General features: G+C 70.2%; 210 protein-coding genes and 2 tRNA genes (2 of these 212 running past the window's edge). 120 read left to right on the top strand and 92 right to left on the bottom strand.

Annotated elements, in window-relative coordinates; genetic code table 11:
• Positions 1-1396, top strand: partial view of a methionine--tRNA ligase gene (metG, locus tag FHS44_RS24100; protein ID WP_184718394.1) — the 3' portion only. The gene continues 380 nt to the left of window position 1, outside the view; the window shows 1396 of its 1776 coding nt (coding positions 381-1776); the start codon falls outside the window, past its left edge; its stop codon occupies positions 1394-1396.
• Positions 1397-1423: 27 nt separating this feature from the next.
• Positions 1424-2284, top strand: a complete 861-nt coding sequence (locus FHS44_RS24105; protein WP_184718396.1) for a TatD family hydrolase — start codon at positions 1424-1426, stop codon at positions 2282-2284.
• Positions 2285-2286: 2 nt separating this feature from the next.
• Here the strand turns inward: FHS44_RS24105 and FHS44_RS41880 are convergent, their stop codons facing one another.
• Positions 2287-3621, bottom strand: coding sequence for an FG-GAP repeat protein (locus FHS44_RS41880; RefSeq protein ID WP_184718398.1), 1335 nt, complete (start codon positions 3619-3621; stop codon positions 2287-2289).
• Entirely contained in the window at positions 3618-5111 is a 1494-nt protein-coding gene (locus FHS44_RS24115; protein ID WP_312863791.1) for a serine/threonine-protein kinase, read from the bottom strand. Before FHS44_RS24115 ends, FHS44_RS41880 begins: the two co-directional genes overlap by 4 nt.
• Before the next feature lie 134 nt (positions 5112-5245).
• Here FHS44_RS24115 and rsmA point away from each other — a divergent pair, with 134 nt between their 5' ends.
• Positions 5246-6097 (top strand): 16S rRNA (adenine(1518)-N(6)/adenine(1519)-N(6))-dimethyltransferase RsmA, encoded by an 852-nt coding sequence (gene rsmA, locus FHS44_RS24120; RefSeq protein ID WP_312863792.1) that lies wholly within the window; start codon positions 5246-5248, stop codon positions 6095-6097.
• An 83-nt stretch (positions 6098-6180) separates the two neighbouring features.
• Entirely contained in the window at positions 6181-7083 is a 903-nt protein-coding gene (locus FHS44_RS24125) for a 4-(cytidine 5'-diphospho)-2-C-methyl-D-erythritol kinase (protein WP_184718402.1), read from the top strand.
• Here the strand turns inward: FHS44_RS24125 and FHS44_RS24130 are convergent.
• Positions 7080-7514 (bottom strand): DUF732 domain-containing protein, encoded by a 435-nt coding sequence (locus tag FHS44_RS24130; protein WP_184718404.1) that lies wholly within the window; start codon positions 7512-7514, stop codon positions 7080-7082. The genes FHS44_RS24125 and FHS44_RS24130 overlap by 4 nt on opposite strands.
• 349 nt (positions 7515-7863) lie before the next feature.
• Between FHS44_RS24130 and FHS44_RS24135 the strand changes: the two genes are divergently transcribed.
• Positions 7864-9657: an ABC-F family ATP-binding cassette domain-containing protein gene (locus FHS44_RS24135; RefSeq protein ID WP_184718406.1), complete on the top strand. Its 1794-nt coding sequence runs from the start codon at positions 7864-7866 to the stop codon at positions 9655-9657.
• A 37-nt stretch (positions 9658-9694) separates the two neighbouring features.
• Here the strand turns inward: FHS44_RS24135 and FHS44_RS24140 are convergent, their stop codons facing one another.
• Positions 9695-10237 (bottom strand): MarR family winged helix-turn-helix transcriptional regulator, encoded by a 543-nt coding sequence (locus FHS44_RS24140; RefSeq protein WP_184718408.1) that lies wholly within the window; start codon positions 10235-10237, stop codon positions 9695-9697.
• A gap of 68 nt (positions 10238-10305) precedes the next feature.
• Between FHS44_RS24140 and FHS44_RS24145 the strand changes: the two genes are divergently transcribed.
• Together FHS44_RS24145 and FHS44_RS24150 are read left to right on the top strand one after the other, a co-directional pair.
• Positions 10306-11070, top strand: coding sequence for a trans-aconitate 2-methyltransferase (locus tag FHS44_RS24145; RefSeq protein ID WP_184718410.1), 765 nt, complete (start codon positions 10306-10308; stop codon positions 11068-11070).
• A 155-nt stretch (positions 11071-11225) separates the two neighbouring features.
• On the top strand, positions 11226-12701 hold the full coding sequence (locus FHS44_RS24150) for a CYTH and CHAD domain-containing protein (RefSeq protein ID WP_184718412.1): 1476 nt from the start codon (positions 11226-11228) through the stop codon (positions 12699-12701).
• Between the two features lie 4 nt (positions 12702-12705).
• Here FHS44_RS24150 and FHS44_RS24155 read toward each other — a convergent pair whose 3' ends face one another.
• From FHS44_RS24155 to FHS44_RS24170, 4 genes are all read right to left on the bottom strand, one after another.
• Complete coding sequence (locus FHS44_RS24155; protein WP_184718414.1) at positions 12706-13584, bottom strand: NUDIX hydrolase; 879 nt, start codon at positions 13582-13584, stop codon at positions 12706-12708.
• Positions 13577-15640, bottom strand: coding sequence for an RNA degradosome polyphosphate kinase (locus tag FHS44_RS24160; protein ID WP_184718416.1), 2064 nt, complete (start codon positions 15638-15640; stop codon positions 13577-13579). The genes FHS44_RS24155 and FHS44_RS24160 overlap by 8 nt, the downstream gene beginning before the upstream one ends.
• A 62-nt stretch (positions 15641-15702) precedes the next feature.
• Positions 15703-16683: a TetR family transcriptional regulator gene (locus FHS44_RS24165; protein ID WP_312863793.1), complete on the bottom strand. Its 981-nt coding sequence runs from the start codon at positions 16681-16683 to the stop codon at positions 15703-15705.
• 126 nt (positions 16684-16809) lie between these two features.
• On the bottom strand, positions 16810-17751 hold the full coding sequence (locus FHS44_RS24170; protein ID WP_184718418.1) for an acyl-CoA desaturase: 942 nt from the start codon (positions 17749-17751) through the stop codon (positions 16810-16812).
• Between the two features lie 319 nt (positions 17752-18070).
• Here FHS44_RS24170 and FHS44_RS24175 point away from each other — a divergent pair.
• The 13 genes from FHS44_RS24175 (at position 18071) to FHS44_RS24235 (ending at position 30008) form a co-directional block, all read left to right on the top strand.
• Positions 18071-18142, top strand: a tRNA-Gln gene (locus tag FHS44_RS24175).
• Positions 18143-18309: 167 nt separating this feature from the next.
• Positions 18310-19761: a bifunctional UDP-N-acetylglucosamine diphosphorylase/glucosamine-1-phosphate N-acetyltransferase GlmU gene (gene glmU / locus FHS44_RS24180; RefSeq protein WP_184718420.1), complete on the top strand. Its 1452-nt coding sequence runs from the start codon at positions 18310-18312 to the stop codon at positions 19759-19761.
• Between the two features lie 76 nt (positions 19762-19837).
• On the top strand, positions 19838-20818 hold the full coding sequence (locus FHS44_RS24185; protein WP_184718422.1) for a ribose-phosphate diphosphokinase: 981 nt from the start codon (positions 19838-19840) through the stop codon (positions 20816-20818).
• Positions 20819-21045: 227 nt separating this feature from the next.
• Positions 21046-21669, top strand: coding sequence for a 50S ribosomal protein L25/general stress protein Ctc (locus FHS44_RS24190; RefSeq protein WP_184718424.1), 624 nt, complete (start codon positions 21046-21048; stop codon positions 21667-21669).
• Positions 21670-21835: 166 nt separating this feature from the next.
• Entirely contained in the window at positions 21836-22441 is a 606-nt protein-coding gene (gene pth / locus FHS44_RS24195) for an aminoacyl-tRNA hydrolase (protein WP_184718942.1), read from the top strand.
• Between the two features lie 68 nt (positions 22442-22509).
• The gene (locus tag FHS44_RS24200) at positions 22510-23976 is read left to right on the top strand and encodes a sugar transferase (RefSeq protein WP_184718426.1); all 1467 of its coding nucleotides are present in this window, start codon (positions 22510-22512) and stop codon (positions 23974-23976) included.
• A complete protein-coding gene (locus FHS44_RS24205; protein WP_184718428.1) occupies positions 23976-24743 on the top strand; it encodes a 3'(2'),5'-bisphosphate nucleotidase CysQ in 768 nt (255 codons plus the stop codon). The genes FHS44_RS24200 and FHS44_RS24205 overlap by 1 nt, the downstream gene beginning before the upstream one ends.
• 19 nt (positions 24744-24762) lie before the next feature.
• On the top strand, positions 24763-25677 hold the full coding sequence (gene cysD / locus FHS44_RS24210) for a sulfate adenylyltransferase subunit CysD (RefSeq protein ID WP_184718430.1): 915 nt from the start codon (positions 24763-24765) through the stop codon (positions 25675-25677).
• Between the two features lie 50 nt (positions 25678-25727).
• Positions 25728-25874: a hypothetical protein gene (locus FHS44_RS24215; protein ID WP_184718432.1), complete on the top strand. Its 147-nt coding sequence runs from the start codon at positions 25728-25730 to the stop codon at positions 25872-25874.
• Positions 25874-27136 carry a sulfate adenylyltransferase subunit CysN gene (gene cysN / locus FHS44_RS24220; RefSeq protein ID WP_184718434.1) on the top strand — a complete coding sequence of 421 codons (1263 nt, stop codon included), beginning with the start codon at positions 25874-25876 and terminating at the stop codon, positions 27134-27136. The genes FHS44_RS24215 and cysN overlap by 1 nt, the downstream gene beginning before the upstream one ends.
• A 162-nt stretch (positions 27137-27298) precedes the next feature.
• Complete coding sequence (locus tag FHS44_RS24225) at positions 27299-28258, top strand: sulfotransferase family protein (RefSeq protein ID WP_184718436.1); 960 nt, start codon at positions 27299-27301, stop codon at positions 28256-28258.
• Positions 28255-29166 carry a glycosyltransferase family 2 protein gene (locus tag FHS44_RS24230; RefSeq protein ID WP_184718438.1) on the top strand — a complete coding sequence of 304 codons (912 nt, stop codon included), beginning with the start codon at positions 28255-28257 and terminating at the stop codon, positions 29164-29166. Before FHS44_RS24225 ends, FHS44_RS24230 begins: the two co-directional genes overlap by 4 nt.
• Positions 29166-30008, top strand: coding sequence for a WecB/TagA/CpsF family glycosyltransferase (locus tag FHS44_RS24235; RefSeq protein ID WP_184718440.1), 843 nt, complete (start codon positions 29166-29168; stop codon positions 30006-30008). The genes FHS44_RS24230 and FHS44_RS24235 overlap by 1 nt, the downstream gene beginning before the upstream one ends.
• Here FHS44_RS24235 and FHS44_RS24240 read toward each other — a convergent pair.
• From FHS44_RS24240 to FHS44_RS24265, 6 genes are read right to left on the bottom strand one after another with little or no spacing between them, the layout of a single operon-like run.
• Positions 30005-30931 (bottom strand): sulfotransferase, encoded by a 927-nt coding sequence (locus FHS44_RS24240; protein ID WP_184718442.1) that lies wholly within the window; start codon positions 30929-30931, stop codon positions 30005-30007. The two genes, FHS44_RS24235 and FHS44_RS24240, sit on opposite strands and share 4 nt — an antisense overlap.
• Positions 30928-32223, bottom strand: coding sequence for a lipopolysaccharide biosynthesis protein (locus tag FHS44_RS24245; protein WP_184718444.1), 1296 nt, complete (start codon positions 32221-32223; stop codon positions 30928-30930). The genes FHS44_RS24240 and FHS44_RS24245 overlap by 4 nt, the downstream gene beginning before the upstream one ends.
• 15 nt (positions 32224-32238) lie before the next feature.
• The gene (locus FHS44_RS24250; RefSeq protein WP_184718446.1) at positions 32239-33096 is read right to left on the bottom strand and encodes a sulfotransferase family protein; all 858 of its coding nucleotides are present in this window, start codon (positions 33094-33096) and stop codon (positions 32239-32241) included.
• A complete protein-coding gene (locus tag FHS44_RS24255) occupies positions 33093-34016 on the bottom strand; it encodes a hypothetical protein (protein WP_184718448.1) in 924 nt (307 codons plus the stop codon). Before FHS44_RS24255 ends, FHS44_RS24250 begins: the two co-directional genes overlap by 4 nt.
• A complete protein-coding gene (locus FHS44_RS24260) occupies positions 34013-35308 on the bottom strand; it encodes an O-antigen ligase family protein (RefSeq protein WP_184718450.1) in 1296 nt (431 codons plus the stop codon). The genes FHS44_RS24255 and FHS44_RS24260 overlap by 4 nt, the downstream gene beginning before the upstream one ends.
• Positions 35305-36564 carry a Wzz/FepE/Etk N-terminal domain-containing protein gene (locus tag FHS44_RS24265; protein WP_184718451.1) on the bottom strand — a complete coding sequence of 420 codons (1260 nt, stop codon included), beginning with the start codon at positions 36562-36564 and terminating at the stop codon, positions 35305-35307. The genes FHS44_RS24260 and FHS44_RS24265 overlap by 4 nt, the downstream gene beginning before the upstream one ends.
• 372 nt (positions 36565-36936) lie before the next feature.
• On the opposite strand from FHS44_RS24265, the gene FHS44_RS24270 reads away from it, so the two are divergent.
• Positions 36937-37968, top strand: a complete 1032-nt coding sequence (locus tag FHS44_RS24270; protein ID WP_184718453.1) for a glycoside hydrolase family 26 protein — start codon at positions 36937-36939, stop codon at positions 37966-37968.
• Here FHS44_RS24270 and FHS44_RS24275 read toward each other — a convergent pair.
• The 3 genes from FHS44_RS24275 to FHS44_RS24285 all read right to left on the bottom strand — a co-directional run bounded on the left by FHS44_RS24275 (position 37852) and on the right by FHS44_RS24285 (position 40932).
• Positions 37852-38811, bottom strand: coding sequence for a sulfite exporter TauE/SafE family protein (locus FHS44_RS24275; RefSeq protein ID WP_184718455.1), 960 nt, complete (start codon positions 38809-38811; stop codon positions 37852-37854). The two genes, FHS44_RS24270 and FHS44_RS24275, sit on opposite strands and share 117 nt — an antisense overlap.
• A gap of 84 nt (positions 38812-38895) precedes the next feature.
• Positions 38896-40125, bottom strand: a complete 1230-nt coding sequence (gene cysC, locus FHS44_RS24280) for an adenylyl-sulfate kinase (RefSeq protein WP_184718457.1) — start codon at positions 40123-40125, stop codon at positions 38896-38898.
• A gap of 78 nt (positions 40126-40203) precedes the next feature.
• Positions 40204-40932: a methyltransferase domain-containing protein gene (locus tag FHS44_RS24285; RefSeq protein ID WP_184718459.1), complete on the bottom strand. Its 729-nt coding sequence runs from the start codon at positions 40930-40932 to the stop codon at positions 40204-40206.
• Positions 40933-41082: 150 nt separating this feature from the next.
• On the opposite strand from FHS44_RS24285, the gene mfd reads away from it, so the two are divergent.
• The 3 genes from mfd to FHS44_RS24300 are packed head-to-tail and all read left to right on the top strand — an operon-like array spanning position 41083 to position 46237.
• Positions 41083-44613 carry a transcription-repair coupling factor gene (mfd, locus tag FHS44_RS24290; protein ID WP_184718461.1) on the top strand — a complete coding sequence of 1177 codons (3531 nt, stop codon included), beginning with the start codon at positions 41083-41085 and terminating at the stop codon, positions 44611-44613.
• Positions 44614-44640: 27 nt separating this feature from the next.
• Positions 44641-45261 carry a SurA N-terminal domain-containing protein gene (locus FHS44_RS24295; RefSeq protein ID WP_184718463.1) on the top strand — a complete coding sequence of 207 codons (621 nt, stop codon included), beginning with the start codon at positions 44641-44643 and terminating at the stop codon, positions 45259-45261.
• Positions 45262-45271: 10 nt separating this feature from the next.
• On the top strand, positions 45272-46237 hold the full coding sequence (locus FHS44_RS24300) for a nucleoside triphosphate pyrophosphohydrolase (protein ID WP_184718465.1): 966 nt from the start codon (positions 45272-45274) through the stop codon (positions 46235-46237).
• On the opposite strand, the gene FHS44_RS24305 is transcribed toward FHS44_RS24300, so the two are convergent.
• Entirely contained in the window at positions 46218-46982 is a 765-nt protein-coding gene (locus FHS44_RS24305; protein WP_184718467.1) for a methyltransferase domain-containing protein, read from the bottom strand. The genes FHS44_RS24300 and FHS44_RS24305 overlap by 20 nt on opposite strands.
• Positions 46983-47094: 112 nt before the next feature.
• On the opposite strand from FHS44_RS24305, the gene eno reads away from it, so the two are divergent.
• From eno to FHS44_RS24370, 13 genes are all read left to right on the top strand, one after another.
• Entirely contained in the window at positions 47095-48372 is a 1278-nt protein-coding gene (gene eno, locus FHS44_RS24310; protein ID WP_184718469.1) for a phosphopyruvate hydratase, read from the top strand.
• A 113-nt stretch (positions 48373-48485) separates the two neighbouring features.
• Entirely contained in the window at positions 48486-48896 is a 411-nt protein-coding gene (locus tag FHS44_RS24315; protein ID WP_184718471.1) for a septum formation initiator family protein, read from the top strand.
• Between the two features lie 40 nt (positions 48897-48936).
• Positions 48937-49470 (top strand): DUF501 domain-containing protein, encoded by a 534-nt coding sequence (locus FHS44_RS24320; RefSeq protein WP_184718473.1) that lies wholly within the window; start codon positions 48937-48939, stop codon positions 49468-49470.
• Positions 49467-50426 carry a Ppx/GppA phosphatase family protein gene (locus FHS44_RS24325; protein WP_184718475.1) on the top strand — a complete coding sequence of 320 codons (960 nt, stop codon included), beginning with the start codon at positions 49467-49469 and terminating at the stop codon, positions 50424-50426. Before FHS44_RS24320 ends, FHS44_RS24325 begins: the two co-directional genes overlap by 4 nt.
• Positions 50427-50627: 201 nt before the next feature.
• Positions 50628-51974: a hypothetical protein gene (locus FHS44_RS24330; protein WP_184718477.1), complete on the top strand. Its 1347-nt coding sequence runs from the start codon at positions 50628-50630 to the stop codon at positions 51972-51974.
• 164 nt (positions 51975-52138) lie between these two features.
• Complete coding sequence (locus tag FHS44_RS24335; protein WP_184718479.1) at positions 52139-52936, top strand: uracil-DNA glycosylase; 798 nt, start codon at positions 52139-52141, stop codon at positions 52934-52936.
• Positions 52937-53106: 170 nt separating this feature from the next.
• Positions 53107-54423 carry an NAD(P)/FAD-dependent oxidoreductase gene (locus tag FHS44_RS24340; protein WP_184718481.1) on the top strand — a complete coding sequence of 439 codons (1317 nt, stop codon included), beginning with the start codon at positions 53107-53109 and terminating at the stop codon, positions 54421-54423.
• Positions 54424-54594: 171 nt separating this feature from the next.
• Positions 54595-54667, top strand: a tRNA-Leu gene (locus FHS44_RS24345).
• A gap of 268 nt (positions 54668-54935) precedes the next feature.
• Positions 54936-55523: a PadR family transcriptional regulator gene (locus FHS44_RS24350; RefSeq protein WP_184718483.1), complete on the top strand. Its 588-nt coding sequence runs from the start codon at positions 54936-54938 to the stop codon at positions 55521-55523.
• Positions 55520-56488: a glycoside hydrolase family protein gene (locus FHS44_RS24355; protein WP_184718485.1), complete on the top strand. Its 969-nt coding sequence runs from the start codon at positions 55520-55522 to the stop codon at positions 56486-56488. The genes FHS44_RS24350 and FHS44_RS24355 overlap by 4 nt, the downstream gene beginning before the upstream one ends.
• A gap of 338 nt (positions 56489-56826) precedes the next feature.
• A complete protein-coding gene (locus FHS44_RS24360; RefSeq protein WP_184718487.1) occupies positions 56827-57606 on the top strand; it encodes a Bax inhibitor-1/YccA family protein in 780 nt (259 codons plus the stop codon).
• A 360-nt stretch (positions 57607-57966) separates the two neighbouring features.
• Positions 57967-58206 (top strand): DUF4287 domain-containing protein, encoded by a 240-nt coding sequence (locus tag FHS44_RS24365; RefSeq protein WP_376771607.1) that lies wholly within the window; start codon positions 57967-57969, stop codon positions 58204-58206.
• Positions 58207-58280: 74 nt separating this feature from the next.
• Positions 58281-58691, top strand: a complete 411-nt coding sequence (locus FHS44_RS24370; RefSeq protein WP_184718489.1) for a PPOX class F420-dependent oxidoreductase — start codon at positions 58281-58283, stop codon at positions 58689-58691.
• Positions 58692-58737: 46 nt separating this feature from the next.
• Here FHS44_RS24370 and FHS44_RS24375 read toward each other — a convergent pair whose 3' ends face one another.
• The 3 genes from FHS44_RS24375 to FHS44_RS24385 form a co-directional block, all read right to left on the bottom strand.
• Complete coding sequence (locus tag FHS44_RS24375; protein WP_184718491.1) at positions 58738-59958, bottom strand: acetyl-CoA C-acetyltransferase; 1221 nt, start codon at positions 59956-59958, stop codon at positions 58738-58740.
• Between the two features lie 102 nt (positions 59959-60060).
• Positions 60061-61389, bottom strand: a complete 1329-nt coding sequence (locus FHS44_RS24380) for an outer membrane protein assembly factor BamB family protein (protein WP_312863794.1) — start codon at positions 61387-61389, stop codon at positions 60061-60063.
• A gap of 74 nt (positions 61390-61463) precedes the next feature.
• Positions 61464-62438, bottom strand: a complete 975-nt coding sequence (locus tag FHS44_RS24385) for an SGNH/GDSL hydrolase family protein (protein WP_184718493.1) — start codon at positions 62436-62438, stop codon at positions 61464-61466.
• 134 nt (positions 62439-62572) lie between these two features.
• Between FHS44_RS24385 and FHS44_RS24390 the strand changes: the two genes are divergently transcribed.
• The gene (locus FHS44_RS24390) at positions 62573-63949 is read left to right on the top strand and encodes a cystathionine beta-synthase (protein ID WP_184718494.1); all 1377 of its coding nucleotides are present in this window, start codon (positions 62573-62575) and stop codon (positions 63947-63949) included.
• 518 nt (positions 63950-64467) lie between these two features.
• On the opposite strand, the gene FHS44_RS24395 is transcribed toward FHS44_RS24390, so the two are convergent.
• Complete coding sequence (locus FHS44_RS24395) at positions 64468-65694, bottom strand: sensor histidine kinase (RefSeq protein ID WP_184718495.1); 1227 nt, start codon at positions 65692-65694, stop codon at positions 64468-64470.
• 136 nt (positions 65695-65830) lie between these two features.
• On the opposite strand from FHS44_RS24395, the gene FHS44_RS24400 reads away from it, so the two are divergent.
• On the top strand, positions 65831-66043 hold the full coding sequence (locus FHS44_RS24400; RefSeq protein WP_184718496.1) for a hypothetical protein: 213 nt from the start codon (positions 65831-65833) through the stop codon (positions 66041-66043).
• 147 nt (positions 66044-66190) lie between these two features.
• The gene (locus FHS44_RS24405; RefSeq protein WP_184718498.1) at positions 66191-67330 is read left to right on the top strand and encodes a cystathionine gamma-synthase; all 1140 of its coding nucleotides are present in this window, start codon (positions 66191-66193) and stop codon (positions 67328-67330) included.
• 292 nt (positions 67331-67622) lie between these two features.
• On the opposite strand, the gene FHS44_RS24410 is transcribed toward FHS44_RS24405, so the two are convergent.
• Positions 67623-68048 (bottom strand): DUF2269 family protein, encoded by a 426-nt coding sequence (locus FHS44_RS24410; RefSeq protein WP_184718500.1) that lies wholly within the window; start codon positions 68046-68048, stop codon positions 67623-67625.
• Between the two features lie 295 nt (positions 68049-68343).
• Here FHS44_RS24410 and FHS44_RS24415 point away from each other — a divergent pair, with 295 nt between their 5' ends.
• Positions 68344-68766 carry a DUF6292 family protein gene (locus FHS44_RS24415; RefSeq protein WP_184718502.1) on the top strand — a complete coding sequence of 141 codons (423 nt, stop codon included), beginning with the start codon at positions 68344-68346 and terminating at the stop codon, positions 68764-68766.
• Between the two features lie 36 nt (positions 68767-68802).
• Here FHS44_RS24415 and FHS44_RS24420 read toward each other — a convergent pair whose 3' ends face one another.
• A complete protein-coding gene (locus tag FHS44_RS24420; RefSeq protein WP_184718504.1) occupies positions 68803-70749 on the bottom strand; it encodes a vWA domain-containing protein in 1947 nt (648 codons plus the stop codon).
• 31 nt (positions 70750-70780) lie between these two features.
• The gene (locus FHS44_RS24425) at positions 70781-72178 is read right to left on the bottom strand and encodes a sigma 54-interacting transcriptional regulator (protein WP_184718506.1); all 1398 of its coding nucleotides are present in this window, start codon (positions 72176-72178) and stop codon (positions 70781-70783) included.
• 153 nt (positions 72179-72331) lie between these two features.
• Here FHS44_RS24425 and FHS44_RS24430 point away from each other — a divergent pair, with 153 nt between their 5' ends.
• Positions 72332-73531, top strand: a complete 1200-nt coding sequence (locus FHS44_RS24430) for an FIST signal transduction protein (RefSeq protein ID WP_312863795.1) — start codon at positions 72332-72334, stop codon at positions 73529-73531.
• On the top strand, positions 73532-74512 hold the full coding sequence (locus FHS44_RS24435; RefSeq protein ID WP_184718508.1) for an ROK family protein: 981 nt from the start codon (positions 73532-73534) through the stop codon (positions 74510-74512).
• 92 nt (positions 74513-74604) lie between these two features.
• Here the strand turns inward: FHS44_RS24435 and FHS44_RS24440 are convergent, their stop codons facing one another.
• Entirely contained in the window at positions 74605-75705 is a 1101-nt protein-coding gene (locus FHS44_RS24440; protein WP_221461220.1) for an alpha/beta hydrolase family protein, read from the bottom strand.
• A 257-nt stretch (positions 75706-75962) separates the two neighbouring features.
• Between FHS44_RS24440 and FHS44_RS24445 the strand changes: the two genes are divergently transcribed.
• The 9 genes from FHS44_RS24445 (at position 75963) to menC (ending at position 88230) form a co-directional block, all read left to right on the top strand.
• Entirely contained in the window at positions 75963-77489 is a 1527-nt protein-coding gene (locus FHS44_RS24445) for a serine hydrolase domain-containing protein (protein WP_184718512.1), read from the top strand.
• Between the two features lie 230 nt (positions 77490-77719).
• The gene (locus tag FHS44_RS24450; protein WP_184718515.1) at positions 77720-79285 is read left to right on the top strand and encodes an ABC transporter substrate-binding protein; all 1566 of its coding nucleotides are present in this window, start codon (positions 77720-77722) and stop codon (positions 79283-79285) included.
• A gap of 1 nt (position 79286) precedes the next feature.
• The gene (locus FHS44_RS24455; protein ID WP_184718517.1) at positions 79287-80243 is read left to right on the top strand and encodes an ABC transporter permease; all 957 of its coding nucleotides are present in this window, start codon (positions 79287-79289) and stop codon (positions 80241-80243) included.
• Complete coding sequence (locus FHS44_RS24460) at positions 80240-81034, top strand: ABC transporter permease (RefSeq protein ID WP_184718519.1); 795 nt, start codon at positions 80240-80242, stop codon at positions 81032-81034. Before FHS44_RS24455 ends, FHS44_RS24460 begins: the two co-directional genes overlap by 4 nt.
• Positions 81031-82767: an ABC transporter ATP-binding protein gene (locus FHS44_RS24465; protein WP_184718521.1), complete on the top strand. Its 1737-nt coding sequence runs from the start codon at positions 81031-81033 to the stop codon at positions 82765-82767. The genes FHS44_RS24460 and FHS44_RS24465 overlap by 4 nt, the downstream gene beginning before the upstream one ends.
• 262 nt (positions 82768-83029) lie before the next feature.
• A complete protein-coding gene (locus FHS44_RS24470; protein ID WP_184718523.1) occupies positions 83030-84565 on the top strand; it encodes an N-acyl-D-amino-acid deacylase family protein in 1536 nt (511 codons plus the stop codon).
• A complete protein-coding gene (locus FHS44_RS24475) occupies positions 84562-86133 on the top strand; it encodes a PucR family transcriptional regulator (RefSeq protein WP_184718525.1) in 1572 nt (523 codons plus the stop codon). The genes FHS44_RS24470 and FHS44_RS24475 overlap by 4 nt, the downstream gene beginning before the upstream one ends.
• Positions 86134-86335: 202 nt before the next feature.
• Positions 86336-87127 (top strand): GNAT family N-acetyltransferase, encoded by a 792-nt coding sequence (locus tag FHS44_RS24480; RefSeq protein ID WP_246435934.1) that lies wholly within the window; start codon positions 86336-86338, stop codon positions 87125-87127.
• Complete coding sequence (gene menC, locus FHS44_RS24485; RefSeq protein WP_184718530.1) at positions 87124-88230, top strand: o-succinylbenzoate synthase; 1107 nt, start codon at positions 87124-87126, stop codon at positions 88228-88230. Before FHS44_RS24480 ends, menC begins: the two co-directional genes overlap by 4 nt.
• Before the next feature lie 13 nt (positions 88231-88243).
• Here the strand turns inward: menC and FHS44_RS24490 are convergent, their stop codons facing one another.
• Together FHS44_RS24490 and FHS44_RS24495 are read right to left on the bottom strand one after the other, a co-directional pair.
• Positions 88244-88582 carry a YidH family protein gene (locus FHS44_RS24490; RefSeq protein WP_184718532.1) on the bottom strand — a complete coding sequence of 113 codons (339 nt, stop codon included), beginning with the start codon at positions 88580-88582 and terminating at the stop codon, positions 88244-88246.
• 21 nt (positions 88583-88603) lie between these two features.
• Positions 88604-89137, bottom strand: a complete 534-nt coding sequence (locus FHS44_RS24495; RefSeq protein ID WP_184718534.1) for a GNAT family N-acetyltransferase — start codon at positions 89135-89137, stop codon at positions 88604-88606.
• A gap of 53 nt (positions 89138-89190) precedes the next feature.
• Between FHS44_RS24495 and FHS44_RS24500 the strand changes: the two genes are divergently transcribed.
• The 6 genes from FHS44_RS24500 (at position 89191) to FHS44_RS24525 (ending at position 93603) form a co-directional block, all read left to right on the top strand.
• Entirely contained in the window at positions 89191-90015 is an 825-nt protein-coding gene (locus tag FHS44_RS24500; protein WP_184718536.1) for an ABC transporter ATP-binding protein, read from the top strand.
• Positions 90012-90836 carry an ABC transporter permease gene (locus FHS44_RS24505; protein WP_184718538.1) on the top strand — a complete coding sequence of 275 codons (825 nt, stop codon included), beginning with the start codon at positions 90012-90014 and terminating at the stop codon, positions 90834-90836. Before FHS44_RS24500 ends, FHS44_RS24505 begins: the two co-directional genes overlap by 4 nt.
• Before the next feature lie 9 nt (positions 90837-90845).
• Complete coding sequence (locus FHS44_RS24510) at positions 90846-91079, top strand: helix-turn-helix transcriptional regulator (protein ID WP_184718540.1); 234 nt, start codon at positions 90846-90848, stop codon at positions 91077-91079.
• Between the two features lie 15 nt (positions 91080-91094).
• A complete protein-coding gene (locus tag FHS44_RS24515) occupies positions 91095-91628 on the top strand; it encodes a hypothetical protein (protein ID WP_184718542.1) in 534 nt (177 codons plus the stop codon).
• Positions 91629-91695: 67 nt separating this feature from the next.
• The gene (locus FHS44_RS24520; RefSeq protein WP_184718544.1) at positions 91696-92715 is read left to right on the top strand and encodes a hypothetical protein; all 1020 of its coding nucleotides are present in this window, start codon (positions 91696-91698) and stop codon (positions 92713-92715) included.
• Positions 92716-93003: 288 nt separating this feature from the next.
• On the top strand, positions 93004-93603 hold the full coding sequence (locus tag FHS44_RS24525; protein ID WP_184718546.1) for a DUF1707 SHOCT-like domain-containing protein: 600 nt from the start codon (positions 93004-93006) through the stop codon (positions 93601-93603).
• Between the two features lie 149 nt (positions 93604-93752).
• On the opposite strand, the gene FHS44_RS24530 is transcribed toward FHS44_RS24525, so the two are convergent.
• The 3 genes from FHS44_RS24530 to FHS44_RS24540 form a co-directional block, all read right to left on the bottom strand.
• Complete coding sequence (locus FHS44_RS24530; RefSeq protein ID WP_184718548.1) at positions 93753-94475, bottom strand: GntR family transcriptional regulator; 723 nt, start codon at positions 94473-94475, stop codon at positions 93753-93755.
• 370 nt (positions 94476-94845) lie between these two features.
• Entirely contained in the window at positions 94846-95061 is a 216-nt protein-coding gene (locus tag FHS44_RS24535; RefSeq protein ID WP_184718550.1) for a DUF397 domain-containing protein, read from the bottom strand.
• A complete protein-coding gene (locus FHS44_RS24540; protein ID WP_312863796.1) occupies positions 95048-95923 on the bottom strand; it encodes a helix-turn-helix domain-containing protein in 876 nt (291 codons plus the stop codon). Before FHS44_RS24540 ends, FHS44_RS24535 begins: the two co-directional genes overlap by 14 nt.
• A 388-nt stretch (positions 95924-96311) precedes the next feature.
• On the opposite strand from FHS44_RS24540, the gene FHS44_RS24545 reads away from it, so the two are divergent.
• The 4 genes from FHS44_RS24545 (at position 96312) to FHS44_RS24560 (ending at position 98399) form a co-directional block, all read left to right on the top strand.
• Positions 96312-96461, top strand: coding sequence for a hypothetical protein (locus FHS44_RS24545; RefSeq protein ID WP_184718553.1), 150 nt, complete (start codon positions 96312-96314; stop codon positions 96459-96461).
• Positions 96462-96588: 127 nt separating this feature from the next.
• Complete coding sequence (locus tag FHS44_RS24550) at positions 96589-97032, top strand: ATP-binding protein (protein ID WP_184718555.1); 444 nt, start codon at positions 96589-96591, stop codon at positions 97030-97032.
• Positions 97033-97143: 111 nt separating this feature from the next.
• Positions 97144-97407: a BldC family transcriptional regulator gene (locus FHS44_RS24555; RefSeq protein WP_184718950.1), complete on the top strand. Its 264-nt coding sequence runs from the start codon at positions 97144-97146 to the stop codon at positions 97405-97407.
• A gap of 152 nt (positions 97408-97559) precedes the next feature.
• Positions 97560-98399: a hypothetical protein gene (locus tag FHS44_RS24560; protein WP_246435936.1), complete on the top strand. Its 840-nt coding sequence runs from the start codon at positions 97560-97562 to the stop codon at positions 98397-98399.
• 8 nt (positions 98400-98407) lie between these two features.
• On the opposite strand, the gene FHS44_RS24565 is transcribed toward FHS44_RS24560, so the two are convergent.
• Together FHS44_RS24565 and FHS44_RS24570 are read right to left on the bottom strand one after the other, a co-directional pair.
• Complete coding sequence (locus tag FHS44_RS24565) at positions 98408-98722, bottom strand: DUF6204 family protein (protein WP_184718557.1); 315 nt, start codon at positions 98720-98722, stop codon at positions 98408-98410.
• Positions 98723-98740: 18 nt separating this feature from the next.
• Entirely contained in the window at positions 98741-99361 is a 621-nt protein-coding gene (locus tag FHS44_RS24570; protein WP_184718559.1) for a TetR/AcrR family transcriptional regulator, read from the bottom strand.
• 203 nt (positions 99362-99564) lie between these two features.
• On the opposite strand from FHS44_RS24570, the gene FHS44_RS24575 reads away from it, so the two are divergent.
• Both FHS44_RS24575 and FHS44_RS24580 read left to right on the top strand, forming a co-directional pair.
• Positions 99565-100344, top strand: a complete 780-nt coding sequence (locus FHS44_RS24575) for a sulfite exporter TauE/SafE family protein (protein ID WP_184718561.1) — start codon at positions 99565-99567, stop codon at positions 100342-100344.
• Between the two features lie 106 nt (positions 100345-100450).
• Positions 100451-100855, top strand: coding sequence for a DUF7144 family membrane protein (locus tag FHS44_RS24580; RefSeq protein WP_184718563.1), 405 nt, complete (start codon positions 100451-100453; stop codon positions 100853-100855).
• Here FHS44_RS24580 and FHS44_RS24585 read toward each other — a convergent pair.
• The 8 genes from FHS44_RS24585 to FHS44_RS24620 form a co-directional block, all read right to left on the bottom strand.
• A complete protein-coding gene (locus tag FHS44_RS24585) occupies positions 100800-101450 on the bottom strand; it encodes a TetR/AcrR family transcriptional regulator (protein WP_184718565.1) in 651 nt (216 codons plus the stop codon). The two genes, FHS44_RS24580 and FHS44_RS24585, sit on opposite strands and share 56 nt — an antisense overlap.
• 32 nt (positions 101451-101482) lie before the next feature.
• Positions 101483-102679 (bottom strand): cytochrome P450, encoded by a 1197-nt coding sequence (locus FHS44_RS24590; protein WP_184718567.1) that lies wholly within the window; start codon positions 102677-102679, stop codon positions 101483-101485.
• A 419-nt stretch (positions 102680-103098) separates the two neighbouring features.
• Entirely contained in the window at positions 103099-103704 is a 606-nt protein-coding gene (locus FHS44_RS24595; RefSeq protein ID WP_184718569.1) for a hypothetical protein, read from the bottom strand.
• A 198-nt stretch (positions 103705-103902) separates the two neighbouring features.
• Positions 103903-104109: a DUF397 domain-containing protein gene (locus FHS44_RS24600; protein ID WP_184718571.1), complete on the bottom strand. Its 207-nt coding sequence runs from the start codon at positions 104107-104109 to the stop codon at positions 103903-103905.
• The gene (locus FHS44_RS24605; RefSeq protein WP_312863797.1) at positions 104100-104927 is read right to left on the bottom strand and encodes a helix-turn-helix domain-containing protein; all 828 of its coding nucleotides are present in this window, start codon (positions 104925-104927) and stop codon (positions 104100-104102) included. The genes FHS44_RS24600 and FHS44_RS24605 overlap by 10 nt, the downstream gene beginning before the upstream one ends.
• Positions 104928-105482: 555 nt before the next feature.
• On the bottom strand, positions 105483-105956 hold the full coding sequence (locus FHS44_RS24610; protein WP_184718575.1) for a GNAT family N-acetyltransferase: 474 nt from the start codon (positions 105954-105956) through the stop codon (positions 105483-105485).
• A 144-nt stretch (positions 105957-106100) separates the two neighbouring features.
• Positions 106101-106721, bottom strand: coding sequence for a hypothetical protein (locus tag FHS44_RS24615; RefSeq protein ID WP_184718577.1), 621 nt, complete (start codon positions 106719-106721; stop codon positions 106101-106103).
• A 120-nt stretch (positions 106722-106841) separates the two neighbouring features.
• On the bottom strand, positions 106842-107270 hold the full coding sequence (locus FHS44_RS24620; protein ID WP_184718579.1) for a MarR family winged helix-turn-helix transcriptional regulator: 429 nt from the start codon (positions 107268-107270) through the stop codon (positions 106842-106844).
• A gap of 178 nt (positions 107271-107448) precedes the next feature.
• Between FHS44_RS24620 and ilvA the strand changes: the two genes are divergently transcribed.
• Positions 107449-108657 (top strand): threonine ammonia-lyase, encoded by a 1209-nt coding sequence (gene ilvA / locus FHS44_RS24625; RefSeq protein ID WP_184718581.1) that lies wholly within the window; start codon positions 107449-107451, stop codon positions 108655-108657.
• 12 nt (positions 108658-108669) lie between these two features.
• Here the strand turns inward: ilvA and FHS44_RS24630 are convergent, their stop codons facing one another.
• From FHS44_RS24630 to hppD, 3 genes are all read right to left on the bottom strand, one after another.
• Positions 108670-110133 carry a M1 family metallopeptidase gene (locus tag FHS44_RS24630; protein WP_184718954.1) on the bottom strand — a complete coding sequence of 488 codons (1464 nt, stop codon included), beginning with the start codon at positions 110131-110133 and terminating at the stop codon, positions 108670-108672.
• 83 nt (positions 110134-110216) lie between these two features.
• A complete protein-coding gene (locus FHS44_RS24635) occupies positions 110217-110789 on the bottom strand; it encodes an RDD family protein (RefSeq protein WP_184718584.1) in 573 nt (190 codons plus the stop codon).
• Between the two features lie 152 nt (positions 110790-110941).
• On the bottom strand, positions 110942-112051 hold the full coding sequence (gene hppD, locus FHS44_RS24640) for a 4-hydroxyphenylpyruvate dioxygenase (protein WP_184718586.1): 1110 nt from the start codon (positions 112049-112051) through the stop codon (positions 110942-110944).
• 102 nt (positions 112052-112153) lie between these two features.
• On the opposite strand from hppD, the gene FHS44_RS24645 reads away from it, so the two are divergent.
• Positions 112154-112633: an Lrp/AsnC family transcriptional regulator gene (locus tag FHS44_RS24645; protein ID WP_184718588.1), complete on the top strand. Its 480-nt coding sequence runs from the start codon at positions 112154-112156 to the stop codon at positions 112631-112633.
• Between the two features lie 102 nt (positions 112634-112735).
• Positions 112736-114985 (top strand): transglycosylase domain-containing protein, encoded by a 2250-nt coding sequence (locus FHS44_RS24650; protein WP_312863798.1) that lies wholly within the window; start codon positions 112736-112738, stop codon positions 114983-114985.
• Between the two features lie 9 nt (positions 114986-114994).
• Here the strand turns inward: FHS44_RS24650 and FHS44_RS24655 are convergent, their stop codons facing one another.
• The 3 genes from FHS44_RS24655 to FHS44_RS24665 form a co-directional block, all read right to left on the bottom strand.
• On the bottom strand, positions 114995-116980 hold the full coding sequence (locus FHS44_RS24655; protein WP_184718590.1) for a thioredoxin domain-containing protein: 1986 nt from the start codon (positions 116978-116980) through the stop codon (positions 114995-114997).
• 55 nt (positions 116981-117035) lie between these two features.
• Positions 117036-118250 carry a pyridoxal phosphate-dependent aminotransferase gene (locus FHS44_RS24660; protein WP_184718592.1) on the bottom strand — a complete coding sequence of 405 codons (1215 nt, stop codon included), beginning with the start codon at positions 118248-118250 and terminating at the stop codon, positions 117036-117038.
• Between the two features lie 85 nt (positions 118251-118335).
• On the bottom strand, positions 118336-121026 hold the full coding sequence (locus FHS44_RS24665; protein ID WP_184718594.1) for a M4 family metallopeptidase: 2691 nt from the start codon (positions 121024-121026) through the stop codon (positions 118336-118338).
• A gap of 285 nt (positions 121027-121311) precedes the next feature.
• On the opposite strand from FHS44_RS24665, the gene FHS44_RS24670 reads away from it, so the two are divergent.
• Complete coding sequence (locus FHS44_RS24670; RefSeq protein ID WP_184718596.1) at positions 121312-122451, top strand: hypothetical protein; 1140 nt, start codon at positions 121312-121314, stop codon at positions 122449-122451.
• Here FHS44_RS24670 and FHS44_RS24675 read toward each other — a convergent pair.
• Both FHS44_RS24675 and mca read right to left on the bottom strand, forming a co-directional pair.
• Positions 122446-122637, bottom strand: a complete 192-nt coding sequence (locus FHS44_RS24675) for a hypothetical protein (protein ID WP_184718598.1) — start codon at positions 122635-122637, stop codon at positions 122446-122448. The genes FHS44_RS24670 and FHS44_RS24675 overlap by 6 nt on opposite strands.
• 67 nt (positions 122638-122704) lie before the next feature.
• The gene (gene mca / locus FHS44_RS24680) at positions 122705-123589 is read right to left on the bottom strand and encodes a mycothiol conjugate amidase Mca (RefSeq protein WP_184718600.1); all 885 of its coding nucleotides are present in this window, start codon (positions 123587-123589) and stop codon (positions 122705-122707) included.
• Between the two features lie 220 nt (positions 123590-123809).
• Here mca and FHS44_RS24685 point away from each other — a divergent pair, with 220 nt between their 5' ends.
• The 3 genes from FHS44_RS24685 (at position 123810) to FHS44_RS24695 (ending at position 126345) form a co-directional block, all read left to right on the top strand.
• Positions 123810-124238, top strand: coding sequence for a DUF4307 domain-containing protein (locus tag FHS44_RS24685; protein WP_184718602.1), 429 nt, complete (start codon positions 123810-123812; stop codon positions 124236-124238).
• 105 nt (positions 124239-124343) lie between these two features.
• Positions 124344-124844, top strand: coding sequence for a transcription elongation factor GreA (gene greA, locus FHS44_RS24690; protein WP_184718604.1), 501 nt, complete (start codon positions 124344-124346; stop codon positions 124842-124844).
• Between the two features lie 217 nt (positions 124845-125061).
• Complete coding sequence (locus tag FHS44_RS24695; protein ID WP_312863800.1) at positions 125062-126345, top strand: C40 family peptidase; 1284 nt, start codon at positions 125062-125064, stop codon at positions 126343-126345.
• A 171-nt stretch (positions 126346-126516) separates the two neighbouring features.
• On the opposite strand, the gene FHS44_RS24700 is transcribed toward FHS44_RS24695, so the two are convergent.
• On the bottom strand, positions 126517-127116 hold the full coding sequence (locus tag FHS44_RS24700; protein ID WP_184718608.1) for an acyl-CoA-like ligand-binding transcription factor: 600 nt from the start codon (positions 127114-127116) through the stop codon (positions 126517-126519).
• Between the two features lie 122 nt (positions 127117-127238).
• Here FHS44_RS24700 and abmR point away from each other — a divergent pair, with 122 nt between their 5' ends.
• The 8 genes from abmR (at position 127239) to phoH2 (ending at position 135250) form a co-directional block, all read left to right on the top strand.
• The gene (gene abmR, locus FHS44_RS24705; protein WP_184718610.1) at positions 127239-127766 is read left to right on the top strand and encodes an ATP-binding transcription factor AbmR; all 528 of its coding nucleotides are present in this window, start codon (positions 127239-127241) and stop codon (positions 127764-127766) included.
• Positions 127767-128056: 290 nt separating this feature from the next.
• Positions 128057-129856: a phosphoenolpyruvate carboxykinase (GTP) gene (locus FHS44_RS24710; protein WP_184718612.1), complete on the top strand. Its 1800-nt coding sequence runs from the start codon at positions 128057-128059 to the stop codon at positions 129854-129856.
• A gap of 211 nt (positions 129857-130067) precedes the next feature.
• Positions 130068-131066 (top strand): TIGR04222 domain-containing membrane protein, encoded by a 999-nt coding sequence (locus FHS44_RS24715; protein WP_184718614.1) that lies wholly within the window; start codon positions 130068-130070, stop codon positions 131064-131066.
• The gene (locus FHS44_RS24720; protein WP_184718616.1) at positions 131059-131865 is read left to right on the top strand and encodes an MbnB/TglH/ChrH family RiPP precursor modification enzyme; all 807 of its coding nucleotides are present in this window, start codon (positions 131059-131061) and stop codon (positions 131863-131865) included. Before FHS44_RS24715 ends, FHS44_RS24720 begins: the two co-directional genes overlap by 8 nt.
• A complete protein-coding gene (locus tag FHS44_RS24725; RefSeq protein WP_184718618.1) occupies positions 131858-132232 on the top strand; it encodes an SCO6045 C-terminal-like domain-containing protein in 375 nt (124 codons plus the stop codon). The genes FHS44_RS24720 and FHS44_RS24725 overlap by 8 nt, the downstream gene beginning before the upstream one ends.
• Positions 132233-132365: 133 nt before the next feature.
• The gene (locus FHS44_RS24730) at positions 132366-132875 is read left to right on the top strand and encodes a hypothetical protein (protein WP_184718620.1); all 510 of its coding nucleotides are present in this window, start codon (positions 132366-132368) and stop codon (positions 132873-132875) included.
• Between the two features lie 47 nt (positions 132876-132922).
• On the top strand, positions 132923-133690 hold the full coding sequence (locus FHS44_RS24735; protein ID WP_184718622.1) for an isoprenyl transferase: 768 nt from the start codon (positions 132923-132925) through the stop codon (positions 133688-133690).
• Between the two features lie 210 nt (positions 133691-133900).
• Positions 133901-135250: an RNA 5'-3' helicase PhoH2 gene (gene phoH2, locus FHS44_RS24740; protein WP_184718624.1), complete on the top strand. Its 1350-nt coding sequence runs from the start codon at positions 133901-133903 to the stop codon at positions 135248-135250.
• A gap of 3 nt (positions 135251-135253) precedes the next feature.
• Here phoH2 and FHS44_RS24745 read toward each other — a convergent pair whose 3' ends face one another.
• Genes FHS44_RS24745 through FHS44_RS24755 form a run of 3 tightly spaced genes read right to left on the bottom strand, consistent with a single transcriptional unit; the run spans position 135254 to position 137939 of the window.
• Positions 135254-135808, bottom strand: a complete 555-nt coding sequence (locus FHS44_RS24745) for a hypothetical protein (RefSeq protein WP_184718626.1) — start codon at positions 135806-135808, stop codon at positions 135254-135256.
• A gap of 32 nt (positions 135809-135840) precedes the next feature.
• Positions 135841-137268 (bottom strand): ATP-binding protein, encoded by a 1428-nt coding sequence (locus FHS44_RS24750; RefSeq protein ID WP_184718628.1) that lies wholly within the window; start codon positions 137266-137268, stop codon positions 135841-135843.
• The gene (locus FHS44_RS24755) at positions 137265-137939 is read right to left on the bottom strand and encodes a response regulator (protein WP_184718630.1); all 675 of its coding nucleotides are present in this window, start codon (positions 137937-137939) and stop codon (positions 137265-137267) included. Before FHS44_RS24755 ends, FHS44_RS24750 begins: the two co-directional genes overlap by 4 nt.
• Positions 137940-138333: 394 nt before the next feature.
• Between FHS44_RS24755 and FHS44_RS24760 the strand changes: the two genes are divergently transcribed.
• Positions 138334-138969, top strand: coding sequence for an aggregation-promoting factor C-terminal-like domain-containing protein (locus FHS44_RS24760; RefSeq protein ID WP_221461221.1), 636 nt, complete (start codon positions 138334-138336; stop codon positions 138967-138969).
• A 60-nt stretch (positions 138970-139029) separates the two neighbouring features.
• Positions 139030-141009 carry a glycosyltransferase family 2 protein gene (locus FHS44_RS24765; RefSeq protein WP_184718632.1) on the top strand — a complete coding sequence of 660 codons (1980 nt, stop codon included), beginning with the start codon at positions 139030-139032 and terminating at the stop codon, positions 141007-141009.
• On the opposite strand, the gene FHS44_RS24770 is transcribed toward FHS44_RS24765, so the two are convergent.
• From FHS44_RS24770 to FHS44_RS24790, 5 genes are read right to left on the bottom strand one after another with little or no spacing between them, the layout of a single operon-like run.
• Positions 140994-142880 carry a helix-turn-helix domain-containing protein gene (locus FHS44_RS24770; protein WP_184718634.1) on the bottom strand — a complete coding sequence of 629 codons (1887 nt, stop codon included), beginning with the start codon at positions 142878-142880 and terminating at the stop codon, positions 140994-140996. The genes FHS44_RS24765 and FHS44_RS24770 overlap by 16 nt on opposite strands.
• Positions 142881-142938: 58 nt before the next feature.
• Positions 142939-143685, bottom strand: a complete 747-nt coding sequence (locus FHS44_RS24775) for a 3-hydroxybutyrate dehydrogenase (protein WP_184718636.1) — start codon at positions 143683-143685, stop codon at positions 142939-142941.
• 50 nt (positions 143686-143735) lie between these two features.
• Entirely contained in the window at positions 143736-144299 is a 564-nt protein-coding gene (locus FHS44_RS24780; RefSeq protein ID WP_184718638.1) for a GyrI-like domain-containing protein, read from the bottom strand.
• 41 nt (positions 144300-144340) lie between these two features.
• Positions 144341-144727 carry a tautomerase family protein gene (locus FHS44_RS24785; protein WP_184718640.1) on the bottom strand — a complete coding sequence of 129 codons (387 nt, stop codon included), beginning with the start codon at positions 144725-144727 and terminating at the stop codon, positions 144341-144343.
• Positions 144724-146145, bottom strand: coding sequence for a class II fumarate hydratase (locus FHS44_RS24790; RefSeq protein WP_184718642.1), 1422 nt, complete (start codon positions 146143-146145; stop codon positions 144724-144726). Before FHS44_RS24790 ends, FHS44_RS24785 begins: the two co-directional genes overlap by 4 nt.
• Positions 146146-146520: 375 nt before the next feature.
• Here FHS44_RS24790 and FHS44_RS24795 point away from each other — a divergent pair, with 375 nt between their 5' ends.
• Positions 146521-147777, top strand: coding sequence for an SLC13 family permease (locus tag FHS44_RS24795; RefSeq protein ID WP_221461222.1), 1257 nt, complete (start codon positions 146521-146523; stop codon positions 147775-147777).
• A gap of 33 nt (positions 147778-147810) precedes the next feature.
• On the opposite strand, the gene FHS44_RS41150 is transcribed toward FHS44_RS24795, so the two are convergent.
• The 5 genes from FHS44_RS41150 to FHS44_RS24820 all read right to left on the bottom strand — a co-directional run bounded on the left by FHS44_RS41150 (position 147811) and on the right by FHS44_RS24820 (position 153615).
• Positions 147811-149334: a serine/threonine-protein kinase gene (locus FHS44_RS41150; RefSeq protein ID WP_246435938.1), complete on the bottom strand. Its 1524-nt coding sequence runs from the start codon at positions 149332-149334 to the stop codon at positions 147811-147813.
• Positions 149335-149369: 35 nt separating this feature from the next.
• Entirely contained in the window at positions 149370-150539 is a 1170-nt protein-coding gene (locus FHS44_RS24805) for a serine/threonine-protein kinase (RefSeq protein ID WP_184718646.1), read from the bottom strand.
• Between the two features lie 69 nt (positions 150540-150608).
• Complete coding sequence (locus tag FHS44_RS24810) at positions 150609-151217, bottom strand: superoxide dismutase (RefSeq protein ID WP_184718648.1); 609 nt, start codon at positions 151215-151217, stop codon at positions 150609-150611.
• 260 nt (positions 151218-151477) lie between these two features.
• Positions 151478-151906: a TIGR03668 family PPOX class F420-dependent oxidoreductase gene (locus FHS44_RS24815; RefSeq protein ID WP_184718651.1), complete on the bottom strand. Its 429-nt coding sequence runs from the start codon at positions 151904-151906 to the stop codon at positions 151478-151480.
• A gap of 56 nt (positions 151907-151962) precedes the next feature.
• Positions 151963-153615: a fumarate hydratase gene (locus tag FHS44_RS24820; RefSeq protein ID WP_184718653.1), complete on the bottom strand. Its 1653-nt coding sequence runs from the start codon at positions 153613-153615 to the stop codon at positions 151963-151965.
• 200 nt (positions 153616-153815) lie between these two features.
• On the opposite strand from FHS44_RS24820, the gene FHS44_RS24825 reads away from it, so the two are divergent.
• Positions 153816-154067: a hypothetical protein gene (locus FHS44_RS24825; RefSeq protein ID WP_184718655.1), complete on the top strand. Its 252-nt coding sequence runs from the start codon at positions 153816-153818 to the stop codon at positions 154065-154067.
• Between the two features lie 35 nt (positions 154068-154102).
• Here FHS44_RS24825 and FHS44_RS24830 read toward each other — a convergent pair whose 3' ends face one another.
• Positions 154103-154909, bottom strand: coding sequence for an SDR family NAD(P)-dependent oxidoreductase (locus FHS44_RS24830; RefSeq protein ID WP_184718657.1), 807 nt, complete (start codon positions 154907-154909; stop codon positions 154103-154105).
• A 257-nt stretch (positions 154910-155166) separates the two neighbouring features.
• Between FHS44_RS24830 and FHS44_RS24835 the strand changes: the two genes are divergently transcribed.
• Positions 155167-155865, top strand: a complete 699-nt coding sequence (locus FHS44_RS24835) for a 5-deoxy-glucuronate isomerase (RefSeq protein WP_184718659.1) — start codon at positions 155167-155169, stop codon at positions 155863-155865.
• On the opposite strand, the gene FHS44_RS24840 is transcribed toward FHS44_RS24835, so the two are convergent.
• Positions 155862-157022, bottom strand: a complete 1161-nt coding sequence (locus tag FHS44_RS24840; RefSeq protein WP_184718959.1) for an MFS transporter — start codon at positions 157020-157022, stop codon at positions 155862-155864. The two genes, FHS44_RS24835 and FHS44_RS24840, sit on opposite strands and share 4 nt — an antisense overlap.
• A gap of 179 nt (positions 157023-157201) precedes the next feature.
• Between FHS44_RS24840 and FHS44_RS24845 the strand changes: the two genes are divergently transcribed.
• The gene (locus tag FHS44_RS24845) at positions 157202-157783 is read left to right on the top strand and encodes a DUF1707 SHOCT-like domain-containing protein (RefSeq protein WP_312863801.1); all 582 of its coding nucleotides are present in this window, start codon (positions 157202-157204) and stop codon (positions 157781-157783) included.
• 1 nt (position 157784) lies between these two features.
• Here FHS44_RS24845 and glpX read toward each other — a convergent pair whose 3' ends face one another.
• Positions 157785-158819, bottom strand: a complete 1035-nt coding sequence (gene glpX, locus FHS44_RS24850; protein WP_184718663.1) for a class II fructose-bisphosphatase — start codon at positions 158817-158819, stop codon at positions 157785-157787.
• An 85-nt stretch (positions 158820-158904) separates the two neighbouring features.
• Here glpX and FHS44_RS24855 point away from each other — a divergent pair, with 85 nt between their 5' ends.
• Both FHS44_RS24855 and FHS44_RS24860 read left to right on the top strand, forming a co-directional pair.
• On the top strand, positions 158905-159507 hold the full coding sequence (locus FHS44_RS24855; RefSeq protein WP_184718665.1) for a TetR/AcrR family transcriptional regulator: 603 nt from the start codon (positions 158905-158907) through the stop codon (positions 159505-159507).
• A gap of 38 nt (positions 159508-159545) precedes the next feature.
• On the top strand, positions 159546-160091 hold the full coding sequence (locus FHS44_RS24860) for a DUF4245 domain-containing protein (protein WP_184718667.1): 546 nt from the start codon (positions 159546-159548) through the stop codon (positions 160089-160091).
• On the opposite strand, the gene FHS44_RS24865 is transcribed toward FHS44_RS24860, so the two are convergent.
• Positions 160088-160327: an exodeoxyribonuclease VII small subunit gene (locus FHS44_RS24865; protein ID WP_184718669.1), complete on the bottom strand. Its 240-nt coding sequence runs from the start codon at positions 160325-160327 to the stop codon at positions 160088-160090. The two genes, FHS44_RS24860 and FHS44_RS24865, sit on opposite strands and share 4 nt — an antisense overlap.
• Here FHS44_RS24865 and FHS44_RS24870 point away from each other — a divergent pair.
• A complete protein-coding gene (locus FHS44_RS24870) occupies positions 160309-160860 on the top strand; it encodes a GNAT family N-acetyltransferase (protein WP_312863802.1) in 552 nt (183 codons plus the stop codon). The two genes, FHS44_RS24865 and FHS44_RS24870, sit on opposite strands and share 19 nt — an antisense overlap.
• On the opposite strand, the gene xseA is transcribed toward FHS44_RS24870, so the two are convergent.
• Positions 160838-162046, bottom strand: a complete 1209-nt coding sequence (gene xseA / locus FHS44_RS24875; protein ID WP_184718674.1) for an exodeoxyribonuclease VII large subunit — start codon at positions 162044-162046, stop codon at positions 160838-160840. The two genes, FHS44_RS24870 and xseA, sit on opposite strands and share 23 nt — an antisense overlap.
• Positions 162047-162074: 28 nt before the next feature.
• Entirely contained in the window at positions 162075-162854 is a 780-nt protein-coding gene (locus tag FHS44_RS24880) for a DUF8129 domain-containing protein (protein ID WP_184718676.1), read from the bottom strand.
• 108 nt (positions 162855-162962) lie between these two features.
• Here FHS44_RS24880 and FHS44_RS24885 point away from each other — a divergent pair, with 108 nt between their 5' ends.
• Positions 162963-163931, top strand: coding sequence for a 4-hydroxy-3-methylbut-2-enyl diphosphate reductase (locus FHS44_RS24885; RefSeq protein ID WP_184718678.1), 969 nt, complete (start codon positions 162963-162965; stop codon positions 163929-163931).
• 54 nt (positions 163932-163985) lie between these two features.
• Here the strand turns inward: FHS44_RS24885 and FHS44_RS24890 are convergent, their stop codons facing one another.
• Entirely contained in the window at positions 163986-164612 is a 627-nt protein-coding gene (locus FHS44_RS24890; RefSeq protein ID WP_312863803.1) for a DUF6542 domain-containing protein, read from the bottom strand.
• A 74-nt stretch (positions 164613-164686) separates the two neighbouring features.
• Positions 164687-166000, bottom strand: a complete 1314-nt coding sequence (locus FHS44_RS24895; protein WP_376771608.1) for a DNA recombination protein RmuC — start codon at positions 165998-166000, stop codon at positions 164687-164689.
• Between the two features lie 88 nt (positions 166001-166088).
• Between FHS44_RS24895 and ychF the strand changes: the two genes are divergently transcribed.
• From ychF to FHS44_RS24955, 12 genes are all read left to right on the top strand, one after another.
• Positions 166089-167183 (top strand): redox-regulated ATPase YchF, encoded by a 1095-nt coding sequence (ychF, locus tag FHS44_RS24900; RefSeq protein ID WP_184718679.1) that lies wholly within the window; start codon positions 166089-166091, stop codon positions 167181-167183.
• 3 nt (positions 167184-167186) lie between these two features.
• Positions 167187-167756: a DUF6434 domain-containing protein gene (locus FHS44_RS42425; protein WP_184718681.1), complete on the top strand. Its 570-nt coding sequence runs from the start codon at positions 167187-167189 to the stop codon at positions 167754-167756.
• A gap of 149 nt (positions 167757-167905) precedes the next feature.
• Positions 167906-168247: an ArsR/SmtB family transcription factor gene (locus FHS44_RS24910; protein ID WP_312863804.1), complete on the top strand. Its 342-nt coding sequence runs from the start codon at positions 167906-167908 to the stop codon at positions 168245-168247.
• A 931-nt stretch (positions 168248-169178) separates the two neighbouring features.
• Positions 169179-170006: a conjugal transfer protein gene (locus FHS44_RS24915; RefSeq protein ID WP_312863805.1), complete on the top strand. Its 828-nt coding sequence runs from the start codon at positions 169179-169181 to the stop codon at positions 170004-170006.
• 134 nt (positions 170007-170140) lie between these two features.
• Complete coding sequence (locus FHS44_RS24920) at positions 170141-170431, top strand: hypothetical protein (RefSeq protein ID WP_184718685.1); 291 nt, start codon at positions 170141-170143, stop codon at positions 170429-170431.
• A 47-nt stretch (positions 170432-170478) separates the two neighbouring features.
• Positions 170479-173085 carry a TcpE family conjugal transfer membrane protein gene (locus tag FHS44_RS42430; protein WP_184718687.1) on the top strand — a complete coding sequence of 869 codons (2607 nt, stop codon included), beginning with the start codon at positions 170479-170481 and terminating at the stop codon, positions 173083-173085.
• Positions 173086-173169: 84 nt separating this feature from the next.
• Entirely contained in the window at positions 173170-175662 is a 2493-nt protein-coding gene (locus FHS44_RS24930; protein WP_184718689.1) for an ATP-binding protein, read from the top strand.
• The gene (locus FHS44_RS24935; protein WP_184718691.1) at positions 175659-178031 is read left to right on the top strand and encodes a type IV secretion system protein; all 2373 of its coding nucleotides are present in this window, start codon (positions 175659-175661) and stop codon (positions 178029-178031) included. The genes FHS44_RS24930 and FHS44_RS24935 overlap by 4 nt, the downstream gene beginning before the upstream one ends.
• Before the next feature lie 2 nt (positions 178032-178033).
• Positions 178034-178681 (top strand): conjugal transfer protein, encoded by a 648-nt coding sequence (locus FHS44_RS24940; RefSeq protein ID WP_184718693.1) that lies wholly within the window; start codon positions 178034-178036, stop codon positions 178679-178681.
• Positions 178678-179766 (top strand): C40 family peptidase, encoded by a 1089-nt coding sequence (locus FHS44_RS24945; protein ID WP_184718695.1) that lies wholly within the window; start codon positions 178678-178680, stop codon positions 179764-179766. The genes FHS44_RS24940 and FHS44_RS24945 overlap by 4 nt, the downstream gene beginning before the upstream one ends.
• A gap of 13 nt (positions 179767-179779) precedes the next feature.
• On the top strand, positions 179780-180172 hold the full coding sequence (locus FHS44_RS24950) for a (deoxy)nucleoside triphosphate pyrophosphohydrolase (protein ID WP_184718697.1): 393 nt from the start codon (positions 179780-179782) through the stop codon (positions 180170-180172).
• 1773 nt (positions 180173-181945) lie between these two features.
• Positions 181946-183580, top strand: coding sequence for a hypothetical protein (locus FHS44_RS24955; RefSeq protein WP_184718699.1), 1635 nt, complete (start codon positions 181946-181948; stop codon positions 183578-183580).
• Positions 183581-184123: 543 nt separating this feature from the next.
• On the opposite strand, the gene FHS44_RS24960 is transcribed toward FHS44_RS24955, so the two are convergent.
• The 7 genes from FHS44_RS24960 to FHS44_RS24990 all read right to left on the bottom strand — a co-directional run bounded on the left by FHS44_RS24960 (position 184124) and on the right by FHS44_RS24990 (position 192103).
• Positions 184124-184885, bottom strand: coding sequence for a succinate dehydrogenase/fumarate reductase iron-sulfur subunit (locus tag FHS44_RS24960; RefSeq protein WP_184718701.1), 762 nt, complete (start codon positions 184883-184885; stop codon positions 184124-184126).
• Positions 184886-184887: 2 nt separating this feature from the next.
• The gene (locus tag FHS44_RS24965) at positions 184888-186780 is read right to left on the bottom strand and encodes a fumarate reductase/succinate dehydrogenase flavoprotein subunit (RefSeq protein ID WP_184718703.1); all 1893 of its coding nucleotides are present in this window, start codon (positions 186778-186780) and stop codon (positions 184888-184890) included.
• A 9-nt stretch (positions 186781-186789) separates the two neighbouring features.
• Positions 186790-187575, bottom strand: a complete 786-nt coding sequence (gene sdhC, locus FHS44_RS24970) for a succinate dehydrogenase subunit SdhC (protein WP_184718705.1) — start codon at positions 187573-187575, stop codon at positions 186790-186792.
• Between the two features lie 294 nt (positions 187576-187869).
• Complete coding sequence (locus tag FHS44_RS24975; protein ID WP_184718707.1) at positions 187870-188319, bottom strand: response regulator; 450 nt, start codon at positions 188317-188319, stop codon at positions 187870-187872.
• A complete protein-coding gene (locus FHS44_RS24980) occupies positions 188312-189895 on the bottom strand; it encodes a sensor histidine kinase (RefSeq protein ID WP_184718709.1) in 1584 nt (527 codons plus the stop codon). Before FHS44_RS24980 ends, FHS44_RS24975 begins: the two co-directional genes overlap by 8 nt.
• Positions 189892-191061 (bottom strand): PP2C family protein-serine/threonine phosphatase, encoded by a 1170-nt coding sequence (locus FHS44_RS24985; RefSeq protein ID WP_184718711.1) that lies wholly within the window; start codon positions 191059-191061, stop codon positions 189892-189894. Before FHS44_RS24985 ends, FHS44_RS24980 begins: the two co-directional genes overlap by 4 nt.
• A 109-nt stretch (positions 191062-191170) precedes the next feature.
• On the bottom strand, positions 191171-192103 hold the full coding sequence (locus tag FHS44_RS24990; protein WP_184718713.1) for a LysR family transcriptional regulator: 933 nt from the start codon (positions 192101-192103) through the stop codon (positions 191171-191173).
• 210 nt (positions 192104-192313) lie between these two features.
• Between FHS44_RS24990 and FHS44_RS24995 the strand changes: the two genes are divergently transcribed.
• The 4 genes from FHS44_RS24995 to FHS44_RS25010 all read left to right on the top strand — a co-directional run bounded on the left by FHS44_RS24995 (position 192314) and on the right by FHS44_RS25010 (position 196607).
• Positions 192314-193072 (top strand): succinate dehydrogenase cytochrome b subunit, encoded by a 759-nt coding sequence (locus FHS44_RS24995; RefSeq protein ID WP_184718715.1) that lies wholly within the window; start codon positions 192314-192316, stop codon positions 193070-193072.
• Positions 193069-194994 carry a fumarate reductase/succinate dehydrogenase flavoprotein subunit gene (locus tag FHS44_RS25000; RefSeq protein ID WP_184718717.1) on the top strand — a complete coding sequence of 642 codons (1926 nt, stop codon included), beginning with the start codon at positions 193069-193071 and terminating at the stop codon, positions 194992-194994. The genes FHS44_RS24995 and FHS44_RS25000 overlap by 4 nt, the downstream gene beginning before the upstream one ends.
• Positions 194995-195066: 72 nt before the next feature.
• Complete coding sequence (locus FHS44_RS25005) at positions 195067-195804, top strand: succinate dehydrogenase/fumarate reductase iron-sulfur subunit (protein WP_184718967.1); 738 nt, start codon at positions 195067-195069, stop codon at positions 195802-195804.
• Between the two features lie 113 nt (positions 195805-195917).
• Positions 195918-196607, top strand: a complete 690-nt coding sequence (locus tag FHS44_RS25010; protein WP_184718719.1) for a DUF4097 family beta strand repeat-containing protein — start codon at positions 195918-195920, stop codon at positions 196605-196607.
• Here FHS44_RS25010 and FHS44_RS25015 read toward each other — a convergent pair.
• Positions 196588-197157, bottom strand: coding sequence for a Clp protease N-terminal domain-containing protein (locus tag FHS44_RS25015; protein WP_184718721.1), 570 nt, complete (start codon positions 197155-197157; stop codon positions 196588-196590). The two genes, FHS44_RS25010 and FHS44_RS25015, sit on opposite strands and share 20 nt — an antisense overlap.
• A 2-nt stretch (positions 197158-197159) precedes the next feature.
• Complete coding sequence (locus FHS44_RS25020) at positions 197160-197393, bottom strand: RNA polymerase subunit sigma-70 (RefSeq protein WP_184718723.1); 234 nt, start codon at positions 197391-197393, stop codon at positions 197160-197162.
• 114 nt (positions 197394-197507) lie between these two features.
• On the opposite strand from FHS44_RS25020, the gene FHS44_RS25025 reads away from it, so the two are divergent.
• The 3 genes from FHS44_RS25025 (at position 197508) to FHS44_RS25035 (ending at position 201607) form a co-directional block, all read left to right on the top strand.
• Entirely contained in the window at positions 197508-199259 is a 1752-nt protein-coding gene (locus tag FHS44_RS25025) for an ABC transporter transmembrane domain-containing protein (RefSeq protein ID WP_184718725.1), read from the top strand.
• Positions 199256-201025 (top strand): ABC transporter ATP-binding protein, encoded by a 1770-nt coding sequence (locus FHS44_RS25030; RefSeq protein ID WP_184718727.1) that lies wholly within the window; start codon positions 199256-199258, stop codon positions 201023-201025. Before FHS44_RS25025 ends, FHS44_RS25030 begins: the two co-directional genes overlap by 4 nt.
• Positions 201026-201154: 129 nt before the next feature.
• Positions 201155-201607, top strand: a complete 453-nt coding sequence (locus FHS44_RS25035; protein ID WP_184718729.1) for a hypothetical protein — start codon at positions 201155-201157, stop codon at positions 201605-201607.
• 68 nt (positions 201608-201675) lie between these two features.
• Here the strand turns inward: FHS44_RS25035 and FHS44_RS25040 are convergent, their stop codons facing one another.
• A complete protein-coding gene (locus tag FHS44_RS25040) occupies positions 201676-203736 on the bottom strand; it encodes a S9 family peptidase (RefSeq protein ID WP_184718730.1) in 2061 nt (686 codons plus the stop codon).
• A gap of 84 nt (positions 203737-203820) precedes the next feature.
• On the opposite strand from FHS44_RS25040, the gene FHS44_RS25045 reads away from it, so the two are divergent.
• The 5 genes from FHS44_RS25045 (at position 203821) to FHS44_RS25065 (ending at position 208038) form a co-directional block, all read left to right on the top strand.
• Positions 203821-205254, top strand: coding sequence for a glycosyltransferase family protein (locus tag FHS44_RS25045; protein ID WP_184718732.1), 1434 nt, complete (start codon positions 203821-203823; stop codon positions 205252-205254).
• A complete protein-coding gene (gene mshB, locus FHS44_RS25050) occupies positions 205214-206119 on the top strand; it encodes an N-acetyl-1-D-myo-inositol-2-amino-2-deoxy-alpha-D-glucopyranoside deacetylase (protein WP_184718734.1) in 906 nt (301 codons plus the stop codon). Before FHS44_RS25045 ends, mshB begins: the two co-directional genes overlap by 41 nt.
• A gap of 5 nt (positions 206120-206124) precedes the next feature.
• Positions 206125-206547 carry a DUF6113 family protein gene (locus FHS44_RS25055; RefSeq protein ID WP_184718736.1) on the top strand — a complete coding sequence of 141 codons (423 nt, stop codon included), beginning with the start codon at positions 206125-206127 and terminating at the stop codon, positions 206545-206547.
• A gap of 33 nt (positions 206548-206580) precedes the next feature.
• Positions 206581-207006, top strand: a complete 426-nt coding sequence (locus tag FHS44_RS25060; protein ID WP_184718738.1) for a hypothetical protein — start codon at positions 206581-206583, stop codon at positions 207004-207006.
• Positions 207007-207069: 63 nt separating this feature from the next.
• Positions 207070-208038 carry an MBL fold metallo-hydrolase gene (locus FHS44_RS25065; protein ID WP_184718740.1) on the top strand — a complete coding sequence of 323 codons (969 nt, stop codon included), beginning with the start codon at positions 207070-207072 and terminating at the stop codon, positions 208036-208038.
• 7 nt (positions 208039-208045) lie between these two features.
• On the opposite strand, the gene FHS44_RS25070 is transcribed toward FHS44_RS25065, so the two are convergent.
• From FHS44_RS25070 to FHS44_RS25110, 9 genes are all read right to left on the bottom strand, one after another.
• On the bottom strand, positions 208046-210565 hold the full coding sequence (locus FHS44_RS25070) for a penicillin acylase family protein (protein WP_184718742.1): 2520 nt from the start codon (positions 210563-210565) through the stop codon (positions 208046-208048).
• Positions 210566-210711: 146 nt separating this feature from the next.
• Positions 210712-211188 (bottom strand): GNAT family N-acetyltransferase, encoded by a 477-nt coding sequence (locus tag FHS44_RS25075; RefSeq protein WP_184718744.1) that lies wholly within the window; start codon positions 211186-211188, stop codon positions 210712-210714.
• 136 nt (positions 211189-211324) lie between these two features.
• Entirely contained in the window at positions 211325-212515 is a 1191-nt protein-coding gene (locus tag FHS44_RS25080) for a cysteine--tRNA ligase (RefSeq protein ID WP_184718746.1), read from the bottom strand.
• A gap of 48 nt (positions 212516-212563) precedes the next feature.
• Positions 212564-214411 carry a sigma factor-like helix-turn-helix DNA-binding protein gene (locus FHS44_RS25085; RefSeq protein ID WP_184718748.1) on the bottom strand — a complete coding sequence of 616 codons (1848 nt, stop codon included), beginning with the start codon at positions 214409-214411 and terminating at the stop codon, positions 212564-212566.
• A 49-nt stretch (positions 214412-214460) separates the two neighbouring features.
• Positions 214461-216518, bottom strand: coding sequence for a UvrD-helicase domain-containing protein (locus tag FHS44_RS25090; protein WP_184718750.1), 2058 nt, complete (start codon positions 216516-216518; stop codon positions 214461-214463).
• A 3-nt stretch (positions 216519-216521) separates the two neighbouring features.
• Positions 216522-218579, bottom strand: a complete 2058-nt coding sequence (locus FHS44_RS25095; protein ID WP_184718752.1) for a hypothetical protein — start codon at positions 218577-218579, stop codon at positions 216522-216524.
• Positions 218580-218690: 111 nt separating this feature from the next.
• On the bottom strand, positions 218691-219443 hold the full coding sequence (locus FHS44_RS25100) for a class I SAM-dependent methyltransferase (RefSeq protein WP_184718754.1): 753 nt from the start codon (positions 219441-219443) through the stop codon (positions 218691-218693).
• Between the two features lie 129 nt (positions 219444-219572).
• Positions 219573-220640, bottom strand: a complete 1068-nt coding sequence (locus FHS44_RS25105) for an ABC transporter substrate-binding protein (protein ID WP_312863806.1) — start codon at positions 220638-220640, stop codon at positions 219573-219575.
• Between the two features lie 75 nt (positions 220641-220715).
• A complete protein-coding gene (locus FHS44_RS25110; RefSeq protein ID WP_184718756.1) occupies positions 220716-220952 on the bottom strand; it encodes a putative acetyltransferase in 237 nt (78 codons plus the stop codon).
• A gap of 109 nt (positions 220953-221061) precedes the next feature.
• Here FHS44_RS25110 and fdxA point away from each other — a divergent pair, with 109 nt between their 5' ends.
• The 3 genes from fdxA to FHS44_RS25125 all read left to right on the top strand — a co-directional run bounded on the left by fdxA (position 221062) and on the right by FHS44_RS25125 (position 223272).
• The gene (gene fdxA / locus FHS44_RS25115; RefSeq protein ID WP_184718758.1) at positions 221062-221388 is read left to right on the top strand and encodes a ferredoxin; all 327 of its coding nucleotides are present in this window, start codon (positions 221062-221064) and stop codon (positions 221386-221388) included.
• 127 nt (positions 221389-221515) lie between these two features.
• Complete coding sequence (dapC, locus tag FHS44_RS25120; protein WP_184718761.1) at positions 221516-222595, top strand: succinyldiaminopimelate transaminase; 1080 nt, start codon at positions 221516-221518, stop codon at positions 222593-222595.
• Between the two features lie 11 nt (positions 222596-222606).
• Positions 222607-223272, top strand: coding sequence for a DUF4178 domain-containing protein (locus tag FHS44_RS25125; protein WP_184718763.1), 666 nt, complete (start codon positions 222607-222609; stop codon positions 223270-223272).
• On the opposite strand, the gene FHS44_RS25130 is transcribed toward FHS44_RS25125, so the two are convergent.
• Positions 223269-224114, bottom strand: a complete 846-nt coding sequence (locus tag FHS44_RS25130) for a hypothetical protein (protein ID WP_184718765.1) — start codon at positions 224112-224114, stop codon at positions 223269-223271. The two genes, FHS44_RS25125 and FHS44_RS25130, sit on opposite strands and share 4 nt — an antisense overlap.
• Before the next feature lie 155 nt (positions 224115-224269).
• Between FHS44_RS25130 and dapE the strand changes: the two genes are divergently transcribed.
• The 3 genes from dapE to FHS44_RS25145 all read left to right on the top strand — a co-directional run bounded on the left by dapE (position 224270) and on the right by FHS44_RS25145 (position 226915).
• Positions 224270-225343 (top strand): succinyl-diaminopimelate desuccinylase, encoded by a 1074-nt coding sequence (gene dapE, locus FHS44_RS25135; protein WP_184718767.1) that lies wholly within the window; start codon positions 224270-224272, stop codon positions 225341-225343.
• 154 nt (positions 225344-225497) lie between these two features.
• Positions 225498-226304, top strand: coding sequence for an LOG family protein (locus tag FHS44_RS25140; protein WP_184718769.1), 807 nt, complete (start codon positions 225498-225500; stop codon positions 226302-226304).
• 35 nt (positions 226305-226339) lie between these two features.
• Positions 226340-226915, top strand: coding sequence for an LOG family protein (locus FHS44_RS25145; protein WP_376771609.1), 576 nt, complete (start codon positions 226340-226342; stop codon positions 226913-226915).
• On the opposite strand, the gene FHS44_RS25150 is transcribed toward FHS44_RS25145, so the two are convergent.
• Positions 226892-227191, bottom strand: a complete 300-nt coding sequence (locus tag FHS44_RS25150) for a hypothetical protein (protein ID WP_184718773.1) — start codon at positions 227189-227191, stop codon at positions 226892-226894. The two genes, FHS44_RS25145 and FHS44_RS25150, sit on opposite strands and share 24 nt — an antisense overlap.
• Before the next feature lie 42 nt (positions 227192-227233).
• Here FHS44_RS25150 and FHS44_RS25155 point away from each other — a divergent pair, with 42 nt between their 5' ends.
• A protein-coding gene (locus tag FHS44_RS25155) for a hypothetical protein (RefSeq protein WP_184718775.1) crosses the window boundary here: on the top strand, positions 227234-227537 show its 5' portion. Its footprint extends 377 nt past the window's final position; the window shows 304 of its 681 coding nt (coding positions 1-304); it begins with the start codon at positions 227234-227236; the stop codon falls past the right edge of the window.

A 227537-nucleotide genomic window follows, 5' to 3' on the forward strand; every position in this document is an offset into this window, starting at 1 on the left:
CTCCCCGTCCACCGGACGCACCCTGCCCGACCGCTACATCGAGGGCACCTGTCCCATCTGCGGCTACGACGGCGCGCGTGGCGACCAGTGCGACAACTGCGGCAACCAGCTCGACCCGATCCAGCTCCTCAACCCGGTCAGCAAGATCAACGGTGAGAAGCCGATCTTCGTCGAGACCGAGCACTTCATGCTCGACCTGCCCGCCTTCGCCGAGGTGCTCGGCACCTGGCTGCAGTCCAAGCAGGGCGACTGGCGGCCCAACGTGCTGAAGTTCGCCCTCAACCTGCTGGGCGACCTGCAGCCCCGGGCGATCACCCGCGACCTCGACTGGGGTGTGCCGATCCCGCTCGACGGCTGGAGTGAGCAGGCAAACAAGCGGCTCTACGTCTGGTTCGACGCCGTCATCGGCTACCTCAGCGCCTCCATCGAGTGGGCCCGCCGCTCCGGCGAACCTGACGCCTGGCGGCAGTGGTGGCAGAACCCCGACGCCCGTGGTTACTACTTCATGGGCAAGGACAACATCGTCTTCCACGCCGAGATCTGGCCCGCGCTGCTGCTCGGCTACAACGGCCAGGGCGCCAGGAACGGCACCCCGGGGGCGCTCGGCGAGCTGAGCCTCCCCTCCGAGGTCGTCTCCAGCGAGTTCCTGACCATGGAGGGGCGCAAGTTCTCCTCCTCCCGTCAGGTCGTCATCTACGTCCGCGACTTCCTGGCCCGCTACGACGCCGACGCACTGCGCTACTACATCGCGGTCGCCGGGCCGGAGAACCAGGACACCGACTTCACCTGGTCGGAGTTCCTCAACCGCAACAACGGCGAGCTGGTCGCGGCCTGGGGCAACCTGGTCAACCGATCGATCTCGATGGCCGCCAAGAACTTCGGCGCCATCCCCGAGGCGGGCGACCTCACCGACGCCGACCGCGCCATGCTGGAGCGCAGCAGGGCCGCCTTCCCCAGGGTCGGCGCCGAGCTCGGGCGCTCCCGCTTCAAGAACGCCACGAACGAGGCGTTCGAGGTCATCCGCGAGGCCAACAAGTACCTCGCGGAGCAGGAGCCGTGGAAGATCAAGGACGACCCCGAGCGGGTCAAGTCGATCCTGCACGTGGCCCTGCAGGTCGTCGACGACGCCAAGACCCTGCTGACCCCGATCCTGCCCTCCTCCTCCAACAAGATCCACGAGATGCTCGGCGGGACCGGCGTCTGGTCGGGGATGCCGGAGATCAGGGAAGTCGAGGAGAACGGCAGGCCGTACCCCATCATCACCGGCGTCTACGACGGCGAGGCGCGCTGGGAGCACGTCCCGATCAGGCCGGGGGTTCCGCTCGCGCCGCCGACCAGGCTGTTCACCAAGCTCGACCCGAAGATCGTCGATGAGGAGCTCGCCCGGTTGGGATGACCGTGGCGGCTCGATAGGTTGGGGCGGGTGAGCACGACGAAGCTTCCCGCCCCTCCCGAGCCCCTGGCCTCCGAGGTGTTCGACAGCCACTGCCACCTCGACATCATGGTGGGCGACCGCCAGGCGTCCTCGGGCGATCCCGTCGCCCAGGCCGCGCAGGCGGCGCAGGCGAGCGTCGAGAGCATCCTCGACCAGGCCAGGTCCGTCGGGGTGACCCGGCTGGTCACGATCGGCTACGACCTGCCCTCCTCCCGGTGGAACGCTCAGGTCGCCGAGCTGCACGCCGACGTCTACGCCGGGGTCGCGATCCACCCCAACGAGGCGCACGCCTCGACGCCGGAGGTGCTCGCCGAGATCGAGGAGCTCGCCAGGCTGCCGCACGTCAGGGCGGTCGGGGAGACCGGCCTCGACTACTACCGCGACTGGGCGTCCAAGGACGACCAGCACGCGAGCTTCAGGGCGCACATCGAGATCGCCAAGCGGACCGGCAAGGCCCTGGTGATCCACGACAGGGACGCCCACGACGACGTGCTGGACGTCCTGGCCGACCAGGGGGCGCCGGAGGTCGTGGTCTTCCACAGCTTCTCCGGCGACGCCGAGATGGCCGCCAGGTGCGTCAAGGCGGGCTACTACATGTCCTTCTCCGGCCCTGTCACCTACAAGAACGCGGGTTACCTGCGGGAGGCCGCCGCGCTCGCGCCCACGGAGCTGATGCTGGTCGAGACCGACGCGCCCTACCTTCCGCCGACGCCGCACCGGGGCAAGCCGAACGCCCCCTACCTCATCCCCCTCACGCTGCGCTGCCTGGCCGAGGTCAAGGGGATCGACCCGGACGAGCTGGCCAGGGCCGTCAGCGCCAACGGGGAGACGGTCTTCGGCGCCTGGTGACCTCAGCTCACGGCGTTGCCGAACTCCGCGGACTCTCCGTCGTCCAGGGCTGGGGTCAGCGGGGTCCCGGTGGCGTCGTTGCGGCCCAGGACCGTCACCGCCCCCGAGCCGTCGCGGTCGGGGGCGCCGACCACCAGGCGGTTGCCGCCGAAGCCGACCGCCCAGCCGAACCGGTCGCCCGCCTCGCCCTGCTCGACCCCCTGGGCCGCCGAGGGGTCCCGCACCGGGATCACCTCGACCCGGCCCTTGCCTCCTGAGCCGCCGAACGGGATCCCGATCGCCAGCCGGGCGCCGCCCTCCCCGGTCAGGGCCAGCGAGAAGCCGTACCCGTCGCCGGAGGCTCCCCGCGTCCCCTGGTCGAGGGTGGCCAGCGGGGTGAGCTCCTCGGTGGCCGTGGTCCGGAAGAGCCGTACCAGCCCCGAGTCACGCACTCCGCCGCCGTCGCCGAGCGGCGCGCTCACCGCGAGATAGCCGACGCCGTCCTCCTCCGCGTAGGCCATGGCGTAGCCGAACCGGTCGCCCGCGTGGGTCTCCACGATCTGGTGCAGGTCCCACTTCCTGCCGGTGTAGGTGTCCTTGGCGCCGGACACGTCGTAGATGACGGACATCGAGCCCGCGTCCGCCGCGCCGCCGCTCTCCTGCGGGCCCGTCCCGTCGTCGTTGTCGTACGGCGCGCCGACCGCGAGGTCGATCGTGTCCCGCTGCCCGCCCATCCTGCCGACGGCGACCGACCAGCCGAACATGTCGCCGGACTCGCTGTTGCCAGAGACCCCCTCCGTGTTCTGGGTGATCCGCCACCCCGCACCGGAGCCCGCGTTCAGGTCGAACAGGTGGACCGCGCCCGCGTCCTCGACCCCGTCGGCGTCCTCGTGCGGGGCACCGGCCACGAGCGTGCCCTGCCCCACGGCCAGCGACCAGCCGAGGTGGGCACCCGCCTCGGGGGCGGAGGAGACGAGGCGAACCGGGGAGCGGTCGGCCGTGCCGTACACGACGTAGACGGCGCCCGCGTCCCGCTGACCCGCCACGTCGGTGTACGGCGCGCCGACCACGACGTCCGCGCAACTGTCGCCGTCGAGGTCGGCCAGCCGTACCGACCAGCCGAACCCGTCACCGGCGGCGGGCTCGGGCGCGCGCACGATCTTGCTGTCCCCGCCCTTACCGGACAGCAGATGTACGGCTCCCGCCCCGGTCACGCCGGAGGGGGAGGCGAACGGGTCGCCGACGGCGGTGTCCCAGCCGCAGGTCGCGGGGGACGAGGGGGACGAGGGCGACGAGGGTGCGGTCATGAGCGTGAGCAGCAGTGCGAACGGCACGGCGGCCGGGAGGGAGAGTCTCACAGCCGTACCTCGATCCTTCGTCCGCCCTCGGTCACCTGGCCGGTCAGCCGGGCCGGTCGCCGCTCAGGAGGCAGGTCGTAGACCAGAACCTCGTCCAGCCTGTCCCCGGGAGCCAGCGTGTCCGTCAGGCCCGCAGGAGGGGCCTCGGGGGCGTGGGAGGCCCCCGCGTCGTCGAGCAGGGCGAAGGGGACGCGGTTGAGGGAGACGCGCTCGCCGCCCGGGTTGAGCAGGGTGAGCGTGACCACGCACAACCTGCCGCGTGCCGTGGTGCCCCCGTAGGAGGTCAGGCCGCAGCGCGGGGCACGCGGCACGATCAACTGCGGACCCCCGACCGGGGAACCGGCCGAGATCCGCCTGCCCACGTCGGTGGGACCGCCGCCGGAGGCGACCCCACCGGCCGCGTTCCCGCTACCGGGTCTCCCGCCGCCCGTGTTCCCGATGACCTGGGTCAGGACCGCGGCGGTCACCGCGAGGGCGGCCACCACGACGAGTCCCGCGATGACCAACTTGTTCCGCCGGGGCCGCGGCGCGGGGGGCGGAGCGGGTGTTCCGAGGACGTTCAGGGCCTGGGTGGCGTCCGGTTCCACGTTGGCCGGGGGCCGCCACGTCCCGCCGAGCACGTCGTCGGCGACCAGCGTCGGCGGGTTGTCCGAGGCCGGGGCGCCGCCAACCAGCGCGATCAGCAGGTCCTGCGCGCTCGGACGCGCCCTGGGGTCCATCGCGGTCGCCCTGCGGACCAGGTCGTCGAGCGGGGCGGGGAGCGTGCCCAGGTCGGGCGGGGTGTTCAGCAGCCGCGTCGCCATGGTGATCATGTCACCCCTGCCGTACGGGTGGCGGCCGCTGCCCGCGTAGGCGACCAGGCAGCCCCAGGCGAAGACGTCGGCGGCCGGGGTTATTTCGAGGCCCCGCACCTGCTCGGGCGCCCACCAGCCCGGGCTGCCGAGCACCTCGCCCGAGCGGGTGAAGCCGTGGGTGGAGTCCAGTGCCCTGGCGATGCCGAAGTCGATCACGCGCGGCCCCGACAGGGACAGGATCACGTTGGCGGGCTTGAGGTCGCGGTGGACCAGCCCGGCGACGTGGATCGCCGCAAGCGCCGCGGCCACCCCCAGGGCCACACCGTGCAGCGGGGCGGGGTCGAGCGCGCCGTACTCGCCGATCTGGCGTGACAGGGGAGTGCCCGCGATGTACTCGGTGACCATGTACGGCCTGCCGTCTGCGGCGTTGCCGTTGTCGAGCACCTGGGCGGTGCAGAACGACGCGACCCGCCGGGCGTTGCGCACCTCGGCGTGGAAGCGCTCGGCGAAGCCGTCCTCGACGGCGACCTCGGGCTTGACCACCTTCACCGCCACCGGACGCCCCCGCGGGTCGCGCGCCAGGTAGACGGTGCCCATGCCGCCCTCGCCGAGGCGACCGAGAAGCTCGTAGTCCCCGATCCGCCCGGGATCGCCGGGGCGCAACCCCTCGACGCCGGGTTGGTTGACGTCCGTCACGGGGTGCAATCCTTCCATCGCTGACAAGCCCCCCGTATTGAGCACATTATCGGGAAGGCCCGGTGTGCGGCTCGGGCGTCCTCGTCAAGGGTCTCCATGCGCGACACTTGTCGGATGACGTGGGGAGCGCAGCGGTGAGTGTGAGCCTTCTCGGCCCGGTCGAGATACGTGAGCTGGCGGAGCGGCTCGGCGTCCGCCCGACCAAGAAGCTCGGCCAGAACTTCGTGATCGACGCCGGTACGGTGCGCAGGATCGTCCGGGTGGCCGACCTGCGTCCCGACGACGTGGTCATCGAGGTCGGGCCCGGTCTCGGGTCGCTCACCCTCGCGCTGCTTCCCGAGGTGCGCGGCGTCGTCGCGGTCGAGATCGACCCGGTCCTGGCCGCGCAGCTCCCGCTGACCGTCGCCAAACACGCCCCCGAGTTCGCCGACCGCCTCACCGTGGTGCCCGCGGACGCCATGCGGGTCCTGCCCGGGGAACTGCCCGAGGAGAAGCCGACCGCCCTGGTCGCGAACCTCCCCTACAACGTGTCGGTCCCGGTGGTGTTGCACCTGCTGGAGACGCTGCCGTCGCTGCGCGCCGTACTGATCATGGTTCAGTCCGAGGTGGCCGACCGGCTGGCCGCGGGACCGGGCTCGAAGGTCTACGGCATCCCCTCGCTCAAGGCGGCGTGGTACGCCGACGTCCGCAGGGCCGGTCCCGTCGGCAGGACGGTCTTCTGGCCGATCCCCAACGTGGACTCCGGGCTCGTCGCGATGACCCGCAGGCAGCCGCCCGAGACCACCGCCTCGCGGGAGGCGGTCTTCGCGGTGGTGGACGCCGCCTTCGCCCAGCGCCGCAAGACCCTGCGCGCCGCACTGGCCTCCTGGGCCGGTACGGCCGCCGCCGCGGAGCAGGCGTTGCGTGCCGCCGGGGTCGATCCCACGCTCCGTGGCGAGCAGTTGTCCATCGAGGACTTCGCACGAATCGCCGAAAAGCACCCATGAGCTGATATGTCGGGGAGCTTGGCGAGGAGGTGGGCGGGGACCCCGTTACGATCGGGGACCGTGACGAGCGATGAGAGGGACGTATGAACTCGGTGACCGTCCGGGTGCCCGCCAAGGTCAACCTGAGGCTCGCGGTCGGGCCGCTCCGCGACGACGGCTTCCACGACCTGGTCAACGTCTTCCACGCCGTGTCGATCTTCGACGAGGTGCGGGCCGTCGCGGAGACCGGGATGCGGGTCCGCGTCGAGGGTGAGTCCGCGAGCGAGGTGCCGCAGGACGCCGACAACCTCGCCATCCGGGCCGCCCTCGCCCTCGCCGGGCACGCGGGCAGGTCCTACGGCGTCAGCATCGTCATCCGCAAGGCGATCCCGGTCGCGGGCGGCATGGCGGGCGGCAGCGCCGACGCGGCCGCCGCCCTGGTCGCCTGCAACGAGCTGTGGGGCCTCGGCCTGCCGGTCGAGGACCTGATGGAGATCGCCGCCGACCTCGGCAGCGACGTCCCCTTCGCGCTGCTCGGCGGTACGGCCGTCGGCACCGGCAGGGGGGAGCGGCTGTCCCCCCTCGACGTGGATGGCACGTTCCACTGGGTGTTCGCCCTGGCCGACGGCGGCCTGTCGACGGCGAGGGTCTACGGCGAGTGCGACCGTCTGCGCGCCGTGAGCGGTGAGCCGGTCGGCCCGCCCCGGGCGTCGGAGCCCCTGCTGACCGCGCTGCGCACCGGTGACGCCAAGGCCCTGGGCGCCGAACTGGCCAACGACCTCCAGGCCGCCGCGATCTCCCTGCGCCCTAGCCTGGCCACGACGCTGGAGGCGGGCCGCGCCCACGGCGCCCTGGGTGCCATCGTCTCGGGTTCCGGCCCGACCTGCGCCTTCCTCGCCGAGTCCGCGGAACACGCCACGGCCCTGGCCGCCTCCCTCAAGACCGCCGGGGTGGCCAGGGAGGTCCTGACGGCCCACGGACCCGTCCCGGGCCCCACGGTCGTCTAGTCGGGGACCTTCTCCCCCTGGCCCGGACAGAGGTTGGCGACGGCGAGCCTCGCGATGTACGCGGACGTCTCCTGGTCGAACCCGCCGGCTCCGAGGACCACGGCCTCGGAGAAGCTCTTACCTTCCTCCAGCGCCTCGCACATGCTCCGGCCGAGCCACCCCAGCTTGTAGGGGTCGGCGTCCTTCAGCGCCTTGCGCTGCTTCACCGCCGCCGTGAACGTCGCTTCGAGCGCCGACGCCGACGGATCGGGCGTCGGCTCCACACTCGGCCCGGTGGCCGTGGGGATCACCTCAACCGCCCCCGGCGTCGAGACCGCAACCGCAGGCCCCGTCTTCGCCACAGGCGTCTCGCCTCCGTCATCCGGCAGAACGATCAACAGGCCGAGCAGGCCCACCACCGCGACCCCCAGAACGACCGCCACGATCGCCATGGCCTTGTCACTCCTCCTGGGCGACGGCCCCACAGGAGGCTGCTGCGAAGACTGCATCCGCGCACCATATGCCACATATTCCCCAATTGATCAGCAAACCCCCAGACGGCCACCCAAAAATGATCATTAATCCCGCCCAAACCCCACACCAGACCCCCGCCGCCGAGCGTGAAGGGTTTGGGGTACCGGTGCCGTGCGTGAGGAGTTTCGGCTTGGGCGCGCCTGTGCTTGGACTGAGGAGCGAAGGAGCGCCAGCGGATGAGCGACGAGGGAAAGCACAGGCCCGCAGCGCCCAAGCCCCCGCGACGCCGCAGGCGGAGCAAAAAAAGCACAGTACCCTTGGGACGCCATGAATCTCGTCAATCTTGAGTCGGTTTCCCACTCCTACGGTCCCAAGCCCTTGCTCAGGGAGGTCTCCCTGGGCATCGAGGCCGGTGACCGTATCGGGGTGGTCGGCCGCAACGGCGGCGGTAAGACCACGCTCATCTCGGTGATCGCGGGCACCCTCACCCCGAACACGGGGCGGGTCACCCACAACCGGGGCCTGCACGTGGGGAGTCTGTCCCAGGGGGACGATCTCGATCCGGCGCTGTCGGTGCAGGAGATCGTCGTGGGCGGCAAACCCGAGCACGAGTGGGCGGGTGACGCGGCCATCCGCGAGATCATGGCCAGTCTGCTCGGTGACATCGACCTGTCCGCCCTGGCCGGGACCCTGTCGGGTGGGGAGCGGCGCCGTACGGCGTTGGCCAGGTTGCTGGTCGGCGAGCACGACCTGATCATCCTGGACGAGCCGACCAACCACCTGGACATCGAGGCCATCGACTGGCTGGCCAGGCATCTCTCCGCGCGCCGTACGGCGTTGCTGGTGGTCACCCACGACCGGTGGTTCCTGGACGCGGTGTCCACCAGGACGTGGGAGGTCGTTGACGGTTCGGTCGAGCGGTACGAGGGTGGTTACGCGGCCTATGTGCTGGCGAAGGCCGAGCGGGCCAGGGTGGCCGCGGCCTCTGAGGCCCGCCGTCAGAACCTGATGCGCAAGGAGATCGCCTGGCTGCGCCGGGGTCCGCCCGCCCGCACCTCGAAGCCGAAGTTCCGCATCGAGGCGGCCCAGGCGTTGATCGCGGACGAGCCGCCGGCCAGGGAGAGCGTCGAGCTGGTCAAGTTCGCCGCGGCCAGGCTGGGCCGTACGGTCTATGACCTTGAGGACGTCACGCTGCACGCGGGAGGTCCCGGGCAGGGCCCGCTGGTCCTGGAGCGCGCGACGTGGCAGTTCGGCCCTGGTGACCGGGTCGGCCTGATCGGGGTCAACGGCTCGGGCAAGTCGTCGTTGCTGCGGCTGCTCGCCGACACGGTCCAGCCGGACTCGGGCCAGGTCGTGCGGGGCAGGACGGTCCGTCTGGCCCACCTGTCGCAGGAGCTGGCCGAGCTGGACCCCACGCGGCGGGTGCTGGAGACCGTCGAGGAGATCCGCAAGTTCATCCAGGTGGGCAAGAAGGAGTGGACGGCCTCCCAACTGCTGGAACGGCTCGGCTTCCGGGGCGAGGCGCAGTGGAAGGTCGTCGGCGACCTGTCGGGTGGCGAGCGGCGCCGTCTGCAGCTCCTGCGGCTGCTGATGGACGACCCCAACGTGCTGCTGCTCGACGAGCCGACCAACGATCTCGACATCGAGACGCTGAACGAGCTTGAGGACCTGCTCGACGGCTGGCCCGGCACGTTGATCGTGGTCAGCCACGACCGCTACTTCCTTGAGCGGGTCTCGGACAGGACGGTCGCGCTGCTTGGCGACGGCAGGCTGTCGATGCTTCCCGGTGGCGTGGACGAGTATCTCGAACGGCGTGCCTCGGGCGGCGCCCTCTCCGCCAGGGCCGCGGCCGCCACGGACGTCCAGACGGCGCCGCAGACGACGGCCGCCCCTGGGCTGTCGGCGAAGGAGGAGCGGGAGCTGCGCAAGGAGCTGTCCCGCCTTGAGCGTCAGCTCGACAAGCTGGGCACCCGCGAGGAGAAGTTGCACGCCTCCATGGCGGACGCCGCGGCCGACTACGGCAGGCTGGCCTCCCTGGACGCCGAGCTCAAGGAGATCCTCGCGGAGAAGGAGACCGTGGAGACCGAGTGGCTTGAGCTGGCCGATCGCCTCGGTGAGTGAACGCGGTGGTTTATCCCCCGTCACGAGGGCATTGAGGTCAGTGCGCTCCGGTGTCGGTCGCGTCAAAAGGGACGAGTAGTGTGCGCAGCAGGTCCGCGAGGGCCTGCTGCTCATGCTTTTCCAGACCGGCCAGCAGCTCGCGTTCGCGGCGGAGCAGGTCGGCGAAGGCACTGTCCACCCGGACCCGCCCGGCGTCGGTCAGGGAGACCAGCACCCCCCGCCTGTCCTCGGGGTCGGGGCGACGCCGTACCAGACCGGCGGCGGCGAGTCTGTCGATCCGGTTGGTCATGGTTCCGGAGGTGACCAGGGTGGCCCTGAGCAGGGCCCCCGGGCTCAGCTCGTACGGCTCGCCCGCCCGGCGCAGCGCGGTGAGGACGTCGAACTCCCAGATCTCCAGGTCGTGTTCGGCGAAGGCCGCCCTGCGGGCACGGTCCAGATGGCGGGCCAGCCGGGAGACCCGGCTCAGCACCTGGAGCGGTTCGACGTCGAGGTCGGGTCGTTCCTGGCGCCAGGCGGTGACCAGCCGATCCACCTCGTCGGTGGGCCGGTCGAGGTCGCGGCCGGAACGGTGCACGGTCATGCGGCGAGTCTATCTGTCTTGACATCGAGATAAATAACCGGTTATGAGTTGCCTTGATGTCGAGAGATATGTGGGATCCGCAAGTCTACGGCCGCTACGCCGACGAGCGGTCGCGGCCCTTCTTCGAGCTGGTCGCAAGGATAGCCGCGCGGAGTCCGCGCCGGGTGGTCGACGCGGGGTGCGGCACCGGGGAGTTGACCGCGACCCTGGCCGAGCGCTGGCCGGAGGCCGAGGTCCACGGCTTCGACTCCTCGCCCGCGATGCTGTCGGGGGCTCCGGCGGGAGACAGGCTGAGCTTCTCCGTCGGGGACGTCACCCGGTGGCGTCCCCGCGAGCCGGTCGACGTGATCGTGTCGAACGCCGTCCTGCAGTGGGTGCCGACCCATCGTGACGTGCTGCTCGGCTGGGCCGGGGCGCTCGCTCCCGGGGGCTGGCTCGCCTTCCAGGTCCCCGGCAACTTCGGCGCCCCCAGTCACGCGCTTGTGCACGAGCTGTGCCGTACGAGATGGCGTGACCGGCTCGCCGACCTGGTCAGACCGGCTCCGGTGGGTGAGCCCGCCGAGTATCACGGGCTGCTGGCCGGGGCGGGCTGCCGGGTGGACGCCTGGGAGACCACCTACCTGCACGTGCTCACCGGCGAGGAGACCGTGCTCGGGTGGATCACCGGCAGCTTCCTGCGCCCCATGCTCGACCGGTTGAGGCCCGAGGAGGGGGAGGAGTTCCTGCGGGACTGCTCCGCGGCGCTCGCCGAGGCCTATCCCCGTGGCCCGCACGGCACGCTGTTTCCCTTCCGGCGGATTTTCGCGGTGGCCCAGAAGGTGAGCGCGGAATGAACGGAACATTAACCGGAGATGTCTCCTCCACGGGATGAAGCCGCTGGTGGATGGGGGATTGTGGGTCGATCGTCCGGAGTTGTGGACGAATGGTGGGGCATCAATAAATACTGCTGAGACCGCGACAGACATCTGGGCACATCAGGGGACAGCCTGTGGCTATAGAAATAGAAGACAAGTTCGACGTACCGGTGGACTACGAGCTGCCCGAGCTGACCGGCCTGCCGGGCTGCACGGGGGTCGTCGGCCCCAAGACCCACCAGCTCGTCGCGCTCTACTTCGACACCCCTGATCTGCGGCTCGCCGCCAGAGGCATCACCCTGCGGCGGCGCAGGGGCGGCACCGACCCCGGCTGGCACCTCAAGCTCCCCAAGGCCAAGGGCGTCCGCCAGGAGATCGTCCACCCGCTGACCCGCAGCGCCAAGATCGTCCCCAGGGAGCTGGCCGACCTCGTGCTGGCCTACACCAGGGGCGCGCCGCTGACCCCCATCGCCGAGCTGGACACCCGCCGCGCGGTGACCCACCTGGTCAACGACGCCGGGATCCGGCTTGTCGAGATCGCCGACGACCGGGTCAAGGGCACCGTGCTCGGCGAGCAGCCGCACATCGAACGCTGGCGCGAGGTCGAGGCCGAGCTGATCGAGGGCGATGACAAGCTGCTCGCCAAGGTCGGCAAGCGGCTGACGAAGTCGGGCGCCTCCCCTGCCGACTCGGCGAGCAAGCTCTCCCGCCTGCTCAACTCCGCCGCCCCCGTTCCCGAAGTACGGCTCGCGGAGACCAAGCCGGGTTCGGCGGGCGAGGTCGTCGTCGGCTACGTCGCCTCCCAGGTGGCCGCCCTCCTGGCCCAGGATCCCCGGGTACGGCGCGCGGAGGAGGACGCCGTCCACCAGATGCGCGTCGCCTCGCGGCGGCTGCGCAGCGCGCTGAAGTCCTTCAAGTCGGTCGTAGAGGGGACCGAGGTCCTCCAGGAGGAGCTGAAGTGGCTGGCCGGGGTCCTCGGCGAGGCCCGTGACCTGGAGGTCATCAGGGAGCGGTTCGCCCACAGCCTCGCGGCCCTCGACCCCGAGCTGGTCGTCGGCCCGGTCGGGACCCGTCTCAGCTCCGACCTGCTCGACGCCGAGCACGAGGCCTACGACCGGATCAGGGAGGTGCTCGGCGGGGAGCGCTACTTCGCGCTGCTCGACGCGCTGGACGACCTGGTCGCGACGCCCGTGCTCACCAAGGCGGCCAAGCGGCCCGCCGACTCCCTCGAAGCCGTCGCGGCCAAGGGCTGGCGCCGGGTCACCAGGGCGTACGCGGCGGCCCACGCCGTCGAGGGCCAGGACCGCGAGGTGGCCATGCACGAGGTGCGCAAGGCTGCCAAGCGGGCCCGCTACACCGCCGAGGTGCTCGGCATGGGCAAACTTGCCAAGCACGCCGAGGCCGTACAGGAGGTGCTCGGAACGCACCAGGACGGCGTCGTGGCCCAGGAACGGCTCGCGGCCGAGGCGGCCAACGCCAGGCTCGCGGGGGAGGACACCTTCACCTACGGCGTGCTGACCGGCCTTGAGAGGGCCGGTGCGGCACGGGCGTGGGAGGAGTTCCCCACGGTCTGGGCCGAGACCTCCAAGGCGGTCCAGGCACTGCTGTGAGCCCTCAGGTGATGTAGCGGTCCACGCCGACGATCCTGCCGTCGGCGTGGTGCAGCACCATGAAGGCGCCCTTGCGCAGCTGCACGTCCCCCGGGCGGTCAATGATCCCGGAGATCAGCTCGGGGAGCACCTTGCCGTGGCTGCACAGCACCGTCGCCCGGTCGGAGTCCAGCACCTTCGACACCAGCCGCAGCGCGGCCCTCGGGTCGTGGTAGGTCTCGGACAGCAGCCGCTCCTGGCGGATCCCAAGCCCGGCGCTCTCGGCGTACGGCTCAAGCGTCTGCACGCACCTCGTGCTCGTCGAGCTGATCAGGTCGACGGGCCGGTAGGCCGCGAGCGCGTCGGTGAGGACCTCCGCCTGGAGCTTGCCGACCTCGTCGAGGGGACGTTCGTCGTCGTCGCCCGCCCATTCCTGCCGCGAACCGGCCATGCCATGCCGTACCAGGATGAGAGGGGTGGTCGCCAGCGGGACCGCGGTGAGGGCGCGCAGCAGGCCCGCGTCCCACTCGTAGGTGAGCCGCCGCCTTGCCTCCTTCAGCGGCAGCCACACGACCTCGTCCACCTCGTCCACGTCGGTGTACGGCTCGCTGGTGGCGGCCCTGGCCACCCAGTAGTCGACGCGCTTGAGCCGTTTGCCCTTCAGGTAGTGGATCGGCGGCAACGCCCGGCCGAGCAGCGCGGTGATGCCGGTCTCCTCGGCGACCTCGCGCAGGGCTCCGGCGATGACGTGCTCACCCGGCTTCAGCTTGCCCTTGGGGAAGGTCCAGTCGTCGTACTTCGGCCGGTGGACGAGGGCGACCTCGGGAGCCGCCTCGGGGCCCCGCCACACCACCGCGCCCGCCGCGCGGATCATGTCGGTCGGGTGGACGTCCAGTTCAGTCATCGATCGTCCTCCACCGCCGGGTGCTGATCAGATGGTTCTGCAGGTCGTCGCCGGGATGCCTGGCCCAGCTGCCGTCCGCGTTGAGCCACCAGGTCGAGGTCTCCTCCGACATGCCCCGGTCCAGCAGGGAGCTCAGGTACATCCGCTGCTGCTGGCTGGTGACCTTGACCAGCGCCTCGACGCGGCGGTCCAGGTTGCGCCGCATCAGGTCGGCGCTGCCGATCCAGATCTCCGGCCTGCGCCCGTGGCCGAACTCGTAGATCCTGGAGTGTTCGAGGAAGCGGCCGAGCACACTCCTGACCCGGATGTTCTCGGAGAGGCCGGGGATGCCGGGACGCAGCGTGCACACCCCGCGCACCCACAGGTCGACCGGGACGCCCGCCTGCGAGGCGCGGTAGAGGGCGTCGATGACCAGCTCGTCCACCAGGGAGTTGGTCTTCATCCTGATGCTGGCGGGACGGCCCGCCTCCTGGTGGGAGATCTCCCGCTCGATCCTGGCCACCAGGCCGCCGCGCAGCGAGTGCGGGGCGACCAGCAGCCGCCGGTAGGCCGAGTGGTTGGAGTAGCCGGTCAGGTGGATGAACAGGTCGGTGACGTCCTCGCCGACCAGCGGGTCCGCGGTCAGCAGACCCAGGTCCTCGTACTGCCTGGCGGTCTTGGGGTTGTAGTTCCCGGTGCCGATGTGGCAGTAGCTGCGCAGCTCACCGGAAGGCTCCTGCCGTACGACAAGGGCGAGTTTGCAGTGGGTCTTCAGGCCGACGACGCCGTAGACCACGTGGCATCCGGCCCGCTCCAGCTTGCGCGCCCAACTGATGTTGGCGTGCTCGTCGAACCTCGCCTTGATCTCCACGACCACGACGACCTGCTTGCCCGCCTCGGCCGCGTCGATCAGCGCGTCCACGATCGGTGAGTCGCCGCTGGTCCGGTAGAGCGTCTGCTTGATGGCCAGCACGTTGGGGTCGGCGGCGGCCTGCTCGATGAAGCGCTGCACGCTGGTCGAGAAGGAGTCGTAGGGGTGGTGCAGCAGCACGTCCCGCTCGCGCAGGACGGCGAAGATGTCGTCCTCGACGTGGACCACCTCGGCGGGCACGAAGGGACGGAAGCTCAGCTCGCCCCGTTCGAGGTCGGCGATCGCGTGCAGCCCGGTCAGGTCGAGCGGGCCGGGCACCCGGTAGATCTCGTGCTGGGCCACGCCCAACTCGTCGACCAGCAGGTCGAGCACCTCGGGGGTGATGGTGTCCTCGACCTCAAGACGCACCGGCGGGCCGAAGCGGCGCTTGAGCAGCTCCCGTTCCAGCGCCTGCATGAGGTTCTCGGTGACGTCCTCGTCCACGTCCAGGTCCTCGTTGCGGGTCACCCTGAAGACGTGGTGCTCGACGACCTCCATGCCCTTGAAGAGCTGCCCGAGATGGGCGGCGATGACGTCTTCGAGGGGGACGAAACGGTCCTTCGAGGCCGCGACGAAGCGGGGGAGACGGCTGGGGACCTTCACCCTGGCGAACACGGTGTTGCCGGTCGCGGGGTTGCGGACGGTCACGGCAAGGTTGAGCGAGAGTCCGGAAATATAGGGAAAAGGGTGGGCGGGGTCGACGGCCAGGGGCGTCAGAACGGGCCGGATCCGCTCCCGGAACAGCTTGCGCATCTCGGTGCGCTCGTCCCGGCCGAGGTCGTCCCAGCGCACGATCTCGATGCCCTCCGTGGCGAGCTGGGGACGCAGCTGATCGTGGAAGCAGGTCGAGTGCCGCTGCGCGAGCTGGTCGGCGATCGCGGCGATCCTGGCCAGCTCCTCGCGGGGCTTGAGGCCGCTCTTGGTGCGAAGCAGCAGGCCGGTGGCCATCCGCCGCTTGAGACCCGCGACCCGCACCCGGAAGAACTCGTCCAGGTTGCTGGCGAAGATCGCCAGGAACCGCACCCTCTCCAGCAGGGGCAGGGACGTGTCCTCAGCCAGCTCAAGAACCCGCTGGTTGAACTGCAACCAGCTCTCCTCGCGGTTGAGGAAGCGCTCTTGGGGGAGGGGGAATCCTTCGGGGGTGGGGTGCGCGGGATCGGCGGACATATGACCAGAATGCCCGCTTTGATTGAACGGAACGTTAATTTGGGATCAACGGCTGCTGTTGGTTACTCGCCCGGTTCCAGGTTTTCCCCATCACCGGCGGCCGTCCCCGGCTGCCCCACGGGCGTCCTCGCCCCTCTGGCACGGAGTTTCTCCTGCTCCCTGAGCTCGCGCTCGCGGAGCCTCTCCTGCTCCCTGAGCAGACGCTCGCGTTCCTTCAGCTCGCGCTCGCGGGCCTTCTCCTGCTCCTTCAGCTCCCGCTGCCTGACCTTCTCCAGGTCACGGGCGAGCCTCTCGGCCTCGCGCCGCTCCCGCTCGCGGGCCTTCTCCTGCTCCTTGAGCTCGCGCTCACGTGCCTTCTCGCGCTCGCGAAGCTCCTTCTCGGTCAGCTTCTCCGCCGGTGCGGGGACGGCCTGGGCCTCCTGGCCGTGGGAGGCGGCGGTCAGGCGGGGGGTCGGGGACAGGCCGGTGAGGCCGTTCCAGGCGAGGTTGACCAGGTGCGCGGCCACCTCCTCGCGGGGGGGCCTGCGCACGTCGAGCCACCACTGGCCGGTCAGCGCCACCATGCCGACCAGCATCTGGGCGTACATGGGCGCCAGCTTCGGGTCGTAGTCGCGCTCGGCGAACTGGTTGACCATGACGTCCTCGACCTGGCTGGCGATGTCGTTGATCAGGCTGGCGAACGTGCCCGTCCCGGAGGCCGCGTGCGAGTCGCGGACCAGGATGCGGAAGCCCTCGCTGTTCTCCTCGACGTAGGCCAGCAGCGCCAGCGCCGCCCGCTCCAGTTTGATCAGCGCGTGCGAGGCCGAGAGAGCCTCGGTCACCATGCCGAGCAGCTTCTGCATCTCACGGTCGACGACGACCGCGTAGACGCCTTCCTTGCCGCCGAAGTGCTCGTAGACCACGGGCTTCGAGACGTTGGCTGTCGCCGCGATCTCTTCGACCGAGGTGCCGTCGAACCCCTTCTCCGCGAACAGGGTCCGGCTGATCTGGATCAGCTGCTCCCGGCGTTCCTTGCCTGACATGCGTCGTCGGGGTTCGCTCACGTTTCCAATGATGGCGCTCCCAGGTCGCGAAACGGGAACCATATTCCGCCGGGGCGGTAACCCGCGGCCCCCTTCCCGAGGGGGCGCGGGCGTGTTCTCCGAGGTGATGGGGGGATGGGAACCGACTCAGGAGGAGATGCGTTTGGCCGCCAGCCGTTCCGGAGTCGGCCAGCGAACGTCGTAGACCCAGCCCGCCTTCTCGAACCAGCGGATGACGCCCGCGCTGAGGTCGATCTGGCCCTTGAGCGCTCCGTGCCTGGCGCACGTCGGGTCGGAGTGGTGCAGGTTGTGCCAGGACTCACCGAAGGACGGGATGGCCAGCCACCACACGTTGCGCGACTTGTCGCGTGACTCGAAGACCTCCTCGCCGAAGACGTGGCAGATGGAGTTGATCGACCAGGTCACGTGGTGCAGCAGCCCGATCCTGACCAGGGTGCCCCAGAAGAAGGCGGTGAACATGCCCCACCACGACCAGGTCAGCAGGCCGCCGAGCAGCGCGGGAAGCACCATCGAGGAGATCGCCATCACCGGGAAGTACCGGTGCAGCTTGACGATGTCGGGGTCCTTGAGCAGGTCCGGGGCGTACTTCTCCCGGTTGACCCGGTCGGCCTCGAACAGCCAGCCGGCGTGCGCCCAAAGCAGCCCCTTGGTCAGCGGCAGGAAGCCGCTGCCGAAGCGCCACGGCGAGTGCGGGTCGCCCTCCTTGTCGGAGAACTTGTGGTGCTTGCGGTGGGTGGCCACCCAGTCGAGCACCGACATCTCCAGCGAGAGACTGCCCGCGATGCCCAGCGCGATCTTCATGGGCCGCTTGGCCTTGAAGGAGCCGTGGGTGAAGTGGCGGTGCAGGCCGACGGTCACGCCCAGCCCCGACACCACGTAGAACACGAAGGCGATCGCGACGTCGGTCCAGCCGAGCCCCCATCCCCACGCGAAGGGGACGGCCACGATCAGGGCGATCAGTGGCAGGGCCACGACCACGGCGAAGGTGATGATCTCGATCCTGGTCTTCGGCTCGGGATCCGCCTCCGGCTTCGGGCCGGGAGCGGGGCGTTCTTCGATAACGGTCATGCACTACCTCACGGAAGCTGGGAGGAGGTGGGCGTTTGTCGGGCTACGCAACCGTAACCTACGCCATCGTAAGTTAGGAATCCCTAAGTGCTTAATGTGGGGAAGGTGACTCTTGAGGGAAGGTCGTCTAGGGGTTTAACGACTTGCGTGCCGCCTGCCCATCTGCTAGGTGACACTTGGCTTGCGCGTGCCCGGCCTCCTGCCGACGACCGGCACGCCCTGTATCAGACGAGGTCTCCAAACGAGGCGCGTTTGATAGCAAGGGGTCGGTATCGTAGGGGAGTCGGGCGTTCGGATCGGATCCGAGTCGCCGGGCTGATCCGGCATTGGGTAATTGGCAGCCCGCAAGGTTTTGGTCCTTGTTGTCCAGGTTCGAGTCCTGGTGCCGGAGCCGTTCCGTTCTGTCTAGTTTGGCAACCCGGCTGGTCGGCTGGGTGGATTGGTAGACGGGAAGGTATCCTCGCGTTGTCGAGTGGGTGACGGGACGGTTCCCAGGCGGTAATCGCACCTCATCCTGCTTTGTCATGTCTCAGCTGCGACGCCGAGGGAGCCTCGTCCGTGAGTGTGCCGCGCCCGGCCGCCGTCATCGTCCTCGCCGCAGGCGAGGGCACCCGGATGAAATCGAAAACACCCAAGATCCTGCACGAGCTGTGCGGCCGCACCCTGGTCGACCATATGCTCACAGCCGCCCGAGGTCTCGAACCCGGGCGGCTCATTGTTGTCATCGGCCATGAGCGAGATCGGGTCCAGGAGCACCTGTCGCTGACCAGTCCCGACGCCCTGCCCGTCATCCAGGAGGAGCAGCGGGGGACCGGCCACGCGGTCAGGGTCGTGCTCGAAACGGTCGGCGCGATCGAGGGAACCGTCCTGGTGACCTACGGCGACACCCCGCTGCTGCGCACCGAGACCCTCGCCGCCCTGCTGGAGCGGCACGAGTCCGACGGCAACGCCGTCACCGTCCTGTCCGCCGAGGTCCCCGACCCGTACGGCTACGGCCGCATCGTGCGCGACACCACCGGGGCCGTCCTGCAGATCGTCGAGGAGAAGGACGCGACCCCGGGGCAGCGGGCGATCAAGGAGATGAACTCCGGCGTCTACGCCTTCGACGGCGCGTTGCTGGCCGACGCGGTCAAGCGCGTCTCGACCTCCAACGCCCAGGGCGAGGAGTACCTCACCGACGTGCTGTCCATCCTGCGCGAGGACGGCCACCGGGTCGGCGCCCACGTGGCCGCCGACCACGTCGAGGTCGAGGGCGTCAACGACAGGGTGCAGCTCGCCTTCGCCCGCAAGGTCCTCAACACCCGGCTGCTCGAAACCCACATGCGCGCCGGGGTCACGGTAATCGACCCCGCGAGCACCTGGGTGGACGTGGACGTGACCATGGAACCCGACGTGGTCCTCCACCCGGGAACCCAGCTGCACGGCCGTACGGCTCTCGCGGAGGGCGCGGAGGTCGGCCCGGCCACGACGCTGACCGACACGGCCGTCGGCGAGCGGGCGGTCGTGCGCAACGCGGTCTGCGTCGAGGCGGAGATCGGCCCCGAGGCCCTCGTCGGCCCCTACGCCTACCTGCGCCCCGGCACCGTGCTGGCCAGGAAGGCCAAGGCCGGGACCTACGTCGAGATGAAGAACGCCAAGGTCGGCGAGGGCGCGAAGGTGCCGCACCTGACCTACGCGGGGGACGCCGTCATCGGGGCGGGGGCGAACATCGGCGCCTCGACGATCTTCGTCAACTACGACGGGGTCAACAAGCACCAGACGACGGTCGGCGAGCACGCCTTCGTCGGGTGCGACACCATGCTCGTCGCGCCGGTGAACATCGGCGACGGCGCCTACACTGCCGCGGGCTCGGTCATCGCCAACGACGTCCCCCCCGGGGCGATAGGCGTGGCCCGCGAGCGGCAGCGCAACATTGAAGGGTGGGTCGTGCGCAGGCGCGCGGGCACCAGGTCGGCGGAGGCGGCACTGCGGGCCGCCGAGGCCGAAAACCAGCAGGGGAGCAAGACGTGAGCGAGCGAAGCAAGCGGGCCATCAGGCGCGGCGGCGTCGCTAATGCAACGGTGGGCCGTCGCAGCGGGAGGACGGCATGAGCAGCGGTATGAAGCAGACCGGCCAGAAGAACCTGATGTTCTTCTCCGGGCGCGCCTATCCGGAGCTGGCCGAGGAGGTGGCCAGCCACCTCGGTGTCAAGACGACGCCGACGACCCTGCGGGACTTCGCCAACGGGGAGATCTACGCCCGCTACCTGGAGTCGGTCCGGGGCTGCGACGCCTTCGTGATGCAGAGCCACACCGGGCCCATCAACAAGTGGATCATGGAGCAGTTGATCATGGTGGACGCGCTCAAGCGCGCCTCCGCCAAGCGGATCACCGTGATCATGCCGTTCTTCGGCTACGCCCGTCAGGACAAGAAGGGCAGGGGGCGCGAGCCCATCACCGCCCGCCTGATGGCCGACCTGTTCAAGACGGCGGGGGCCGACCGGCTGATGTCGATCGACCTGCACACCTCCCAGATCCAGGGCTTCTTCGACGGCCCGGTGGACCACCTGTTCGCCATGCCGGTGCTGGTCAACTACCTCAGGGACAAGCTCGACCTGGAGGCGACCACCATCGTCTCGCCCGACACGGGCCGGGTGCGCCTGTCCGAGCGGTGGGCCGACACGCTGGGCACCCCGATGGCCTTCATCCACAAGCGCCGTGACCTCGACGTGGCCAACCAGGTGACGGTCAACGAGGTCGTCGGCAAGGTGCGGGGCCGTACCTGTGTGCTGATCGACGACATGATCGACACCGCGGGGACGATCTGCAAGGCGGCCGACGCTCTCTACGAGCAGGGCGCGACCAACGTGCTCGTCGCCGCGACCCACGCCGTCTTCTCCGACCCGGCCGTCGATCGCCTGAAGAACTCCAGGATCTCCGAGGTGATCGTCACCAACACGCTGCCGCTCGCCGAGGACAAGCGCTTCGACAAGCTCACCGTGCTCTCGATCGCCCCGCTGATCGCCCGCGCGATCACCGAGGTGTTCAGCGACGGCTCGGTGACCAGCCTCTTCGAGGGCGACAGCTGACCTTCCACGCGGTACGGCCCGGCCTCCCGGGCCGTACTCCCCCCTGCGACCCGCTAGGCTGTTGGGGTTGCGTGAGGACGTCGTCGATGCCTGGACATCGGCTCGAAGGCGTCCGAGCGGCCGGGTGTGAGCCCGGCGAAGAAACACAGCGCTCGTAACGCCTTCCGCTAGGGCGGGTGAGGGAGAGCGCGTCCTTTCCACCGACGAAGATCCCTAGGAGATCCGCCGTGTCCGAGGTAGTCATCACCGCCGAGTCCCGCAACGACTTCGGCAAGGGCGCCGCCCGCAAGATCCGCCGCGAGCACAAGGTGCCCGCCGTCCTCTACGGTCACGGTACCGAGCCCCAGCACCTGTCCCTGCCGGGCCACGAGCTGCTGCTGGCGCTGCGCACCCCGAACGTCCTGATCCGCCTCCAGGGCGCGGTCACCGAGCTGGCGCTGCCCAAGGGCGTCCAGCGTGACCCGCTCAGGGGCTTCCTTGAGCACGTCGACCTCCTGCTGGTCAAGCGTGGCGAGAAGGTCACCGTCGACATCCCCGTCACCGTGACCGGCGAGGTCGCCGACGGCATCCTCGACCAGCAGCTCGTCTCCATCTCGGTCGAGGCCGAGGCCACGCACATCCCGACGGGTGTCGAGGTCGACATCGAGGGCCTGGAGATCGGCGCCCAGGTCACCGCGGGCGACCTGAAGCTGCCCAAGGGCACGACCCTGGTCGCCGACCCCGAGACGCTGGTCCTGCACGTCACCGCCGCCCCGACCGCCGAGCCCGAGCCCGAGGCCGCCGAGGGTGAGCAGGCCGCCGCAGCCGAGGGTGAGGCCGCGGAGGGCGAGTCCGCCGAGGCCGCCGAGTAGGACGGAACCCCACGCCGTTCGGGCGTACGGCTGCTCGCCGTACCCCCGAAGGCGGGTGATCCGAGCACGCCGGGGGCGCGCGGTCATCGCGTCATCCCTCGTCAGGGCAGTCCGGGACCGGGCTGCCCTGACGCGCGTGCGAGACCTGACGCGCATGCGAGAAGGGATGCCGACCGTGGACCGCTGGCTGGTCGTTGGTCTGGGGAACCCCGGCCCCGAGTACGTGGGGAACCGGCACAACGCGGGCTTCATGGTGCTCGACGAGCTGGCCGCGCGGGCCGGGGGACGGTTCAAGGTCCACAGGTCGCGGGCCGAGGTGCTCGAAGGTCGCGTGGCGGGTTTCCCCGCGGTGCTGGCCAAGCCGCTGTCGTTCATGAACCTCTCCGGCGGCCCGGTCAAGGCCCTGGCCGACTTCTACAAGGTCGAACCGGCCCGGGTGATCGTGGTCCACGACGAGCTGGACGTCCCCTACGGCGCGCTCAGGGCCAAGCTCGGTGGCGGCGACAACGGCCACAACGGGCTGAAGTCGATCACCAAGTCCCTCGCGACCCGTGACTACCTGCGGGTCCGCTTCGGGATCGGCCGTCCGCCTGGCCGGATGGACGCCGCCTCCTTCGTCCTGCGCGACTTCGCGACCGCCGAGCGCAAGGACCTGGCGTTCCTGGTGGACAAGGCGGCCGACGTGGTCGAGTCGCTGATGAAGGCCGGTCTCGAACCCACCCAGAACGCCTTCCACGCCACGGATCTCAACATCTCCGGTCCGCCTCGCTGATACTTTCCGCCTTCGAACCGCGCGACTCCCTTTCCTGGCGCTAGCATTCGGTCACTGTCCGTTGGTGCATGGTTACGCAGGGGGAATGTGTGCGTGACGTAACCGTCGCCCAGGCGAGGCCGAGGGCCGCGCAGGCGGCCCGACCGAGCCTGCCGGGCTGGGTCCGTCGCTACCGGGTGCGGGCCGCCGTCGCCGATCTCGGCTCCGCCTCCCTCGCCGGGGCGCTCGCCCTGTTCGTTCGGTTCGGCGAGGTGACTCCCTATGTGACCCCCTACGTGCTGCTGAGCCTCGCGCTCCCGGTCGTCTGGGTCTGCGCGATCAGGGCCAACCGCGCCTACGAGCCCCGGCTGATCGGGCTCGGGGCCGAGGAGTTCCAGCGGATCTTCCAGTGCGGCTTCACCATCACCGCGGCCCTCGCCATCGGCGCCTACGTGACCAAGACCGACGTGGCCAGGGGATACGTGGTGCTCGCCCTGCCGCTGGCGACGCTGCTGACCATCCTCGCGAGGTACGGCCTGCGCCGCCGACTGCACCGCAGACGCGCCCAGGGGGCCTGCATGCGCCGGGTCGTCGCGGTCGGCCACCGCGCCTCGGTCACCGACCTGGTCCGCCGCTTCCGCAGGGAGCGCTACCACGGCATGGAGGTCGTCGGCGTCTGCGTGCCGTACGACGGGATGGGGGATGTCGAGGGCGTTCCGGTGCTCGGGGGGCTGTCCGACGTCCCGATCGCCGTCCCCCAGGTCGCGGCCGACACGGTCGCGGTCCTGGCCTGTCCCGAGATGGACGGGGTGGCGCTGCGGCGCCTGGCCTGGAGGCTTGAGCGCACCGAGACCGACCTGGTCGTCGCCCCGGCGCTGATGGAGGTCGCCGGGCCGAGGATCACGATCCGCCCCGTGGCGGGGCTGCCGCTGCTGCACGTGGAACACCCGGAGCTGACCGGGCCGCGCCAGCTCGCCAAGAACCTCTTCGACCGGGTCGGCGCCGGGCTGCTGCTCGTCGCGCTGCTGCCGTTGTTCGCCGTGCTGCCGGTGGCCGTACGCGCCTCGGGGCCTGGACCGGTGTTCTTCAGGCAGCGGCGGGTCGGCAGGGACGGCGTCGAGTTCACGATCTACAAGTTCCGCACCATGACCACCGACGCGGAACGGCGGCGGGTCGAGCTGACCGGCGACGGGCAGAGCGTGCTCTTCAAGATCCGCAACGACCCGCGCATCACCCCGGTCGGCGCCATGCTGCGGCGTCACTCCCTGGACGAGCTGCCGCAACTGGTCAACGTGCTGCTCGGCCAGATGTCGCTGGTCGGTCCGAGACCGCCGCTTCCCGAGGAGGTCGCCCAGTACGGGGACGACGTCCGGCGCCGACTGTTGGTCAAGCCCGGCATGACCGGATTGTGGCAAGTCAGTGGGCGGTCTGACCTATCTTGGGAGGAATCTGTACGGTTGGACCTACGCTATGTGGAGAACTGGTCCCTCACCCTGGACCTGCAGATCCTGTGGAAGACCTGGTCGGCTGTCGCGCGAGGGGCTGGAGCATACTGATGACGATTCGCGACGACCACGTTCTCGCCGCGGACCTGGCGACGAGGGCGGGCGAGCTGCTGCTCGCCCTGCGCGAGAAGGTGGGCTTCGACGACCCGGCCGCGCTGCGCGCCGAAGGCGACTCCGCCTCACACCGCTTCCTGATGGACGCGCTGGCGACCTCACGTCCAGGTGACAGTGTGCTGTCCGAGGAGGCGCCCCAGGACGAGCGTCTCGACCCCCGCCGTCTCACGGCGGAGCGGGTGTGGATCGTCGATCCGCTCGACGGCACCCGCGAGTTCGGCGAGGAGGGCCGCGACGACTGGGCGGTCCACGTGGCGCTGTGGGAGCACGGCGCGCTGGGCGCCGGGGCGGTCGCGCTGCCCGCCGCGGGTGTTACGCCGTCCACCCTTGAGCCTCCCGCCCTGCCGCAGCTCAGGACCGGCGCGCGGCCGAGGATCGCGGTCAGCAGGAGCAGGCCCCCCGAGTTCGTCGTCGAGCTGGCCGACCGCATCGGGGCCGAACTGGTGCCGATCGGCTCGGCGGGCGCCAAGATCTCCGCGGTCCTCACCGGCCGCGTCGAGGCCTACGTGCACGCGGGTGGCCAGTACGAGTGGGACTCCGCGGCCCCGGTCGCCGTCGCCCTCGCCTCGGGAGCCCACGCCAGCCGGATCGACGGCTCCCCCCTGACCTACAACCAGGGTGACCCGTTCCTGCCGGATATTCTTGTTTCCCTACCGGAACTGGCGCCGACCTTGCTCGCCGGAATCCGGGATCTCCACCGATAATCCCCGCTAGGAGAGTCAGATGCTTCAGTGCGACTACACCACGTCGCAGCTCGATGTCCTTGAGGCAGAGGCCATTCACATCATGCGTGAGGTGGCGGCCGAGTTCGAGCGTCCCTGTCTGCTCTTCTCCGGTGGTAAAGACTCGATCGTCATGCTCCGCATCGCGGAGAAGGCCTTCTGGCCCGCGCCCATCCCCTTCCCGCTGATGCACGTCGACACCGGGCACAACTTCCCCGAGGTGATCGAGTTCCGCGACCGCAGGGTGGCCGAGCTGGGCGCCCGCCTCGTCGTGGCCAGCGTGCAGGACTCCATCGACGCCGGGCGCGTCACCGAGGAGACGGGCCGCAGGGCCTCCCGCAACCGGCTGCAGACCACGACCCTGCTCGACGCGATCGAGGACAACGAGTACGACGCCGTGTTCGGCGGGGCCCGCCGCGACGAGGAGAAGGCCCGCGCCAAGGAGCGCGTCTTCTCCTTCCGCGACGACTTCGGCCAGTGGGACCCGAAGAACCAGCGGCCCGAGCTGTGGAACCTCTACAACGGGCGCATCCGCAAGGGCGAGCACATCCGGGTGTTCCCGCTGTCCAACTGGACCGAGCTCGACGTCTGGGACTACATCCGGCGCGAGGGCATCGAGATCCCGTCGATCTACTACGCCCACCGGCGCAAGGTGTTCGAGCGCGACGGCATGCTGCTGTCCGACACCGAGTTCATCCTCCGCGACGAGGACGAGCCGCTCGTCGAGATGACGGTCCGCTACCGCACGGTCGGCGACGTGACCTGCACCGGCGCCGTCCAGTCGACCGCGGCCACGGTCGAGGAGATCATCGAGGAGATCGCGGTGACCCGGCTCACCGAGCGCGGCGCGACCCGCGCCGACGACCGGGCCTCCGAGGCGGCGATGGAGGACCGCAAGCGGGAGGGATACTTCTAGTGCGTGAGGTCCTGTCGCACCGGCCCGTCCCTCCCTGGGAGGGGACGCGCGTGAGCCTGGGGGCCTTCCCCAACGGCCGCGCCCTGTCTCACCTGCCGCTGCCCGCCGCCCCGGTGTGGGAACGGCCCCACCCGCTCGGCCCGCCCGCCGCGCGGCCTTCCCGTGCCAGCCGTACGACCTCTGGAGAGCAGCTCTGATGGACATCCTTCGCTTTGCCACCGCGGGAAGCGTCGACGACGGGAAGTCGACCCTCATCGGCCGCCTGCTCTTCGACTCGAAGGCGATCTTCGAGGACCAGCTTGAGGCCGTCGAGCGCACCTCCCGCGACCGCGGCACCGAGTACACCGACCTGTCGCTGCTCACCGACGGCCTGCGGGCCGAGCGGGAGCAGGGCATCACGATCGACGTGGCCTACCGCTACTTCGCCACGCCCAAGCGCAAGTTCATCATCGCCGACACCCCGGGCCACATCCAGTACACCAGGAACATGGTCACCGGCGCCTCGACCGCCGACCTGGCGATCATCCTGATCGACGCGCGCAAGGGCGTGATCGAGCAGTCGCGGCGGCACGCCTTCCTGACGACGCTGCTGCGGGTGCCGCACCTGGTGCTCGCGGTCAACAAGATGGACCTGGTCGACTACTCCCAGGAGCGGTTCGAGGAGATCCGTGAGGAGTTCACGGCCTTCGCCTCCAAGCTGAACGCCCCGGACCTCACGTTCATCCCGATCTCGGCGCTGCACGGCGACAACGTGGTCTCCCGCTCGGAGAACATGCCGTGGTACAACGGCTCCTCGCTGCTGCACCACCTGGAGCACCTGCACATCGCCTCCGACCGCAACCTGGTGGACGTGCGCTTCCCGGTGCAGTACGTGATCAGGCCGCAGCGGGCGACCGACCCGGCCTTCCACGACTACCGCGGTTACGCGGGCCAGGTCGCGGGCGGGGTGCTCAAGCCGGGCGACGAGGTCATGCACCTGCCCTCCGGGCTGACCACGCGCATCGCCTCGATCGACACCTTCGGCGGTCCCGTCGAGGAGGCCTTCCCGCCCATGTCGGTGACCCTCCGCCTTGAGGACGACATCGACATCTCCCGGGGCGACATGATCTGCCGCCCGAACAACCAGCCGCACGCCGCCCAGGAGCTTGAGGCGATGGTCTGCTGGATGACCGACGCGAGCAAGCTGGGCCCGCGCACCAAGCTGACCATCAAGCAGACGACCCGTACGGCCCGCGCCCTGGTCCGCGACCTGCACTACCGGATCGACGTCAACACGCTGCACCGCGACGAATCGGCCCAGAGCCTCGGCCTGAACGAGATCGGCCGGGTCTCGCTGCGCGTCACCCAGCCGCTGTTCGTGGACGACTACGCGAGGAACCGCCTCACCGGCGGGTTCATCCTCATCGACGAGACGACCAGCAACACCGTCGGCGCCGGGATGATCGTCGAGGCCCGCTGACACCTTCTCTCTGGTCCCCTTCACCGCCCGCCGTACGCGGGTGGGGGAGGGGACCTTCGCGTTGCGGGGACCGGTAGATCGTTTTCCCGTTCCGCGACCCCCATGTGACTCTCCGCGCTAGTCTCGGCACGTTCCGTATCCGGCCGGTGAGGATTCGTGCCCGTGTCTGACAGTCCGTCCCCCGCCAGGGTCGTCTTCCTTGGTGGTCTCGGCCGCAGCGGCACCACGTTGCTCGAACGCCTGCTCGGCGAGGTCCCCGGCATCGTCCCGCTCGGCGAGGTCGCCCACCTCTGGTCGCGCGGCGTGCTCGCGAACGAGAACTGCGGGTGCGAGCAGCCGTTCGGCACCTGCCCGTTCTGGCGCGAGGTCGGCGCGCGGGCTTTCGGCGGTTGGTCGCGGGAGCTCGCCGGAAGGGTCGTCACGCTCGGGCGGCGGGTCGACCGCACCCGGCACATCCCCGCCCTCGCCCAGCTCATGGCCGACGGCAGGACGGGCGCCCCCTGCTGGCCGTCGCGCAGGACCGCCGCCCTGGGGGAGTACGCCGCGGCCCACCGCCGTCTCTACGACGCGGCCGGTGAGATCGCCGACTGTCCGGTCGTCGTCGATTCGAGCAAGCACGCCTCCCTGGCCTTCTGCCTGGCCGCCGCGGGGGTGGACGTGCACGTCGTGCACGTCGTGCGCGACCCCAGGGCCGTCGCCCACTCCTGGCACAGGCGGGTCGTCCGCCCGGAGAACGGCTCCCCGATGACCCGCTGGTCACCGGCCCGCACCTCGGTGCACTGGCTGGCCCAGAACCTCGGCATCGAGCTCCTGGCCCGTGGCGGCGTGCCCGTCACCAGGGTCCGCTACGAGGACCTCGTCCGGGCTCCGGCGGACACGCTCAGGCACCTGACCGGCAGGATCGGCCTGCCCGCCCGCCTCGACTTCCTGACCGGCGGCGAGGCCCTGCTCTCCAGGGCGCACACGGTCGCGGGCAACCCGGTGCGCTTCACGGTCGGCCCGCTCGGGCTGGTCCCCGACGAGGCCTGGCGCACCTCGGCCCCGGTCCTGCACCGCCGCCTGGTCACCGCGCTGACCTGGCCACTGATGATCAAGTACGGCTATCGCGGGAGGCTCGTGTGAGACCGTCGGTGGGAGTGGTCATCCCCACGAGAGGCCACAGACCGGAGCACCTGCGCGCCGCCACGCGCGCCGCCCTCGGCCAGACATACTCCGGCGAGGTCGAGGTTGTCGTCGTCGCGGACGGCACGGGGAGCGCGCGGGTCACCGACCAGCTCGCCGACCTCCTCGTCCCCGGGGCACGGAGCGTCCGGGTCGTGCCCAACCGGCGCCTGCCCGGCCTTCCCGGGGCGCGCAACACCGGCATCGAGGCACTCGGCACCGACCTGGTCGCCTTCTGCGACGACGACGACCAGTGGGCGCCGGGCAAACTCGCCGCCCAGGTCGGGGCGCTCACGGCGCGGCCGGACGCGGAGTTCGCCAGCTGCGCCATCGAGGTCGAGTACGGCTCCCGCCGCGTTCCGCGCCTCGCGGGGACTTCCACGGTCACCCGGGCCCACCTGCTGCGCTCGCGGATGGCGATGGTGCACTCCTCGACCTTCCTGTTCAGGCGGGGCGCGTTCCTGGTGGACGAGAGCGCGCCGAACGGCCAGAACGAAGACTGGGACCTGGCGCTGCGCGCCGCCACGTGCCGTCCCATCGCGCACGTGGACCGTCCACTGGTACGCGTCCGATGGGGCGCCTCGCTGTACGCGACCCGGTGGGCGGACCGCATAGCCGGGCTTGAGTGGATGCTCGCCCGGCACCCCGATCTGGCCGTGGACCCGCGCGGCGCGGCACGGGTCTACGGCCAGATCGCCTTCCACAACGCGGCCCTCGGCCGTCGCAGGGAGGCGGGCCGCTGGGCGCTTCGGGCCCTCGCCGTACGGCGTGGCGAGCCCCGGGCGCCCATCGCGCTGGCCGTGGCGGCCGGTCTGGTCTCGGCCCACACGGTGCTGGACGTGCTGCACCACCGCGGGCACGGCATCTGATGGCGACCGGTACGGCCAGGACCCAGGGCAGGCGGCGTCGTGACAAGACCCTGGACAGGGCGCGGGACGAGGCGGCCCGTAAGCGCCGCAGGGTGCGGGTCGCGGGGCTCGTCCTCGACCCGATGAGCGAGGGCGAGGTCGTCGATCACGTGATCGCCTCGCTGAAGTGCGGTGAGGGCGGCCACCTGGTGACCCCCAACGTGGACATCGGCTGGGCCGTCGCCCGCGACCCCGAGGCGCGTGAGCTGGTCGAGAATGCCGATCTGGCGGTCGCGGACGGTATGCCGCTGGTGTGGGCGGCCGATCTGCTCGGCACGCCGGTTCCCGGCAGGGTCACCGGCGCCGACCTGATCTGGTCCCTGTCCGAGGCGGCGGCCTTCTACCGCTACCCGGTCTATCTGCTCGGTGGCCCGCAGGGCGCGGCCAGGCAGGCGGCGGCCCGGCTGCTCGAACGCCACCCCCGCCTGGACGTCGTGGGGGCCGACGCCCCGCCGCCCGGGTTCGAGACGACCGAGGAGGGCTACGCGAAGGTCAAGGAGGACCTGCTGGCCGCCGCGCCCCGGGTGGTCTTCGTGGGCCTCGGCTTCCCCAAGCAGGACCGGCTCATCGCGCGGCTCCGCCAGGACATGCCCGCGACCTGGTTCGTCGGCTGCGGCGCGGCGATAGCCTTCGCGGCGGGTACGGCCCGCAGGGCGCCGATGTGGATGCGGCGCTCCGGGCTCGAATGGCTCTTCCGGCTGATCAACGAGCCCGGCAGGCTGGCCCGCCGCTATCTCCTGCACGACCTGCCGTTCGCGCTCAAGCTGCTCACGGTCTGTCTGCTGCGGCGGCTCTTCTCCTAGGTGGAGACCAGCTCCAGGACGCGGCGGGTCTCCTCGGGGCTGAGCCGGTTGGCCGCGTTGGTCAGGGCCAGCCGGGAGTCCATCGGGCGGTAGGCCGTACGGGACAGACCGCTCCACGCGAAGCCGAGGCCGCCCGACGCCGCCGCCGATGCCGTGGACGCCGTGCAGGCCCGCAGGACGCGTTCGCGGGCCTTGGCGGACCAGGTCAGGCCCAGCCTGCCGTACAGGGCGCGGAACCCCGCCTCGGGGTCGGCGGCGAGGTCCTCGTAGCGGACCAGGGTGATGCCCGGGTGCCCGGCCGCCAGGGTGGTGGTGACCCGCCTGGCCGCCCGCCACAGCGCGACCGCCTTGGCGATGCGGTCCTGGCAGCCGATGAGAGCGCGCAACGCCTCAAGGTGCGGGTGGTCCCTGACGAGCAGCGGCTGTTCGAGCAGCTCGTGGAAGTAGACGGTCCAGCCGAGCCGCTGCCAGCTGCCCACGAACGGCACCGCGTCACGCTGCAGGACGACCACCCGGCAGCCGAGGCGTTCGGCGAACCACCCGGCGGAGAACAGGGCGAACGGGTCGTCGAGCAGCGCCCGCCGCCCAAGCAGCCGCCCCAGCGTGAAGGCCGTGCCGTACCTCGCCATCCTGGCCAGGTCGTACGGCGAGCGGTTGCGCCGCAGCTCGGCCAGGAACCGGTAGCGCAGCGCGACCGTGTCGGTGAAGGCGGGCAGCCAGGCGTCCTCGTTGTCCCGGCAGATGTACTGGAAACGGTGGGTGACGTGGGCGTTCAGCACCCCCGGGCAGCGGCCCGGCGGGTGCTGGGGGTTGAGCGGCTCGTTGACGTAGACCAGACCGCCGCCCGCGGCCAGCATCTTGCCCGTCCAGCTCGTGCCGCTCCTGGGCAGTCCCGTGACCAGCACGGGAACCCTGCCCGTCACCGGGTCCTCCAGGGCCGCAGCGCCTCCAGGCTGTGGGCGCCGAAGGGACGCAGGCCGAGGCGGCGGTGGATCTGCCACAGCGGCAGCAGGTTCTTGACCAGCGTGCCCGCGGCCCAGGCGAAGGCGGCGCCCGCAGCGCCGTACACCGGAGTCAGGCACACCCCGCAGGCCGTCGTCACCGTGATCGCGGCCAGGAGGTTGACCAGGCTGGAGCGGGTGTGCCCGGCGGCGGTCAGCACCACGTCGACCATGCCGCAGGCCCCGGCGAGCATCATCGTCACCGCGAGGACCAGCGCGACGGCGGCCCCCGGGGCGTATCCCTCACCGAGGAGGCCGAGCAGCCACGGAGCGCACACGGCGTATCCCAGCCAGAGTGGCCAGGTCAGCGCCACCAGCCACGTCGTCGCCGACTGGTACAGCGCGCGGGCACGGCCCAGATCACCGGTGGCCAGCGCCTCGACCAGTCTGGGCTGCGCCGCCTGGGCCAGCCCCCGGTTGACGAGCTGGCCGACCACCTTGAAGCGGGTCGCCGCGGTGTAGACGGCCGCCTCCGCGGGCCCGGCGAGGGCCGCCACGACCATGACGTCCAGCCGCTGGAACACCGCCTGGATCGCGGCCGCCACCGACCTGGGCCAGGTGTGCCGCCACAGCTCACGCGCGCTCTCCCCGATGTACGGCGTGCGGGGCAGCCGCCCGCGCAGCCAGAGCGCGGCCAGGCACAGCACCGGCACGTACGGCAGCGCCCAGGCGGCCACCAGGACCGGGACCGTCCGCGTTCCGCAGGAGAGGGCGAGCGCGACCAGCGCGAACTGGGCGAGCGGCTGGAGCAGGCCGTCGAGCAGCAGGGTCGGCAGCATCCCGAAGCCGCGCGTCGCAGAGACCAGGACGTCCGCGCACACCACGGCGGGCAGCGCGACCGCGAGCACCCGGAACGCCGGGTCGGACAGGCAGACGAACAGGACCGCGCCCACGACCACCGAGAGCGTCGCGACCGGCGCCAACGCCGCCCTGACCTGGCTACGCGCCCGGTCGTGGCCGGAGGCCCCGGCGAGGGCGTGGACGAGCCCGTTGCCCGCGTCGAGCCGCAGGACGCCCGCGACGGTCAGGCACAGCGCGGTCGCGGTGAAGAAGGCCCCTGCCGTGTGCCTGTCGGTGCCCCTGGTGACCAGCACGACCGTCAGGAACTGGGCGCCCGCCCCGACCCCGGCCCCGGCGAGCCCCGCGAGGCCGTCCCTGGCCACCCCTTCGACGCGGGGCAGCCTGGCCAGCCCTGCGGAGATCAGCGTCACCATGGTGCCCCCACGCGGTCAGCGGCGCCACGACGGGGTCGCGCCGAGCCAGCGGGACAGCTGGGTGTCCCACTCCTCGAAGTGGTCGGTGAGCTCACGGCGCAACGAGTCGGGCATCGGGCAGGGCCGGGGACGGGCGTTGTGCTGCTCGAAGACCGGGTCACCGATGTGCGGCAGCCCCAGGAACTCCAGCACCCGGTCGTAGACGATCTCGGGCTCGGCGAAGAACCGCCCGCTGTCGATCACGAGGATCCGGTCCCTGCCGATCAGCGGCTCGAACCGGGCGAGCTGCTCGGCGTAGCGGCCCCTGGCGAGGTAGCCGTGGTGGCGGTGGGCGTGACTCGTCGAGCAGGGCTCGGCGCACAGACCCTCGGCGGTCCCGGTGAGGCGCTCCTCCTCAAGCTCGACGGCCTTGGCGAAGGAGAACTCCGTCTCGAACCCCCTGGCCAGCTCGTGGGCGTGCGCGGAGAAGGCGCGTTCCACCGGGTCGCGCACCAGGACGATCAGCTTCACGCCCGGCAGGTCCCAGGCGATGCGGGAGGCGGCCAGCGGGTGGAACAGGTAGTAGGGGGAGGACTCGAAGACGTGCGGGCGGCAGCCGTACCTGCGGGTCAGCTTGGAGATCCTCGCGCGCAGCGGGAAGTGCGCGCGGTACCACGACAGGCCGCGGTCGTAGGCGACGTCGAAGTAGTGAACGCCCTTGTGGAGCACGGGCTTGAGGATCAGCGGATGCTGGGAGAGCGCCCGGTAGAGCGAGGTGGTTCCCGCGCGCTGCGCCCCGGCGATCAGGAAGGAGGGCAGCACCCGCCCCCCGGAGGTGAACCGGCCGGTGGTCCGCGTGACGGCGTGCACGGAACGTTTCAGCAGGGGATTCACGACAGGAGCTCCTGGAAGTCGACGACGGGGTTGAGCCAGCGCTCCGGCGGCCCGAGGGGGGCGTGGCCGTCGGCCGCGTGCCGGTCGGCGAGCGCGATCAGGTAGCGGATCACGGTCAGCCTGGCCTCGGCGGAGGAGAGCCCGAAGAGGGCCAATGTCGGCAGGGCCTGGGACAGGCACGCCCTGGCGGCCGTCGCCGGGTCGTTGCGGCGCAGGAGGCGGTGGAAGAGGTGGTGGACGGCGTCGAAACCGAGCGGGACCCCGGTGCCGAACCGCTCCCAGTCCCACACCAGCAGCCTGCCGTCCGCGGCGCGGGCGATGTTCCACGGGGAGAGGTCGCCGTGCCAGGAGAAGTCCTGTCCCGGGGGGACGGGCAGGTGGGCGATCTCGGTGACGGCCTCGACGAGGAGGCGGCCGGGGACGGGCAGTGCGCGGGGGCCACGCCGTACGGGAAGGGGGGAGAGGGCGAGCACCGACAGGCCGCGCCAGGTTCCGTGGTGGAGCACGGTCGGCGCGACGACGGTCTTCAGCGGCGTGTCGGCGAGCATGGCGAGCGTGCGCGCCTCGTGCGTGACGAGGTCGCGGACCCTGGCCGTGTCGCCGATCTTCACGAAGGCGGCGAGCCCGTCCCGGGTGTGGGCTTCGAGGATCGGCTTGCGGTTGGCGCGTACGGCGGGGCGGACGTGCAGCACGACCCGGACCGGGGCGCCCAGCGCCTGACCGAGGTAGGTCTCGATGGTGTCGTGCCCCGAGGGCACCAGCACCCTCCTGCCCGGGTGCCACCACGCGCGGGGCGCCAGCCTGCGGGGTAGCGTGCGGTGGGGGAGCAGGCTGTAGGGGCGGGGCTCGCCGTCGGTGGTGGGGAACAGCAGACCGACGGTCCTGCTGAGGTAGCGCAGCCGGACGCGGGCGTCGTTCATACGGCGGTCCCCCTCGCCATCGAGTTCCTCCAGAGCAGCGCGAACGAGATGAGATACAGGCTGAGCGGCGTGACCAGCCCGTCGTAGACGAACATGTAGAGCAGGGTCAGGATCATCACCAGCACCCCGGCCAGGCCGACGGGGCTGCGGTCCGACCAGTGGCGGCGGATCGCCCCGGCGAAGAACGCCACGTAGAGCCCGGCCCCGACGAACCCCTGGGTGATCATCAGGTGCCAGAGCTGGCCGTCGCTGCCCAGCGGCGGGTGGCCGCACTCCCCGCACCAGTCGGTCCTGCCGGTGGTGATCGTGCGGTGGTTGCCCGTGGCGTTCCTGGTGTTGCCGTAGCCGATGATCGGCGAGGTGCGCGCGGCGGCGACGGTCGCCGAGACGGTGAAGGCGCGGATGTCGTTGCTGTGCGGGTTGTCCAGCCGGGCGGCGACCATCGTGCGCAACGGGCTCAGGAGCAGCAGCAACGCCCCGGCGGCGATGGCGGAGCAGGCCATGATGCGGGTCCGCGCGCCAAGGCGCAGCAGCAGGTAGCCCGCCGCGACCCCGAGGCCGATCCACAGGCCCCGGTTCAGGGAGTAGACGACGGGGACGGCGCAGAGCGCGAGCAGCGGGGCCACGGCCAGGCGCCTGCGCGGCCCGCCGTACGTCCACCAGCCGACCACGAACCAGACCAGCAGCACCGAGACGTTGCTTCCCCAGGCGTTGGCCCACTCGAAGGGAGCCTCCGGCCGGGGGGAGGCGTGGCCGAGGACCTTCTGCACCTGGGCCGCGGTCGGGTGGATCAGGTTGTGCACGTAGGGGTTGTCGGCGATCCAGCCGGGCAGCAGCATCTCCACCGGCGAGGTGAGGTCGGCGCCGGGGGCGAACACCCCGAGTAGGCCGCCCGCCACGGTCGTGACGAACAGGGCGCCGAGCATGCGCACCAGCGTGAGCTGCGGAAGCTCCCGCTCGGTCAGGTTGCCCAGGTAGAGGACCATGATCAGAAGCGAGACGTACAGGGCGAGGCGCATCAGGTAGCCGAGCACCCGCCCGAGCCCGAGATCGCCGTAGGTCCCCGGCGGCATCTCCCCCAGCATGAGCGCGCTGACGAGGTAACCGGCGAGCAGCATCAGCCAGAGGCCGAACCCCTTGGGAACTTTGATCGGCCTTCGCCGCCACAGCACCGCCGCCATCACCGGGGCCAGCACGACGATCGACAGGCCGCCGAAGCCGAGCGCCCACCAGACGGGGTAACCGACGAGCAGCGCGGCGATCGGCCAGGCCGCCCGGTCCAGCCCTCTCACGGGGGGAAGGCCGTCTCGGTCGGGGAGAGCGTCCTGATCGGCACGGTCGGCACAGAGGCCCCGGCGACCCATTTACCCGGCTCTTTGCCGGGTTCTCTGCCTGGCTCTCTGCTCGGTTTCTCGGGGGTACGGCTGGCGGGGACGTCCGCGGAGTGGTTCACCGGGAAGGACGGGGGGCGGCCGCCGTTGGGGGGCTCCTCGCGCCGGGGAGTGGTGCCGTACGCCTTGCGTGTCTCCTGCGGGGTCTTCTGGGGGTTGTCGGTGGGAGAGGTGAGCAGGCCGCCGACGACCGGCATGCCCTGGCGCGCGAGGCGCTGCACGGCCCTGGCCATCCCGCGTGGGGAGGTCTTCGCCACGCTGACCAGCAGCATCGCGCCCTCCCTTCCCGCGAGCCGTTCGATCTCCTCGGGGCGTGCCCGCAGGACGGCGCCGTCGAGGCCGGTCACGGGGGTGTCCTGTCTGGTGGGGCGGTCGCGTAACCAGGCGAGGCCGACCCCGGCGAGGAGTCCGGCCATCAGGCCGCTGCCGAGGTAGAGGGGCGGGCTGGGCTGGCTGGCCGAGGTCGGGGGGACGGCCTCGCTGATCACGGTGCCGGGGGTCACGGCCACGGTCCGCAGCGCGTCGTACTTCACGGTGAGGTTGTAGACCTGGCGGCCGAGGACGTTCTGCCGCTGCGCGGCCAGGGTGTGCTCCGCCGTACCCTTGCCGAGGCTTGGCAGGGAGGCGACGACGGCGGACAGGCTGGCGTTGACCTGTCTCAGCTTGGTCATGAGGGCCTTGAGCTGGGCGTCCAGTGCCCGGGCCGCGCTCTCGCGCCGGTTGTCGAGGTAGGCCCTGGCGTAGGCGCTCGCCCCCGCGGCGGCGGCGGCCGGGTCCGAGGCGGTGTAGGAGACGCGCAGGACCGAGGTGTTCGGGGGCACGGAGACCTCGACCGGCCCGGGGACGCCGCCGAGCGTGTGCCCGGCCTTCCCGGCGACCACGGCCGACTGGGCGACCTGGGCCTCGGTGTCGAGGTTGAGCGCCTCGCGCTGCCGGTTGGTGACCTGGTTCGTCTGCTCCTGCAGGCCCGTGGGGGTGACCAGCACCTCGGCGGAGGCGGTGTAGGAGGCGGGGATCACGCGCAGCAGCACGGCGCCGGAGCCGACGCCACCGGCGAGCAGGAACAGGATGGTCGGCCAGCGGCGGCGGAGGAAGGAGATGTAGTCCGTCAGGTCTCCGCCGGGGCGGCGGACCGAGGCGTCCGGCGGAGGGCTCATACGTTTCGAGTCCTTTTCGAGGGGATTTGATATGGGGGGTCGGTGATTCCGAACCCTAGGAACTATAGGTCCGCCTGCTGTTTCCTCGATCCGATACACAAGATTTTTGTCGTGGTCGCCGCTATGGCGGCATGAAAATAAACACCATTTATCGGATATTTCCTCACGATTGCCATGGGGGTCCGGCGCCGGGGCGCCGAAGCCCATGACATGGCACGTCCGCGCGATGGCAGGCTTGGGGCGTGCCCGCGCTCGCGGGACCGGAAACCGGGAAAGCGGAATGTTCGTGAGGAAACGGAGTGTGCAACTGTGTGTTTACGTGATGCCACCAAGCGGCTTTTCTCGCGGAGAGTGTTAGTCGCCGTTTCGGGTTTGTCGCTGGTCCTCGGAACCGGGGCGTGCGGCCCTTCCGAGGGCGTTTCCCACAAACAACCAGAAAGCACCCCGAAACCAGCTAAGGCGAACCCGGCCGCCTGCGCGGTCAACGCCAAGCTCGTCCCCGCCTGCGGGGTCTGGTGGGGAATCGCGCCCGAGGTCTTCACCGGCAGGCCCCCGCAGCGGGCGCTCGCCCGCGCCGAGCGGCGCATGGGCCGCCGCGCCGACGTCGTGCACCTCTACCACCGGGGCGCCGAGCTGTTCCCGACCTCCCAGGAGCGCCGGATCGCCCGCGACCCAGGGGGCCGCAGGATCCTGCTGGTCAACTGGAAGCCGTCCTTCGACCACACCTGGGCGCAGATCGCCGACGGCGCCCTCGACGACCGCATCGACCGGCTGGCCGAGCACATCACCGCGACCTTCCCCGAGCGGTTCTTCCTCACCGTCCACCACGAACCGGAGAACGACGTACGGCAGAGCCCCGGCTCCGGCATGACCGCCGAGGACTACGCAGCGATGTTCCGGCACGTGGTGCTGCGGCTACGGCGTGACGGCGTGCGCAACGCGGTCACGGTCATGACCTACATGGGCGCGCCCAACTGGGGGGCCAACCCCTGGTTCGAGCGGCTCTACCCGGGTGACGACGTGGTGGACTGGGTGGCGATGGACCCCTACGCCGACGAGCGGGTGCAGACCTTCGGCGACCTGGTCGACAGGACCCGTGAGGAGTTCGCCCGCTGGCCGGGGACCTACCGGTGGATGAACGCGCACCTGCCGGGCAAGCCCGTCATGGTCGCCGAGTGGGGCGCGTTCGAACGGCCCGGTGACCCGGCTTTCAAGGAGAGGTTCTTCGCCACCGCGCGGCGGCAACTGCGTGACTACCCCCGGATCAGGGCGCTGGTCTACTTCGACTCACCGCACGCCCCGAGGGGGGACACCCGCTTCGACACCACTCCCGGCGCCCTGCACGCCTTCTCCGGCCTCGCCCGCGACCCCGGCCTGCGCGCCCCCGCGGTTCCGCAGCAGTGACCAGGCCACGGCGCCCGCGACGGCCATCCCGCCCACGGCCCACATCAGGGCCGTGTTGCCGACGCCGAGGAGCTTCAGCGCCGAGGCGAGCAGCACGACCGCCAGCAGCGCGCGGATGACGCCGCCCGGCGCCCAGGCGGAGATCCTGGCGCCGATGTAGACGCCGGGGATCGAGCCGACCAGCAGGGAGGTGGTGATGGATAACTGGAAGTCGCCGAACAGCAGGTGCCCGAGGGCGGCGGAGGCGACCAGCGGCACGGCCTGGACCAGGTCGGTGCCGACGAGCTGGTTGGCCTTGAGGGCCGGATACAGCGCGAGCAGCGCCACGATGATCAGCGATCCCGAGCCGACCGACGAGATGCCGACGACGAGGCCCCCGATCATACCGACCAGTAAGGTCGGAATAGGGTGCACGACAATGGACGACAGGTCCGCCGAGGCCTTCCCCCGGCCGTCGTCACGCGACATCCACGCCTTGGCGACCAGACCGACGACCGCCAGCAGCAGGGCGACCCCCAGCGCGTACTTGACGACCTCCTGGACCCGCTCGCCGTCCCCGAAGGCCCTGGCGGCGAAGACCCCGCAGAAGGCCGCGGGGACCGAGCCCGCGCACAGCCAGGCGACCAGGCGCAGGTTCACCGTTCCGCGCCGCATGTGGACGACCCCGCCGATCGGCTTCATGACGGCGGAGGCGACCAGGTCGCTGGAGACGGCCGCCAGGGGAGGCACGTTGAAGAACAGCAGCATCATCGGCGTCATCAGCGCGCCGCCGCCCATGCCGGTCAGCCCGACGATGATCGCGACGAGGAAGGATCCGGCTGCGAGGGGGATGTCGATGGCCATCGGTCGTTCACCATTTCTCGGTCACTGTGCGGTGGGCGGCGCGGGGCCGCCCGTTACGGGGGCCCGGCGCCCCGGGCCCCGTGGTCAACGGATCCACCCTCCCTGGATCAGCGGGTCGAGCACCTGCCGTACGGCCTGGTCGACGCTGACCGAGGTGGTGTCGAGGACCAGGTCGGCGTCCTCCGGCTCCTCGTACGGGTCGGAGATCCCGGTGAACTCGGGAATGAGACCCGCGCGGGCCTTGGCGTAGAGCCCCTTGCGGTCGCGGCGCTCGCACTCCTCAAGCGGGGTGGCCACGTGGACCAGCAGGAAGTCGGCGCCGACCGCCTCGACCATCTCCCTGACCTCGGCGCGGGTGGCGGCGTAGGGCGCGATGGGCGCGCAGATCGCCAGCCCGCCGTGCCTGGCCGTCTCGGCGGCGACGAACCCGATCCTGCGGATGTTCAGGTCGCGGTCCTGCCTGGAGAAGGTCAGCCCCGCCGACAGCAGCCGCCTGACCACGTCGCCGTCGAGATAGGTGACCGTACGGCCGCCGCGTTCGAGCAGCGCGTCCCGCAGCCCCCTGGCCACCGTGGACTTCCCGGAACCGGACAGGCCGGTGAAGAAGACCACCAGGCCGCGCCGGTGCGGCGGGCCCGGCAGCGTCACCGGCTCGGGACCCGCCAGGTGTTCGGTCGCGCCGTACGCCTCGGCGACGCGCTCGCGCAGCTCCAGGTCGATGCTGGGCTCGTCCCCGCGGGCCAGGGGCACGACGGCAAGGAGGGTGTCCCCGCCGAGCCTCTCGCGTGCCTTCAGCGCCGCGCGGACCACCGCGGGACCGTCCTCGCCGAACGCCAGCGGAAGCAGCAGCACCACGGCCCCCAGCTCCCTGGCGGTCGCCTCGACCTCGCCGAGGTCGTCGAGCGGGCCGCGCATGGTGACCGCGAGCGCGGGCCGCTCACCCAGCTCCTTGCGGATCTCCGCCGGGGTGAGGCGCAGCCTGGCGAACGGGCCGTGCTCGGGGGCGTCGAGCCCCTCGACCGGGCCGGCGACGAGGCCGTCCTGACGGTCGGTGACGGTGAGCACGGCCAGTGCGGCGCCCTCGGGGTCACGCAGGGTGATCCGGTCGCCGGGGGCGGCCGGATGGTCCTCGGGCAGCGCGAGCGTGACCGGCGAGGGCCAGCGGGTGCCGTCGGACAGGACGCCGTGCTCGCCGACGGCGTGCGCGTCGGCCGAGCTCATGAAGCCCGTCAGCGGCTGGAAGGCACCCGAGAGCAGCAGCTCCAGGTCGGCCAGCTCATGGGCGTCGGGGGTCCACTCGAAAGGGGCCGTCATCTGCTCCACAATCCCGATCAACTTAGTCGGATTTCATCACCTTACCTACTCCAGTTGTCCCACACCAACCCCCGCGACTCATATCAACCGGGCGAAGTGGTTCTGCGGCTTGCGGACGACCATGGTGATCTCGTCGTGCGAGGCGGACCGCCGCCCCCGTGAGGCGGTCTCGACCGCGGCGCAGACGAGCCTGACCAGGCCGCCCCTCGGCCCCTCAAGCGCCGGGCCGCTCGTCGCCGACAGGTCGTCGGTCACCATCAGGCCGCGCGTCAGGCAGTAGGAGTGCATCCCCTCGCGCGAGGTGACCTCGCCGTAGAAGGGGAGCAGCGGCCCCACGGCGCCCTCCGGCACCAGCCTCGGCCACAGCAGCCGCCGCAATGCCGGGGGCAGCAGCCGGTCGCACGTGCCGTAGGCCGAGGCGCGGTCGCGGATGCGCAGCAGCAGCAGGCCTCCGGGACGCAGCCCGGCGAGCAGCCGGTCGAGCACCAGCTCGGGATGCTCGATCCGCTCAAGCAGGAACGGCACGTGCAGGACGTCGAACGCGCGGGGCGGCACGGGCACGGAACGCAGGTCCCCCAGGGCCAGCGCGTCGAGGTCCTTGCGCGACCCCGCGCTCGCCCGCAGCGTGGGCAGGTCCTCGTCGATCCCGGTGACCCGCGCCTTGACCCCGTCCAGGTCCAGCGGCTCGGGCCACCCGCACCCGGCGACCAGGATGTCCAGCCGCCTGTCGGGGTACCCCGCCGCCTGCTCGCGGATCCGCCTGCTGAATATGTCGTCCCGTGAGACGACCGACCGTACCTCAGACATGTAGCCGACAGTAGTCAACTGGGCACGAATAGTCGCGCACCGACCACTGTCGGCTGGTGACGGTCGCGAGGGAAGTAGCCTTGGGAGAGCCCCGTGCCCTGCCGGCCCGGGGCATGCCGTGTTGCCGTCGTGGGGCTGTGGGCGAATCTGATGAGCCTTTCCGGACTACTTGACCTTGTCGCTGGAGAGCCGAAACTGGCCTCCGTCCTGCGGGACGTGCGCGGAGGCGACCTCTCCGACGTCTCGCTGATCGCGCCGCCCGCGCTGCGGCCGTTCACCGTGGCCGCGCTGGCCAGGGACGGCTCGGAGGACGGCGCGCGGACCGTTCTGGCGGTGACCGCGACGGGACGTGAGGCCGAGGACCTCGCCGCGGCGCTGACCAGCCTCATGAACAGCGACGCGGTCGCCGTCTTCCCGGCCTGGGAGACGCTGCCGCACGAGCGCCTCTCGCCGCGCAGCGACACGGTCGGGCAGCGCCTCGCCGTACTCCGCAGGCTGGCGCATCCGGTCGCGGGCGACGCGGCGGCCGGGCCGCTGCAGGTGATCGTCGCGCCGGTCAGGGCCGTGCTCCAGCCGATCGTGCGCGGCCTGGGCGACCTCCGTCCCGTACGGCTGCGCGCCGGGCAGGACGCCGACCTCGACGCCGTGGTCACCCAGCTCGTCGAGAACGGCTACAGCCGGGTCGACATGGTGGAGAAGCGCGGCGAGGTCGCGGTCAGGGGTGGCCTGCTCGACGTCTTCCCGCCCACCGAGGAGCACCCGCTGCGCCTTGAGTTCTGGGGCGACACCGTCGAGGAGATCCGCTGGTTCAAGGTCGCCGACCAGCGCTCCCTTGAGGTGGCCGAGGACGGCCTGTTCGCGGCGCCCTGCCGGGAGCTGCTGCTGACCGAGGAGGTCAGGGAGCGGGCGCGGCTGCTGGCCGAGGAGCACCCCGCGCTGGGCGAGATCCTCGGGCAGCTCGCCGAGGGGGTCGCCGTCGAGGGCATGGAGGCGTTCGCGCCCGTGCTCGCCGGGGAGATGGACCTGCTGGTCGAGCACCTGCCCGCGCGTTCGGCGGTGTTCGTCTGCGACCCCGAGCGCATCAGGGGACGGGCGGAGGAGCTGGTGCGCACCAGCCAGGAGTTCCTTGAGGCGTCGTGGATCAACGCCGCCTCGGGGGGCGAGGCGCCCATCGACCTCGGGGCCGCGGCCTTCCGCACCCTTGAGGAGGTCCGCGACCACGCGCGGGATCTGGGCCAGCCCTGGTGGTCGATCGCGCCGTTCGGCGGTGACGACCTGGGGGAGGGGCTGTCGCTGCCCGCCAAGGAGGCGGAGGCCTACCGGGGCGACACGCAGCGGGCGCTCGGCGACATCAAGGGCTGGCTTGAAGAAGACAGGGCCGTGGTGCTGCTCAGCGAGGGCCACGGCCCCGCCGAGCGCATGGTCGAGCTGCTCAAGGGCGTCGACCTGCCCGCCCGTCTTGAGGCGACGCTCGACACGGCCCCCGACCCCAAGGTCGTGCACGTCACCACCGGCCTGGTCGAGCACGGTTTCGTCGCGCCGGGCCTGGCCGTACTGACACATCTGGATCTTGTGGGGCAGAAGGCCTCGACCAAGGACATGCGCAGGCTGCCCTCCAAGCGGCGCAACATGGTCGATCCGCTCCAGCTCAAGGTCGGCGACCACGTGGTGCACGAGCAGCACGGCGTCGGGCGCTACGTCGAGATGGCGCAGCGGACCGTACAGGGCGCGACCCGCGAGTACCTCGTGATCGAGTACGCCAAGGGCGACCGGCTCTACGTGCCGACCGACCAGCTCGACGAGGTCACCCGCTACGTCGGCGGCGAGGCGCCCACGCTCAACCGGATGGGCGGCGCCGACTGGGCCAAGGCGAAGACCAAGGCCAGGAAGGCCGTCAAGGAGATCGCCGGGGAGCTGATCCGCCTCTACTCCGCCAGGATGGCCTCCCCGGGGCACGCCTTCGGGTCCGACACCCCCTGGCAGCGGGAGATGGAGGACGCCTTCCCCTACGCCGAGACCGGCGACCAGCTTGAGGCCATCGACGAGGTCAAGCGCGACATGGAGCGTGCGATCCCGATGGACCGGCTGATCTGCGGCGACGTCGGCTACGGCAAGACCGAGATCGCGGTCAGGGCGGCGTTCAAGGCCGTCCAGGACGGTAAGCAAGTCGCGGTGCTCGTGCCCACGACGCTGCTGGTCCAGCAGCACCTCTCGACCTTCACCGAGCGTTTCTCCGGGTTCCCGCTGAACGTCAAGCCACTGTCGCGCTTCCAGACGGACGCCGAGGCCAAGGCGACGGTCGAGGGGCTGCGCGAGGGCTCGGTAGACGTGGTGATCGGCACCCACAGGCTCTTCTCCCCGGAGATCAGGTTCAAGGAGCTCGGCCTGATCATCATCGACGAGGAGCAGCGTTTCGGCGTCGAGCACAAGGAGGCCATGAAGCACCTGCGCACGCAGGTGGACGTGCTGGCCATGTCCGCGACGCCGATCCCGCGCACGCTGGAGATGGGGCTCACCGGCATCCGCGAGATGTCCACGATCCTCACCCCGCCCGAGGAGCGGCATCCGATCCTCACCTTCGTCGGGCCGTACGACGACAAGCAGATCGCCGCGGCCGTCCGGCGTGAGCTGATGCGCGACGGCCAGGTGTTCTTCGTGCACAACCGGGTCTCCAGCATCAACAAGGTCGCGGCCATGCTGCGCGAGCTGGTGCCCGAGGCCAGGGTCGCCGTCGCGCACGGCCAGATGCAGGAGCACCAGCTCGAACGGATCATGGTGGGCTTCTGGGAGCGCGAGTTCGACGTGCTCGTCTCGACCACGATCGTCGAGTCGGGCCTCGACGTGCCCAACGCCAACACGCTGATCGTGGACCGGGCCGACAACTACGGCCTGTCCCAGCTCCACCAGCTTCGCGGCCGGGTCGGGCGTGGGCGCGAGCGCGGTTACGCCTACTTCCTGTATCCGCCGGAGAAGCCGCTCACCGAGACCGCCCACGAGCGCCTGGCCACCATCTCCCAGCACACCGAGATGGGCGCGGGCATGTACGTGGCGATGAAGGACCTGGAGATCCGTGGCGCGGGCAACATCCTCGGCGCCGAACAGTCCGGCTTCATCGCGGGCGTCGGCTTCGACCTTTACGTACGGATGATGGCCGAGGCGGTCCAGGAGCAGAAGGCCAAGCTGTCCGGCGCCCCCGTCGTGCAGGAGCGCCCCGACGTCAAGGTCGAACTGCCGATCGACGCGCACATCCCGCACGACTACGTGACCTCGGAGCGGCTGCGTCTTGAGGCCTACAAGCGCATCGCCGCCGTCGACTCCGACGAGCAGATCGCCGCGGTCCGCGCCGAGCTCCTCGACCGGTACGGCAGGCCGCCCCAGCCGGTCGAGAACCTGCTGGAGGTCGCCCGCTTCAGGATCAGGGCCCGTACGGCGGGGCTGACCGACGTCACCCTCCAGGGGCAGAACATCCGCTTCGCCCCCGTGGAGCTGAGGGACTCCCAGCAGGTCAGGCTGCAGAGGCTCTACCCGAAGGCACTGCTGAAGCAGGCTGCCGGTACGTTGCTCGTACCCGTGCCGAAGACGAGGCCGCTCGGCGGCCAGCCTCTGCGTGACCTGGACCTGCTCAGGTGGTGCGGTGATCTGGTCCAGGCGATGTTCCTTGAGAACCAGCCGGTAAAGTAAACGGCGTCTGTCGTGAAGGGATCGCAAGTGAAGTCGACTCGACTGCGCGTCATCCTGGCGGTCGCCGCCGCCGGAGTCGCCCTGACCGCCTGCTCTCCGGGGCAGGCGGGGACCGCCGCCATCGTCGGCGGCGACCGGATCAGCACCGGCGAGCTGGACAGCAACGTCAAGGAGTACGAGGACGCCCTCGCCAAGGCCAAGGTCCCCGTGTCCGAGCTGCAGTTCCCCGGCAGCGTCCCGCAGGTCGTGCTCTTCCAGCTCGCCACCGCCAAGCGGTACATCAAGGCGGCCGAGCAGCAGGGCATCACGGTCACCGAGGCCGAGATCGACCAGGTGATCGCCGCCTCCGGCGGTGAGGCCCAGAACGAGCAGCGGATGCTCCAGCAGGCCGTCGCGCCCTCGCACGCGCGCGAGTTCACCAAGGCCGGTCTGATGCTCACCAAGCTCATGGCCAAGTACGGCGGCGGCTCCGACCAGGAGGCGCTCCAGAAGGGCCAGGCCCAGGCGATCAAGGACCTGGAGTCGGTGAAGGTCACCTGGAGCCCGCGGTACGGCACGCTGAACAACGAGCGCAGCGAGCAGTCTCCGCAGCTCTTCGTCGACGCGGGCCGTTTCGGCGCGATCCCTCCGGCTGAGCGGGCCCAGTAGTCTCGGGGACATGCCCCTGATCGTCGTCACCACCTCGCCCAGGGTCGCCCCCGGGCTGCTCAGCCACCGCGCGTGGCGGGCCTTCCAGGAGGGGCCGGTGCGCACCGGGTCCGCCGACCACCCGCACCTGCCCTTCCTCGCGGAGGCGGGCGTCGCCGTCGAGGTCGGCACGCCGGACCCGGCGGCCCTGGTGCGCGAGGCCCGTGACGGGACCGTGGTCTGGCTCGGGGGAGACGAGGCGTTCATGCGCGCGGTCGGCCACGCCGCCCTCGCGCTCGACGACCCCCCGGTGATCGAGGTGGTGCCGGGGTCCTACGACCTGCCCGGTGGGCGGCTGATCGACCTGGTCGAGGTGATGGACCGGCTCAGGACGAACTGCCCGTGGGATGCCAAACAGACCCACGAGTCGCTGGCGCCGTACCTCCTTGAGGAGGCCTACGAGGTGCTGGAGACCATCGAGGAGGGCGACCACGCCGCGCTGCGCGAGGAGCTGGGCGACCTGATGCTCCAGGTGGCCTTCCACGCCAGGCTCGCCAACGAGCGCCCCGCGGAGGAGGGCGGCTTCGACATCGACGACGTGGCCGACGGGATCGTCGCCAAGCTCGTCCGCCGCCACCCGCACGTGTTCGCCGGGGTCGAGGTCTCCGGCGCCGAGCAGGTCGGCGACAACTGGGAGGCCATCAAGGCCGCCGAGCGCGCAGCCAAGAACGACGGCGACGCGGGGTCCGTCCTCGACGGGGTCCCGATGGGCCAGCCCGCCCTCTCCCTGGCGGCCCAGCTCCTGCGCCGCGCGGGCCGGATCGGCGCCCCCGACGAGCTGCTCCCCGACGAGGACGACCTGGGAGCGAGCCTTCTGGCTCTGGTACGGCGGGCCCACGAGGCCGGTCTCGACCCCGAGGCCGAGCTGCGCGCCACCGCCCGCCGCTACCGCGACCGGGTCCGCGCCTGGGAGGCGCTCAGACGAGACGGCCGTTGACGAACTGGACCAGGCCGTAGGCGCGGTGACGCACCCCGGAGAAGCCGAGCCCGGTCAGGGCCTCGACGACCTCCTCGTCCCCGAACAGACGCACCCCCGAGGCCACCCCGACCAGGGCGTTGAGCGGCCCGCCGTACGGCACGCGTCTGGTTGTCATGACGGCGATCCTGCCGCCTGGCCTGAGGGTCCTGGCCATCCCGGCGAGGGCCTCGAAGGGGTGTTCGAACAGGTAGAGCGCCGCCAGGCAGGCGATCGCGTCGAAGCTTCCCGGCAGGAACGGCAGGTCAACGGCGTCACCCCGGACGTAGCCGACGTTGTCGAGCCCGCGCGTTCGGGTGTCGCGCACCGCGCGGGCGAGCATGGTGGCCGAGGCGTCCAGGCCGACGGCAAGCCCGGCGGGGCCGACGTTTCCGGCAAGGGCCCTGGTGACGTTGCCGGGGCCACAGGCGACGTCGAGCACCTGGTCGCCGGGCCCGAGTTCGAGCATCCGGCCGACCAGCGCCAACTCCTGGCTCGTGCCGGGGCCGAAGGGGCCCTTCATCGCGCCGAGCACCGTCGGACGCCAGATCCGCTCGTAGATCCCCGGCAGGAAACCCGAGCGCATCAGCCACTGCACGGGCGACGCGGCGGGTTCCTCGCCGAGCAGGTCCAGATAGCCGTTGGCCGTGGACTCCTGGCCCGCCAGGTCGAGCAGGGCGGGGTTCAGCAGTTCACGGACCCGGTCGAGTGCCGTGCCTTGGCTCATGGTTTCGATTTGAGCACACGCGGGATTCCAAGGGGGAAGCCGCCCGCCGTACTGAGAGGTAGGCCTCGATAGGCTTCTGCGGCAAACTGTCCTGCGACTTTAGGAGCGCTTCGTGGCTTCCATCGAGGGTGTCACCGCCCGCGAGATCCTTGACTCCAGGGGCAACCCGACGGTCGAGGTCGACATTCTGCTCGACGACGGCAGCGAGGGGCGCGCCGCCGTGCCGAGTGGCGCGTCGACCGGTCAGTTCGAGGCCGTCGAGCTGCGTGACGGTGACGGCCGCTACGGCGGCAAGGGTGTGGAGAAGGCCGTTCTCGGGGTGACCGACGAGATCGCCGACGAGATCCTCGGGTTCGACGCGGCCGAGCAGCGCAGCATCGACCAGGTGATGATCGACCTTGACGGCACCCCGAACAAGGCGCGTCTCGGCGCGAACGCGATCCTTGGCGTCTCCCTGGCCGTGGCGAAGGCGGCGGCGGAGAGCGCGGAGCTGCCGCTGTTCCGCTACCTCGGTGGCCCGAACGCGCACGTGCTCCCGGTGCCGATGATGAACATCCTCAACGGTGGCGCGCACGCCGACACCAACGTGGACATCCAGGAGTTCATGATCGCGCCGATCGGGGCGGAGTCGTTCCGCGAGGCCGTACGGATCGGGACCGAGGTCTACCACGCGCTCAAGGCCGTGCTGAAGGAGAAGGGCTACGCCACCGGCCTCGGTGACGAGGGTGGCTTCGCGCCCAACCTTCCCTCCAACCGTGACGCGCTCGACCTGATCCTGGTCGCCATCGAGCGGGCCGGTTACGTGCCCGGCGAGGACGTCGCGCTCGCGCTGGACGTCGCGGCCTCGGAGTTCCACTCTGACGGCGTCTACACCATCGACGGCAAGGGTCTCTCCTCGACCGAGCTGGTCGCCTTCTACGAGGACCTGGTCGCCAACTACCCGCTGGTCTCCATCGAGGACCCGCTGAACGAGGAGGACTGGGAGGGCTGGAAGGCCATCACCGAGGCGCTCGGCGACAAGGTCCAGCTCGTCGGTGACGACCTGTTCGTGACCAACCCCGAGCGGCTCGGCCGCGGCATCGCCGAGGGCACGGCCAACGCCCTGCTGGTCAAGGTCAACCAGATCGGCACGCTGACCGAGACCCTCGACGCCGTCGATCTGGCGCACCGCAACGGCTACCGCTGCATGATGAGCCACCGTTCCGGCGAGACCGAGGACACCACGATCGCCGACCTCGCCGTGGCCACCAACTGCGGCCAGATCAAAACCGGCGCCCCGGCCCGCTCCGACCGCGTGGCCAAGTACAACCAGCTTCTGCGCATCGAGGAGCTTCTCGACGACGCCGCCCGCTACGCGGGTCGCGCCGCCTTCCCGCGCTTCCAGCGGTAGTTTCGCCTGTACGGCTTGCGCCCGATTTGCTCGGGCGCGGGCCGTACGGCGGGCACCGAGGGCCCGGCCGTACGGCGAGACAGGCGAGAGCGGGCGAGGACGGGGAGGCGTGGGTGGCGAGACGACCGCAGTTGACGGGACGGGCCGCGGTCCTCGCGATCGTGGTGTGCGCGATCGCCATGAGCCTCGCCTACCCGGTCAGGGAGTATGTCGCGCAGCGGCGCTACATCGCCCAGCTCGAACAGCAGCGGGCCAAGGAGCTCGCCGAGATCAAGGAGCAGGAGGACCGCTACCGCCAGCACTTCGACCCCGGCTACATCAAGCGGCAGGGCAGGGAGCGGCTCTTCTACTGCGACCCCGGGCGCAAGTGCTACGTCGTCATGCGGGAGCGGCAGGGCCAGAACAAGGGAACCGTCGCCGCCGAGAAGAAGGCCGTGACGCCGCCGTGGTACCAGACGCTGTGGGAGTCGGTCGAGGCGGCCGACGCGGGGACCGGCGCGAAGGTGGCCGGGACCGGCGGGTGACCCCGATACCCTGGATGTCGTCTTTCAGGGGGTGCCTCAGATGGTTGACGACCGCGATGTCGCGGCAGTGGAACGGCAGCTCGGCCGGGCCCCGCGGGGCCTGCGGGCCATCGCGCACCGCTGTCCGTGCGGGCTGCCGGACGTGGTCGAGACGGCGCCCCGGCTGCCCGACGGTTCGCCCTTCCCGACGCTGTTCTACCTGACCTGCCCGAAGGCCGCCTCGGCGATCGGCAGGCTTGAGGGCTCGGGCGCGATGCGGGCCATGCAGGCCAGGCTGGCCGAGGATCCCGAGCTGGCGAGGGCCTACCAGGCCGCGCACGACGACTACATCGCGCGCCGCGACAAGGCCGCGGCCGAAGAGGGCATGGAGCCGCTGCCCAGGGGCATGCAGAGCACCGGGGGCATGCCGAACCGGGTCAAGTGCCTGCACGCCCTGGTCGGGCACGAGCTGGCGGTGCCGGGAGCCAACCCGTTCGGCCGCGAGACGCTGGACGCGCTCGGCGAGTGGTGGGCGGACGGCCCCTGCTGCTCCGAGGAGACTTCGAGTACGACAACCACCGAGGAGACCATGTGACCCGTGTCGCCGCGATCGACTGTGGCACCAACTCCGTCCGCCTGCTCATCGCCGACATCGACGGCGGCGTCCTGACCGACGTCGACCGGCGGATGGAGATCGTCAGGCTGGGACAGGGCGTCGACAGGACGGGCAGGCTGGCCCCCGAGGCGCTCGAACGCACCTTCGCCGCGATGCGCGGCTACGCCGACCTCATCAGGCGTCACGACGTCTCGGCGGTGCGGGTCGTCGCCACCAGCGCGACCAGGGACGCCGCCAACCGTCAGGAGTTCGTCGACGGCGTCAGGGAGATCTTCGGCGTCGAGCCCGAGGTGATCACCGGTTCCGAGGAGGCCGAGCTCTCCTTCACCGGCGCCACCCGCGATCTGGTACGGCTCTCGCCGGAGACCGGCCTGCCGACCCCGGACGGGACCAGGCCGCCCTACCTCGTGTTCGACATCGGCGGTGGCTCGACCGAGTTCGTGCTCGGCACGACGCACGCCGAGGCGGCGATCTCGGTGGACATCGGCTGCGTCAGGCTGACCGAGCGGCACCTGCGGGGCTCCGTGGCGCCGCCGTCCCCGGAGGTGGTCGAGGCCATCACCGCCGACATCGACGACGCGCTCGACCGGGTGGCGGAGAAGATTCCGGTCGAGCGGGCGCTGACGCTGGTCGGTCTCGCGGGCTCGGTCACGACCGTCGCGGGAATAGCGCTTGACCTGCCGGAATATGACCCGGATAAAATTCACCACTCACGAATTCCGGCAAATCGGGCGCATGACATTTCCCGTCGTCTGCTGGGGATGTCCCATGAGGAGCGCGCGGCCATCGGTGTCATGCATCCCGGCCGGGTTGACGTCATCGGCGCCGGTTCCCTCATTCTCGACCGCGTCCTGCGGCGCTACGGATTCGACGAAGTCGTAGTCAGCGAACATGACATCCTCGATGGAATCGCGTGGCTGGCATCTAAACCTTAATGAGATCTGGACATTTGACTTGTTGATGGGGTATTGAGAGATCGTTCCGTTCATGATTAGGTAAAGGGGCTTTAGCGAGGCTTTGCCGTGGGGCCCGGCACAGCTGGTGTCGGGGCGGCAACCGTCTCCGGAGCGCATTCGCTTCCTAACGAAACGGAGCAACCCCTCATGAAGTCCGGACTAGCGCGCAGGCTAGCCGCGGTGAGCGCCGGCACGGCCATGCTGGCGACGATGGCGACGGCCCTCCTGGCCTCGCCCGCGGCGGCCGCGAGCGCATCCACCCAGACGGCTTCGGCCGTCGCCAAGGCGAGGCCCGCGGTCTCGGTTGGCACCCCCAAGGCGTCCCCCTCGAACTACAAGGGTGACTGCCCCGTCAAGGTGACCTTCTCCTCGACCGTCAAGGTCAAGGCCGTCGCCTCCAAGACCACGGTCGCCTACCGCTGGCTGCGCGGCGACGGCTCCAAGAGCAAGGTCAAGACCCTTGTTCTGAAGGGCAAGGGCGTCAAGAAGGTCACCGTCAAGGAGTCCTCGACCTTCAAGGGTGACGTCAAGGGCTGGCAGGCCCTGCAGGTCCTGGCTCCCAGGACCGCGACCTCCAGCAAGGGGAACTTCCGGGTCTCCTGCGGCGGTGGCAACGACAACGGTGGCAAGGAAGTCATCCAGGTCGGCGTCGGCGCCAGGGCCTGGGTCGACGAGGGCAACTGCCAGGCCACGCTGGTCGGCCGCATCACCGCCTCCAGCCCCACCTGGGTTCGTTACCGCTGGGTCGTCAACGGTGACGTCGTCGACCGTGACGTCGTCCGCGTCAGCAGCTCGGCCAAGGTGTTCCACGTGATCAGGCCGCGTCACAACCTGAGTGGCTGGGCCGCTCTGGAGATCGTGGACCCGGGTCACAGCACCTCCAACCGCGTCGGCTTCAGGATCTGGTGCAAGGACGAGTCGCCGAAGGTGACCGCGTCCGTCAGCGCGCCCGACTCCTACACCGGCACCTGCCCGGTCACCCGCGCCTTCACCGGCACGATCGCCGTCTCGCACGGCCAGGGCAGCGTCAAGTACCGCTGGATCCGTGACGGCGTTGCCGGCGCGTGGCAGGACGTGTACTTCGGTGGCCGTGGCTACCAGTCCCGCACCGTGACCGACTCCTGGAGCGCCTCGGCCTCCGGTACGGCCAAGCGCGCGATCGAGCTCTACCGCGGTTCCACCACCGGCACCGTCACCGGCAAGGTCACCTGTGAGGCTCCGGCCCCCGAGGTGAAGGTCTGGGTCGTGGGCGAGAGCGTCTCGGCCACCCAGACCGCGGGCACCTGCCCCGCGGCCACCCTGTCCGGCACCGGCCAGATCTACGCCAGTGGCGCGACCAAGGTCAACTACCGCTGGACCGTTGACGGCGTGACCGTCGACTCCGGCCCGCTGGTCTTCACCGAGGCCGGCACCAAGACCGTCACCTTCACCAAGGCGACGAACGGCACCCACGGCGGCAGCGCGAAGCTGGCGATCGACGGTGCCGGCGCGCAGTCGGTGAACTTCAACGCGGTCTGCGCCGCCTGAGCGGTGCCGGGAACCCTCCCGGCCCGTGAGGGCTCGGCCCGCGTCTGACGCGGGACCGGAAACGAGATGAGAGCGGCGTTCGCCTCGGGCGGGCGCCGCTTTCGCGTGCCATGGGTTAAGCGCATGTTTCCACGCCTGAGGTTCCCCCTGGCACGATCGAAGGCATGACATTCGTTCCTCCCGGGTCCGGCTGGCCCGGAGACCCCGCCTCGCCGGATACCCCCGTCGCCCACGACCCGGCCCAGGTCGTACGGCTGGCGGCGGCGAGCCGTACCCTCGGTGAGCTGACCGCGAGGGAGTCCGTCTGCCGCGCCTGCCCGCGCCTGGTCGCCTGGCGGGAGGAGGTCGCGACGGTCAGACGGCGGGCGTTCGCCGACGAGACCTACTGGGGCAGGCCCATCGCCGGGTGGGGGGAGGACAGGCCGGAGGTCCTCATCGTGGGACTCGCCCCGGCCGCGCACGGCGGCAACCGCACCGGGAGGATCTTCACCGGCGACCGCAGCGGGGACTGGCTGTTCGCCTCGCTGTACAGGACGGGCCTGGCCGTACAGGAGACCAGCGTGCACGCGGCGGACGGGCAGCGGCTCGTCGGCGCGCGGATGCTGGCCGCGGTGCGCTGCGCCCCGCCGGGGAACAAGCCGGAGCCGTCGGAGCGTACGGCCTGCTTCCCCTGGCTGGCCAGGGAGGTCGAGTTGGTCGCCGACAGCGTCCGGGTGATCGTGGCGCTCGGGGGCTTCGCCTGGCAGGCGGTCTGGCCCGCGCTGCGGGAGGCGGGTTACGTCCTGCCCAGCCGCAGGCCGTCCTTCGGGCACGGGGCCGAGGTCGAGATCTCCCGTGGTGACTCCACGGCCCATCTCCTCGGGTGCTATCACCCGAGCCAGCAGAACACCTTCACGGGCCGGGTGACGGCCGAGATGCTCGACACCCTCTTCACCAGGGCAAACACGCTGCGGAGCTTGTGAACTCGATCACAAAGAGAAGAATCGTAGAACTTCGCTCCGAAACCCCTGGTCGTTCTCGCTGTTCTGGAAACTATGACGAAAGTTACATGGGGGGTGCCTGGTCCAGATTTTTGCGGGGACGTATGCTTGTGAAAGCTTTCACAAGGCCTCGACCTAAGGATGGCGTCGAAGTGAACCGTACCTCCAAGCACATCGTGGTCGTCGGCGGAGGTTACGTCGGGCTCTACACGGTGCTGCGCCTGCAGCACACTCTCCGTAGGGAACTGCGCGACGGTAGCGTCCGGATCTCCGTTCTCACCCCCGAATCCCACATGACCTACCAGCCGTTCCTTCCCGAGGCGGCGGCGGGAAACCTCTCGCCCCGGCACGTGGTCGTCCCGCTGCGCCGTGTCCTGTCGAAGGCGACGATCCTCAACGGCAAGGTCACCAAGGTCAACCACGCCGCCAAGAGCGTGGCCTTCGAGCCGAACGTCGGCACCCCGCACGACATCGACTACGACATCCTCGTGATGGCGGCGGGCTCGGTCTCGCGCACGCTGCCCATCCCCGGTCTGGCGGACGCCGCGATCGGCTTCAAGACGGTCGGCGAGGCCATCGCGCTGCGCAACCGGGTGCTTGAGCTCCTCGACCGCGCCGAGACCGACGAGGACGAGGCCCTGCGCCGCAGGGCGCTGACCTTCGTCGTGGTCGGCGGCGGCTTCGCGGGCGTCGAGGCGCTGGCCGAGCTTGAGGACATGGCCGTCGACGCGGTCCGCTACTACCGCAACATCTCCCGCAAGGACATGCGCTGGGTCCTCGTCGAGGCGACCGACCGCATCCTGCCCGAGGTCGGCCCCGAGATGGGCAAGTGGACCGCCGAGCAGCTACGTGAGCGCGGCATCGAGGTCAAGATGAACACCCGCCTCGACTCCTGCGAGGGCGGCCTGGTGAAGCTCTCCGACGGTGAGGAGTTCGAGTCGGCGACCATCGTCTGGACCGCGGGCGTCAAGCCCAGCCCCGTCGTCAACGCCGGGGACCTGCCCCTGGACGAGCGCGGCCGGATCAAGACCACCACCCGCCTGACCGTGGCCGGGGTCGAGGACGCCTTCTCCGCGGGCGACGTGGCCGGGGTGCCCGACGTGACCAACCCCGGTCAGTACTGCGCGCCCAACGCCCAGCACGCCGTACGGCAGGCCAAGGTGCTCGCCGACAACATCACCCGGCACCTGCACGGACAGCCGCTGGCCGACTACCGCCACAAGTACGTCGGCTCGGTCGCCGGACTCGGCCTGCACAAGGGCGTCGCCAATGTCTACGGGATCAAGCTCCGTGGGGTGCTCGCCTGGTTCATGCACCGCACCTACCACCTGTCGCGGGTGCCCACCGTCAACCGCAAGGTCCGCGTGACGATGGACTGGACGCTCGCGCTGTTCTTCAAGCGGGAGACCGTCTCGCTCGGTGAGATCGAGGCGCCTCGCGAGGAGTTCCGCAGCGCCGCCAGGACCTGACGCCCATCCCCTGTCGTCTGTCACGAGCCCCCTTCCGGTCGTTCCGTACCGGGAGGGGGCTCGTTCGCCTACGCCCGGTCTCGGGGATCGGAACGCTGTGGCATGGTTTGTGTGACGCCTGATACAAAGTTGTGCTCCTCTGATGAGTGGTCAGTTACGTATGATTACGGCGTCCCCGTAGCCCAATGGCAGAGGCAAACCCCTTAAAAGGGTTCGAGTGAGGGTTCGAGTCCCTCCGGGGGCACTCGTAGTGATCCGCGAAGTTCGGCCCGTGACCGGGAAAGACCGGTCACGGGCCGCTCTGTTGTGGGGGAAAACCCCGGGTCAGGCCGTTTCGTGTTGTCCTGTCGTTTGCACGCTGATCGCATGCGGTTCTGCCGGTCAAATTGTGGCGCGGAAATCCCGGTCTTCGCGATCGGCGGATGTCGCGGGCCTTTGGGGGCCTTTTCGAGGTGCCGTTGCGGTGCCGTACGGCGTCTCGTATAGTCGGTTCCTGATATCAGGAGGCGACTATGGCGCGAAGCGCGGACAACCCCCTGGCCCTGGGGGTGCTGGGGCTGCTGCTGGAGAGACCCATGCATCCCTACGAGATGGCCGCCGTGCTGCGGGAACGCGGCAAGGACGCCAGCGTGCGGATCAACCGGGGCTCGCTCTACGACGTGGTCACGGCTCTTGAGGGGGAGGGGTGGATCACGGAGAAGGCCAGGGTCCAGGAGGGCAACCGGCCGGCCCGCACGGTCTACGCGATCACCGAGGCCGGGAGAAACGCCTTCGTGCGGCGGCTCGACCAGCAGATCCGCGTTCCCCGGCGTGAGTATCCCCTCTTTCTCACGGCCGTCGCCTACCTTGGCGCCCTCGGCCCCGAGGGCGCGCGGGCGGCCCTGCTCGAACGGGCCGAACGGCTGCGCGCGACCCTCGCCGAGGACCAGCGGGCCCTCGACGAGGCGCTGGCCACAGGGACGGTGCCCCGCCTGTTCGTCATCGAGGCCGAGTACGCCCTGCACATGACGCGCGGCGAACTCGCCTGGGTGGAGGCCACCGCGCAGGAGATCCACACGGGCGGCCTGACCTGGCCCGACGACCGAGAGGACCTCGCATGACAGCCGACGACCTGGTCTTCGGGATCTACCCCGGCGGAGCGGTCGGTGACGAGAACGGCGGCCTGCTCCAGGGACCCCCCGACGACCCAGACCGGATCACCGAGGCGCTCGACCACCTGCGCGTCTCCCTGGTCCGTGGCTACGTCAGCTTCAGCGACCCCGGGGACGCCTACCCGCAGGCTCCCGAGCGGGTGGAGCAGTACGCCACCGGCGGGCGCATGCTCGACCTCGTCGCGCAGTACCGCTCCCGCAGCGGTGACGTCGCGGGCTACGTGGCCTTCGTCCGCGACCTCGTCCGGCGCCACGGAGCACGCGTCGCGACCCTCCAGGTGACCGAGGAGCCGAACCTTCCCGTCTACGACGGGAGTCACCCCCGGGTGCTCGAAGCCCTCGTCGAGGGCGTCGTCGCGGCCAAGGAGGAGGCGCGCCTGCTCGGCCTCGACCACCTCAGGGTCGGGTTCAACACCACGCCCCTGTTCGGCCCCGCCGAGGGTTTCGTCGCCGCGCTGACCGCCGACGGCGGACCGCGTTTCGTCGCGGCCCTCGACTACGTCGGCCTGGACTTCTTTCCCGACGTCTTCCAACCGGCCCCCGCGGACGGGCTCGGGGAGGCCGTCGCCGGGCTGCTCGGCCACCACCGCGACCGCTGCCTCACCCCGGCGGGCATCGACGAGAGCGTCCCCCTGTGGATCACCGAGAACGGCTGGCCGACCGGCCCCGAGCGGAGCCCGCGACGACAGGCCGACGTTCTGGAGACGATCGTCACGGCGGTCGTGAACTGCCGTATCCGCCGGAACATCGGCGGCTATACCCATTTCGCCCTGCGTGATGCCGACAGTACGAAACCCGGCCTGTTCTACCGGTTCGGCCTTCTCACCGATGACTACCGCCCCAAACCGGCCTTCGACACTTATCAGCGGCTCGTCAAGCGCTTCGGCAGTGCACAGTCGTTTTCCCCATCGTGACCGCGTTGTTTATGTCGGTGGGGAAAACAACACGACAAATCCAGTTCCACGCGGTTTTCCAGGGACGGGCCGGTCGATTCCCGAAGGCCATTCCCGCGCCGCTGTTTCCCGGCGGCCGGTTCACGACGGCCTGACGTCCACGCGAAGACCTGGCGCGGACCCGGCCGACGAGGCCATGATTCCTCGGGAGGGCCGGGAACCCGGCTTGAAGGTCGTTCGTTGGAACCCTCGGCGGTAGCCGTACGGTCACTTGACCCTAAAACGGACAACAACACGATACGGCCGTGTGACAACCGATCTATACGCCGATCGCGTAGGTCGCAGCGTGGAGGCTAGCGATGGAAAGCAAGAATCCCGTGTTCAGCAGGCAGGCGCCCGGGCGCCAGCAGGCCTGGGGCACCCCGACCCCCGAGCAGCTCAGGGGAATGTATGACGCGCCCTCCTACGCGCCGCCCGCGCAGCGGAGGATGACCATCGACGACGTGGTCGTGCGTGGCTTCATCACGCTGGGCACGCTGGTCGTCTCCGCCGCGCTCGCCTGGGCGCTCAACTTCGGGACGGGCGCGCTGATCGCCGGCGTGCTCGTCGGTCTCGTGCTCGCGTTGATCGTCTCGTTCAAGCAGAGCACCAACCCGGTGCTGATCCTCGGCTACGCGGTCTCCTACGGCGTCGCCATCGGCGTGATCAGCCACATGTACAACAACCTGTACAACGGCATCGTCCTGCAGGCGGTCGTCGGCACGGCGCTCGCCTTCGGCTCCATGCTGACGGTCTACGCGCTGCGGATCGTCCGCGTGACGCCGAAGTTCACCAAGTTCGTCGTGGCGGCCGGGCTCGGCCTGATGGGCCTCATCCTGGTCAACCTGCTGGCGAGCTTCTTCATCACCGACGGCATCGGCATCCGCTCCGGCGGCCCGCTGGCCTACGTCTTCAGTATCGCGGCGATCCTCGTCGGCTGCTTCTTCCTGCTCCTCGACTTCGACGCCGTCGAGCAGGGCGTGAAGTCCGGCGCCCCCGAGAAGTACTCCTGGCTGATGGCCTTCGGCCTGACGGTCACCCTGGTCTGGATCTACCTGGAGATCCTCCGCTTCCTCAGCTACTTCACCAGCAACGACTAGCCGACCTGACCCCCACGCACCCCGCGCCGCCCCAGTGCAGCGCGGGGTGCGTGCTGTCCGGCCGGTTTTGGGGTACCGGTGCTGTGAGTGAAGAGTGTCGGGCTTGGGCGCGTCGGTGAGCTGGACTGAGGAGTGACGGAGCGAAGCGGAGGAGCGACGAGGGAAGTCACCGACTTCAGGCGCCCAAGCCCGCGACGCCGTCAGGCGTCGCAAAGGGGCAGGGCAGCGGATGAGCGACGAGGGAAAGCGTTGGCCTCAGGCGCCCGAACCCTGCGGTGTCGAAGACACCGCTAAGCGACAGGGCCTGGGGGCTTGCTATCTGGGAGTTCGTGAGGCACTGTCGAGCAAAGGAGCCTATCCGTGGAGGTGCCCATGTCGTTGAGCCACTCACTGGAGACGCAGAGCAAACTGATCGCTAGAGTCACGGATATCACCGGCCGCGCACTCCCAGAGTGGTTCCAAACCATCGACAACGGCCCGTCCTTCCTGCGTTGCGAGGAGCGGGCCAACTGGCTCGCCCAGGAGCACGGTCTGTCCCACGGCTACGCCGCCGCCATCGTGCGTGAGCACGAGCGCCACCGTCACAGCCGTCGTATGTAAGTTGTCCGTCTTCTGTAAGCCCGCGCCTTCCATCGGAGGGTGCGGGCTTCTGTGTGTCCGGCCATGATGGGCTTATGGATCTCGACAAGGCACGTGACTTCATCCGCGTCAACCACCGTGCGGTCCTGCTGACCAAGCACGCCGACGGACGCCCGCAACTGTCCCCGGTGACGGTCGGGCTGGACGCCGAGGGGCGCGCGATCGTCAGCAGCAGGGAGACCGCGGCGAAGGTCCGCAACCTCCGCAGGGACTCCCGGGCCACGCTCTGCGTGATGACCGACTCCTTCTACGGAGACTGGATCCAGATCGAGGGGGAGACGGAGATCCTCTCGCTGCCGGAGGCACTGGAACCGCTGGTCGACTACTACCGCGACATCTCCGGCGAGCACCCCGACTGGGACGACTACCGGGCCGCCATGGAGCGGGACAGGCGGGTCCTGCTGCGCATCGACATCACCCGCGCGGGTCCCGACGTCCACGGCTGAAACGGGCGCCGCGCCATACCGTTGGTACGGCGCGGCACCGTCGTTCTCAGCTCAGGCGTTCGAGGATCATGGCCATGCCCTGGCCGCCGCCCACGCACATGGTCTCAAGGCCGATCGTCCTGTCGTGGAAGCGGAGGCTGTTGACCAGCGTCGAGGTGATGCGGGCGCCGGTCATGCCGAACGGGTGACCGACCGCGATGGCGCCGCCGTTGACGTTGAGCCGGTCGAGGTCGATGCCGAGGTCGCGGTAGGACGGGATGACCTGGGCCGCGAAGGCCTCGTTGATCTCGACGAGGTCCACGTCGTCGATGGCCATGCCCGCCCTGGACAGGGCCTGCCGGGAGGCCTCGACCGGGCCGAGCCCCATGATCTCGGGGGACAGGCCGGTGACGCCGGTCGAGACGATCCTGGCCAGCGGGGTGATGCCCAGCTCTGCGGCCCTGGTGTCGCTCATCACGACCACCGCGGCCGCGCCGTCGTTCAGCGGGCAGCAGTTTCCCGCCGTGACGGTCCCGTCGTGCCGGAAGACCGGCTTGAGCTGGGAGACCGCCTCGTAGGTCGTTCCCTGACGGGGGCCGTCGTCCCCGGTCACCACGGTCCCGTCCGGCAGGGTCACCGGCGTGATGTCGCTCTCCCAGAAGCCGTTGGCGATGGCCCGCTCCGCGAGGTTCTGCGACCGGACGCCGAACTCGTCCTGCTCCCGGCGCGAGACCCCCCTGAGGGCGGCGACGTTCTCCGCGGTCTGGCCCATGGCGATGTAGACGTCGGGCAGCTCGCCGTCCTCGCGCGGGTCGTGCCAGACCTCGCCGCCGCCCTCGGCGGCCCGTGCCGTACGGCTGCGCGCCTCGGTGAACAGTTCGTTCTCGGTGTCGGGCAGCGAGTCGGAGTTGCCCTTGGTGAACCGGGAGACGCACTCGACACCGGCGGAGACGAAGACGTCGCCCTCGCCCGCCTTGATCGCGTGCAGGGCCATCCTCGTGGTCTGCAGGGACGACGAGCAGTAGCGGGTGATGGTCGTGCCGGGCACGCCGTCGAGCCCGAGGAGCGTGGCGACCACCCGGCCCAGGTTGAACCCCTGCTCACCACCGGGCAGGCCGCAGCCCAGCATCAGGTCGTCGATGGTCGCGGGGTCGAGCTGGGGCACCTTGGCCAGGGCGGCCCTGACGATCTGGACGGTCAGGTCGTCGGGGCGGATGTCCTTGAGCGATCCCTTGAAGGCGCGTCCGATGGGTGAGCGCGCGGTCGCGACGATGACTGCCTCGGGCATGGGGCTCTCCTGGGTTGTCGGTCACTCCTGAGCGGAGGCTACTCCCCGGTAGGGCGAAGGGCTTGGGCGGGGCGGCCCGAAACAGAACTTTGTACGGGGGCGTCAGCCGTACATGCCGGGGGTGGTCGTGGTTCCGTCCTTGACGCCGTGCAGGCCGCCCGCCTCGTCGCGCCAGATCCGCCAGCCGTCCTGGCTGCCGGTGAACCAGGCGGGAGGCGGCTCGGAACGGGGTGTCCTCCTGCCGCTGGCCAGGTCGAACTCGCACAGGGAGGCCACCGGGTAGAAGCCCGCCGCCTGGTGTTTGAGGGGGAGCGGCCTGGGGTCGGTGACGCAGAAGGACCAGCCGCGTTGGTCCTTGACCTCGGTGCCGTGACCCGTGGCCAGGTCGAAGGCGCTGCCCTGCTGGCCGTGCTTGAGGAAGCCGAGCCTGTCCATCCGCTCGGGGAAGGCCAGCCACCAGCCGGAGCCGGGGATCTGGGCCGCGGAGATCTGGCCGAGGACGCGCCCGTCGCTCGCGTCGAGCCGGGCGAAGCCGCCGTACTGCCCTCGCTGGTCGACGGGACGGACGACGGGGGCCAGGCCGGGACTGCCGCTGGGATAGACCCGCACCACGGAGGGACGCAGCCAGTTGACCGTGCCGTCCAGGAGCCTGACGGAGAACAGGCCGAAGGTGGAGACCCGCTTCGTCGAGGGACTGGTGTAGGGGGCGACGTAGCCGATGAGGTCGTCGCCGGTCGAGCCGAAGGCCCATCCACCGGACAGATCGACCCCGGGGCCGAGCGCCTGCTCGACGGGCAACTGCCACGATCGCCTGCCCGAGGCCAGGTCGTAGGCCTCAAGGGCGGGATGGCGGGCCATGCGCAGCAGCACGGCGTGAGAGGCGCCCGACCACTCGACCTCGGCGATGCCGGGTAGCTGCCACATCTGCTTGCCGGTCTCCGGGGCCAGCACGGACAGCCGGGCCCTGGACAGGGCGGTGTTCTCCGAGACGCACACGAACGCCCCGCACCGCTGCGGCCCGAAGGTCGAGTGCAGCGGGCGTGTCCACAGCCGGATCCCGGTGCGCGCGTCACGGCCGACCAGGACGGCCTTCCAGCGACCCCCGCGGACCGGATCGACCGCGACCGCGACGAGGCGTCCCCCCGCGGACTCGACGATCGCCGGGGCGGGGACGCCCATTCCCGGCAGCCGACCGGCCATGGTCGCGGGATGGGCCCACAGCTTCCTGCCCGTGGCCAGGTCGAGGGCGACCGTCTCCAGCGTGCCGTCCGCCCTCATGGAGGTCGTCATGGCGACGCCCGCGGCCGAGGTGGTGCGGCTCACCGCGTTCACCTCGCCGTTGTGCCAGGTCGGATGGGCGGGAACTGCCGCTTCACTGCCGGAGCAGCCGGCCAGGGCGAGCACTCCGGCGAGGACCGCAGCCGTCTTCACGTGGGGCCGGATCACGGGCATTGCACTCCAAAGGGGGCGAGGCGTCACGGCCTCGCCGCGGAGGGTAACCGTGTTCAGGCGTCGTGAGGCAGCACCCCGTTTCTCCGACGGAGCAGTGTCGCCCACCGTCCGTGGGGTCCGGTTGCTCGGCCGGCGACGCGGGTTGCGGAGACTTCGGCGCCGGGTTCCTCCGCGGCCTTGGCCGCCGCGAGGTAGATCGACTCACTGCGCTCGGAGTGCGACTCTGGCCACAGTCCAAGTGCGGTGCATACAGACGGTAGCACCGCATAAGCAACCTGTAGATAACCTTGGACAGATGGGTGGAAACGATCAGGTCCAAACATTTCATCCGGATTTGCGGAGAACTCATCGCCGAGCAGGTCGGCGAAGGCGACGGTACGGCCACCCGCCTCCACCACGGCCACGGTCTGCGCCGCGGCGAGCTGACGGCTCCAGCGCCGGGTCACCCAGCGCAGCGGCTGCGCGATCGGCCTGACCGTCCCCAGGTCGGGACAGGTGCCGACGACCACCTCGGCCCCCGCCTCACGCAGCCGCCGCACCGCCTTCTGCAGATGCCGTACGGCATGCGTCGGCATGGTCCGCGTGGTGACGTCGTTCGCGCCGACGAAGATCACCGCGATCTCGGGGGAGGCTTCGAGCGCCCGATCGGTCTGGCCGTCCAGATCGGCCGAGACCGCGCCCGACATGCCGACCACGGTCAGCCGGACGGGACGCTCGGCGACGGCGGCCAGGCCAGTGGCGATCAGCACGGCCGGGGTCTGCGCGGCCTCCGCGGTGCCCAGGCCGACCGACGTCGAGTCACCCAGCATGACCATCCGGACCGGCTCGCCGGCGAAGTCGCCGTAGACCCCGTCGGAGGGCGGCCCCTCCATGCCGTGCGGGCGGCCGACGATGCGCCGGGCCAGCAGGGCCTCACCCATCAGCAGGCCGTACGTGACCGCGCCGAGCGCGGTGAGCCCTCCTCCGCCGACGGCCGCGGCGGCGGCGATACGACGGGCGGCCCGTGCCGCCCCCGGTGTCCAGATCACCTGGCATTGCTCCTTCGGTACCGCGCGCCGGTAGCGTTGCCTTGAACCTAGCCGAGTCCCACATACCCCCCTTGGGGGCGCGGCGTTCAGCACAACAAGCCGACCGGGCTCTGTATTTCGAGGTGATCGTCGCGATGCGTGTGTATGACTCGCTTGTGGAACTGATGGGAAACACGCCGCTTGTCCGGCTGAGGAAGGTGACGGCCGGGGCACCCGCCCAGGTGCTCGCCAAGGTGGAGTATTTCAACCCCGGCGGTTCGGTGAAGGACCGGATCGCGGTGCGCATGATCGACGCTGCGGAGCGGTCTGGGGCGCTGGTGCCCGGTGGCACGATCGTCGAGCCCACCTCCGGCAACACCGGCATCGGCCTGGCCATTGTGGCGCAGGAGCGTGGCTACCGGTGCCTGTTCGTCGTGCCGGACAAGGTCGCCCAGGACAAGATCGGGGTGCTGCGCGCCTACGGGGCCGAGGTCGTGGTCTGCCCGACGGCGGTCTCCCCTGAGCACCCCGACTCCTACTACTCGGTCTCCGACCGGCTGGCCAGGGAGACGCCGAACGCCTGGAAGCCCGACCAGTACTCCAACACCTTCAACCCCGAGAGCCACTACCACTCGACCGGGCCGGAGATCTGGGAGCAGACGGAGGGCCGGATCACCCACTTCGTCGCGGGCATCGGCACCGGTGGCACGATCAGCGGCACGGGCCGCTACCTCAAGGAGGTCTCCGACGGCCGGGTCAAGATCATCGGGGCTGACCCCGAGGGGTCCGTCTACTCGGGCGGCACCGGCAGGCCGTACCTCGTCGAGGGCGTCGGGGAGGACATCTGGCCCTCGACCTACGACACCACGATCTGCGACGAGGTCATCGCGGTCTCCGACAAGGACTCCTTCGTCATGACGCGCCGCCTGGCCCGCGAGGAGGCGCTCCTGGTCGGCGGCTCCTGCGGGATGGCGACGGTCGCGGCGCTGCGGGTCGCCCGTCAGGCGGGCCCCGAGGACGTGGTCGTCGTGCTGCTGCCCGACGGCGGCCGGGGCTACCTGTCGAAGATCTTCAACGACGAGTGGATGGCCGACTACGGCTTCCTGACCACCTCCTCCGACGAGGGTTCGGTCAGGGACGTGCTGGTCCGCAAGGGGGTGGAGATGCCCGAGTTCGTGCACACCCACCCACACGAGTCGGTCGACACGGCCATCTCGATCATGCGGGAGTACGGCGTCTCGCAGCTCCCCGTCATGAAGGAGGAGCCCCCGGTCATGGCCGCCGAGGTCGTGGGCTCGATCGTGGAGCGCGACCTGCTTGAGGCGCTCTACCGGGGTCGCGTACGGCCAACCGACCCCCTGGCCGAGCACATGTCCCAGCCCCTCCCCATGATCGGCGCCGGCGAACCGGTGTCCATCGCCATCGAGGCCCTGGAGAAGGCCGACGCCGCCGTGGTCCTCGACGACGGCAAACCCGTGGGCCTGGTAACCCGCCAAGATCTCCTGGCGTTCCTTGTTAATGGCACTGCCTAACGGCAGTGCGGGCTTGGGCGCCTGAAGTCGGTGACTTCCCTCGTCGTTCCTCCGCTGCCCTGCCCCTTTGCGACGCCTGACGGCGTCGCGAGGGCTTGGGCGCCCCAAGTCGGTGACTTCCCTCGTCGTTCCTCCGCTGCGCTCCGTCACTCCTCAGTCCAGCTCACCGACGCGCCCAAGCCGACACTCCTCATACACGGCACCGGTAAAGCACAAGCCAAACTCCTCACTTCCAGGGCCGATGCGCTTGGAGCGAGGAGGCGTTCCAGAGGGATTCCCAGCGGAACAGGTCGTTGATCACCCCGTTCAGGACCGGCTTTGGCTGTGCTCCGGCGCCAAGCGTGAAGAGTTAGGGGTACCGGTGCTGTGTGTGAGGAGTGTCGGCTTGGGCGCGCCTGTGCTTGGACTGAGGAGCGAAGGAGCGCCAGCGGATGAGCGACGAGGGAAAGCACAGGCTTGAGGCGCCCAAGCCCGCGACGCCGCAGGCGGCGCAAAAGCAAGCACAACCCGCGGCGCCGTCAGGCGTCGCCAAAAGGCAGGGCCACAGGAAAGCCCGCCACTACCTCCCACGCGCCCGTGTACGTGTGGCCCGCTGTTAGGCGGCCGCCCAGGGCTTCGACGCGTTCTGACATGCCTACCAGGCCGAAGCCGCCGCCGAGGCGGGAGATCTTGGCGTCGGTCGCAGAGCCGTAGTTGCGCACGCGCAGCCACACCCAGTGGGCCCCCTGGTTGCCCTGGCGCGGTTCCCGTCTGCCGGGAGTGGGAGCCGCCTCGGGCGGTCCGCCGAGTCGTAGGTCGGCCTCGACCCAGCCGGTGCCGGGGGCGTGTCTGCGCACGTTGGTGAGGGCCTCCTGCAGGACGCGGTGGAGGGTGGTCAGCACCTCGGGGGCCAGGGTCTCGTCGTTGATGCCCTGGCCGATGTCGAAGGCGACCTGGGGGCCGCCCGAGGAGAAGCGTTCGACCAGGGTGCGCATGTCCATGAGGGTGCTGCCGGGGGAGCGGGCGGCCCCGTCCTGGGCGCGGAGCACGCCGACCAGGCGGCGCATCGAGGTCAGGGCGTCGGCGCCCGCCCCGGCGATCGCGTCGAGGGCGGGAACGACGGCCTCCGGCTTCTGCTCGGCCACGATCTTGGCGGCCTGGGCCTGGACGACGATCCCGGTGATGTGGTGGGCGACCAGGTCGTGCAGTTCCCTGGCGAGTTCGAGGCGTTCCGCGCGCCGTACCGAGCTGACCGCCTCCTTGCGGCGTTCGAGCTGGAAGCGGAGGTAGGCGCCGACCCCCGCCGCGACGGACCAGCCGACGAAGACGAGGAAGCCGACGGCGAGGGACGGGGTGTCCTCGCGCAGCCGTCCGGCGGCGCTCTCCAGCACGACGACGGAGGCGATGGAGAACAGCGCGGCGTTCCTGATGGGTTCGATCCAGCGCAGGCCCGCGATGGTGAGGATCAGCAGTGACCCGGTCTCGGCGAGGGAGGGCAGGCCGCTGACGCCGCTGACGCCAAAGACCAGGGTGGTGACGAACGACGCGACGAGCAGGGTGACGTATCCGCTGATCCTGCGCGTCCTCCGCCACAGCACCGCAAGGACTCCGATGGCGCCGCAGACCGGGCTGAGCCACAACACGGGGTTGCCGAGGTTCGTGGCCACGATCATCACGTCCAGCAGGAGCAGCAGGCCGAGCCAGCCGATCAGGGCGATCTCACTGAGCCGCTGGATCCAGTAGACGATGCGATGTGTCTCCCCCACGGCCACTGAGCCTAAGACTCTTGGCCAAATCGGACATCGGCCATTCGGCCGAGCGCCCCCATGCGGAACCGGACCTTCAGCGGAGGTGCCCTCCGGGGTCCGCGACCGATGCTTGAGAGGTCGAAGGGGGACGGAGATGACCGTCATCGGAGTTCTGGTACTGATCGTCGGGTTCGTGGTCGCGCTCGCTCTGGCGCTGGCCGACCCGGTCATTCTGTCGCGGATCAACGGCCAGGACGGCGAGGGCGCCAGTGGCCGTCACATCAGGGTGCCGCCGGTCGAGACGGGCGGAGAGGTCGTGTGGCTGCCGGGGCGTCACACGGGCGACACGGGGCACCGGGCCGCCTGAGAGCGCGGACCCGCTGGTCAGCGCTCCGGAGGCATCGGGGGGTACGGCGGGGCGCGCCGGATCTTGGGGGACGGTCCGGTGCGCCCCGCCGTGTGGACGGGGCAGTGGACGGGACATGGCCCGTCCGGGGGCGAGTAGCGTGGCCCTATGACTGAAGGATTCGAAACGCTGGCCATTCACGCAGGTCAGGAGCCGGACCCGCACACGGGGGCCGTTGTTCCGCCGATCTACGCGGTGTCCACGTACAAGCAGGACGGCGTCGGAGGGCTGCGCGCCGGATATGAGTACAGCCGTTCGGCCAACCCGACCAGGACCGCCTTCGAGGAGGCGATCGCCGCGGTCGAGGGCGGTACCCGGGGTCTCGCCTTCGCCTCCGGCCTGGCGGCCGAGGACGCGGTGCTGCGTACGGTGTGCAGGCCGAGTGACCACGTTCTCATCCCGAACGACGCCTACGGCGGCACCTACCGGTTGTTCTCCAAGGTGAACCGGCCGTGGGGGCTGCACTACGACCCGGTGCCGCTCGGTGACCTCGACGCGGTCGCCTCGGCCATGACGCCGAAGTCCAAGATCGTCTGGGTCGAGACGCCGACGAACCCGCTGCTCGGCATCGCCGACATCGCGGCGCTGGCCGAGCTGGCCCACGAGAACGGCGCGTTGCTCGTGGTGGACAACACCTTCGCCTCGCCGTACCTGCAGCAGCCGCTGGCGCTCGGCGCGGACATCGTCGTGCACTCGACCACGAAGTACGTCGGCGGGCACTCCGACGTGGTCGGTGGCGCGCTCGTCACGGCCGACGCCGAGCTTGGCGCGAAGCTCGCCTTCAACCAGAACGCCATGGGCGCGGTCGCTGGGCCGTTCGACGCGTGGCTGGCGCTGCGCGGGCTCAAGACGCTCGCGGTGCGGATGGAGCGCCACTGCGACAACGCCGAGCGGGTCGCCGACCTGCTGCTCGCCCACCCGAAGGTCACCTCGGTGCTCTACCCCGGTCTGCCCGACCACCCGGGGCACGAGACCGCGGCCAAGCAGATGCGGCGTTTCGGGGGCATGGTCTCCTTCCGGGTCGGGGGAGGGGAGGCCGAGGCGGTCGAGATCTGCAACCGGGCCGAGCTCTTCACCCTCGGCGAGTCGCTGGGCGGCGTCGAGTCGCTGATCGAGCACCCGGGGCGGATGACCCACGCCTCGGCGGCGGGTTCGCCGCTTGAGGTGCCCGCGGACCTGGTCCGGCTGTCCGTCGGCATCGAGTCGGTGGACGACCTGCTCGCCGACCTCAGCCAGGCGCTGGGCTGAGGTCGGGCCGGGCGTGCCCCTTCCGCCCGGCGCCGACCTTCCCCGCCCGTTCCCGTGCGTTCCGGTGAACCGTCCCGGCGCGGGAAGGCGTGGGAAATGGGGAATGTCGTCGAATCGGAAACTCCCTGCCGGGAATGGCGCTTTTTCGGCGTTCCCGGAGGGGTGGATATCACCGGAGATCCTTTCCCGGGTGACGGCCGGCGATGGGCGGACGTGATCTCGTCCGTCCCGGCGCCCGCCGTCTTCCGGGCCCCGTTTCTCGCTGCTGCTGAGGATCTCCGGCGAACGGAGGTCAGGCGGGGCTGCCCCAGACCATCAGCACGAGGATGACCAGCCAGATGAGGGCGATCACGCCGGAGAAGGCGCCGATCCGCGCCCGCTGGGCCTTCGCGTCGTCGGTCGGGGGTTCGGCGCCGAGCAGTTTGATGGCGCTCGACTGGTCGCGGTCCACGATGACCAGGAGCACGGCGGCGACGATGAACAGCGTCATGGAGATCGACAGGTAGGGCTTGCCGAGATAGTCGCGGCCGAGCAGCACGCCGGCGACGAAGACGCCGATGGCGCCGATGGCGTAGATCCGGGTGGTCCTGTGCAGGTAGCGCAGGACGTTGAGGTCCTTGGAGCGGATGAACCTCGGCGTGGACATCGTCACCGCGGTGAGCGGTCCGAGCGCGAAGATCGCGAAGCCGATGTGCAGCCAGAGCAGCAGTTGGGTCATGAACCAGACATTAGCCCTCGGTGATCTCGGTCAGGGACGGAACGCCCCGGGTCACGGGGGCGTCGGTGCCCGGACAGGAGAAGTTTGCGGACAGAACATCACAATTTGGATAATCTGCATTTATGGTGATGTGCGATGGTAGATCTTCTTATTAATGCTCTAAGCACTCCATTGAAGTGAGTAGGATCACCAATGGACTCGCTCTTGTGCGTTGGGGCCGTCGGCGATGAGATCGCGGCCGTGCCGGGCGAGCAGTCAACCAGATCGTGCACGACGGCACAAGGGAGTGCCCCCTGTGGGTGTGAAACATGTGGAGCCGTACACCGAGGAGTGGCGCGGGCAGCCCTCCTTCTACGTGAGCCGCGTCGTCGAGGCGCTGGGCGCCCAGGCCACCGGCTGGTGGGCGGGTCCCTGCGACCCGAGGGCCGCCACGATCCTGCTCACCGGCGGAGAGGCCCTGGTGTGGGACGAGGAGAGCGGCTGGCGCCGGGGACGCTACGTCTCCGGCGACCGTGAGCGCTGCACCGTCCTGACCGAGCCCCGCTATCTCGGCGGAGGCCTGCTGCCCAGCCCCGAGCGCGTTCCCGCCGCGGTCGAGGACGCCCGCGCCGGAGTCGGCAACAGTACGGCCTGGCGCCCCTGCTACAGGTCCTACCGCCACTACCGCGACGGCTTCGACCTCGCGCTCAACCACTACCTCGCCTACGCCGACGCCTGACGGGCCTGTAAAGCCTGCGAAAGGCCCAAGAAGGGCTCAGCGGTTCCTGCGGGTGCGCAGGAAGTCACTGACGACGTACTCGCCGAGTCTGTCGGCGCTTGAGGAGAAGACCCGGCCGCCGTTGCGCCTGGCCACCTCGTTGACGAAGTCCTTCAGCCGCTCGTCGTCGGCGAGCATGAACACGTTGAGCGTCGCCCTGCGCCGGGTCATCTTGTCCACCTCGGCCAGCGTCAGGTCGAGCGTCTCGCGGGTCGGCGGCCACTCGAAGGCCGCCGAGCCGTTGCGCCGCAGGTGGGCGGTCGGCTCCCCGTCGGTGACGACCAGCACGACCGGCTCGAAGTCGGGGTGGCGGTCCAGGTGGCGGCCTGCGATCAGCAGGGCGTGGTGCAGGTTGGTGCCCTGGACCATGTCCCATTCGAGCCCGGCCAGCTCGTCGGGCTGCAGGACGCGGGCGTAGTTGGAGAAGCCGATGATCTGCACCGAGTCCTGGGGGAACTTCGAGGCCACCAGCGCCTGCAGGGCCATCGCGGTCTGCTTGGCCGCCGCCCAGGTGCCGCGCAGGGCCATCGAGTAGGACAGGTCGACCAGCAGGCACACCGCCGCCGCGGTGCGCCGCTCGGTCTCGGCCACCTCGAAGTCGTCGACGGTCAGGGTCACGGTCCCCCCCGCGCCGCCGCGCCGTACACCGTTGACCACCGTGCGGACCACGTCGATGGGCTGCTCGTCGCCGAAGCGCCAGGGCCGGGAGGAGCCGGTGAGCTCCCCGGCCGCGCCCGCGTCCACCTGGTCGTGGTCGCCCCTGCGGCCTGAGTCCAGGGAGGCGAAGACGCGGCGTAGCGCGGTCTCGCCGAGGCGGCGCACGGCCTTTGGGGTGAGTTCGAGCTTGCCGCGCTGGCGGCGCAGGTATCCCTGCCGTTCGAGCTCCCGCTCGATCCGCCTGAGCGCGTCCAGGTCGTCGACGGCAGAGCGGCCCAGGGCACGGCGGATGGCCGCCTCGTCGATGTCGTCGAGCCGGGCGCCCGGGTAGTCCTGGCGCAGCGCGGCCTCAAGCTGGGTGAGGTCGGCCAGCTCCTCAAGGGCGCTGACCGCGTCGCCCATCTCCAGGGGCTCCTCGCCGGAGAGCCGCTCCGGGGTGTTCCAGGCCAGGTCGGGGCGGCGGGAGTAGAGGGACTCGCCGAGACGGCGCATCTGCTCGCCGAGCCCCGCCTGGTCGAGCGTCTGGTTGATCAGCTGGTTGAGCTCCTCGCGCTGGCGGGGGGTGAGCGAGGCCATCAGGCGCTGGGTCGCGGCGGCCCTGCGGGCGAGGATGTCGACCAGCTCCTCCAGGTTCCGCGGCGCCTCCGGGAACATGTCCCCATATTTCGACATAAAAGCGTCGAAGTCTTCTTGGGTGTGTTCGCCACGCGCGTCCCGGTCCAGCATGTCGTTCAGCGCCGACATCATCTGCCCGACCCGCTCCATCGCGGCCGGATCGGGATTGGCCAGCGCCTCGCGCATCCCACGGAACTGGCTGTCGAGCACCTCCCTGCGCAGCAGGTCGCGCAGCTCCTCGAAGGTCTGGCGCGCGGCGCCGGAACGCCACTGGTAGTCGCTCAGCTCCTGGATCGCGCTGGCCGTGTCCGAGGGCAGGCCGTCCAGCTCCGCCTCACGCAGTCTGGCCTCGTCGGACGGGTCGGGGAACAGCTCGGCCCGCTCCTGGCCGATCGCCTTGTCCAGCAGCGCCCTGGCCCGTTCGAGCGTCCCGTCGAGGCGGCCGCGCTCACGCAGCTCACGCCTGCGCCGCCGTACCTCACGGAGCAGGTCGTCCAGGCCGCGCCGGTCTCCCGCGCCCGGCAGGCCCTGCTTGAGCAGGTCACGCAGGGCGTGGGCCGGGTTGGCCCCGGCCAGCACGGCGTCGCCCATCTGGTCGAGCGCCGAACGCACGTCGTACGGCGGGGCGAGCGGATCGGGCCCTTCCCGGTACTCGCCATAGCGGTAGCTCATCGAACGCCCTCCAACGCGCGGCCCCCGGATCTCAGGTGCGGTAGACCGTGGTGCCGTCCACCTCGTCCTTGGACAGACGACGCAGGAGATACAGGCCCTCAAGGGCGAACTCCAGCGCCGCCGCGGCGTGCCCGGGGGACTCGTCGCCGATGCCCAGCCCTGACATGATCTTGGAGAGCCCCGGCACCGGGCCGATCCCGCGCAGCAGGTCGGCCGCCGGGACCATGGCCCCCGACTCGACCTGGGCGCCCTCGGAGAAGCGTTCGAGCAGCGGGCTCAGGTCGTGGCCGCCGATGGTGCCGCGGAAGGTCTCCGCCACGGCCCTGCGCAGCAGGTGGGCCAGGACCTCGGTCTCCCTGCCCTCCTCGCTGACCTCGAACTCCACCTTGCCCCGCAGGCTGTGCACGATGCCCGGCAGGTCGGCGACCCGGGTCACCGCGCGCTCCTCACCGGTCAGCGCGGCACGCCGTACGGCGGAGGCGGCGGCCGTCTCGGCGGCGGCGATGGAGAAGCGGGCAGAGACACCGGAGCGCGCGTCGACGGCCGTGGACTCGCGGACCAGGCGGGTGAAGCGGGCGATCACCTCGACCAGATGGTCGGGCAGGTCGGCGCCCACCTCGTCGAGCGCGGCCTCCTGGCGGATGAGCTGCAACTCGGTCTCGACGGACAGCGGGTAGTGGGTGCGGATCTCGGCGCCGAAGCGGTCCTTCAGCGGGGTGATGATCCGGCCCCGGTTGGTGTAGTCCTCGGGGTTGGCGCTGGCGATCAACAGGATGTCCAGCGGGAGACGCAGGTTGTATCCCCTGACCTGGATGTCGCGCTCCTCAAGCACGTTGAGCAGCGAGACCTGGATCCGCTCGGCCAGGTCGGGCAGCTCGTTGACCGAGAAGACACCCCGGTTGCTGCGGGGGACCAGGCCGTAGTGGACGGTCTCCGGGTCACCGAGCGTGCGTCCCTCAGCGATCTTGATGGGGTCGATGTCACCGATCAGGTCGCCGACGGAGGTGTCGGGGGTGGCGAGCTTCTCGCCGTAGCGCTCGTCCCTGTGCCGCCAGGAGACCGGCAGCTCCTCGCCCGCCTCCTCGGCCAGCCTGCGGCACCGGGCACAGGAGGGGGCGTAGGGGTGGTCGTTGATCTCACAGCCGTCGACGACCGGCGTCCACTCGTCGAGAAGACCGGTCACCGTACGGATGAGCCGGGTCTTGCCCTGCCCTCGCTCGCCCAGCAGGACCAGGTCGTGCCCGGCCAGCAGGGCTGTCTCCAGGTGTGGCAGGACGGTCTCGTCGAAACCCACGATGCCGGGGAACCGCGGCTGCCCCGCCCGCAGGCGTTCCAGCAGGTTCTCGCGGATCTCGGCCTTTACCGTACGGTGGACATGGCCGCTCTCGCGAAGATCGCGAAGAGTACGTGGCTCTGGGATTTGAGGCACGAGATTGAGCCTACGTCCCCGAAGCCGAAACCGGGACTGTTATCCCGGTTCCGGATCTTGCACATCGTGTGACGTCCGGCGCGCGTGCATGTCCCCACAGTGGGGAGAATCGCTGCAAGGCAAGGCTTCGGACAAGAAGGGGAGGTGAGACGAGTGGCGCTGTTGACGAGCTGCTTCTCCGACGGTCTCGCCGTGGGATCCGACCTGGTCGTCGCGGCGGAGACCGCGGTGCGCCAGGCCCTCTCCGGCCTGACCGGGCCGCCTCACCTGGTCTGTTTCTTCATCTGCGGCGACGATCCCGACGAGGTCGCCCAGGCGGGCCTGCGGGCCATGCGCATGGCTCCCGGGGCCTCGGTGATCGGCTGCAGTGCGACGGGCGTGATCGGCGACGGGCGGGGTGTCGAGGTCACCCCCGCGGTGAGCGCCTGGGCCGCGACCCTCGACGGAGCCAGGCTGACGACCTTCGCCCTGGACACGCTCAGGGCCGATGACCGTTTCGTGGTCGTCGGCCTGCCGGAACCCCAGGCCGACGACCACGCGGCCATCCTGTTCGCCGACCCCTACAGCTTCCCGACCGACGGTTTCGTCGAGCGTTCCGACGAGGTGCTCGGCGACCTGCCGCTGATCGGCGGCCTCGCCAACGCGCTCACCGGCCGAGGTGCCGTACGGCTGTTCGCCGACGGTGAGGTCTACACCGAGGGCGCGGTCGGCGTCCTGCTCGGCGGGGCCGTCGAGATCAGGACCGTGGTCAGCCAGGGCTGCCGTCCGATCGGCCCGACGATGGCCGTCACCGGCGTCGAGGACAACCTCCTGCTCGAACTCGCGGGCCAGCCCGCCCTGGCCAGGCTTGAGGAGGTGGTCAGCGCGCTGGACGAGGACGAGCGGGAGCTGGTCGCCTCGGGCCTGCAGATCGGTGTCGCCATGGACGAGTACGCAGAACGGCACGAGCACGGAGATTTCCTCATCCGGGGGGTGCTCGGCATCGACCCGGAACGGGAGGCCGTCGCCATCGGGGACGTCGTGGAGATCGGCCGCACGGTCCGTTTCCAGGTGCGTGACGCCGCGACCGCCGACGAGGACCTCTACGAGCTGCTCGACGCCCACCGGGAGGAGTTCGGCGGCGGGGACGGCGCCCTGCTGTTCTCCTGCAACGGCAGGGGCTCTGCCATGTTCGGCAGCGCCGACCACGACGCCGTCGCGGTCAGGGAGACCCTCGGCCCGATCGGCGTCGCCGGGTTCTTCGCAGCGGGCGAGGTCGGCCCCGTCGGGGGCCACAACCACGTGCACGGTTTCACCGCCTCCGTCCTGGTCTTCTCCTCACGCCCCTCGGGCGACAGATCGTATGATCGCTAGATGTCCGGTTCGGTGCTCGCCGTGGACATCGGCGGGACGAAGTTCGCCGTCGCCCTGGTCGGCCGTGAGGGAGAGATCCTCCGGGTCCGCAGGACGGCGACACCTCCGGGCGGCGACGCCCACACCCTGTGGAGGACTCTCGACTCCCTGATCGACGCGCTGCTCACGGAACCGGCCGAGATCGAGGGCGTCGGGGTCGGCTGCGGCGGCCCGATGACCTGGCCGGAGGGTGAGGTCTCCCCGATCAACATGCCCGGCTGGCGCGCCTTCCCGCTCAGGGCGAGGCTGGCCGAGCGGTTTCCCGGCGTACCGGTGCGCGTCCACAACGACGCCGTCTGCCTGGCCGTCGCCGAACACTGGCGGGGCGCGGGCCGGGGCAGCGAGAACATGCTCGGCATGGTCGTCTCGACGGGCGTCGGCGGCGGGCTCGTCCTGGGCGGCAGGCTGATCGACGGCGGCAGCGGCAACGCCGGGCACGTCGGGCACGTGGTGGTCGAACCCGGCGGGCCGGTCTGCGGCTGCGGGGCCAGGGGCTGCCTTGAGGCCGTCGCCCGGGGTCCCGCCCTGGCCGCCTGGGCGCTGGGACGCGGCTGGCAGCCGGGCTCCGCCGTACGGGACGTGCCCGATGGGGAGGCCGCGCCGTACGTGGAGGCGGCGACGGCGAGCGGGCGGCAGCTCGCGCTGGACGCCGCGGCGGGCGACCGGCTGGCCCTGGCCGCGATGGACCGGGCGGGACGGGCCCTCGGCCTGGCCGTCGCCGCCGCCGTCAACCTCTGCGACCTCGACCTCGTCACCGTCGGCGGCGGCCTCTCACAGGCCGGGCGGCTGCTGTTCGACCCGCTTGAGGCCACGCTCGGGGAGCACACCAGGATGGGCTTCGCCCGCCGCGCCAGGGTGGTCCCCGCCGCCCTCGGCCAGGACGCCGGCCTGGTAGGCGCCGCCGCCCTCGTCCTCGCCGAGTCTCGCTACTGGTCGCACTGAGTACGGCGGGGCCTCGTCGAGCATGTGCCGGACCTCGGCCTCGAACAGGCCGGGTCCGCCCGCTGGTTCAACATCCCCCGGTACGGCGTCTGTCATACCGGGGGAGAGTAGCTCAGAGGTTCTTCCAGAACCGGACTTCGGGGTAGGTGGGGGAGGGGTGGTTGAGGAGGGGGGGTGGGGAGGTGGCGTAGGTGCAGGTCGAAGAAGGCTCGCACGTAGGAGCGGGTGATGGGGATCGCCCTGGCGGCGGGGAGGGTGCCGGGGGGCAGGCCGAGCTGCTCGCTCAGGACCGGGTAGTCGGTGAACGACTCGTGCTGGGAGCCGGAGACGGTCGCCCAGCGCTTCCAGCCGGTCAGCCGGGGCCAGTTGTCCCGCCAGGAGGTCTCCTCGTCGGGGCTGCCGGGCAGGAACGCCTCCTCGGTGCCGAACAGCATGAACGGCCTGGCCAGACCGGTCGTGGGGAGCGGGACGATGAACGAGCCGTCCATGACGAGGCCCGCGTCGATCCTGGGGTCGTCGGCCATGGCCTTGGCCGCGCTGTTGCCGCCGATGGAGTGGCCCGCCATGCCGATCTTCGAGGCGTCGATCAGCCCGCGCGGGCCCCAGGCGGGGTGGGCGCCGGTCAGTTTGCCGATGAGGAAGGACACGTCGGCCGAGCGGATCGCCGGGACGAGGCCGGGGGAGTCCTCGATCTCACATGCCTTGCAGGGGACGGTGGTGCCGTCGGGTAGCGTGGTGGCCACCGCCTCGTATGGATGTCCGACCGTGGCGACCGCGTAGCCCCGGCTGGCCAGTTCCTCACTGAGCGTGGTCAGCGTGGAGCGCGGCAGTCCGAAGCCGGGTGAGAGGACCACCAGGGGCAGCCCGGAGCGCAACGGCCTCGCTTCGGCCCTGGCGTGCGTCCTGATGCGGCTCAGCAGGTCGGGCGGGACGCCCTCGGCTTCCTGCCCGGCCAGCAGCAGCGCCGACTCGGCAGGGGTCATGTACCGCGTCCTGACGCTGCTCTGGGAGCGGGCCGGGTAGCGCAGCGTGACCATCAGCTCGCGCCGCCGCTCCGGCGCCCACGGGTCGGCGCGGGAGAGGTCGACGAGGTGCAGGTCGGTGGCGCCGACGGGGTGGGGGCCGGTGGGCCTGGGCAGGACGGGCACCGTGAGCCGGGCGGCGGCGTTCGCCGAAACCAACGGGGGTGGCACCGGCGTGGACCGTGCGGGTGAGGGAGGTGGGGGAGAGGCGTGGGCGGGGGGCGCGGCTATGGCCAGTGCGACGCAGGCGGCCAAACCCCTCACGAGAAGTTTGATCATTAATCGAACCTAGTTCCGCCCTTTCCGATGGGCGTGTGGCCGCACGCCAAAGGTTGGCGGTCCCGTGTCGTCCCCGGAGCCAAAGCGCCGTCGTCAACTTTGCGTTTACGGCCAAAAGGTTCTCGGCAATGTGCGTGCATAGTGAAGGCATGGATCTTGATCTGGTAAATCGCGAGGTGGAAGCCCTGGTCAAGGCCGGTGGGCCCGGGCTCGCGGTCGGTGTCTACGCCGACGGCAGGGCGCTGCTCACCACCGCCCGAGGGCTGGCCTGCGTCGAGTTCGGCGTCCCCGCCGACGCCCACACCCGCTTCGACATCGCCTCGGTCAGCAAGCAGTTCACCGCCACGTGTCTGCTGCTGCTGGCCAGGGACGGCAGGCTCAGTCTCGACGACGACGTCAGGGAACACGTTCCCGGCCTGGCGCTGGCCGTACCCGTCACGTTGCGGCAGTGTCTGCGGCACACCGGTGGGCTGCCCGAGTGGTACACGCTGCAGGCGATCACCGGGACGCCGTTCACCGCGCTCACCGAGGAACGGCTGGTCGAGGAGGTGCGGGGGATCAGGCATCCGGTCTTCCCGCCGGGGACCGACTTCAGCTACTCCAACACCGGCTACGTCCTGGCCGCCGCCGTGGTCCGCGCGGTGACAGGGCTCTCGCTCGCCGGGTTCGCCCGCGAGCGGATCCTCGGCCCGCTCGGCATGGACGACACCCTGTTCAGGGACGACACCTCGCTGGTGCTGCCAAGGTTGGCGTACGGCTACGCCAACGCCGACGGCGAGCCGCGACGGGCCGACACCCTGGAGAGCGCGGTCGGCGACGGTGGCCTGGTGACCAGCGTGGCGGACCTGGCGCCGTGGTTCGGCTTCCTGGCCGACGGGCGGGTCCTGGGTGACGATCTGCGGCGGGAGCTGCTCGAACCGGCAGTGCTGGCCGACGGCACCGTCCTGCCGTACGCCCTGGGCGTCTACCACTCGCGGATCGCGGGCAGGGCGGCCTACGGGCACGCGGGAGGCGTCTCCGGCTACCTGTCGAACCTGCTGTACCTGCCCGAGGCCGGGTTCGGCGTCGCCGTACTGGTCAACCAGACGGCGATCGACCCGATCGCGCTGAGCGAGCGCCTGGCCAGGATGCTGCTGGGCGAGGCACCCGAGGCGCCCCTCGACCTGGTCGAGACCGTGGATTCGTCCACGGTGCCCACCGGGCACTGGCACGACCCGGAGGGGGACGCCTTCCTCACGCTCGACGCCGGGGAGAACGGCAGGTTCAGGCTCGGAGAGGGCGCCGAGTTCGCCCCGGCCAAGGACGGCCGCTGGTACGGCCTTGGCGAGGCGGACGGACTGTGGTTCGAGCGCCGGGAGGACGGGCTGCTGCTGGGCAACAAGTCGGGTGCGCGTCGTCCGATCGCCTACCGGCCGTGTGAGGCCCCGGGCGACAAGTCGATGCCCGACGGGTCCTACCGCTCCTCGGAGCTCGACGTCCGGGTCACGGTCAGGGACGGCGTGCTGTCCGTGGGGCGTGACCTGCGGGTTCCCGTCGAACCGGGTCCCGCAGGGACGTGGAAGGCGGGGCCGTTCACGCTGCGGCTTGAGGGCGGGGACCTGCTGGTCAGCGGGGGCGGGCTGCGTCGGATGCGCTTCACGGGCGACTCCGGCTTCGTGGGAGCCCCGGCTTCGTGACGGCGGCTGGTTCCGGCGACTCCGGCTTCAAGTAGACCGGGAACTTCGCCGGGGACTCCGGCTTCACGGGGACGTCGGCTTCGTGGAGGGGTCCTGAAAGCCGGGGAAGCGGGAGCACGTTGGCCTGCAGCACGAGGGTGGGACCGAGGGTTTTGGCTGCGGGGTCAGTGAACGAGGGCCGGACGGCTTCTAGCGTCCCACTATCCCGCTCCCCTCCCGAGGTGGTCACCATGAAAACGCCGACCATCAGGGCCGCCGTGGTCGCCCTGCTCCTCCTTCCCGTCGCGGCCTGCGCAGGCTCCCCGCAGAAGGGCGGATCCGGCCCAGAGCGCGACACCCTGGTCTGGGCGTCCTCGGCGGCGCCGAACAGCCTGGACATCGCGCACGGCTTCAACAACGCCTCGACCACCATCCAGCTCGCGGTGCTGGACACCATGGTCACCCTCGACGCCAAGGGGACGCCCGCCCCGGCCCTGGCCACGTCGTGGACCCAGCCGACGCCGGACAGCTACGAGTTCACCCTCCGCAAGGCCGTGACCTTCACCGACGGCTCCCCGCTGACCGCCGACGACGCGGCCTACTCGCTGAGCCGCCACCTGGACCCCGCCGTCGCCTCCCAGGCGGCCAGCTACTTCACCACCGTCAAGAAGGTCGAGGCCGTCGGCACCGACAGGGTCAGGGTCACCCTGACCCGCCCCAACACGGCCTTCCTGTCCGTCGCGGCCATCGCCTGGCAGGTCGTGCCGCGCAAGCTCGCCGAGGCCCACCCCGGCGACCTGGGCAGCCCCGAGGTCGGCACGATCGGCACCGGCCCCTTCAAGGTCGCGAAGTTCTCCCTCACCTCGGGGACCGTGCTTGAGCGCAACGAGTCCTACTGGGGGCCGAAGCCCGCGCTGCGCCGGGTCGAGATCAAGGCCATCTCCGACGCCGAGACGCTCAGGATGGCCGTCAGGTCGGGCGAGGTGGACGCCACAGACGGCCTCAACGCCCGGGACGCCCGCAAGTGGACGGGTCTGTCCGGTGTCACCACGAGCTTCTACCCGGGCAACAACATCGCCTACCTGGCCCTGGCCGTCGGCAACGGGCCGCTCAAGGACGTCCACGTGCGGCGGGCCATCGCGCACGCCGTGGACCGCGAGGCCCTGACCACCCTGATGACCGGGGGACACGGCACCATCGCGCGGACGGTGCTGCCGATGCCGCAGATGACGGCCCTCTACGGCGACAATATGCCGAAATTTCCGGACTATTCGTTCGACCTGGCCGCGGCGAAGGCCGAGTTGGCCAAGTCCGCCTACCCGGACGGGTTCACGATGGCCGTGCCGTACGCCTCAGGATCGGACGGCGCGACCGTCATGCAGGCCGTCGCCGCCGACCTCGCGAAGATCGGCATCAGGCTGACCATGGAGCCGAGCCCCGGCGACAAGTACATGGCCACGCTGATGGACCACAGAGGACTCGGCGTGCAGTACGTCAACCTGTCCTACGGCACCCCGGAGCCGGTCGAGGTGCTGCCCGACATGATCAGCCGGGCCGCCGCCGAGCCGCAGGGCTTCAACTTCTCCGGGTACGGCTCCGCCGAGCTGGACGCCAGGCTCGACGCCCTCGCCGGGGCCACCGGGCAGGAGCGCCAGGACCAGGTGACGGCCCTGCTGACCGAGATCGGGGAGCAGGTGCCGTACGTCCCGCTGTTCCACATGGACAACGGGATCGCGCTGCGCGACGGGTTCACCGCCACGGGCCTGAGCGTCTGGAATCCCAACTTCTTCGCCGTCATCCGCCCGGCGGGCAAGTGACATGGCCGTTCTCAGTCTTGTCGCCCGGCGTCTGGCGGCCGCGCTGGTCCTGCTCGGCGCGCTCTCGGTGATCACGTACGGCCTGCTTGTCGCCTCGCCGGGCGGCCCCGAGCAGGTGCTGCTGGGCACCCGGCCCTCGACGCCGGAGACCAGGGCCGCGATCAGGGCCGAGTACCACCTCGACGACCCGTTCCCGCTGCGCTACGCCCACTGGCTCGGCGACGCCGTACACGGCGACTTCGGCGTCTCCATCTACTCGCGGGAGCCGGTCACCGACGTCATCGCCGACCGGCTGCCGGTCACCGCGGGCCTGGCGGGCTACGCCCTGCTGATCACCTTCGCCGTCGGCGTCCCGGTCGGCCTGGTGGCCGCGATGGGCCGTGGCGGACTCCTCGACCAGGGCATCACGCTCGGCTCACTGGTCCTGCTGGCCGTACCGCCGTTCGCGATGAGCATCCTGCTGCTGTACGGCTTCGCGGTCGCGCTCGGCTGGTTCCCCGTCTTCGGCGCGGGCGACACGTTCATGGAGCGCGTCACCCACCTGACGCTGCCCGCTGTCGCACTGGCCGCGGCGCAGGCGGCCATGGTCGTACGGCAGATGCGCGCGGCGGCGCTCGACCTGGCCGGGCAGGACTTCCTGACCTTCGCCAGGGCCAGGGGGCTGCCGCGCACCCGCGTCTGGATCGGCTACGCGCTGCGTAACGCCGCCCTGCCCGTGCTGACCGTCGGCGGCCTGCTGCTCGCGGCGAACCTCACCGGCGCCCTCTTCGTCGAGCAGGCCTTCGGGCTGCACGGGCTCGGCGCCCTGCTCATCGCCGCCGTCAGCCAGAAGGACATCCCCGTGGTGCAGGCGCTCGTCCTGTTCGGCGGCGCGATCGTGGTCGCGGTCAACCTGCTCATCGACCTGGCCTACCTCGTGGTCGATCCCCGGGTACGGCACGGCGCGGTGGCGCTGTGAGGGGCGTGCTGGCCGGGCTGCTCGGCCTGGCGGTCCTCGTCGCGCTGTTCGGCTCCCACCTGGCGCCCCACGACCCGGCGGCGCAGGACCTGGCGCTCGGCGTGGCCGGTCCGAGCGCGGCCCACTGGCTCGGCACCGACGACCTGGGCAGGGACGTGCTGTCCCGGCTGCTGGCCGGGGCCGGTTCGGCGCTGCTGTGGCCCGTCCTCGTGGCGGTCGGCACGACCACGCTGAGCACCTCGCTCGGCCTGCTCGCCGGATACCGGCTCGGCTGGATCGACGCGATCATGATGCGGACCGTGGACCTGGCCATCGCGATGCCCGGGATGCTCGTGCTGATCGTGCTGGTGGGGGTGCTCGGCGGGGGATACGGCTGGTCCGTGCTGGCCATGGCCGTACTGTTCACGCCAGGTGACATCAGGGTGATCCGCAGCCTGACGCTGGCCCAGCGCGAGCTGGCCTACGCGGAGGCGGCCAGGACGCTCGGCCTGCCTCCCCGGCGGGTCATGTTCCGCCACCTGCTGCCCAACCTCGCCCCCACGGTCGTCTCCAACGCGCTGCTGAGCTTCGTGGCCGCCCTGGTCTCGCTGGCCGGGCTCTCGTTCCTGGGCATCGGCCTGCCAGCGGGCACCCCCGACTGGGGGCTGATGGTCGAGGAGAACAGGGACCTGCTCGACCTCAACCCATGGGCCTCCGTCGCCCCGGTCGTCCTGATCACCCTGGTCGCGACCTCGGCCACCCTGCTGGGCGACCGGCTGTTCGACACCCTCTCCAAGGGAGGCGCGCGATGACCCTCCTCGACGTCACCGGCCTGACCGTCACCGGCCGTCACCTGGTCGTGGACGGGGTCGATCTGACCGTCTCCGCGGGGGAGACCGTGGGGCTGGTCGGCGAGTCGGGCAGCGGCAAGTCGCTGACCGCCAGGGCCGTCGCGGGCCTGCTGCCCAAGGGCATGACCGCGACCGGCTCGGTCACCCTGTCCGGCCTGCGACTGCTCGGCGCCCGCGAACGCGTGCTGCGCTCGGTGCGCGGCAGCCGGATCGCGCTGCTCATGCAGGACCCCTTCGCCATGCTCAACCCACTGATCACGGCGGGCGCCCACATCGCCGAGTCGCTGCCCCGCACCGGACCCGTGCGCCGCGACCGGGCCTGGCGCAGGACCGAGGTGGCGCGGCGCCTCGCCGAGGTGGGCATCGACGACCCCTCGGTCTCCGGCCGCTACCCCTTCCAGCTCTCCGGGGGGATGCGCCAGCGGATCGCGCTCGCCGCCGCCCTGGCCCGCGACCCCGAGCTGCTCATCGCCGACGAGCCCACGACCGCGCTGGACGCGACGACCCAGCACGAGATCCTCACGCTGCTGCGCGAGGTCCAGCGGGCACGCGGGATGGGGGTGCTGCTGATCACCCACGACCTGCGGGTGGCCTTCGAGATGTGCGACCGGGTCGCGGTCATGTACGCGGGCCGCATCGTCGAGAGCGGACCCGGCTTCGACGTGGCCAAGGTGCCCGCCCACCCCTACACCTCGGGGCTGCTCGCGGCCCTGCCCTCGGCGACCGTGACGCTGCCCAGGCTTGAGGGAATCCCGGGCAGCGTGCCCTCGGCCGGGGACGTCACCGGGACGTGCGCCTTCGCCGACCGCTGCTCCCAGGTGGACGCGGACTGCGGGCACGCCCGCCCGCCGCTGCGCGAGATCACCCCCGGCAGGCACACCGCCTGCCTGTACGAGGTGCGCCCCCGCCCCCGCGTCGAACAGCCCCCCGCCGCGCTCCGCGAGCCCTCACCGGGCGCCCCCCTGCTCACGATCGACGACCTGAGCAAGCGGTATGGCGAGCACACCGCCCTCGGCGGCGTCTCACTGAGCGTCGGGGAGGGCGAGAGCGTCGGCGTCGTCGGCGAGTCGGGCTCGGGCAAGACCACGCTGGCCCGGTGCGTCCTCGGCCTGGCCGTCCCGGACGGGGGCCGCATCGAGCTGGCCGGACTCGACCTGACCCGGCGTGGACGGCGGGGAGACCGGGCGCACCGCCTTGTGCAGTGCGTCTTCCAGGACCCCTCGACCTCCCTCAACCCCTCACTGACCGTTGGCGCCACGCTCGCCGAAGCCGCCGCCCAGGGAACACGCGAGGGACGACTCTCCGTGCCCGAACTGCTCGACCTCGTGGGCCTGCCCGCCTCCTACGCCGAACGCCGCCCCAGGGCGCTGTCCGGCGGCGAACGCCAGCGCGTGGCCATCGCCAGGGCCCTCGCCGTACGGCCCGCCCTGCTGATCTGCGACGAACCGGTGGCCTCCCTGGACGTCTCGGTCCAGGCACACGTCCTCGAACTGCTCCGCACGGTAGTCCGCGACCTGGGCACCAGCCTGCTGTTCATCACCCACGACCTGGCCGTGGTCAGACAGATCACCAACAGAACCGTGGTCCTCCTCAAAGGAAAGATCGTCGAAGAGGGCAAAACCCCCCAGATCCTCGACACCCCATCCCACCCCTACACCCAAAAACTCCTCGCCTCAGTTCCACCTACCCCCTAAGGGGTTTTAACCGGATCGCTCCGGCGCCGGGAGTGAGGAGTTTGGCTTGGGCGCGCCGACGCTTGGACTGAGGAGCGAAGGAGCGAAGCGGATGAGCGACGAGGGAAAGCGTTGGCCTCAGGCGCCCAAGCCCTGCGGCGCCGCCAGGCGCCGCAAAAGCAAGCACAGCCCAAGCCCGCGACGCCGCCAGGCGTCGCAAAGCAAGCGCAGTACATACTTTGGTCGCTTGTGGCCGGAGTCCCCCGAAAGGAAACCTTGCCTCATGCACGACCTGCTGCTCAGTCATGGAAGCGTCCACGACGGGTTCGGCACCCCCGCGAAGGACGCCGACGTCGCGATCACCCACGGACGGATCACCGCCGTAGGCCGTGACCTGGGGCCCGCCCGGCGGGTGATCGACGTCTCCGGGATGGTCGTGGCGCCCGGGTTCGTCGATCCGCACAGCCACTCCGACACCGTGCCCTTCCTCGACGAGCCCCAGCCCTTCAAGCTCCACCAGGGCGTCACCACCGAGATCGTCGGCAACTGCGGCTTCTCCTGCGGCCCCTCGAACCCCGAGACGGCCGGGTTCATGCCCGCCGTACTGGCCGGGCAGACGTTCGGCGAGTATCTCGACGCGGCGCGGGCGGCGGGGCCGAGCAACAACCTGGCCTTCATGGTGGGGCACAACACGCTGCGGCTGGCGGCCGGGGGGATGGAGGCGAAGCTGACCGGTGAGGCGCTCGACCGGATGCGCGACCTGGCGGCCGAGGCGTTCGAGGCGGGGGCGGTCGGACTGTCCAGCGGCCTTGAGTACGTCCCCGGGGCCTACGCCGACATCGACGAGCTGGTCGCGCTGGCGCTGGTCGCCCGGCGGTGGAACCTCACCTACGCCACGCACATGCGCAGCGAGAGCGAGGGCCTGGCCGACGCGCTCGACGAGGCGATCACCGTCGCCACCCGGGCCGGGGTCCGTCTCCAGGTCTCGCACTGCAAGGCGTCGGGGCGGGCCGTGCACGGATCCTCCGCCATGCTGCTGGCCAAGCTCGCCGGGGCGCGCAGGGCCGGTCTGGACGTGCGCGCCGACGTGTATCCGTACCGGGCCTTCGGCACCGGCCTGGTGGCCGTGCTGCCACCGCTCGCCTGTGAGGGCGGGCAGGACGCGCTGCTGGCCAGGCTCGCCGACCCCCTGACCAGGACCGCGCTCCGCGAGCTTGCGGAGGACCCGGCGACCGGCACCGGGGTCGGCCTGTGGCGCGAGCTGCACCCGGCCGACGTGCAGATCCTCACCCACACCGATCCAGAAGTCGCGGGCAGACGTCTGGCCGACCTGCCGGGAGACCCGTGGGAGGCCCTGTGCGACCTGCTGCGACGGGACCCGCACGCCTCGGGGGTGTTCCACACCATGCATGACGACGACGTGACCGCGATCATGGCGGATCCGCTGGTCTCCATCGGCTCGGACGGCGGTCCGCCGGTCGGCCCCAACCATCCGAGGACGTTCGGCACCTTCCCCACGTTCTTGGGGACCTACGTCAGGGAGCGGGAGGTCGTCCCGATGCCCGAGGCGATCCGCAAGGTCAGCTCGGCCGTCGCCGCCCAGTTCGGGCTGACGGACCGGGGCTGGCTGGGTCCCGGCGCGGTCGCCGACGTCTGCGTCTTCGACCCCGCGACCATCGGTCACGACGGCACCTACGAGGTCCCCGACGTGCGTCCCCACGGGGTGCGGCACGTGTTCCTCGCCGGGCACGAGGTGGTCGCCGAGGGCGAGTTCACCGGGGGCAGGCATGGAACGGTCCTGCGCAGGGGGGCGTCATGACGGCGCGGGGCCGGGTCACGCTCGGGGTGCTGCTGGACAGCCTCGGTCCCGAGATGGTGCGTCCCCTCGCCATGCCCAACGGCAGGGAGCCGCTGATCGGCACCCCGGTCATCTACGACCCCGAGGAGACCATGACCGGTCTTGAGGGGGCCGTGCTGCTGGTCACGGGGCGTCCGTCCGCCGAGGTGCTCGCCCGCGCGGGCGAGGTGGGCGTCGCGGTCGTGGTGGCGAAACCGGGCGCGGGCGGCGAGGAGTCGCTGGCGGAGGCGGCGGAGGCAGCCGGTACGGCGTTGCTCGCCGCCGCCCCCGACGTGTCCTGGGGCCAGCTCTACACGCTGATCGACGCCCTGCTCGCGGTGGTCGCCCCCGTCGAGTCGCTGGGTGACATCAGGGCCGCCGACCTGTTCGCGCTGGCCAACCAGGTGGCGGTACGGGTCGGCGGGGCCGTGGCGATCGAGGACCTGGCCATGCGGGTGCTCGCCTACTCGACGGTCGAGGGGCAGCAGATCGACGACCTGCGCAGGGAGGGCATCCTGGGCCGCAGGGTGCCCGAGCACCCGACCAACGCCGAGGAGTACGCCGCGGTGCTGCGCGCCGAGGACGCGGTGTGGAGCTACCAGCCGCGCGAGTACTACCCCCGCCTGGCCATCGCGATCCGCGCCCACGGCGAGGCGCTCGGCACGATCTGGGCGCTCAGGGCCGAGGAGCCGCTGGCCACGGACGCCGCGCAGGTGCTCGCCGAGGCGGCCCGGGTCGCCGCGCCCCACCTGGCGAGGATCACCCTGGCCGCGGACGAGGCACGCCGCCGTCGCGACGAGTGCCTGTGCGACCTGCTGCGCGGCCTCGGGCCGGTCAGGGAGCTGGCGACCTCCTTCGGTCTGCTGCCCGACGAGCCCGTCGTCGTGGTCACCGTCGGTCCGCACGGCCGTACGGCTGACGCCTTCGCGGCCACCCACACCGGTGACCTGCTGCGCACCGCCTACGCCGCCTACCGGATGCGCGCGGCGGCCGGGGCCGTCGACGGATGCGCCTACGCGATCGTCGCCGCCGACTCGGTGACGCCGCTGCTGCGCAGGATCACCGCCGACGTGCTGGCCAGGATTCCCGACCGGCTCGGCGGGCAGTGGCGCGCGGGAATCGGCAGGGTCGTCTCCTCGGTGGCGCTCGCGCCGACCAGTGCCCGCCAGGCCGAGGAGGCGCTGCGGGCGCTCTGCGGGCCGTACGCCAGGGCCGAGGTCGGGCACCACGAGGAGCTGTCGGCGGCGCTCTTCCTGATGGACGTGGACGTCTCCGTCCGCGCCAAGCCCTCCCTGTACGGCGAGCCGCTCGGCGTCGTCGCCGCGCACGACGCCAGGCACGGCACCCACTACGTGCGCAGCCTGCGGGTGTGGGTGGCGGCGCACTACGACGTGCCGAGGGCGGCCGACACGCTGTCCCTGCACCCCAACACGCTGCGCTACCGGCTGCGCAGGATCGGCGAACTGATCGACCTGGACGACCCGGACACGCGCCTGGTCCTGGCCCTCCAACTCCGCCTGAACGGCGCCTCGGAACCGGCCGGATCCTGAGCGGGGCCGTACAACTGGCTAAGCCCGGCGGTGCCGTACGACCGGATGAGGAAGGCGGCGCTGGGCGAGGCCGTACAGCCAAACAGGTGATAAGGCCGAACGGGTGAGGTGGGTGGCGCTGAGCGGGGCCACAAAGCCGGGCGGGTGAAGTTCGGCGTGTGCGCCAACGCCCCGGCGGCCTTCCGGCAGGATGCTGTGTGCCATGGTCGAACTCCTCGCCTCGGCTCGGGCCGGGGTACGTCTCCTTTCCCTGCACGGCACCGCCGACCTGCGGCGCGCCGACCGGCTGCTCCGCCAGGTCTGGGGGACCAGGCCGGGTGACGACCCGCCCATCTCCCTGGACGTGATGTGCGCGCTGGCGCACACCGGCGGCTACGTCGGCGGCGCCTTCCTCGACGGGGAACTGGTCGGGGTCGCCGCGGGGTTCCTCGCCTCAGGCGCGAGTCTGCACTCCCATGTCGCCGGGGTCGCCCCCAGGGCGCGGGGGCTCGGCGTCGGCCTGGCGCTCAAGGAGCACCAGCGCGCCTGGGCGGCCGAGCGCGGCCTCGGCTCCGTCTCCTGGACCTTCGACCCGCTGGTACGGCGCAACGCCTACTTCAACCTGGTCAAACTCGGCGCGAGGGCCGTCGAGTACCTCCCCGACTTCTACGGCCCGATGACCGACGGCATCAACGACGGCGACGTCTCCGACCGGCTGTTCGTCACCTGGCCCGTCGTCCCCGACCCGGCCTTCACGCCCGTCACGGAGGCGCCGGAGAGCGCCGTGACCGTCCTCGACGAGGCGGGAGCCGTACGGCCAGGAAACGGGGCGGCGGTGCTGCGCTGCGCGACTCCGCCGGACGTCGAGCGGCTGCGGGAGAATGAGCCCGGCGAGGCCAGGCACTGGCGGGCCGCGCTCGGCGGGGTGCTCGGTGCCGCGTTCGCCGACGGTTACCGGATCACCGGCTTCACCCGGTCCGGGTGGTATGTGCTGGCCAGAGGAGGCACGGCGTGAAACTGACAGGTGTGGAGCTGCGCAAGGTGGCGCTGCCGCTGGTCACCCCCTTCAGGACGTCCCTGGGCACCCAGACGGTGCGGGACGCCCTGCTCGTGCGGGTGGTGACCGACGAGGGCGAGGGCTGGGCGGAGTGTGTGGCCGAGGACGAGCCGACCTACTGCCCCGAATACCTTGAGGGCGCCGCCGACGTGATCCGCCGGTTCCTGCTGCCCGTGCTCTTCCCGCTCGACCTCGATCCCGCGGCCGTCGCCCCCGCGTTCGAGCACGTGCGCGCCCACCAGATGGCCAAGTCCGCCGTCGAGACGGCAGTGCTCGACGCCTGGCTGCGCGCGCGGGGCCTCTCTCTGGCCTCCTACCTCGGTGCGGTACGGCGCAGCCTGCCCGTGGGCGTCTCGGTCGGCATCGCCGAGACCGTCGACGCGCTGCTCGACACCGTGGACAGGCACCTGGCCGCCGGATACGCCAGGGTGAAGCTGAAGATCGAGCCCGGCTGGGACCTCGAACCCGTCAAGCGGGTCAGGGAGACCTTCGGCGCGGGCGTGATGCTGACCGTGGACGCCAACACCGCCTACGAGGCCGCCGACATCCCCCATCTGACGAAGCTCGACGCCTACGGCCTCGCGATGATCGAGCAGCCCTTCGCCCCCGGTGACCTGCACACCCACGCCCGGTTCGCGGCCAGGTCGAGCACCCCGGTCTGCCTGGACGAGAGCATCACCTCCGCGCGTGACGCGGCGGCGGCGATCAGGATGGACGCCTGCTCGATCATCAACATCAAGCCGGGCCGGGTCGGCGGCTATCTGGAGGCGCGGCGCATCCACGACGTGGCCCGCGCCAACGGGCTGCCCGTGTGGTGCGGCGGCATGCTGGAGACGGGCCTCGGCAGGGCCGCGAACCTGGCGCTGGCCGCGCTGCCCGGCTTCACGCTGCCCGGCGACATCTCGGCGACCGCGCGCTACTACGAGCGTGACGTCACGGCGCCGTTCGTCCTGGCCGGGGGAGAGATGGCCGTGCCCTCAGGGCCGGGGATCGGCATCACCCCTGACCCCGAGGACCTGGACGCGCTGACCACCGCCACCGAGTGGATCTCCGCCCCCTGAGCCTCGTCGCCGGTCAGAGGAACAGCAGGACGGAGATGAGGACGAGGAGGGTGGCCACCGCCACGGTCACGACGGCGCCGAACCTGGCGGGCGCGAAGCTGTCACGCAGGAGTTGCCGTCTGACCGTGTTGTAGCGCAGCGTGCCGTACACGATCAGGGTCAGCCCCGCCCCCAGCAGGACGAGACCGGAGAACGCGGCGTGCATGCCCCTGCCGGGGGCGAACTTGATGACGGCGACGCCCAGCGCCGCCATGCTGAGCCCGGTCCGCAGCCACGCCAGGTAGGTGCGCTCGTTGGCCAGGTGATCCGTGGCACGGTCCCCGGCCTGGGCCTCCGTCTCGTCACCGTCCATCCACCAACGGTAACCGGGGGCCTACCAGACGTCGCCGTCGCGCCAGTCGCAGGTCAGCGTGCCCGACAGCGTGAGCGGGGCCGTCACGGTGAGGACGTGGACCCCCTCGTCCTCCTCCTCGGTGCGCACGGTGCCGTCCGGGGTGAGCGCGAACGTCTCCCCCTGCCACTGCCGCCAGCCGCGCCCCCGGTAGAAGGGCACGGCCTCGTCGGAGGCGCTGAGCGCGCCGAGGTCGTAGGCGCCACGGATGACCCGTTCGAGCGCGTCCATCATGGCGGCGGCGTATCCCCTGCGCCGCAGGTCGGCGCGGACCCCGACGGCCTCGACGTAGCCCGCGCGCAGCGCCCTGCCCCCGTGCAGCATCCGCCGCTGGGTCACCGCGGCGTGCCCGACCAGCTCCGCCCCCCGCCACGCCAGGGCGTGCACCCCGCCCAGGGAGTGCTCCCAGTCGTCGTCGCTCAGGTCTCCTTCGAAGACCTCGTCGAGCAGCTTTCTCGCGGTGTCGAGGGTGACGGTGTCCAGGTCCGAGGTGTGTGCGGTGCGGATGTCGATCATCCTTCCATAGTAGTGGTTGTTTCGAATGTAGTAGATGTACTACATTCGAGAGCATGGATGCTGTGGTCAACGTTCGCGGACTGCGGATGTCGTACGGCCCGCACGAGGTCCTGCGCGGGATCGACCTTGAGGTGCGGCGCGGCGAGACCGTCGCCCTGCTCGGGCCGAACGGCGCCGGCAAGACAACCACCCTGGAGGTCCTCGAAGGCTTCCGCCTCCCCTCGGCGGGCGAGGTCGAGGTGCTGGGCGTCGATCCCGCGCGGGGCGACGACGCCTGGCGGGCCAGGATCGGCGTGGTCCTGCAGAACTGGCGTGACCATCCGCGCTGGCAGGTGGAAAAGCTGCTCGGCCACGTCGCCGCGCACTACCCGAACCCGTGGCGCACCGGGGAGCTGCTCGACGCCCTCGGCCTGTCGGGGAAGGCCACCGCGAAGGTCGGACAGCTCTCCGGCGGTCAGCGCCGCAGGCTCGACGTGGCACTCGGCGTCGTCGGCAGGCCCGAGCTGCTCTTCCTCGACGAACCGACGACCGGTTTCGACCCCGAGGCGCGTCGCGAGTTCCACGACCTGGTCCGCGGGCTCGACACGACCATTCTGCTGACCACCCACGACCTCGCCGAGGCCGAACGGCTCGCGGACCGCATCACCGTGCTCGTCGAGGGCCACGTCGCGGTCTCCGGCACCCCCGCCGAGCTGGCGGCCGCCGTACGGGCACCGTCTCGGGTGCGCTGGCGGGGCGGGTGCGAGCTGACCGACGACCCGTCGCGGCTCGCCTGGGAGCTCCACCAGAGGTACGGCGGGCCCGTCCCCGACCTGGAGATCCGGCGCCCGACGCTGGAGGAGAGCTACCTCAGCCTGATCGACAGGAGCGCGGCGTGAACGGCACGTTGAGCCTCGGGGTCCGCAGAGGACTGATCGAGCAGGGCACGCTCCTGCGCGACAGGAAGGAGGCGATCGGCCAGCTCGTCGGCGGGGTCGGCGTCTTCCTGCTGCTCGCGCTCTGGATGGGCGGCAACCCGGCCGGGGGCGGGGTCAGCATGGCGACGTTCATGGCGGTCGGCTTCACGGCGTTCATCGTGTTCTCGACGGGGGTGAACTCGCTGCCGCTGCTGATCGCGGCCGACCGGGAGGAGGGCGCGCTGCTCAGGCTGCGGGCGCTGCCGCGCGGCATCCCGGTCTACGTGACGGGCCGGGCGGTCTCGGTGCTGTGTCAGATCCTGCTGCAGGTGGCGGTGATGCTGCTGGCGGGCGTGCTCGTCGCGGGCGTCAGGCCCCCGGCCTCCCCGCAGGCGTGGCTCACCTTCGGCTGGGCCCTCGTGCTCGGGGCGCTGTCCGTGGTGCCCATCGGGGCCGCGCTCGGCGCGATGATGTCGAACCCCAAGAGCGCGGCGCTGGTGCTCGGGCTGCCGTCCATGGTGCTGATGCTGATCTCCGGGGTGATGATCCCGGTGCGGATGCTGCCCGAGGTGGTCGGCAGGATCGCCCAGGTCTTCCCGCTCTACTGGGAGGGACACGCCCTGCGGGCCGCGTTCCTGCCGCAGAGCGCGGCGGCGGCCGAGCTGGGCGGAACCTGGCAGCTCGGGACCGCCGCGACGGTGATGGGAGTCTGGACGATCGCCGGTATGGTTCTGGCACCCTGGCTGCTGCGCAAGGTCACCCGCGAGGAGTCCGGGACCCGGCAGGCCGAGCGGCGGATATGAGGCTCCCCAATGTCCAGCGAGATCGTCTACAACCGCATCTCGATGCTGCGTGCCGAACGCGGGATCTCCCGCAAGGACCTGGCGACGGCCCTGGGTGTGCACTACCAGACGGTCGGCTACCTGGAACGCGGCGAGTACAGCCCCAGCCTGTTCCTCGCGTTGCGGATCGCCGAGTACTTCGAGGTGCCGGTGGAGGTCGTGTTCTCACTGACCCCCTTCGCCCGGCTGGGCAGCGGGTCATGAGGAGGTGGAGGACCGATGCGTGACTGGATCGACCGTCGTGTCCGCAGGCGTCTGGACGTCATCGAGAACAGTCCGGCCTGCCGCGTCTGGACGGGCAGGCGCAACCGCAGACTGCTCGTGCTCGCCGGAGGCGCGGCCCTGCTGATGCTCTGGGCGGGCCTGGCGGTCATCGTCAGGTTCGCGCCGAGCGACCTGGCCCGCGACGCCTACCTGTCCATGGGCGCGGTCGCCATGACGGTCCTGGTCCTGGTGTACGGCTGGCTCACCCTCGCCACCAGGGGCGTCACCGCCGTACCCGCCCAGTATCTCGACGAACGGCAGCGCGGCGAGCAGCACCGGGCCTACGCGGGCGCGCACAGCCTCACCACGGTCGTGCTGGTCCTGCTGGCGGTCCTGGCCGCCCTGTGGAGCATGGGAGACCGGCTCACCCTGAACGTGCCGACCGCCCTTCTCCTTCCCCTGGCCTTCACCCTGCTCGCCACCCACTACACCCTGCCGCTCCTCCTGGAGTCCTGGCGCCTGCCGGACCCGCCTCCGGACGAGGACTGACCTTCGCTGTGCGCCCTCTCAGGGGGGCTCAGCGTCCTCACAGGGGCATCCGCATACGGTGCGGATCATGACAAATGCGAGTCCCTACGCGGCTTTCGGCTGGGCGGTGGCCTACGGAGGGTTCGGCCTGGTCACGGCGCTGACCGGGACCGCGATCTTCTACCGGACCGCGCAGCCGTTGCCGGTCGGCCTGAACTGGGCCGCCGTGGCCGTGGCCGTCCTCGCGGCGATGACGACCCTGGCCGTGGCCCGGGGACCGCGGATTCCCCGATCCGTTGTTCTCGCCACGCTGGTCGGCCTGTGCGCGCTGAGCGGCGTGGCCGCGTTCGGCCTGCTGATGGACGTGATCACCTTCGTCTTCGGCCAGACCGTCGACAGTTGGATGGGAACCGCGAACCGGGCACTCGCCGCGATCGGCGTGGTGGCGCTCGCCGCCACGACCCTCTCCTACCGCTCCGCCACGTCCGGCGCCTGTCCGCGGTGCGGTGCCGTACACACCTCCTCGACCGTGCGGAGCAGGCCGGAGCCCGCGCCCGCCCCCCGGCGTGTCCGCGCGGTGGCCTACGTGGGCGCCGCGGCCTTCCTGCCGTACGCGGTCATGAAGACGATCTGGGTGCTCGGCGGGACCTTCGCGGGGATCACCGGGGAGGACATGGTGGCGATGCACGAACGCAACGGCGCCTCGGAACTGTGGCTCACCCTGGACCGCTGGGGCATCGACCCCACGGCGCTGCTGGCGACGCTCGGGGTGTTCCTCATCCTCGGCCTGGTGCGACCCTGGGGCCAGGTCTTCCCCCGCTGGACGCTCACCCTGAGCGGCAGACGGGTGCCCCGATGGCTACCGCTCACCCCCGCGATGATCGGCGCCGGCACACTCGCCCCCTACGGCGTGGCCGGAGTGGTCTACGCCGCCCTCGGCACGGCGGGCGCGATCCCCATCTCCAGGGGAGACTTCCCCACCGTGGGCGACGCCCTCCTGGTCACCTGGTTCGGCCTAGGAGCCTTCGCCACGTACGGCCTGGCCCTAGCCCTCGCCACCTGGTCCTACTGGCGCCGCACCCAACCCACCTGCACGGTCTCCGGGTGAAGGATCTCCGCTCGCTTGGCGGCCTCGGTCTTCGAGATCCATGTCCCGGATGGCTCGTGTGTACTCGGGGTGCTCCTCGATCTCAGCTTCCAGAAGCCGCTTGGTCCTCAGCGCCTTCCACATGCTGTGCCCGGCCATCATGACCTCCTGTCGAATCTGCCGTTTCCGTTGCTCATGGTGACGGGGTTGGAGCGGGTTCCGCGGGGGTTCTGCGGACCTGGCGGTGTGAGTCGTGGGCCGGTCGGTGGAGAGCGGTGATTGCCCTGTTTTCTCCGTATCATCGGCTGTATGACCGGCGAGCTTCCTGAACCCGTCAACCGCAACGAGTTGCGTGTCTCCCACGCCGAACGTGAGGCGGTGGTGGAGAGGCTGAGCAAGGCGGCGGCCGAAGGAAGGCTCGACCTCGCCGAGCTGGACGCGCGGCTCGACCGGGCGCTGACCGCCAGGACCTACGCCGATCTGGCGCCCCTCACGGCGGACCTTCCCTCCGAGGTTCTCCCGGCGCCGAAACAGTCGCTGGTCGTCAAGGGAGGTCTCAGCGGTGCGACCCGCGACGGATACTGGCAGGTGCCCGCGAAGATCGTGGCCTACGGCGGCACGGGCGGCGTCAAACTCGACTTCACCCAGGTCGACTGCCACCTGCCCGAGATCGAGCTGGAGGTGCACGGTGACACGGGCGGAGTCACGGTCGTCATCCCCGACGGCTGGGTCGCGGAGACCAGCGAGGTGGAGCCCGGCCTCGGCGGCCTGAAGGACAAGGTCACCCCGGCCCGGCTCCCTGGAACACCACTGATCCGCGTCAGCGGCAACGGCGGCCTGGGCGGCGTGGTCGTCCGCCACCCCAGCAACTGGGAACGCCGCAAGCTGAGGCGCAGCCAGCAACGGTGAGCCACGGGGCCCGGCCTTTCCGTAGTACGTCGGCGAAAGCATGAGCCATCTCATTGGCGCCGGGCAGCCACGCTCGCTGATCATCTCCTTACAGCGGCGTCCACTGTTCAGGATGTACGGCTGTCGCGCGAAGTGCGTGGGTCAACGGCCTACACGGTGTACTCGTATCCGATCGTGACCCGGGTGGGCATGACCGCTTCGCCGTACTCGATGAGGCCTTGCTCGTCGCTCCATTCGTGAACCAGGGCAAGCACTGCCGTACCGATCGGGAGTCCGAGCGCGCTGGCCTCTCGTTCGTCTGCCGTACGGCCATGCATCGAGTCCCGGCCGAATTTGACCTCTCGTCCGGTGGCTTCCTTGATGCGGGCGATGGCGTCGTCGCCCTTGACGGGAGAGGTGGACAGTAGCTCGGGCACGCTGGCGCCGAAGTGCGCGGGATGCCAGGTGACCGTGAGGGCCAGACGCCGTGTTCCTCTACCGGTGATGTACTCCCGACGAAGAAGCTGGTCTCCCTCGTCGAGGTCGAACAACTCCGCTACGTAGAGGGGCGGACGTACAAGCCCGGCATATGTGACCTTCTTCGTCTCGCCGCTGGCGAGGGTGGAACCGGTGCGCTGCACTCTGATGAGGCGGTCGTGTGGGGTGGGCGCGACAGACGGACTGTCCGCCACGAAGGTTCCGCGAGGACTGGTCCGGATGTAGCCCTCCTCTGCCAGCCAGGTGAGTGCGTTGCGAACGGTGGCGGTTGCCACCTTCCACTGATCTGCCAGCTCCTTGATGGACGGCAGGCGCTGCCCCTCCGCGAGATCCCCGTCACGGATCCGCACGCGGATGTCTTCGGCGATCCTTCTGTAAGAGGGATCGGTAATCATGTGGTCACTCTCTCACGAGAGGGCCAAGCTGTTCGGTCAGACAGTAGACCTTGTCTGATCGTGCATTACATGGTGGTAGTTGTTGCGCCCTGGGGGCTGAGATGGATTTCTGTTCCGTGTCATGGTTCGGTATGGCATGAGACGTAGCGCGATAGGTGGCCGAAATCCGTACATGCGCCAGTGGATTGAAACGCGAAGTGGAAAACGCGATGGAAGAGAAACGAAAGAATATTCAGTGCTGTGGTGGCTGTTCCCGATGGTCGTTTTGCGACGATGCAAATGCGGCGCGGCAAATGCGCCACACTTGAGAAGCGGAGCCTCTGTCACCGAGACGGAGGCTCCAAAAGCGAGGTTTGTATTCGTGGTGAGATCACGCAGGGGGAAGGTCAAACCCTCCACGCTTGATGCCTTCAGTGAAGGCGGTCCATCCTGCGGACGTGAAGGTCAGTGCCGGTCCACCGCGATCCTTGCTGTCCCGGACGGCCACGAGTCCAGGAAGGTTGGTGGCGACTTCCACGCACTGGCCGTTGCCCTGACTGCGACTACTCACACGCCATTCGGCGCCGGACAGGTCAAGATCTATCATGCCTGCCCTCCTTCCAATTCTCTTGGGCTGTGGCCAATAGAGCACGTGTTGCATCCGGGCCAGCGGCTACAGCCCGGAGATGCTCAAACAACATGCTATAGTGCGAAATATCTTGCTCGCCCTCCAAAAATAGATCGCTTGAGCTGCCTTCCATATAGACAACGTCGTGGCCTTCGCCAGGAAACTCAAGCAGTACGAACGCGCCGTGCATTCCGGGATAGGCTCCGGCGCTTCGAGGGATCACCTGGATGGTGATGTTCGGCTCGTCGGCTGCTTCGCGCAGCTTGGCCAGCTGATCATGCATGACCTGGCGTCCGCCGACTTCACGAAGCAAGGCTGATTCGTCGATCACGGCCCACAGTTTGAGTGGGGTGGGGCGAGTGAGCAGGCGCTGTCGCTCCAGTCGGGCGGAGACTCGGCTTTCGACTTCGTCGCGCGATACATCGGGAACGGTTCCCTTGATCATGGCTCGTGCGTAGTTCTCGGTCTGCAGCAGGCCGGGTATGGCCAGGATTTCGTAGTTTCGGACTCCTTCGGCTTCAGACTCGAACCCGATATGGGTCGCGTATTGGCTCGGCAGAGATGCTGTCGGCTGAAGCCATGTCTGTTCCGCTGCCGCCTTGAGCAGCGCAGTTAGCTCGTTTCGATCTTGATCTGAGGCTCTGTAGGCATCGAGGAGGGCTCGAAGGCTTCGTGCTTGAGGCCTGACCTTCGCTCCCTCGATGCGGAACAGCGTCGCTCGGTCGAGTCCGGTCAGGTCTGCCACTTCCACAGGTGACAGGCCTGCGGCTTCCCGTAGTTCCCGCAGCTTGGCTGCGAAGCGTCGCAGTCGCAGCGTTGGGGCCTTGTTGCGTCCTGGCACGAGCCCAGGGTATCGGTGCCAACGACAAGTTGATAATGCGACGTTGCATCTGCGACTCCACAGGTGCATCATGGCATGCAGTCAGCCTGACGGATCCTTACGGGTTCGGGCGGGCGAACGGCTGATCTGGTGTGGCTTTTGGTGATCACTAGAAGGAATGCCCCGGCTCTGCAAGCGACTGCTAGCCGAAGCCGGGACACATACCGGAGGTGTGGCTATGGCCAACTTCAGGAGCACCCACGGCGCACGGAGAGCAGGAGGCGACCAGGAGCGAAAAAAAGAGACTGACGACCAGAAGCATCGGTTCATTCATCTGATGCGGCTGGCCTGGGATCTGCGTGAGTTGGGGCTGAGGGTTTCGGTGGAGCTTTCGCGGTGGGAGCCCTGTTTGGTCGTGTACCGGGCGGCGGGGCCGTTGCGGGTTACGGCGGCGCGGAGGGACGACAGGTGGGTGTTCGCCTGGGGGCGGGGGCGCGACTGCTGGGGACCCGCGCTGGACACGGAGGTCGCGCACCGGATCAGGCAGGTGGCGCGGTGAAGGTCGTCAACCCGGGGGTGAAGCGTCAGCCGAGAAGAGAGATGTGCTGGGCCGCGGCCGGTCGTCGGAGGGACGCGGCGAGACTCTGGAGGGCGGCTTCGTGAGTGGAGCGATGGAGGCGCTTGCGGTGATTCTCATCCAGGCGCGGTGGCGTGACCCTCGGCTGAAGTTCCTGAGCAGCCGCTTCCTGGTGGGCGTCCCCGAGTCCGTGAAGGAGGCCCGCGAGTGGGTGACGGAGCGGCTGTGCGAGGCCAGGGACATTCCCGCCGAACTGCTCGACGACGTCAGGCTCCTGACCAGTGAGCTGGTGACCAACGCGATCACCCACACCCATTCCCGGGGTGGCGTGGTGCTGGTACGGCTCGGCGTCAACCAACCCGGGGAGCCTCTCCTGGTGCACGTGGAGGTGGTGGACGCCGGGCCGGTCGAGGGTTCGTGCCCTCAGGTGTTGTCCTGCGCGTCCGACAGCGAGAACGGCCGAGGCCTGTTCCTGCTGGACCACCTCGCCACGCGGTGGGGAGTTGCCCAGGCACACCCCGGAACCGCCATCTGGGCCCAACTCCACGCGTGACGCGTGGATCGGTCCACTTCTCCATTCCTCTTCCGTACGGCCCGCGCGGACCCCACCGCTCTGCGGGCCGTACGGGCCTCTCATTCCAGGAGACCTTCCGTGCCCATGAACATGGACATCAGCTCTGACGACACCTTCACCGACAAGGCCGGTGACACCGAACGACTGCTCACCCCCGGGGAGGTCGCCCGGCTGTTCGGGGTGGACCCCAAGACCGTCAACCGGTGGGCGCTGCGCGGCCAGATCGCCTCCGTCCGCACTCCCAGTGGCCACCGCCGCTACCGCGTGGGGGACGTCCGAGCGCTGCTCCACGGATCGGAGAGCGGTGTCCAAGCCCACTCAACCGCCGAACCACCCACGATGGACTGCCTCTGAACCGCGCGTAGGGGATTCATCCAGTGGGCGTCAGCCACGAACGAAACTCTCGGGAACCATGAGCGGGTCACCTCCACGAAGCTTGTCTTCGGTTGCTCGTCCCATGATGATCAAATTTCCAGGTATGTGGGGCGTCATCGGGAGGTTTGTGGATGACGGTTGAGTGGGCCAGGGAGGAGGCGTTCGCGGCGCTCAGGGGGTGTTTGCTGCGGGTGGGGGCGCTGACGGACGGGGCCTGCATCGTCGATGTCGTTGCGGAGCCGTACGGCATGCTGGTGGTTTTCCGCTGGAAGAAGGATCCGAACACCTACGCCGTCGAGATCGCGTTTCCCGCAGGACGGGTGGCTTCCGTGATCGGCGAACCGGTGACCTCGCCGGATGAATGGGCGGCGGATGTCGGCTACCGTCTCGCCGAGGACCTCGTGACCGGGCTGGTCCGCCGAGGCCGTCGGACGGTCCGGGACGGTTACGTCGTGCTGGACGATCGCGGAGCCCCGGACATCGGGCCTGAGGGGTTCTCCGTCAGTGAGGTCCCGCTCGTGACCTTGGAGCCGAGATGGAGGCGCGAGCGGGGGATCCGTTTCACGCGGAGGCTGACGGTGGTTCCCGTGACCCTCTCCGAGGCCGGTTCCTGGCTGGCGGAGGCGGGGATGGACGTGACCGTTCCCCGGAGACTGGTCGCCGAGGGCAGGCTCGTCTGCTGGTTGCAGGCGCGGGCTGACGGCGAAGGGGAAGAGCCCGCAGTCGGTCAGGCCGTCGCCTCCTGGGAGGACACGCGGCACGCCGTCGTCCGCCTGGAACTGATACATGTCCAGCCGGGCATTCCCGAGGAGATGCGTGCCGCGTTGGTGCGCGTCGTGGTCCACGAGGCGGCCGAGGTGGGTGCCCTGCGCGTGGTCACCGACGTTCCCGGCCTCCACGAACTGGGGTTCCGGCCCGTGGACGGTGGTGGTTCTGTGTTGTCCACCATCGTCGTCGAGCGAGAACCGTAGGAGGATGGTCAGCGGCGGCGGATTTTTATGTCTCGCATGTCGGTGGACGAGGCTGACAGGTCGCCGTGGCCGTACTCGCCGAGTCTGCTTCTCGCCGCCGCCAGGGCCAGTTCGACGGCCTCGGGTTCGCCCTTCTCGTCGGGGACCGTGATGACGTAGCGGAAGGTGAACGGGCCGAGGGCGGCGTCGTAGGCGAAGCCGCCCTGTGCGCTGAAGCCGTTGAGCAGCACGTCGTGGTCGGCCAGTTTCGCGGTCAGTTCGCGCCTCTGCTCGTCGGTGAGGTCGGTGAACCTGCCTTTGATGGTCACCCGGTAGTCGTGCATCAGTCCTTCTTCCGTGTGTCAGGTGCGGCCCAGGGTGTCGAGGGCGGCCCAGGAGTCGAGCAGGAGGGTGACGGCGTCGAGCGTCGTGTGGTCGCCGACGTCGTCGGGGGTGAGCAGTCCCTGCACGAGCAGGCCGTCCTCAAGGGCATGGATGATCATGGAGAGCAGGTTCGGATCGGCGGGGGGCCGGGCTTCCCTGCGGGCGAGCTCCCGCCGTACGCCGTCGGTGATCGCCTCCCTGGCGAGCAGCTCCCGCTCGGCGAGCAGCGGCCGGATCTCCGGGTTGCGCAACGCGTAGAGGAGGAGCTCAAGGCGCAGTGCCAGCCAGCCCTCCCGGTGCTCGGCGCGGTCGCGGTGCCAGGCGCGCAGCAGGTCCGTCAGGTGCGCGGACGAGGTGGCCTGCCCGCACAGCTCGATGATCTCCTCACGCTCCCGCTCGGTGCGCCTGGTGAGCAGTTCGACGACCAGTTCGTGCTTGCCGTCGAAGTTGCCGTAGAAGGCTCCCCGGGAGTAGCCCGCCCGCTCGGCGATCTGCTCGATGGAGGCGCCGTTGACCCCGCGCTCGGCGAACAGCTCCGAGGCGGAGGCCAGCAGCTTGCGCCGGGTCTCCTCACGGCTCTGCTCCCTGGACAGCCGCATTCATACACCTCCGTATTCAGATACAGGATTGTATCTGAATAAGCGCACCGTACGGCCGAGGTGAGGTTGCCCGGTCGGGCGAGCCCCTCGGTAGTGGCCCGCCCGCTCGGCACCCCTGGTGCGTCGGCCCGGTTCATGCGAGTGGTATACCAAGTATCCAATGTATGCAATAAACCGCCACGCCCCCCGTGGAAGGACCCCCTATGACCATCGCCGAAGCCCTCCTGGTGACCGTGGCGGGGCTGCTCGCCGGGGCCGTGAACACGGTCGCGGGAGGCGGGACCCTCATCACCTACCCGGTGCTGCTGCTGTGCGGGCTGCCGCCCGTCTCGGCGAACATCACTTCGGCGATCGGCCTGGCACCGGGCTACGCGGGAGGCGCCTACGCCTACCGGCGCGAGCTGGGCGGCCAGCGGGCCCGTCAGCTCGCCCTCGGCCCGACCGCGATCGTCGGGGGAGTCGCCGGGGCGGCGTTGCTGCTGGTCACGCCGCCGGGGTCGTTCCAGGTCGCGGTGCCGTTCCTGGTGCTGGCCTCCTGCCTGCTGCTGCTGGCCCAGCCGGTGCTCGCCTCGGCTGTCGCCCGCCGTACAGAGCAGAGCCGTACAGGACAAGGGCAGGGGAGTGACCGGGTGACGCCGCTGGCGCACGCGGGGGTGTTCGTGGCTTCGGTCTACGGGGCCTACTTCAGTGCCGGGCTCGGGGTGCTGCTGCTCGCGGTGCTCGGCATCGTGTTCGGCGACGGCCTGCAGCGGCTCAACGGCCTGAAGAGTGCGCTGTCGCTGGTGATCGTGCTCACCGCCGTCGTGATCTACGCCGCCTCGGGGCAGGCCTCCCTCGGCCACACCCTCCTGCTGCTGGTCGCCTCCTGTCTTGGTGGTACGGCGGGCGGCGCGTTCGCCAGGAGACTCGACGCCGAGGTGCTGCGCCGTACGGTGGCGATCCTCGGCACGGTCCTGGCGGTGGTGCTGTTCCTGAAGGGGTAGAGGGCAAAGACCCGTCCATGAGACAGCACCGGGACGGGCGAGGTTTCCCCGGCGTCGGTACGCGTCACCGTCCGAGGGGCAGCAGATTCATATGGCACAGCACCATATGGCACACAACACGCGGGTGACGGGCTGGATCGGCTGGATCTGGTTCGCGGGCGTGGTCATGATCGTGGACGGCTTCTTCAACGCAATCTCCGGCCTGTACGCGATCTTCAACAACGATCTCTACGTGCAGATCCGCGACAAGCTGCTGGTGCTCAACCTCACCGGATGGGGCTGGGTCCACCTCATACTCGGGATCCTGCTCGTGGTCGTCGGTATCACCCTGCTGATGGGCCAGTCGTGGGCGCGGGTGGCGGCCATCGTCCTGGTGGCGGTCAACGCCATCACCCAGATGGCCTGGCTCGCGGCCAATCCGTGGTGGTCCATCGTCGTCATCGCGGTCGACGTCGTCATCCTGTACGCGCTGATCGTGCACGGGCGCGAGGCCGCCGCTCTGCGGGACTGACCGCGGCTCCCGTGCCGGAGGACTCCGTGGGCGGGGGCAGCGGTTCGTCCGAGGGGCGGGTCCCGTCGAGCAGGAGCGCCAGATATCTCCGGTGACCGTCGAGACCCGGCGGACCGACCGTGGCCAGCGTCATCACCACCATCGCCGCCAGGTCGCGGACCAGCAGGTCGGCGCGGACCAGCCCGCGCCGCTGGGCCTCGGCGAGCACGTCGCCGAGCGGCGCGGCGAACCGTTCGGAGATGGCCTCGGTGAACGCGCCCGCCTCCCGCGCCGCGGTGAGCAGGGCCCGGTGCGAGGCCATCGTGTCCACGATGGCGCCCAGCGCCCCGGCGAGCCCCTGACGCGGGTCGGCGGCCGTGCGGGCCGCCAGCGCGTGCGGCTCGACCTCCTCGGCGAAGTAGGTCTCGAAGCACGCCCTGATCACGCCGTCACGGTCGCCGAACCGCCGGTAGACGGTGGCGATCCCGACCCCGGCCCTGCGGGCGATCTCCTCAAGGGGCACGGCGGCGCCGCCCTCACGAAGGGCCGTGATCGCCGCCCTGACGATCCTGTCGGAGTTGCGCAGGGCATCGGCTCTGTGTCGTTGCTCTGGCACACGTCGAACGCTAGCAGTCCGGATGCGGACGGTTACCAGGCGACCTGCAGCGAGGTCAGGCCGTACACCACGTGGAAGGGGCGGAAGTGCGCCTCGGGATCGACGACGCGCAGCCCGGGGAAGCGCCGCAGTAGCGCCGGGAAGGCGACCCGCATCTCCATCCGCGCCAGCGGGGCGCCCAGGCAGTGGTGCACGCCGTGCCCGAAGGCCATGTGGCCGTACGCGCCCCGGGTGATGTCCAGCCGTTCCGGATCGGGCACGAACGCGGGGTCGCGGTTGGCCGCGGGCAGGGAGCACATCACCAGCTCGCCCGGCTCGATGACCTGTCCCGCGACCTCGACCTTCGTCGTCGCGACCCTGAAGCTGCCCGAGTGGACGATGCTGAGCCAGCGCATCAGCTCCTCGATCGCCGCCTCGACGCGCTCGGGCTCCCTGCTGAGCAGGTCGAGCTGGTCGGGGTGGCGCAGCAGGGCCAGCGTGCCGATGCCCAGCATGTTGGCCGTGGTCTCGTGGCCTGCGACCAGCAGCAGGCTGCCGATGCCCGCCAGCTCGTCGTCGCCCAGCTCGTCGCCGTGCTCGCGCACCAGCATGCCGAGCAGTTCCTCGCCCGGGTCGGCCTTGACGCGGGCGACCAGCTCGGCCATGTACTGCCGCGACTCGCGCTGGGCCGCGATCCGCTCCTCCGGCTCGATGGACAGGTCGAGCAGCCTGCCGGTCCTGCGCTGGAAGTCCTCCCGGTCGGCGTACGGCACGCCGAGCAGCTCGCAGATGACCAGCGAGGGGATCGGCAGCGCGAACGAGGAGACCAGATCGACCGGGGACCCGGCCTTCTCCATCGTGTCCAGGTGGTCCTCGACGATGCGCGTGATGCGGGGTTCGAGCCTGCGCATCCGGCGCAGCGTGAACTCCGGCGTCAGGATCCGGCGCAGCCGGGTGTGCTCGGGCGGGTCGAAGGCGAGCAGGTTGCCCGCGCGCAGCCTGGCCTTCTCCGCCTCGGTCCGGTACGGATCACCGGGCACGGGATAGTGGCTCTGCCAGTCGTTGCTGAACCGCTCGGCGTCCCCGAGCACCATGCGAACGTCCTCGTAGCGGGTCACCAGCCAGGCGTCGAATTCCAGCGTCGTCGTGATACGCCTTATGCCCTCCTCGTCCCGCAGTTTCTCAAGCTCGGGAGCGGGATCGAACCCCGCCCGCCACATGTGCAACGGCAGCGCCTTGGACCCGGTCATGCGACCCCCCGGACGATTCACCTTCCGACCGTTCTGTTCCTTCCCAAAAAAACGATAGCAACCTATCGCTTAGTTGCAAAGAATTCCTACTAGGTCGTACGGCAGTGCCAGATTTCGCCATAAATAGGGGTTCGTGTGGTTTCGAGGGGGGTGTGGTGGTTTGTGGGGAGAAAACGTTCTCCTGGAGGGCGAGTGCCGGCCGTACAGTGCCGTGGTTTGATGTGATTTTTGGGCTTATGGGGGATATGGCTCTGATGCGGGTCTTGGCGTGATGATTCGGGAAGTGGTTATTGGAACGTGACAAATCTTGATATGTCGCCTGATGTGGTGGAAACCGGCGTGGCGAGGGCATGCGCCGACGCCGGTCCACCTGCGGAGAGCAAGATTCTGCCTGTCGCCCTGAGCGGGGCTGCGGAATTTCAGTCGGGACCCGCGAGACGGGACACGTCGGTGATGAAACTGACCTTCGTCTCGCCGAAAGTGGCGGTGACGTGCCAGCAACCGAGGTGGGGAAGCGGCAGCGAGATGGGCTGCACGCCGGGCACCGGATAGGGGCCGGGGCTCTCTCCCCGCACGGTCTCACCGGTCTTCGTCGCGACGGCCTCGACCGTCAGCGCCTCGTCGTGGTCACGCCACCACACCGTCCTGAGGGTCACGATCCCGCCGGAACGCTTGTAGGCGGTGTCCGTCGTGTCGAGCAGCGTCCACAGGCCGCCCGCGCCGTACCAGTCGTCCGGATTCAGCTGCTCCTGCCGGAACTGCTCGTTCACGTCCGGCGGCATCTCACCCCGGCTGCGCAGCTTGGTCACCGCGCACCCCTTGGCCTTCTTCTTGGGCAGGTCGGGACCCACCGTCGCCTCGGGCCTGGGGAAGGGCGACGACGGCGCGGAGACCGAGTTGGACAGGGAAGGCGGCGGCGGGGACGACGGCGTCAGCGGGGGGATCTGGGCGCTCACGGTGCCACGGCCGCACGCGGAGAGCGTCGCCAGCAGCACGAGGGCGCCCGCGACCCGGCTCCCGCGCATCAAGTGAGCCGGTCGAGCTTGGGGGCCCCGGTGCGCCCTGTTCCACTTCCTCCGGGGAATGAGGACTTTCGCCATGCGGTGGTGCTCAGGTCCATTCCTGTTTACCTTCCTCTGGCATGAGGTGACACCGGTCCCCGCACCGCGGGCCGGGGACCGGTGTCATCCGACGCGTCGTCCTGTGACTATTGGGAAAAGACCTTAGACCAACCGGTCGAACCTGCCGGTTTTTACGCCTTCGACGAACGTACGCCATTCGGCGCCGGTGAACAGAAGGCTGGGCCCGCCGGGGTTCTTGCTGTCGCGCACCGCCGTACCGCCCGGCAGGCCGGCGGCGACCTCGACGCACTGGCCACCGTTTCCGCCGGAGAGCGAGGACTTTCGCCACGCGGCGGTGCTCAGGTCCATTCCTTTTTCACTTCCTCGATCATGCGGAGGGATGCGTGCTCAGGATAGGCCCACAGCCGTATGGCTTCATAGCGGTTCCAGATGGAGGTGACCGTGTCGCGCTCGGAGGAAACCCGCCCATCTGCCGAAGAATCCACATGGACGATGTCCGGATCACCGTTCGGTAGTTTTGCGATCATGAAAGCGCCGAGCATTCCCGGCAGGCATTCCGGAGCCACGAGCTGAAGGGAAACCGAGGGGCGCCGCACCGCGTCGAGCAGGTGGTCGAGCTGCTCCCGCATCACCTCGGGGCCGCCGACCGGGCGGCGCAGCACCCCCGTGTCCATGAGGACCAGCAGCGAGGGAGGGTGCCGCTGGTCGAGGATCTGCTGCCTGCGCAGGCGGGCCTGGACGCGCTCGTCCACCTCGGCGACGGTGATCCTCGGCTCCAGACTGAAGATCCGTCGCGCGTAGGCCTCGGTCTGCAGCAGCCCGGGGATCAGCAGCGGGTCCCAGGAGTGCAGGGCCAGCGCGTTGGGCTCGATCTCCTCGACCCAGCCCATGAACCACTTCGGGCCACCCGGCCTGGCCATGATCCGCCGGTGCAGGCCGACGAAGTGCTGCCTGTCCGCCAGGTTGAAGATCTGGTCCAGCTTCTCCGCGTCCGCCCGCGACGGGGTGCGGGTGGCCATCTCCAGCCTGCTGATCTGGGTCTGCGTGCATCCGAGCCGGGCGGCGACGGCGGACTGGGACAGGTGCGCCGCCTCCCGCAGCCGCCGCATCTCCATACCGAAACGTACCCGGGGAGAGCCGGGATCATGGGCCGGGACGCTACCCATGCCGGCCCCCACGGGCCGTGGGCGCCCCGGCGTCGGGCGGGGAACGAAAACCAGACCGGGAAAACCAATCAACTGTCATTGTCCTGCCCACTCTGACCTCGAAAGCAGTCGTCAAATCATCCATGACTCGTTGTGAGGGAGACGGCACCAGGTGTTTTCACACCCGGTTCCCGCCGGATGGAACATGACCGGCACGGCAATTTTTCACTTCTGAGCCATGCTTATTCAAGGCACCAGAAGAGGCGAATCCGCATCAACGCGCTCCTGCCGGTGCCCCTCATTCATCCAGTACGGCACGCGGTGGCGACAGCGAGCCCCGTCGGCGGAAGAGCTGCTCAAAGCCGAGAGGAGGGACCGTCATCCGTGGAGCTGGGGACGGGCGACGGACAGGGCGGCGCCGTACGGCGGGCACGTCCACGCGACCGGATCAGTCCGACGGATTCGATGTCGAACTCTGTCAACCCGCCATTCCCCCTCGGATTCGCGGAACGCTTACGAAAAAGAGGGGATGCTGTCTTTTGTGACGCCTGACCAAACCCCCGATCCAGGCACCGGTCAGAGCATCGGTTTGCTCAGCCGTACGTCCTCCTCGGTGAAACCCAGGGCGCGGTAGAAGGCGCGTGCGCGGAGGTTGGCGGCGCCCGTTTCCAGGGTCATGTGATGTAGGCCGCGTGCGCGGGCCCACGATTCCGCCATACCGACAAGGGCGCCTCCCACGCCCGTGCGCTCCGCGTCGGGGGCGACCACGAGTTCCCCGACGTAGGCGTCCCGCTGGCCGGTGAAGTGGGTGCGGGTGGTCACGGTGACGAACCCCGCGACACGGCCTTCGCGAACCGCCACGAACGTCCCGTGATCGTCGGCGTGCTCCAGGGAGGTGCACTCCAGGGAGGCGGTCACCCAGCCGAGGACGGCGGCGGCCACGGCGTCGGGGTCCCGCCAGGGCGCGACCCCCTCGGTCAGCCGGTGGGCCAGCGCGAGCACGGCGTCGCGATCTTCGGGGAGGTAGGGCCGGATGATGAGTCCGCTCATGATCGGCATCATGACACCGCGACCAGGCATGAAAAAACCGCTGGAGACCGGACTTTCCAGCGGGGGTGGTGACCGCGCGCGCCGGGTTCGGGACCTGTGGGGGCTGTCCGGAACCCTGGCGAGCGGCGGGTCAGGCTGAGGGGCTCAGCTTGGCTTGTAGAGCTGGATCTCGGCGTTCTGCGGCAGGCCGAACACCTTGCGGCCCTCGACCTGGTTCTCCTCGCTCAGCGCGGCGAAGCCGGTCTCGCTGATCTCCAGGGCCCGGGGAGCCGCCTCGGCGGAGAACATCTCCCGCACCGAGGAGCGCAGCAGGTCGCCCTCCAGAGCCTCCTGGATGTCGAGAACCCGGTAGGTCTCACCGGTCGCCTCGACGGTCAGCAGCGAGAGGTTCTTGTACTGGCTGCTGGCCAGGAGTTTCTGCCCGACCTTGGCGTACTCCTCACACGAGGCGGCGATGCCGACCAGTTGCTGGCTCTCGCTCTTCTGCCGAACCTCGATGAGGTTCTCGTGACAGATCATCTTCGGCTTGAGCTCGGGCTTCAGCGCGGCCAGGACCTGCGGCTTCTCACGCTTGGGGTCGGCTATCTCGAGGTACTGGTCGACGGCCTGGAGCAGGGACGCACGCGTCTTCTGGCCGACGACGACGACCGGCTCACGCGCGAGGCCCGTCGAGTCCGGCTCCTGTAACTGCCAGATCATCCAGCCCGCGACACCGAGAACGAGCACGCCGCCGAGAATGCCCGACGCGAGGGGGAGCGATTTCATCGCACGATGATTGCTTATCCGCCACCCAGCGTCCATAGGCCCGGAACAGGCCGTTAGCCACCGATCCTCCTGTCTTGACGGTTGACCTGAAGCAAGGTCGAGATTCAACGGCGGACGCGGTCAGCCGGGGAGTCTGGAGAGCAGGGCGCGCAGGGCACGCAGCTCCTCCTCGTCGAGTTCGAGCAGCTCGGGGGGTGTCGTGTTCATCTCCCTGGTCATCTCGTTCTTCGTCGTCACGCCCAGCGGGGTCAGGACCACGAGCCTGACGCGCCGGTCCTGGGGGTGCGGGCGCCGTTCCGCCATGTGCAGGCGTTCGAGCCGGTCCACGGTCCAGGTCGCGGTCGAGGCGTCACAGCTCCACTCGGCCGCCAGCTCCTTCATGGTGCGGCCGGTCTCCCCGTCGAGGGAGTCCAGCGCCTTGGCCTCGGTGGGGGTCAGTCCGAGTTCGGCGATCACGGCGTCCCTGCGGGGCCGGGTGTGCATGATGAATCCGAACATGCTGCGCCACACCTGCTCGGCGACGGTGGTCTTGTCACTGTCGTCTGCCATGTGCCGAGCATACTGACGCGAGGACAGGTATTTAAGCGATCAAACTATTTGATAGATCGGTTATTTTGATTTGTCCAAGTTTTTCCGTGTACGGCACGGCCCCCGACTGGCGAACCGAACGCGACGTCCTCCGGCGCCGTGAGGAGTGAAGTCGCCCGACGGTGGCAGGATGTCCCGCATGTCAGACCGTCAGGTGACCTACGACGACGTGGTCGCCGCCCGTGAACTGCTGGCCGACGTCGCCCTGCGCACCCCACTGCTGCACTCGCACGTGCTCTCCGCGACCATCGGCGGCCCCGTGTACTTCAAGTGCGAGAACCTCCAGCGCTCCGGGTCGTTCAAGGTGCGCGGCGCCTACGTCAGGATCGCGGGCCTGAGCGAGGAGGAACGGGCGCGGGGCGTGGTCGCGGCCAGCGCGGGCAACCACGCCCAGGGCGTCGCGCTCGGCTCCGGCCTGGTCGGCACCTCCTCGACGGTCTACATGCCACAGGGCGCGCCCCTGCCCAAGGTGGCGGCCACTCTCTCGTACGGCGCGCGGGTCGTCTTCGCGGGCAGCACCGTGGACAGCGCCCTGACCAGCGCCGTCGAGCACGCCGAACGGACGGGGGCCGTGTTCATCCACCCCTTCGACCACCCGGACGTCATCGCCGGGCAGGGCACCATCGGGCTGGAGATCCTGGAACAGCTTCCCGAGACGGGCACGATCGTGGTCTCCCTCGGTGGGGGCGGGCTGGCGGCCGGGGTCGCGCTCGCGGTCAAGTCGCTGCGGCCCGGCGTACGGGTCATCGCGGTCCAGGCCGAGCGGGCCGCCGCCTACCCGGCCTCGCTGGCCAGGGGCGAGCCGGTCACGATCCCGCCCGCGACGACCATGGCGGACGGCATCGCGGTCGGCAGGCCGGGGGAGCTGCCCTTCGAGCTGATCCACTATCTGGTGGACAGCGTCGTCACGGTCTCCGAGAGCGAGATCTCCCAGGCGCTGCTGCTGTGCCTCGAACGCGCCAAGCAGGTCGTCGAGCCCGCGGGCGTGGCGGGGGTGGCCGCGATCCTGGCCCATCCCCACGTGTTCGAGCCGCCCGTGGTCGCGGTGCTCTCCGGGGGCAACATCGACCCGCTGCTGCTGTCGAAGATCCTCAGGCGGGGCCTGGCGGCGGCCGGACGCTATCTGACCCTGCGGGTCCCGCTGCCCGACCGCCCCGGGGAACTGGCCAACCTGCTGGCCAAGCTGGCCGGGCTCGGCGCGAACGTGCTGGACATCGCGCACGAGCGGCTCGGGGTGCACCTGGGCGAGGCCGAGGTCCAGCTACAGCTGGAGACCAAGGGCCCCGCCCACTCGGACGAGGTGCTCGGGTCCCTGCGCGAGGGCGGCTACAAGGTCGTCTGCGACTGACCCCGGAGCCTCCTACCAGGTGGTCGGCTTCTTCGCGGTGAACAGCCACGCGTCGAAGAGGCCGTCGAGCTGCTTGCCCGAGATCCGCTCGGCCAGCGCCACGAACTCGGGGGTCGTGACGTAGCCGTACCGGTGCTCGGCGTTCCAGGTCTTCAGCAGTTTGAAGAACGCCGGGTCGCCGATCCGCTGCCTGAGGGCGTGCAGCGTCATGGCGCCCCGGGTGTAGACCGAGTCGTTGAACAGGTCGTCCGGCTTGGCGCGGCCCGGGGCGTACTTCCAGATGGCGGCGCCGGAGTCGACCGCGTAGCGGTTACGGAAGATCCGCTCGGCGCTGGCGTTGCCCTTGTGCTCCGACCAGAGCCACTCGGCGTAGGTGGCGAACCCCTCGTTGAGCCACAGGTCCTTCCAGCGCCTGATGCTGAGGCTGTCGCCGAACCACTGGTGGGCCAGTTCGTGGGCGATGACGTCGTCACCGGGGTTGAAGCCGCCGTACATCGGCTTCGTCTGGTTCTCCAGGGCGTAGCCCGCGGGGAAGTCGTCGATCACGCCACCGGTCGAGGAGAACGGGTAGGGGCCGAACACCTTGCTCCAGTACTCGGTGATCCTGCCCGACTGGTTGTACAGCTCGTTGAGCGAGCCGCTGTAGCGCGGATCGACGGCCGCGAAGTTCTTGATGCCCGAGGCCGTCTTCCCCTCGCGCAGCTCGAACCTGCCCATCGTCACGGTGGCGAGGTAGCTCGCCATCGGGTGGCTCTCCCGCCAGGTGTAGGTCGTCTTCCCGCCCTGGGTGACCGGGCTGCCGACCTGCTCGCCGTTGGCCAGCGCGGTCACGCCCTCGGGGACGGTGATCTCGAAGTCATAGCGCGCCTTGTCCGCCGGGTGGTCGTTGCCGGGGAACCAGGTTCGCGCGCCGTTGGGCTCGCTGGTCACGAACGCGCCGTCCGAGGTGGGGATGAACCCGTACGTCCCGAGATTGGGGGAGTTGCGCACCGGCTTCGGCTGCCCCGCGTAGGTGACCTCGACGGTGAAGGCCGACCTGTCGGGGATCGTCCTGGACGGGGTCACGACGAGTTCGTCCCCCGAACGGGAGAAACGCGCGGCGGCGCCGTTCACGGTGACCTTGCCGACCGTGAAGCCGGACAGGTCGAGGTCGAACCTGGACAGGTTCTGGGTCGCCTTCGCCTCGACGGTCGTGACGCCGGAGAGATGCTTCCTCTCCGGGTCGTATTCGATCTTGAGACGGTAGTGGCCGACGTCGTAGCCACCGTTGCCGTCGTTGGGGAAGTCGGGGTCGCCGATACCGGCCGCCCCCGCCCTGCCCTGGTGCTGTTCGACGGCCACCTCGTCGCCGGGTGCCGAGCCGTCGGCGACGGCCGTGGTCGCGCCGCTGTCCCCCCGCGACGCCGAGCACCCCGTGGCGCCGATTGTTCCGATGAGCACCGCGGTCGCCACGACGGCGAGCCTGCCGGACGCCATGATCACGAATCCCCCTCCCGCGCCCGGTCGCACCGGGCGTTCTGGTCGCACACTACGCGAGCGAGACGGGGGACCTCGGACGATCAGGTATCCACGACCAGAGTCTTGGCCGCCATGTCGTGGAGAGCTTGTTTGCGTCTGGTGAAGAGGATGAAGGCGAGGTTGACCCATCCCAGGCAGCAGGTGGCGTAGAGCACCCACGCGACCAGCTCGCGGATCGCGGCCTGCCCGACGCCGACCCTGCGCCCGCTGATGTCGGTCACCCGCAGCCCGAACAGCTTCTTGCCCACGGTCTTGCCGTCCCAGAAGGCGGTCAGCAGCCAGTAGTAGAGGAAGCCGATCACGCTCGCCAGCAGGGTGTGCTGCACGGGGACCTGGACGAAGACGCCCTTCTTGGTGTCCCACACGCTGTTGAACGACTGGTAGGTGAAGGGCGAGGAGATGATCCCGACGATGATGATGTCGAGGATTCCGGCGAACAGCCGGCGCCAGCGCCCGCCGAGCCTGAGCGGTGGCCCGGCGCCGTACCCCGGATACTCGGGCCCCGGAGGTCCCGATCCGTGCCTCGGGTCGTACGGCCCGGCGGAGTGCCCGGAGCCCGGTGGCTGGTCGGACCAGGAGGAAGGCCCTGAGTTGTCCGATGGCGATGATCCCATAAGTCGTGAATCACCGCATACCAGCTATCCCAAAGCCAAGGGGAGTTACAAATTACCCCTCAAGCCCCGTATAGCCACAGATCACACTCCCGGCCACCCGGGCGCCCGCGTGTTCTCGCGGGACGCCCGGGGACGGATCGGCCAGGGGAGGGTCAGAGGTTGCCGCGAAGGTCCTGCTCGCGCTCGATCGCCTCGAACAGCGCCTTGAAATTGCCCTTGCCGAAGCCGAGCGAGCCGTGCCGCTCGATCAGCTCGAAGAACACAGTCGGGCGGTCCTGGACCGGCTTGGTGAAGATCTGCAGCAGGTAGCCGTCCTCGTCGCGGTCCACGAGGATCTTGCGCTTCTTCAGCTCCTCGATCGGCGCCCTGACCTGGCCGATACGGGCCCGCAGCTCGGGGTCGTCGTAGTAGGAGTCGGGCGTGTCGAGGAACTTCACCCCGGCCTCGCGCATGTAGTCGACGGCCGCCAGGATGTCGTTGGTGGCCAGCGCGATGTGCTGCACGCCGGGTCCGCCGTAGAACTCCAGGTACTCGTCGATCTGCGACTTCTTCTTGGAGATCGCGGGCTCGTTGAGCGGGAACTTCACCTTGCGGCTGCCGTCGGCGACCACCTTCGACATCAGCGCCGAGTACTCGGTCGCGATGTCGTCACCGATGAACTCCGCCATGTTGGTGAAGCCCATGATCCGGCCGTAGAAGTCGACCCACTCGTCCATCTTGCCGAGTTCGACGTTGCCCACGCAGTGGTCGACGGCCTGGAAGACCCGGCCGTTCTTGACCTCGGGCGCCGGGACGATCGGCTCAGCCGCGGCGTAGCCGGGAAGGTAAGGACCGCTGTAGTTGGACCGGTCGACCAGGGTGTGCCGGGTCTCGCCGTAGGTGGCGATGGCCGCGAGCACGACCTTGCCGTGGTCGTCCTCGACCGTGTGCGGCTCGACGAGGCCCGTGGCGCCCCGGGAGACCGCGCCGTGGTAGGCCGCCTCGACGTCCGGGACCTCGATGGCCAGGTCGATCACGCCGTCTCCGTGCTCCGCCACGTGCCGGGCGACTCCGGTGCCTGGCCGTACGGCTCCGCGGAACTCGAAGCGAGCGCTTCCTGAGGTGAGGACATAGGCCACCTCTTCGCGGCTGCCGTTCTCCGGCCCGCGATAGGCCACCAGCCGCATGCCGAAGGCGCTTGAGTAGTAGTGGGCGGCCTGCTTGGCGTTGCCGACGGCGAAGACCACGGCGTCCATGCCGTTCACGGGAAAGATGTCGCTCATGCGGATACTGTCCGTTTTGATGGGCTGGTTGTGCAAGAGTTAGCTTGTTTAGTGGACAACATGCGCAATCGGCCGCCGCTCCCGTAGGAGTCTCTGTACACAATGACGATTGATCACCTTGATGCGCGGCTCATCGCGCTGCTCGCCGCCGAACCGAGGCTGGGCGTCCTGGAGTGCTCACGGCGGCTCGGGGTGGCCAGGGGAACGGTCCAGGCCCGCCTCGACCGGATGGCCGCCAGGGGCGTGATCACCGGATACGGCCCCGACGTGGACCCCGCGGCCCTCGGCTACGTCGTGACGGCGTTCGTCACCCTGCAGATCCGCCAGATCAGCGGACACGTCCCCGTCGCCGACCAGCTCGCCGCCATCCCCGAGGTGCTGGAGGTCCACACGATCACCGGTGGCGATGACATGCACTGCCGGGTCGTGGCCCGCAGCAACGCCGACCTGCAACGGGTGATCGACCTGATCGTCGAGGTCCACGGCGTGGTCAGGACCTCCTCGGTCATCGCCTTGGACACACCCGTGCCATACCGGGTCCTTCCTTTGGTGGCCGACGCCCCACGCCAGGCGAAGGGCTAGCCGTACTATCCCAAGCAAGGCTCAGACACCGTTATGCATCGTTTACCCTTACGGTTCCGTGCGGCCGGCGGGGGGTCGGCCGCGAACGGGACAGGGGGACGCGTGCTCAAGGACCGAGCGAGGGCGGGCAGGACCGGGCCCAGGAGAAGGCTCCTGAAGATCGCTCTCATCGCCTTCGGCGCCCTCGTGCTCTCCATGGTCGGCGCCTTCGCGCTCGCCTGGGCGATGACGCCGATCCCCGGCAGCACCCAGCCGCAGGCGACCGCCCAGGGATCGGTGATCTACTACCGCGACGGCAAGACCGTGCTGGCCAGGCAGGGCGTCAACCGCAAGCGCGTGCCGCTCGACCAGGTTCCTGAGCACGTCAGGAACGCCGTCATCGCCGCGGAGAACCGCTCCTTCTACCAGGACCAGGGCATCTCCCTCACCGGTACCGTCCGTGCCATGTGGTCGACGCTGACCGGCCAGCAGCTCCAGGGCGGCTCGACGATCACCCAGCAGATGGTCCGCAACTACTACAGCGGTCTGAGCCAGGAACGTTCCATTGTCCGCAAGCTCAAAGAGATCATGATCTCTCTGAAGGTGGACCAGTCGAAGTCGAAGGACTGGGTGCTTGAGCAGTACCTCAACACGATCTACTTCGGCCGCAACGCCGACGGCATCCAGGCCGCGGCCGACGCCTACTTCCGCAAGGACGTCAGCAGGCTGACCGTCGCCGAGGGCGCCTACCTCGCCGCCGTGATCCAGCAGCCCTCCCGGTTCGCCAACCCCGAGGGAGCCGACCTCGACGCGGCCAGGGCCCGCTGGCGCTCGGTGGTCGACGGCATGCGGCTGACCGGCGCCCTCACCGCGGAGCAGGCGGCGACGACCCTGTTCCCCCCGCTCAAGAAGCCCCGGCCGATCTTCGCCCCCAAGGGGCAGGAGGGCTACATGCTCGACCAGGTCGCCGCCGAGCTGAGGACCAGGGGATACACCGACGAGGACATCAACCAGGGCGGCCTGAAGATCGTCTCGACCTTCGACAAGGACCTGATGGCCGCCGCCGAGCGGGCCGTCACCTCCGTCCTGCCGGAGAGCACCCCCAAGGAGGTCCGCACCGGCCTGGCCGCCGTCGATCCGGAGAACGGCGAGGTCGTCGCCTTCTACGGCGGGCGTGACTGGAGGAAGCAGCCCTACGACAACGCCTTCGGCGCCAAGGTCCAGGCGGGCTCGACCTTCAAGGCGTACACGCTGGCCGCGGCCCTGGACAGCGGCCTCGGCCTCGACACCCGGGTGGACGGCAACTCCCCGCTGCGGATCACCACAGACGGCGAGGGCATTCCCAACTCCGGCGGATACTCCTACGGGCAGATCAACCTGGTCAAGGCGACGCAGAGCTCGGTCAACACCGCCTTCGTGGACCTCGGGCAGAAGGTCGGCCTGGACAAGGTCGTCGAGACCGCGGAGAAGGCGGGCATCCCCGCCGACCAGCTCGCCCCGCACAGCTCGGCCGCCACGCTCCCGCTGGGCGTCGCCTCGGTGAGCGCCGTGCAGAACGCCTCCGGCTTCGCCACCTTCGCCGCGGGAGGCGTCCACCACGAGGCCCACGTGATCCGCTCGATCACCGACGCGAACGGCAAGACCACCAGGATCGAGGCCAGGGGCAGCCGGGCCTTCGCCGAGCAGACCGCCATCGACGCCACCTACGCGCTGACCCAGGTCGTCACCGCCGGAACCGGCTCCGCCGCCCGCCTCTACGACCGCCCGGTCGCCGGGAAGACCGGCACCACAGACAGGTCGGCCTCGGTGTGGTTCGCCGGGTTCACCCCGCAGCTCGCGACGGCCGTGGACATGTTCCGCGACGACAACAAGCCGGTCGTCGTCGACGGCAGCGCCCTGTACGGCGGGACGTACCCGGCCCAGATCTGGCGCGCGTTCATGACGGAGGCGATGGAGGGCAAGCCGGTCAAGGAGTTCGCCGAGCCGTCCAACTACGGCTACTCCAACTACGGCGACACCTACCGCTCGGACACCGACGACGACGCGGGGGACGGCACCCAGGACGAGACGGTCGCGCCGCCCCGGCGATCCGAGGCGACGACGCCCCCGGTCCCCGACGACACCTCCGAGCCCGACGGCACGGACGAGGGACCGGACGGCGACGGCCCCGGCACCGGCGACGGCGGCAACGGCCCGGGCAACAACCAGGGCAACGGCAACGGCAACGGTTCAGGCAACGGCAAGGGGCCGGGCAACGGTTCGGGCAACGGGAAGAACAACGGCACTGATCAGGGCAACGGCGACGAGACGGGCATCGGCGGCAGGGACCAGGCTCCGGCCCAGGACAACGTCACCCAGTCCCGCCCGAACTAGACCCGGTTCCTAGGAGAGCAGTTCGGTCTTCAGCGCCGAGGGGGTCGTCACCGGCATCCTGCAGGTGAACCCCCGGCACACGTACGCCGCGGGAAGCCCCCCGACCAGCCCGCGCCCCTCAAGCAGCGGAACCCCCGCCGAGCCGGGCTCGCCGAGCGCGATGACCAGGCCGGGTACGGCCGACAGCAGGGCGGTCCTGTGCAGGGCCGTGGTCGCCGGGTCGCCCGCCGGGCCGACGACCGCGACCTCGATGGGCCCGGCGAGGGCGGCCTGCGCGACCGCGAGCCCCCACCCGGCGAAGCGCGCGTGCTTACCCGCCAGGACGGTCACCGTGCCCAGGGCCTCCTCGGCCGCCTGCCTGTGCCTGATCGAGCCGGTCAGGGCGGCGTAGGTCAGCAGCGCCCCCGCGGCGGCGAACTGGCCGGACGGGGTCGCGTTGTCCGTGGGGTCCTGCGGACGCTGGAAGAGCCGCTCGGCGTCGTCAGCGGTGTCGTAGAACCCGCCGGAGCCGTCGGAGAAGCGGTCGAGCACCGCGTCGAGCAGGGTGCCCGCCCGGTCGAACCAGCGGGTCTCGCCGGTCACGCCGTACAGGGTGAGCAGCCCCTCGGCCAGGTCGCCGTAGTCCTCAAGGACCCCGGCGTTGCTCCCCGCCCTGCCGTCGCGCGAGGTGCGCAGCAGCCGGTCGCTGTCCAGGTGGAGGTCGTCGATCAGCGTGGCCGCGGCCCGTGCCGCCTCGACCAGGTCGGCCCGCCGGAAGACGGCTCCGGTCTCGGCGAGCGCGGCGACGGCCAGGCCGTTCCACGCGGCCACGACCTTGTCATCCCTGCCGGGCCGTACGCGACGGCCCCTGGCGGCCAGCAGTCTGGCGCGGACGTCGGCGAAACGCTCGTCGTCGTCGGGGTCGGCGGGCAGCTGCAGGACCGAGGTGCCGTGCTCGAACGTCCCGGTCACGTCGAACAGGCCGATCGCCCAGGCGCCGTCCTCCTCGCCGAGGACCTCGCGGACCTCCTCGGGCGTCCAGACGTAGAACTTCCCCTCGACGCCCTCGCTGTCGGCATCCAGGGCGGAGGCGAAGCCGCCCTCGGGGGTGCGCATCTCGGCCAGTAGCCAGTCGGCGGTCTCCAGCGCGACCCGCTTGGCCAGGACGGAGCCCGTCAGGCGCCACCAGTGGGTGTAGACCCGCAGCAGCAGCGCGTTGTCGTAGAGCATCTTCTCGAAGTGCGGTACCACCCAGTCGGCGTCCACGCTGTAGCGGGCGAACCCGCCCGCGAGCTGGTCGTAGATGCCGCCCCTGGCCATGGCCTCAAGCGTCCGCTCGGCCATCACGACCGCGGCCTCCTCGCCGGGAGGCGTCTTGGCGGCGGCGCCGTACCTGAGGAGGAACTCCAGCGCCATCGACGGCGGGAACTTCGGCGCGCCGCCGAACCCGCCGCGCACCGGGTCGAAGGAGCGGCCGAGCGTCTCGACGGCCTCGGCGAGCGTCCTGGCCGTGGGCAGCGGTCCCGTGGGCAGCGCGCTGCGCTCGTTCAGCGCCTCGACGATCGTCGAGCTCTGCCCGACGACCGTCTCCCTGTCGCCCTCCCAGGCGTTGGAGACCCCGGCGAGCAGCCGCTGGAAGTGCGCCTTCGGGAAGTAGGTCCCGGTGTAGAAGGGGTGGCCGTCCGGGGTGGCGAAGACCGTCATCGGCCAGCCGCCCTGACCGGTCATGGCCTGGGTCGCCGCCATGTAGACCGCGTCCACGTCGGGCCGCTCCTCACGGTCCACCTTCACGTTGACGAACCGCTCGTTCATCATCGCCGCGGTGGCCGGGTCCTCGAACGACTCGTGAGCCATGACATGACACCAGTGACACGCCGAATACCCCACGGAGATCAGCAGCGGCACATCCCGGCGCCGGGCCTCGGCGAAGGCGTCCTCACCCCATTCGAACCACTCGACGGGGTTGTCGGCGTGCTGCAGCAGGTAGGGGCTGGTCGCGTCCTTCAGCCGGTTCATAAGACCTCTCCTGCCCGGGCCCCGTCTGGCCGTTCCCCTCCACCCTAGACCGGAGCTACTGACGGTAGGTGGACAGGAAGCCGCTGAGGCGGCTGATGGCGTCTTCGAGGTCGTCGGCGTGTTGGAGGGTGACCAGGCGGAAGTGGTCGGGGCTCGGCCAGTTGAAGCCGGTGCCCTGGACGATGAGGAGTTTCTCCCGTTCGAGCAGGTCGAGGGCGAAGCGGACGTCGTCGACGATCGGGTAGACCTCGGGGTCGAGCCTGGGGAAGACGTACAGCGCGCCCAGCGGCTTGACGCAGCTCACCCCGGGGATGTCGTTGAGCAGCTTCCACGCGCGGTCGCGCTGCTCGCACAGGCGGCCGCCGGGCCGTACGAGATCGTCGATGCTCTGGTGGCCGCCCAGGGCGGCCTGGATGGCGTGCTGGCCGGGGACGTTGGGGCACAGGCGCATGTTGGCCAGGATGTCGAGGCCCTCGATGTAGGACGAGGCCCGCTCCCGGGGACCGGAGAGCACCATCCAGCCGGAGCGGTAGCCGCACACCCGGTAGGTCTTCGACAGGCCGGAGAAGGTCAGGCAGAACAGGTCGGGGGCCAGCGCCGCGATCGAGGTGTGGACGGCGCCGTCGTAGAGGATCCGGTCGTAGATCTCGTCGGCGAGGACGACGAGACCGTGCCTGCGGGCCAGTTCGGCGAGGCCTTCGAGCAACCGGGGCGGGTAGACCGCGCCCGTCGGGTTGTTCGGGTTGATGATCACCAGGGCCTTCGTCCTGTCGGTGATCTTCGCGGTGATGTCGTCGAGGTCGGGCAGCCAGTCGGCGCTCTCGTCGCAGACGTAGTGGACGGGGGTGCCGCCGCTGAGCGAGACCGCGGCCGTCCACAGCGGGTAGTCCGGGGAGGGGACGAGCACCTCGTCGCCGTTGTTGAGCAGCGCCTGCATCGCCATCACGATCAGCTCGGAGACGCCGTTGCCGAGGTAGACGTCCTCCACGTCGAGATCGCGGAAGCCGTGCCCCTCGTAGTGCTGCACGACGGCCCTGCGGGCGCTCAGGATGCCCTTGGAGTCGCCGTAGCCGTGCGAGACCGGCAGGTTGCGGATGACGTCCTGCAGGATCTCCTCGGGAGCCTCGAAGCCGAAGGGAGCCGGGTTGCCGATGTGCAACTTGAGGATGTGGTGACCCTGGGACTCCAGCTCTGCCGCGCGCTTCGGTACAGGACCGCGGATGTCGTAGCAGACGTTGGTCAGCTTGTCGGACTGCCGTACGTACATCATCACACTTTAACGGCGGATCCATCTGATACCGCCCATGGAACCGCTCACCGGGCGCCCCCGCGTCCGGTGAACGGTCCGGTACGGCTCACGCGGCCCGGCAGGTTCCCCTCGGGTGAGCCCGGGTCGCGAGGTCGACCTGGGCCGCGGTGCCGTCGATCCAGATCACCCTGCTGCCCTCGACCGCCGCGAACTGTGCCTGCTCGCCCCGGTTACAGGTGACCCGTACGGCCTTGCCGCCCCTGGCGGGGATCTGCGTGATCTTGGGCAGGTTCTCGTTGGTGACCACCGTCAGGTCGGGATAGACGCTGTAGGTGATGGCCGTGTCCGTGGCGTCCATGTCCAGCAGCTCCGGCGCCGTGGCGTCGTCGGGGGTGAGCGCGACCGGGGAGCTGCCGTCGGCGTTGGCGCGCATGATGCCCTGGAGGCCGTCCTGCTGGGCGTCCTGGAGCCAGAACAGGGAGGTGCCGGTCAGCACAGGGCCGATCACCAGCCCGATCACGTTGGGCGGGCTCTGCGGGGCGGGCAGGTCCGTCTCCTGGCCCGTGGCGAGGTCACGGGTGGTGATGACCATGCGGCGGGGGCCGCCCTCCCACAGGTACAGCTTGATGTAGGCGAGCCGTCCCTTGCTGAGCGACGGCGCCCTGCTGTAGATCCCGGCCTGCGGCGTCACGTTGACCGGGGCGGCCTCGCCCTTCTTGACCCACAGGTCGTAGCCGCCCGTCGCGGAGTCCCAGACCGAGTAGGCGACGGTGTCGCCCTCGACCGCCGCGTTGAGCACGTCGCCGTCGCCCTCGTAGACCAGCCGCTGCGGCCGGGAGCGGTCGAGCGGCCTGGCCCACACCTGGGTCTTCCAGCCGTCCGCCGTCTCCGCGTAGGTGATCCACGCCGCGTTCCTGCCGTCCGTCACGGGGTCGTAGACCGACAGCTCGCTCGGCGCCGAGAGCCGCTCGACCTTGCCGCCACGAACCTTGCCGGTGTAGACGGCGCTGGGGGCCGTCAGGTCGGCCGAGGAGTTGGTGACCACGTAGCGCTCACCCGCCGCGTCCGGCTGGGCGTAGTAGTCGGTGATGCCGCGCAGCAGGACGTCGTGGTCGGTCGCGACGCGGTGCTCCCAGCCGTTCCTGATGCCGTGGGCGTCGAAGGCCCGCGCGACCACCAGCAGGTCACGCGCGCCGAGCCGGGACCGTACGGCCGCCGCCAGCACGGCCCGCCTGCCGTCGGTGAAGTCGTCGAGCGGGGTCATGTACTCCGACAGGGCCTTGAGCACGATCTTGTCGGCCTTCGCGCCGAGCTTCTCGCGGATGTCCCACAGCGCGCCGCTGAAGATCGTCGAGTTGAGGTGGACGCCCGCGCTGTCGATCCGGCCGGTCGCGTCCACGTAGTCGTCGGCGGCGACGCGCCCGTCGTTGAGGTCCCGGAAGGCGCACTGACGCGGTGTGCCGGTACGGCAGAGCGACTCGCCGAGCAGTCCCGCGTCGGGGCCCGCCGGGTCGATCCCCTCGGCCTCGACCTGGATGGCGTTGCCGAAGTAGTCGGCGATGCCCTCGTTCATCGCGCCGGACTGGCCGAAGTAGACCAGGTTGGCGGTGTGCTCGACCACGCCGTGGGTCATCTCGTGGCCGACCACGTCCAGCGCCGAGGCCAGCGAGTAGTACTGCTCGCCGCCCCCGCCGTAGACCATCTTCGTGCCGTCCCAGAAGGCGTTGATGTACGGCTCGCCGTAGGAGGTGACGTTGACGACCGAGACCATCGAGCCGCCCCTGCCGTCGAGCCCGTCACGGCCGAGACGACGGTAGTACTCGTAGACCTGGCCCGCGCCCCAGTGCGCGTCCACCGCGCCGATCTGCGCGGCGGTGCCGGTGAAGGTCGGGACGTCGGAGGAGACGACGGGGGTGTCCTGCGGCAGGGTGCCCTGGAAGCGCGAGACGTCGCGTCCCTGCGCGTCGTAGGTGACGATCTCGCCCGTGGTGCCGTCCCACCGGGTGCGGTCGCGCAGTTCGTACTTGCCGTCGGCCCGCTGGTAGGCGTTGATCGGCACGGTCTTGTCGCGCACGGTCGTGCCGGTGGTGGTGATCGGTCCCTCGGCGGCGGTGCGGATCCGGTCGGAGGCGAACAGCGGGGTGCCGGTCCCGGCGTTGACGTAGACGTCGGTGAGCAGCGGCAGGTGCCTGCGCGTGTCGGTCCCGGCGACGGTCACCTTCCAGGCGAGCAGGCCCTTGCCGGTGGGGATGACGACGAGCCCGCCGGAGGTCGCGGTGAGCGTGTCCCTGCCACCGCCGTCACCGCCCGTCCGTGCCGCCGCCCGGGAGCGCGCGACGTCGAGGGCGAGCCTTTCCGGGAATTTCGGTGTGGTCGAAACATCCAGTTCGGTGAGGAACCGGCCGCCCGCTCCGGTGACCCGGTGGGCGTCGCCCTCCCTGGTCATCTGCACGAGGTAGTTGGCGCCGAACACGCGGATGCCCTGGTAGCGCTGCTCGAACCGGACGGTCTCGTCCGAGCCGTCACGGACCACGTCGACGGGGACCAGGTCGGTGTTCACGTCCGCGATGCCGTACCGGCCCTGGCGGAGGTGACGCCGGGCGACGGCGACGGGATCGCCGCCGACCGGGGCCTCGCTCAGGCCGCTGACCAGGGCGGGGGCGTCGGTTCCCGCGCGGGGCTCGACGGCGGGTGGATCGGCCGCGTGGGCGGGGGTGGCGGTCACGAGGGTCGCCGTGAGGGAGAGGATCACGGCGAGGGGTGTCGCCGCGGCGACGGTTCTGGGGGGTCGTAACACGGGTACTCCTGATGTCTCGAAGATCGCCGAGACTGATCAAAAGGCGATAATCATGATCTAACAGGAGTTTGGCAAAAAATCATGACTATTAGTCATGGCCGTGGTTTGATAGGTTAAAAGCCACTAATGAGGAATTCGCGCTTTCTCGATGGCTTTGCCGGGCGCCGGGGAAAAGCTTCCGGAGGGATGGGGTGAGGTGTCCCGCGGATCCCTCTTTGGACGCGGGGAGGAAGTTTACGGGGTGGGAGGTGTGTTCGCGCGGCTTCGCGCGTAGGCTCACTGGGCGTGGATCTCGACTACGTCTGTGTGCACGCGGGACGGCCCGCCTCCGAGCTGACCCGTCGTGACGTGGCCCGCGCGCTGCTCGCCGTACCCTCGGGAGTGGCTCTTGTGGCAGTCCCCGACCTGCGGCGGGCGCTGGCGGCGCTGGGCAACCCGCTGTCTCCCCCCTTCTGGGACTCGGCCAAGACGACGCTTGGCGCGATCGAGTCCGGCAACGCGACGGTCGGTGACGTGCAGCGATGGCTTGAGTCGACCGGTACGGAACCCCTCCTGCTCACCCGCAGCTTCTTCGTCTGGCCCGAGGAGGACGAACGGGGACCGATCGCCAGGGAGATGTTCCAGCGCCTGGTCACCTTCCTCGAAGAACGCGTCGCCGCCGGGGAGATCGACCCCGACGCGCTCGCGCGGCGGGACGAACGGGCCAGGGAGGCCTACGAGGACCTGCAGGAACGCTGGCTCAACGGCCCGCTGCCCGACGGGCGGGTGCCGGGGATCGCGGTGAGCGACGAGCAGGACGAGGAGCTGTTCGCGGCCTGGGACGAGGAGGAGGCGTTCGCGCTCGGCGAGCTGCGGCGCATCCTGTCCGAGCTGCCCGCCCCCGTACGGCCCGCCGCGGATCTGCGGGCGGCGTGCGTACGGCTGCGCGAGGTGCTGGCCGACCCCGGCTATCCGGGAAACGTGCTGCGGGCCTGCGCCGGTTATGAGGGGGAGCCGCTTCCCGCCGACGACGAGGAACTGTGGCTGAGCGTCACCGCGGGCATCGCGGGACCGGTCTCCGACCTGCCGGAGGACGACGACGTCCCCGAGGAGTTCGCCGACCTGGACGGTGACCTGAGCCACGAGGACGCGGTGCTGGCCGCGCTGTGCGCCATCCACCACGCCGACTGGCTGGCCGTGGTCGCGACGCTGGCCAGGCGGGGGCCCGGGGTGCTGGCCTCACCGGAGCGGATCGCCAGGTTCATCGCCGAGTCGGAGGACATCGACGTCCAGATGGACGACCCGGAGGACCTGGAGGCGGCCGAGACCCTGTTCAGCTCGGTGACGCCGCTGTGGGCCTGCCTGGGCATCGTGGACAAGAGCGAGGTGCTCACCCCGCTGGGGCGCTGGGGCCTGCCGAAGGCCCTTGAGCGCGCCTGGTCATGAGACCTGCTTGGCGCCGTCCCTGTCCTGCTGCCTCAGCTCGGCCTCGGACGGCACCTCGATCCTGGAGATCTGCCGCCGCATCGACTTGACGAGCAGGTAGAGGGCGAGTCCGAGCGCGGCCACCATCAGGAAGCCCAGCAGGCCGGGGCTGACCAGGTCGTTGAGAGAGTTCGGGTCTGTAGGCACCCTTCAAGTCTGCCACCCCGGCCCCGTGGTCCCGCCTCCGGAGGCCTTCGGCGGGACATAACGGACTTCAGTGGCAGGCGGGGGAGATCTCCGCGGCGTGGATGCCCGCGAACAGGTCGGTCTCCGGGAGCGTGGTGTCGACCAGGGAGCGGGCCAGGTGGTAGTCCTCCGTCGGCCAGATCTCCTCCTGGAGCTCACGCGGGCAGACGAACCAGAAGCCGTCCGGATCCACCTGGGTCGCGTGCGCCAGCAGCGCCTGGTCACGGAGCTCGAAGTACTCCCCGCAGGGCACCCGGGTGGTCACCGGCCACTTCTCCGGCCTGTCCTCCCAGCGGGAGATCCAGTCGGCGTACGGCGAGCCCATGCCGCGGGTGTTCATCGCCTCGTGCAGCGCCTCGAAGCGCTCCCTGGTGAAGCCCATCTGGTAGTAGAGCTTGAGCGGCTGCCAGGGCTCGCCCGCCTCCGGGTAGCGGTCGGGGTCGCCCGCCGCCTCGAAGGCCTCGACCGAGACGCGGTTGGTCATGATGTGGTCGGGGTGCGGGTAGCCGCCGTCGTCGTCGTAGGTGAGGATGACGTGCGGCCTGAACGAGCGCACCGCGGCGACCAGCGGCGCGGCGGCGATCTCCAGCGGCTGCAGGGCGAAGCAGCCCTCGGGCAGCGGCTCGTTCTCGTCCTCGGGAAGACCGGAGTCGACGAAGCCCATGAAGCGCTGCCCGACGCCGAGGATCTCCCTCGCGCGCTCCATCTCCAGGCGCCTGACCTCCCCGATGTTCTCCAGGATGTCGGGACGGTCCATCTTGGGGTTGAGGATCGAGCCGCGTTCCCCTCCGGTGAGGGTACAGACGAGCACGTCCACGCCCTCGGCGACGTAGCGCGCCATGGTCGCGGCACCCTTGCTCGACTCGTCGTCGGGATGCGCGTGAACTGCCATCAGCCTCAGCGGTGCACTCACGGGCTCGATGTCTCCTCTTCGTCGGTCGCGCTCGGGTTCGCGCGGGCCGTACGGACGCACCTCGCCGCGACGTCCTCGGCCCCCGCCTGCCGCACCGCTCCCCGGGTTGGGCTGGGTCACTCTAGAGAGAGGTTAGTTTCTCTTGGGCGGTCGCGAGGGCAAGGCCCCCGCGAGAGACAATTGTCTTGGATAACACCGAGGTAGCGCAGGGAGATTCCGCATGGCCACCAGCGAGGCCGGGACGGGCCGTCAGACCGGCCCCGTGCTCGGCACCCCGGACGACTTCCCCGACCGTCCGGAGCGCAGGGGGCGCTTCGTCGTGCACGTCGTGATCGCGATCCTCTGCGCGGTCTGTGCAGGAGGCTGGGGATACGTCATGTGGGCGTCCAAGGGCAACACCGAGGTCATCGACCAGGTCGTCGCGTTCGACACCAGCCGCGGAGATTCTCTGCAGATCACCTTCGAAGTGGTCAAGCCATCCGGCCGGGCCGCCGTGTGCAGGATCAGGGCCACGGATGTGGATCATGTCGAGGTCGGCAGTCGAGAGGTCAATATTCCCGCTGGTGAGGGGTATGTCCGCCTTACCGAGAGGCTAGAGACCAGTAGCCAGGCTACTTCCGGCGATGTTCACTACTGCTATCTCGTATAGTGAGACATTTGGGGAAGCGTTCGAGCGGTTAACTTGTTAGCCTGTCGAAATTCGAACGAGCGCAACCCCCAGTACCAAGCCCCACAGAGGAAGCAAGGAGAACCCGTGGCCGACTCCCAAAACGAGAGCGTCACCTGGCTAACTCAGGAGGCGTACGACCGCCTGAAGGCGGAGTTTGAGTACCTCTCGGGGCCCGGGCGTGTCGACATCGCGAAAAAGATCGAAGCCGCCCGGGAAGAGGGCGACCTGAAGGAGAACGGCGGCTACCACGCCGCCAAGGACGAGCAGGGCAAGATGGAGGCCCGCATCTTCCACCTCCGTCAGATCATCGACAGCGCGAAGGTCGGCGAGGCCCCCCGCGCCGAGGGCGTGGTCGGGCCAGGCATGACCGTGACCGTCCGGTTCGAGGGAGAGGACGAGGAGGTCGCCTTCCTTCTCGCGTCCCGCGAGGAGAGCGGTGCCCCGATCGACGTCTACTCGCCCAAGTCGCCGCTGGGGGCGGCGATCAACGGCAAGAAGATCGGCGAGAAGGCCACCTACACCATGCCGAACGGCCGCTCGAACACGGTCGAGATCATCGAGGCCGTGCCGTACATCGGCAACTGATCTCGCACAGGACCAGCAGCTGATCCGCCGGGACCGGGTCCCGGCGGATAGCCATGTCCAGGGCCTTTCAGGCCGGCCGAAACCCCGCCGCCGCTGCACAGCGTGTCGTGTTTGGAGTGTTTTGGTGAGTTCCCGTGCATTGTGGCGTGGTGTACGGCACCCTACGTAGGGCGGATCCGAACGGGTGGAGATCCGGACGGGTGGAAGGGAAGATGTCGTGCCCGACAGGCGGACGCGTGTCTCCCGGTTGATCGACGAGGCCAGGCAGGACCTCGCCTACAGTCCACGCCCCCGCATCGGGTACGGCGAGGCCCGCACGTCGCGTCCCGTCGTGCCCATCGTGGTGGCGCTCGTCGTGGTCGTCCTGGCGGCGACCGTGGTGGTCGTCCTGCAACTGCCCGACGACTCCCCGGTGACCTCCCCGCGCAGGCCCGTCGCCAGGCAGACCCTCCAGGGCGCGCTCCAGGAGGTTCCGCAGAACACGGCGACGGCCCCGGTGGCCGTCCCCACCCCGGCGCCGACCCCACCGGCCCCCGTCGCCCCGCTGACCACGATCCGCAAGCCGCACCTGTTCGTCGTGACGAACAAGCCGCTCGGCGCGGCGGTCGTGTCGAAGGTGAACCGGCTGTCCGGCGTGAAGGCCGTGGAACGCGCCGACGCCGCGGAGGTCGTCCTCGACGGCAAGCGGGTGCAGACGCTGGGGGTCAACCCCTCGACGTTCCGTGCCTTCACCCCCAAACCGACCGCGCGCTCCGACCGGCTCTGGCGCAACGTCTCCGCTGGAGAACTCGTCGTCTCCTTCGTCCTGGGCAACGACGGCGGCATGTCGCTGGGCAAGACGGTCTCCACCTCCAGGACGAGCCTGCGCGTCGGCGCCTACGCGACCATGGGCATGGGCGCCATCGACGCCGTCGTCTCCCAGCAGACCGCGCGCTCCCTGGGCTTCCCCCAGGACAACGCGCTGGTGGTGAGCGCGCCCGGCGCCGACTCCGCGGAACTGCGCCACAAGCTGCTGCGCGTCCTGCCCAAGGGCAGCCAGGTCGCCACGATCAACCCGGTGTTCACCGCGCCGAGGCGCACCGTCTGGTCCGCGGGCGCCTTCCTGACCGTGCCGCAGATCAGGACCGTCCTCACCGCCGCGGTCGGCAAACTCGGCCGCCCCTACGTGTGGGGCGCCGAGGGCCCCGACACCTTCGACTGCTCCGGCCTCGTCCAGTGGGCCTACGCCCAGGCGGGCATCCGGGTCCCTAGGGTGACGCACCAGCAGTTCGTCTCCGGCCCCCGGATCGAACTCTCCCAGGCTCAGCCGGGCGACCTGCTGTTCTGGCGGAACGACCCGACCAACCCGGGCTACGTCTCCCACGTGGCGATCTACTGGGGCGGCGGCAAGATGCTGCACGCGCCGAGGACCGGCGACGTGGTCAAGATCGTCCCCATCAGCACCCGCAACTTCGCCGGCGCCGTCCGCATCAGCCCCCAGGTGGCGGCCCAGGTTAGATAGCTGGCTGTGTTTTTTTGCTCCGCCTGCGGCGTCGCGGGCTTGGGCGCCTGAAGTCGGTGACTTCCCTCGTCGTTCCTCCGCTTCGCTCCGTCACTCCTCAGTCCAGATCACCGACGCGCCCAAGCCGACACTCTTCACGCACGGCGCCGGTAAAGCCAGACTCCTCACGCTTTAGACCCTGAGGCCCGTCTCCAGGAGGGCGAGGGCTTCGTCGATGGTGTCGGCGAGGCGGGTTACGCCGCCGGACTCGGCCCAGCCGAACAGGGCGGGCAGGATCGCGCCGACCACCGCGCCCGCGGCCGTACGGCTCAGCGGGTCGCCGCTGCGGCGGCCGAGGCGTCCCGCGAGGGCCTCGGCGAGGGTGTCGATCGTGCAGATCATGCTGTCCACGGCCCTGGCGCGCAGTGCGGCGTGGCGCAGTTGGAGCCTGGTCATGGCGAGGATCTGCGCCTCCTCCTCGGGGGCGAGCCTGGTGAAGGCGGTGTGTACGGCGGCGCGCAGCGCGGGGACCGGGGCGAGGTCCGAGGGCTGGGTGGCCAGTTCCGTCATCAGCAGGGGGGTGTGGTCGTCCTGGACGACGACGTCCTCCTTCGTGGGGAAGTACCGGAAGAAGGTGCTCGCCGAGATCTCCGCGGCCTCCGCGATCTGTTCGACGGTCGTCTCGTCGTAGCCCTGCTCGGCGAAGAGGCGCAGTGCCTGTTCCTGGATGTTTCGCCGGGTTCTGGCCTTCTTGCGTTCGCGTAGTCCCTCGGGGCGCGGAGGTGAGCTCATGTGCCGATTGTCGCGTCTAGGTGACAGGTGTGAACACTGCAACGAGTGCCACAGGAGGCCTGTATGTCCCGATTGGGGGCCGACTATGGTCCCCGAGGATGAAGCGACGTAATCTCCATTACATGGATAGTGACGAAGCAGTGGAGAAGCTGCGGGGCTGGTTCTCCGGGCGGCTGCCCGAGGAGTGGTTCGACGGGCGTCCTGAGATCGTGCTCGACCGCGAGGAGATCGCGGTCGTCGGCAGGCTCGCCGTACCCGCGCCCGTGGAGGGGGTCTCCGAGGTCGAGCGGGCCGCAGCCGTCGAGGGCGGCATCCAGCGCTTCCGTGAGGAGACCAGGGAGCGGCGCGTCGAGATCGCCAGGGAGGCCGAGCACCGCTTCCGCAGGAAGGTCTCCTGGGGCGTCGCCGTGGGTGACGAGACGGTGATGTTCACCACACTCTCGGTTCCGGTGATGACACGCCTGCGTCAGTCGGAGCGGCGCGTCCTGGACACGCTCGTGGCCGCCGGGGTCGCCCGCAGCCGCAGTGACGCGCTCGCCTGGTGCGTGCGCCTGGTCGGCACCCACACCGACACCTGGCTGGCAGATCTGCGTGACGCGCTCCAGCACGTGGACCGGGTTCGCGCCTCGGGGCCCGACATCGGTTCCTGAGGCGGGCCAGGGAAAACGGCCCGAAATTGGTCTGAACCTGTCCTGTGATTGGTTTAGACCATTGTTAATGGCCTAAACCACTTCCTGAACACGCTCCTTTAATGTCGCTTCTTTTGGGTAGGTCACCCGGAACACCATGACTCCTGCCTGCCCTGATGCCGCTGGCCACGGGCGGTGCGGAGCCGTTGCCACGACGGACAGCCGCTATTCACTGGTCTATGCCAATTGGATTAACGGCGGTTTGGTCGTCAATGATGACGTGGCCCTGAGGAGTGTAAGGAGCCGTGCCCGTGTCCGTTATCGAGGACGTAACCGCCCCCAGTCCGACCACCCACGAGGAGCTGGCCGCGTGGGTCAAGGAGATCGCCGAGCTCACCCAGCCCGACAGGATCGAGTGGTGTGACGGCTCGGAGTTCGAGTGGACCCGCCTGACGAACCTGCTGGTCGAGCAGGGAACGTTCACCCGCCTGGCCAAGCGGCAGAACAGCTTCTACGCCGCCTCCGACCCCACGGACGTCGCCCGCGTCGAGGACCGGACCTACATCTGCTCCGAGCGCGAGCAGGACGCGGGTCCCACGAACAACTGGATCGCCCCCGACGAGATGCGCCGGACCTTCGCCGGGCTCTTCAAGGGCTGCATGCGTGGGCGCACGATGTACGTCGTGCCGTTCTGCATGGGGCCGCTCGGCGGTGAGATCTCCCAGCTCGGCGTCGAGATCACGGACTCGCCGTACGTCGTGGTCTCCATGCGGATCATGACGCGGATGGGCGAGCGGGCGCTGCGGCTCATCGAGGAGCGCGGCGGCTACGTCAAGGCCGTCCACTCGGTCGGCGCGCCGCTCGAACCCGGCCAGGCCGACGTGCCGTGGCCGTGCAACTCGACGAAGTACATCAGCCACTTCCCCGAGACCCGCGAGATCTGGTCGTACGGCTCCGGCTACGGCGGCAACGCGCTGCTGGGCAAGAAGTGCTACGCCCTGCGCATCGCCAGCACGATGGCGCGGGACGAGGGCTGGCTCGCCGAGCACATGCTCATCCTCAAGCTCACGCCTCCCTCGGGGCAGACCCGCTACATCGCGGCGGCCTTCCCGAGCGCCTGCGGCAAGACCAACCTGGCCATGCTCCAGCCGACCATCCCCGGCTGGAAGGTCGAGACGGTCGGCGACGACATCGCCTGGATGCGCTTCGGCGACGACGGCCGCCTGTACGCCATCAACCCCGAGGCCGGGTTCTTCGGCGTCGCCCCCGGCACCGGCGAGACGACAAACGCCAACGCGATCAGGACCCTCTGGGGCAACAGCATCTTCACCAACGTCGCCCTCACCGACGACGGCGACGTGTGGTGGGAGGGTCTCACCGACGAGCCGCCCGCGCACCTGACCGACTGGCGGGGCCGCGACTGGACGCCGGACAGCGACGAGCCCGCCGCCCACCCCAACGCCCGCTTCACCGTGCCCGCCGGGCAGTGCCCGACCATCGCCCCCGAGTGGCAGGACCCGAAGGGAGTGCCGATCTCGGCCATCCTCTTCGGCGGGCGCAGGGCCAGCGCCGTACCGCTGGTGACCGAGTCGCTGAGCTGGAACCACGGCGTGTTCATCGGCGCCAACATCGCCTCGGAGAAGACCGCGGCGGCCGAGGGCAAGGTCGGTGAGCTGCGCCGCGACCCGTTCGCGATGCTGCCGTTCTGCGGCTACAACATGGGCGACTACTTCGCCCACTGGGTCGGCCTGGGCAAGCGCGAGGGCGTCTCCCTCCCGCGGGTCTACTACGTGAACTGGTTCCGCAAGAGCGAGGACGGCCGGTTCATCTGGCCGGGCTTCGGGGAGAACAGCCGCGTCCTGAAGTGGATCGTGGACCGCCTCAACGGCGAGGCGGAGGCGGTGCGGACGCCCATCGGCCTGCTGCCCGCCGAGCTGGACACCGACGGCCTCGACATCCCCGCCGAGGACCTGCGCACCCTGCTCACCGTGGACGAGGAGGTCTGGCGGGAGGAGGCGGCGCTGATCCCGTCCTTCTTCGAGACCTTCGGCGACCACCTGCCGAGGGAACTCTGGGACGAGTACCGGGCGCTGGTCGAGCGCCTGGGCTGACCTCGGTTTCCCGAAACGCCGGTCCCGGTACGGCCCGGCCCCCCGTGGGCACGTACCGGGACCGGCGTGTCGTGTCATGCGGGTGCCGTACGGGGGTAGGGAAAGACGGCGGCGACAAAAAGGCGGTTCGGCGCAACCTCGGGGACGTTCCCCACGTCTACCAGACAGAACAGTCACACGCACACGCCTTGCCTTTCCCCCGGAGGCGGACATGGAATTCACACTGCTCGTCGTGAGCGTCACCCTCCTGGCGGCCGTCTGGACCACCGCGGTGACGCTGCGGAGCGAGCATCGCAGGGTGCTCTCGGCCGTCCCCTCGGGTACGGGCGCGCCCCTCGGCCCCTACGAGCTGGCCTATCTGGCCGGTGGGCCGCTCAGGGTGGTCAACACCGCGCTCGGCATGCTGGCCAGGGCGGGCTCCATCCGGGTCGCCAGGGGCGGCCACGTCAGCCTCGTGATGGGCGCCCTGTCGCCCGCGGAACCGGTCGAACAGGCGGTTCTCGACGCGCTCAGGGAGCGGGGCGGCTCCTGCTCCGTGCCGGAGCTGCGCCGTACGGTGGGGACGGGGGTCGCCCTCGACGGCCTGCGCTACCGCCTGCTGGGGATGGGACTGCTGGTGCCCGAGGGCGCGTTCACCGAGGCGCGCAGGCTCAACCGCAGGCTGCTGGTCCTCACGGTGATCGCGGCGGTCTTCGAGCTCGGCTCCCTGCTGTCCGTCCTGTCGTGGGGGCACCTGGGCGTGCTATCCACGCTGGCCGGGGCGGTGGCCTCGGTGAGCGGCCTCGTCGTCCACACCCGGATGCGGCGTGCCCTGCGCGGGGCGCTCAGCAGGGCGGGGCGCGAGGTGCTCACCGCCGCCCGCGGGGCCCACGTGCGCGGCGTCCGGCCCATGACCTCCGACCTGGCCTTCGCCGTCGCCTTCCCCGTCGCCCTGTACGGCCTGGGCGAGCTGGGTGACCCGGTGCTGGCCGCGGAGCTGAACCGGGGCTCCCACACGGCCGGTGGTGGGTCCAGCTGTGCCACGGGCGCCTGCGGCGGCGGCTCCTCCTCCTCCTCCTCCTCGGACAGCTCCTCCTTCGGCGGTGGCGGCGGTGACTTCGGCTCCGGCGACTGGGGCGGCGGTGGCGGCGACTCTGGCGGGTCGAGCTGCAGCAGCGGGTCCAGCTGTGGCGGTGGATCGAGCTGCGGCGGAGGATGCGGCGGTGGCTGACCGGCTGGGGGTCGGCATCGGGTGGCGGCCCGAGATCGACCTGACCGTCGAGCGCCTGCCCGGCGTGGACTTCGTCGAGGTGATCGCGGAGAACATCCGCCCCGGCGCGCTTCCCGAGTCGCTGCGGCTGCTGCGCGGAAGGGGCGTTCCGGTGATCCCGCACGGCGTCGGCCTCGGGATCGGCGGCGCGGAACCGCCCGACCGGGACCGGCTGGCGCACCTGGACGCCTGCGCGCGGGCCCTCGGATCACCCCTGGTCAGTGAGCACCTGGCCTTCGTGCGGGCGGGCGGCATGGACGCCGGCCACCTGCTGCCCGTGCCGCGCACCAGGGCCGCCCTGTCCGTCGTGGTGGAGAACGTACGGCGGGCCCAGGAGGCGCTGGCCGTACCGCTGGCGCTGGAGAACGTGGCCGCGCTGTTCGGCTGGCCCGAGGACGAGATGACCGAGGCGGAGTTCCTCGGGGAGCTGGTCGAGGCGACCGGGGTCGGGCTGCTGATCGACGTCGCCAACCTCTACACCAACCAGGTCAACCTGGGGCTGGAGGCGGTCGCCGCGCTGGACGGGCTGCCGCTCTCCGCGCTGGCCTACGTCCACGTCGCGGGCGGCCACTCCCACCACGGGCTCTGGCACGACACGCACACCACCCGGGTGCCCGAGGACGTGCTCGACATCCTCACCGCGCTGTGCGCCAGGACGGAGCCGCCGGGGGTGCTGCTCGAATGGGACGGCGACTACCCCAGCGACGCCGTGTTCGAGGAGGAGCTCGGCCGCATCCGCGACGCGATGGCTCGTGCCTGAACACGACGAAGAGCCGGTACGGCGGGCGCTCGGCAGGGCGCAGGCGGAGCTGGTCGCGGCCCTGGTCGCGGGGGGTGAGGCCCCGGAGGGGTTCGACGTGGAGCGGCTGCGGGTGCAGGAGAGCGCGCTGATCTCCAAGCGGCGCGGCTCGGTCGCCAGGGTCAGGCCCGACCTGGTCGTCCTGCTCGGCGACGGCTTCGCGGCCCGCTTCGACGGCTACGCGCGGGGGCGCCCGAAGCCGGAGGGCGGTTCCAGGGCCGACGCCCGTGACTTCGCGGCCTGGCTCGGCCTCGACCCCCCTGCGCCGCGAAGGGACCGTGGGCTGGGACGGTTGCTCGGCAGGGTCCTGCGAAGGGGAGGCGGCTGAGCCCTCGGGGGCGGAGGTGCCCCCTGGTGGTCCGCTCGACCCCGGGGACGTTTTGGCAGTCTGTGCCAGGGATACCCTCTCTGGGGTGGGGGGACTGCGTTGCCTTGATGGGTCATACCTGACCGTTACGCCGGTGGCGTGCCGCGACAGCATCGGCTCGCCGTACGAGGTCACGCTTGAGCTCCACCGGGACGGCGCGTTGTACGGGACGGTCGGTGAGCGGTGCGGGTGGTTTCTCGCCCGGCTCGCCAGGGGCGTCGCGGAGGCCCGCGTGGGCCAGCAGGAGCAGTGGCCGGATCCGGACGACCGTTTTCCCGAGGACGACGAGCTTTTCACCTTCCGCTACCGGACGAGGAAGGGGATCGTCAGCGGGGGAGAGCTGCGCTGCCAACTGCGCACCATCCCGATCTGGATCCCCGGGGGCAGGGGCCGTCCCGGGGAGTGGCGCCTGGCCAGACGGGCCTTCCTCGAAGCCTGGGGCCGGGGCGGGGTCGGGATGCGCGCGGTGCTCACCTCACCGGAACTCGGGGCCTTCGTGGACGGACTCGTCGCCGAGGCAGAGGAGTGCCTGGGAGCACAGAAGTCCGGCAACTCCCCAAGAACCCCGATAGAGGGGGCGCGGAGGTCTCTGGGGCGGCGATAATTGCCTGGCAGCGCCCTTCGACGGCGGGCGTTGAGGGGAGGGCTCCAATGGGCGTGCGTGATCTCGTCTACCGGCTCTACGAGAGGCGGCTGGAAGGGAAGCTGTCCCGTCAGCGGGAGATGGTCCCCCGGCATGTCGGCGTGATCGTCGACGGCAACAGGCGCTGGGCGCGTTCGATGGGCCTTGAGGACGTCAGCCGAGGTCATCGCAAGGGCGCGGACAAGATCTCCGAGCTGCTCGGCTGGTGCCGGGAGGCCGGGGTCGAGGTGGTCACCGTGTGGCTGCTGTCCAGCGACAACATCAACCGGCCCAAGGACGAGCTGGACCTGCTGGTGAAGATCATCGAGGACGTGGTCCAGGAGCTCGTCGATGACGGATGGCACATCAATCCCATGGGAGCCCTTGATCTCCTGCCCGATCACACGGCCCGTGTCCTGAAAAACGCTAAAGAGGCAACATCACACCGTCCGGGTTTGATTGTGAACGTTGCCGTTGGGTATGGAGGAAGGCGTGAGATCGCTGATGCGGTGCGCTCCCTTCTCCAGGAGCACGCCAGCAAGGGCGCGAGCATCGAGGACATCGTGGAGGTCCTCGATGTCGAGCACATCGCGGAGCATCTCTACACGCGCGGCCAGCCCGATCCGGACCTGGTCATCAGGACCTCGGGCGAGCAACGGCTGTCCGGCTTCCTGCTGTGGCAGAGCGCCCACTCCGAGTTCTACTTCTGCGAGGCCTACTGGCCTGACTTCCGCAGAGTCGACTTCCTGCGGGCCCTGCGCTCGTACGCCGCGCGGCACAGACGGTACGGCTCCTGAAACACGGCGTGAACTCCGGTTTTCCTTGTTGGAAGACGGGCATTCAGGACGTACCGTAACAAGTAGACGGGCGCAGCTCGTCTACTCCGGAGAGGGCCCACCTTTGCGTCACGACCTGCCAAGGAGGGCCGGTCACCGGTGCCTCCTCGGTATGCCGCGAGCGTGGGCCCGGGTCCGGTCCGCATCCCAGCTCATGGCAGGGCGCCCCCCATGGCGCCCGGGGGAGAACGCGTGGCAAACCCTTCGTCGTCCTCACCGACGTCGCCGGCAACCAACCGGCGTACGTACGTCCTGGACACCTCGGTCCTTCTCGCGGATCCAGCGGCGATAAGCCGTTTCGCGGAACACGAGGTCGTCCTCCCGATCGTCGTCATCACCGAGTTGGAGGGCAAGCGCCATCATCCAGAACTCGGATACTTCGCGCGCAAGGCGCTGAGGTCTCTCGACGACCTGCGGGTGACACACGGACGGCTGGACGAGCCCATGCCCATCGGAGAGGGCACCATCCGGGTGGAGCTCAACCACAGCGATCCGTCGATCCTTCCCGTCGGCTTCCGTCTCGGCGACAACGACACCCGCATCCTGACCGTGGCGCGCACGCTCGCCGCCGAGGGAAACGACGTGGTGCTGGTCTCCAAGGATCTGCCGATGCGGATCAAGGCCGCCTCGATCGGCCTCGCCGCGGAGGAGTACCGCGCCGAGCTGGTCGCCGTCGAGTCGGGCTGGACGGGCATGGCCGAGCTCCAGGTGACCACCGAGGACGTCGAGACGCTCTTCGAGCACGGTACGGCCGACCTGCCCGAGGCGCGTGACCTGCCCACCCACACCGGCCTGCGGCTGCTGTCCAGCCGTGGTTCTGCCCTCGGCCGGGTGCTGCCGGACAAGTCGGTCCGCCTGGTGCGCGGCGACCGGGAGGTCTTCGGCCTGCACGGCCGCTCCGCCGAACAGCGCATCGCGCTCGACCTGCTGATGGACCCCGAGGTCGGCATCGTCTCGATGGGCGGCAGGGCGGGAACCGGCAAGTCGGCCCTGGCCCTGTGCGCGGGCCTTGAGGCCGTCCTTGAGCGGCGTCAGCACCGCAAGGTCATCGTCTTCCGTCCCCTGTACGCCGTGGGCGGCCAGGACCTCGGCTACCTGCCCGGCTCGGAGAACGAGAAGATGGGCCCGTGGGCGCAGGCCGTCTACGACACCCTGGGCGCGGTGACGAGCCCCGAGGTGATCGAGGAGGTCATCGACAGGGGCATGCTTGAGGTGCTCCCGCTGACCCACATCCGTGGGCGTTCGCTGCACGACGCCTTCGTGATCGTGGACGAGGCGCAGTCGCTTGAGCGGGGCGTCCTGCTCACCGTGCTGAGCAGGATCGGCGCCAACTCCAGGGTCGTGCTCACCCACGACGTCGCCCAGCGCGACAACCTGCGGGTCGGCAGGCACGACGGCGTGGTCGCGGTGGTCGAGAAGCTCAAGGGCCACCCGCTGTTCGCGCACGTCACGCTGACCCGGTCCGAGCGCTCGCCGATCGCCGCCCTGGTCACCGAGATGCTGGAGGACGTCACGATGTGACGATCACGGGGGGAGTCGCACCCCTTTGGCCGCGAGGTCGCGGTACTCGAAGCAGGTGTGCTCCCCCCACGTCTTCGGCGGTCCGGGGAACAGCCGGGTGACCTCGACGCTCCAGATGCTCTCCTGCTTGTTCTGCCTGATCGTGCAGGTGATCTGGGCGAGCCCCTCCCTGGACAGCTCCCCGGGCCCCGTGACGATCACGGTAAGCCGGTAGCCAAGGTTGCCCGCCGGGTCGTTGCGCTGCGACTCGTCGCGGTAGCGGGTGGTCTCGGTGTCGTGGTGGCTGAAGGAGCCGAGCGCGCTCGTCAGTCCCGCCTTGGGCGGCTGCTTGCCCGCCCTGAACAGGGTGTCGACGATGTTCTTCGCCGAGTCGGAGCCGACCGGGATCTTGGCGGGTTCCAGACGGCCGTTCCTGAGCAGGTAGACCGTCACCCACGTGGGGCTGTAGCTGATCACCGGGGGGCGTCCCAGGTCGCGGACCTCGGTCGGCGCGATCCCGCACGAGCCCAGCGTCAGGACGGCCGCCAGCATGCAGGTGAGCCGCCGCGCGCGCCGCATCGCCGTACTCCTCGCTCTCTTGGGGGATCGGTTCATGCGGGGGGCAGCCAGACCGTGAAGAGGGTACCCGGCTCCTGTGGGCGCACCGAGATCGTGCCGCCGTGCAGGTGCGCGTTCGCCCGTGCGATGGACAGGCCGAGACCGCTGCCGTCGCCCCTGGCTCCGGCCTTGTAGAAGCGGTTGAACACGTGCGGCAGGTCGGAGGTCGGGATGCCCTTGCCGTGGTCGCGGACCTTCACCTCAAGGCCGTTCGGGGTGCTGCGCGCGGTCACCACGACGGGGGGTTCCCCGTGGCGCAGGGCGTTGCCGACCAGGTTGGCCACGATCACGTCGAAGCGCCGGGGGTCGAGGGAGAAGGTCAGGCCCTGCGGCACGTTCACCCGCACCTTGTCCAGCCAGCCCCGCACCTCAAGGCAGTCGCTGACCGCGTCGGCGACGTTCACGCTGTCCAGGTGCAGCGTCGCCGTACCCGAGTCGAACCTGCTGGCCTCGATGAGCTGCTCGACCAGGGTGCGCAGCCGCTCGATCTCTCTCAGCACCAGCCGTACGGCCTCGGCCGGTTCGCTGGGCAGGTGATCTGCCTCGTCGGAGAGCATGTCGGTCACCGCGGTCATCGCGGTCAGCGGCGTGCGCAGTTCGTGGGACACGTCGGCGACGAAGCGCCGGGACATCGCCTCAAGGGCGCGCAGTTCGGAGACGCTGCGTTCGAGGGCCGCGGCGGTGTCGTTGAACGTCGCGGTCAGCTCGGCCAGTTCGTCCTGGCCGTGCACGGGAAGCCGGGTGTCCAGGTGACCCGCGCCGAGGGCGCGCGCGGCCGAGCCGAGCCTCCTGACGGGCAGCAGGACCCGCCTGGCGGACAGCAGGGCGACCGCGAGCGCGATGCACAGCATGATGGCCCCCGCCGCCGCCAGGGGCTGGCGCAGGTCGTTCAGGAGCTGCTCCTCCTCCGACAGCGGGACGAAGGCGAAGACGCTCATCCCGGTCGGCTGGGCGGTGTGGATCGGCTCTATCCGCCACACCGGGGTGCCGACGATCAGCCACATGCGGCCGTTGATCCGCTGGCGCTTGACCGCCATCCTGCGGTCGGCCTCGATGACGAGGTCGGTCGGGACGTCGCTCATGCTGAAGTCGCCGTCCGGGTAGAGGTACTCCTCCCTGGGGGAGCGGGGGTCCTCGTAGCGGACGACGACGGCGCCGTTCGGGGTCCGCAGGCTCTTCTGCAGCTCGTCGATCTCCGAGTCGGTCGGCGGCGTCTCTCCGGGCCAGAGGCCGCCGATGGGCACCCTTATCCCTTCGAGGGTGTCGCGCACGTCGCCGACCGCGACCTGTTCGGCGCGTTCGATCACCCGGGTCTTGACGAGCTCGTAGCCGATCCCCGCGACGAGGGAGGAGGCCGCGATGGCGATCAAGGTGAAGGTGATGACCAGGCGTCCGCGCAGACCGGTGTAGATCCGCCTCACGGCGGGCTGAAGCGGTAGCCGAAGCCGCGCACCGTGTGGATGAACTCGGGCTCGGCGGGCACCGCCTCGATCTTGGCGCGGACCCGCTGGACGCAGGCGTCGACCAGCCGGGAGTCGGCGACGTGGGTGTGGTCCCACACGGCCCGCAGCAGGTATCTGCGGTTGAGGACCTGTCCGGGGTGGCGGACGAGTTCGAGCAGCAGGCGCAGCTCGGTCGGGGTCAGGTGGACCTCACGGCCCGCGAGGGAGACCTTCAGCGCGCCCCGGTCCACGACCAGGTCGCCGAAGGTGATGCGGTCGGAGGCCAGGGACTCGACCCTGCGCAGGACCGCGCGGATGCGGGCGTCGAGGACCCGGGGCTCGACGGGTTTGATCACGTAGTCGTCCGCCCCCGCCTCAAGGCCGACCACCACGTCCAGATCGTCGCCCCGCGCGGTGAGCAGGATGACCGGGAGCTGGTCCAGCTTCCTGATCCTGCGGCACACCTCGACCCCGTCGATCCCGGGCAGCATGACGTCGAGGATGGCGATCTCGGGACGGCGCGCCCGGATGTGGTCGAGCGCCTCCTCGCCGGTCGCGTACGAGGTCACGGTGTGGCCCTGACGGCTCAGTGCCAGCTCTAGCCCGGTCCGGACAGAGGGGTCGTCTTCTACAAGGAGGATGCCAGCCACGCGGTCATTATTGTTCCAATGCCCGATAGCACCCGCCACGTCACGAAACTGTGACGCGGGTTGGGCGAGATCAGGACGCTGTTCTGTGAGGCTTGACCGAGGACACTTCCCTCGGAACAGGGGCCCGAGGGAGAGGTCGCCCGGAAAAAGTGTGATTAGAATCACATTTGCTCGTCAACGCCCAGGAAAGACCATGTAGCCAGGCAGTAGGTCACACCAATCCCATTGGGCACCCCATGGAACACCCCTCAACTCCCCCGTTCAGGTTGCGAAGCACCCCCCCACGCACGGCAAGCTCATAGGTCGTGAGCCCAGGATCACCGCACTTGAGGCAGCGCCAGGCGCCCCGTCCCCGTCGTACGGCCCGCTTCGACGGGGTCGGAAAGGCGCGCGGATGAACCCCAGGCGCGCCGTCATCATCGGCGCGGCGATCGTCGTGGTGGTCGGCGGAGGGGGCTTCACCGTCCACACCGCCATCCAGAACGCCTCCGCCACCTCGGAGTCCGCGCTCTCCGTGGACGAGCTGGCCAGGGTGTTCGGCGGCGGCGACCCGTTCGCCCCCGACCCCAAGAACGACGTCCTGAAGGCACAGGCCGCCCAGGCCGCCAAGGAGGACCAGCTCAAGGCCGCCCGTGGCGACCGCGACAAGCTCGACCCGATCGTCATCCCCAAGAAGGCGCCGGGTGGCGGCGGCTTCGACCCCAAGGCCTTCCCGCCGGGAAGCGCGAACCCGACGGGCAACAAGGCCCTCGGCAAGCAGATGCTCGACGCCATGGGCTGGGGCGACCAGTGGGGTTGCCTTGAGAAGCTCTGGATGAAGGAGAGCGGCTGGAACGAGCGGGCGATGAACCGCTACAGCGGCGCCTACGGCATCCCGCAGTCCCTGCCCGGCAGCAAGATGGCCAGCGCCGGTGGCGACTGGCAGACCAACCCGGCCACCCAGATCCAATGGGGTCTGAACTACATCAAGGGGCGTTACGGCACCCCTTGTGGTGCTTGGGGCCATTCCCAGGCCACGGGGTGGTACTGAGACTCCAAGAGTCGGCAAGTCTGACCCCCTCGAAGTCTCCGGCGCCGCACGCTTGGGCGCATGGATGTGAAGGTCAGCGTCGTAGTACCGGTGTACAACCCCGGTGATACCGCCGACGCGTGTATCCGGTCCGTGCTCGAACAGTCGATGCCCTCGGAGGACTACGAGGTCATCTTCGCCGACGACGGATCGGACGACGGGATCCAGCTCCGCCTCGACGCCGTCGCCGCGGTCCGCTCGAACGTCCGGGTCCTCCACCTCGGGCGGACCGGCTCGCCGATGCGCGGCCGCAACGTCGCCATGGCGGTCGCCAGGGGCGAGTACGTCTACCTGCTCGACCAGGCCGACCGCCTCGACCGCCTCGCCCTTGAGCGCATGTACGAGCGCGCTGTCGAGACCGGCGCGGACATCCTCATCGGACGGCTCGTGGACGGCCAGGGGCCGCCGTCCAAGATCTTCGAGCGCAACCGGGACCACGCCGACCTGCTCGGGGACCGGCTGCTCACCCTGCTGACGCCGCACAAGCTCTACCGCAGGGAGTTCCTCGACGAGGAGGTGCTCGCCTTCCCCGACCCCGGGGGCCTGCTGGCCGAGCAGACGTTCGTGACCAGGGCCTACCTGCGGGCCAGAACGATCACCGTCCTGGCCGACCAGGTCTGCTGCCACCTCGGGGAGCGTCCGGTCAAACAGGAGGAGGACCCCTACGTCCACGGTGCCGAACTGCGCGAACTGCTCGACGTCGTCGACTACGAGGTGCCCGCGGGGCGACGGCGTGACCGGATGTACGCGCACTGGTTCCGCACGGCCGTACTGCGCCGCCTGGCCGGGGCCGGGTTCGTCAGCTCGTCCAGGGACAGGGCGGCGACCTTCACGACCCTGCGCGAGCTGGTCGTGCAGCGCTTCCCGCAGCGGCTTGACCGCTACCTGCCCGTCCACCTGCGGGTGCGCGCGGCGCTGCTGCGCGCGGGCAGGCTCGACCAGCTCGTCGAACTCGCCCAGGCCATGCGCGACACCCGCCTGCAGGCCGAGCTGCGGGACCTGCGCTGGGAGGACGGCGCCTTCACCATGGACCTCGCCGTGGAGATCGTCCGCGCGGGCGGGGAGCCGGTGCGGTTCATCCCGCGCGGGGACGACGGCCTGGTCTGGGAGCCCCCCGTCCCCCTCGACGGCCTCGCGCTGTCGCCCGAACTGGCCGACGTCACCCTCGCCGCCTCCCGGGCCAGGTTCGAGGTCTACGTCAGGCACGAGGAGAGCGGGCTCATCTACTTCCTGCCCGTGACCTGCTCGATGACCAGGGGCAGGCACCGCAACGGGGTCAGGCTCCAGGTCACCGGCTCCGCCAGGCTCGACGCCGCCTCCGCCGCCCTCGGCGACGCGCTGCCCCCCGGCCTGTGGGAGATCCACGTCCGCATGTACGGCGGCGCCAACCAGGTCCGGGCCCGGGTGACCGGCTCCCCGCTGAACTGCACCGGGACGCTGGCCAACCACTCCGAGCGCCTGGTCATCCCCTGGTGGTCGGACCGGGGCGAGCTGGGCGTGTGCGTCGAGCCCCCCTCGTTCGCCGAGTCGATCGTGCTGGTCTCTCCCGGGGCGACGGTCACCCCGCAGCGCGACCATGTGTTCGTCGTGGTGCCCGTGCCGTACGTGCCGCCGAGTGGGGGGCCGACCGCTGAGCTGGTGCTGCGCAGGGCGAGCAGGGGGGAGCACGAGATCTGCGCGCCCGCGCTGGTCGAGCCGGGCGTCCCCGGGCAGCTCGCGGGCCGGCTGGTCGCCAAGGTGCCGGTACGGCGGGTCTACCGGGAGGGGTTCCTCGCCCCCGGAGACTGGCGGCCGTTCCTGCGGATCGGGGACAGGGAGGTCGGGCTGCGCTTCAAGGTCGGGATGAGCTTCGGCGGCCGGGTCGAGGTGCAGGCGGCCGCCGCCGCGAGGAGACCGGCCACGCGCTACCCGCTGTTCAAACGGGTGGCGTTGCGCATCCCGGGGGTCCGCAGGGCGGTCACGGTCACCAGGGCGGCCCAGCGTCGCTATCTGCCGGGCTGAGCCTCCGGGGTGCTGAGGCGGTGCAGGCGCAGGGCGAGCTGGACCTCCAGGGCCCTGTCAGGGGCCTGCCAGCCGGGTCCCAGGAGCTGCGCCACCCGGTCCAGGCGCTGGGTGACGGTGTTGACGTGGATGTGCAGGGCCTCCGCCGTACGGGACAGGGAGCAGCCTGAGCCGAAGTAGGCGGTGAGCGTGCGCACCAGCGCCGTGCCGCGCCTGGCGTCGTAGTCGAGCACCGGGCCGACTGTCGCGGCGAGGAACGCCTCGATGTCGCGCCCGCCGCCGACGAGCAGCCCGACGAAGCCGAGGTCGGCGACCCCGGCGCCCTCTCCCTCGCGGCCCAGGGCCACCAGGGCGTCGGCGCAGCGCCTGGCCTCCTGGTGGGCCTCGGCCACCTCCGCGGGGCCGCGCACGGGGCCGCAGGCGCCCGCGGTCGCCGGACGGCCGAGCCCGGCGCCCAGCTCGGCGGCCACCTTCCTGGCGAGCGCGCCCGGGTCGTCGCCGGGCAGCAGCAGCACGACCTCGTCCCCGCGCTGGGCCGCCAGGCCACGGTTGAGCGCGGCGTGCGAGGAGGCCCAGAACCCGGCCCGCTCCCGCTGCTCGTCGCCGTGGTGGGCCACCACGACCACGTGGGCGGCCCCGAGATCGACGCCGACCCGCCTGGCCCGCTCCGCCAGGCCGTCAAGACCGGGCCGGGAGATCAGGTCGTCGAGCAGCTCACCCCTGACCCGGCCCTCCGCCTCGGCGACCGTACGGCGGAACAGCGTCAGCAGCGCGGTGACCAGCGCGGCCCGCTCCAGGATGCGCTGGTCGGTGTCGGCGACCGGCTCCTCGGCCCGCAGCACGAGCGTGCACAGCGGCTCCGCGCCCACGTCCACCGACGCGACCAGCAGGCTTCCCCTCCTGACCGTACGGCCGAGCGCGCGGGAGGTCCTCGCCGCCTCGGCGATCGTCGCCGTGACGCCCTCGCCCAGCTCGGCCGGGTCCCCGGCGATCGGCCGTCCGGCGTCGTCGAGCACGACCAGCGAGCCGCCCAGCACCTCGGTCACCACGGCGGCCACGTCCTCGACCCCGCCGCCGCGCAGCACGAGCCCGGCCATCCGGTCGTGGGCGTGCGCGGCCCGCTCGACGGCCCCGCTGTGCGCGCTGGCCAGGCGGCTGGTCTCGCTCAGCTCCTCAAGGGCGTTCCTGGTCTCCTGCAGCAGCCTGGCGTTGTCGATCGCCACCGCCGCGTGCGCCGCCAGCGAGGCCAGGAGCACCACCTCGTCCTGGCTGAAGGGCCGCACGCTGCGGTTGGCCGCGAACAGCACCCCGATGACCCGGGCGCCGAGTTTGAGTGGAACGCCCAGGATCGCGACCAGCCCCTCTTCGAGCACGGCGTCGTCGATGTCCTCCTTGTGGCGGAAGCGGGGGTCGGCGAAGTAGTCGGCCGTCGAGTACGGCGTCGCCGTCTGGGCCACCAGCCCGCCGAGCCCGGCCCCCATGGGCAGCCGCAGCGCCCTGAACTTGGCAGAGACCGAACCGTCGGTCACCCGCATCCAGGTGTCACCCCGGTCGGGGTCGTGCAGCGTCATGTAGGCGGCGTCGGCGCCGAGGAGCTGCCTGGCCCGGTGCACGATGGCCTCAAGGACGGCGTCGAGGTCGCGCAGCCCGGCCAGGTCGCCCGCGGTGTCGAACAGCGCCGACAGTTCGGCCTCCCGCCTGGCCCTGCGCCGCAGCAGGGTCCGCACCCGCAGCGCGACGAGCTTGGCCTCCTCAAGCTCGGCCAGCGTCGCGGCGTCGGCGCCCGCGCTCCTGGCGGCCAGGACCGGCCCCTCGAACTCGACCGCGGACGCCTCCCTGGCCAGTAGTTCGAGGAAGACCCGCGCGCTCATGAGGCCATTGTCGCGTCCGCCCCCGCGACGCCGGTCAGCGGGCCGTCCGGCCCCCGTCTCAGCGGGCTGTCCAGCCCCCGTCGATGGGCAGGGAGGAGCCGGTGACGAACGAGCCGTGCGGGCCGCACAGGTAGGCGACCAGCTCGGCCACCTCCTCGGGCTCGATCAGCCGCTTGATCACGGCCGGGGCGAGCATGATCTGCTCGACGACCTCGTTCCTGCCGATGCCGTGGGTCCTGGCCTGGTCGTCGATCTGGTCCTCGACCAGGGGGGTGCGGACGTAGGCCGGGTTCACACAGTTGGAGGTGACGCCGTGCTCGGCACCTTCGAGGGCGACGACCTTCGACAGCCCTTCGAGCGCGTGCTTCGCAGTGACATATGCGGATTTATACGGCGAGGCACGGAGGCCGTGGACCGAGGAGACGTTGACGATCCGCCCCCAGCCCCGCCGGTACATCCCCGGCAGCACCGCCCTGACCAGCAGGAACGGCGCCTCGACCATGACCTTCAGCATCGTGGAGAACACCTCGGGCGGGAACTCCTCGATCGGCGCCACGTGCTGGAACCCGGCGTTGTTCACCAGCACGTCCACCTCGGCGGGGACCAGGTCCACGAAGTCCGGCGAGGCCAGGTCGGCGACGACCGGCGTCCCGGCGACCTCCCTGGCGACCTCGGCCGCGGCCCCCGCGTCCCTGTCCAGCACGACCACGTGCGCCCCCGCGGCGGCGAGCTGGTGCGCGCACGCCCGCCCGATGCCGCTGCCCGCCCCGGTCACCAGGGCGAGCCGCCCCGCCAGATCAGTCATGACATCGAATGTAGTGTCCGGTCCCGCCGATCCGGTGGACGCGCGGCCCGTCAGCGGACGGGGTAGCGGATGATCGTCCGCAGCTTCTCCGGGGCGGCGCGGCGGAAGTCCGACAGGTAGATCTCGTGGTGCCTGCCCGCCAGGGACAGACCCTGCCCGGTGATGAACTCCATCAGCGTCTTGACCGTCGCCGGTTCCTCGGCGAAGGGTCCTTTGTGCAGGATCTGGGCCGACCTGCCCTCGCTCATGGTTCCCAGCCGCAGGCCGTCGAGGCGTGTTCCTGGCCGCTTCCGCCGTACGGTCTCGACCGCCCGCTCGACGAGCGCGGCGTCCACCCGGGCGGGCTGGGGGATGAGGGCCGTCCAGCGCATGGAGGACAGGTCGTCGGGGTCGCCGTCCCAGAGTCCTTCGAGGGGGGCGACCGAGTAGGTCATGACCGGCTTCAGCTCGGCGCGCACGGCGTAGGCCACGCCGTACAGGGCCGCGACGGCGTCGAGGTACGGCTCACCCGAGGGGGCGCCCGAGCCGTCGAGCATGAGGCAGGGCAGGTCGGGCACGTCGATGAGGCGCGGGGTCGTGGTGGCCACGTAGAGGTCGCGGTGGATCTGCTTCATGCCGTAAGAGTGGACTCTCCCACGAGGGGAGAGTCCAGTTCTCAGACCGTGACCGGGTAGGTCAGCGTGAGCTCGTCCCCGGGCATCCCCCTGATGCCCCAGTTGACCTGCGGAGACTCGATGATCACGATCTCCAGGTCGGTGGCGGGCAGGTCGAGCCGCTCCTGCGCCCTGGCGAACAGCGTGCGGATGAGGTCGCGTTTGGCCTCGTCCGTCCTGCCGGTGAAGCAGACGATCTCCACGATGAGATACCGCTCACTCCGCTGCGGGCAGAGGAGGTCCTCGGCGTCGAGCAGCAGGAAACGGTGGAAGCGCTTGTCCTCGGGCAGCCGCCACACCTCGGTGAGGCACCCGTGCAGGGTGTCGGAGACCTCCCGGCGCCGGTCGGCCCAGACGTCGCGACGGCCGTAGATCTTGATCTGTGTCATGACGGGGAGTCTTCCCGATCCCCGGGCGCGGACGGCGGACGGGTCATGGAGAGCACGTCGAGCAGCGCGTCGAGCTGCTCCTCGGTGAGGGTGCCGTTGGCCACGTGACCGCGCTCGACCACGACCTCCCTGATCGTCCTGCGCTGTTCGAGGGCCTGCTTGGCGATCTTCGCGGCCTCCTCGTAGCCGACGTGCCGGTTGAGCGGGGTGACGATCGAGGGGGACGACTCGGCGTATTCGAGCAGCCTGTCGGTGTTGGCGGTGATCCTGACGATGCAGCGGTCGGCGAGCAGCCGGGAGACGTTGGCCAGCAGCCGGATCGACTCCAGGATGTTGCGGGCGATGACGGGCAGCATCACGTTGAGTTCGAAGTTGCCCGAGGCCCCGGCGAAGGTGATGGTCGCGTCGTTGCCGATGACCTGGGCCGCGACCATGCACACGGCCTCGGGGACGACCGGGTTGACCTTGCCCGGCATGATCGAGGAGCCGGGCTGGAGGTCGGGGAGGTTGATCTCGCCGAGCCCGGTACGCGGTCCCGAGCCCATCCAGCGCAGGTCGTTGGCGATCTTGTTGAGCGAGACGGCGACGGTCCGGAGCTGGCCGGACAGCTCGACGACGGCGTCCCTGGCCCCCTGCGCCTCGAAGTGGTCGGGAGCCTCGGAGAACGGCAGCCCGGTCGCCTCGCGGAGCCTCTCGATGACCTTGGGGGCGAACCCGGGCGGGGTGTTGATCCCGGTCCCGACGGCCGTGCCGCCGAGCGGCAGCTGCACGAGGCGGGGAACCGCGCCGCGCACCCTGGTGATGGCGTTGTCGATCTGGGTGGCGTAACCGCCGAACTCCTGGCCGAGCGTCACCGGCGTGGCGTCCATCAGGTGCGTACGGCCCGCCTTGACGACGTCCTCGAACTGCAGGGCCTTGTTCCTGAGCGCGGTCGCCAGGTGCCGCAGGGACGGGATCAGGTGGTAGGTCACCTCGGTCGTCGCCGCGACGTGGATCGAGGTCGGGAACACGTCGTTTGAGGACTGCGAGGCGTTGACGTGGTCGTTCGGGTGGACGGGACGGCCGAGACGCTCCTCGGCGAGGGTGGCGATCACCTCGTTGGCGTTCATGTTGGAGGAGGTCCCCGAGCCGGTCTGGAAGACGTCCACGGGGAACTCGGCGTCCCACTCGTTCTCCGCGACGTCCGTCGCCGCCTCGGCGATCGCCTCGGCCATCTCCTTCTCAAGCACGCCGAGCTCGGCGTTGACCTCGGCGGCGACCGCCTTGATCAGGCCGAGCGCCGCGATGTGCGCGCTGTCCAGACCACGGCCTGAGACGGGGAAGTTCTCGACGGCCCGCTGCGTCTGCGCCCGCCACTTCGCCTCCGCGGGGACCCGCACGTCGCCCATCGAGTCATGTTCGATCCGAAACTCGCTCATGCCTCCAGTCTGCGCCTTCCGTCCGCGCTTTCGCGGGGGAGCGGGTACGGCGGGGGCCAGGGGGGTGCGTCGGCGGGCGACGGCGTTTGCGACACTCCTCCCACGGTTCCGAGTCCCACAGCTTTGAGTCCTACGGCTTCGGGTCCCACAGCCTCGGGTCCCACAGCTCCGAGCCCTACAGCTTTGAGCCCCACGGCTTCAGGTTCCACAGCTTCGAGTCTCGCGGCTCTGGGTCCCACAGCTTCGGGCTCCACGGCCTCAAGGCTTGCGGCTTCGAGTTTCATGGCTTCACGTTCCACGACTTCGAGCCCTCCGGCTTCGAGTCCCACAGTTTCGCGACAGGAGGAGATCCGCCGTGCCCGGAAGGCCCCGATCGTGAACGCCGCGCTCGCGGAGACGGTCTCGGTGCTCCTCCTCCTGGCCGTGCTGGCCTGCGCGGTCATCCGGCCGTGGGGCTGGCAGGAGGCAGTCGTCGCGGTCCCCGCCGCCGGGGTGGTCGTCGCGACCGGGGCGATCTCCGTTGAGCACGCCCTCGCCGAGATGGCCAGGCTCGGGCCGGTGATCGGCTTCCTGGCGGCCGTGCTCGTCCTGGCCAAACTGTGCGACGACGAGGGCCTGTTCCACGCCTGCGGCGTCTGGATGGCCCGTGGCGCGGCCGGACGGCCACGGCACCTGCTGGCCCAGGTGTTCGTCGCGGCCTCGCTGATCACCGCGGTGCTCAGCCTGGACGCCACGGTCGTGCTGCTGACGCCGGTGGTGCTCGCCACGGCCGCCAGGCTCGGCGCCCGCCCCGGGCCGCACGTCTACGCCTGCGCCCACCTGTCGAACACGGCCTCGCTGCTGCTGCCGGTCTCCAACCTGACGAACCTGCTGGCCTTCACGGCCAGCGGCCTGAGCTTCACCCGCTTCACGGCCCTGATGGCATTGCCGTGGCTGGTGGCCATCGGGGTGGAGTACGTCCTGTTCCTGAGGTTCTTCGCCAGGGACCTGGACGCGGGGGCCGCCGCCCCGGCCGTCGCCGAGCCCCGTGAGATGCCGCTCTTCGCGCTGGTCACGGTGGTGTGCACGCTCGCCGGGTTCGTGGTCGCCTCCTGGCTGGGGATCAACCCCGCGTGGGCGGCGCTGGCGGGCGCGGCCGTACTCGCCTGTCGTGCCCTGGCCAGGGGACACACGACCCCGGTGGCCGTCGTGCGCTCGGCCGCGGTGCCGTTCCTGGCCTTCGTGCTGGCGCTGGCCGTCGTGGTGCGGGCGGTTGTGGACAACGGCCTCGCCGACGCGCTCGGCCACCTGGTCCCCGACGGCACCGGTCTTCCCGCCCTGCTGGGGATCGCGGCGCTGGCCGCGCTCCTGGCGAACGTGATCAACAACCTGCCCGCCGTACTGGTCCTGCTGCCGCTGACCGCGCCCGCCGGACCGGGCGCGGTGCTGGCGGTGCTGATCGGGGTGAACATCGGCCCCAACCTCACCTACGCCGGGTCCCTGGCGACCCTGCTGTGGCGGCGGATCGTGCGCGAGCACGACACCGGGGTGGGCCTCGGGGAGTTCACCCGGCTCGGACTGCTCACCGTGGGCGCCACGCTGCCGCTCGCGGTCGTGGCGCTGTGGGCGTCCCTGCACGTGATCGGGATCTGACCCCGTGGCGCCCCTTTCACGGGCGCCGCGAGATCAGCCGGTGAGGAAGGACACGCCCAGGATGACGATCACCACCAGGGCGAGGGCCGCGATCCCCATGAGGACGAGCACCCCGACCTTGCTCCTGGACGAGGGCTGGGGCGCCTGACCGTTCTGGACGGGGCGGCCGTCCTGCCCGGTGAAGGCGAACAGGTCGGTCCCGAGCCCGGGGGAACGCGGTCCCGTGGGCGCCCAGGGCCCCTGAGGCGGTCCCTGCGGGGGCGGCCCCTGTGGCGGGGGCCCCTGGAACGGCGGCCTCCGCTGGGGCCCCTGTGGCGGCGGGAAGCCCTGCTGCGGGTACGGCGGCGGCACCGAGGGCCCCGCGACCGGCCTGTCCTGCACCGGAGGAACCGGGGGAGCAGGGGGCGGTGTGGCCGTCCGCGCTCCCGCGACCGGCGTCCCGAGGCCGGGTACGGCCGGGCGGGCCGGCGCCGGGGCGGCGTTCTGGGGGCCGGGAGGCAGCCGCAGACCACCCTTGGGCCGGATGACCACCACCGTGCGGTTGGCGTCGAACTCCTCGTCGTCCTCCTGCGCCGCGGAAGCGGGCGCCTCCTCAGGACTGGCCGTCTTCCGCGGGGCCGGTTCCTGTACGGCGGGCTTCTGCACGGCCGGTTTCTGCGCGGCCGGTTTCTGTACGGCGGGCTTCTGGGACGTGCCGGGAGGGTCCAGGGCGGGAACGACCGGGATCGACCCGGTCGGGGTGTCCGCCACGGTCCTCAGCATCGCGATCGCCTGCAGGTGCGTGGGGCGGGCGGTGTGGTCCCGCTCCAAAAGGTGTTCGAGCACCGGGCGCAGCGGCCCCGCCTGGGTCGGCGAGTCGGCCTTGTCCGTCATCAGCGCGGCCAGGGTCTCGGCGACCGAGGAGCGCTCGTAGGCCGGACGGCCCTCGACCGCGAAGTACAGCGTCGCGCCGAGTGACCAAAGGTCGGACTCGGGGCCGGTGTGCTCCCCGCGTGCCCGCTCGGGGGCGGTGTAGCCGGGCGAGCCGATCACCATGCCGGTCTTGGTGAGGCTGCTGTCCCCCTCCGCCTTGGCGATGCCGAAGTCCGTGAGCACCACCCGGCCGGTCTCGGTGATCAGCACGTTGCCCGGTTTGACGTCGCGGTGCAGGATCCCCTGGTCGTGGGCGGCGCGCAGCGCGCCGAGCAGGTCCACGCCGATCTCGGCGACGAGCCGGGGCGGCAGCGGGCCCTCCTCTTCGATCACCTGCTCAAGGGAGCGGGCCTGCACGAGCTCCATGATGATCCACGGGCTGCCGTCCTCGACGATCGCGTCGTGGACGGTGGCCACCGAGGGGTGGCTGATGCGGGCAGCCGTACGACCCTCACGGATCATGCGCTCCCGAAGTTCGGCGCGTTGTGCCTCGCTGAGCCCGGGCTCCTGACGGATCTCTTTGATCGCGACCTCACGGCCGAGGGAACGGTCGTGGGCCCGCCAAACGGTCCCCATCGTTCCCCGGCCGAGCGGTGTGATCAGCTCGTAGCGGTCAGCGAGCACGCGCGTCTGCTGTTCCGGCATGAGAAGAAGATAGCGATTCTTCCTTGAAGCTCGCTTTATCTTCGCTTACGGAGCTCTTTGGGCCACAACAGGCGAGGGAGGACCAGGCGGATCAGAGGTGTGACGAACCGGACAAGCGGATGTGGCTCAGGGGCCCGGCTCACCGGCTTGCGGTGCATCCCCTCGGCCGGACGGCGCTGCGCCCGCTGCTGGAACTGCGGGGGTGGCACGGGAGGCTGCGCCATACTCTGCGCGGGCGGCGGGATGAGCGGGGGCGGCGGCATCGGCGCCGAGCCAGCGCGGTGCAGCCCACGGTGCTGCGGGCGGCGGTTGAACGAGGGGACGGCGATCGTCGCGGCGTTCCTGACGGTCCTGCCCGCGGTCCTGGCCAGCGGCTCCTCGGCCGTCCCGCCCGCGGCGACCCTGGCGAGCATCATCGAGGCGCGCACGGCGTCGAGCCTGGCCGCGGGGTCGATCATGAGCAGGCCGCGCAGCACCGGGGTCAGCGGTCCGGCCTTCTCCATCGGGATCGGCTCACCGCTGGTCAACGCGGCCAGGGCGGCGGCAGCCGTACGGCGTCCGTGCAGGCCGCGGCCCTCGACGGCGGTGTAGAGGGTCGCGCCGAGCGACCACAGGTCGGCGGAGGGGGTGGCCTTGGCGCCGAGCACGCGCTCGGGGGCGATGTATCCGGCGGAGCCGAGCACGATGCCCGCCTGGGTGATCGACACGTCACCTTCGAGCGCCGCGAGGCCGAAGTCGGTGAGCACCGCCCGGTCGTCGGTCACCAGGACGTTGCTCGGCTTGACGTCGCGGTGCAGGATCCCCTTCGCGTGTACGGCCCGCAGCGCCCCGAGCACCTGACGGCCGATCTCCGCCGTCTCGCGGGGCGGCAGCGGCCCCCGGTCCTGCAGGAGCTGCTCCAGGGACCTGGCGCGCAGCAGCTCCATCACGATCCAGGGACGCTCGTCCTCTGTCACGACGTCGAAGACGGTGATGACCGAGGGATGGGCGACCATCGCGGTCGCCCGCCCCTCGCGCTCGGTCCTGGCGCACAGCTCCGCCCGCAGGTCCTCGTCCAGGACGAGGGGCAGCCGCACCTCCTTGACCGCGACCTCGCGGTCGAGCAACTCGTCGTGCGCTCGCCAGACGGTGCCCATGCCGCCGCGCCCGACCGGCTCGGAAAGCCGGTAGCGCGCTGCAAGAAGGTATCCGGAGGGCGCACGCATGATGGGCAGCTTACCGATTTGCGTAATGCGACCAGTAGAGACCGGGCCGAAACTTCTTGCGTTCTTCGGTCAGATTTTCGCGCTCGACGCTGTCGAGAAGCGCTGCTTCACGTCGTCCCAGTTGATCAGCGACCACAGCTTCTCGACGTAGTCCGGACGCACGTTGCGGTACTGGAGATAGTAGGCGTGCTCCCAGGCGTCGAAGACGAGCAGCGGGGTGGTGTTCATCCCGACGTTGCCGTGGTGGTCGTAGACCTGCTCGACGACCAGACGGCGGCTGAGCGGCTCCCACGCCAGGATGCCCCAGCCGGAGCCCTGCACCCCGGCCGTCGCCGTGGTCAGCTGCTTCTGGAAGGCCTCGAACGAGCCGAAGTGCTCGTCGATGGCGGAGGCCAGCTCACCGTCGGGGCGGTCGCCGCCGTCGGGGGAGAGGTTCTCCCAGAAGATCGAGTGCAGCACGTGGCCGGACAGGTTGAAGGCGAAGGTCTTCTCAAGGCCGACAAGACCGCCGAACTCTCCCTTGTCGCGGGCCTCGGCCAGCCGCTCCAGGGTGTCGTTGGCGCCCTTGACGTAGGCGGCGTGGTGCTTGGAGTGGTGCAGCTCCAGGATCTCGCCGGTGATCGCGGGCTCAAGGGCCGCGTAGTCGTAGGGCATATCCGGAAGGGTGTATTCACCCATGAAGGTCTACCTCCTCGTTGGTCGGTACTCCGCCGACACTACTGCCGGATAGATGCATGTGCATCAGACTTGCGACCTAGGGCTCTGAGTAGTTGCAAGTAATTCGCAATTACATCATGATGGCAGGTGTCAGCTGGTCCGGAGGGGGTCCCGCGCACCCGTACGGCAGGCGCGGTGCGGTCGGCCGTGTGGTTCGGGCGGTCACGCGGGTCGGTCGGGTCGAGGGCGTTCGCACCGCTCTTGCCGTGCGGGACCTTTTCTCAGCCACCCTCGGGGGTGTCGACGAAGGCCCAGCCCGTCCACGCCTCCACCCCGACGAGCACGACGGGGCCGTGCGGAGGCCGTTCGCGATACTGCGCGTAACGCCCGGCCAGCCGGGCCAGGGCGCGTTCCCTTTCCCGCCCGTCCTCGACGATCCTGGCCCTGCCGTCGGCGCGCACCCACCACAGCCGCGTCCAGTCGTCCTCGTAGTGGTCGGCCAGCAGGCACACCCGGTCGTCGGCGGCGATGTTGCGCAGGCGCCGCAGGTCCGTCGTGCGCTTCGGCTTGTGGTCGATCGCGAAGGCGACCGTGTCGCCGTCCACGTCGAAGGTCACGGGGACGAGATGGGGCGCCCCGGTCGCGCCGACCGTGGCCAGGCGGGCGACCCTGGCGGTTCCGAACAGGTCCCGTGCCCGTGAGGTGTCCATCAGGCCATTAAAAAGGGGGGCGAGGATCTCCTCGCCCCCCTGTCGTCCGTTCGGCGTCAGCGGCGCCCGATGGCCAGCACCGGTCCCGTGCGGTCGGTGAAGAAGTCGTCGCCCTTGTCGTCGACCACGATGAACGCAGGGAAGTCCTCGACCTCGATCTTCCAGACGGCCTCCATGCCCAGCTCCGGATACTCCAGGACCTCGACCTTCCTGATGCAGTCCTGGGCGAGCCGGGCGGCGGGACCGCCGATGGAGCCGAGATAGAAGCCGCCGTAGGCCGCGCAGGCGTCGGTGACCTGCTTGGAGCGGTTGCCCTTGGCCAGCATGACCATGGAGCCGCCCGCCGCCTGGAAGCGCTCGACGTAGGAGTCCATCCGGCCGGCCGTCGTCGGCCCGAAGGAGCCGGAGGCGTACCCCTCGGGGGTCTTGGCGGGACCGGCGTAGTAGACCGCGTGGTCCTTCATGTACTGCGGCATCTCGCCGCCCGCGTCGAGCAGCTCGTTGATCTTGGCGTGCGCGATGTCGCGGGCCACGACCAGCGGGCCGGTCAGGGAGAGGCGGGTCTTGACCGGATACTTGGTCAGCTCGGCGAGGATGTCCGCCATCGGGCGGTTGAGGTCGACCCGGACCACGTCGTCGGACAGGTGCTCGTCCGTGGTCTCTGGCAGGAACCTCGCCGGGTCGGTCTCCAGCTGCTCAAGGAAGATCCCGTCGGCCGTGATCTTGGCGAGCGCCTGGCGGTCGGCGCTGCAGGAGACCGCGATGGCCACGGGGCACGAGGCGCCGTGCCGGGGCAGGCGGATGACGCGGACGTCGTGGCAGAAGTACTTGCCGCCGAACTGGGCGCCGATGCCGAGCTTCTGGGTGAGCTCGAAGACCTTCGCCTCAAGCTCGGTGTCGCGGAAGCCGTGCCCGCTCGGGGAGCCAGAGGTGGGGATGGAGTCCAGGTAGCGGGCGCTGGCGTACTTGGCCGTCTTCAGCGCGAACTCGGCCGAGGTCCCGCCCACCACGATCGCCAGGTGGTACGGCGGGCACGCGGCGGTGCCGAGAGAGCGGATCTTCTCCTCAAGGAAGGCGAGCATCCGCTTCTCGTTGAGGACCGCCTTGGTCTCCTGGTAGAGGAAGGACTTGTTGGCGCTGCCGCCGCCCTTGGCCATGAACAGCAGCTTGTACTCGTCGGCGTGGCCGCCGGGGTCCTCGGCGTAGAGCTCGATCTGCGCGGGCAGGTTGGAACCGGTGTTCTTCTCCTCCCACATGGTGATCGGGGCCATCTGGGAGTAGCGCAGGTTCAGCTTGGTGTAGGCGTCGTAGACGCCGTGCGAGATGTGCTCGGCGTCGGCGCCGTCGGTGAGCACGTGACGTCCCCGCTTGCCCATGACGATCGCGGTTCCGGTGTCCTGGCACATCGGCAGCACGCCGCTCGCCGAGATCGAGGCGTTCTTGAGCAGGTCGAGCGCGACGAAGCGGTCGTTCCCGCTGGACTCGGGATCTTCGATGATCTTGCGGAGCTGGGCCAGGTGGGAGGAGCGGAGGTAGTGGGAGATGTCGTGGATGGCCGTCTCTGTCAGCAGGCGCAGCGCCTCGGGATCGACCTCAAGGAATCTGCGGCCCGCCGCCTCGACCACGCGCACCCCCTCGGTGCTGATCAGGCGGTACTCGGTCTCGTCCGGCCCCAGGGGGAGCAGGTCGGTGTAGTCGAACTCGGGCATCGTCTTCGGTCCTCCGTGCCGGTGGCCTTCTCCGGTCCCATAGAGGGTAAGCCCTGCCGATCCCACCTCCTCGCCAGGCCGAACCCCGACCACCCCCAAAAAGCCATATATCAAGATTTGGGCCTTTTGTGGCGACTTTTCGGCTCACCTCAGCGAAGAAGAGGAGAAGGCTGGAAAGCGAGTGAAGGCCGGAGGACGTCATGGGAACCGTGAACACCGTCATGAGCAGCAACATCGTGATGCTCGCGATCCTGGCTCTCCTCGTGGTCGCGGGACTGGCGGTATCGCTGATCGCGATCGCGCTGGCGACCATCAGGAGCGTGGACGGCAAGGCGCCCCAGCAGCCCGCGGACATCTCCAAGGCGGAGCAGCGCAGGCGGCAACTGGAACGGGGCGACCTGCCGGCCCAGCGCGGCGCGCCCGAACAGACCCGCGAGCGGCTTCCCCGCTGACCACGCCGGGGACGGACCACCCGCGGGCCGTGGGCTCACACGGCCTTGAGGAGGCCGCCGTCGACCACGAAGTCGGCGCCGGTGGTGCTGGCCGACCTCGGGGAGGCCAGCAGCGCGACCACGTCGGCCACCTCCTGCGGATCGACAAGGCGGCCGGTGGTCAGCCGCATCATCTCCGGGGCCACCTTGTTCAGCACGCTGTCATGGTCGGAGCCCGCCATCGCGGCGATGACGTCGGCCGCGCCACCCTTTTCGGTCCACCACGGGGTGAGGACGGGCCCGGGGGAGACGGTGTTCACCCGGACGCCCTGCGGGCCGAACTCCTCCGACAGCGCCTTGGCCAGGTTGTTCATGCCTGCCTTGGCGGCGCCGTAGTCCACGTTCATCGGCGACGGCTGCCTGCCGTTGGCCGACGAGACGTTGACGATCGACCCGCCACCCCGCCGCAGCATCAGCGGCACGGCGGCCCGTACGGCGCGCACCACCGAGAACAGGTTGAACTCGAACACCGCCCGCCAGTCGTCGTCGTTGGCCTCGAAGAACGACGAGCGCGGCAGCGTCACCCCCGGCGGCCGTCCCCCGGCATTGTTGACCAGGATGTCCAGCCCGCCGAACTCCTCGGCCGCGCGGGCGACCACCAGCCCCGGAGCGTCCGGCTCCATGAGGTCGGCGGCGACGTGCACCAGGTCAGGCCCGGCGAGCGCCTCAAGCTCCTCGCTGCTCCCGCGTGAGGCGGCGACCACCCGGACGCCCTCGGCCAGCAGGGTGCTCACGATCGCCAGCCCGATGCCCTTGGACGCCCCGGTGACGACGGCCACCTTGCCGGAAAGTCGCAGATCCATGGTTCTCCCCCTACTCGAACGGCCCTCTCGCCGGGCCACGACTGCGAAGGTAGTCCGGCCGCCCGTCCCGCCCCCGGCGCCGGTCGGACGGGTAATTCGCGCGGGAATCGGCCCTCGTTGTCCCCGGCTCGCGCGGTGGGTCTTGTGATCGGGCCCGCGGTGTTGTACCCCTGCCGATAGCGGCCAGGACACGCTGGAGGTGGCATGGACGAGGGCATGGACGAGGGATCGCACGGGACACGGCGTCGGGAGAGACCATGACCTTCGTCCCCGCGGGCACCTCCACCCTGGCGCCGTGGACGCTGTGGATCACCCCGGAGACGGCGGGCTGGAGCTACGCCGGGCTCCGCCTGCTCACGCTCTCCGACGAGAGCGTGCTCTTCTGCACCGGCGACGAGGAGATGCTGGTCCTGCCGCTCTCCGGCTCCTGCCAGGTCGAGTGCGACGGCGTACGGCTCGCCCTCGAAGGACGCGTCTCCGTCTTCCACGCGGTCAGCGACTTCGCCTACCTGCCCGTCGGCGCGACGGTCAGGATCACCGGCGCGGGCCGCTTCGCCTTCCCCACCGCCCGCGCGAGCAGAAGCTTCCCCGTGAGGTACGGCCCGGCCCGCGAGGTGCCCGTCGAGGCGCGCGGGACGGGCCGGATCAACGGCTTCTGCGCCCCCGACGCCTTCGAGTGCGACCGGCTCGTCGCGGTCGAGGTGCTCACCCCGGCCGGAAACCGCTCACCCCGCCCGCCGTACGAGAACGACATGCTCCCGGGGGCCGTGCGCGAACAGATCTACTACTTCGAGGGCGGGCCCGGCTACCAGCGGCTGCACGGCGCAGAAGAGGCGATGACCGAGGTCTCCTCGGGGGACGTGGTGCTCGTCCCGCACGGCTGCCACAGCCCCTCGGAGGCGGCACCGGGCTACGACCTCTACCACCTGAACGTGCTGGCCGGCCCGGGACGCTAGACGGCGGGAGCGGCTCTCGGCCGGAAGCCCCCGGCGAGCGGCACGATCAGGGCCACCAGGACCGCGGCGGGCACGAACGCCCACCTGGGGCCCATGCCGTCGTTGACGCCGCCGACCACGGCCGCGCCGACCAGGAAGCCGACGTAGTTGAACACGTTGACCCGCGCGATCGCCGTCTCCGCCCCGGCCCCGAGGCGCCCTGCGGCGGAGAACGACTGCGGCGCGACGACCGAGAGCCCCGCGCCGACCAGGCCGAACGCCAGGACGGCCACGACGACGCCGGGAGCCATGACCACACCGACGATCCCGGCCACCGCGATCACCGCGCCCGCACGGACGACCGGGGCCGGGCCGTACCTGCGCACGGCGAGATCACCGGGGACGCGGGCCAGGAGCATGGCCGCTTGATAGAGCAGGTAGGCGAACGGCACCAGCCAGCCGCCCGCCGCCAGGGCGTCGCTCATGTAGAGGGTGCTGTAGTTGGAGACCGCGGCGTCGCCGACGTACAGGAAGGCCATGGCCAGGCAGAGCGGCAGGATCGACCGCCACGGCACCCGCGCGGCGGGACCGGCCGCCTCCTCCGACGCCTTCTCCTCCGCCCGGCCGTACAGGCGGGGCAGCATGAGCGCGGAGGCCACGGCCCCGGCCAGCACGGGCACCGTGAACGACCAGCCAAGGGCCACCCCCAGGGCGCTCGACGCGGAGTTGGCGGCGGCGCCGAGCAGCGAACCGACGCTCCACACGGCGTGGAAGCCGGTCAGGACGCTCATGCCGTACCTGCGCTCGACCGCGACCGCCTGCATGTTCATCGCCGCGTCCACCGCCCCGACGAACAGGCCGAAGGCGGCGCAGAGCACGTAGAGCCCGGCCAGGCCGTCGTTCCAGCCGGACAGGGCGACCACGGCGCAGACGGCGAGCTGGGAGAACCGCAGCACCGGGGCGCTGCCGTACCTGGCGGCGAGGGGGGCGACGGCGGCGCTGCCCACCCCCGCGATCACCGGGACCAGCAGCAGGACGAGCATCAGGTCGTCGTCACCGAGGCCGAACCTGTGCTGCAGGTCGATCACGTGGGTGATCAGCGTGGCGAAGCAGAGGCCCTGGACGAGGAAGGCGGCCCAGGTCGCCACACGGGCCTGCCTGTCGCGCCCGGTTCGCACCGGAGTTTGCGGGGGAGAGGACGGCACGACGGCCTCCAGCAAACATGAGGAGTGTTCAGGTTCCCGTCAGGGTAGGGGTGCCGTACCCGACGGTCAACGGACACTCACCCGGCAGTTTGGCAGCTACGGAACCGCACGGAAAGGCTTATGGTCGAGAGGTGGACAGCTACCCTCCCCCGGTGCCTCGCGATCCCGCGTACGAACCGCGCCCCGGCGACCTGAGGGCGGGCAACGACGACCGGGAACGGGTGGCCGCCGTGCTGGCCGACGCGCTCGCCGACGGCAGGCTCGGCCCCGACGAGCACGAGGAGCGCCTGTCCGCCGTCTACCAGGTCAGGACCCTGGGCGAGCTGGCCGCGATCACGACGGACCTGCTCCCGCCGGAGGAGCAGCCCCTGCGCACCGACGTACGGCCCGTCATGGCCTTCTTCGGCACCCAGAGGCACACGGGCCGCTGGGTGGTGCCCACCCGCTACTCCGCGACCGCGGTCTGTGCCAACGTCACTCTTGACCTGCGCGAGGCGGTGCTCCAGTCGAACCACGTGACGCTGAACGTCACCGTGATGGCCGCGACCCTCACCCTGATCGTCCCCGAGGGCGTGCGCGTCGTGATGCCCACCTCGGGGATCATGGCGGGCAGGAAGAACCAGGTCCCGCCCTCCCCGGACGGGCCGGTGATCGAGATCACCGGCCTCATCGCCATGGGCAACGTCGTCGCGAAGTCCCCCAAACGGCCCCGCCGGTCGTGGTTCCGCCGCTGAGTCAGCTCGCGTTGTCGAAGTTGATCGCGCTGTAGGCCCGCAGCTTCCAGAGCTGGTGCTCACTCTCGATCTTGCGGATCGTGCCGGAACGGCCCCGCATGACCAGGGAGTTGGTCACCGCGCGCCCGCCACGGTAACGCACCCCCTGCATCAGCTCGCCGTCGGTGACGCCGGTCGCAGCGAAGAAGACGTCGTCCGACCTGACCAGGTCGTCGGTGGTCAGTGTGGCGTCGAGGTCGAGACCGGCGTCCAGCGCCCTGCGCCGCTCGGCGTCGTCCTGCGGCCACAGCCTGCCCTGGATGACCCCGCCGAGGCACTTGAGCGCGCACGCGGCGATGATGCCCTCGGGGGTGCCGCCGATGCCGAGCATGAGGTCGACGCCGGTGCCCGCGCGGGCCGCCATGATGGCACCGGCCACGTCGCCGTCGGTGATGAGCTTGATCCGGGCGCCCGCCTCCCGGATCTGCCGGATGATCTTGTCATGACGCGGCCGGTCGAGGATGACCACGGTCACGTCGGACGGCTCGCCGCCCTTGGCACGTGCCACCGCGGCGATGTTGTCGGCGACCGGGGCGTTGATGTCCACGGCGTCGGCGGCCTCGGGGCCGGTGACCAGCTTGTCCATGTAGAAGACGGCCGAGGGGTCGTACATCGAGCCGCGCTCGCTGACCGCGATGACCGAGATGCCGTTCGGCATGCCGAGCGCGGTCAACCGGGTGCCGTCGATCGGATCGACGGCCACGTCGCACTCGGCGCCGCTGCCGTCGCCGACGTGCTCGCCGTTGTAGAGCATCGGCGCGTTGTCCTTCTCACCCTCGCCGATCACCACGACGCCGTTCATCGACACGGTGTTGATCAGCTGGCGCATGGCGTTCACGGCGGCGCCGTCCGCGCCGTTCTTGTCACCCCGTCCGACCCAGCGGGCCGCGGACATCGCGGCCGCCTCGGTCACCCGGACGAGTTCGAGGGCGAGGTTGCGATCAGGTGCGTGTTCACCCGTGGCGAGCGCGGCAGGGACGGTCGTCTGATCGGACATGGCGGAGGGCCCCTCTCGTGGATTGCTGCACATCGATGGTAGTTGTCCCCCTTCTGACCGAGCAGCGGAGGATAATGTCCCGACGATGAGCGGTGACACGGAACGGGTGGCGACAGGCGCGGGCGCACGCACCTCGGAACGGGGTGCCGCGACCCGTACGGCCCTGCTCTCCTCGGCCAGGGACGCCTTCCTGGCCAGCGGTTTCGCCGACACCGGCGTCAACGACATCGTCGCCCACGCCCAGGCCAGCGTCGGCAGCCTCTACCACCACTTCTCCGGCAAGGCCGACCTCTACCTGGCGCTGTTCGAGGAGTTCCAGGAGCGGCAGACCCTGCGGACCACACAGGCAGTCCACGCGGCCCTCACCACCGGCGAGGACGAGCCCGTACGGCTGTTCGTCGCGGGCGCCCGCGCCTACCTCGACGGCTGCCTGGCCGAACGCGAGATCGCCGCGCTCTTCCTGCGCGGCGACGGGCCACCCGGTTTCGAGGTCGTCATGCGCGAGCGCCTCCGCCAGTGGACCACGCGCGCCGCCAGCCTGTTCGACGACGAGAACGCGCTGGTCGTGGTGCTCGCCGGGGCACTGAACGCCGCCGTCACCGAGGTCGTCCTGTCGGAGGACGAGGACGTCGCCCGCGCCCTCGCCGAGGACGTCCTGGGCATCATCGGGCAGATCCGACGCCCCTGAGGCGGGGGCACCCCCGTGAGCGGATAGTCTCGATGGTCGTGCGACGGTTCACTCAGGGTTTCTACGGCTACGCGTTCGCGATGATGGTCTGTCTCGCGGGCGTCGGCGTCTTTCTCCTGATCACTCCGCAGAGCCGTACCGAGCACATCCCCAGCGTCAACTTCTCCATCGACGTGGCCAACATGCGCCGGGACGCCTCCTACCAGGTGTGGACCCCGGACCCCGTGCTCGCCAACTGGGTGCCGACGAGCTCGCGGATGACCCGGGGCAAGGACAGCGAGGGCAGGGCGACCGTGACCTGGCGGCTCGGCTTCGCCACCGCCAAGCGCGCCCACGCCCTGCTCGCCCAGAGCGACGAGCGGCCCGCGGCCGGGTTCGCCAACCGGATGGCCAACAGCGACAAGCCCCAGGGCAGCGTCCAGGTCAACGGGGTGACCTGGGAGAAGCGCTTCCGCGAGGACAAGAACCAGCGCTCCCTGGTGAGGTTCCTGCCCGACGCCACGCTCGTCGTCACCGGAACCGCCCAGTGGGACGAGCTGTCCGCCCTGGCCGCGACCCTCAAACAGCAGTCCAAACTGACCTAGAAGGTCTGGAAGGGCGCGTCTCCCGCCGCGTCAGGCCCCCTGCGCTGCGCCATGGCCGCCGCCAGCTTCACCCTGGCGCCCTGCAGCCACTCCTCGCACAGTGCCGCGAGCCTCTCGCCCCGCTCCCAGAGCTGGATGGACTCCTCAAGCGTGAGCCCGCCCGCCTCAAGACGGCGGACCACCTCGGTCAGCTCCTCGCGCGCCTGCTCGTACGACGGTGTCTTCTCATCGGCCACGGCCCCACCTTAGTGCGGACCCCACCGGGCGCCGACGATCTTCAGCCTGGGAGACTGGGCCGATGAGTGTTCGTCCCGCGACATCCGAGGATATCCCCGAGCTGGTACGGCTCCGCCAGATCCTGGCCGACCGCATGGCGATGGACGGCAGTTTCCCGGTCGACGACACCTGGTCGGAGTCCTACGCCGACAGCCTCACCGAGCGGATCGGCAGCTCCGACACCGCCGTCTACGTGGTCGACGCCCCCGACGGAAGACTCGCCTCCTGCGGGATCGGCCTCATCTTCGACCGCTTCCCCGGTCCCGGCCTGCCCGACGGGCGCTACGGCTACATCCAGGGCATGACCACCGACCCCGGTCACCGCAGGCTGGGGTACGGCAGAGCCGTCATGACGGCCCTCATGGCGTGGTACCGCGCCAGGGACATCCGTAGGATCGACCTGCACGCCACCCCCGAGGCCGCGCCGCTCTACCAGGAGATGGGCTTCACGGCCGACGGCTACCCCTCGCTCACGTGGCGGAGTCTCTCCTGACGCTCACCCGGTCGTCGGGGAAGCGCACCGTCAGCTCGTCGCCGGGAGCGACGTCGGCCGCCCGCCGTACGACCTCGCCGTCGGGACGCTGCACGATCGCGTAGCCGCGCTCCAGCGTCGCTGCGGGCGACAATGCGACCAGCCGGGCCCTCAGATGCCCCAGGGAGTCCTCGGCGCGGTCGAGGGAGGCCCCCAGGGAGCGCCTGGCACGGTCCCTGAGCTGCTCGGCCTGCTCGGCCCTGCGCTCGATCTCCCTGACCGGGTCGGCCAGCGCGGGCCGGGACCGTACGGCCGCCAGCCAGGACAGCTCACGGTCGAGCCACCCGCCCGCGACCCTGCGCCCCCGGTCGCGGAGCTGGCGCACGAGCGTGAGCTGCTCGCCGACGTCGGGCACGACCTTCTTGGCCGCGTCCGTCGGCGTCGAGGCCCGCACGTCGGCGACCATGTCGAGCAGCGGATTGTCCTGCTCGTGGCCGATGGCGCTGACCACCGGCGTACGGCAGGCCGCCACGGCCCTGACCAGCGACTCGTCGGAGAAGGGCAAAAGATCCTCAAGGGATCCGCCGCCCCGCGCGACCACGATGACCTCGACCTCACCGTCCGCGTCCAGCTTGCGCAGCGCCTCGGTGACCTCGGTGACGGCGTACGGCCCCTGCACGGCGACGTTCTCGACCTTGAACCGCACCGCGGGCCAGCGGCGCCGCGCGTTCTCCAGCACGTCGCGCTCGGCGGCCGAGTCACGGCCGCAGACCAGCCCGACGACCCCGGGCAGGAACGGCAGCCGCCGCTTGCGGTCCACCTTGAACAGCCCCTCGGAGGCGAGCAGCTGGCGCAGGCGCTCAAGCCTGGCCAGCAGCTCGCCGACCCCGACGGGTCGCATCTCCAGGGCGGTGAAGGCGAAAGACCCTTTGTTGACCCAGAAGTCCGGCTTCAGGTGCATGACGACCCGGGCGCCGTCCACGGGCCGGGGGACGGTCGCCTCGTACACGCCGCGCGGGCAGGTGACACGGGCCGACACGTTGGCCACCGGGTCGCGCAGGGTCAGGAACACCGTGCCACCCCGGGCGGTCAGCTCGGTGATCTGTCCCTCGACCCAGACGGTGCCGAGCTTGCCGATCCAGCCGCCGACCATCTGCAGCACCGTGCGGACGGGAAGCGGCTGTTCGGGGGTGGTCTTCGAGGTCATGTCCGCAGAGCCTACGCGGCTCCGATCATCATTCGGCGGCCCGGAGCTTGGCCAGGCGGTTCTCGTACATGCGCACGACCTCCGGCCTGTCCGAGGTGGCCCGCTCGTAGGCGAGCAGGTCGCCGATCTGCTCGGCGGACTTGCCGCGCATCCGGGCGCGCAGGGAGGCGATCGTCAGGGTGGAGTACCCCGGCATCGGCTCCACGAGGGCGCTCTCCTCCGCGACTTCGGGGGCTTTAGGAGTTTCGGGGACCTTGACCTGCGAAGGGGCCTTGGTGGGGATTTCGGCGGAGGGCTCGACGGCCTCGGGGGCCTTGGCGGTCTCGGCGACTGCCGCGGCGGGGGTCTCAGCGGGGGTTTCGGCGGGAGTTTCGGTGGGGGCCTTGGCGGCGGCGGGCTTGGCGGGGGTGAAGATGACGGGCTCGGGACGCGCCTTGGCGCCGTTCGCCTCGGCCCTGGGCTCGACGGTCTCGACGACCTCGACGGCCTCCTCGGACTTCTCCTGGGAGGGGCGCGGGGCGAAGATGACCGGCTCGCGGCGGGCGGGCTTGTCGGCGGGGGTCTCGCCGGTGGCCTGCTCGGTGGTCTCGGTGGTGTCCGTCTCCTCGTCCCGGCCCTGCCCGGCGAGACGCCTGATCCTGTCCTTCACGCGGCCGCCGAACTGCAGCGCCTGGCCGACCCCGCTCAGCGCGCTCTGCAGCACGTAGAGCGGCAGATCCTTGGTCGTCTTCTCCTTGAACTCCTCGCGACTGGAAAGTGCCTCGCGCACGTTTTTGGTGACATTGCGAACGATGTCGGGGACTGACATGTCGTCTCCCTGAAGGATCTGTTTTGGTCGTTCCGTATGGCAAGTGTCGGGCAAGACGATGCCTCGTGTGGCCACAGGACGAGTGGGCGCTCCACGTAGCATAAGAACATGACGTCAGAGACCCCCACGATCCGGCGTGTCCTGGTGGCCAAGCCACGCGGTTACTGTGCCGGAGTGGACCGCGCGGTCCAGGCCGTTGAGAAGGCCCTGGAGCAGTACGGCGCGCCCATCTACGTCCGCAAACAGATCGTCCACAACACCCACGTGGTGCGGACGCTCGAACAGCGCGGCGCCATCTTCGTCGAGGAGACCGAGGAGGTGCCCGAGGGGGCCATCGTCGTCTTCTCCGCGCACGGGGTCTCCCCGGCCGTCCACCAGGAGGCCGCGCGACGCCGCCTGCGGACCATCGACGCCACCTGCCCGCTGGTCACCAAGGTGCACAACGAGGCCAGGCGCTTCGCCTCCCAGGACTACGACATCCTCCTCATCGGCCACGAGGGCCACGAGGAGGTCGAGGGCACCGCGGGCGAGGCCCCCGAGCACATCCAGCTCGTGGACGGCCTCGACTCGGTCGACACGGTCAAGGTGCGCGACCCCGAGCGGCTGGTGTGGCTGTCGCAGACCACGCTGTCGGTCGACGAGACCACCGAGACGGTCTCCCGGCTCAAGGCGCGCTTCCCGAACCTCATCGACCCGCCGAGCGACGACATCTGCTACGCCACGCAGAACCGCCAGGTCGCGGTCAAGGAGATCGCGGCCCAGGCCCAGCTCGTCATCGTCGTCGGCTCGGAGAACTCCTCGAACTCCAAGCGCCTGGTCGAGGTCGCCCTCGACCACGGGGCCGACGCCTCCTACCTGGTCGACAACGCCTCGTTCGTCAAGGACGAGTGGCTCGACGGCGTCACGACCGTCGGGGTGACCAGCGGCGCCTCCGTCCCCGACGAACTGGTCGCCGGGGTCCTGGCCAAGCTCGCCGAGCACGGCTTCGACACCGTCGAGGAGGTCGAGTCGGTCGAGGAGAGCGTCCGTTTCGCCCTGCCGCACGAGCTGCGCAAGGACCTGCGCGCCACCGTCTGACCCGTTCCCCGACCACCCCGGTGCCGTACGGCCCCGCCGTACGGCACCCGCGTCCTACCGGCCGTCAGCCGCCTGCTCCTGGGTGGGCTGGTCGTCGCGCGGCGTGCCGTACACCTTGGGCTCGAAGTAGCCCTCGGGCTCGGGGGCGAAACCCGCGCCGCCCGCCTTCTGCCGCGCGGGGGCGGGTCCCGCCGCCCGCAGCTCCTCGCGCAGCTCGCGCACGCACGTGGCCAGGCCGCGCCGCCAGGCGACGAGCAGGACCAGCAGCGACCCCGCGAACAGCCAGGGAGCGTTGGCCGACAGGATCGCGAACATGCCCAGCCCGAACGCCTGGACCGGCACCTTCGCCCCCAGGGAACCGACGGCCTCGGTGATCAGCGCCGCGATGAAGAAGACCAGAGGCGGGCAGACCACCAGCGAGAGCAGGTCACGCCGGTTCACCAGCACGACAGCGCCCGCGCAGCCGACCACGAACGTCAGACCGAGCAGCGCCGAAGGCCCGAACACCGCCTGGAGCACCCTGCCCACGAGCGTCGCGACCAGCACGAGCGCGATCGCGCCCCTGGCGGTCAGCCGTACACCGCCTCCGGACGGTTTGCGCCCGGTCCCGCCCGCAGGACTCGCTCCGCCCGCCCGGGTGGCTCCCCCAAGCGGTTGTCCGTCGCCTCGCTCGTTCACCACTCCGCCCCCCTCGACCTCGGCCCTCATCGACCCTTCTGCTCTGCCCGCCTGCGCTCACGCGGGGAACAGCATCTCTAGGGCAGGTCGCCCGCCAACTTACCGTTCAGGCGGGAGATGGGGGACGGGCTTGACTCCTCTTCTCCCAGCAGTTCGGGCGAGGTCAGCGCCCGCGGCAGGTTCTCGATGCTCTGGGGGCCGTCCAGCTCGCCGTCGACCAGCCCCAGATCGTTCAGTTTGCGCGCGCTCACCAGGACCCGGCTCTCCAGGGAGCCGACCGTACGGTTGTACGCCTCGACCGCCCTGCCCAGGGAACGGCCCATCGTCTCCATGTTCTGCCCCAGGGTGCCCAGCCGTTCGTAGAGCTCCTTGCCCAGCTCGAAGACGGCCCGCGCGTTCTCGCTGAGCGCCGCCTGCTGCCAGGCGTAGTGCGCGGTGCGGAGCATCGTGATCAGCGTGGTCGGCGTCGCGATGTGCACCCGGCGCCGCATGGCGTACTCCAGCAGGCCGGGATCGCGTTCGAGGGCGGGCGCGAGGAACGCCTCACCGGGGATGAACAGCACCATGAACTCGGGCGCCGGACTGAACGCCTGCCAGTAGGCCTTGCCCGCCAGCCGGTCCACGTGCTCGCGCACGTGCCGGGCGTGGCTGTCCAGCCTGACCGACTGGTGGTCGGGATCTGCCGACTCCGCGGCCTCCAGGTAGGCGGCGAGAGAGACCTTGGAGTCGACCACGATGTTCTTGCCGCCCGCGAGCCGTACGACCATGTCGGGCCTGAGAGCGCCGTCGGCGGTGGCGACGCTCGCCTGCTCGTCGAAGTCGCAGAAGCGCTGCATCCCGGCGATCTCGGCGACCCTGCGCAACTGCAGCTCACCCCACCTGCCCCTGGCCTCGGGCCGCTGCAGCGCCCGCACCAGCGCCGTCGTCTGCAGGCGGAGCTGCTCGTTGCTCTCCCTGACCACGTCGATGTGCTTGGCCAGCTCGGCGTGGGCGGCCCGCTGGCCCGCCTGGGTGTCGCGAAGCTGCGTCTCGACCCGCGCCAGGGTGTCCTTCAGCGGCTCGATCAGGTGCTCGACGGCCTGCTTGCGCTGTTCGAGCTCACCCGCGGCCTCCGCCCTGCCCGCCGCGAGCCTGGTCTCGGCCAGTTCGAGGAAGCGCAGGTTGTTGACGTCGAGCGCCTTGGCCGACAGCGCCTGGAACCGGTCGGTGAGCTGCCCCTCGACGTAGGCGAGCTTCTCCTCCGCGGCCTTCGCCCTGGCCTCGGCGTCCGCCATGCGCGCCACGACGTGGTCGGAGGTGGCGGAGGCGCGGGACTTACCGAGCAGGAACCCGATGGCGAGCCCGGCGGCGAGACCTACGGCCAGTTGGAAGGCGAGCGCCATGACATCCACCACGGAATGATGTCAGCACCGGTGGTTTCCGGCCTCCCGACACGCCTCGGCGGTCAGCACCGGGTGATTCGCCGTAAACTCGGCTGACGTGAGCCTGAGCATCGGCATCGTCGGATTGCCCAACGTCGGCAAGTCAACGCTTTTCAACGCGCTGACGAAGACCGCTAACGCCCTGGCGGCGAACTACCCCTTCGCCACCATCGAACCCAACGTGGGCATCGTCGGCGTTCCCGACCCCCGTCTGGAGAAGCTGGCCGAGATATTCGGCTCCGCGAAGATCCTCCCGGCGAAGGTCGAGTTCGTGGACATCGCCGGACTGGTCAAGGGCGCCTCGGAGGGGCAGGGGCGGGGCAACCAGTTCCTCGCCAACATCCGCGAGACCGACGCCATCTGCCAGGTCATCCGCGTCTTCACCGACCCCGACGTGACCCACGTGGACGGTGGCGTCGAGCCGGGCCGCGACATCGAGACGATCAACACCGAGCTGATCCTCGCCGACCTGCAGACCCTGGAGAAGGCGCTGCCCCGCCTCCAGAAGGAGGTCAGGACCAACAAGGACCGCAAGGCCGTCCTCGACGCGGCAGAGGCGGCCACCAAGCTCCTCGACGGCGGCACCACCCTGTACGCCGGGGCCAAGGGCGCGGGCATCGACCTCGCCGACCTGCGCGAGCTGCACCTGCTGACCGCCAAGCCCTTCCTGTACGTCTTCAACCTCGACGCCGACGAGCTGACCGACGACGACCTCAGGGCGCGTCTGTCCACGCTCGTCGCCCCGGCCGAGGCGGTCTTCCTCGACGCCAAGATCGAGTCCGAGCTGGTCGAGCTGCCCGAGGATGAGGCCCTCGAACTGCTGCAGTCCGTGGGCCAGCAGGAGTCGGGTCTGGCCCAGCTCGCCCGCGTCGGCTTCGAGACGCTCGGCCTGCAGACCTACCTGACTGCCGGTCCCAAGGAGACGAGGGCCTGGACGATCCGCAAGGGCGCCACCGCCCCCGAGGCCGCCGGGGTCATCCACACCGACTTCCAGCGCGGCTTCGTCAAGGCCGAGATCGTCTCCTTCGACGAGCTGGTCGAGGTGGGCTCCATCGCCGCCGCCCGCCAGGCGGGCAAGGCCCGCATCGAGGGCAAGGAGTACGTGATGCGCGACGGCGACGTCGTGGAGTTCCGCAGCGGCCTCAAGAAGTAGCCGGTGGAGTCACCTTCTCCTTCCGGGGCGCGTCCCCCGCTCTCACCGGAGCTCACGGCGGAGGAGTTCCGGCGCTGGTACTGGCTGAAGGAGGAGCTCGCCGGGTTCGCGCGGGAGCTGGGCATCCGGGCCACCGGCGGGAAGGACCTCCTCGCCGCCCGCATCTCCGCCGCCCTCGACGGCCACGCGTTCTCCGAGCCGGTTCCGGTACGGCGGGCCGGTGCGCGTCAGCTCGCGGGTCCGCTGGACGGCGACACCGTCGTTCCGCCGGGGCAGCGCTGCAGCCAGGCCGTGCGCGCCTGGTTCGTCGGCCAGGTGGGGGAGGGCTTCCACTTCGACGCGGAGATGCGGGCGTTCTTCGCCGACGCCGACGGCACCCGGACGCTGCGGGACGCCCTCGACCACTGGCACGGCACCCGGGACGGAGGGGAGCGCGGGATCGACTCCCAGTTCGAGTACAACCGCTTCACCCGCTCCTGGCACCGGGACCACCCGGAGGGGACGCGGGAGGAGCTTCTCGCGGCCTGGCGGGAGTACCGGAACCGTCCCGTCGACGAGCGAGGACGCGCCTGACGGGCCGTCACGGGTTCGTTCGAAGGCCTCCGAGTCACTCGGGGGCCTTCTCGCGTTACGGGATGTGCCGAGCCGATGGCGATGGGTGGCACGCGTTGGTAAAATCGCATCGACATATCGCGATGTGCCGGAATAAGGAGTGATCGTCGGTGGCCGCAGCCGGTGACGGCGTGACCGATGTCGACGACCAGGTCAACGACGCCCTGAAGGCACTGGCGAACCCGATCCGCCGGCAGATGCTCGGCTGGCTGCGCGACCCCCGCGCGAACTTCCCCACGGGGCAGGGGGCCGCGGACCTCGACGAGTACGGCGTCTGCGTCAGCCAGCTCCAGGAGAAGGCCGGGCTGGCGCAGTCGACAGTCTCGTCCTACATGGCTTCCCTTGAACGCGCGGATCTGGTGATCGGCGCCCGCGTCGGCAAGTGGACGCACTACCGCAGGAACGAGGAGCGGATCGCGCGCCTGATCGAGGTGCTCGACCGGACGCTCTGACACCGCCCCTATTTCGGGGCGTTATGCCTGGTACGCGACGGGCACGTGGTGGCCGGAGTCGGACAACGGGTGGGGCGTCCGGGACGGGTGTGGTGAAGTGGTGCCCGGTCCGGTGGTCATCTCTGACCGGGTACCAGGGAACCGGCCTTCCGAGTGGGCGGAAGTCCGGTGCGTTGGCGGTTCTCTTGCTCCGAGCACGTCGGACGCTTTCGGCGTGTCTGGGAACCGCCGCTGGGGTGTGCGGCCCAGGATCCCTCCTTACTGGACCGCACGATGTGGAGGGTACGGCGGGCGGGACGGGATGATCCCCGTCCGCCGTACCGGCTCCCTTTCCGCCCGAAACCAGGGCGTTCCCGTTCATGTGGGACGGCCCATGCCGCCCGTACGGTCGAGGCATGAAGTGGTTACCGTGAGTGACCGCCCCGGGAGAGAAGGGGCAGGTCGGGACAGTACGGGGACCGTACGGATAGCAATGCGTGGCGTTTGGGTAATCGGGGTGGGTGCTGGCCAGGTGGAATGCACTTTCTTCGCCTTGTTGTCCCTGGATGAGCCGGCAGCCGGGTTCCAGACCCGGTTTGCTCGGTAACCATGATGCCTGCAGCATAGGCGTGGCTTTCCTGGAACAATCGGCAAGGCGGTTAGAGTAAGTGCTTGACCATGGTTAACGGGGTCAGGAGTAATACGAGACCGCGTCAGCCGGGGGTTTGGCGCGAGCGGAGGCAAGATGGCTCGAAGGTCAACCGTCCGTGATCCTCGGATCACCGACGACCCTGAGCTGTCGGCATACCCGGGGGCGCCGCACGACCCCGAGTTCGACGGCGCTCCGGCGCGAGGACGTGGTGCGCCGACCAGGGGGCGTTGGTCCGGCGGTGGCGGTCGTTGGCTCATATGGGCAGGTCGTGCCGTACTTTGGGCGCTAATAGTGGTCATCGTGGTGAACGGGGTCCGTGCACCTTTTGAACGTCTCACCCAGCAGAACACGCCCAGTGGAGCACCGCAGGTTTCCCCGGACGCTGAATTCCCCATCGGCAAGGCGACCTCTTTCGCCAGCCAGTTTGCGGCGGTCTATCTGAATTTCGACGCCGTTCGCCTGCAGGAAAGGGCGGCGCGGCTCGCTCCCTATCTGCCCGACGGCGCCGAGCCGCAGTTCGGCTGGGACGGCCTGGGGCGGATGTCCGCCGGGGCGGTCCAGCCGTACGGCACGGAGATCATCGACAGGCAGAACGCCGTCGTGACGCTGGCCTTCCAGTCGGAGGACCGCCGTCAGCTGCTGTCGGTGCCGGTGTTCTACGACGTGGAGGCCGAAAGGTTCGTGGTCTCGGGTCGTCCCGCCGTGCTGCCCGCGCCCTCCTCGGCGAACCTGCCCGCGGTCCCGGCGGGGGAGCGGGACTCGGCCGCGGAGACCGAGCTGCGCACGCCCCTTGCCGACTTCTTCAAGGCGTACGCCGCGGGCAACAACGTCTCGTTGCAGCGCTACGCCGCCGCCGGGGTGACCCTGGAGGGCTTCGGCGGCGCCTTCACCTTCGTGAACCTCAAGGACCTCGTCGTCTCCGCGGGGTCCGGGACCACGCGGGAGGTGACCGCGACGGTCGTGTGGGGCGTGCCCGCGCGGACGACCACGTCCCTCGACTCGACCACCAACGCCGACCCCGGCGAGGCGAGCGGGAAGCTGGAGCAGGCCTACCGGCTCACCGTGGTGAAGCAGGGCGACAAGTGGTTCGTCAAGGACATCCGAGGCGCGAAACGGTCTGTGGGGTAACACATGATCGAATGGTGCCGGTCCACAGTGAGCAAACCCCCCCTGATCAGTGAGTCGGCAGTGAGCGGGTTCCCATATGCGCGTCGCGGATCCGTTATCCCCCGGGCCGTGATCATGAGCACGGAGGACGAGAAATGATCCTGAAGACCATCCTGTTGCACGCGGTCGATCTCGCCCAGCCGACGGCCCCTCCACAGGGTGTGAACACGCAGGGGCTGGCCGACTTCCTCCGTACGTTCTTCGCGCCCCTCTTCCTCGTCATCGTCTCCGTGGTGGCGCTCTTCTTCCTCTTCACACGTGAGATCACCAGGTTCGTCCAGTTCATCATCCTCGCGATAGCCATCGGAGTGATCTTCTACGTGCCCAACATCATCGAGGTGACCGCCAAGGCGATCGCGGGAGCGCTGGGCATCTCGGTGGGTTGAGACCGTGATTTAACGGTCAAAGAACGAGTGGCAGAGAGGAGGAGCGTGTGGATCTACCCACGTATACCAATATCTGGCGGATCGAAAAGCGGCTCTACAAGCTGTACGACCTACGGCTGCCGACGCCGCTGCCGATCGTCTGGATCGGTGTCTTCGTGGGTGTGGCGGCCCCCTGGTCACTGTTGCTCGCCCTCCTCGGCCTACCTTTCGACGCCCCCTGGCACGTGGTCTACCTCGTGCCGCCCGGGGTGGTGACCTGGCTCTCCACCAGGCCGGTGATCGAGAGCAAGCGGCTCACCGAGCTGCTGCAGTCGCAGGTCCGCTACATGGGCGAGCCCCGCTCCTGGTGCCGGATGGCGCCGACCGCCGAGCCCTCGGAGATCGCGCTGACCGGCCGGGTGTGGCGGGCCGACCCCCGGCCCGTGCGTGTGAAGGGCAAGGCCGCCCGCAAGGCGAAGCGCGCCGCGGCCCCGGCCGTCGCGCCCGCGGCCTCCCCGAGCCCGGTCCGCGAGGTCCGTCCCGTCGTGGCCGCTGCCGCCGCTCAGGTTCCCGTCAGGGAGCGCCCGGTCAAGGGCACGCCTCCCGTGCCACGCAGAGGTACGGCCCCGGCCCTCGGGAGCGAGGCGCCGAGCCCGGTCGAGCGGGTCTTCGCCCCCTCCGCGCGTGCTCTGCCCGAGCAGACTCCCGTCAGGGAGTTTCCCGAGCGGGTTCCGGTCAGGGAGACCGAGGTGGTCCGGGTCCAGCGGTCCCTCCCGGCCTCCGAGACGGCTCCCGAGGCCGCCCGCGCCCGGGCGTCCGCGGCGCCCCAGAGCACCGTGTCCCAAGGTGTCGTGTCGCCGGTTGTCGCGTCCCCGGTCTCCCGGGCCCAGGCTCCGGCCGCGCCCGTCCCCACGGCCCCTGAGCCGAAGGCCGCCGAGCCCGTGGCTCCCACGGCGGTGGAGTCCACGCCCGCCTCGACGACTCAGGACGCGCCGATCGGGCCGGAGGCGTTGCGGCGGCTGCGCAGGCTCGCCGCCGTCACCGAGGCCGAGCGCGCCGCCGCCTTCCACGCCGAGCCGCCGCCCGTGGTCGAACGGTCCACGCCCGTCGCGCGACCCGACGAGCCGGAGCGGCAGGCCGTACTTCCCGAGCTTCCCCAGCGGGCCACTCCCGCTCCGGCGACCGAGGCCCCGGCTGAGGCCCCGGCACCCGAAGCGGTGGCTCCCAAAGCCCCCGCTGCCGAGCCTGAGGCTCCGGCTCGGCAGGTGCCCGTGAACGTGCCACCCGCGACCGCCTCGCCGAGGGACGCCGCGCCGGTGGACATCCCGGCAGGGGCCGACGAAGGGGTCCGTGCCCAGCACCGCAGAGGCCAGCCCGTTCCCGCGGAGCAGTTCGCGGAACGGCGACGCCTGGCCGAGGAGCAGCGGATCGCGCAGGCACGCGCCGAGGAGCAGCGCGCCGTACAGGCACGTGCGGAGGAACAGCGGGAGGCCGAGGAGCGGCGGGCCAGGCAGGCGCGCAGGGGTCAGGACCGGCTGGTCGCCAGGGCGCCGAAGGCCGAGCAGATCCCCCAGGTACGGCGGAGCCAGGAGCAGCAGGTCCCCGGGGACCAGCGGCGGCCCGCCCAGCGGCAGGGACCCCCGCAGGGTGTCTCGATCAGGGCGGTTCCCAGCGAGCCGACGGCGGGCCCGGCGCCTGTCGTGCCACCGGTCCCCGTGCCGAGGCCGGGACAGACCGAGGCCAAGGTCCGCCGGGTCGAGTCGGTCGTCGGCAGGGACTCCGCGGGTGGCTGGCGGCGTCTGGCCCAGGTCGTCATCGGGCCGGGTGCGGGCCGTACGGACGGATCGGAGATCGACGAGGCGCGGGCCAAGGCGATGTTCACCGGCAGCCGCAGGGTGGTCGTGCTCGGGTGCACGGGCGGCGCGGGCCAGACGACGACCGCTCTCATGCTGGGCCACACCCTGGCCAGGCACCGTGAGGACCGGGTGCTCGCGGTCGACGCCAACACCGGTGCGAACGCCCTGTCAGGCCGGATCCAGGCGGAGTCGCCGGAGACGCTGACCTCCCTGCTCGCGGGCCTCGACTCGGTCAACGGCTATCTCGGCATGCGGGCCTACACCAGCCGTTGCGCCTCCGGTCTTGAGGTCCTGGCGGGGGACGCCGACTCGGGTGCCGAGCAGCGGCTCTCCGACCGGACGCTCTTCTCCGACCGGCGGCTCGGCAGGACCATGGACCTGCTGGACCGGCACTACAAGCTGGTGGTTGTCGATCCGGCCGCCGCGCTGGCGGCTCGGGTGCTTCCCTACGCCGACCAGCTTGTCCTGGTCGTCCCGGCCAGCGAGGACGGTCCCGACGCGGTCGCCATGACGTACGAGTGGCTTGACGGACATGGCTGCGCCGATCTGCGCAAACGCGCGATCATGGTGGTCAACGGAGTGAGCCGTCGCAGCATGGGTGACGTCGAGCAGGCCGAGGCCGTCGCCAGGGGACGGTGCCGGGCGATCGTGCGGGTGCCCTGGGAGGACGAGCTGGCTCCGGGAAGGTCGGAGCGGGTCGAGCCGTCCCACCTGCGCGCTCCAGGGCGCAGGGCCTACCTCGCGCTGGCCGGGGTCGTGGTCGCGGGCTTCGGGACGGCGCAGGCGGTTCGACCGAGCGAGGAGGAAGTGGCCCAGTGATCCCCCGGGCGCGAGAACGGGCGCGAGAAGACAACGAGGTGCTCAGGTGAACCCCCGAGAAGTCGTGTCGGTGAGGGGGCACGGGTGAGCCGCTCTTCGCGGGCGCGCAACCGCCTGGCCGTCCGCTACTTCGACGACAGGATCCTGCTGACCGACACGTCGGTCTGGGCGTATTTCCGGTTGCCCACGGTCAGCTACGAGTTCATCACTCCCGAGGAGCGGGAGGCGCTGGCCACCAACATCACGATCGCGCTCGCGGCGATCAGGATGCCGGACGCCGAGGTGCACCTGCGGGTCGCGCACCGCACCTACCCGGCGGCCGAGTGGGCGATGGCGCTGGACGCCACCTCCGACGAGGGGCCTGGCTGGCGCGACTACCTGGAGGAGATGTACCGGCACGTCTGGGCCAAGGACTTCTGGACCAAGGAGGTCTACCTCGGCGTACGGCTCGGCGCCCGCGGCAGGCAGCTCGGCACCGGGGTGCTGTCCCAGCTGTTCGGCTTCTACCAGCGCGGTGAGAAGGTCCTGGGCATCGAGGACGACCACGTCCCCAAGGCGGAGATCACCCGGTGGAGCGACCAGGCCGAGCGCCTCGGCCGCGCCCTGTCGTCGAGCGCGCTGTACGCCAGGCACGCCACCTCGACCGAGGTCGCCTGGCTGTTCCAGCACGCCGCGACCGGCTCCCTGGGCGATCCGCCCCCCTCGGCCAGCCCCAGGCGGCAGTGGGGGAGGGGGGAGATCGAGTCCCTCGTCGAGGGGCAGATCCACAACGGCAGGTCGCTGCTGCGGATCGAGCAGCCGGACGGCGACTCCTACGTCGCGCACCTGTCCTTCGCCCGCTTCCCCGACCTGATGCCCTTCCCGGACGGCGAACCGTGGATGCACTTCGCCGACCAACTGCCCTTCCCCGTCGAGATCAGCTCAAGGATGCGGCTGATCTCGCCGATCAAGGCGAGTAAGGACGTGGCGCGCAAGCTCGCGCACGCCCGCGACATGGACATCCACATCCGCGAGGCCGGAGCAGAGGCGCCACTGGCGCTCGCCGAGCAGATCGACGCGGCCCGGATGCTCGAACACGGCATCACCAAGGAACGCCTGCCCTTCGTGTACGGCTGGCACCGGCTGATGGTCTCCGCCCCGACGGAGGAGATCTGCGTGCAGCGGGTCGAGGCGGTCGTCGAGCACTACCGTGACATCGGCATCGACATCGTCAACTCGACCGGCGACCAGTTCTCGCTGTTCTGCGAGGCGCTTCCCGGGGAGAAGGTCAGGGTCAACGCCTACGCCCAGCGGCAGCCGCTGCGCACGATCGCGGGCGGTATGGCCACCGCGACCGTCGATCTCGGCGACCGGGTGGACGAGGGCAACGCCGGGTGGATGGGTCCGTACATCGGGGAGACCCTGGGCAGGGCCCGCAGCATCGTGCACTTCGACCCGCTGGTCGCGGCGACCCGCAACCGGCCCACGGCCATCGCGATCACCGGTGAGCCTGGCGGCGGCAAGACCACGCTGGCCCTGATGATGATCTACCAGATGGCGCTGCGCGGGGTGACGGTCGCGGTGATCGACCCCAAGGGCGACGCCGACTCCCTGGTCCAACTGCTGCGGGCGCGGGGCAGGAAGGCACGGGTCATCCCGCTCGGCTCGGCGGCGCCGGGCCTGCTCGACCCGTTCTCCTTCGGCGACGACATCGCGGCCAAGAAGACCATGGCCAGCGAGACGCTGCGGCTGCTGCTTCCCCGGATGTCGGAGGAGCGCGAGTCGGCGATGATCCAGGCGGTCGCGGCGGTCTCCGGCAGGCCGGATCCTTCGCTGGGCAAGGTCGTCGACTTCCTCGAACAGACCGAGGACGCCGCCTCGAAGAACCTGGGCGCCGTGCTGCGCTCGATGTCGGAGATGCACCTGGCGCGGCTGTGCTTCGACCCCTCGGGCGGTGACCAGATCGACACCGAGGGCTGGACGACGGTCTTCACGCTGGGGGGCCTGACGCTCCCCGACGCCTCGACGGGCCGCGACGACTACTCCTACGAACAGCGTCTGTCCGTGGCGCTGCTCTACCTGGTCGCGCAGTTCGCCAGGGGACTCATGAACGGCCTCGACCGCAGGACGCCGAAGGCGATCTTCCTGGACGAGGCGTGGGCCATCACCTCGACCCCCGAGGGCGCCAAGCTGGTACCCGAGGTCAGCCGGATGGGGCGTTCGCGCAACACCGCGCTGGTGCTGGTCTCACAGAACGCGGGCGACCTGCTGAACGAACAGGTGACCAACTGCCTGTCGTCGGTGTTCGCCTTCAGGTCCACCGAACGGGTGGAGGTGGACCATGTCATGTCGCTGCTCGGGGTCGAACCCTCCGAGGAGCACAAGGCGGTGCTGCGCTCGCTGGGCAACGGCGAGTGCGTCTTTCGGGATCTGGACGGGCGCGCGGGCCGGATAGGGGTGGACCTCATCTCCGATGAGCTGCTCCGCTGGTTGGACACGAATCCGACCCACGACAAACCCGACGAGAACATGCATGATCTTTCCGGGGGCGACAGAGTCAGTAGGCCGGGGGCCACGGCGCTGGAGGTACGGTCATGAAGGGCTCCCGCGAGGGCAGCAGAAACACCCGCAAGAGACGACTACGCAGGCGGATAGCCGTCACCCTGGTGGCCCTGGCCGCCTTCTTCGCCTTACCCCTGCTGGTGCCGACGGGCGGCTCGACCGCCGTCGCCGCCGGCCCCTGCGACCTCTCTCCGGACCTGGCCCCCGAGATCGTGGGCTCGGGCGTGGACGGTCTGGTCAAGGCGCCGCCTCCGGACGCGCCGACGGCGGGCACACCGGCAGCTGTGCCCACCTCGCCACCGTCCCCCCTGGCGCCCGACGCCGCCCCGCAGAACAACTACGCCCGGTACGGCACGGGCGGCCAGTTCTGGCACACCTACGGGCTCGGCTGCGGCGACGTCGCGGCGGTCATGGGCAACATGACGGCCAACACCGTCTTCTCCTGGGCCAAGGCTCTCGACCGGCTGACCATCACGACCTACCAGGCGGCGGCGACCGAGGGGCCGCTTGAGTCGATCAAGGGCGTCGTCGACGACATCGTGCGCAACCTGGCCGACGCGATGTACTGGCCGTACCTGCGGCCCATCGTCATCCTCGGCGCCATCTGGCTCGCGTGGTACGGCCTCATCCGCAAGCGGGCGACCACGACGGCGGAGGGCATCATCTGGATGGTCCTGGCCGTCACCGTGGCCGTGTGGTTCTTCAGCCGCCCCGGCGACTTCACCGGCATCGGCAAGACCGTGACGGACAAGACCGGAGAGATCGTCAACTCGGCCTTCTCCAATTTGCCCAACGCGGGTGGTGCCTCCTGCCTGGCTCCCAAGGATGCCGCCAATCCCCAGGCGAAGCCCGGTGGTTACGGCCAGACCGGCGTCCCCGGCGTCGACCAGAACGCCGAGGCGCTCTGGTCGACCCTGGTGTGCAAGCCGTGGCTGATGGGTGAGTTCGGCACCGCCGACCCCAACGCGCCGGTGGTGAAGGTTTTCGGTGCGAAGCTGCTGGACATCCAGGCCCTGGACGTGGCCGAGCTGAAGGCGAACCAGACCCCCAACACCAATGCCCATCAGGCAAGGTACGAGGAAGAGGTCGCCAGCAAGCTGGAGAACACACCCATCTTCTTCCTCTTCCAGGGAAAGGATTGGACAAGCAGGCTGGGCATCGCGATCGGCGCCCTGATGGCCGCGATGGTCGCGGGTTTGTTGATCTTCCTGGTCGCGGTCTCGCTGCTGGTCCTGAAGATCGGGTTCCTGCTGCTGCTGATTCTCGCCCCGGTCTTCCTGCTGATCGGCGTCCATCCGGGCTCCGGACGGATCATCGCGATGCGCTGGGTGGAGATGCTGATCGGCACCCTGCTCAGACAGGCGGTGCTGGCCCTGGTCCTGGGTGTCCTGGTGTACGGCTACGCCCTGATCATCGCCACCGAGCTGCCGTGGGGCATGCAGGTCATGTTCATGGCGCTGATGACGATCGCGGTGTTCTTCTACAGAAAGCCGTTCCAGCACCTGTTCTCCTCGATGGACGGGCACACGTTCACCACGCGCATGCTGGGCGAGGCGGCCTCCGCGCCGACCCTGCAGCGCGCGGCGGGGGTGCTGCCCCCGGTCGCGGCGGCCAGGGTCGGCCGCTGGGGCATGCGCAAGGCTGAGCCCGTACTGCAGGCGGCCGCCCTGGCGGGTGGTGCCTCGGTCGCGACGGCCGCCGCCGCGGTCGCCCAGGGCAAGGTCAGGGGCGAGGAGGGCGAACGGGGCACCGGCACGCCGTCGGGCACCCGGGTCCCGGCCGGCGCGCAGCCCGCGCCGCTGGACACCGAGGCCCAGTCAGGCAACCGGCGCAAGGGCGTCGGGCGTCCCGTCACCGCGACCCGCGCGGGCGCGGCGCCGCCGCTCAACCTCTCCGGTGGCGCCAACGGCTCCTCCCCGGCCAGGGCGGGTACGGCAGGCCGCGGCACGGGTTCCGGCTCGGGCGGCTCCGGTGCTTCCGGGGGCGGCTGGTTCGGCGGGGCGTCGGGCGGGTGGGCCTCGCGGGGCTCCTCGAACGGTTCGTCCACGGGCAGGTCGTCGGGCGGCGGCCGGTCCTCCACGCCGTCCTCGGGCGGCAGGTCGTCCGGTTCCTCCGGTGGCGGCCGGTCTGGCGGTGGCCGTTCCGGTGGCGGTCTCTTCGGCGGTGGCGGCGGCAACGGTGGCGGCGGGTCCCGGCGGGCCGAGCCGAGCCCGCGCGGCTCCTCCGGTGGTTCCTCCAGGTCGGGCAGCAGCGTCTTCGGCTTCTCCGGCTCGCGGAACGACGCGGGACGTGGCAGGTCATCGGAGGCGCCGCCGCTCTGGCTTGCCAGCAGACCGGAGCGTGACAGGCAGGCAGGGGAGGCGGCGCCGTTCTGGCTGCGTGCCTCGAATCCCGATAAGGACTGACAATGGTCGAGGGCAGGCGGGGCATCGTCTTCGCGGTGCTGGTCGCGATGCTCGCACTGGTCGGTATCTACCTGACCATGTGGCCAAGCTCGGGCGGCGGCGGGCAGGAGCCCGCCGCCGAACCGGCGGGCGTGAGCCGTACGACGCGGGGGGAGGCCGAGCCGCCGCACGCCGAGGCGACGGCGAGCAACGCGCCCTTCGACGTCTACTCCTATCTGCCGATGACCAAGCAGGAGCTGGCCGCGGCGGCCGACTACGCCCGGCGGTTCACCGTCGAGTACGGCACGTTCAGCTACGACGAGCAGCCCTCCGCCTACGGTGACCGGCTCAGGAGCTACACCACGTCGGAGTTCGCCGACGTGCTGCTGCGCACGGTCACCTCGCCGGGCACCATCGCGGCCAACACCGCCGACCAGGTGGTCTCCGTGGGGTCGGCGAAGGTCAAGGAGATCAGGCAGGTCCAGCGGTCCTCGGTGATCTTCGTGGTCACCGGGACCCAGACCGTCACCGCGAAGAGCGGCGCCAAGGAACGCACCGCCGACTACGCCGTGACGGTCGTCGAGCTCGGCACCGAGTGGCGCGTCCACGACCTGCAGCCCGCCGACGAGGGACAGGACGGAGACGACCAGTCCTCGGGCGCGGTCGGATGAGAGGGAACAGGCGGGTCCGTCTCGCGCTGATCCTGGCCGTCGGGGCGCTGTGCCTTTTCATGCTGAGCATGGCGCCGGTGCTGATGATCGGCTCCTTCCCGTCCTTCACCGGCGGTGAACTGCCCGACTGCAACGACAGGGCGCAGTCGGTCAGCGACGAGTCGCAGACCGCGACCTCGGACATCCCCGCCGAGTACCTCAAGCAGTACCGCGCGGCCGCCAAGAAGATCGGCGTGCAGTGGAACGTGCTCGCCGGGATCGGCAAGCGGGAGACCGACCACGGGCGCTCGACGCTGCCGGGGGTCAGCAGCGGCACCAACTACGCGGGCGCCGCGGGGCCGATGCAGTTCCTGATCAGCACCTGGGGCGGCAAGGCCAAAATCAAGATCCCCTCGACGTTCAACGGCTACGCCTCCGACGGTGACGGCGACGGCTGGGCGGACGTCTACAACCCGGCCGACGCCATCCTGGGCGCCGCCAAGATGATCAAGCACAACGGTGCGCCGGAGAACGTGCGCAGGTCGCTGTTCGTCTACAACCGGGCCTGGTGGTACGTCGACCAGGTCATGGAGATCGCCGAGCGCTACGCCAAGGACGGGGCCGTCAGCGTGCCGCCGCAGGCCGACGAGCTGTGCGACGAGCCGCTGCTCGCGGCGGCCCCCTCGGGCACGGTGTCCGGGATCATGGAGTACGCCCTGGCCCAGCGCGGCAAGCCGTACCTGTGGGGCGGCACGGGACCCGACGCCTTCGACTGCTCGGGGATCATCTACATGGCCTACCGCAGCGTGGGCCTGACGATCCCGCGGACGACCTTCGGGCAGTGGCCGTTCGGGATCAAGGTCCCCGCGGGGCAGGAGCAGGCCGGTGACCTGGTCTTCTTCAACGCCGGACCGGGCACGGCCGCCGACCGGCCCGGCCACGTCGGCATGGTGGTCTCGCCGGGCAAGATGGTCGAGGCCCGGTGCCGTCTGTGCGGGCCGATCAAGGTCACGACCTACCGGGACCGTACCGGCATCGTCGGTTTCACCCGGCCCCTGGCCAATCCCCAGATCCTTGAGCAGCTCAGATTGAAGGAGCTGGGCTGACACAATCGGGCTCATGGACAAGGTCGTTGTGGGAGCCGCGATCGTCGACGGCAACGGAAGACTGCTCGCCGCACAGCGCGCCGACCCTCCCGAACTCGCGGGCGGGTGGGAGTTTCCCGGGGGAAAGGTCGATCCGGGGGAGGACGACCACACCGCGCTGATCCGGGAGTGCAAGGAGGAACTCGGCGTCCTGGTCGCGGTGAGGCAGCAGGTCGGCGGTGACTGGCCGCTGGCGGGCGGCTACGTGCTCCGGGTCTGGCTGGCGGAGATCGTCGAGGGGGAGCCCGAAGCCAGGGAACACCTGGACCTGCGCTGGCTGGCTGGTCACGAGCTCTACGACGTGCCGTGGCTTCCTGCGGACCTGCCGATCGTGCGAGCCGTACAAGGTCGGCTCGGCGGGGGTTGATCGGTTACCCGGTGTGACATAAAACCACTGGACGTGTTGTCGCGTGTCCGAATCGGGGGATCGGAGAGATGCGGTGACGGGATGGTGGCGGCGTGCCCGGATCATGTCGGCTGTCGGGGCGGGGACACTCGTTCTCGGCGCGGGATCGGTGGTCCACGCGGCCGGGGTCGGCGATGCCGTACCTGAGGGGATGGCGGGGTTCCGGCTGTGGCTGAGCGGGCCGGGGAGCGACGCGCGGCTCAGGGTGGTGACGACGGCGGGTACGGAGATCCGGTCCATCGGCTGCTTCGCGCCGGTCTCCGGGGGGCGGGCTTCTGCGGGAGGGGTTCCTGAAGGGCGGTTTCCTGGGGGGCGGCCTTCGGAGGGGCGGTCCTTCGAGGGACGGCTTCCTGAAGAGGGGGTTTCCGGGGGGCGGGTCTCTGAGGGACGGCTTTCCGGGGGGTGGCGGGAGTGTCTTGTGGGGGAGGTGGGCGCGCGTACGGCCGTTGACGTGCTGCTCAGCGCGCCCACGGCCGGGGACGGGCTCGTCGGGCTGGTCGCGACGCTGCGGATGCGAACCCCGGAGGGTGAGTGGGTGACCCGTACGGCCAGCGGCCTGGGGGCGGTACGGCCCGCAGAAAGTGATCTTGGCGAGGCTGGCCTTTCGACGCGGCGGGATCCCGTGGGGGTCGAGATCGAGCCGATCACCTGGGAGGACGCCGGGGCTCAGGGAGCTGGTGTTCCCGGTTCGGTGGGAGGGGCGGGGACGCGGGATGTTTTGGGCGCGTCCGGCGTGGCTGAACCTGTCGGTGGGTCGGGTGTCTCGGGTTCGCGGGGTGCGCCAGGAGAGCTGAGGGGAACGGGGGCTTCGGGTTCGCGGGATGTCTCCGGTGTGGCTGGTGCTTTGGAGGGTCCGAGGGCGTCCGGTGTCTCTGGCGTTTCCAGTGGGTCCGGTGACTCCGGGGCGGCTGGTGCTTCGGGAGGTCTGAAGGCGCCGGGCGGGCGTGGTGAGACGAGCGTTCCCAGTGGCTACGGGGCGGTTGGTGCTTTGGGGAGTCCGAGGGCGCCCGGTGGGAGTGATGAGTCGGGCGTTCCCAGTACGTCCGGTGGGTCCGAGACGGTTGGTGCTTCGGGAGGTCCAAGGACGCCGGGTGAGGGTAGCGAGTCGAGCGTTCCCAGTGGGGCCGGTGGCTTCGAGGCGGTTGGCGCTTCGGGGGGTCCGAAGGTGCCGGGTGGAAGCGGTGAGGTGGACGTTCCCGGTGCGCCTGGGGAGGCGAAGGTGGGGGCTCGGCCGTACAAGGTCGGGAAGCGGGGTCGGGACGCTGGGCGGGGGGCGGTGATCTCCGGGGCTTCGGTCTCGGCGGGGATGACCGGGCAGGTGCCTCCGGTGTGGAACGGGCAGGCGGACGTGCTTGCGGGGCGCACCGGGCAGGTGCCTCCGTTGGGGAACGACCCCGGCCTGAGGATGCCGTTGGCGGCGCCGACCACTGTCGCGCCCGCGATCGCGGCGGAGGTCCCGCCGCCGGGTGCGCCGCTGCCCCAGGATGTGGACGGGCCCGGTCAGGAGATCGAGCCGGTGGCCCTGTGGACCCCCTCCTTGACTGGTGCGAGTGGATTTCCCGTGGTGGGGGGTTCTGTCGGCGGTCTGCTCGGTCTCCTGTGGTTGCAGGCGCGTATTCAGCGCAGACGCGGTACGCGGTAGGTGTCACGAAACAGGGGTTTGTTATTCCTTTTATCCGACTAGTATTTCCTTGACTTGACTGGGCTTGTATAGGGAATCCTCGGAGGGCACCTGTGAGGCGATCACGGCGTGCGGCGACCGTCTCAGCCGTCCTGGTGTCGGTGGGAGTGTGCGCGGGGCTGGTGGTCGCCAACGCGCCGTTCGCGAACCGGACCCCATCCGGGGTGACCCGGCTGCTCGCCGCCAACCCCTCCGAGATCCCCGGGTGTGAGATCGACCCGTCCGGGCCGTGCGAGGAGGAGCCGACACCGGTCGTCACCGTCACGGTCACCAGCGAGCCGGAGCCGCCGCCCCCCTCGCCCACTCCGCAGAAGACGGTCACCACCACGGTCACCGTGACGCCGACGCCCAAGCCCAAGAAGACCAAGAAGACGCAGACGACAACCGCCCCCGTGGTGCCGCCCGTCGTCGTGCCGGTCCAGACGCCGACCGCCGCGCCCGTGGTCCCCGAGACGGTGGAGACGCCCGAGCCGACGCCCTCTGAGCAGGCACCGGTCTTCCCCAGCACCGAGGACACCCAGCCGACCCCGGCCCCCGTGCCCACCCCCACGCCCGCGCCGACCGAGAGCGCCACGTTCGAGGACAGGGAACCGGCCTCGGTTCCCTACGAGATCCGCAACGCGGGCTCCGACTTCGACGCCGCCGGGCTGAGCCAGCGGCTCGGCATCCCGGCGTTGGTTCTGGCGCTGCTGGTGCTGTTCGCCGTTCTGATCTTCGAGGGCAGGCTGCGCCGTCTGGCCCACGCCTCCGCCGTACGCAGGGCCGGGCCGCGTGTTCCCGGCGCCGGTCTGGACCCGAGGTTCTACCCGCAGGGTGCCGCCTACGCGCCGCCGCAGGGCCTGCCGCCCACGGTCTATCAGGGCGGTACGGCCTACGCCCCGATCATCAGCTTCGTTCCCATGCAGATGTACGCGCCGCCCCACCCCGAGGGCTACGCGCCGGAGCAGTACGAGCAGCCGACGGCCTACATGCCCGCCCCCGGCCAGGAGCAGCCCTTCGGGCAGGAGCAGCCTCCGGGGTACGGCGAGCGGCGGCCTGAGGAGTTCACCGGCCAGGTTCCCCAGGACGGCCAGACCCTTCCCGCGACGCCGTTCCCCCAGGGGTCGGAGCGCTTCGACGGCCCCCTCCCGCAGGACTTCCCCGGCACCCCGCAGGGGGACCTCCCGGGGGCCTCGAAGGGAGACTTCCCGGGAGCCACGCAGGGAGACTTCCCGGGGGCGCCGTTCCCACAGCGGCCTGACGAGTTCCCCGGCACGCCGTTCCCGCCCGGTGACTTCCCAGGCCCGGTCTCCCTGCCGCAGGGAGACTTCCCTGGGGCGCCGTTCCCGCAGGAGCCGCCGGGCGGTCGCCGTCCCTTCGGCCTCGAACCGCTGCCGGGCACCAAGCCCGCGGAGGCCCGGCGTCCCTTCGGTCTTGAGCCGCTGCCCGGCACCAAGCCCGAGCCCCCGGCGACCCGGCAGGAGCCGCAGGGCGGCCGTCGTCCCTTCGGACTGGAGCCGCTGCCTCCCGCCAAGTCCAAGAGGGGCAGGTCGAAGGGCGCCAAGGAGGCTCCCAAGCCCGAGGCGCCCGGCCCCGAGGTCTCCAACTTCGAGAAGCCCGGCTCGCCCGGGGAGGGAACCGGCACTGCGGTCTATCCCCTTCCCGGGGAGACCGGCAAGAAGAAGCGCGGTCTGTTCCGCAAGAAGTAGTCACCCGGCCCCCGGGCAGCCGCTCGGGGGCATTCGGTGTGAAATAGCTGGTCAAGGGCGATATTTCCGGGCTTGCCCGGCCCGATAATTCACCAGCATTTTTCCGGATATGCCCTGACAAGAAATGGCCGGTCAGAGCCTTACCTGCCCAACAATCCGCAGGTCGTACGGCGTCGCCCCCGGACAGCGGGACACGGCCCGGACGTGGTTCGGCGGAGGCCAAGGAGGCTGCGAGCCGTACGGCATCGCCACGCGTGCGGTGGAACACGGCCCGGCAGGCGCGGCCCGGTGGGAAGCGGTCCGGTGGAGGACGACCCGGCGAAGCCGCATGCCGTACGGCGTCGCCACGTCGGCAGAAGGATGAGCTGATGAGCCGCGGGCCGTGCGGCGCGGCTACCCGGACGGGTGGACGCGGCTTGGCGGACGCATGCCGTACGGCGTCGCCATGTTGATGGGTGGGACGCGGCTTGGGGGTTGCGGGCCGTACGGGCCGGATGTGCCGAGGCGCCGGTCGTGGGGTGACCGGCGCCGGGGGCAGGGGGGTCAGCTCTTTGAGGTTGACCGCTTGAAGATCTTGTTGCCGAGCCAGACCAGCGGGTCGTACTTGCGGTCGACGACCCGTTCCTTCATCGGGATCAGCGCGTTGTCGGTGATCTTGATGTGCTCGGGGCAGACCTCGGTGCAGCACTTGGTGATGTTGCAGTAGCCCAGGCCGTGCTCCTCCTGCGCGGAGTCCTTGCGGTCGGCCACGTCGTAGGGGTGCATGTCCAGCTCGGCGATCCGCATCAGGAAGCGCGGACCGGCGAAGTTGGGCTTGTTCTCCTCGTGGTCACGGATCACGTGGCAGACGTTGTTGCACATGAAGCACTCGATGCACTTGCGGAACTCCTGGGACCGCTCGACGTCGATCTGCTGCATGCGGTACTCGCCCGGCTGCACGTCCGCGGGCGGGGTGAAGGACGGGATCTCGCGTGCCTTCTGGTAGTTGAACGACACGTCCGTGACCAGGTCCTTGATCACCGGGAACGTCCGCATGGGCGTCACGGTGATCGTCTCGTCCTCCGAGAAAGTGGACATCCGGGTCATACAGCCCAGGCGTGGCTTGCCGTTGATCTCCATGGAACACGAGCCGCACTTGCCGGCCTTACAGTTCCAGCGGACCGCCAGGTCGGGGGTCTGGGTGGCCTGGAGCCTGTGGATGATGTCGAGGACGACCTCGCCCTCGTTCACCTCGACGGTGAAGTCCTCAAGCTTGCCCTCGCCGCCCTCGCCTCGCCACACACGGAACTTCGCCTTGTAACTCATGGTTACTCCTTGACCAACGCGTCGAAGTCGGCCAGCTCTTCCTCGGTGATGTACTTCTTCAGCTCGGCCCGGTCGAAAAGCGTGATCAGGTCGTCGCGCATGGGAGGCTGCACCTTCTCCTCGACGGACACGCCGGAGCCGTCGGGGGAGGCCGCGCACACCAGGAGCTTGCGTCGCCAGTCGGCCGACATTCCGGGGAAGTCGTCCCGGGTGTGGCCGCCGCGGCTCTCCTCACGGATGAGAGCCGCCTTCGCGACGCACTCGGAGACCAGCAGCATGTTGCGCAGGTCCAGGCAGAGGTGCCAGCCGGGGTTGTAGATCCTGCTGCCTGCCGCGCCGACGCCCTGGGCCCGCTCCCTGAGCTTGCCCACGGCCTCCAGAGCCTCGGTGACCTCCTGGGCGTTGCGGATGATGCCGACGAGCTCGTTCATCGTCCGCTGGAGCTCCTGGTGGACCTGGTAGGGGTTCTCACCGGTGCGCTCAAGCGGGGCCAGCGCCTCCGCCTTCGCGGCCGAGACCGCCTCCTCGGTGGCCTGCGGCCTGGCGGCGAGCCCGTTGACGTAGGCGGCCGCTCCGGCGCCCGCGCGGCGGCCGAAGACCAACAGGTCCGACAGCGAGTTGCCGCCGAGCCGGTTGGAGCCGTGCATGCCGCCGGAGACCTCGCCCGCGGCGAAGAGGCCGGGGACGTCCGCGGCGCCGGTGTCGGCGTCAACCTCGACGCCGCCCATGATGTAGTGGCAGGTCGGGCCGACCTGCATGGGCTCGGCGGTGATGTCGACGTCGGCCAGCTCCTTGAACTGGTGGTGCATCGACGGCAGCCGCTTGATGATCTCCGCGGCGGGGAGCCTGCTGGACACGTCGAGGAAGACGCCGCCCTGGGGTGAGCCGCGTCCGGCCTTCACCTCGGAGTTGATGGCCCTGGCGACCTCGTCACGGGGCAGCAGCTCCGGAGGACGGCGGTTGTTGGCCTGGTCGGTGTACCAGCGGTCGCCCTCCTCCTCGGTGGTGGCGTACTTGTCCTTGAAGACGTCGGGGATGTAGTCGAACATGAAGCGCTTGCCCTCGGAGTTGCGCAGCACGCCGCCGTCACCGCGGACCGACTCGGTGACGAGGATGCCGCGGACCGAGGGAGGCCAGACCATCCCGGTCGGGTGGAACTGGATGAACTCCATGTTGATCAGCTTCGCCCCGGCCAGCAGCGCCAGCGCGTGGCCGTCCCCGGTGTACTCCCAGGAGTTGGAGGTCACCACGTAGGACTTGCCGATGCCGCCGGTGGCCAGCACGACCGCGGGGGTGTCGAAGACGATCAGCTTGCCGTTCTCGCGCCAGTAGCCGAAGGCACCGGCGATGGCGTCGCCGTCCTTCAGCAGCCGGGTGATCGTGCACTCCTGGAAGACCTTGATGTACGCCTCGGGGTCGCCGTGCAGCCGCTCGTCCTCCTGCTGGAGGGCGACGACCCGCTGCTGGAGGGTGCGGATCAGCTCAAGGCCGGTACGGTCGCCGACGTGGGCGAGCCGGGGGTACTCGTGGCCGCCGAAGTTACGCTGGCTGATCTTGCCGTCCTTGGTGCGGTCGAACAGCGCGCCCCAGGCCTCCAGCTCCCAGACCCGGTCGGGGGCCTCCTTGGCGTGCAGCTCGGCCATCCGCCAGTTGTTGAGGAACTTGCCGCCCCGCATGGTGTCGCGGAAGTGCACCATCCAGTTGTCGGCGCTGTTGACGTTGCCCATGGCCGCTGCGGCGCCACCCTCGGCCATGACGGTGTGGGCCTTGCCGAACAGCGACTTGCAGACGATCGCGGTGCGCTTGCCCTGCTGGCGGGCCTCGATGGCCGCCCGTAGCCCCGCCCCGCCCGCGCCGATGACGACGACGTCGTATTCGTGACGCTCGATTTCCACTGGTGATCCTTATGCGAACGGGAAGTTGACGATGCCCTTGGCGACCAGCCGTACGTAGAGGTCGGCTCCCATGACGGTGAACATCGAGATGAGGGCGAGCTGCTGGTGCTTGGCGTTGAGTTTGGAGACGAAGCCCCAGGCCCTGTAGCGGACCGGGTGCTTGGAGAAGTGGTTCAGGCGCCCGGCCGTGATGTGACGGCAGGAGTGGCACGACAGCGTGTACAGGTTGATGAACACGGCGTTGATCACCAGGATCAGCGTCCCGAGCCCGAGCGGCTTCTCCACCAGGGCCAGCACCGCGTCCCAGGCGAGGACCAGGCCGATCAGGATCGCCGCGTAGAAGAAGTAGCGGTGGATGTTCTGCAGGATCAGCGGGAAGCGGGACTCACCGGAGTACTTGCTGTGCGGCTCGTTGACGGCGCACGCGGGCGGCGAGAGCCAGAACCCGCGGTAGTAGGCCTTGCGGTAGTAGTAGCAGGTGAAGCGGAAACCCGCGGGCAGGACCAGGATCAGCAGGCTGGGCGACAGGGTGTACCAGTCGCCGAACGGTGCGAGGCCGAACAGGCGTGCCCCCTCGGGGCAGCTTGTGGCCAGGCACGGGGAGGAGAACGGCGCGATGTACGGTGCCGCGAAATAACTGCTGTCGAAAAGCGTCCACGTGGCGTAGACGAGAAATGCCGTGAAGATAAGGAAGGTGACCAGTGGATAGCGCCACCACTGGTCGGTGCGCAGCGTGCGCTCCTTGATCTGCGCGCGCTGCCTTCTGGCCGGGCTCTCGGCCGTTGTCTGGGTCATCGGAGACCTCTCCACCTCCCACGGACCCCCGCTGCTCACCGGAGGGGTCCGGGTCGTTTCAGTTGTCCGCGCACCGCGCCGTGGTCGCGCCGGATCACCGTGCGCGCGCTTGTTGGTGGGGCTACGTTACGACGCTGCTACCCGCTCATGTGAGAAGCGTCACTCACATTTTCCGTCACCCGGTGTGATTCCTGTCACGTTGGTCAGGAGCGGGGAATAAGGACGTCATGTTCCGCGAGCTGGGAAGGCCGGTAAGGAGATCCTCGGTCACGGGTCCCGAAGGGCCCGACCGGGTCAGTAATGCTGATCCGAGTTGGGCAGCTTGACCACGGTGACGAAGAAGTCGTCGATCCTGCGGACCACGCTGATGAACTGGTCGAAGTCAACGGGCTTGGAGACGTAGGCGTTGGCGTGCAGGTGGTAGCTGCGCAGGATGTCCTCCTCCGACTCCGAGGTGGTCAGCACGACCACCGGGATGCCGCGCAGCTTCTCGTCGCCCTTGATGTCCTGGAGCACCTCCCTGCCGTCCTTGCGGGGCAGGTTGAGGTCCAGCAGGATCAGGTCGGGCCTGGGCACGTCGGCGTACTCGCCCTCCCTGCGCAGGAAGGCCATGGCCTGCTCACCGTCGTTGACGACGTGCAGCTTGTTCCTGACCTTGTTCAGCTCGAACGCCTCGCGCGTCAGCAGGACGTCGCCCGGATCGTCCTCGACGAGGAGCACGTCGATCCAGCGCAGGTCATTCATCGCTCTCTCCAGGGGGAAGGGTCCAGTGGAAGGTCGTCCCCGGGCGCTCCGGGGCCTCGCTCTCCACCCAGATGCGTCCGCCGTGATATTCGACGATCTTCTTGCACAGTGCGAGGCCGATGCCGGTTCCGGCGTAGACGTCCCGGCCGTGCAGCCGCTGGAATATCAGGAAGATCCGGTCAGTGTACTTGCTCTCGATGCCTATCCCGTTGTCCGAGCAGGAGAACTCCCACATGTCGTCGGCACGCCGTACGCCGATGTGGATCTTCGGGGGCTCCTCGGAGCGGAACTTGACCGCGTTGCCGACGAGGTTCTGGAAGAGCTGGACGAGCTGGGTGCGGTTGCCGTACACCGTGGGGAGGTCGTCGGAGGTGACCGTCGCCCCCGCCTCCTCGATCGGCGCGGCGAGGTTCTTCAGCGCCACCTGCAGCGGCAGGTTGGCGTCGACCGAGGTCGACTCGCCGCCCTTCCTGCCGACCCGGGAGAAGTCGAGCAGGTCGTTGATCAGTAGCTGCATGCGCTTGGCGCCGTCGACGGCGAAGGTGATGTACTGCTTGGCCCGGTCGTCGAGCTGGTCGCCGTAGCGCTGGTCGAGCATCTGGGTGAAGCTGGCCACCTTGCGCAGCGGTTCCTGCAGGTCGTGGCTGGCGACGTAGGCGAACTGTTCGAGCTCGCCGTTGGAGCGCCGCAGCTCGGCCGCCTGCTCCTCAAGCTTGGTCTGGGCCTCCTCGACCCTGCGCCACTCGGCGATGATGCGCCGCCGCATGGAGTTCACGTGGCCGGAGAGCTCGGACAGCTCGGAGGGGTGGTCGACCTTCAGCCTGTGCTCGAAGTCACCCTGCGCGACCGCCCTGACCTGCCCGCTCAGCTCGGCCAGCGGGCGCAGTACGGCGTTGCGCACGATGAGCGCGGCACCGATCGCGGCCAGGAGCAGGGCGAGGACGACCCCGCCGAGCGCGATGTACAGGGCGCGCCAGCCCCGGTCGAGACGGCCGCTGCCCTCGACGTGCAGCTCGTCGAGGTTCTCCTGGAGGGTGACGAGCGAGCGGCGGACGTCGGCGAAGCGGCTGGCGTTGATGGGGGCGTTCCGCGAGGCCGTCTCCGTCTTGTAGCGGGAGACCTCGGCGACGACCTTGTCCACGTAGTCGCGGCGCCATGCCTGGGCGGCGGTCCTCAGGCGCTCGACGTCGGCCCTGATGAGCCGCTCGTCGGGCATCCTGGGCAGCAGGGCGTCGAGCGCGCGCAGCGCGTCGGTCTCCGCGGCGACGGCCTCCCGGTAGTCCTCAAGGGAGACGTCCTCGTTGGTCCTGCCGTACGTCCTGGCCGCGCTCTCCTGCGCCGACAGGGCGTTGGAGACGTCCATGGTGCGCAGCGCCGCCGGATCGACGACGTCGACCACGGCCACGCTGGCCGCCCGAGCCTCCTCGATCGAGGAGACCGTGAAGGCCGCGGCGATCGCGAACAGCAGGGCGACGACGAGCCCGGTGAACACGAACCACTGCCCGACCCGGAACCTGCCGAAGCCGCTCGCCGGGGTGACGGCGGGCAGCGGCCTGATCTCCGGCCGCCCGCTCACCGCTCCCCGTTCTGGGAGGCTTCGTCTCTGGAGATGAGCACGGTCGCGAGGTCGTCGCTGAGCGAGTCACCGTTGAGCTCGATCACCCGATCGATCAGCCGGTCGAGGTGGATGCCGCCGTGCTCGTGGACCAGGGCGAGCAGGCCCTCGGTGCCGAGCAGGTCGGGGCCTCCGCCGACGGTCGCCTCGATCAGGCCGTCTGTGTAGAACAGCAGCGACCAGTCGTCGCCGAGCGTGACCTCGATCTCCGACCAGACGACGTCCTTGAAGATGCCCAGCGGCGGCCCGGAGGGCGTGCCGGGGACAACGCCGATCGCGCCGTCGCGGATCAGCAGCGGCGGGGGATGGCCGACCACGTGCATCCGCGCCCGGCTGAGCGTGGGGTCGATCGTGGCGATGCACAGCGTCGTGAAGATCTCCGCGGACTTGCGCTCAAGGCGCAGCACGGAGTCGAGGACGCCCAGCAGCTCGTTGCCGGTGTGCCCGGCCAGCACCAGGGCCCGCCAGGCGATGCGCAGTGCGACCCCGAGCGCGGCCTCGTCGGGACCGTGCCCGCACACGTCGCCGACCACCACGTGCACGGCGCCGTCCTGGCTCTGCACGGTGTCCCAGAAGTCACCGGCGAGCAGGGCGCGCCTGCGGCCCGGCAGGTAGCGGGCCTGGTGTTCGAGACCGCCCTGTTCGAGCAGCGGGACGGGCAGCAGACCGCGTTCGAGCCGGGAGTTCTCCTTGGTGAGCAGTTCGGCCTCGACCAGCCTGCGCTGGGCCAGGTCGGCGCGCTTGCGCTCCATCGCGTAGCGGATGGCCCGTGCCAGCAGCCTGGCCTCCACGTCCTGCTTGACCAGGAAGTCCTGGGCACCGGCCGCGACGGCCTCGACGCCCACGTGGGTGTCGTTCAGCCCGGTCAGCACCAGCACCGCGGCGTCGGGCACCATCGTCAGGACCTGTTCGAGCGCCTCAAGGCCGGTGGCGTCGGGCAGGGAGAGATCGACGAGGACGCACTGGACCTCGTCGGTCAGCCGTTCCCTACTCTCCTGCAGGCTGCGCACCCAAATGATCTTGGGCGGGTTGTTGGCCTGGGCGAGCAGCTCCTCCACGAGAAAGGCGTCGCCCGCGTCGTCCTCGATGAGCAGGACGGTGAGCGTTTCGTTGGGCGGGGCGGTCACTGACCCCTCTTCGCTGTCTCGGGGGGAACCTACTTGACGGTATGCAGAATAGTGCGGCACCCGGACGTACGGGACAACGATCTGTCCCGTATGGGGAAAGACCGGTCGCTCAGCCCGGGACGATCAGCTCAAGGCCTTCGGGAAGACTACCCTCGTGGGAGGCCTCGGCCAGGAAGAACAGCAGCGTGTCACGGAACGCCTGGGCCGCCCTGGTCGGCTCGACGTCCTTGCGGTGGGCGATGGCGATCGTACGGCGCAGCCCCGGGGGCGCCAGCGGTGTCCCGGTCAGCCCGGGGCGGCCGTCCAGGACCATCGAGGGCACCAGGGCGATGCCGAGCCCGGCCTCGACGAAGCGCAGCACGGCGTCCATCTCGCCGCCCTCGACCGAGAGCCTCGGCTCGAACCCCGCCTGACGGCAGGCCCCGAGCGTCGCCTCCCGCAGGTCGTAACCCCGCCGGAACATCACCATCGGCTGCCCGCGCAGGTCCTCTATCCGCATGTACGGCCTGCGCGCGTGCGAGATGGACGGGGAGACGACGACCAGGTTCTCCCGCAGCACCTCCTCTGTGACCAGGGAGGGGTCGTCGTTCTGCAGCGGCATGATGATCAACGCCAGGTCGAGCTGGCCACGGGCCAGGGCGCGGACCAGGTCACGGGAGCCGCCCTCCTCGACGAGCAGCTCGATGCCGGGGTAGGAGCGGTGGAACCTCGCCAGGGCGTCGGCCATCAGCCCGGCGCACAGCGAGGGGGTGGCGCCGAGCCGTACCCTGCCGCGGCGCAGGCCCGCCAGCTCGGCGACCTCGCGCCTGGCGGTCTCGGCGTCGGCCAGCATCCTGCGGGCCAGGGGCAGCAGCGCCTCACCGGCGGCGGTCAGGGTGACGTTCCCCCTGGCCCTGCTGAACAGCGGCGCGCCGAGATCGGTCTCAAGCGCCCTGATCTGCTTGCTCAGCGAGGGCTGCGCGACCCGCATCCGCTCGGCCGCGTGGGTGAAGTGCCGGGAGTCGGCCACAGCCACGAAGTAGGCCAGTTGCTGGAGCTGCACGTTTCCCTAGCGTACGGATGGGCCGGTGGTGGATTCGGGGCGGCCCCCCGGCCCCGGGACAATGGAGGGCTCCGGTGTGAGATTGCTCGCATGCCGGCGAGGGTCGGCGCTGTAAAACCCGCATAAACCCAGACCCGATAGCCGGGGGCTATGGAAACCACATCCGCGATGACTTGGACGAGTGGAAACCACCCTACCTAGCGTCGAGATGTGACTGCCACGATTGAGCGCGGCGCCGCCACAGCGCCGGTCAAACCCTCCGGGTCAGCCAAGACCCCAACCCCCAGGAGGTCTGGCGGATTCCTGGGCTCGTCCAACGGTAAGAAGGCCGTGATGGCCGTCACCGGTGCCATCCTGGTGCTCTTCCTGCTCGGCCACATGGCCGGGAACCTCAAGAGCTTCTTCGGCGCCGAGGCGTTCAACACCTACGCCGAGTTCCTGCGGACCATGGGCGAGCCGCTCGTGCCGCGCCGGGTCCTGCTCACCCTGGTCGAGGTCGTGCTGACCGCCTCCGTCGTGCTGCACATGTGGTCGGCCGTCTCCCTGGCCCGCAGGGCGCGCAAGGCCCGCCCGGTCAAGTACGCGGCCAAGCGCAAGTCCCAGGCCGGTGGCTACGCCACCCACATCATGCGCTGGGGCGGCCTGACCATCCTGCTGTTCGTCGTCTGGCACCTGCTCGACCTGACCTTCGGCGTGGTCAACCCGGCCGGTTGGGACGGCACGCCGTACGAGAAGCTGGTCGAGGGGTTCGCGCCCTCGCGCTGGTGGGTGACGGCCTTCTACGTGCTGGCCGTCGTCATGGTCGGCCTGCACCTGCGGCATGGCCTGTGGAGCGCCTTCCAGACGCTCGGCCTGGCGGGCTCGCGCAGCTACCGCCCGCTGAAGGCGGTCGCGGCCGTGGTCTCCGCCGTGCTGGTGCTCGGCTTCCTCGTGGTGCCCGTCGCGGTCATGATCGGAGTTATCAAGTGACGAACTACACCGTCGGTGAGCCGATCCGCGACACCAGGGCCCCCGAGGGCCCGATCGAGGATCGCTGGGAGAAGCGCAAGTTCAGCGCCAAGCTCGTCAACCCGGCCAACAAGCGCAAGCTGCACGTCATCGTGGTCGGCACCGGTCTCGCGGGTGGCTCGGCCGCCGCGACCCTCGGTGAGCTGGGCTACAACGTCACCTCCTTCTGCTACCAGGACTCGCCGAGGCGCGCCCACTCGATCGCGGCCCAGGGCGGCATCAACGCGGCCAAGAACTACCGGGGTGACGGCGACTCGATCTACCGGCTGTTCTACGACACGGTCAAGGGCGGCGACTTCCGGGCCCGCGAGTCGAACGTGTACCGGCTCGCCCAGGTCAGCGTGAACATCATCGACCAGGCGGTCGCCCAGGGCGTGCCGTTCGCCCGCGAGTACGGTGGCCTGCTCGACACCCGTTCCTTCGGCGGTGCCCAGGTCTCCCGCACCTTCTACGCCAGGGGCCAGACGGGCCAGCAGCTGCTGCTCGGCGCCTACCAGGCGCTCGAACGGCAGATCGCCGCAGGGACCGTGAAGATGAACACCCGCCACGAGATGCTCGACCTGATCGTCTCCGACGGCAGGGCGCGGGGCGTCATCGTCAGGGACATGGTCACCGGCGAGATCGAGCGGCACCTGGCCGACGCGGTCGTGCTGGCCAGCGGCGGCTACGGCAACGTCTTCTTCCTGTCGACCAACGCCAAGGGCTGCAACACCACGGCGATCTGGCGCGCGCACCGGCGCGGCGCGATGTTCGCCAACCCCTGTTACACGCAGATCCACCCGACCTGCATCCCGGTCAGCGGCGAGTACCAGTCCAAGCTGACGCTGATGTCGGAGTCGCTGCGCAACGACGGCCGCGTGTGGGTGCCGGTCAAGGCGGGCGACGACCGCCCGGCGTCGCAGATTCCCGAGGACGAGCGCGACTACTACCTGGAGCGCATCTACCCGGCCTTCGGCAACCTGGTCCCGCGTGACATCGCCTCCCGCGCCGCGAAGAACGTCTGCGACGAGGGCAGGGGTGTCGGCCCCGGCGGTCTGGGCGTCTATCTCGACTTCGCCGACGCGATCCGCCGTCTCGGCCGTGAGGCTGTCGAGAAGAAGTACGGCAACCTCTTCGAGATGTACGAGCGCATCACCGGCGAGGACCCCTACACCCAGCCGATGCGCATCTACCCGGCCGTCCACTACACCATGGGCGGTCTGTGGGTGGACTACGACCTGCAGTCCACGATCCCCGGCCTGTTCGTGATCGGTGAGGCCAACTTCTCCGACCACGGCGCCAACCGCCTGGGCGCCTCGGCGCTGATGCAGGGCCTGGCGGACGGCTACTTCGTGCTGCCGACGACCATCGGCGACTACCTCGCCAACGGCCCCTACGGGGAGATCGACGAGCAGGCCGTCGCCGAGGCGGAGACCGCGGTCCGCGAGAAGATCGAGAGGCTGCTCTCGGTCGACGGCGACCGTACCCCGGACTCCTACCACCGCGAGCTGGGCAAGCTCATGTGGGACTACTGCGGCATGGAGCGCACCGAGGAGTCGCTGCGCAAGGCCCTCGAACGCATCCCCGAGCTGCGCGAGGAGTTCTGGAGGAACGTCAAGGTCTCCGGGACGGCCGAGGAGCTCAACCAGGTGCTCGAAAGGGCAGGGCGGGTCGCCGACTTCTTCGACCTGGCCGAGCTGATGTGCCTCGACGCGCTGCACCGCACCGAGTCGTGCGGCGGCCACTTCCGCGCCGAGTCGCAGGACGCCGACGGCGAGGCCCTGCGCGACGACGAGAACTTCGCCTACGTCGCCGCCTGGGAGTACGGCGAGCAGGGCCCGGTCCTGCACAGGGAAGAGCTCGACTACGAGTACGTCAAGATGAGCCAGCGGAGCTACAAGTGAGCGCGCCCCGCGTGGCTTCAGACCGACGAGTGGTCCGTGCAGTGAATGAGGAGCGGTAAGCGAACCATGGGTATGAACCTGACCCTCAAGGTCTGGCGCCAGAAGGGCCCCCAGGACGAGGGGCGGATGGTCACCTACCGGGTCGAGGACGTCTCTCCTGACATGTCCTTCCTGGAGATGCTCGACGTGCTCAACGAGGGTCTCATCCTGGAGGGCGACGACCCGATCGCCTTCGACCACGACTGTCGCGAGGGCATCTGCGGCATGTGCGGCATGGTCATCAACGGCGTCGCGCACGGCGAGCAGGTGGCGACCACCACCTGTCAGCTGCACATGCGGCATTTCGCGGACAACGCGGTCATCACCATCGAGCCGTGGCGCGCGGCGCCGTTCCCGGTGGTCAAGGACCTGGTCGTGGACCGCTCGGCGTTCGACCGGATCATCCAGGCAGGCGGTTTCGTCTCCGTGCCCGCCGGGTCGGCCCCCGACGCGCACAGCGTCCCGGTGAAGAAGGACGACGCCGACGCGGCGTTCGACGCGGCGACCTGCATCGGCTGCGGCGCCTGTGTCGCGGCCTGCCCGAACGGCTCGGCCTCGCTGTTCACCGCCGCCAAGATCACCCACCTGGGTCTGCTGCCGCAGGGCCAGCCCGAGCGCGACTCCCGCGCCAGGGCCATGGTCGAGCAGATGGACGCCGAGGGCTTCGGTGGCTGCACCAACACCGGCGAGTGCACGGCGGTCTGCCCCAAGGGCATCCCGCTGGACACCATCGCCAGGATGAACCACGACTTCCTCAAGGCCTCCCGGTAGGACCCGTTCCTGAAAGGCCCGGACCGGTGTCCGGGCCTTTCAGGGTTTCCCCGGCTTTCCGTTCAGGGGCATCCCGGATGCGCGCTCCCCGGGGCCGTTGGGAGGATCACCGGGTGAAAAGAATCGTGGCGGCAGGGGGCCTGTTGGCCGTCTCGGTGCTCCTGACGGGGTGTGGGCTGGGAAATCTCGGCCCCGCAGCTCACCATGAGACCGCGACCCACCAGGTCAAGGAGAAGGTCACCAAGCTGAACGTCAGGGGCGAGTCGGGCGACATCTCGGTCACCGAGGGCAGTGGAAGCACCGTCCAGGTCGTCGAGGTGGCCCGGTGGAACGACGAGAAGCCCGAGACCACGCGCAAGGTCGACGGGGAGACCCTGTTCGTGAGCTACAACTGTCCGTCGAGCATGGACAGCTGCGGCGTCGACTACAGGATCGAGATCCCCAAGGGAATGCCGGTCGATCTGGAGGCGGGGTCGGGGAACATCACCCTCACCTCCCTGACCGGTGACATCACCGTCACCACGGGGTCCGGCGACATCACCGGCAAGGGCCTGTCGGGCAAGAAGGTCTTCACCGAGGTCGGTTCGGGCAACGCCGAGCTGGGATACACCGCGGTCCCCGACCAGGTCGAGATGCGCGGCGGCTCCGGCGACGTGACGATCCACCTTCCCCAGGGCCCGTACGACGTGACGGCCAAGGCGGGCTCGGGCGACAGAACGGTCTCCGTCCCCCAGGACCCCAACTCCTCCCACAAGGTCGTGATGTCCACGGGCTCCGGCAACATCAAGGTCCTCCCGAACTGAGCTCCACCGTGATCTCTCCGCGCAGGGAGCCCGCGTCGATGCCCGCGTCGGCGATGACGCGGGAGGCCAGGCCGCGGCCCTCGCGGAGGATGCCGAGCAGGAGGTGGCCGTCGCGGATGCCCTTCTGCTTGAGGGCCAGGGTCTCGCGCAGGGACAGTTCCAGGGCCTTCTTGGCCCCGGGGGAGAAGGGGATGTGCCGTCCGCTGCGGCGTCCGTTCCTGGTCGTGACGGGGTCGCGGTCGAGGGAGCCGGGGCCGAAGGCGGCCTCGACCCGCTCCCTGATGGCCGACAGGTCGATGCCGATCGACTCAAGGGCCTCGGCGTCGAGCGCGGGGGCGCGTCTGCCTGGCGTGAGCCGTACGACAGCCTGGTAGGCGCGTTCGTAGTCGAGGCCGTGTCTGCCCAGCACCCGGGAGACCAGGCAGGAGCGCTGGTCGAGGAGGCCGAGCAGGAGGTGCTCGGTCCCGCAGTGGTCGTGACGGAGCCGTCTGGCGTTCTCCTGGGCGAGGGAGACCGCCTGGCGGCTTTCCTGGTGGAACCGTTCGAACATCGCTACTTCTCCCGTCTCAGCAGCCCGCGGCCACCGGCGTACTTCTTGTGGACCGCCTGCCTCGTGACCTCAAGGCAGTAGGCGATCTCCTGCCAGGACCAGCCCTGTTCCCTGGCGTTCTCGACCTGGAGGGCCTCAAGCCGGTCCACGAGGATCCGCAGCGCCCGTACGGCCCGCAGGCCGACGGCCGGGTCGCGGCTGCCCGCGTCCGAGGCCAACTGTGCCGTGTCGCTCATGTATGTCAATGTAAGTTGACGCCATGAGGATGTCAACCTAAATTGACGCGACCGGTCTCACGGGGAGAAAACGGTTTGCCGGGTGATCGGGGACTTTGCCAGCCTGGTAGGGCTATGCGTTCCCTGCCTGTCGCCGATCCCGGCGTTCCCGATGCCCGAAGTCCCTTCCGATACCTCCTCTGGACGGCCCGATCCCAGGCCGGTTCCCTGCTCGTCGGCATCGGTTACGCCATCCTGTGGTGGACCGCGATGGCCCTGGTCCCCGCCGCCGTCGGCCGTAGCGTGGACGCCGTCTGGAACAAGGACATGCGCGGCCTGCTCATCTGGTCGGCTGTCGTGTTCGGCCTGGGGGCCGCGCAGGCGGTGACGAGCACCATGCGCCACCGGATGGCCGTCTTCAACTGGCTGTCGGCCGCCTACCGCACGGTCCAGGTGACCGTCAGGCAGGCGACCAGGCTGGGGGCGACCCTGCCCAAGCGGGTCTCGACCGGCGAGGTGGTCAGCGTCGGCAACTCCGACATCGCCCACATCGGCAACGCGATGGACATCCTGCTGCGCGGCACGGGGGCGATCGTCGCCATCGTCACGGTCACCGTCATCCTCATCGGCACCTCGCCCGCGCTCGGCCTGACCGTGCTCATCGGTGTGCCGGTCATGGCCGTCGCGGTCGGCCCCCTGCTCAGGCCGCTGCACCGGCGCCAGCACGCCCACCGCGACCTGCAGGGGGAGCTCTCGACGAGGGCCGCCGACATCGTCGCGGGCCTGCGCGTGCTGCGCGGCGTCGGCGGCGAGCAGATCTTCGCCGAGCGCTACGCGGAGGAGTCCCAGAAGGTACGGCACGCGGGCGTGCGGGTCGCGGCCGTCGAGGCGACCCTTGAGGGCGCCCAGGTCCTGCTGCCCGGCCTGCTGATCGCGGGAGTGACCTGGCTCGGCGCCAGGGCCGCGCTCAGCGGGGAGATCACCGTGGGCCAGCTCGTGGCCTTCTACGGCTACGCCGCCTTCCTGATCTCCCCCCTGCGCACGCTCACCGAGGCCGCCGACAAGCTGACCAAGGGCCACGTGGCCGCCCGCAGGGTGGTGCGCATCCTCAACCTGCGGCCCGAGGTCACCGGTGGCACCGGGACCTCGCAGGGCGGCCTGCTGCGTGACGTCGCCTCCGGTGTCGCCGTACGGCCCGGCGTCCTGACCGCCGTCGTCTCCGCCGTCCCCGAGGAGAGCGCCGCCATCGCCGACCGGCTCGGCCGCTACACCGACGGCGACGTGGACTTCGGCGACGTGCCGCTGGACAGCCTGCCCCTCGACGAGGTCCGCCGCCGGATCCTGGTCGCCGACAACGAGGCGGGGCTGTTCGCCGGGTCCCTCAGGGACGAACTCGACGTGACCGGGGCCGCCTCCGAGGAGGCCCTCGCGCGTGCCCTGCGCGCCGCGTGCGCCGAGGACGTCGTCGAGGCGCTGCCCGACGGTCTCGACGCGGCCGTCGCCGAGGCGGGACGGGAGTTCTCCGGCGGCCAGCGCCAGCGGCTGCGCCTGGCCAGGGCGCTGGCCGCCGATCCCGAGGTGCTCGTCCTCGTCGAACCGACCAGCGCGGTCGACGCGCACAGCGAGGCGCGCATCGCCGTACGGCTGGCGGAGGCGAGGACGGGCAGGACCACGCTCGTCTGCACCACGAGCCCGCTGGTGCTCGACCACGCCGACCACGTCGTCTACGTGGAGGACGGCGTCGCCCGCGCCCAGGGCACCCACAGAGAACTGCTGACCGAGAACGCGGCCTACCGGGCCGTCGTCACCAGGGGAGAGGAGGAGCCCGTGCGACCCCCGGAACCGGCAGGCGTCGGACGCGGGAACCCGGGAGAGGAGGCCGCGTGAGCGCGCAGATCCTCCCGGTCGCCGACCGGGCACAGGTCCGGGCTTACGCCCGCAGGCTCACCCTGAAGTATCCCGGCACGCTGTCCGCGGCCCTCGGGCTGCACAGCCTGGCCGCGGCCGCGGGCCTGGTCGTGCCGTGGATACTCGGCGACCTCGTCCAGGACATCAGGAACGGCACCCGGACCGACGTCACCATGGTCGCGCTGGCCATCGCGGGCTTCCTCGCCGCGCAGGGGGTGCTGGTCAGGTTCGCGGTCTACGTCTCCTCGCGGCTGGGCGAGAAGGTCCTGGCCGAGCTGCGCGAGGAGTTCGTCGGCCGGGTCCTCGCCCTGCCGCTGTCCACGGTCGAACGCGCCGGGTCCGGCGACCTGATCACCCGCACCTCGCGGGACGTGGACACCCTTTCCCGCAGCGTACGGCACGCCGTCCCGGAGACCGTGATCGCCCTGGTGGCCTTCGCGATCACCGCGGGGGCGCTGGTGCTGACCGGGCCGCTGCTCGTGCTGCCCGCCCTGGTGGTCGTGCCGCTGCTGTGGATCTCGACGCGGTGGTATCTCAGGCGGGCGCGGGACGGCTACCTGCGGGAGAACGCCGCCTACGCGGACATGACCGAGGGTCTGGCCGAGACCGTCGGTGGCGCCCGTACCGTCGAGGCCCTGGGACTGCAGGACCGTAGGCGGCGCCGTACGGACACCGACATCGCCAGGTCGTGGGCGGCCGAGCGCTACACCCTCGGGCTGCGCATGGTGTGGTTCCCCGCCGTCGAGTTCGGCTACGTGCTCCCGATCGTGACGACGCTGCTGGCCGGGGGCGTCTTCTACATGCAGGGGTGGGTCACGATCGCCCAGGTGACGGCCGCCACGCTGTACATGCAGCAGCTCGCCGACCCGCTCGACCGGCTGATGTCGTGGATCGACGAACTCCAGGTGGGCGGCGCCTCCATGGCCAGGCTGCTGGGCGTCGCCGAGGTGCCCGACGACCGGGCCGAGGGTTCGGACACGCCGGAGGGGGAGGAACTGCGGGCCGCCGACGTCCGCTACGCCTACCGCGAGGGCCACGACGTGCTGCACGGCGTCGATCTGGTGGTCAGGCCGGGGGAGCGGCTGGCCATGGTCGGCCCCTCGGGGGCGGGCAAGTCCACGCTCGGCCGTCTGCTCGCGGGCGTCCACGGGCCGCGCACCGGCTCGGTCACGGTCGGCGGCGCCTCGCTGGTCGAGCTTCCGCTCGACGACCTGCGCGGCCACGTCGCGCTGGTGACCCAGGAGCACCACGTCTTCCGTGGCACGCTGCGGGACAACGTGCTGATCGCCCGGCCCGACGCCGACGACGACCAGGTCAGGGCGGCCCTTGAGGCGGTCGACGCCTGGGAGTGGACCGTCGGCCTGCCCGAGGGGCTGGACACGATGGTCGGCTCCGGCGGCGAAGCCGTCCCGCCCGCGCAGGCCCAGCAGCTCGCCCTGGCCCGCCTGGTGCTGGCCGACCCGCACACCCTGGTCCTGGACGAGGCGACCTCGCTGATCGACCCCAGGGCGGCCCGCTCTCTTGAGCGTTCGCTGGCCGCGGTGCTCGACGGGCGCACGGTGATCGCCATCGCCCACCGCCTCTACACGGCGCACGACGCCGACCGGGTCGCGGTGGTCGAGGACGGGCGGATCAGCGAACTCGGCTCCCACGACGAGCTGGTCGCGGCGGGCGGTTCCTACGCCGCGCTGTGGAGCAGCTGGCACGGAAGGCCGGTGGGGACCGACACGCCAAGGGCGGGGTGAGGGAAAACCATCCTGACCGGTGGGGAAAGGACGGGTGCATCTCCCGGGGGAGACGACCCCGCGTGGCTACAGTGATCGTCACCGACAGTAGTCGGTCGAGTGCGAGTAGTCACAGGAAGGGGTGTCCCCGTGTCACCTGAATCAATCGCATCCGTCACGAGCTCGACGCTGGGCAGGTTCCTGGCGGGAGCGGCTCTCGTCGTTCCCGCCTTCATGGCCTGTGGAGGACCGGCAGAGGCCGCGGTTCCCACCGGTCACACCGTCGCCGTGGACCCGGTCCCCGCGGTGACGCCCTCACCCGGCGCCACCAAGACCAGGCGGCCCACCAAGCGGGACAGGGCCGTGCAGCAGGACCGGACCGACCGTGAGACGACCGGTGGCCGCAGTGGCGGCAAGGTCGGCGGCAGGGGCGGTGGCAAGGAGGGCGGCGCCAGCGGCCCCAACGGCGGCAACACCTACGACCCCGAGGCCAGCGCCGACGACGCCGCCCCCGGGGGCCGCAGCGCGGGCGTCGGACCCGGCGCGAGCAACAGCCGCAACGGCATCAAGCGCTCGGCGGGCAAGTGGCAGCGGTTCAAGTGACCGTCCGGGCCTGAAGCGTGACAAGGCGGCCGCCGTACCTCATGGAGGGGTACGGCGGCCGCCCCCTGTCAGGACAGGGCCTTGTTGAGGAAGTCCACCTGGAGCAGCAGGAGGTTCTCGGCCACGACCTCCTGCGGGGTCATGTGGGTCACGCCGGACAGCGGCAGCACGCTGTGCGGGCGCCCCGCGGCCAGCAGGGCGGACGACAGGCGCAGCGTGTGGGCCGCCACCACGTTGTCGTCGGCCAGGCCGTGGATCAGCAGGAGCGGGCGCTCCAGTTTCTCCGCGTCCGCGAACAGCGACGAGGCGTCGTAGTGCCCCTCCGAGGGCTGGCCGAGATAGCGCTCGGTGTAGCAGGTGTCGTAGAGCCGCCAGTCGGTCACCGGAGCACCGGCGACGGCCGCGTGGAAGACGTCGGGCCGCCGCAGTACGGCCAGCGCCGCGAGATAGCCGCCGAACGACCAGCCCCTGATGCCGACCCTGGACAGGTCGAGGTCGTCGGGGAAGCGCGCCGCCGCGCCGTGCAGGGCGTCCACCTGGTCGTCGAGGACCGGGGTCGCCAGGTCGTGCAGGATCGCCCGCTCGAACTCGGGGCCGCGTCCCGGGGTCCCACGGCCGTCGGCGACCACGACCGCGAAGCCCTGGTCGGCGAACCACTGGCTGGTCAGGTAGGCGCCGGAGGCGGCGAGGACACGCTGGGCGTGCGGCCCGCCGTACGGGTCCATGAGGACCGGCAGCTTCGCCGAGCCGGGCACGTGTCCTGACGGGAAGATCACCGCGGTGGCCAGCTCGCGCTCGCCCGCGCGGATCAGGGAGACCCGCAGGTCGAGGCCGTGGCGCTCGGCGTGGGAGGTGATGTGGCCGACGTGGCGGCCGTGGTGGGAGACGCGGGTGACGGCTCCCTCTCCGTCGAGCGTCTGGCCGGTGATCACGAGGGTCCCGCCCGCCGTCTGGCCGCTGTAGACGCCGCTGTCCTGCGGGCTGACCAGGGTGATGCGCCCATCCTTGTAGGCCCACAGCGCGATCTCGGTCGGCTCGCCGCTGGCGCGGAACAGCACCGTGTCACCGTTGACGCCCACGACGTCGCGGACCTGGAGGGACGCCGGGGTGACGGGCTGGTCGCCGACGACCAGGCGACGGCCCCCGTCGAGGCTCGTCACCCAGACCAGGGAGCCGTCCGACAGGTGGGCGGGGACGCCGGTGACGACGTCGAGCCAGGCGGGATCGGTGTCCTCGCGGACGAGGGAGGAGGTCCCGGTCTCGGGATCGACGTCGAACAGGCGCATGGTCCGCTGGTCGCGCGTCATGGTGATGATCGACAGGCCGTGGTCGTCCCAGGTGGCGTTGACGAGGTACTCGTCGTCGAAGGGAACCGGGACGCGGCCCCCGGCCAGGGTCAGCACGAACAGCTCGACCTTGGCGTTGGGCGTGCCCGCCGCGGGGTAGCGCTGCTCGGTCGCGGGCTTGGCGGGGTTGGCCGGGTCGGCGATGTGCCACCTCTCGACGGGCGACTCGTCGGCCCGCTCGACCAGTACGGCGTCGCCGGACGGGGACCACCAGTAGCCCCGCATCCGGTCCATCTCCTCGGCGGCGATGAACTCGGCCAGGCCGTAGGTCACCTCGGAGGACTCGGGGCGGGCCAGCGTGTGGTCCACCTCGTCCTCAAGGTCCTGGATGTGGAACGCGCCACCGGTCACGTAGCCGACGTGCACGCCGGTCGGGGAGAGCCGGGGATCGACGACCGGGCCCGGGGTGCGCAGGTGGCGCACGCTCCTGGTCCTCAGATCCACGACGTACAGCCCGCCGGAGAGCGCGAAGGCGGCCGTGGTCACCGCGGCGTCGGTGCTGTAGGCGACGATGCCGCCCGCCGACTCCCTGCTGCGCTCGCGGCGCGCCCGTTCCTCCGGTGGCAGGTTCTCCTCGTCGGCGGCGATGACCCGGGGATCGGCGATCAGCCGTTCCGCGCCGCTGGCCACGTCGAACTCCCACAGACAGGTGACCGGGTCACAGCCGCCCTTGGTCCGCAGGAAGACAATCCGCGCACCGTCGGGCGCGACCGTGAAGGCACGGGGAACGCCGAGGGTGAAGCGGCGGGTCCTTGCGTGCAGACGAGGAAAACTCTCACTCATACCAGTCATCTTGCCAGTACGGCCCCACAAAGGGATCTCCCCGGCCGGTCCAAATGACCGTGATCATGGGAGAAACTTGGGCAAGTGACGCTTACCGCGCGAATCGTTCGCTCTCCCGGGGCGCCCGCCGCCCTGGCCTTCGCGTTCGTGATGTGGGGAATCGGCGTCCCCTCGTTCTGGCGTGACGAGTCGGTCAGCGTTCTCGCGGCCAGGATGTCCTTCGGCGAACTGCGGGAACTGCTCGCCCACATCGACACCGTCCACGCGCTGTACTACCTGCTGCTGCGTCCCTTCGCCGCTCTTGGTGGGGAGGTCGCGGCCAGGCTGCCCTCCGCGCTCGCGGTCGCCGGGGCGACGGCCGGGATCGCGGCGCTCGGCCGCAGGCTGTCGGCCCCCGGCTCGTGGACCGGGACGTACGCGGGCCTGGTCTACGCGCTGATCCCCATGGTCAGCCGCTACGGCCAGGAGGCGCGCAGCTACGCCCTGGTCAGCGCGGTCGCGGTGGCCGCCACCCTGGTCCTGCTCGGCGAGCGCCGCTCCCGGTATGTCGGTTACAGCCTGCTGGTCGCCCTCCTGGGCTGGTTCCACCTCTACGCGCTGCTCCTGCTGCCCGCGCACGCCCTGGTCGTGCTCCGCAGACGCGGGGAGCTCCTGCCCTGGCTTGTCTCGCTCGCCGGGGCCGCGGCGCTGCTGGCCCCGCTGGTGTATCTCGCCTCGGGACAGCGGGACGAGCAGCTCTTCTGGCTGAAGACGCCCGACCTGACGGCCCTGGCGCGGTTCGGCGTGGAGATCTCCGGGGAGCCTGCCTCCTGGCGGGACTCGGCCACCCCACCGCTGTTCCTCGCCCTCCTCGGCCTGCTGGCCCTCCTCGGCGTCTGGTACGGCTCCCGCACCACGGTTCCGGCCTCTCCCTGGGCGCTTCCGATTTCGCTCGCGGCGGTCGCCGTGCCGTGGGCCCTCGTTCCGGTCGCGCTGTCCTTCGCGATCTCCCAGGTGTATCCGGTCTACAACCCGCGCTACGTGATGTTCGTGCTGCCCGCCCTGGCGCTGCTCGCCGGAGCGGCCCTGGCCTCGGTGTCACCGAGGAGGGTGCCGGTCGGTGTGGCGCTCCTGGCCGTCCTCGCGGTGCTGTCCGCGAGCGCCCAGGTGACCGTCAGGGGCCCCGCCAACCGCCCCGACGACCTGCGCACCCTGGCCGCCGACCTCGGCGCCGCCGAACGGCCCGGCGACGCGGTGCTCTACATGCCCGAGCGCTTCTGGCTGTTCGTCTCGGTGTACGGCGGGCCGTACGAGAAGCTGGTGCCCTTCACTTCCGAAGCGGAGCGGGTGTGGCTGGTCTCGCGGCGGGTCCTGGCGGCCGAGTGGAGCGGCGACCCCCGGCTGGCCGCGCTGAAACGGGGGTTCGTCAGGGCCGGGCCGACCCGGAGGTCCGGGGCGGTCCGCGTCACGCTCTACACCCGGCGGCTACCCTCGAACCATGAACGACCGCCGGCTGCTGCTCGTGCACGCCCATCCTGACGACGAGACGATCGGCACCGGCGCCACCATGGCGAAGTACGCCGCCGAGGGAGCCGGGGTGACCCTGGTGACCTGCACCCTGGGCGACGAGGGCGAGGTCATCCCGCCCGAGCTGGCCCACCTGACGTCCGACCGCGACGACACCCTCGGCGCGCACCGCGTCGGCGAGCTGGCCGCCGCCTGCGCGGCCCTCGGCGTCACCGACCACCGCTTCCTCGGCGGTCAGGGCCGCTGGCGCGACTCCGGCATGATGGGCGTGGCCTCCAACGACCGCCCCGGCGTCTTCTGGCGGGCCGACCTGGACGAGGCGGCCGGGGAGCTGGTCAGGATCATCCGCGAGGTGCGCCCCCAGGTCCTCGTCACCTACGACGAGAACGGCTTCTACGGCCACCCCGACCACATCCAGGCCCACCGCGTCGCGACACGGGCCTTCGAACTGGCCGCCGACCCGGCCTTCGGCGAGGGTGAGCCGTGGCGGATCGCCAAGTTCTACGTCACCGCGGTCGCCAGGTCCACGATGCGCAGGGGCGCCCAGGCGGTCGCCGGGTCCGGGACGCGCTTCTCCCCGGAGCAGGTCGACGACCTGCCGTACGGCTGCGCCGACGAGGACGTCACCACCGAGATCGACGCCCGCGCGCACCTCGACGCCAAGATCGCGGCGATGCGGGCGCACGCCACCCAGATCAGCGTCGAGGCGCCGTGGTACGCCCTGTCGAACGACGTCGGCCAGGAGGTGCTCGCGGTCGAGCACTACATCCTGCGCTCCGGCGTCCTCGGCCCCCCGGCTCCCTCGGCCCCCGTCGAGGTCGGCGGCCTCGGCGAGCCGTACAAGCTGGAGGACGATCTCTTCGCCGGGATCGACTAGCCTCGATGGTTGTGATGGAGCAGGTCCCCACGGCCGAACGGTCCTCGGGCAGGGCGGTCGCCGTGGCGGCGTACGCCGTGCTCTTCGTGCTCGGCCTCGTCATGGGCCTTCTCGGCGCCTTCCAGCACTCGTGGTACCTCAGGCCGACCACGGTCCCGGTCTCCGCCTTCGGCTGCGTCCTGGCGCTGTTCGCCGTCTGTTACGGCGCGGGGCGGATGATGGGCGGCAAGCTGGCGGCGCTGGCTGCGGCGAGTGGCTGGCTGGTGATGACGATGGTGTGGCTCTCCGGCAGGCAGGAGGGCGACGTGATCATCGCCGCCGACCTGTCGGGCTACATCTACCTCTACGGGGGCATGGTCGCCGCCCTGACTGCCGTCCTGGTCACCCCGACCTCACACGGCGGCTCCTGGCTCCTGACCCGCCACTAGGACGCGTGGGTGGTTACGGCGCACAATCCTGGTATGCGGCGCTTGCATCGGGTACGACGCACGCTCAACTACCTCAACCTGTCCACCCCGTTCGGACTGTTGCTGGTACGGCTGGGCGGGGCCAGGAGGACGGCGGGTCCCGACGGGCTGATCCTCGCCTACGGCTACCGGATCCCGTTCCCCGTCGCGGGGGCCTTCACGGTCGGCAACGTGGTGCTGACCAGGTCGGGGGAGGGGGATCTGACCGAATCCCTCATCAGGCACGAGGGCAGACACGCCTCGCAGTACATGGTCTGCGCGGGGCTGCCGATGCTCCCGCTGTACGTCGTGGCGGTGGCGGTTTCGGTGCTGGTCTGCGGTGATACCGCCTCGTGGAACGTCTTCGAACGCCTCGCGAACCTGGAAGACGGGAACTATACCCGTAAATCGCCCTGGTGGTTTCGGCTGAAGTCACCTTAATGGGAATAAATCCCCTCATATAGGGATCATCGCCCGGACCGATGGTTGCCAAGGGGGTCACCCATGTCTCAGACGATCCAGCCTGAGATCTCGCCGCGCGCACCGGAACGGGCGTGGCCACGCAGCTTCAGAGACCGCCTGACCTCCCCCCTTCCCGCCTTCCAGGAACTGCTCGCCGCGATGTGGCACGGCGGGTTCCGGCCGGAGACCGGGGACGCCGACCTGATCCCGGTGACCAGGAACGGGCTGCCAAGGCCGGTGGCGACCGAAACCGTGGTCACCTGGGTCGGGCACGCGACCTACGTCCTGCAGATGGGCGGCCTGACGATCCTCACCGACCCCGTGTGGGCCAGGAAGATCCCCGGGGTCAGGCCCAGGCTCACCCCGCCCGGCGTCGCCTGGACGGACCTGCCGAGGATCGACGCCGTGGTGATCAGTCACAACCACTACGACCACCTGGACGCCCCGACCGTACGGCGGCTGCCCAGGGACACCCCGATCTTCGTCCCGGCCAGGCTGAGATCGTGGTTCACCCGGCGGCGCTTCACCGACGTCACCGAACTCGACTGGTGGGAGAGCGCCAGGATCGGCGAGGTGTCCTTCGACTTCGTTCCCGCCCACCACTGGAGCCGCAGGTCGATCGGCGACACCTGCAGGACCCTGTGGGGTGGCTGGGTCGTCAGGACCATGGACCAGTCGGTCTACTTCGCGGGCGACAGCGCGTACGGCGAGCGCTTCGCCCAGATCGGGGAACGCTACCCCACAGGCATCGACCTGGCCCTGATGCCGGTCGGCGCCTTCGAACCCCGCTGGTTCATGAAGAACTCCCACGTCGATCCGGCCCAGGCCGTACAGGCGTGCGCGGACGTCGGGGCACGGCGGATGGCGACCATGCACTGGGGCACCTTCCTGCTGTCCGGCGAACCGTTGCTGGCCCCACTGGAACAGGCCCGCGCCGCCTGGACAGCGGCAGGCCGCGACCGCACCGACCTCTGGGACCTGGCCGTCGGCGAGTCCCGCGTCCTGCCGTGAGCCGAGGTCAGGGCGTGAGGTTGAGGATGTGGACGGCGGCCTTTCGCACGGACTCCTCGCGGGAGAGCATGGGGGTCGTCTCGCCGGTGGTCCACAGGGGGGACTGGTCCCAGTAGTTCTCGTGGAAGGCGTGTCCCGAGGCGCCCGTCAGGTTGACCCATCGCGATCTGTCCAGGTCGGCCAGGTCGACGACCATCCGCATCGAGGGCAGCCAGCCGACCTCGTAGCCCTCCTGGACGTCCCAGCCCGCGGCGTTGACCGCGTCGTCGTTGCCCGGCACCGGGAACGGCCCCCGGTTGAACAGCCGCTCGACCAGCGAGATCCCCGAGGAGCCGAAGGTCTGGTTGGTCAGGGTGAGCGTGTGCAGGTCGCCCCAGCGCCACTCCTTGACGTCCTCGCCAAGCCGCTGCCTCAGCTCGTCGTAGCCGAGCGCCATGGCCCGGCGCAGCATGTCGTCGCGGGTCTCCTTCCGCGGCGTCCGCGTGTCGTCCCAGAACGGGTCGTCGGGCCGGTCGAGCATGACGCGGACCACCTCGAACCACCGGTCGCCACCGGTCGGCCACGCCGCCTCCGGCAGGTCGTCGTTGAAGGTCTCGATGAGCAGGTGCCGCCAGACGGCGTTGAAGTACATGGCCGGGGCCGAGTCGACACCCTGGGAGCCGTCCCAGGAGCGCAGCAGGTCCAGGGCGCGGGCCGGGTCTCCGGCGACCTTCAGGGCCGTCAGCTTGGGCACCAGGAAGGGCGCGAAGCCGTTGTCGGTGTCCCGCTGGATCGCGCCCATGGTCTCGACGTCGACCTTGCCCTTGGCGATCTCGCCCTCAAGGCGGTCCAGGATGCGCTGGGAGCGGTAGCCGTACGCCCAGTCCTTGGTGAGCATGTGCGGGTAGCGCCCGGGATCGACGACCGCGTTGTTCGCGGTCACGACGTAGCCCTCTGCGGGGTTGTAGACGCTGGGCAGGTCTTCGAAGGGGATGGTCGACTGCCAGGAGTACTCGCCGGTCCAGCCGGGGACGGGCCAGGTGCCGTCGCCCCTGGTCCTGACCGGGATGCGCCCCGGCGCCTGGTAGCCGATGTTGCCGTCGACGTCGGCGTAGACCAGGTTCTGCGAGGGCACCTCGAACTTGCTGGCCGCCGCCCTGAACCCCTGCCAGTCACGCGCCGTGTTGAGGTCGAAGATCGCGTCCGCGGTCCTGCCGGGTTCGAGCGCGGTCCACTTGAGGGCGACCGCGTCCGCCTGCTCCCTGAAGACCGTGGCCGCCCCGGGCAGCGTGTCCTTCGCGTCGCGCATGACGTCGGAGATGACCGGCCCGTGCAGGGTCTCGCGGACCGTGAGCGTGACCGGGTCGCCGCCCGCGACCTCGATCTTCTCGGTCCTCGTGGTGAGCGGGCGCCACTCGCCCATGAACAGGTAGGAGTCGTCCTTCACGCGTTCGAGGTAGAGGTCGGCGACGTCGGGACCGAGGTTGGTGAACCCCCAGGCGATCCGGTCGTTGTGCCCGATGACCACGCCGGGCAGCCCGGAGAAGGTGAACCCCGTGACGTCGAAGGGACACCGCTCGCTTCGGGTACGGCAGTGCAGCCCGGCCTGGTACCAGATGGAGGGCATCCCGGCCGACAGGTGGGGGTCGTTGGCCAGCAGCGGCTTGCCCGAGGCGGTGTGCGCGCCGCCGACGACCCAGGAGTTCGAGCCGATGCCGTTGCCGCCCTTGGGGTCGCCCATCAGGCTCGGCACCGCGGCGATGGCCGAGGCGGCCCCCGCCAGCGCCGCCTCGGGATGCGGGGTGGCGCCGCGTGGCTCCTGCCCCTGGTCGAAGCCGTGGTCGGTGACCGAGCCCTTGGTGACGATCGGCCGGTGCGTGCCGAAGGGGTAGCCGGGCCAGAGCTGCTCGACCCGGTCGAGCGGCAGCTTGCTGGCCGCCAGCGCCCTGCCGATCTCGTCGGAGAGGTTGGAACGCAGGTCCCAGGCCATGGCCTTGAGCCAGGCGACGGAGTCGACGGGGGTCCACGGCTCTGGCCGGTAGCCGGAGTTGGTGAGCCTGAGCAGGCCGTACTCCAGGCTCCTGCCGAGGGCGCCCTCGTGCTGCTCCATCCAGGAGTTGACGCCCCTGGCGTAGGCGTCGAGGTAGCGGCGGGTCTGCTCGGAGAGCATCGGCAGCTCGCGCTCGGCGATCCTGCGCCAGCCCATGGTCCTGATGGCCTTGTCCTCGGGAAGCGTCGAGGCGCCGAACATCTCGGACAGGCGTCCGGCCGTCACGTGCCTGCGGAAGTCCATCTCGAAGAAGCGGTCCTGGGCGTGCACGTAGCCCTGGGCGAGGAACAGGTCCTCGGAGGAGTCCGCGTAGAGGTGCGGCACCCCTGTTTTATCGCGATAAATCGTGACTTTTCCGGTCAAGCCCTTCACCTTGAGGTCGCCCGACACCTGCGGGAACGACGCCCGTACGGCCAGCACCCCCGCTCCGGCCAGTGCCAGGGAGAGCACCACGAGGGCGGTCACCACCCGCGCGAGCCACTTGAGCGGTCGGGGCATCCGGGCATATGGCCGGAACTTCACAAACACCTCCTAGGCGGCGTGCTCGAACAAGTTTGGCAGCTCTCCGCACGTCAGGACGCCGCTTCGGCTCTCCCGAAGCGCCAGGAGGACGGTAACAGCCGGTTACCGGTGATCGCAGGGGGTCAGAGGGCGGTCTCCAGGACGACCGAGCGGGTGGCGAAGCCGTTGCGCTGGTAGAAGCGGATCGCCGCCTCGTTGCCCGCGTAGGCCGTCACCCCGGCGTACTGCGCGCCACCGCCGCCCGCCCACGTCCTGAACTCGGCGACCAGCCTGCTGCCGATCTTCTGACCCCGGTAGGCGGGCTGCACGTAGATGCTGCCCAGCGTCGCGACCGGGACCGGCCGCATCGAGGTCGGGCCGGAGATCGAACCGGTCATGTGGCCGACGATCCTGCCCCCGTCGTCGGCGACCATCACCAGCCGCGCCGGGTCGCCGAGCGCCGCGGTGAAGTGGGCCGGGCCGTGCTCCCTCGGCCAGTTCACGTCGAGGGAGGGGTCACGCCTTCCGGCGTCCTCGGCGAAGAGGGCCGAGCTGCACGCCACGACCCCGTCGAGGTCGGCGGCCGTCGCGGGCCGTACGACAACGCCATTGTCACTCATGATCGGGACGCTACCGTTCCGCACCGACAAACCGCTTCAGGCGGGCCGTACCGACCGGTCCTGCCCCTCGGGGGTGTCGCGGACGAGCACCCCGAGACCGGCCGGCTCCGCACGCGGGCGGTCGGCGGCGGCCCGGTCACCGGCCTTCCGCGTCCTCGGCCGCCCCCGGCGGCAGGCTCGGCGAGCGGCCGATCCCGGACGCCAGGTCGAGCCCGAGGAAACGGTCGAGGTGCAGGAACGTCTCGAACCTGGCGCCCGGCGCCACGGCCTCGTCGCGTTCGAGTGCCCGAAGCAAGCGCAGCGCCGTGGGCGTGTCGAGGTCGTCGTCGAGGGCGTCCTCGATCGCGGAGACCGGCCCCTCGGGCATCGCGCGGCTGGGCGACTCCGCCCACCCGGCCACCCGCGAACGCCAGCGCCGCAGCGTGGCGTCGGCGACGCGCAGGGTCTCCCAGGTGAGGTCGAGCCGCCCCCGGTACCGGTGGCCGAGCAGCGCCAGCCGTACGGCCAGCGGATCGAGACCGGCCCCGGTCACCTCCCCGAGCGTGGGAATCCCCCCCGGGTTCTCGTACGGCTCGCGCCCCTCGAACAGCAGGTGACCGGAGTGCGCCCAGTGGGCGACCACCTCGTGCCCGGTGGCCGCGTCGGACTGGGCGCGCTCGTTCTCGTGGTGCGGAAAGCACAGGTCGATCCCGCCCACGTGCAGGTCGATCCGCTCACCGAGGGAGTGGATCGCCATGGCCGAGCACCCGATGTGACGGCCGGGAACCCCCCTGCCCCAGGGCGCCCGCCAGGCGGGTTCGTCACGTGCGGGCCGCCACAGCACCCAGTCGGCGGGGTGCCGCTTGGGCGGATCGGCCTCCCCGGCCGTGGGCCGTAGCTCCTCGGGCCGGTTGCCCGACAGCTCGCCGTAGGAGGGGAAGGAGGCGGCGTCGAAGAGGACGAACCCCTCGGGGGTCGGATAGGCGTGCCCCCGCTCGATCAGCCTGGCGATCATCTCGACCATCGGGCCGACGGTCTCCGAGACCTCGGGGGAGTGCTCGGGCGGGTGGATGTTCAGCGCCAGCGTCTCGGCCTTGAAAGCCTCGAACCGACCGGAGCCGTCAGGGGGAAGGTGCCCCAGGTCGGAGAAGCCCAGGCAGACGACGACCCGGACGCCCCGCCGCCCCGCGACCCGCCTGACCAGGTCGGTCAGCAGGGCGGTGCGCAGGTCGCCCAGGTGCACGGTGTGCCCGGTGACCGGGCCGCAGCCGTAGACGCGCATCGACCGGGCGCCCGGGGGGACGATCGGCTCGACGCGGCGGTGTCGCGTGTCATACAGCCGTAGCATCCTTCGAGCCTACGGGAAGCCTCCCGGACGAACTCCTTGGACGGCCCCTCAGACGGCCCCCTCAAGGAGGACGAGGATGTCACGGTCACCCCGGTCGCGCAGGCGGGCGCCGACCTCCTCCTTCGGGGCGCCGTCGGCCAGGCCGATACGGGCGCCGATGAGGCGGATGCCCTCGGCCTCCGAGGCGACGGGCGCGGTGTAGCCGATCAGGTGCAGGGCCCGGTTCATCGAGGGCAGGGTCGGCGCCGCCGCGGGCAGGTAGCGGGTCAGCAGCTCACCCCCGTCGGAGACCGTCAGGAAGACGTGGTCGCCCTCGGCGGCGTTCGCGGCCACCAGGATGGGGCGGATGGAGCCCATGGTCGGCTGGTTGTGCCAGCTCACCACCACGTCGCCGGACGGGGTCGAGGCGGTCAGCTGCCCACCGGGGGCCATGCCCAGGTAGGCGGCGAAACCGGTCGGCAGCGGGGAGCCCGAGCCGCGCAGGTGCTCGGCGTTGACGTCTACCCGGTGCCACCAGCGTCCGTCACGGCTGCGGAAGCACCGCCTGGTCGCCGAGACGTCCCTGCGGGGCTGGTAGTCGGCCTGCTCGGAGCCCGCGACCCTGATCCAGCCGCGCTGGGTGCGCTCGAACCCGGGGCCGCCCGCGTAGGCGCGCACCGAGCTCTCGCTCACGTCGTAGCGCGAGGTCAGGTTCGTCACGATGGTGTTGACCGAGGCCTCGCCGTTGGCCCGCTCGATCTCCCTGGCGATCATCTCCCTGATGCCGAGATACTCCTCGCCGCCCCACCTGGACAGGCCGTACTTGTTGCGGTCGAGGCGCAGGAAGCGGTCGTCGGCGGTGAGCTGGTTGCGGATGCCGACGAGGCTGTAGTCCTCGCCGATGCGCTCCTGGATCTCCTCCGGCGTCAGTGCGGTGCCCGAGACCGCGAGCACCGCCTCGGCCTTGTCGTTGACGCTGCGCGGCCAGGGCACCACGTGCCCGTCGAGCACCCGAAGCTGGGGTACGGCGATGAGCCAGCGCTCGGCCACGTCCTCGCGGATGCCGAGCTGGCTGACCAGCGAGACCGCCTCCTCAAGGGGGCGCGGCCCGTCGGTGAAAAGCTGCCTGGTCTTCTCCCGCAGCTCGTCGGCCCCGCCCGCCACGAGCCAGCCGTCCACCTGGTCGTAGCCGGTCAGCAGGGTCCGCACGAACCGCCAGGCCGGGATGCCCAGCGTGGCCAGGTCACTGCGGTGCCACGGCACCGCGGCCGCCAGGTCGTCGGCGGGTACGGCGGAGCCGAGCCTGCCGCGCAGCCAGGAGACGTGCCCGACCAGCGGGGCCGCGTCCTCGCTCGTGAGCCAGGCCTCGACGTGGTCGCGCAGGTCACGCTCGATCTGCCTGATGCGCTCCCTGGTCACGGAGAAACGCTGGGCCAGGTCGTCCAGCGTCGCCCGCTGCGAGGCGTACAGGCGGTCCCTGGCGATGGCCCGCTGCCGCTCGTCCAGGGTCGCGAAGACCTCGTCGATCAGCTCGGGCAGCGGCCGGTCGGGACGGGCGGGACGCGTCTGGCCGACGCTCTCCTCGGTGACGGGTTCCAGGAGCCGTTCGAGGACCCCGGTGAACATCCGGTGCACCACCTCGCGTCCCAGGCCCTCCGGCGTCCTGACGCTCGAAGCCGGGTCGGCGAACCTGAGCAGTGGCAGGACGTCGCCGAGCATCAGGTGGCCCCAGCACGTCAGGGCGAGGTCGGCCAGGCGTCCGGCGACCTCGGACGTCCCGATGGTCGAGCAGGCTCGGTCGAGCGGAAGTGCCTGCCACCACGCCTCGGGAAGACGGGGGTCGGTTGCGATCGGCGCTACCTGGCCGGGAGAGGTCCAGCGCAGGGGGGGCGCGATGTCGCTCAGGCTGAGGTTCATTGAGGTCCAACCGGCAAAGGGGAATATATCCGCAGTTCAGAGTATGTCGTTAGGTCGGGAGAAAGGGGCTCGCTCGTCCGGAGTGGGACACGTAAAGAAGCTCCCTGGCCCGGGTACAGGCGACATAGAGCAGGCCACGCTCCCGTTGGAGGTCGTGCGCCCGCGCGGTCGGGTCCTCCTCGGCGGGGGTGAGGGAGTCGGGGGCGGGCACGACACCGTCGGCCACCCCGATCACGGCGACCCGGCGGAACTCCAGGCCCTTCATGCCGTGCAACGTCGTCACCTTCACCCCCAGCTCGCGCAGGGCGTCGCGGGCGTCGCGCACGAGACCCGCCGTCCTGGCGGCCACCCCGATCTCCTGGGGCGGCACGCCCTCCTGAACCCACTGTCCCACCTGTGTGGCCAGACCGGTCAGCTCTTCCTCCGGTGAATCGTAGGCGCGGACCACCGGGCGTGCCCCGTTGCGCGTCGCGCGGAAGCCGTACAGCTCCTGCACTCCGTCGACCAGACCGTCCGCGGGGCCGCCGCCGCGCAGCCGTACGCCCCAGGTGAGGATCTCCTGTGGGAGGCGGTACGACACCTGCAGACGCCGTCTGGTCGCGTCGATCCCGACCGAGCCGAGCGTCACCCGCGTGTCGAAGATCCGCTGGTGCGGATCGCCCACGATGAACAGATCGTCCCGTCCGTACGGCACCGCCGCCCGCAGCAGCCGCCACTGCGCCGGGTGCAGGTCCTGCGCCTCGTCCACCACGATGTGCCGGTACGGCTCCCGCCTCGGCGCGCTGTCGGCCAGCAGGTCCCCGGTCGTACGGCCGAGCAACTGGCAGGCCTCGCCCGCGAGCTGGAGAAGGGTGCGCTTGCCGCGCTCCCGCAGCCGCCGGGTGACGTGCTCGACGGCCTTCCACACGTCGGTCCGCTCCTCGGCGGAGAGCTGGACGCCACGGCCCGTCCTGGGGGCTTCGAGATACTCCTGGAGGGTCCTGAGATTCTGGGCCAGCACGACCTGCTCCCACTCGCGCAGCAGGAAGGCGGGGCTGTGGGCGCTGTCCGTCTCGCGCCAGAGCGCGTCCACCTCGGCGGCTCCGGCCAGCGCGGGCGCCCTGCCCTCGGCTTCGGCGACGATGCGGTGGGCCAGCCGGTCCACGTTGCCGACCTCGACGCGCTTGCGGGTCACCTCGTCCTCGACCAACAGGTCCAGCCGGGAGGCGAGCTCCGCGCTCAGCCGCTGGGAGAAGGTGACCAGCAGGATCTGCCCCGCGCCGCGCCTGGCCAGGAAGGCGGAGCGGTGCAGGGCCAGCAGGGTCTTGCCCGTCCCGGCGCCTCCGGTGACCAGGATCGGCTGCTCGTAGAACTCCCAGCGGGCCAGGCGGTGCAGCGCGGGCTGCAGGAACACGCACCAGGCGGGCGCGTCGAGGACGTGGTTCAGCTCGCGCGGGCTGCCCACGAAGATCGCGCGGTCGGGACTGCGCAGCAGCGCCGCGGTCAGGTCGTCGGGGTCGATGGGACCCGGGGGAGGGGCGGTCGCCCGGCAGGTCTCCAGCTCCCGCCAGGCCCCGGCCATCGACTCACCCCTGGCGAGCGCGGCCAGCGGGGCGTACTGCGTCGCGGGAAGCAGGGGTTCGAGGGCGTCGAGGGTCAGCTCGTCGGTGATCTGCCTGACGAGTCCGAGCAGCCCGCGTTCGACCCCCAGCTCGGCCATGTCGGTGTCGCAGGTGTCGGCGAACAGCCTGGTTTCGGTCGCCCCGGCCGCCCTGAGCACCGCGGGCTCGATCCGTTCGAGAGCCTCGGCGTCCCACATCTCGACCACGCCGAGCGCCGTGTTGACGCCGAAGCGGTGGCGCCGCGCGTAGGCCCACGCCTCCGCCTCCGGCAGGACGGTCAGCAGCCAGTGGACGTCCCGGTGCCTGACCATGACGCCGCGGTAGCCCTCGGCCAGCCTGAGCGTGACGACCCTGGGGTCCCTGGCCCCCCTGACCCGTTCCGGGTGCGGCGCCCCCGCCACGTTCTGCATGAAGCGGCGTACCGCGACGACGGCGTCCCGGCGCGCGGGCTGGGCCAGCGCGCCGAGTTCGGCGGGGAAGTCCGGGGAGATCGCGAGTCGGGGCATGGGCTAGGCCAGCAGGGACAGCAGGTCGCGGTCCCCGCGTTCTCGCAGCCGGGCGAGCAGGTCGGGAAGGCCGACCTGCCCGGTCATGCCGACCCGGGTGGCGATGACCCTGGCCGCCTGCTCCGCCGTACCTCCCGGGGCCGTGTAGCCGACCAGCCGCAGCGCCCGCGCGACCGGCTCGGTGTCACCACCGGCCGCGGGCAGGTGCCTGGCCCGCAGGACCCCCTCGTCGGACAGCGTCACGAACAGGTGGGCGCCCGCCTTCGCCCCCGCGTCCTCAAGCAGGGTCCTGAGCGATTCGAGGACGGGACGCTCCTGCCAGCTCAGGCCGAGCTCACCGACCGCGCTCTGCACCCTGCGGGCCGCCCCCGGCGACAGGCCGAGATAGGCGGCGAACCCGCTGGGCAACGGACATTCGCCGCCCCGGAGGTGCTCGGCGGTGACGTCGATCCTGAGCCACCAGCGGCCGTCGGGCTGCCGGAAACAACGCCAGGTCAGCGAGACGTCCTTCAGCGGGCGGAACGGCCCCTCCTTGCGCTCCTCGTCCTCGGGAGCCGAGGGCGGCGCCTGCTGGGGAGGGCGTTGCCCGGCGCCGAGGATGCGCAGCTGCGGCACGCCCGCGAGCCACTCCTTGGCCATGTCGTGGTGGATGCCCAGGGAGGCGACCAGGTCGAGGGCCTTGGACATGGTCAGCGGGGGCTTGGCGCCGCTGATCACGTCGCGGGTGCGGTGGCGCAACTCGGTGATGTCGCCCTCGACGATCCAGTCCTCGGCCAGCCGGTGGTCGGGGAGGGTCGCCAGCACGAACTGCCAGGCGGGCACGTCGAGGGAGCGCAGCTCACGGGCGTGCCAGGGCACGACCGTCGCCAGCCGTGCCTTGGGCGCGGCCTTACCGAGCGCCTTGCCGACCTCGACCAGATGGTCCCGGTACGGCGCCGCCTCCTCGGAGGCGAGCCACTCGCCGAGCCTGTGCCGCAGGGCGGTCTCGGCCTCGTCGATGACCTCGGGCTGCACCGCGAAGAGCTTGGACAGGGCCTCGACGGTCGCGGGCGCGTCGGTGAACACCCGGTTCTGCGCGACGGCCCAGCTCCTGTCGTCGAGGTTGGCGAAGGCGCCGTCGAGCAGCGTGTAGAGATCGTCCTGCCGGGGAGGCGGCTGCTCCTCCGCGACGGGCTCGGGGGTCTCCTCGGCCTTCTCCGGCTCGTTCTCGGGTTCCGGTTCCGGCTCTGCTTCGGGCTCGGGCTCTGGCTTTATGGCGGTCATCGGCTCGAAGAGGCCGCGCTCGGGGAGGGAGCCCTCCTGCTTCTCCTGGGGCGGAGGCTCGGGGGCCCTGACCGGAGGGGACGGCTTACGCCGCGGCAGCGGGATCGGCTCGGGCTCCGGCGGAGCGGGGGGAGCCGCGGCCTGCACGGCCGCCACGGGTTCCACGGCCTTCGCGGGTTCCTCAGCGGCCTCCTCGGCCTCGGGGCTCTCGGAGGCGGCCTCCGGAGTCTCGGGGGCCTCGGGCGCGGTCTCGGGAGCCTCAGGCTCATCCTCGGGTACGGCCCCAGCCTCGGCCTCGGGAGCCTCCTCGGCCTGGGCGGGTTCCTCCGGGGCGTTCTCGGTGGCCGGGGCGTCCTTGGCGGTGCTTCCGGAGGTGCGGACCGGGGTGACGTCCGGGTTGGCCAGGCGGGTGAGGACCGCGCCGAACAGCGCGTTCAGCACGGGAAGCGGCTGGATGAAGGGCTGCTCGCGCAGCTCGTGGCCGGTCAGGGCCAGCAGCCCCGCCCACGAACCCGCCCGGTCGAGGGCGATTGCCGTACACGGCTCGTCGGCGTCCTCAGGGTCCAGCACGTACAGGGCGGGCAGGACGTCGCCGACGGCGGCGGCCGGCCAGTGGTCGAGGGTGATCCCGGCGAGGATCCCGGCGAGCCGCTCCGGGCCGAGCACGGCCAGCACGCGGGAGACGGGCAGGCTGCGCCACCACGCGCCGGGCAGCTCAGGCTGGTCACGCAGGAGTGGGATCGTCGCCGCGTCGCTCCAGCGGAGCGGCGGCACGAGGTCACTCAGACAGAAGTTCATCCGTTCCCTTCACCAGCCCCTCAAGCCGCCCGAGTCACTCCTCGTCGCCGGGGAACGAGACTCATGGAACAGACCATAGTCTGGCAAATCACCCCAGCGCATCGGGTCCGGTCAGCGTCGTACCGCGGCGAAGCGAAGCCGCACGTAGTCGGCCATCCAGCCGCTCTCCCGCCGCAGGGCGGGAGCGGCCAGTTCGTTCACCCGGCGCAGCAGGGATTCGACAAGTTCCACGGGCTTTCCCTGGATCAGCGAACCGGCGAACATGCGCACCCAGTCGGCGGCCCCACCTGGGCACTCGTCGAGCGGGGTCGGCCGGTCGAAGTACTCAAGGAGGCGGACCGTGAAGCCCCCCTTCTCCAGCCGCGTGGCGTACTCGGCCGGACTGGGGAAGTACCAAGGAAGATCGGGTTCCGGGAGCCCGTGGTCCCGCCAGGCGGTGGACAGCGCCGCCGTCAGCGCGGCGCAGTTGCCCGCGCCGCCCATCTCGGCGACGAACCGCCCGCCCGGCGTCAGCGCCTGCCGTACGCTGGCGATCACCGCGTCAGGCTCCCGCCCCATCCAGTGCAGGGCCGCGTTGGAGAAGACCGCGTCGTACGGCTCGGCGACCGTGAAGTCGCTTCCGTCCCCCACGATGAACTCAAGCCCCGGGTGCAGGGAGAGCGCCTTCTCGATCATCGCGGAGGAGCCGTCGATGCCCAGCACCCGAGCGCCCCGTGAACCGATCTCGGCGGTGAGCGTCCCGGTGCCGCAGCCGAGGTCGACGACACGCTCCCCCGGCTGGGGATCGAGCAGGTCAACCAGGGGAGCCCCGTGGGCGGAGACGTATCCGAAGCTGCTGTCGTAGGCGCGAGCGTTCCACCTCATCTGGCCCGGGGTGTCGTATCGCAAGACGATCAGCTCACATTCCGAGACGCCACGGCCTCTTATCGGTCCTCTCCAGACACTTTAGAGCCTCAAAGATGTCCCGACATATCAGTCGCATCAGCCTCCGGCTTAACCGACCTTCTCCGCCCACTCCTTCTTGAGGTAGGTCTTGGCCGTGTCGGTCTCCGGAATCGTCAGGATCACCGGCTTCGCGCTGGTCACGGGCAGTCTTGAGGCGGCCTCGGTGTCCAGGCCGCCGTGCATCTGTAGGGCCTCCATCCTGACCGGCCTGGCGTAGCCCTTGAGGAAGAGGTTCTGGCCCCGGTCGGAGAAGAGGAACTCCTGCCACAGGCGGGCGGCGGCCGGGTGCGGGGCGTCCTTGTTGATGGCCTGGACGTAGTAGGCGCTGAGCACGCTGTCGCCGGGGATGGCGACCTTCCAGCCGTTGGCCTCGTGGGCGGCCCGCTCGGCGTTGTGGTAGTCCCAGTCGACCACCACGGTCGCCGCCCGCTCGTTCGCGGCGAGGTTGCCCGCCTTCTTCAGGCGGCCGAAGAAGGCCACGCCCCTGGCGGCCTCCGCCTTGCCCGCGCTGAGCGAGGCGGCCATCACCCCGTTGAAGGCCGCGGCCGTCTGGCGGGGGTCGCCGGGCAGCGAGACGCTGTAGCCGGGCTTGAGCAGGTCCTGGTAGGAGGCCGGGGCCGCGACCTTGCGCGGGTCGTAGCCGATGGACATGTAGCCGCCGTACCCGGCGTACCACCGCCCGCCGTAGTCCTTCAGGTGGTCGGGCACGTCCAGCCACCGCTGCACCCGGTAGGGGGCGAACATGGGGGCGTTGGCGACCGCGACCTCAAGGCTCAGGTCGAACACGTCCGGCCTGAGCTGGGCGGCGGCCTCGATCTCCCTGCGGCTGCTGGCCGCGGGCTCCACCTGGTTGACCTTGATTCCGTACTCGTCGGAGAAGGTGTCGATGATCTCGCCGTAGTTCACCCAGTCACGCGGCAGCCCGATGACGGTGAGTGAACCCTCCTTCTTCGCGGCCTCGACGAGGCGGTCCATCGTCGAGAAGCCGTCCTTCAGGGAAGCGGCCTGGGGCTTGACGGGCGGGAGCTTCCCGTCGTCCTGTGCCGGCGTGCTTCCGCATCCGGCGGTCGTGGCGATGAGGATCATGGTGGCGGCGGCGCCGATGCGTACGGTCACTTACCGAATACTCTCCGCGATGGCGGAGCGGGTCGAGGAGGCGCGGCCTTTTTTGGGAAACGACTGGGGAACGGCTTACGCCCCGCCGGGCCGCCCGCCCTGGACGACCTTTGCCGCCACAAGGTCGGAACGGGCGATCTCGACCAGGGTTCCGTCACGTTTTCGCACTCCGAGAACGTCGTCGCGCCAGAACTCCAGTTCGCCGACGGCGTCGCGGAAACCCTCCGGCACACGTCGTCGGGTGGTTACCCTTTTCCCCACGTCGGAAGGGGTTAGGGTGATTTTGAGGGCAGCGCCGACACCGAGGATCATCGTCTTTTGCCCCCTCCCGTTTCAGACATCTGGTGGGCACGGCAATACTAGGGCGTAGCAACCCGCGGTCGAAGTCGTGCCTAGGTGCGGAAAAAAGAAGGAGCCCGAGGTGACCTACGTCATCGCGCAGCCTTGCGTGGACGTCCTGGACAAGGCGTGCATCGAGGAGTGCCCCGTCGATTGCATCTACGAGGGCGAGCGCATGCTTTACATCCACCCCGACGAGTGCGTGGACTGCGGCGCGTGCGAACCCGTCTGTCCCGTTGAGGCGATCTTCTACGAGGACGACCTTCCCGACCAGTGGAAGGACTTCTACAAGGCCAACGTCGAGTTCTTCGACGACCTGGGCTCCCCGGGTGGCGCCTCCAAGGTCGGCAAGATCGCCAAGGACCACTCCCTCGTCGCGGCGCTGCCGCCGCAGGCCGAGGAGCACTAGCCCAACCCCCGCGGGCGGGGGGTCGGCGCCGCCCCGCCCGCGAGTGTCAGTCGCCCGGACATCCCGGGCGAAGAGGTCCCTCCTCCCGGCCGGTGTGGTGGGAGGACAGTCACCAGCGGGGAGAGCTGTGATCGGCCTGCCAGATTTTCCGTGGGATCGGCTCACGCCGCTCAAGACCCTGGCGCAGGAGCATCCCGACGGGATCGTCGACCTGTCCGTCGGCACCCCCGTCGACCCGGTGCCCCCTCTCGTACGGCAGGCGCTGGCCGACGCCTCCGACAGCCCCGGCTACCCGCTGACCTACGGCACGGAACGGCTGCGCTCCGCGGCCGCGGGCTGGCTCTCGCGCCGTCACGGCGTGGTTCTCGACCAGGCGAACGTCCTGCCGCTGATCGGCTCGAAGGAGTTCGTCGCCTGGCTGCCGACCCTCCTGGGCGTCGGACCCGGGCAGCGGGTCGTCTTCCCCGAGCTGGCCTACCCCACCTACGACGTCGGGGCGCGCCTGGCGGGGGCGGAGCCGTACGCGACGGACGGGCTCTTCTCGCTCGGCCCCGAGCGGGTGCCGCTGGTCTGGGTGAACTCGCCGTCGAACCCGAGCGGCAGGGTCCTGCCCGCCGAGCACCTGCGCAAGGTGGTCGCCTGGGCGCGTGAGCGCGGTGCGATCGTCGCCTCCGACGAGTGCTACATCGAACTCGGGTGGGAGGAACGGCCGGTCTCGATCCTGCGTCCCGACGTCTGCGGCGGCTCCCACGAGGGCCTGCTCGCGGTGCACTCGCTGTCGAAGCGCTCCAACATGGCCGGGTACCGCGCGGGCTTCGTCGCCGGTGACCCCGAGCTGGTAAAGAGGCTGCTCGAAGTCCGTAAGCACGCCGGGATGATCATGCCGGGGCCGGTGCAGGCGGCGATGGCCGTGGCGCTCGACGACGACGCGCACGCCGACGAGCAGCGCGAGCGCTACGCGGCCCGCCGCGCGGTCCTGCGCCCCGCCCTTGAGGCCGCCGGTTGGCGGATCGAGCACTCGGAGGCGGGCCTGTACCTGTGGGCGACCAACGGCACCGACTGCTGGAAGCAGGTGCGCGCGCTGGCCGACAGGGGCATCCTGGTCGCGCCCGGCGACTTCTACGGCAAGGCGGGCGCGGAACATGTCCGGATTGCTGTAACTGCGAGTGACGAGCGGATAAGTGCGGCGGTGCGGCGCCTCCAGTAGGATCGCGCGCCATGACCCCTGAGGTCGCCGCGATACTGGGACTGAGCGCGGTCACGCTCGTCCTGCTGCTGGGCGCGCTGTTCGCGACCACGCGTCAGGACAGGAAGCCACGCGGGTCCGGGGCCCCCGGCGAGTCCCCCGTACAACCGGCGCAGGCCGCCGAACCGCCGAAGCCGAGTGCGGGCCACGTCGGCATCGACTACCCCGACCCCCGCACGATCAAGGTCGGCGACACGATCGACTGCCAGGCCGTACGGACCCGCGTCCTGGGTGCCCTGTACCTGTCGTGGCAGGGCGTCGAGTGGACCGAGTACCTCCTCGACGACGGCAGCCGCCGCTACCGGTGGCTGTCGATCGAGACGCTCACCGGGCCCGACGCCGACGCGCCGCACCTGGAGGTGCTGCTGTGGACGCCGGTGCCGACGCAGGGCATGATCCCGGCCAAGACCACGCTGAGCGTCGAGGGCGTGGAGTTCTTCCCCGTAGACCGAGGCACCGCGGCCTTCCGCTCGGAGGGCGTCACCTACATGCCGGAGCGCGGCCTGCTCGACTTCGCCGACTACCGGGCCTCCGACGGGCGGTTGCTCTCCTTCGACCGTCTCCAGGGTGGGCCCTGGACCTCCTCCTACGCCCAGCCGTTGCCCCCGGGCTCGATCACCATCCAGAAGAGGTCCTAGGAGATCTCGACCCTGCCCGCGGGGGCGGTCGTGTCAGGCTTCCAGCCCGCCTCGCCGTCGGCCGAGGTCCACGTCTGGCCGCTGTAGCGGATCCGCCGCAGCCCGAACTTCTGCGCGTGCGCGACCGACCAGCTCGCCCTCAGCCAGCCCTCGCGCGAGGAGGCCGCAGCGAACGTGGCGCTCGCGCCCATCGCGTGGACGAGCCCCCGCATGGCCCTGTCCGCGGGGGGCTTCGGCGTGGCCGTACCCGACGCGCGGGGGGTTGAGGTCGGCTCGGGGAACCAGCAGTGCACGGCCCTGGGCACCCGCCCGGTGAAGGCCGCGGCCAGGATCTTGCCCTCGTCCTCGTGCTGGGCGTAGGCCGAGCCGTCGGCGGAGCGCTGCACCCGCTGGGCCGCCTCGTGCAGCGGCAGCTTGAGATAGCCCTTCACCTTGACCAGCGCGGAGAAGAACTTCCCCGTCGCGTAGACCGGGTCGATCAGTTGCTTGGGGGTTCCCCAGCCCTGCGAGGGCCGCTGCTGGAAGACGCCGACGGAGTCACGGTCGCCGAAGGGCAGGCTCAGCAGCTTGGACTCCTGGATGCCGGTGGCGTAGGCGATCACCACCGCCCGCTCGGGGAGCTTCCTGCGGGCGGCGACCGCCGCGATGACCGCGGCGACCTGGGCCTGGTCGATCTCCAGGTCGAGCGTGCCGCCGGGGGTGGTGATCCTGCACCCCTCCCCGGTCTCCCTGAACGGCGTCACCCGGTTGATCAGGGTGAAGACCCCCACGGTTATGGCCACCGCGAGCATGGTCACGATCACGAGGATCGCGATGACCCCTTTGGAGAAGCGCCGACGCACGCTGAAGAACCTACCGATCTCGGACAGCCGGGAGGCGAGAGACCCCGAAGAGGGTCGTCGCGCTCTGTTATCGTTTCACAGGTTTTGCGAGCGGCACCGCCCTTCGCGACGGCGGACGACCGGGCTCCCGAGCGGCTGAGGATAGGGTCGCGGACATGAGTACGCGTCTGGACCTCACACAGGACGTCGGTGCGCTCACGGCGCGGATCGTGGACATCGAGTCGGTCAGCGGCGACGAGAAGGTCCTGGCGGATGCGGTCGAGGAGGCTCTCCGGGCGCTGCCGTACCTCCGGGTGGACCGTGACGGCGCGTCGGTCGTGGCCAGGACCGGGCTCGGCCGCGGTGAGCGGGTGGTGGTCGCGGGCCACCTCGACACAGTCCCGGTCGCGGACAACCTGCCGAGCCACGTCGAGGACGGCCTGCTGTACGGCTGCGGCACCTCGGACATGAAGGCGGGCGTCGCCGTCGCGCTGAAGCTGGCCGCCACGCTCGCCGAGCCCGTGCGGGACGTCACCTACGTCTTCTACGACTGCGAGGAGATCGAGGCCGAGCGCAACGGGCTGCGCAGGCTCAGCCTCGACCACCCCGACTGGCTCACCGGCGACTTCGCCGTGCTCATGGAGCCGACGGACGGCGAGATCGAGGGCGGCTGCCAGGGCACGCTCAGGGCCGAGATCACCGTGCGGGGCAGGCGGGCGCACAGCGCCAGGTCGTGGCTCGGCGTCAACGCCGTGCACCGCGCCCTGCCGGTGCTGGGGATCCTCGACGCCTACCAGGCGAGGCGGCCGGTCGTCGACGGGCTCGAATACCACGAGGGGCTCAACGCGGTCGCGATCCGCGGCGGCGTCGCGGGCAACGTGATTCCCGACGAGTGCGTGGTGACCGTCAACTACCGCTTCGCCCCCGACCTGTCGCTCGACGCCGCCCAGGAGCACGTGCGCGAGGTCTTCGACGGGTTCGAGGTCCATTTCACCGATCTCGCCCCCGCCGCGCGTCCCGGGCTGACCGACCCGGTCGCCGGGGCCTTCGTCGCCGCGATCGGCGGCACGCCCAGGGCCAAACTCGGCTGGACCGACGTCTCGCTGTTCTCCGGACTGGGCATTCCCGCGGTGAACTACGGTCCCGGTGATCCGAATCTGGCGCACCAGCGCGGGGAGTACGTCTCGCTGGAGAAGATCGCCGACTGCGAGCGCAGGATGCTCACCTGGCTGGGCGCCCGGCACAAATGAAAGTGGCTTTCCTCGCCGGCCATTTGGCGGGGAAAGCCACTTTCAGTCCCGAGCAGCACCCTCGGCAGTTAGACGTGGCTCCCGAGAAATCCGGTTCCCGGTTTTCCCGTAGAATTTTCAAGATTTTTCCGGTAGCGGCGCTAGCGTGTTCGGCATGAAGAAGACACGCCCCGAACGCCGACAGGGACCCGCGGTCGTCCGCGGTGACCTGGTCTCCGAGTCCACCCACGACCAGCGCCTTCTCGACCGCAGGGGCCCCGCCGACTGGCTGCACATGGACCCGTGGCGGGTTCTGCGCATCCAGGCCGAGTTCGTCGAGGGGTTCGGACAACTCGCCGAACTGCCCGAGGCGGTGACCGTCTTCGGGTCCGCGCGCACCCCGCAGGACTCGCCGGACTACAAACTGGGCATCGACATCGGCCGCAGGCTCTCCGAGGCGGGATACGCCGTGATCACCGGGGGCGGCCCCGGCTGCATGGAGGCCGCCAACCGCGGTGCCAGGGAGGCGGGCGGGGTCTCCGTCGGCCTGGGCATCGAGCTCCCCTTCGAACAGCACATGAACGAGTACGTGGACCTCGGCATCGAGTTCCGCTACTTCTTCGTCCGCAAGACCATGTTCGTGAAGTACTCCCGGGGCTTCGTCGCGCTGCCCGGCGGCTTCGGCACGCTGGACGAGCTGTTCGAGGCGCTGACGCTGGTCCAGACGCGCAAGGTCACCTCCTTCCCCGTCGTGCTGCTGGGCACCGAGTTCTGGGGCGGCCTGTACGAGTGGATCAGGACGACCCTCGTGGACACCGGGAAGATCGCTCCGACCGACCTCGACCTCATCCAGGTGACCGACGACGTGGACGAGGCCGTACGGATCATCGTCGAGGCCGACAGGAACCGGGCGAGCAACTCGGGGAACGGGCAGCGGGCCGCCCAGAGCGTCCCGCAGAGCACGGTCGCCGACGCCGAGTAAGGGTTTCCCCTTATGGTTCCGGTGTGTTCATATGTGTGTTCCTGGCATCGCACCAGAAGATCGACAGAAAGTATCTGACGCTGGCGGAGGAGGTTGGGACCGAACTGGCCCGGCGCGGGCACAGCCTGGTCAGCGGGGGCGCGACGGTCTCGTGCATGGGGGCGGTCGCCAGAGCGGTCAGGGCAGGCGGCGGCCGTACGGTCGGGGTGATCCCGCAGGCCCTGAGGGACGTCGAGATCGCCGACACCGACTCGGACGAACTGGTCGTCACCGCCGACATGCGCGAGCGCAAGGGGGTCATGGACGCCCGCTCCGACGCCTTCCTGGTGCTGCCGGGCGGCATCGGGACGCTTGAGGAGCTGTTCGAGATCTGGACCACCAGAACCCTCGGCCACCACGACAGACCGCTGGTGATCCTCGATCCGTGGGGGGTCTACGCGCCGCTGCTGACCCTGGTCGAGGGCCTGCACGCGGAGGGCTTCACCCGGCCCAACGTCTTCGACGCGATCTCCTGGACCACCACGGTCGAGGAGGCGTTCGACCTCCTGGAGAAGCGCACCAGGCACCTGGAGCCGAGCGCCGAGGAGCTAGGCGAGGCCACGGCGGGTTAGCGTCGGGGGACGCCGCCCGGCCAGGGACTCGGTCATCTCGACCGCGAGCCGTACCTGCTCGGGGCGGGTGGTGCGGAACACCCTGGCCCCGGCCCACGCGCAGACGGAGGCGGCCGCCAGCTCGGCGGCCTCCCCGTCGTGCCCCGCGAGATCGGCGGGCGTGACGACGACGGTGCGCCCTGCCCGGACGAACTCCTCGATCTCGGAGACGGATCTCGCCTCGACCCAGGAAGGATCTTCCTGGTCACCGGGGGTGAGCACCCTGAGAGCGGTCATCAGGCAATCCTAGATCAGTGGGAGTTGTGGCACGATTCGTATGTGCTGGTCGTACTCGCCCTCGCCGCCTTAGCCGTCATCGCCGCAGTCGTGGTGGTCGCCATGGGACGGGGTGGCGAACTCGCCAGATTCGCCCCCGACGTCCCGCCACTCGAACTACCGGAGCCGAGACGGCTCGGCGCCGCCGACTTCCTGGCCCTGCAGCTTCCGGTGAGCGTGGTCGGCTACAACACGCAGAGCGTGGACGAGACCCTCAACCGCGTGGTGAAGGCGCTGAGCGAGCGCGACACCAGGATCGCGGTCCTCGAACAGCAGGTCGCCGAACTGCTCGCGGGCAGGCTCCAGA

The sequence above is a fragment of the Streptosporangium saharense genome (genome assembly GCF_014203715.1).
Classification (GTDB): Bacteria; Actinomycetota; Actinomycetes; order Streptosporangiales; family Streptosporangiaceae; genus Streptosporangium; species Streptosporangium saharense.

Excerpts from the sequence above, each read along its gene's own strand:
- FHS44_RS25080 (WP_184718746.1), bottom strand. The coding sequence starts at position 212,515 with ATGCTACGGCTGTATGACACGCGACACCGCCGCGTCGAGCCGATCGTC.
- cysC (WP_184718457.1), bottom strand. The coding sequence starts at position 40,125 with ATGACGGCCCCTTTCGAGTGGACCCCCGACGCCCATGAGCTGGCCGAC.
- FHS44_RS24245 (WP_184718444.1), bottom strand. The coding sequence starts at position 32,223 with ATGGTGACGCTGATCTCCGCAGGGCTGGCCAGGCTGCCCCGCGTCGAA.
- FHS44_RS25110 (WP_184718756.1), bottom strand. The coding sequence starts at position 220,952 with ATGATCCTCGGTGTCGGCGCTGCCCTCAAAATCACCCTAACCCCTTCC.
- FHS44_RS25140 (WP_184718769.1), top strand. The coding sequence starts at position 225,498 with ATGAAGAAGACACGCCCCGAACGCCGACAGGGACCCGCGGTCGTCCGC.
- FHS44_RS24770 (WP_184718634.1), bottom strand. The coding sequence starts at position 142,880 with ATGAGCGCGCGGGTCTTCCTCGAACTACTGGCCAGGGAGGCGTCCGCG.
- FHS44_RS24490 (WP_184718532.1), bottom strand. The coding sequence starts at position 88,582 with ATGGACGGTGACGAGACGGAGGCCCAGGCCGGGGACCGTGCCACGGAT.
- FHS44_RS24510 (WP_184718540.1), top strand. The coding sequence starts at position 90,846 with ATGTCCAGCGAGATCGTCTACAACCGCATCTCGATGCTGCGTGCCGAA.
- FHS44_RS24450 (WP_184718515.1), top strand. The coding sequence starts at position 77,720 with ATGAAAACGCCGACCATCAGGGCCGCCGTGGTCGCCCTGCTCCTCCTT.
- FHS44_RS24145 (WP_184718410.1), top strand. The coding sequence starts at position 10,306 with ATGTGGGATCCGCAAGTCTACGGCCGCTACGCCGACGAGCGGTCGCGG.
- FHS44_RS24785 (WP_184718640.1), bottom strand. The coding sequence starts at position 144,727 with ATGACACAGATCAAGATCTACGGCCGTCGCGACGTCTGGGCCGACCGG.
- FHS44_RS24530 (WP_184718548.1), bottom strand. The coding sequence starts at position 94,475 with ATGATTACCGATCCCTCTTACAGAAGGATCGCCGAAGACATCCGCGTG.
- FHS44_RS24760 (WP_221461221.1), top strand. The coding sequence starts at position 138,334 with ATGAACCCCAGGCGCGCCGTCATCATCGGCGCGGCGATCGTCGTGGTG.
- FHS44_RS25125 (WP_184718763.1), top strand. The coding sequence starts at position 222,607 with ATGACCCCTGAGGTCGCCGCGATACTGGGACTGAGCGCGGTCACGCTC.
- FHS44_RS25015 (WP_184718721.1), bottom strand. The coding sequence starts at position 197,157 with ATGTTCGAACGGTTCCACCAGGAAAGCCGCCAGGCGGTCTCCCTCGCC.
- FHS44_RS24610 (WP_184718575.1), bottom strand. The coding sequence starts at position 105,956 with ATGAGCGGACTCATCATCCGGCCCTACCTCCCCGAAGATCGCGACGCC.
- FHS44_RS24735 (WP_184718622.1), top strand. The coding sequence starts at position 132,923 with ATGGGCGTGCGTGATCTCGTCTACCGGCTCTACGAGAGGCGGCTGGAA.
- FHS44_RS24170 (WP_184718418.1), bottom strand. The coding sequence starts at position 17,751 with ATGACCGTTATCGAAGAACGCCCCGCTCCCGGCCCGAAGCCGGAGGCG.
- hppD (WP_184718586.1), bottom strand. The coding sequence starts at position 112,051 with ATGAGCGACATCTTTCCCGTGAACGGCATGGACGCCGTGGTCTTCGCC.
- FHS44_RS24635 (WP_184718584.1), bottom strand. The coding sequence starts at position 110,789 with ATGGGATCATCGCCATCGGACAACTCAGGGCCTTCCTCCTGGTCCGAC.
- FHS44_RS24940 (WP_184718693.1), top strand. The coding sequence starts at position 178,034 with ATGGTCGAGGGCAGGCGGGGCATCGTCTTCGCGGTGCTGGTCGCGATG.
- phoH2 (WP_184718624.1), top strand. The coding sequence starts at position 133,901 with ATGGCGCCCGGGGGAGAACGCGTGGCAAACCCTTCGTCGTCCTCACCG.
- FHS44_RS24515 (WP_184718542.1), top strand. The coding sequence starts at position 91,095 with ATGCGTGACTGGATCGACCGTCGTGTCCGCAGGCGTCTGGACGTCATC.
- cysD (WP_184718430.1), top strand. The coding sequence starts at position 24,763 with ATGCTTCAGTGCGACTACACCACGTCGCAGCTCGATGTCCTTGAGGCA.
- FHS44_RS24885 (WP_184718678.1), top strand. The coding sequence starts at position 162,963 with ATGACGTCAGAGACCCCCACGATCCGGCGTGTCCTGGTGGCCAAGCCA.
- FHS44_RS24155 (WP_184718414.1), bottom strand. The coding sequence starts at position 13,584 with ATGACTGAACTGGACGTCCACCCGACCGACATGATCCGCGCGGCGGGC.
- FHS44_RS24360 (WP_184718487.1), top strand. The coding sequence starts at position 56,827 with ATGGAAAGCAAGAATCCCGTGTTCAGCAGGCAGGCGCCCGGGCGCCAG.
- FHS44_RS24605 (WP_312863797.1), bottom strand. The coding sequence starts at position 104,927 with ATGGGTAGCGTCCCGGCCCATGATCCCGGCTCTCCCCGGGTACGTTTC.
- FHS44_RS24495 (WP_184718534.1), bottom strand. The coding sequence starts at position 89,137 with ATGATCGACATCCGCACCGCACACACCTCGGACCTGGACACCGTCACC.
- FHS44_RS24615 (WP_184718577.1), bottom strand. The coding sequence starts at position 106,721 with ATGAAATCGCTCCCCCTCGCGTCGGGCATTCTCGGCGGCGTGCTCGTT.
- FHS44_RS41150 (WP_246435938.1), bottom strand. The coding sequence starts at position 149,334 with ATGCCGGAACAGCAGACGCGCGTGCTCGCTGACCGCTACGAGCTGATC.
- FHS44_RS24160 (WP_184718416.1), bottom strand. The coding sequence starts at position 15,640 with ATGTCCGCCGATCCCGCGCACCCCACCCCCGAAGGATTCCCCCTCCCC.
- FHS44_RS24580 (WP_184718563.1), top strand. The coding sequence starts at position 100,451 with ATGGCACACAACACGCGGGTGACGGGCTGGATCGGCTGGATCTGGTTC.
- FHS44_RS24300 (WP_184718465.1), top strand. The coding sequence starts at position 45,272 with ATGCCCCTGATCGTCGTCACCACCTCGCCCAGGGTCGCCCCCGGGCTG.
- FHS44_RS25070 (WP_184718742.1), bottom strand. The coding sequence starts at position 210,565 with ATGCCCCGACCGCTCAAGTGGCTCGCGCGGGTGGTGACCGCCCTCGTG.
- FHS44_RS24410 (WP_184718500.1), bottom strand. The coding sequence starts at position 68,048 with ATGACCCAACTGCTGCTCTGGCTGCACATCGGCTTCGCGATCTTCGCG.
- FHS44_RS24830 (WP_184718657.1), bottom strand. The coding sequence starts at position 154,909 with ATGGATCTGCGACTTTCCGGCAAGGTGGCCGTCGTCACCGGGGCGTCC.
- FHS44_RS24935 (WP_184718691.1), top strand. The coding sequence starts at position 175,659 with ATGAAGGGCTCCCGCGAGGGCAGCAGAAACACCCGCAAGAGACGACTA.
- FHS44_RS25085 (WP_184718748.1), bottom strand. The coding sequence starts at position 214,411 with ATGAACCTCAGCCTGAGCGACATCGCGCCCCCCCTGCGCTGGACCTCT.
- FHS44_RS24470 (WP_184718523.1), top strand. The coding sequence starts at position 83,030 with ATGCACGACCTGCTGCTCAGTCATGGAAGCGTCCACGACGGGTTCGGC.
- FHS44_RS25095 (WP_184718752.1), bottom strand. The coding sequence starts at position 218,579 with ATGAACTTCTGTCTGAGTGACCTCGTGCCGCCGCTCCGCTGGAGCGAC.
- FHS44_RS24390 (WP_184718494.1), top strand. The coding sequence starts at position 62,573 with ATGCGTGTGTATGACTCGCTTGTGGAACTGATGGGAAACACGCCGCTT.
- dapE (WP_184718767.1), top strand. The coding sequence starts at position 224,270 with ATGAGTACGCGTCTGGACCTCACACAGGACGTCGGTGCGCTCACGGCG.
- FHS44_RS24660 (WP_184718592.1), bottom strand. The coding sequence starts at position 118,250 with ATGATGTACGTACGGCAGTCCGACAAGCTGACCAACGTCTGCTACGAC.
- FHS44_RS24305 (WP_184718467.1), bottom strand. The coding sequence starts at position 46,982 with ATGAGCCAAGGCACGGCACTCGACCGGGTCCGTGAACTGCTGAACCCC.
- FHS44_RS24355 (WP_184718485.1), top strand. The coding sequence starts at position 55,520 with ATGACAGCCGACGACCTGGTCTTCGGGATCTACCCCGGCGGAGCGGTC.
- FHS44_RS24555 (WP_184718950.1), top strand. The coding sequence starts at position 97,144 with ATGGACATCAGCTCTGACGACACCTTCACCGACAAGGCCGGTGACACC.
- FHS44_RS25020 (WP_184718723.1), bottom strand. The coding sequence starts at position 197,393 with ATGAGCGACACGGCACAGTTGGCCTCGGACGCGGGCAGCCGCGACCCG.
- FHS44_RS24790 (WP_184718642.1), bottom strand. The coding sequence starts at position 146,145 with ATGAGCGAGTTTCGGATCGAACATGACTCGATGGGCGACGTGCGGGTC.
- FHS44_RS24375 (WP_184718491.1), bottom strand. The coding sequence starts at position 59,958 with ATGCCCGAGGCAGTCATCGTCGCGACCGCGCGCTCACCCATCGGACGC.
- FHS44_RS24535 (WP_184718550.1), bottom strand. The coding sequence starts at position 95,061 with ATGATAGATCTTGACCTGTCCGGCGCCGAATGGCGTGTGAGTAGTCGC.
- FHS44_RS24645 (WP_184718588.1), top strand. The coding sequence starts at position 112,154 with ATGACGATTGATCACCTTGATGCGCGGCTCATCGCGCTGCTCGCCGCC.
- FHS44_RS24465 (WP_184718521.1), top strand. The coding sequence starts at position 81,031 with ATGACCCTCCTCGACGTCACCGGCCTGACCGTCACCGGCCGTCACCTG.
- FHS44_RS24655 (WP_184718590.1), bottom strand. The coding sequence starts at position 116,980 with ATGAACCGGCTGAAGGACGCGACCAGCCCCTACCTGCTGCAGCACGCC.
- FHS44_RS25075 (WP_184718744.1), bottom strand. The coding sequence starts at position 211,188 with ATGAGTGACAATGGCGTTGTCGTACGGCCCGCGACGGCCGCCGACCTC.
- FHS44_RS24810 (WP_184718648.1), bottom strand. The coding sequence starts at position 151,217 with ATGGGTGAATACACCCTTCCGGATATGCCCTACGACTACGCGGCCCTT.
- FHS44_RS24700 (WP_184718608.1), bottom strand. The coding sequence starts at position 127,116 with ATGAGCTCACCTCCGCGCCCCGAGGGACTACGCGAACGCAAGAAGGCC.
- FHS44_RS24820 (WP_184718653.1), bottom strand. The coding sequence starts at position 153,615 with ATGCCCGAGTTCGACTACACCGACCTGCTCCCCCTGGGGCCGGACGAG.
- FHS44_RS24285 (WP_184718459.1), bottom strand. The coding sequence starts at position 40,932 with ATGTCTGAGGTACGGTCGGTCGTCTCACGGGACGACATATTCAGCAGG.
- FHS44_RS25090 (WP_184718750.1), bottom strand. The coding sequence starts at position 216,518 with ATGCCCCGACTCGCGATCTCCCCGGACTTCCCCGCCGAACTCGGCGCG.
- FHS44_RS24370 (WP_184718489.1), top strand. The coding sequence starts at position 58,281 with ATGGATCTCGACAAGGCACGTGACTTCATCCGCGTCAACCACCGTGCG.
- FHS44_RS25055 (WP_184718736.1), top strand. The coding sequence starts at position 206,125 with ATGGTTGTGATGGAGCAGGTCCCCACGGCCGAACGGTCCTCGGGCAGG.
- FHS44_RS24435 (WP_184718508.1), top strand. The coding sequence starts at position 73,532 with ATGTCCGGTTCGGTGCTCGCCGTGGACATCGGCGGGACGAAGTTCGCC.
- FHS44_RS24140 (WP_184718408.1), bottom strand. The coding sequence starts at position 10,237 with ATGACCGTGCACCGTTCCGGCCGCGACCTCGACCGGCCCACCGACGAG.
- FHS44_RS24445 (WP_184718512.1), top strand. The coding sequence starts at position 75,963 with ATGGATCTTGATCTGGTAAATCGCGAGGTGGAAGCCCTGGTCAAGGCC.
- FHS44_RS24880 (WP_184718676.1), bottom strand. The coding sequence starts at position 162,854 with ATGTCAGTCCCCGACATCGTTCGCAATGTCACCAAAAACGTGCGCGAG.
- FHS44_RS24235 (WP_184718440.1), top strand. The coding sequence starts at position 29,166 with ATGGCGACCGGTACGGCCAGGACCCAGGGCAGGCGGCGTCGTGACAAG.
- FHS44_RS24575 (WP_184718561.1), top strand. The coding sequence starts at position 99,565 with ATGACCATCGCCGAAGCCCTCCTGGTGACCGTGGCGGGGCTGCTCGCC.
- FHS44_RS24745 (WP_184718626.1), bottom strand. The coding sequence starts at position 135,808 with ATGCGGCGCGCGCGGCGGCTCACCTGCATGCTGGCGGCCGTCCTGACG.
- FHS44_RS24520 (WP_184718544.1), top strand. The coding sequence starts at position 91,696 with ATGACAAATGCGAGTCCCTACGCGGCTTTCGGCTGGGCGGTGGCCTAC.
- FHS44_RS25025 (WP_184718725.1), top strand. The coding sequence starts at position 197,508 with ATGCGTTCCCTGCCTGTCGCCGATCCCGGCGTTCCCGATGCCCGAAGT.
- FHS44_RS24560 (WP_246435936.1), top strand. The coding sequence starts at position 97,560 with ATGACGGTTGAGTGGGCCAGGGAGGAGGCGTTCGCGGCGCTCAGGGGG.
- FHS44_RS24565 (WP_184718557.1), bottom strand. The coding sequence starts at position 98,722 with ATGCACGACTACCGGGTGACCATCAAAGGCAGGTTCACCGACCTCACC.
- FHS44_RS24420 (WP_184718504.1), bottom strand. The coding sequence starts at position 70,749 with ATGAGCTACCGCTATGGCGAGTACCGGGAAGGGCCCGATCCGCTCGCC.
- pth (WP_184718942.1), top strand. The coding sequence starts at position 21,836 with ATGCCGACCGTGGACCGCTGGCTGGTCGTTGGTCTGGGGAACCCCGGC.
- FHS44_RS24135 (WP_184718406.1), top strand. The coding sequence starts at position 7,864 with ATGAATCTCGTCAATCTTGAGTCGGTTTCCCACTCCTACGGTCCCAAG.
- FHS44_RS24500 (WP_184718536.1), top strand. The coding sequence starts at position 89,191 with ATGGATGCTGTGGTCAACGTTCGCGGACTGCGGATGTCGTACGGCCCG.
- FHS44_RS24590 (WP_184718567.1), bottom strand. The coding sequence starts at position 102,679 with ATGACCGGGTCCAAGGCGCTGCCGTTGCACATGTGGCGGGCGGGGTTC.
- FHS44_RS24320 (WP_184718473.1), top strand. The coding sequence starts at position 48,937 with ATGGTTGACGACCGCGATGTCGCGGCAGTGGAACGGCAGCTCGGCCGG.
- cysN (WP_184718434.1), top strand. The coding sequence starts at position 25,874 with ATGGACATCCTTCGCTTTGCCACCGCGGGAAGCGTCGACGACGGGAAG.
- FHS44_RS24775 (WP_184718636.1), bottom strand. The coding sequence starts at position 143,685 with ATGACTGATCTGGCGGGGCGGCTCGCCCTGGTGACCGGGGCGGGCAGC.
- FHS44_RS24780 (WP_184718638.1), bottom strand. The coding sequence starts at position 144,299 with ATGAAGCAGATCCACCGCGACCTCTACGTGGCCACCACGACCCCGCGC.
- FHS44_RS24125 (WP_184718402.1), top strand. The coding sequence starts at position 6,181 with ATGAACTCGGTGACCGTCCGGGTGCCCGCCAAGGTCAACCTGAGGCTC.
- FHS44_RS24350 (WP_184718483.1), top strand. The coding sequence starts at position 54,936 with ATGGCGCGAAGCGCGGACAACCCCCTGGCCCTGGGGGTGCTGGGGCTG.
- FHS44_RS24480 (WP_246435934.1), top strand. The coding sequence starts at position 86,336 with ATGGTCGAACTCCTCGCCTCGGCTCGGGCCGGGGTACGTCTCCTTTCC.
- mshB (WP_184718734.1), top strand. The coding sequence starts at position 205,214 with ATGAACGACCGCCGGCTGCTGCTCGTGCACGCCCATCCTGACGACGAG.
- FHS44_RS24455 (WP_184718517.1), top strand. The coding sequence starts at position 79,287 with ATGGCCGTTCTCAGTCTTGTCGCCCGGCGTCTGGCGGCCGCGCTGGTC.
- FHS44_RS24815 (WP_184718651.1), bottom strand. The coding sequence starts at position 151,906 with ATGGACACCTCACGGGCACGGGACCTGTTCGGAACCGCCAGGGTCGCC.
- FHS44_RS24620 (WP_184718579.1), bottom strand. The coding sequence starts at position 107,270 with ATGGCAGACGACAGTGACAAGACCACCGTCGCCGAGCAGGTGTGGCGC.
- FHS44_RS24275 (WP_184718455.1), bottom strand. The coding sequence starts at position 38,811 with ATGGCCATCGACATCCCCCTCGCAGCCGGATCCTTCCTCGTCGCGATC.
- FHS44_RS24400 (WP_184718496.1), top strand. The coding sequence starts at position 65,831 with ATGACCGTCATCGGAGTTCTGGTACTGATCGTCGGGTTCGTGGTCGCG.
- FHS44_RS24205 (WP_184718428.1), top strand. The coding sequence starts at position 23,976 with ATGACGATTCGCGACGACCACGTTCTCGCCGCGGACCTGGCGACGAGG.
- FHS44_RS25005 (WP_184718967.1), top strand. The coding sequence starts at position 195,067 with ATGAACCTGACCCTCAAGGTCTGGCGCCAGAAGGGCCCCCAGGACGAG.
- FHS44_RS25060 (WP_184718738.1), top strand. The coding sequence starts at position 206,581 with ATGCGGCGCTTGCATCGGGTACGACGCACGCTCAACTACCTCAACCTG.
- FHS44_RS24335 (WP_184718479.1), top strand. The coding sequence starts at position 52,139 with ATGACATTCGTTCCTCCCGGGTCCGGCTGGCCCGGAGACCCCGCCTCG.
- FHS44_RS24805 (WP_184718646.1), bottom strand. The coding sequence starts at position 150,539 with ATGCGTGCGCCCTCCGGATACCTTCTTGCAGCGCGCTACCGGCTTTCC.
- mfd (WP_184718461.1), top strand. The coding sequence starts at position 41,083 with ATGAGCCTTTCCGGACTACTTGACCTTGTCGCTGGAGAGCCGAAACTG.
- FHS44_RS24715 (WP_184718614.1), top strand. The coding sequence starts at position 130,068 with ATGGAATTCACACTGCTCGTCGTGAGCGTCACCCTCCTGGCGGCCGTC.
- FHS44_RS24825 (WP_184718655.1), top strand. The coding sequence starts at position 153,816 with ATGGGAACCGTGAACACCGTCATGAGCAGCAACATCGTGATGCTCGCG.
- FHS44_RS24200 (WP_184718426.1), top strand. The coding sequence starts at position 22,510 with ATGGTTACGCAGGGGGAATGTGTGCGTGACGTAACCGTCGCCCAGGCG.
- FHS44_RS24855 (WP_184718665.1), top strand. The coding sequence starts at position 158,905 with ATGAGCGGTGACACGGAACGGGTGGCGACAGGCGCGGGCGCACGCACC.
- abmR (WP_184718610.1), top strand. The coding sequence starts at position 127,239 with ATGGATAGTGACGAAGCAGTGGAGAAGCTGCGGGGCTGGTTCTCCGGG.
- FHS44_RS24685 (WP_184718602.1), top strand. The coding sequence starts at position 123,810 with ATGGCCACCAGCGAGGCCGGGACGGGCCGTCAGACCGGCCCCGTGCTC.
- FHS44_RS24950 (WP_184718697.1), top strand. The coding sequence starts at position 179,780 with ATGGACAAGGTCGTTGTGGGAGCCGCGATCGTCGACGGCAACGGAAGA.
- FHS44_RS24945 (WP_184718695.1), top strand. The coding sequence starts at position 178,678 with ATGAGAGGGAACAGGCGGGTCCGTCTCGCGCTGATCCTGGCCGTCGGG.
- glpX (WP_184718663.1), bottom strand. The coding sequence starts at position 158,819 with ATGTCCGATCAGACGACCGTCCCTGCCGCGCTCGCCACGGGTGAACAC.
- FHS44_RS24920 (WP_184718685.1), top strand. The coding sequence starts at position 170,141 with ATGATCCTGAAGACCATCCTGTTGCACGCGGTCGATCTCGCCCAGCCG.
- FHS44_RS25040 (WP_184718730.1), bottom strand. The coding sequence starts at position 203,736 with ATGAGTGAGAGTTTTCCTCGTCTGCACGCAAGGACCCGCCGCTTCACC.
- sdhC (WP_184718705.1), bottom strand. The coding sequence starts at position 187,575 with ATGACCCAGACAACGGCCGAGAGCCCGGCCAGAAGGCAGCGCGCGCAG.
- FHS44_RS24960 (WP_184718701.1), bottom strand. The coding sequence starts at position 184,885 with ATGAGTTACAAGGCGAAGTTCCGTGTGTGGCGAGGCGAGGGCGGCGAG.
- FHS44_RS24130 (WP_184718404.1), bottom strand. The coding sequence starts at position 7,514 with ATGGCGATCGTGGCGGTCGTTCTGGGGGTCGCGGTGGTGGGCCTGCTC.
- FHS44_RS24630 (WP_184718954.1), bottom strand. The coding sequence starts at position 110,133 with ATGGCGTCCGGCAGGCTCGCCGTCGTGGCGACCGCGGTGCTCATCGGA.
- FHS44_RS24600 (WP_184718571.1), bottom strand. The coding sequence starts at position 104,109 with ATGGACCTGAGCACCGCCGCGTGGCGAAAGTCCTCGCTCTCCGGCGGA.
- FHS44_RS24405 (WP_184718498.1), top strand. The coding sequence starts at position 66,191 with ATGACTGAAGGATTCGAAACGCTGGCCATTCACGCAGGTCAGGAGCCG.
- xseA (WP_184718674.1), bottom strand. The coding sequence starts at position 162,046 with ATGACCTCGAAGACCACCCCCGAACAGCCGCTTCCCGTCCGCACGGTG.
- FHS44_RS24265 (WP_184718451.1), bottom strand. The coding sequence starts at position 36,564 with ATGAGCCCTCCGCCGGACGCCTCGGTCCGCCGCCCCGGCGGAGACCTG.
- FHS44_RS24570 (WP_184718559.1), bottom strand. The coding sequence starts at position 99,361 with ATGCGGCTGTCCAGGGAGCAGAGCCGTGAGGAGACCCGGCGCAAGCTG.
- FHS44_RS25150 (WP_184718773.1), bottom strand. The coding sequence starts at position 227,191 with ATGACCGCTCTCAGGGTGCTCACCCCCGGTGACCAGGAAGATCCTTCC.
- FHS44_RS24975 (WP_184718707.1), bottom strand. The coding sequence starts at position 188,319 with ATGAATGACCTGCGCTGGATCGACGTGCTCCTCGTCGAGGACGATCCG.
- FHS44_RS24475 (WP_184718525.1), top strand. The coding sequence starts at position 84,562 with ATGACGGCGCGGGGCCGGGTCACGCTCGGGGTGCTGCTGGACAGCCTC.
- FHS44_RS24595 (WP_184718569.1), bottom strand. The coding sequence starts at position 103,704 with ATGCGCGGGAGCCGGGTCGCGGGCGCCCTCGTGCTGCTGGCGACGCTC.
- ilvA (WP_184718581.1), top strand. The coding sequence starts at position 107,449 with ATGTCAGACCGTCAGGTGACCTACGACGACGTGGTCGCCGCCCGTGAA.
- FHS44_RS24185 (WP_184718422.1), top strand. The coding sequence starts at position 19,838 with ATGAGCAGCGGTATGAAGCAGACCGGCCAGAAGAACCTGATGTTCTTC.
- FHS44_RS24765 (WP_184718632.1), top strand. The coding sequence starts at position 139,030 with ATGGATGTGAAGGTCAGCGTCGTAGTACCGGTGTACAACCCCGGTGAT.
- FHS44_RS25100 (WP_184718754.1), bottom strand. The coding sequence starts at position 219,443 with ATGAGGTGGAACGCTCGCGCCTACGACAGCAGCTTCGGATACGTCTCC.
- FHS44_RS25065 (WP_184718740.1), top strand. The coding sequence starts at position 207,070 with ATGTCTCAGACGATCCAGCCTGAGATCTCGCCGCGCGCACCGGAACGG.
- FHS44_RS24835 (WP_184718659.1), top strand. The coding sequence starts at position 155,167 with ATGACCTTCGTCCCCGCGGGCACCTCCACCCTGGCGCCGTGGACGCTG.
- FHS44_RS24525 (WP_184718546.1), top strand. The coding sequence starts at position 93,004 with ATGACCGGCGAGCTTCCTGAACCCGTCAACCGCAACGAGTTGCGTGTC.
- FHS44_RS24255 (WP_184718448.1), bottom strand. The coding sequence starts at position 34,016 with ATGAACGACGCCCGCGTCCGGCTGCGCTACCTCAGCAGGACCGTCGGT.